Raw genomic sequence first — 209,337 nt, forward strand, 5'->3', positions numbered from 1 at the left:
AGTACCTGATCGAAGAAGGCTACCGGATGCTGAAGGCGTTCGGCAATCATCCTTCCTTTGTCATGATGTCGCTTGGCAATGAGCTGTGGGGCAGTAAGCAACGGATTGACGAGATTTTGAAAAATTACAAGGCATTTGATAATCGGCCGTTGTATACGCAAGGCTCGAATAATTTTCAGTTTGTTCCCGTCATCCTGGAGCATGAAGATTTCTATTGCGGCGTTCGTTTCTCGCGCGATCGTCTGTTCCGGGGATCGTATGCGATGTGCGATGCTCCGCAAGGACATGTGCAGCTTGGACCGCAAGGCACGTTAACCGATTATGATGATGCGATTCTGCCGCAAGCAGTCAAGGAAGTAACAGGGAAAGCCACCGGGCAAGGCGGGACTATCCAGATTCAATACGGAACGGAAGCGAAAACCGTTGAAGCGGATGCTGCCGAAGGCGAACTCGTATCGCATATTCCGGTCGTCTCCCATGAAATCGGACAATACCAAACCTATCCTGACTTTAACGAGATAGCCAAGTATACAGGTCCACTCAAAGCACGTAATTTTGAGGTATTCAAGGAGCGACTGGAAGAGAAAGGATTGGACCATCTCGCGGAAATATATCATATTGCCTCCGGCAAGCTTGCGGTCGACAGCTACAAGGAAGAGCTGGAAGCCGCATTCCGTACAAAGCAGCTGGCTGGCTTCCAGCTGTTGGACCTTCAGGATTTCAGCGGGCAAGGAACGGCTCTTGTTGGCGTGCTGGATGCTTTCATGGAATCCAAAGGGCTCGTATCGCCTGAGGACTGGCGGACCTTCTGTTCGGATGCCGTGCTTCTGGCACGGTTCGCGAAGTACAATTACAAAGCGAAGGAATCCTTCGAAGCTTCCATTCAGCTCCGTTACCTGAGACCGGAACCGCTTGTTGGCTTCAAGCTGGAATGGGCGCTGGCAGCAGGGGAAGCTCAACTGGCCAGCGGGGAAGCAATCGCATCGGCAAACGCTTCAGGAGACTATGTGGACATTGGCTCGATCTCGTTCAGCCTGCCGGATGTACGGACGATGACGAAGGTATCTCTCCAACTGCGCATTGCCGGTACCGATATCCGGAAATCGTATGACCTATGGATTTATCCGGACGGGATTGAAGCCGACAAGAGCGGATTAAACCTGTTCGACGGGCTGACCCCAGAAGCTGCCGCGCTGCTTGAGATGGGAGAACGCGTTGTCATCATGCCACAACCCAAGCAGCTGGAAAATGCCATTGAAGGAACGTATTGCGTGGATTTCTGGTGTTACCCGATGTTCCGGTCGATCTCGGAGAGCATGAACAAGCCGGTACCGGTGGGTACGATGGGACTGCTTATCGATCAAGAGCATCCGCTGTTTAACCTGTTCCCATCCGAGATGCACTCCACGGAGCCGTGGCGTCAGCTTGTGGAAAACTCCCGCTCCATTATTTTGGATGGTACGGATCGGGCTCTGCAGCCAATGGTACAAACGATCGATAACTTCGAACGCAATCATAAGCTTGGAATGGTGTTCGAATGCAAGGTTGCAGCGGGAAGCCTGCTAGTGTGCGCCGTGGATGCCGAGCAAGCGGGACAAACGCTGGAGGGACGCCAGTTCCTGTACAGCTTATACGAGTATGCGAAATCCGAAGACTTTAAACCGCAAGCAAGCCTCGAGTTGTCCAGACTGCGCGAGCTGCTTCGTTAAAAATAGCAAACGTAAAATACGCCTGCTCCCGGTTATGCCGAGGCAGGCGTATTGTGCTTGGGCAGAGGTTCTATAAAAGTTAGAACTTATCTCGAAAGGGCAGAAGGGGTATCATTTTGTTCAGATTCTGGAGAAAGGGATGAGCAGGCGATGAGGAAAAATATAATCACAGCCCTGTTTGGGCTTGTTGCCATGTTATGGACGATAGGTTTTATTGTGATCCACCCCTATTCAACTTCTTCAACGAACGATATCTACCTGATCCCCGAAGGTCATGAAGGCGATATTCGAGTGAATTATGTAAACGCAGCCGGAGAGCGTACCCCGATTGATAAGCTATGCGTGTGCGTCAAAGGCAATGGGTCATCCGAAATCGATTCAACAATTACTAGACATACGGATCTATCCTTAACCCGGACGAAATGCGGAGAGGATTACATGGTGTGGGGCTGTTAATCCCGGTCGTATCGCTTTACGATTGGGAACAAAGTCCAGTTTTAGTTAATTTCTTCTTATTTATGATTCACGGACCAAATAATCGAGTAAAATTTGGGAAGGGAATTAGCCGGCTTTCATGTGGAAGGCAGGGTAAGGAGGGATGGATACGGATACGATATGGCGGATCCGTAGCGCGCTAAGAGATTACGCGGAAGCGGTGTACCAATTCATCCGAGAAATACTTAAACGATATACCTGGCTGACTACGGTATATGCGGTCTGGTGCTGGATATCGCTGCTGCTGTTTATCGCGGGTTTATTCCTGTATCGCGATTCGCGTACGATGCTTGTTCAGTATTTATGGTCATTTTACGTAATGCTGCAGTTCTGCATGTTATGCCGCAGCAAGACCTTTACTTGGAAGAAGACGGCCTTGTTTATGCTGCTTGGAATCTTCCTCGTTATCCCGGTTACGGCCTGGACGCTGATGGGCGTACATGGGGTGGTCGGAGGCCGAACATCGGACACCTGGTCTCAAGCGATTATTACTCCCATTGTGGAGGAGATATGGAAGCTGCTTCCCCTTGGGTTGTATTTATTGTTCTCGCGGCGGGCGTCTGCTATGAGTTTAAGCGATTACACGCTAGCCGGAGCGGCATCCGGGGTAGGCTTTCAACTGATGGAAGAGCTAAGCCGAAGATGGCTCAATTCCGGGATCATCGGGCGGACCTACGGATACAGCACGACGATGCTGGGTGGCGAGACCATTCACTGGGATTTCTGGACGTTGTTCCCCGGCCGATTCGAAGAAAGCATATTCCCGACGATCATGACCGTCAGTCATCCTGTACATTCGGCAATGGTTGCATTAGGGTTGGGGCTTGCGGTACGATACCGCAAACGGCTGACTCTTTGGATATTCACATTGCCCGCGTTGTTGCTTGCATGGTCCATTCTGGATCACGCCGCCTACAACGGGCAAAATTCTTTGCCGGATTGGTTCATGACGATAAGCGAATGGACCGGCAGCGGCTATCATACGAAAAATACTTTTCTGCTGATGCTGTTATTGGGTATTGTTTTGGATTACATAGCGCTTAACCGCGTAAGAAGCCAGCTTCCGATGATGGCACGGGAACGATTCCTTGACCCTCTTAACGAGTTGATTCAAATGTGGGGAGCTTTTTTTCGGAAGAGGGAAAGCTTTCACACGGTTTTGGCTTTGGTTCGGGAACGGCGTGAGATGGGTTTTTCGTTACTCTATGGGAATGCCGAAGCGGTATCCGTTCAAGAGGAATTGCGCATAAGGATGCTGCACCATTACCGTGTGGCGGCAGCACTTATCTTGTTATTGGTAGGCGTGGGCATTCTCGCAGGCTTTACTGCTTATTGGCAGGGACATATGCAGGTTGAACCTTCTGCCTGCTTCTCCTGCATGTTCGACTCGCTGCAGAATTGGTGGGACCGTCTCAGCTTTAGGGAAAAAGGAGCGATTCTGCTAGGAGCTTTTTCTCTTGCGCTGCTGTTTGTTGGCTTCTGGCCGGCGCTTGGCTTTGCCTTTACTGCGATTAGTATTCCTGCCAGCGGTCATGAAATAGCGAAGGACATTCGGGATCCGAAGCGGCTGCTTACTCCCGAGAATGCCGCTGCCGCGCTGCTTGCGCTGGCTCTCAGCCGAGTGCCTTTTGGACGGTTGGCCAAGAAAAGCGGCGAGCGTATTGAGAAATGGCTGGAGAAGCTGCTGAAGCGTAAGGGTAAGCCTAAACCGGACATCCCGCATAAACGACCGGACGTTGACGGGCCGCAAGAGAAAGGCGATAGCGGCAAGCCGGAGGACAAAGAGGCTTCCAAGAGCCCGGATGAGGAAGATTACGTACACTGGAGCAAGGCCAAATACAAAGGCGTAGAGCTATATGACAGCCGCAACGGGGCTTTGGGCGAGTTCGACGGCATCGACGTTGAGAACGGTATTTTCTATGAGGCCAAATCAGCCGAAGGCTTGAACCGCATTCATCCCAAAACCGGCAAACCGCAGCAGACGCCGCAACAGTTCACGGATAAACAGCTCTACCAGAAGACCAAAACCCGAATTAATAATTTAATGCAAAAAGCGGTTGGCACGCGTACGACGCCTGACGGGACATCCGAGATTCCGAGCTTGGAAGATATAAAGAGCATTCGCCGCTTTCAGTTTCAGCTTGACGGAGACTCGCCGGAGCTGCGCGCCGCTGCGGAAAACAGCTTGAACCGGCTGCGCCAGGAGTTTCCCGATTACACATTCTCAATCAGATTTGGAGTGAAATAGACATGTCGATCAGCGCATTTATACTCGATCCTGAAGATGAATTCGAACGTGCATTTATGCTGCCGGTTGCTACGGAAGCATTTTATAAGCAATACTGGGAACCGGCAACCGAGGAACTGGGGCTCCAATGGACGGCATTATTCCAAGGCGGAACGGATGTCGAGCATGAAGATGTTCCCGCCATCCTGGAGGAGATCGGTAAGCTGAAGGAATGGGTAACCGTCAAGATGGACGGAGAAGCACAGGAGCATATGCTGCGCAGGCTAAAGCTGCTGGAAACGGGACTCCCGAGTGCCTTTCGGCGCGGGGACACGGTCGTGCATATCGGTTAATACGAGAGGGAGAAATCATGGACCCGAAGATCAAAGCTTTGTTTTTGGACGAATACGAGGTAGAGGGTGCCGCAAGGTTTGGGGTTGACCCTGAAGAGCTGACGTTTATTGGAGGCTTTCAAAATTTTATTTATTCTTATCAGCGTGAGAACAGGAAATACATCCTCCGCTTCACGCCAAGCACTCTTCGCACTAGGGAAGGAGTGTCTGCCGAACTGGAATGGGTTCGTTATCTGGCACAGCATGAACTCTCAGTATCCGTTCCCGTGAACTCGAAGGAAGGGAAACCATTCGAACTAATCGATGGGAACGGAATTTCGTTTTACGCGAGTTCGTTTACTTATGCGCCGGGTCGCAAGATCGGATACCCTGAATGTTTGGGCAATCCCTTTCTGTATGAGCAATGCGGGCGTATTACCGGCCGTCTTCATGAACTGTCCAGATCGTTTAAGCCAACTGAGGCAAGCAAAAGACATACATGGGAAAAGAATGAATATCTGCTGCGTGCTGCGGACTATTTGCCGCAAGATCATCTGCCGATTCTTCAGGCGCTGTACGGAATCAAAACAGAGCTTGCCGCGATGCCCGTATCAACGGAGCAATTCGGACTTATCCATGGCGATATCAATGTAGGTAATTTTACAGTAGACGAGTCAGGTGAGTTGACGCTATTTGACTTCGACGAATGCCAATATAGCTGGTATACCGAGGATATTGCTATCCAGCTTTACTACCTGCTGTATGTGTTTGGTGAAGATTCGAAGCCGGAACGAAAGGAACAATACGAGCTGTTTATTGAGCATTTTGAACGAGGCTATACGGAAGACGGCCGCCAAATGCCCCGCAATTGGAAGGAGCAGCTCGTGTTATTCTTGAGGCTTCGGGACATTATCGTCCTGGTTGGCATGCATAGGAGCTGGGATTTAAGTCAACCCGACGACTGGACGCGGGATTTTCTGAAGGATAGTTGGACGCGGATTACGAACGGGAATTCATTGATTGACGGGTTTTGATGTGAGGGTGGGTTCGGGGGCTTAATTAGAAGAACAAGAAAGACAGTCGGCAGATGCTGACTGTCTCTTTTTTTGTTTTATGAAGTCACCTAAAAATGCCATGGATACATAATACAATACATAATTTTTTAACATAAGTCTATTACTTTTTTGGCATTAATTGTATCGTATTAAAGCGGCCGCAATAAATGAAAGGGAGGAGAGCCAGCATGATTACGCTTCGAAAAATTACGTTGGATAACCGTCGTGACATCTTTAATCTGGAGGTATCCGAAGATCAGAAACGATATGTTGCTTCGAATCTCTCAAGCGTAGCTTCTTGTTATGTACTTGCTACCAATGGGGGAGCTCCGTTCCCGTTTGCTATTTATGCGGATGAGCAACCTGTCGGATTCGTCATGATTACGCATAAAATAACAAGCTATGATCTTCCGTCCTTTGCGGAAGACAGCTATTGCATCTTGCGTCTGATGATCGACGCGAAGCATCAGAACAAAGGATACGGGCGTGAAGCCATGGCGAAAATACTGGCGTTTATCCGCACCTTCCCGGCAGGCCCCGCTCGTTATTGCTGGATTCCGTATAAGAAGGAAAATACGCCAGCCAGGAAGCTTTATGAAAGCTTTGGCTTTCGCGACAGCGAAGAGGTCCTCCATGACGAAGAGATAACCGTTTTGCAGCTTTAAAGGAGGAGGAATCTCTCATGCATTATAAGAGTTGTCTGGAAGAGGCTTTACGAGCTTACTCATTTGACGAACCGGAGTTTGAATTCATCCGGCATAACGAGAATATGACTTACAAGATAACGGATAAGAATGCAAGTTATTTGCTGAGGCTGCACAAGCCGATTGCCCGCAACATGAACGGGATCCAGACCACACCGGAAGGAATTTGCTCCGAACTAGCTTTTTTGCTCGCTTGGTCGGCTCACGCCGATCTGCCTGTACAGACTCCGGTTGCCAATAGTGATGGGGAACTGGTCACTATGATTCGAATCGGTCAAGAAGAGATCCCCTCTACCGTCTTGCATTGGATTGATGGCGATGTCTTGTCAAAGCAAGAGATGAACAGCGAGGAAGAAGCCCGTACCTTGGGTATTCGAATCGCGAAGCTCCATCAATTCTCTCAAAGCTATGAGATGGGATCGGCTTGTACCCGGCCGGAATATGGAACGGAATGGATTCATTCCATGATCTTTAAATTGCGGCGCGGAGAAGAGCAAGGTATTCTCTCCGGCAAACATTTTCAAATCCTCGAGCGGACGATGCTAATGATGATCGAATGGATGACTTTATGGGAATCAACTCCTGGAACCTGGGGGTTCATTCATGCTGATATCAATTACAGCAACTTGATACGTTCTCCCAAAGGAATTTCAATGATTGATTTTGGTTTGTCGGGATATGGGTATTATGCGATGGATCTCGCAATGGGCGCTTTACTCCTTGAGAGCAAGCATCGGGATGCCTTATTAGCCGGCTACGGCAGCTGCATGACAGGAAGCATTGATCTCGCTCAGCTAGAGTCCTTTATGTTTCTTGCGATCGTTGGCTACTACACCTTTGTATTAAGCCAGCCCGATAAGTTAAGTTGGATCGAAGATCATATTTCCGGTCTGGTTGACCATATCTGTCTGCCACTGCTCAGCAGCAAAAGAGTGTTCTATACGATCTAAATAAATGAAAATATTAGTATTCAAAGCTGTCGAAGCCAAATTCGGCAGCTTTGAATTATAGGTATAGCATAGCTATAGATGATTTTTACCAACCAGTATTTGGTTATTAATGGTAGACTATTGAGGAGAATGTGAACCTAGGAGCGAATCTATTATGAAAAGAATAACTGACGAAAAAATATTCGAGGCTGATATATCGTCGTTGCAAGCGGCGATGGAAGCGGGCGAACTAACGTCCGAGGCTTGCGTTCGCTGGTATTTGGAACGAATTGAACGGATAAATCCGACATTAAGAGCCGTGCTTGAGGTGAATCCCGACGCCATCTCCATTGCGCGGGAGCTGGATAAGGAGCGGGTGGAGCTTGGTGCAAGAGGACCGCTTCACGGCATTCCGATACTGCTTAAAGATAATATCGATACGGGAGACCGGATGCATACCAGTGCGGGCTCTGTAGCTCTCGCGGAGCATTTTGCCCCTGCGGATTCAGCTGTAGCCGGGCAATTAAGAGCAGCGGGAGCCGTCATTCTCGGGAAGGCAAATATGACGGAGTGGGCGAACTTTATGTCTGGCTCGATGTGGGCGGGATACAGCTCCAGAGGCGGACTTACTTTGAATCCATATGGACCGGGCGAGCTGTTCGTAGGGGGCTCAAGCTCCGGGTCGGGCTCTGCTGTAGCTGCTAATCTGTGTACCGCTGCCATTGGAACGGAAACATCAGGCTCCATTATCAGTCCGTCCTCGCAAAATGGCATTGTTGGCATGAAGCCAACCATAGGTCTTGTCAGTCGGAGAGGGATTATCCCGATTACTCAAAGCCAAGATTCTGCCGGTCCAATGACCCGGACGGTCAGGGACGCCGCGATTTTGTTAGGAGCTATGACAGCCCTGGATCCAACAGATGAAGCTATGCACGATGCTGGCCGAACAGCGCATACGGATTATACAAGCTTCCTGGATGCGCAAGGCTTGCAAGGCGCAAGAATCGGTATCCCGCGGCATTACTATCAAGGACTTGATGAGGCAAGAGCCGAAATTATAGAGCGGGCAATCGCTTTGTGCGCTGAACTTGGGGCCGTTATCGTGGATCCCGTGACTATGCCTTGCGAGAATGCGAGGTGGGATTGGGATGTTATGCGTTACGAGTTTAAAAAAGGTCTGAATGATTATTTAGCCGCAGCCGGTAACGGTGCATACATCCGGACCTTAGATGAACTGATCGAATATAACGAAGCCCATCGCGATACGGCACTCAAATACGGGCAAAACGTATTGATCTGGTCGAATGAAACGAGCGGAACGTTAACCGAGCCGGAATACCTCGAAAGCCTTAGGCTTAATCATGAAACCGCGCGGAATCAAGGAATTGACCATGCTATCAAAGCACATAAGCTGGACGCCTTGCTGTTCCTCGGTAACGAGGAAGGGCTAGATATTTCCGCGCGTGCGGGTTATCCCGCCATTACCGTCCCGGGCGGTTACGCAGAGACGGGCATTATCGCTGAAGGGGGCTATACGACCAAAGGTCCGCAGGGTATTACGTTTGTCGGTACCGCCTACAGCGAGCCTACGCTCTTCAAGTTAGCCTATGCCTATGAGCAGGCAAGCAAATGCCGTCGCGCACCGGTCGACCCGGTTTAACTTTAGGCTTTCGATTCCTTTAATTGCGCGGAACGAGCACGCCGCCAGCTCATAAGGACCAAAGTTAACGCAATAACCGTTAGAATAATCCCGAGGATACGAAACCCGGTAAAGCTGAATTCTCCTCCCATTACTATGCCCGTCAATAAGGACGAAATGATGGTGCCGAGATATCGGGAGGTATTAAATAAGCCGGAAGCGACTCCTATGATTTCTTTTGGCGAGCTGTCGAACAATGCCGTTTGCATACCGACGCTGTTGAGTCCGTTGCTTATTCCAAAGGCAGCTAAGGCTATGCAGACGCTTATAACGGGCGAGCTCTCATTCAAAGTCACGATCCATACGGAACCAAATACCATTAGAATGGCTGACACGAACAAAGCGGGCCGAGGGCCGGACTTGTCGATCCATTTGCCTGCAAGCGGGGACGCCACAAGTGAACACAGGCCTAAACTTAGCATCAGCATGCCGGTATGGAATTCGCTGACATGCCGAACGATTTGCAAATAAGACGGTAATCCGAAAAATAAAGAGTAGAACAAAATGTTCACCAGTATGAATTGAACATTAACCCACGTCATCGCCGGGTATTGGGCTATAGTCCGTAACGGGATAAAAGGGGATTTTGCTTTTAGCTCATGTCTGACGAAAGCCCCCAGCGATATAAGCCCAATCAATCCGATAACGATGTAGCTGAGCGAGACTTGGCCGGTAGACTTTGCGGACAATAATCCAACAAGCAGGGCAACCAGTCCCGCGGTAAACAGCAGGATCCCTGAAGCATCGATCAGATCAAGCCATTTGCGGATGGTAAGGCCGCGAACGGGGGATGTCTCCGGTTTATCCTTGGGAATGGTTCTCCACGCCAGCAAGTAGCTGGCTATGGCAAACGGGATGTTGACGAAGAAGATCGCCGGCCAATCCCACCAGTGGATGAGCATGCCGCCAACAAAGGGACCAATAGCTGCCGCGCCGGATAAAAAGATGGACAGAACAGACAGCGCGGCAGCCTGTTTATCCGTTATATAGATACGGACAATAGCCATGCCTACGGCAACCATCATGCTTGTGCCTATCGATTGAATAATGCGGAACACGATCAGCCAGCCGAAGCTTGGTGACAATGGCGCTAATAGCGACGCTAGAAAGGCAACAACAAGACCGTACAGGAATATATTTCTTCGGCCGAATAAGTCGCTGGCTCTGCCCATCACGGGCTGGGCAACAGCGCTCGCAATATAGAAAGAAAATATAATCCAGGACACACCGGTGTAATCAAGCTTGTAATCGTCTTGAAGCCTTGCGATTGCCACAGATATCATTGACGAATTTAAAGGGTTGAGCAGGATCCCTAATCCGACGGCAATCATTAACCATCTGTCGCGAGTATTCAAATAAAGTCACTCCTCGATTTATCTTGAATTCATCGTACGTTAAGTGCATCATTTATTCCAACGCATTTCATGTTATAATTTCATGGACTTAAAGGAATATACGGATGGTGAATATCATGGAGCTTCTGCAATTGCAATATTTCTTGACGGTAGCCCGGCTGGAGCATGTCACCGAAGCCGCGCGGCATCTGCATGTCACGCAGTCATCGCTTAGCAAGACGATTCAACGTTTGGAAGAGGATTTAGGCGTGCCTTTATTCGACCGGGTAGGCAGGAAGCTGCGCCTGAACGAATCGGGAAGCCGATTCCTGCTGCGTGCTGAGCGGGCTTTGTTCGAGCTGGATCAGGGCAAGCAGGAGCTGAATGATTTATCGAGCTCGGAACAAGGAACGATAGAGCTCGCGGTGAATACGGCAAGCATGCTGCCAAATATTCTGCGAGAATTCCGCAAGAAGAAGCCCAATATTCAGTTCCACGTGCAGATGCTGACGACCCAAGAGATGGTGGCGCATCTTCATAGGGGAGATATTGATTTCTGCCTGTCCTCGCCTCCGCTTGAGGGCGAAGATATCGAATGCCGGATCATGTACAGAGATCCTATCCTATTAGCGGTTCCCAAATCGCATCGTCTGGCAGGGCGGAGCAGCGTATCCTTACCCGAGTTGAAAGACGAATGGTTCGTTGGGGTGAAGAAGGGTTACGGTACCCGTGACCTGGTAGACTCCATATGCAAAAAGGCCGGTTTTGAGCCCAAGTTTGTGTATGAAGGGGATGAGCCTGCGAGGATTAATGCGCTTGTTGAAGCCGAAATCGGAATTGCGTTTATACCGGGCACGGCTAGAAATTCAAACGGACAGATTGCTTATCTAGAGATAGAAAAAAACGAGCTCGTGCGGGAAATCGCATTGTTATGGCATAAGAGCCGTTATGTATCGCGGGCTGCTCAATCTTTTCGCGAGGTTGTCGTTAATTACTTCGAGACGTTATCAAAGGAAAATAATTAATGCAGCTAATTATCATTTTTTTAGGAGGACGATTTAATGCTCAAATTATTCGAGTATAACTGGCAGGTACGAAAAGATTGGTTCGAATGGTGCCAGGACGTCACGCAGGAAGAGCTGCTGAAGAAGCGGACTGGAGGAATAGGGGGGATTCTACATACCTTGTTTCATGTTGCGGACGTGGAATACAGCTGGCTCCGCGCTTTGCAAGGAAAACCCGATTTCACGGAACCGTTCGAGTCTTATGCTAGTCTTGAGCAGGTAATGGAGTTATCGGATAGATTCCACGAAGAAGTCCGGTCGTTCGTAACCGCATGGACCGATGACATGGAAATGAAGGTATTGTCCGATGTATACCCGAATGGAGAGCCCATCAACTTCAAATACGGGGAAATTATGCGGCATGTCATTGCTCATGAAATACACCATATGGGGCAATTGTCCGTATGGTCGAGAGAATTAGGGAAAGCCCCTGTGACCGCTAATTTTATTCGCCGGGGATTGTTCGGCTAATTAGGGAGACTAATAGGAGGCGTGATGAAACGAAAACCAAGCGGTTTTAAAATCTTCTTGCTCGTTATTTGTCTTTTCGTTATTTATTTTGGTGTAAAAGGTGGGTATACCTTTAGCAAAGCGAATGCCTTGAAAAACTCCAATCTGCTGCATGGCGGGGAATCCGTCTATGACATCACATCCGGTACAAACACCATAGTCATATGGAAAACAGCCCGTTATGATCAAGTAGTTCTTGTAAAGAAAAAATGGGGTTTTCTGTATCGTGTTGAAGATGTGTCCCAAATGTATCCAAGCGTAAGTGAACCAAACACCTTGTTCCGGACGTGGTCCGCACAAATGAACAGCAAGAAAAGATATGAGGCCATTATCGCTGCTCAAACCCTTGATCCGAAAGTGAAAAGTATCGTAGTCAGTAACGATAGCCTGGATGAAGGCATCGCTGATCATATGGAAGAGATCAAGAATTCCTCCACTTTCTTTATTGAAGTGCCTGTAACGAATGGCTTTGTGCAGCCTATCAAGAATTAGAACCTGGGGTATCAACCGGATTTGTGTTTAGAACCCTGGATCATAATGGAGCAATTATCTCGACCTCGCGATGATAAATGTCATTAGCGGAAAGGAAGACAGCTCATGGATTGAAAGGGGCTGTCTTTCATTTTACTTTGAACTTATAGTTCACTTTAATCTGGCCATCGTTACATTCTTAGCTTTAGAGAGGGGCAGGAGTTTAGTGATCGAAGTGTATTTGGACGGTGCCAGCGCCGGAAATCCGGGGCCAAGCGGCGCCGGCATTTTCATTAAGAATAACGGGGAAGTGGAGCGTTATTCCATTCCGCTCGGGGTAATGGACAATCATGAAGCGGAATTCCGAACCTTTATTCTCGCACTGGAGTTATGTATCCGCAAGGAGTACAAGACCGTGTCATTCCGGACGGATTCCCAATTCGTGAATCGGGCTGTTGAGATCGAGTTTGTGAAAAACAAGAAGTTTGCGCCGCTGCTTCAAGAAGCGCTTAAGCTGACAAAGCAATTCGAACTGTTTTTTATGATGTGGATACCCAGCTCAGAGAACAAATCGGCCGACCAGCTGTCGCGGACCGCTATTCGCGGCAACTAATCGGCTGCTTTGGCGTTTTGTCGGTATAACGTAGGAGCTACGCCTGTCTTTTGCTTGAAGAGATTCGAGAAATATTGCGGGTCGTCATAACCAAGATGCATCGCAATTTCACCAACGGGCAGCTCCGTGTCTTGAAGCATCATTCTCGCAATGTCCAGCTTGCGCGTCAGCACGTATTGATAAATGGTGCTGCCGGTATGCTGTTTGAAGATACGGTTCAGCTGCTTGAAGGACAATCCCATTTGATGGGCAAAATGCTCCGATTGGAAGGTTTCACCGACTAGCTGATCCAGATAAAGCTTCATACGTCCCATCATTGGGGAGGTATATTCGGCGGCCTGCTTCACGGATTTCTGCAGAGAAATTAATATCTCAGTACTGCTTAGGATTAAGGCAGTCTGCGTGTCAGTGCCATCTTCGGCCTTATGTTTTGCGGCAGCAAAGCCTTTCAAGAACAAAGCCTCAATGTCAGCGTTTGGGATATACGGGGTATGAAGCAAATGGAAGGTTTCGAGGAGCGGCAGACTATTGCCGTGGAGATTGTACCAATAATATGTCCATGGATCGCTTGACTCCGACAAGGCCGTTACTTCATGCTTGCTGTCTTTCCTCAAAATAAAGGCGTCGCCTTTTCCCAAGCGATGCTTCTCCGAATTCACCTGAATTTCTCCATGTCCGTTTATCACATATCCAAGCACGGTGATATCTGCTTTTTTTCGAATATTCATATAGGTTGGCGCACAAATATTCATTCCAATCATCGGGATGTATACCGATAAATCCGAAGAATACGGCAGTGCATGGATATCGCCATGCTTATGCTGCGCACGGTTATCATTCGCATGTGACATGTCCATTTTCCTCACTTCGCCTTCCTTTTCCTCTATGTTCATCTGCCTACGAAAACACTATCATGGATATGAAATCTAGTCCATATCCGCAAGGAAAGAATAGGCGGAAGTTTGATAGATGAGGGAGAGAATCGAATGAATCAGAGCGCATTAATTACCTTAAATACCGAAGCACCTTCCAAGCACCGCTTGAATCCTTATATTTTCGGCCATTTCGTGGAGGACATCCGCGATCATATGGATGCCATGTTAGCCTTTACGTTGAAGGATATGGACTTTGAGGACGAAGCCGATACGCGTGGCGTATCCTCCGGCTGGTATGCCGTAACCAATGGCAAGAATACGGAATATACATTGGAGCCTGCCGCACCGCGGCATTCCGGCCATAGCCAGCGTATCCGGATTTTCAGCGCGGACCGCTGCTACGGCGGAATCGGACAACAAGTCAGTGTCGAGGGCGGACTTCCTTATCGCGTAAGCATCGTAGCTCGTGCCGCTATGGATCTTCGGGCTGCCGTCTGCGAGATTGTCGACCGTGAGTCCGGTGAGGTGCTGAGCCGCACTGAAGTTGGGCTGCGGGGACATAAGTGGAACGAATATGAGTTGGAGCTGACTCCTGACCGTTCGTGCGAGAGGGCGGAGTTCCGTATACTGCTCTCCTCGGAGGAAGAAACCTGGCGTGACGGCATGGGATCGGGCATGCTGTGGCTGGACCATGTGTCGATGCTTCCTTCGGACAGCATAGGATACGTAAAACGGGAAATCGTAGAGCTGACCAAGCAATTAAAGCCGGGAATGATGCGTCTAGCGGGTAATTACATCAGCGCGTATCATTTTGAGGACGCCATTGGTCCCGTACTGGAACGGCCCAACATGATTAACGAAGCTTGGGGCGGCTGGACGAACAAATATTTCGGAACGGATGAATTCCTTGCGTTCTGCCGGGATACGGAGACGGAGCCTTTAATCTGCGTTAATGCGGGAACAGGTTCACCTGAAGAGGCAGCGGCTTGGCTGGAATATTGCAACGGCAGCGTAGACTCGGAATATGGCGCGCTGCGGGCTCGAAATGGCCATCCGGAGCCTTATGGCGTCAAGTATTGGGAGATCGGGAACGAAATTTACGGACCATGGCAGCATGGGCATTGCACGGCGGAGCAATTCGCGCACCGGTATAACCGTTTTGCGGATGCGATGAAAGCGGTGGATCCGAATATCGTGCTTCTGGCATGCGGCGACTGCGATCCCGAATGGAACCGTACGGTGCTTAGCATATCGGCGGACAAAATGGACATGCTGACGCTGCATATTTATCACGGCTTTGGCACGGTGGGAATTACGCCTGACACGCCAAAAGAAGAACGGTATCCGGCAGTGATGTCGTTCCCTGAGGTAAGCCGTGCCGCAATCAGCAAGACTGAAGAGATCCTTTCAAGCAAACCGGCATACTCGCATGTGAAGCTTGCGATCACGGAGTACAACACGATGTACTATCCGAACACGATTCGCGAAGGGCGCCCGATGGAGCATACGCTGGAGGCTGCGGTTGCAAATGCCGCTAATTTGAACGAATTTATCCGGCAATCCCATCTGATTGAAATTGGAAGCTATTCGGACCTGGTCAACGGCTGGCTTGGCGGATGTATTCGGGTAGGGGATAGTTATGCGGATCAGTACCGGGGGAAAGAAACGGGCTGGAGCGGCCGCAGCAGAATGGTATACGGCACGCCAACCTTCCACGTGATGAAGGCCTATGCGAATCGCGACATCTCCCGTGTATTGAAGGTGCATACGGACTGTCCAACCTTTAATTGGCCTTCCGGCTCGAAGCGGTTTGATTTGGAGCCAGGTGCTTTGCCGGCGCTTGATGTGGCAGCAGGGGTTGATGAATCCGGAAATGTATTGACCTTGTTTGCCGTTAATCGCGGACTTGCGGCGATTGACGCTGAGCTTGCTATCGGCTCGTTTGCGGACGCTGGAGTGGCGGCAATATGGGAGTTGTCCGGCAATGATTATGAGTTAATCAACGATGTCTTTAAGCCGGAAGCCGTAACAGCGGAGGAGAGCATTCTGAAATTCCAAGATAGCAAGCCGCTGCTGACTATAAAGCCTCATTCGGTGTACGTCATTGAGGTGCGCAAGTAAATAACGGGTGTTGGGAAGAACCTCCGGTTAATCCGGGGGTTCTTTCTTCTTTATTTAGCTGCATTAAAGATCATTGCCATGCTACAATATTTGGTAATGACAAGCCATTTTCGAGGAGGCCGTATACCGATATGAATGTTCAATTGGCAGAACGAAAAATCGCGGAATGGGCGGCGGCAAATTGCATGGCGATTGGAATCGGCCCGGATCGCATACAGGCAAGTTATATTTATAATCCGGGAGGCTTTGGCAACTTATCCATCCGACTAACGGATGGACGTACGCGTCTTCACGCCAAGCTCGCTCCACCTCGCAAACGCGCCAGGCTGCGGCAATGGGCGAATGTAAGCGAATATTTAGCTAAGCATTATTCAGCACCTAAGCTTATTCATGATATCAATGAAGAAATAGTGCCGGGTTATCCGTATGGACTTGTTTTCGAATACATAGAAGACTCGGTTCCGCTTGCGGAGGTTCTTGACGCTGATGAGATCCGATCCGCCGTGCTGAAGATCATTGCCAAGCTGCACCTTGATGAGGAACTTCGAGAGCTGCTTCCTGTGGCGGCGAACCGGACCTACGCCGAAGCATTCGAAGAGGAATATCTATCCCGCTTTACGGAAGATCTGGTCGGGATTCTTGAATCTCGGGAGCTTCTGAAGGATTTTGTGACGGATGAGACCCTGACATGGTTTGGGGAAGAGATAGAGAGACTGAGGGAAATCATCCGGCAGACTCCCGCTTTTCAACAGGCGGCTGTCGACGTTGTCCATAACGATCTGAATGGCAATAACGTATTGGTACGGGGAGATGGATCGTTCCGGATCATCGATTGGGATGATCTGTCCGGGCAAGGAGATGCGGCGATGGATTATTCCGTACTCCTCTGGCCGCTTGCCGATGATCCTTCATGGCCGATCTGGAGAGAGAAGGTGATTGCTACAGCCGGAGATGCCGTTGTCGAACGGCTTGAGCTTTATTTTCGCGCTAAACTTCTCGACGATGTTATTGATGTTCTCGCCGATTATGTTGAAGCTGAGCAGGTGCCTGAATATAGGGAAGAAGCCCAGCGCAAGTCGAAAGCCATTCATCTGGCCTCTTACCCCAAGTATCTTGCTAAGTATGAAGCTAACTCGTAGAAGCCGCGAATTCGCGGCTTTTTCTTTGTGTATAGGTTTCTCCAAGAAACCATTTCGAATACACACGTTGGACACACGAACCCCCTATACTTCAACTTGTAGAACAAACGGAGGTGCAAATGGATGATAAGAATGCCGAATTTCGGGTAAACCTGTGATAGCATAGGATATATGATTGCGGTTCCGCACGCGAAATGAACCATTGCCGGAAAGAGGCGGGATTCAAATGAAACGAAGTATTTTATTAGTGGAAGACGATACGCTTATGCGGGAATTTATAACGGATTATTTCAAAAAAGAACTATGGGATGTCCACGAAGCGGAGAACGGAAGGGTTGCGCTTGAGTTGTTCGAGCGAGTCTCTGTCGACCTGGTTGTGTTAGACATTATGTTGCCGGAGATGGACGGCTGGTCCGTATGCAGACGGATCCGCGATAAATCTGATGTTCCTATCATTATGATCACGGCAAGGGCCGAGGACGAGGATCAATTGATGGGCTTCGAGCTGGGAGCCGACGAATACGTCACGAAGCCGCTAAGTCCCAGGGTTCTGGTCGCCCGGGCTAACGCCTTGATGAAGAGAACGGAAAGAACGGTGGGGCGGGAAGCGGAGCTGCTTCAATACGGTGAATTGTCGGTGAATCGCGCAGCTCATACGGTTACGGTGGCAGGGCAGCTCATTAATCTGTCGCCTAAAGAATACGATCTGCTGCTATTTCTCATCAAGCATGACGGCAAGGTATTGTCACGGGATTATATTCTGAATGCGGTATGGGGCTACGAGTACTTTGGAGATTTGCGGACCGTGGACACTCATATCAAGAAATTAAGAGCCAAGCTCGGGGAAGCCGGCAAGCTGATCGCGACCGTCATCCGATCCGGCTACAGGTTTGAGTCGGAAGCATGAGAAAACATGGCGTCGTACTCAAGCTGTTCGTCATTACGTCTGCTTTGATATTGTTTATTTTTACGCTGGTGATGTTGGCTGAAGGGTTGTTCTTTGAACGGTTTTATCGGATGTCCCGGATTCATCAGCTGGAATCGGCCATTAACGGGTTTAGCAATCAGTATAACGAGGTAAAGGGGAATGAACGGGAGCTTTCCAGTCTGCTCGGGACGTTTATGAACCGAAATGATACCAGCTCGGCCGTGCTGAATAAAAGCTTTAATAAGGCTAACCTCAATCCTTATTATGTAAAGCTTCAGTCGGGCGGTAAGAGCATTACCGTTCCGATCCCAACCGCAGGAGCTACGATCAATAGCATTCCGCGGGGAGTATCTATAGGAAGCAATATGATTGTGGATGGGATTTTTATGGACGAGAAGGATACGGTGCTTCACCCGATTACCTTTTGGTCCGATAATGCCGCAACTCTTGATGAAGGATTAGTTCGGATTGAAGGAAAGGTAACAGACTTTTTGCTGCCGGAGCAGCGGTCGTTCAACCCTCTATACCAGGATGCTCTTGTTGACGAAGCTTTACAGGAATGGACAACATCGGCCGAGTCGCAACTGTCCCGCTTGCATGCGGGAGAGACGGTACGGAGTGAATGGAAAGATCCATGGAGCGGAGTCGAGTACGCCGTACTCGTACAATCTCTTGTCGGTACGAATGAAGATGCTCATTATATGTTTGTCATGGCTTCCCTCCAGCCGGTGGGAGAAGCGGTTGATATTTTGAAAAAGTACGTGATTTACTTGGCGCCGGTCATCCTTGCTCTCGTTCTTGCGTTGTCGCTAATCTATTCGAGAATTGTATCGCGTCCGCTGCTGACCCTTAATCGCTCGGCCGCACGGCTCGCCAAGCTTGATTTCAACGATCATCCGGAGATTCGCTCCAAGGACGAATTCGGGGAATTATCAAGGAATATGAACGCCTTATCCCGAAACCTGGACTCGGCACTTAGCGAGCTCAAGCTGGCTAACGAGCAGCTGCAGGAGGACATGAGAGAGAAGCAGAGGTCCGAGCAGCTGCGCAAAGAACTGGTGGCGAATATATCCCACGAGCTCAAAACTCCGCTTGGCATCGTAAAAGGCTTTGCGGAGGGGCTTCAGGACGGGGTGGCAGACGACAAAAGAGAACGCTACCTCGCCTTGATCGTGAACGAGACGGACCGGATGAACGCTCTTATTATGGATATGCTGGAGCTGTCCAAATTCGAGGTGAAAGCCGTCAAGCTAAATATCGAACGGTTCTCCCTGACCAGTCTCGTCAGAGAGGTTGCAAGCTCCTTCACGCAGCAGCTGGAGAGCAAACAGCTACGGCTAAGAGTTCGGCAGGAAGGAGAACAGGAGCTGTTTGTTTATGCGGACCGTAGACGGATCGAGCAGGTCCTGCTTAACCTGCTCAGTAATGCGATTCGCCACGCCATTGAGGATAGTGCGATTGTTATTGAAATGGAAAGGGCAGAAGGAGATTCGATAAAAACCATCGTGGAGAATACCGGACCTTCTATAGCAGAGGAAGACCTGAGCCGTATTTGGGATCAGTTCTACAGGGTAGAACGTTCCCGTGATCGCAAATCCGGCGGAACCGGCTTAGGGCTGGCTATAGTTAAACATATTTTAGAGTTGCACGGCAGTGATTACGGAGCAGCCAATATAGAGAACGGTGTCGCATTTTCATTCACTTTAAAAGAAAACAAAGGAGAGATACATGATGAATAAAAAAACGATTAGCTTATTGGCAGCTTCGTTAGCCGTTCTGGTTGTAATGAGCGCATGCGGTAATAAATCGGAAACAGGAAATACGAATTCGGCAAACGAAGGGACCGTAACGGAAGCGCCGGCATCCAATTCGCCTGGCAATAATGCGGGAAATGCGGAGGAGTCCACATCGCCTGATAATACATCGTCGTCTGCTCCTGAGACTACGACACCTGAGGGTGCAACTCCGGATGCCACAAAGTCGTCTAACACTGCAGGAGACAATGCAAGTGAAGAGATCCTGATTATCATCGATCAGACCGAAAAACCAATCGAAGGCAACAGCTTTGATTTTGTCGTCAACAAGCGTCCGGAAGGCTACATGTTGTCCAAGATGGAATGGAAATCCGGTAAAACCAGCATCGTGAACACCACACAAGAAGCGATTGAGCACGGAGGCAACGGAGAAGACGGGTTCTACATCAGCGGGGACGGACAGTTTATGGGCTTCTTCTACCCGGACGACTTGAAGGGTCAAAAGGGCGATGTAACATTCACCTTCGTTAATGATGCGGGCAAAGAGCTTACTTGGAAGAAGACGATCACTTTGAAATAAACGATCTATATAAGGAAAGCCGCGAGAATTGCTCGCGGCCTTTTGCGTTTCGTCTTATTTGGAATGAGAATGGGATTGTCCAAAAGATTATGCTTGTAATGTTGTTGACACGACACCGTTTGGTGTCTTATAATTCATTTAGACACCAAACGGTGTCTCATGAATCGAATTTAAGTAAAAAGTTACCTTAACACTATTGTAACGAAATGAATGGAGCAGTCGCAACCCATGGATTCAAACACCAAATATCTTTTTATGAAGTTGAACTCTAGGAGGGGGTGTTGTGAACGATAATCATCCGTCACGGGATGTCTTTGACGCGATTGCGGATCCAACCCGGCGCCGGTTAATTCAGCTATTGTCCGAGACAGCGGAAATCCCGCTTCATGAGTTAACCTCACAATTCGATATGGGGCGCACCGCCGTATCCAAGCATTTGACCATCCTGAAAGAAGCAGGGCTGGTTACGGACCGGAAGGTTGGAAGAGAAACGCGCTTTCGGCTGAATGCCGCTCCGTTGAAAGAAATTCAGGATTGGGTCTCTTACTATAGGAAATTCTGGACTGTTAATATGCTGCGTCTGCAGCAACTATTAGAGGAGGAAGAAGAATGAGTTTGAAATTAGAACTGGATTTTCAATACAATACTTCGGTTGAAAAGGCATGGGCTGCGTTAACTACTTCCGAAATGCTTGCCAAATGGGTGCTCCCAAACGATTTTAAACCGGAGGTTGGACACCGGTTTCCGGGCAGAGCCTAATCAATATTGGGACGGCGTTATTGACGGCGAAGTGCTTGCCGTAGACGAAGCAAACCGTTTGCTGTCCTACTCTTGGGCGGTTGGTCCGGAGAAGCATACGGTTACCTGGACGATTCAGGAGCTGGGAGAAGGCAAGGTTAACCTTCACCTCGAACAAACCGGCTTCTCGAGCGTACCAGCGCTTGAAGGAGCAAGATACGGCTGGACGAATTGGCACAACGAGCTTGCCAAGCTGCTTGCGCAATAATCGAATATTTGAGCCTACTCGGACGCACAACCACATAAACCGGTTGCACACTGTTTGCAACCGGTTTATGTCTGGTTCGTACCATTGGAAGGATATAAATCTACGACCCGAAAGGATGTAAGGAATGAGCGAAACGGGCCAGGAATACATCGTCATTACGAATGCCAGGGAAAACAACCTAAAAAACGTTTCTTTGCGTATCCCGAAGCGGAAAATCACGATTTTTACGGGAGTATCGGGATCAGGAAAGTCATCCATCGTCTTCGATACGATTGCTGCTGAATCCACAAGATTGCTAAACGAGAATTTCAGCACGTTCGTTCGGACTTTCTTGCCGAGCTTTCCACAGCCGGATACGGACGGAATCGAAAACCTCAGCATGGCCGTCGTTGTCGACCAGAAAAGACTAGGCGGCGGCTCCCATTCCACGATGGGCACCATCACCGATATTTCTCCGATTCTCCGCGTGCTGTTCTCGCGTGTGGGGCAGCCGTTTGTCGGATCGGCCAATATGTTTTCCTTTAATGATCCGCAAGGGATGTGTCCGGAATGCAACGGCATCGGCCGAAGACTCGGGGTGGATATGGGCAAGGCCATAGATAGGTCCAAGTCGCTTAATGAAGGTGCAATCATGCTTCCGGATTATACGGTAAACGGTTGGGAGATGAATATGCTCTTGCAGTCGGGTGACTTTGATCCGGACAAAAAGCTGCAGGATTATTCGCCGGAAGAGCTGGACCAGCTGCTGTATGCCAAGGCCCGGAAGGTACAGATGGACTTCGCCGGCAAAGCCACCAACATTACCGTCGAAGGCGTTATCGAGAAGTTCACGAACAAATATATTAAGCAGGACGTAAAGCTGAAGTCCGAACGCACGCAAAAAGCGGTTATGCCGTTTATTACCGAAGGTAAGTGTACCAGCTGTCACGGTTCGCGACTCAGTCAAGCTGCTCTGAACTGCAAGATTAACGGGATGAACATTGCAGAGCTGTCTTCCATGGAGGTGGGACATCTCATCCGGGTCATTCAAGAAATCAGCGATGCCAAGGCAGCGCCAATCGTCAAATCGTTGACGGAGCGTCTTCAGCATCTGGTGGACATCGGACTGGACTATTTAACGCTGGACCGGGAGACCGATACGTTATCGGGCGGCGAATCGCAGCGCGTGAAGATGGTTAAGCATCTGAGCGGCAGCCTGGTTGACGTCACTTATATATTCGACGAGCCTAGCGTTGGCCTGCATCCCCGGGATGTACACCGGTTGAACGACTTGCTTGTTAAGCTGCGGGATAAGGGCAATACGGTTATCGTCGTTGAGCATGACCCCGACGTTATTAAAGTCGCCGATCATATCGTTGACGTTGGTCCTCATGCAGGCAGCCGCGGCGGGAACATTGTGTTCGAGGGCAGCTTCGAGGGCTTGTTGGAGTCGGGTACCTTAACCGGAACGCACATGAAAAGACCGCTTGAGTTAAAGCAGGATTGCCGGAAGGCTAGCGGGAAGCTGATCATCCGTCATGCGAATCTGCACAACTTGCGGAACGTAAGTGTTGATATCCCAACCGGCGTATTAAACGTCGTAACGGGAGTAGCCGGTTCGGGGAAAAGCTCGCTTATAAACGATGTATTTCTCAGCCAGCATCCGGACGCCGTAGTTATCGACCAATCGGCGGTTGGCGTATCGACCCGTTCGAATCCCGCAACCTATACGGGCATCATGGACGATGTGCGCAAGGCATTCGCATCTGCCAATAAGGTTAATCAGGGATTGTTCAGCTTCAACTCCAAGGGGGCTTGCGAGAACTGCCAAGGTCTTGGCGTTGTGTATACGGACCTGTCCTTCTTCGAAAGCGTGAAGATGCCATGCGAGGTCTGCGAAGGCAAACGCTTCAAGGAAGAGGTTCTCGAATACAAGCTGAGCGGCAAAAACATTGCGGAAGTGCTGGAGATGACCGTCGAGCAGGCTTTGGAGTTTTTCGAGCTGAAGGAAGTGAAGAAAAAGCTGCAAGCGATGAGCGATGTCGGCTTGAACTATATTACGCTTGGGCAGCCGCTCAGCACGTTATCCGGCGGGGAATGCCAGCGCATCAAGCTGGCAAGCGAGCTTCATAAGAAGGGCAGCATCTATGTCATGGACGAGCCAACAACCGGCCTCCATATGTCGGATATCAGCCATCTTCTGGAGATTATGAACCGGCTTGTGGATACCGGCAACACGGTTATCGTCATTGAACACAATCTCGAGGTAATCAGCCAAGCGGATTGGATTATTGACATGGGACCGGATGGAGGCAGCAGAGGCGGACAGGTTGTGTTCGAAGGAATCCCGTCTCAAATCATCCTGGAGGAACAATCGATAACAGGGAAGTTCTTGAAGTAACCCTTATCCTTATCACGAAAAAGCAAAAGCTGCCGAACCCTTAGTTCGGCAGCTTTTTTTGCACTATGGCGTTTTGATCCCGTCAAAGCGGGAAGTAAGCTGCTTCATAAAAGCACCGGTTGCTTTTCCGATATACCGGTCCTTGAGATAGGCAATTCCGACTTCCCTTCGAAGCGAGGGGTTGCTTATCGGGATCATGATCATATTCTGACCGGGATATAGTTCAAGCAGCGTTTTGGATAGGATGGAAGCTCCGGCACCGGATTGCACGAGGGAGAGAATCGATTTAATTGCCGATGTCTCAATGACAGGCTCCCATGCAACGCCATGCATGCTGCACACCGTGTCAATCAACTGCCGGCAACGGTGGGTCTTGGGGAACATAATAATGGGCGCTCTCATCGCTTCCTCTATGGTAACGCTAGACTTGTCGGCTAACGGAGAACTGGAATGAGCGACGAAATAAAATTCTTCCTCGTACAAAGAAACTTTACAGAATCTGTCGTCGTCTACCGGAAAGATGGTTACGGCAAAATCAAGCTCATCCTGCAAGAGGGGATCCACCACGTCCTCCAGCGCCAATAGCTTAATGCTGATCCCCGGATATTTATTGTGAAAATCAACAAGTAAACCAGAAACAAGATCATTAATTTCCCCGATTAATGTCCCGATCGTCAGGGTTCCGCGCTCCATATGATGAAGCTCGGCAATTTCCTCGCGTGCCCCGTCAATTGAACGGAAGACGTTGCGGCTATGATTAAGAAGGATGGAACCGGCTTCCGTAAGCGCGATTTTTTTCCCGATCCGATGAAATAACGGTACGCCCAGCTCCTCCTCCAGCTGCTTGATCTGATAACTTAACGTCGGCTGAGTAATACCAAGGTTATCGGCGGCACGCGTAAAATGAAGCTCATCGCAAATCGCTTGAAAATACTCCAGCTGTCTAATTTCCATATGAAACACCTCATCAAAATCATGAATCATTCTTTAATAAGTATAAAAGCATCATAATGATAAATCAATTCAGGAGAATCTATGATTTCCATAGAACGAATCTATTGTTGTTTCGAGCAAAGCATAAGGAGTCGAGAGGATATCGGATCATCGTTCGCGAATACCACAACCATAAGGGAAGAATAATAGAATGATTTGATAGTTTAGGGGGATAACGAATGGAATTGTTTGCGGATTTTTTGGCGGGGATTGATAATTTGTCGCACCGGGAACGGACGGAGGAAGTGTTGACTTGGGTTGCCGATACGTTCCCGGCTTTAGTTCCGAAGATTGGCTGGAACCAGCCTATGTTCACCGATCACGATACCTATATCATCGGATTTAGCGTAGCCAAACAGCATCTGGCCGTTGCGCCCGAACGGGCTGGAATGATTCGGTTCAAGGATGATATAGGAAAGGCCGGTTATGATCAGACTAACCTCTTGCTGCGGATGCGGTGGGATAAACCGGTGGATTACAGCCTTCTAAAGACGATGATCGAATTTAATATCGCCGACAAAGCGGACTGCGCAACGTTCTGGAGGAAATAGTTCGGTCAAACCGGCAGGAGTTCATATATCCGAGTAGAATAATAGGAATATACCTGCTGTGCGGGGGGCTGCGCATGATCAAATTATTCGAATATAACTTGAAGGTTCGCAAGGATTGGTTCGGTTGATGCGGAGTCATATTGCCGCCGTCGAATATGGATGGATCTGTGGAGGGATACATGGGAAAGAAATATTGATGAAGTAGCCAGCCTGCAGCAAGTGATTGATTTCTCAAACCGCTGTCATGAGGCATGTCATCGTCCATGAGATCCACCACATCGGTCAGATGTCCGTGTGGGCACGCGAGGTCGGCAAGGCACCTGTTAGCGCAACTCTAATCGGCAGAGGGTTATTCGGTTAATACATTATCAATTATAGCGACAAAGGAGTGTGGATAGCATGGAATTGGGACTGGAAGGAAAACGGGCCATCATTACCGGCGGAAGTAAAGGTATTGGACTTGAAACAGCGATATTGCTTGCAGCAGAAGGAGCGCAGGTGGCCATTGTAGCTAGAAGCGAAGAGCCATTGAAGGCTGCGGCAGCAAAAATCGTTGAAAAGACCGGCGTGGAGCCGCTTATTATCTCAGCTGACGTATCTGTCGAAGCAGAGGTGCAGCGCGCGGTTGCAACGGCAGCCGAACGATTTGGCGGCATTGACATATTGGTCAACAATGCTGGCACTTCGGCAGCAAAGCCGTTTGAAGCGGTGGATACGGCAGCTTGGTCTGCCGATCTGGATCTAAAGCTTTTTGGAGCGATCCATTTCACGCGGGCAGCATTGCCATACCTGCGCCAGAGCGGAAGAAGCGCGGTCGTTAATGTTACGGCAATCGGCGGCAAGACGCCTTCCGGCTCTTCGCTGCCAACCTCGGTAAGCCGGGCAGCCGGTCTTGCGCTAACGAAAGCGATGAGCAAGGATCTGGCGGCCGACGGGATTCGCGTAAATGCCGTCTGCATCGGCTTGATCAGAAGCGATCAAATCGAGCGGATGTGGCAGGCAACGGCTCCGCATTTAACTTGGGACGAATTCGCCGCGGAGCCGCGTCATGATATTCCTCTGAAGCGTATTGGCCGCACGGAGGAAGCGGCGAACGTGATCGCGTTCCTCGTATCGGATGCCACATCTTACGTGACGGGGACATCCGTTAATATTGACGGCGGCAAAGCAGCTGTTCTCTAGACTCGTCTATGTTTATAAGATCAGAAAAGTCGCGTATCCCGCGGCTTTTTTTGATTTTTAACCACATTAAATAAAAAAATCGAGGGATTAATCACTAATAACGGAATCATACTAACAGCAAATGGCTTGCAAAAATTGTTTACTGTTCGTTCTTAAACCGCTATGATGGGACATAAGGGAGGTATGATCAATGGCAAGACCAAGAGAATTCGACCAAGACGCTGTCCTGCAAAAGGCGATGGAATTATTTTGGGAAAAAGGGTACGAACGGACTTCGATTCAAGATTTGGTTGAGCGTACGGGAGTGCACAGAGGCAGCTTATACGATACCTTTGGCGATAAGAATCAGTTATTTCTGACTTGTCTGGACCGATTCCGTGAAGGGAACCGAGGCCATGCCTACACCATTCTTGAAGAGAAGGGACCTGCGAAGGACGTATTATGGCGTTACTTTCAGCGGTTAATCGATGTGGCAATGAGCGACGAGAATGGCCGTCGCGGCTGTCTGATTGCCAATACCGCTATGGAAATGGGCAAGGTTGATCCCGTTGTTGCTTTCCGCATTGAGGCGTATACGCTGGATATGGAAACGAACTTCAAGAAATTTCTGATGCGCGCGCAGCAGCAAGGCGAGTTGAAAACGAAGCATACCGTGCAGGAAACAGCCAGATTCCTGTTAAATACGCGAAATGGCTTGTATGTGCTTGCCAAAATCGCTACGGACCGTCAAGTACTCGAAGATGCTGCGAAAGTAGCGATGTCAATCCTTGTCTGACGAGGTTAATAATATTGTTGACTAATCGTTCTTAAATAAATATACTGAGACATGTGGAAATCATGTCTGCACGATTATTAAAGAACGATCATTCCTAAACGTGAAACTCAAGCGGGTGGAAAGGTTTCGAGCTTTCTATTTCATGAAAGGAAATTTAGCATTTTTTTTGATAATTAAAGAACGTTCATTCTTTAATCTCGTTTTTATTTCTGGTCATCCTATAAACAACGAAGGAAGGTCATATCATGCGTACAATTTCTTCAAAAGCATCCTTTTGGATTGTGGCTTGGGTACTAACGGTCAGCTTGTGGTCAAGTACCGCACCATCCATCGAATTTCCGGTTTATGCCTTGCAGTGGCATCTTTCCAAGTCGGTAACAACGGGTGTTTTCTCGGTGTATCCAATCGTCCTTATTCTTGTTCTGTTCCTGCTGGGTAATCTATCCGACTACATCGGCCGCAGAAATACGTTAATTACGGGACTTCTTTTTCTTCTTGTCGGAGCATTGGTATTCGCGACAGCGCAGAACGTTATCTGGCTGTTTGTCGGCCGGGTATTCCAAGGTCTTGGGGTAGGATTAACGGCCGGGTCCGGTGCGGCTGCGCTTGTGGAGTTCAATCCGACCTCGAATAAAAAACTGCCGGGGTCAATTAACACGATAACGCAGGCGGTTGGGCTATTCCTAGCCACAATAGTGGGAGCAGCATTGATCAAATACGCGCCGGCACCGCTTCATTTCAGTTATTGGGTATTGGCCGTCCTTGTATTGGCCAGCATTATTCTTTGCCTCTTCTTGCCTAAGCAGACCAAAATTCAATCTGAGGCAAGACCAGTCTACAAGCTTCAGCTTCAAGGGGTAAAAGTTCCAAAAGGACAATGGGGGGTCTATTTTCTGGCAGCTCTCGCGATTGGCACGGGTTTCGCAAACGGGGCAGTATTGCTGTCTCTTGGAGCGCAAATTGCCCGTGACGTCATTGGGACGCAGGATATTCTTGTCATTGGTACCGTATTGTCCATTTCTTATCTGCTGGCTTCGGTCAGCGCAACAATTGCCGGTCGCTTAAAACCGGTCGTATCCATTCGTATCGGCATGGCTTCAATCGTTGTGGCAGCCGTATTGCTCTTTGCTGCGGCGGAGGTTCATTCGTTCCTGCTGTTCATGAGCTCATCCGTACTGGGAGGACTTGCATACGGATTCTCCGCATCCGGAGGCATTGGTTTAGCGGCAATCAACTCTCAAGCCCATAACCGCGTTCAATTTTTATCCGCCGTGCTGGTAGCCGCTTATTTGTTCCAAGGGACCAGCGCTTATGGCGGAGGAGTTGCCTCGAGCGCCTTAGGCTTCAGCACCGCTATCGGCGTGATGTCGGTCATTATTGCCGTCCTTGCGATAACGACTTTGACGCTTGCCATAAAGAAGCGTAGAAATGCGGAAGCTATAGCAGCTGAGCCTGCCACGCCATAACGGAAGACAGGAAGAACTTTCGCCCAATCTGAAGCGAAGGTTCTTTTTTGTGTCTAGAAATGGAATTCCGTTTTTGCAGCGGATATTTTATGAAACGTAAACGAGCATTTTACAGTATGTAAGGCTAAAGTGAATATTAGATGCGAAGGGGGCAAGGACTTAGATGACAAATACGGAAGATCTTCAATACCTAAATTCAGAGTTAAGGATAATCGAACAGTGGGAGAAGGAGCAGAAGGATCTGTTCCTCTGGGAAAAGCTAGGCCGTTTGCCTTTTGTCATTCTGGACCGGCTAACGCCAAAGTTCATCCAGGACAAAATTGGAATCGTTCTCGATGAGCTTGGAAGCTATGTGCAGAGCGGCGGCCGTTATTTAATCAGCAAGGAGCAAATGTACCGGAGAATGCTGCCGCACGAAGAACCGGATGCCGATACGGCATTGGAGAGGATTGCGCAGCTTCCGCTAGGCAAAATGGATGAAATCGCCGAAAGCATAAGCAAATCAAGCAGCAACACGGCAACCGTTCAAGGCGCAACGACCGGTATCGGCGGAATCTTTACTCTAGCCATCGATATTCCCCTCCTGCTTGGGATCTCCATTAAAGCGCTGCAGGAAATTGCAATCAGCTACGGCTATGACCCGTCAGAGAAATCCGAGCGTATTTTTATCGTAAAATGCTTGCAGTTTTCCTCCTCCGACATCGTAGGGAAAAAGGCCATTCTCGAGGATCTTGCCTCATTCCGTTCAGGCGAGCAGAGCAAGCAGGTATTATCTCAGCTGCAAGGCTGGCGGGAGGTCATGTTGTCGTACAGGGATAATTTCGGATGGAAAAAGCTCTTTCAAATGATACCGATCGCGGGTATTTTGTTTGGCGCTTATCTGAACCGCTCTACCTTGCAGGATGTGACCGAGACCGGCAGGATCATGTACCGGAAGCGCAGAATTATCGAGAAGCTGGAAGCTATATCCTGAATAGAGGAGCATCAACAAGGCAATTGTAAATGAAGCAGAAGACTCGAGTATGGACAAAAGGAGCAAATCTAAGTGGAAAATATGGAATGGTATGAGAAGCTGCATGACTATTTTCCGGAGCACGAGATGAAGGACCCTCATCAGCTCGTTGACTTGCTTGAAGAGACGGACGTCTATCACATTAAAGAAACCGACAGCTACATCGTTTTGTATGCCGAATTCACAACCTTTATTTTTATCGATTATCTGTTGGTTACGCCGCATTCGAGAAGCAGAGGGATTGGGTCCAGAGTACTTAACTCGTTAAAAACGAAGGGGAAAATGATCTTGCTTGAAGCCGAGCCGAATGATCCCGATAATGAGGATACCCGCCGGCGTCTGGCTTTTTATAAAAAGAACGGCTTCAAGAAAGCCAATCGGATCATGTATGCTCCCGAGGATTTCGATGGCCATCCCTATCCCATGCATGTTTTATACTGGTCGCCAGTCGAACTGGAGGAAGAGATCATCATGGGCCGCATGGAAAAGGCGTGCAAAGAAATTCACAACTTTAAATCAAAGCAATACTATGGACGTATTTTGGTCGATCCCGATAAGGCTTTAAAATTATTGCACTAAAGGGTGGCGGACTACTTGCAGCGGCAGCCAGGCAATGGCTGCTTTTTTTGATATCATCTTTTTAGATATTCATTATCTTGATTTCGTATTAGGCACGTTGGCAGAGATATAGTACTATGAAGCAGCGGACAACAAAAAGAAAAAAAGCAACACCTACCTACTAATAGATAATGTAATAAATGCGAAAATTGAAGGAGGTGAGACGATGTTGTACGAGCTGCGAATTTACGATATGCATCCTGGCAAGCTGCAGGCGATTAAAGACAGATTCAGAGATCATGTCATCGAATTATTCGCAAAGCATGATATGAAGATCACGCTTTTCTGGGAAGACCAAGATGAGACAAATGAACGCTTATATTATGTTGTCGAGCATGCCGATATGGAGCAACGCAACCTCAACTACGATCGTTTCCGCAACGATCCGGAGTGGATAGAAGTGAAAAGGGTCTCGGAGCTTGACGGACCATTGGTGAAGAAACAAGAAAGCATCTTTATGAAGGACGTACCGTTTTTCCAAAACAACAAATAAACCATTTAAGGAGCAAATCATCATGAAAACATTGGTAGTCGTAGCACACCCGAATATGGAAGCATCCCGCGTAAACAAAGCTTGGCTTGAGGAATTGAAGAAACAAGGCGAATATACCATTCACGAAATTTATAAAGCTTATCCGGACGAAAACATCGATGTCGCGAAAGAGCAAGCGTTGGTGGAAGCCCATGACCGCATTATTTTCCAATTTCCGATCTTCTGGTACAGCGCGCCTGCGCTTTTGAAAAAATGGTTCGATACCGTGCTGCAATACGGCTGGGCTTTTGGTCCGGAAGGCGACAAAACAACCGGCAAACAATTTGGCGTAGCCGTCTCCACTTACGGAACGGAGGAATCGTACCAGCCAACAGGCTTTAACCGGTTCACCATAGAAGAAATCTTGCGTCCGTTTGAAGCAACGGCCCATTTCATTAGCGCAACCTATCTGCCGCACTTTACGTTAAACGACGTATCCAATCTTACGGATGAGCGTCTGGCGCAAAGCAGTGCCGACTACGTTCAGCATTTGAAATCGGTAAAGCCATTGGCAAATGTCTAATAAATAAGCATCTAAATAAACTATCTATTGATAGGTAAACAAAAGGAGATCAAATATCATGACTTTTCAAAATAAAGTAGCCATTATTACAGGCGGAAGCAGCGGTATCGGTAAAGCTGTTGCCATTGAACTTGTTAAGAAAGGGGCGAAAGTCGTTATTAACGGCCGACGCGAGCAAACCCTTGCGGAGGCTGCAAAAGAAATCGATCCAACCGGATTGAATATCGCATATGTCGCAGGCGACATTTCCATAAGGCAGGTAGCGGAACGTCTGATTAGCGAAGCAATCGCACGCTTTGGCCGAGTGGATACCCTGGTCAACAATGCCGGCATTTTTCTCGCGAAGCCGTTTACGGAATATACCGAAGAGGATTTTGACGCGGTATTGTCCACAAACGTAGCAGGCTTCTTCCATATTACGCAGCGGGTTTTGACTGAAATGCTGAAAGCAGGAGCCGGACACATCGTGAATATCACGGCCAGCGGCGTCTCCGAACAGCCGATTAAAGACGTACCGTCGGCACTTGCCGCATTGACCAAAGGAGGCTTGACGACGGTATCCAAGTCCCTCGCGATCGAATATGCGGACAAAGGCATTCGCGTCAATGCGGTTGCGCCAGGAGTTATCAAAACGCCTATGCATGCTCCCGAAACCCATGATTTCTTGTCTAAGCTTCACCCGATGAAACGAATGGGGGAGGTTCATGAGGTTGTAGAAGCTATTTTGTACCTCGAAGCCGCGCAATTCGTGACGGGCGAAGTCCTGCATGTGGATGGCGGTCAAAGCGCCGGCAAGTGGTAAGCGGATGGTTCTCACCGTTTAATTGGGAACAATATATCTCGGGAGGAGATGATGTTCATGCTTTACGAGCTGCGAATCTACGATGTGGTTCCCGGTCGATTGCATGCCCTGCTGGATCGGTTCGAGCATCATACAATCGGATTTTTTAATAAGCATGGGATGCGGGTACCGGATTTTTGGGTAGATGCGGACGCATCAAAGAACCGTCTGTATTACATTTTGGAGCATCCGAATATGGCATCGCGCGAGAGGAACTTTCAAGCCTTTATGGCGGATCTCGAATGGCAGGCCATTGTAGAGAAAACCGAAACAAACGGTCCTCTGCACGAGAAAATAGAAGTGATCTATATGAATAACGCGCCTTTTTCCCATTCCGATAAAGGATGAATGAAAAAAATGTGCTATCTGCTATCTCATTCTAGGATAGCAGATAGCATTTTTCTGTATTATTCGCGAAAGCCAGTTCGTTGTATACTTGAAGCAAGAAAAGGCTGGACGAGAAAAAAGGAGTGAATCCCGTTGAAAATAACTCTGCAAACGGCTTTGTGCGAACTATTCGGTATCCGGTATCCGCTCTTACTGGCCGGTATGGCAGGCGGGCCTTCCACGCCGGAATTAACGGCAGCCGTCTCCGAGGCGGGCGGTCTTGGCACCTTAGGTGCAGCTTATATGGCGCCGTCGGATATCCGAATAGCTATCACTCGAATCAGAGAACTAACTTCCGCACCGTTTGGAGTGAATCTGTTCGTGAATCAGCCTGCGGATAATAATACGCGTATTCACGAGGTTCAGGACAAGCTTAACGATTTCCGGAAGCAGCTGGGAATTCCCGATTCGGAAGGGACCGAGATTCATTCGCCTAATTGGTTCGGGGAACAGGTCGAGGTGCTGATCGAAGAGAAGGTTCCCGTCATTAGCACGGCATTTGGCGTGTTGCCCGAACTGCATATGCTAAAGGCGAAAGCGTCCGGGATTAAGGTAGTGGCCATGGTAACCACGGTAAGAGAAGCGCTTCTAGCCGAGGAGAAGGGCTGTGACGCCATTGTTGCGCAAGGAAGCGAAGCCGGTGGCCACCGCGGAACCTTTAGCCCAGACGTTTCTCCAATGGGAGCGAATATCGGCACGATGGCTCTTGTTCCGCAGATTGCGGATCGCGTATCTATTCCCGTTATTGCTGCAGGCGGGATTATGGATGGCCGCGGGTTTGCTGCCGCTCTGATGCTTGGCGCGCAAGGCGTGCAGCTGGGAACCCGCTTCCTGACGTCCATTGAAGCCGGAACGAGCGCGGCATACCGAGAGGCACTACTTGCAAGTAACGAAGAGAGCACGGTCATTACCCATGCATTTTCCGGAAGGCCGGCCCGCGGCATTAAGAATAGCTTTATCCGGCAATGGGAAGCAAGTGGTTCAGCGCCACTGCCTTTCCCGACGCAAAATACCGCAACGCGCGATATCCGCAACGCGGCAAACAAGCAGCAAAATGCGGAATACCTGTCTTTGTGGGCAGGGCAGGGTACACGAATGCTGACTGCAGGTCAATCAGCCCGGCAAATTGTAGAAGAGATTATTAGTCAAGCTGCCGCATTAACGAAATGAAAAAAGCCCATTCATCTGAAATGGGCTCTCATTTCTGCGAGGAACGTGGATAACGCTGGCGTCATTAAAGCATCCTTGCGCCGTATGAACACCGTTGTGACAAGAGCATGCTTGCTTGGAATCGCATGCGTGCGAATTTGTCCTTGCTGCTCCTGTTCGATGACAATGGAGCGCGGCAATAATGAAATGCCGAGACCTGCGCCGACGCAGCCGATAATCGTCTCGAGCGAACCGAATTCCATCAGCTTGATGGGTACAATGCCTTCGTCTTGAAGCAATTGATTAAATTTTGCCCGGTAAGAGCATCCGGTTTGAAAAACAAGCAGCGTCCGCGATTGAACCTCGTGAATGCTGTTAATAGGCGGGTGGGAGGCTGCGGTGACAAGGACCAGCTCTTCGTCAGTCACATCTTCCTGCTCCAATTCGGGATGATCAACCGGCCCGGCCACGAAGGCGCCGTTCAGCTCGTAATGAAGAACGCCATGTATGTTACGCTCCGTCGGACCCGTAACCAGATTGAAATCGACTGCCGGATAATCGGCATGATATTTGGCAAGAAGAACGGGCAGCCTTACGGCAGCGGTCGTTTCCATCGACCCGATAGACAATGGGCCCGTCGGAACCTTGGAGTCTACAACAGCCGATCGGGCTTCCTGAATGACATACAGAATTTTCTCCGCATACGAGACGAGAATTTGGCCCGAAGGGGTCAAGGTAATACCCCGGTTGTGGCGGTAGAAGAGCTGAGTTTGCAAATCGGCTTCCAGCTGCTGAATTTTGTGAGTGACGTTTGATTGGGCAAAATTCAATTTTTGAGCCGCTTTAGAGATGCTTCCTTCTTTAGCGGTAGCGGAAAAGACTTTGAGTAATTGAATGTCCATAGCGGCCTCCATCGTATGATTATGTCTTTGATATCTGGAATTTAGATATTGAATTTATATATAACCCAATATTCATGATAACAAAATTATGCCATCATGAACAGGCTGTCCTAAGAAAGAAGGAACATTTATGAGAAGGCGCACTTGGATCGTACTTGCCGGGGGTGTAGCCGCCATGATGGTTGCAATGGGGATCGGGAGGTTTGCTTTTACCCCGATTCTGCCCATCATGATGGATCATCATCTGTTTTCCGCAACAGGCGCCGGCTATCTGGCTTCGAGCAATTATTTGGGGTATTTAATCGGTGCATTTATCTTAACGATCATACAGGTTAAGAACCGCTCCCTGTTATTGTTTGCGGGGATAATCATAAGTATAGGGACGACATGGGGCATGGGGGAATTCCACAGCCTGGAGGCGTGGCTGCTTCTTCGGTTTCTATCCGGATTGGCAAGCGCAACGGTCTTTGTTATCGTCACAAGCATCGTAATGGAGCGTTTGTCCGCCTTGCAGGCAGGAATCTTCTATGGTGGGGTAGGAGCCGGAATCCTTCTGACCGGGATTGCCGTTCCGCTGCTGGCCCACAGCAGCGAGTGGATGAGGATCTGGAAGGGATTAGGCTTGATTAGCCTTGTCCTGGGCATGGCAGCTTGGTATTCCTTAGGCGGGAGTAAAGCAGGAGCTGCGAAGGCCAGCTCTTCAAGCAACCAAGTTTCGTCCTCCGTGCGCCGGATTGTGGTCTGTTTAACGATTGCCTATGGCTTGGAAGGCATGGGTTATATCGTGACGGGAACTTATCTCGTAGCGTACGCCAAGACGGTATCGAGCATACCGAACATGACCTCGCTCAGCTGGATGCTTGTTGGCGCTGCAGCCATTCCTTCATGCGTTGTTTGGTCGATGGTTGCAACGCGGTGGGGGAAAAAGTGGACGTTGTCCCTTGCGATGGCCATACAAGCCATTGGCATTGCCGTTCCTGTTCTCATTCCGAATACGGCGGCCATCTTTGCCGGCGCTATCTTGTTTGGAGCCACTTTCATGGGGATTACCATGATGTTTGTTGCATATGCCAAGGATCTGTTTCCGCAGAATAATCGAAAAGTCATTGGCCTGCTGACTACGTTTTTCGGCTTGGGGCAGATCATCGGTCCGCTTATTGCGGGTCATTTGATCTCTGGCAACGGAAGCTATCTTGCGGCTTTAATCGGAGCTGCGCTTATCGTCCTCGTTGGTGCGAAAAGCTTGCCGCTCGGGATCGGCCGTGCCGAACGGATTGCGTCAATCAATTAGACCCCGGATTTACTTAGAACGGAATTCCCGAAGCCTGGAGCTTAACTCCAGGCCTTATTTATGCAATCCGGATAATATAACACTAGGAGAGCTGTTCCATACGCAAATCGTCATGATCAGGGAACTGGATCCGGCTGCTTCGATTTCCGATGGACAGAAGGATTTACATTAGAAAAACCGTATTAATAAATTGGATATGCTCAGCCACGCATCCTGCTTGGCCAGACTTGACATGAGGCATGGAATGCCAAGAATTATGGTTGGGGCGATAAAAGAAAACATTTATAGGCAAGTATTCCCATGAACGCATTGATAATACGGAGGATAGAAAGGAACAAACGAATGATAAAAACGACTAAACGGGCGCTCAGGCGCTTTTTATTGGAAAAGCAGCTTCTTCTTACACCGCGAAGCAATGTTGCAGCCGATCATGTTCGGGTACTCGATATCATCCGCCGTTTGGAATGCTTGCAGATCGATCCGGTAGCTGCCGTCCGGGCGAATCAGCATTTGGTGATGTCAGCCCGGCTGACGGGCTATGAACCAAGTATTTTAAATGACTTATTAAGCGATCATAAGGTATTCGAATATTTTGCTAATGCGGCTTGCATTATTCCGATGGAGGATTACCCCCTATTCGAACCTACCCGGGCAAGAATCCGCGAGCGTTTGTCTTCCGCGATTAAAGCCTTGCAGCCTGTTCCGGAGCAGGTTATGGACAAGCTTCGCCAGGAGGGAGCTTTGCCGGCCAGGGCGTTCGAATCGGATATCCGGGTACACGGTTATTGGGAAAACACTAACGCTGCTGCCAAAACAAAAGCAACCTCGCATGCGATCAACCTGTTAACCGATTCGGCCCATATCCGGATTGTCGGCAGGGAAGGCAACCAGAGATTGTTTGATTTGACGAGCCACAGCGTGCCGGCCGAGTTCCTAAATGCTGCCGGAGAAATAGAGAGAGAAGAAGCCGAGCGTCTCATGCTGCTAAAGTATTTTCGCGCATACCGCGTCTTTGAACCTTCCGACTCCCGATTTGGCTGGTTGAGATACAGTGCTGCTCAGCGCCGTGACGCGATCAAGCAATTTATCCAATCCGGTATCCTTACAGCGGTAGAGGTGGAGGGTCTGAAGCATCCGTATTTTGTGTTGTCTTCCGATGCGGAACAGGTGTTGGCACACCATGATAGGACTTCCGATGAACAAGATCAGGCGCTGGAAGCGGAAGTATCGGAGATTACGTTCTTGCCGCCGCTTGATAATTTGCTGTGGAGCCGGAAACGGCTTGAGGATTTATTTCATTTCGAATACCGCTGGGAGATTTACACGCCCGCGGTTAAACGGAAGTATGGTTATTACGCGATGCCTATTCTTGCTGGGGACCGATTAATCGGCAGAATGGATCCCAGGCTCGACCGGAAAGAAAATGTGCTGAAGGTGGAGCTGCTGCATTTTGAACCGGACGTTAAAGGATCTGCCCAGCTGCGCAAAAACGTGAAGCAAGCGGTCAAGGAGTTTGCAAAGGCTAACGGCGTAGTTAAGGTCATTTATAATTAATAGAATTAATTAAATATACGCAGAAGCATTTGGACACAATTTGTTGACATCTTCGAGACATCTTGTCCGCAGCTTCTAGACAATCCCGTAACATAGGGAAGTTACTCTTAAGGGTACAAACGAATTCAGATTGGAGCCTCATAATGGACAAAACGAGAATACTCATCATCGAGGACGAGGAGGCCATTGCGGATCTGCTTGCCTACGGTCTAGGGCGTGAAGGCTTTGAGACGCGTATTGCCGGCACTGGCGCGGACGGGCTTCGGGAGCTTGACATGTTCGTGCCCGACTTGCTTGTGCTGGATTGGATGCTGCCGGACAAAAGCGGTCTTGATATCTGCAAGCAGGTTACCGCTCAATATAACATTCCGATTCTCATGCTTACGGCCAGATCGGACATTACGGATAAAATCCTCGGACTAGAGGTAGGGGCTGACGATTATATTACGAAGCCGTTTGATCTCCGGGAAGTAGTTGTCCGGATCCGAACCATACTCCGCAGACTTGCGCAGGCGCAAATGCCGGTCAAGGAGGCAGCGCCGCCCGTGATTAGCTTCCGGGACATCGTCATTTCGAGAGCGGAGAGGCTTGTAACGAAAAACGGGGAGGCCGTTGACTTAACGCCAAAAGAGTTTGATCTGCTTCTTGCTCTGCTTGGCTTCCGGGGCAAAATCTTTACGCGCGCCGAGCTGCTCGAGTCTGTATGGGGCTATGACTTTCCCGGGGACATGCGGACCGTAGACACGCATATTCAGCGGCTGCGCAAGAAGCTGGATGCGGCTGATCTGATAACAACCGTGTTTGGTATCGGTTATAAATTCGAGAAAAGGGCGGATTGACCGTATGCTCCATACTTTGCGGTCTAAGTTCGTCATCGGATTTTTCCTAATATTTTGCCTATCGTTCCTCTTGCTGAACGTCACTTTAAAGGAATATATCCGAAACAGCAACAAGAGTATAGTCACATCGGATCTCATAGATCTCAAGAACAACGGCAATATTTACGTCACTCAAGCATTCCTCATTAATCATTACACCAACAACGACCTTTATTTCGGTCAGATGGCCGAGGAGATGGTTGGCGATCTTCATCGCGCCACTTCCAGCGATGTGAGCGCCTATACGGTGGATGGAACGCTGCTGTATTCCACGGACGCCGTTAAATTCGCGGGTCGTTCCACTGATGACCTGAAGCTTGCGCTGCAAGGCAAGACGGCGTATACCATCTCGTATAAAGGAAGCGCCGGCTCCGTGCTTTATTCCTATCCTGTCGTTATTGACGGGGTAAAGGTGGGGATCCTGCGGTTTGCCAAAGACTTCTCTTCGCTGTATGAGCAGACCGGACGAATTCTTAACATCATTTTTTATCTCGCTCTTGTTATCTTCCTGGCTGCGTTCGGTTTTTCTTACTTATTGTCCCGGCATATCACGATTCCGCTCATCAAGCTGACTAACGCATCCACAGAGGTCATACGGGGGAATCGGAATGTCCGCCTCAGCTTTAGGCGCAAGGACGAAATAGGGCGGCTCGCGGACAACTTCAACGATATGATTGAACGGATTGACAGCCAGATTGCAACGATTGGCCGGGATCGCGACAGGCTGCAGTCGCTTATCGAGCAGGAGAAGCGCTTCTTCGACAACGTCACGCATGAGCTGAAGACGCCGCTTACGTCGATTCTTGGCTACGCGGAGATCATCCGGGAGAATGGAGAGAGCGACCCTGCATTTTTCCAAAAAGGCATGACCCATATCGTAGAAGAAAGCCGGAGGCTGCACGGCATGGTGCTGAACCTGCTTGAAGTGTCCCGGCGAAACGCCGTCAGGGAAGAAGCGGAACCTGTCGATACTGGCGTGTTGCTCCGTGATCTATGCGATGCCATGACGATTCGCGCCAAACGTTATAAGAAGAGCATCGTTTTGAAGGTGGATGACGGGCTTGTTGTATTTGGAGAAGCGGACAGGCTGCGGCAATTGTTTATCAATTTGCTTGATAACGCGATCAAATACAGCGCACCGCTGGCGGAGATTATGGTTGCCGGAGAGCATGGGCCGAAGGGGGAGACTCTTCGCTTTGCGATAAGCAATCCGGGCGAAACGTTGTCGGCCGATCAGATAACCAGCGTATTTAACCCCTTCTATTCCGGCGACCGGACATTTAAGGAAGAAGGAAGCGTGGGCTTAGGACTCAGCATTGTAAAATCCATCGTGGAGGATCATCGCGGAACCATTCGTATGGAGAGCGATGAAGGACGGACTACCGTATACGTTGAGCTTCCGGCCGCCGGCAGTATTGGAGGCGGGGAATAATGCGCAGCAAGATTAAGCGGTACACGCATTTTCGTCTTTACCTGGTTTTGGCAGCGCTGCTCCTGACAGCTTCCGGCTGCACGGGAAATCCCCGCTCCGAGACGATCGTGATCCCGGAGTCGGAGGCCGGACAGCCAACGCTAGGAGCAAGCTTCGGAAAGGCGTTTCAGGTGAAGACGATTTATCCTCTGGAGGAGTGGTTTGACAAGTTTACGGTACTTGGTTGGACGAACGGGGAAGAGCTCGTTGGTTATAATTCGGGCAGCGTTCCTTCCGGTACTCCGTACGACGGCCTGCGGCTGCTCGCGCCTCCCTATGATCGGCTTAACCAGATTACAACAAGCTTAAATGCAGGAAAGGATATACTTAGCCTATCGCCGGACGGTAAGCTGCTCGCACGTCTGTCGGATTCCGAGAACGGCTATTCTTTGATACTGTTACCCGTGGACGGAAGTGCCGGCAAGTCCATTGAGGAGCCTGTGCAGCCGCAGCGATTGTTTTCCCGTAACCTGCGGTGGTCTAGCGATAGCCGATATCTGTCGTATCTAGTGCTGGGAGACCGCCGCGATCAGCTAAGCCTTGTTGTCTATAACGTGCGGCAGGGATCGTCTAAGCAGCTGGTGCTGCAGGGCATGCCGGATATGAAAAACAACGCTTCTGCCGTATTGTCCGAAGACGGCAATCGTCTTTTAATCGATAACGGCACGCTGGTATCGATGGCTGCATTAAACGATGAAGGACGCTTTGAAGTCATATACGACCACCCGTCTACGATGAACGGTTGTTTTTGGGTAGATGCGAACCGGTTTATATTCCTGGGTGCCGACGGCACCTTGTTCCAATACGACAGTCGTAACGGAGAGCTTACCGTATTGTTGGAGAAGATCGTCAGCTTTAGTCTGTCGGCGGATCGAAAAATGATCGCTTACACGCAAAACGACGGGGAAATTATCTATGTAGGCAAGCTTCAAGGCAACAACCTGTTGTCCCAAACGGCCGTCTATCAAGGTTTTGTGCCTTCCCTTATGAAATGGAGTATCGGCAATGGCGAGCTCCTGGTTACAGGCAGCAAGCCGTTTACCAGAGCCGCGCAAGAGATTGCGCCGGCACCTGTGTCCGAACAGGAGAGCTCGCATACTCTGCATGGTTTTATTATCGAGTTCCAGGACAAGTAAAACCGAATATTTATTTGCCCGCCAATGCGGCAGGTTGGACGAAAGCTCGTCTGGCCTGCCGTATTTTTTTTGGAAGTCGGAGACATCTTGTACGCAATTTGATGAAGCCTTGGAGATATCTCTTATTTATACTTGGGTCAAGCATCCGGCAAGATGTGGCTAATGAAATACCAGAGTAACAATACAAGAAAAGGAATGATTGGGATGAAAAATAGGGGACTAATCATACTTACCGTCTCGTTAATCGTGTTAGTTTTGGCGGCTTGCAGTAATAACAGAAGCATGGTAGACAATGAAGCAAGTCAAGAGCCAGGCAAGACAACTGTTCCATCAGGAACAACAACAAATACAAACCCGGATGGAAATGCAACCGGCGGTGATCAGAAAACAATCGTATTCTCGGTTTTCTGGCCAAGCGAGCAATACGAACAAGCGGTTAAATCCTACGAAGCGGCTCATCCGAATATCAAGATCAAGCTGCAATACGGGTTAAGCGAGCCTTATAGCGACGAAGGGGGAGGTGAGCAAACGGATGCCGACATTGAGAAGTTTACGACAACCACAAACGCGGCGATGCTAGCCGGAAAGGGACCGGACCTGGTTGATCTCCGGTATTTGGCGGCAGACGATTACGAGAGGCATCATTTGCTCGAGGATTTATCCGCAAGAATGGACGAAGACCATACGTTTCGCAAGACGGACTACTTCACGAATGTATTGGGCAGCGAACAAGGTGGAAAGAGCCTATACAGCCTTCCGTTATCCTTCAGCTTAAGCGGCATGGTTGGTGATCGCAGCGCGATTGCCGCCACCGGGGTAAAGATCGACGATCGTTCGTGGACATGGGATGATTTCATGACAGCGGGCAAAGAACTAGTTGACGCAAACGGAAAATATAAGGCGGCTATTGTCAGCGGAGAAGGTCTTCAAGTTGGCGGTACCGATTATTTCGTACGGAGCATTGTCGCGGATAACTATAGCAGGTTTGTAGATGAGGCTAACCGCAAGGCAAACTTTGATTCGCCGGATTTCACCGGCTTGCTGAAGCAAATAAAAAGCATGTTTGACGATGGAATCATTAGTACGTCGGAACGGGGATATTTTACGAATGTCAGCATTTTGTCGCCGGAAGATTATTTAACGACATTAAATTTATTTGGCAAGGATACGGAATTTTACATCAAACCTCATGCGGATCAAGAGGTTGCGGGCACTTCCTACGAAACGAGGTCCGATATCGGCATAAATGCCCACTCCAAAGTGAAGGACGCCGCCTGGGATTTCCTGAAATACATGATGGATCATACGACGATTGGCCTTCCCATCAACAAGGAGCGTTTCGCTGACGCCGTAAAGGCTCTCAAGAAGCGGGGAACGATAACGCCGCCAACCATTGGTTCGCAGCACAGCGAGTCCTTCAAAGTGGATGAAGCGCAGCTTAACCGGCTTGAAGGCTTTGCGGATGCCGCTTCCCGCAAGAAGAATGCATCCGGCAAAGTGCTGGATATCGTATCCGCCAATACGGCAGCCTACTTCGCCGGCCAGAAATCCGCGGAGGACGTAGCCAAGCTGATACAGAATAAAGCGATGACGGTACTCAATGAGTAGAAGAGGACTGCGAGGATGGAAAGGGGACGGCATGGCAGCGCTGCTGTTCCTTGCTCCCAGCTTAATCGGATTTTCCTTGTTTTATCTCATTCCGTTTCTGCTAGGCATCTATGAGTCCTTTACTGACGGGGCGCTTGGCGGGCAATTCGTGGGCCTTAGCAACTATTCGGAACTTCTCCATAGCGCCTCGTTCCGTAAAGCAGCCGGCAATACGATGCTTTTTACATCGGTAAGTGTTCCGCTATTAATCACGCTGTCCTTGACGCTTGCGATCCTCCTTAATAAGCGGATCTTCCTGCGAAGTACGTTACGGACATCGTTTATGCTTCCGCTAGTCGTGCCTGTGGCATCCGTCGTTACGGTCTGGCAAATCTTTTTCGATTGGAACGGGACCTTGAATGCATGGCTGCACGCTTTTGGAATGGACCGGATCGATTGGATGCAGTCGAATTGGTCCATGAGTATCGTTATCTTGATGTATGTATGGAAGAACATCGGCTACGACATGATCCTTCTGCTGGCAGGACTGCAATCGATTCCGAAGGATTATTACGAGACCGCATCGCTTGAGGGCGCCGGCCGTTTCCATCAATTTCGCCATATTACGCTTGTTTATTTGACGCCAACCTTATTTTTTGTGCTGCTTATCTCAATCATTAACTCATTCAAGGTATTTCGGGAAACGTATCTGCTGGCCGGAGATTATCCGTATGACCGGTTGTATATGCTGCAGCATTACATGAATAACATGTTTTTCGAGCTGGATGTCCAGAAGCTGACGGCTGCCGCGACTATGATGGTCGCCTGTATCGTGCTCCTGACCTCGGGACTGCTCCGCACTGAACGCCGGTTCAGGGAACAAACGGAGTAGGGGAAGGAGGATTCATGAGAGGTAAAGAATGTTTGACCGGACTTGCATGGGCGGTGATTCTTGCCGGATTTGCAGCTGCCATGCTGTTTCCGATTGGCCTTACGCTAGTAAGTTCTTTGATGACGGAAGCGGAGCTTAGCCAAAATTACGATTTAATCGGACAAATGGTGGATACGGCCAGCGGCGGGAAGGATGCTTTCGTTAATCTGAAGCTGCTGCCGGACTGGCTGTCATTCGAACAATACGCGAAGGTGTTGTTCCTGAGCCCGAAGTTTCTTCATATGTTCTGGAATTCAGCCGGACTTGCAGGGCCTATCGTAATCGGTCAGATTTTGGTCGGTTCGTTGGCGGCTTACGCTTTCGCTATGCTGCGGTTTCCGGGAAGGGATAAGCTGTTTCTCGTCTATTTGATGACGATGCTTATGCCTTTCCAGGTTACGCTCGTCCCCAATTATCTGGTTATCGACAAGCTTGGGCTCATGAACCATCCTTCAGCAATCGTGCTGCCGGGCATATTCGGCGCGTTTGGCGTGTTTATGCTGCGGCAATTTATGGCCCATATTCCCTATGCGCTTTCGGAAGCTGCCAAAGTCGACGGAGCAGGTCCGTTTATTATCTTTTGGCAGGTTGTTCTTCCGCTGGCCAAGCCGGGTCTCGCCGCGCTGGCAGTGTTGCTGTTCGTTGATTATTGGAACATGATCGAGCAGCCGCTTATTTTCTTGCAGGACGTTGCCAAGCAGCCGTTGTCACTCTATTTGGCGCAAATCAATCAGTCGGAACGGGGGGCCGGGTTTGCCGCTTCCGCGTTGTATATGGCCCCGATGGTGCTTTTGTTCCTGTATGCGGAGTCTTATTTCGTGGCAGGAATTCAACATTCGGGCATAAAAGGATAATCTCAGGAGTGAATGCAATGGAGGAAAGAAAGTCCGTTTCCGGCAAACGGAAGCTGCGGCTGCTTGCCGGTCTGTTTCTGATCCTGCTCGCGATATGCACCCTTGCGGGAAATACGATACGGAACCTGTCTTTGCAGAAGGTCTATACGCAAACCGCATTCAAAGGTTCGGTCATGCATGAATTCGAAGGCAAAGCGACTGTTCAACCGGAGCAGACGCAAGCCCTTATGAATCCGGCAGGCTGGAAGGTGAAGCAGGTGCTTGTTAAACAAGGGGATAAAGTAACGAAAGGCCAGAAACTAATCGAATATGACGGCAGCGAAGCGATGCTTCAGCTGGATGATATGAAGACAAGTCTCAAGAAGCAGCAATTGTCCATGAATCAGCTCCAAACGGATTATATTACGGCGGTAACCGGAGGCGACGAGAGTGCCCTCTCTGCCGCTAAGGTTGCGCTGGATTCCGCCAAGCTTGACATGGCCTCGCAGGAAAATCACATACAAAGCCTTCAAAAGAGCATAATCGATAGCCAATCGGTTTCCGCGCCTTTTGCGGGCATTGTAACCGAGGTTAATGCGCTGGCTGGTTCGGGTCCCGGCGGTGGGCCGGATATTGTACTCGCAAATGCATCCAAAGGCTTTAATATCCAACTGCAGGTACCGGGCGATATAGCCCGACTGCTGGAAATCGGAGAAACGCTCGAGCAATTGAAGATCACGGGCAAGGACACGGAACAGCTTACAGGAACGATAACAACTATCGATAATGACGTGAATGGCGCAGCCCTGGATACGCCAGACAGCGGCACATTGCATGCAAACGATTCCAGTTCCATTCCAGGTACCGTAACGGTTCGGCTCCATGACAATCAGCTGATTGGCGGCGAACGTGTACAGGTGAAAATTGTGAAGAGCAACAGCGAAGCCATCCTTACGCTGCCGAACGAAGCCGTGCATCAGGATGATCAAGGAGCTTATGTATTTACGTTGGAAAGCAAGGAAGGACCACTCGGAAATGCCTATTATGCCGTAAAAAACCCAATTAAGGTAACTGACTCCAATGCGTATATGACGGCTGTTACGGAAGGGCTGTTCGAGGAGCAGGAGGTGATCGTAAGCAGTACCGGCTACCTGATAGACGGGGCGAGAGTAAGAAAGTAATAAGAAAAAGCCGCGATATTGCGGCTTTTCTTGTGGCTTCATTCCATTATAAATCAAGACCAATCATGGATTGCGCAAGAGCAGGGGTATCGGTGATCAGGCCGTCCACCTGAAATTTAAGCATTTCCTTCAAGTTGTGACGACCGTTCACCGTCCACACCCACACCTCTCGTCCGGAGGCATGCGCTCGATCGACGAGTTGTTTGGTTACCATAACCTGTTCAACCGTATAGAAGTCAACATCTAACGAAGAGAGATTGCCAACGGCGAAATACATGATCTGCCCAATGCGGATATCCGGAGACAGCTCGCGGATTTGCCGCAGCATCGTGCTGTCGAACGATTGGATATAGACTTCATTCTCCATCTCGTTGGCATGGATCAGGCGGATCACTTCCCGCACGAGGGGTTCGCTTGCTCCATGGGGCTTCAAATCCAGCAGCAGCTTAATCCGTCCCTTTGCTTCCGTTAATACTTGCTCAAGCGTAACGACGGGAATAGGAACGCCATCCGCATCCTGGCCGATGGACAGCTTGCTTATTTCCTCGTAAGTTAATTCATTAACGGATTTGTTCACGCCGGCCATCCGGTTAAGAGTAGCATCGTGATTCAAGACGGCAACGTTGTCTTTGGTTAATTGAATGTCGATTTCAACCGATTGAATACCTTTATTGATGGCGCTCTGAATGCCCGGCAGCGAGTTTTCCGGAGCGTTCTCCGTATCGCCGCGATGCGCGGAGATAAGGACGCTCCACTTGGCGTAGACCAGATGGCTGCTTGCTTTTAGACCAACAAATAAAGCAAGGCTCACATAAACAACGGCTAATAAAGCGAATAAGGCTCGTTTGTGAGTGAACCGCTTCATCATACCGGAAAGCGCATCTTCGAATCGTCCGATCGTACTGCGATACAACTTCAGATTATCCTGCAAATGCTGTCCGTTTTCCCGTTTGAGCACGTAGAATAACCGGGTCAGCACGATAATGTTGAGGGGCATGATCGCCAGCGTCAGCATGTACGTGAGAATGGTAGACAACGTTAACGAATAATGATCGGAGAATGCCTTCAGTACATTATGATTAAGCCAATGGGGCAAGAAGGAGACCGACGAAAGCGTTGCAAAGCCCGTACCGATAACAATCGCATTTATTAAAAATAATGAAGTGAGCACCTTGAAATGCTTGCCTCTCGTGAGATCGAGACTGCTCCGGATTGCGCGGCCGATAGAATGTCCCTCGAGTACGATATAATGCAGCACAAAAATCCATCGGAGCACCAAATAGATGGCTGCAACCAAGATGAGCATGTAAACAATGGACATCACAACGGACAGGTTCATGACGCTTCGCTCGAGTACTATAGGGAGATTAAACAGCGCATAGAACGATTCCGACATCGGCGAATCGACGAACGGAATCAACACGAGAAGCAAGACAAGCAGCTGGACGGTACCAAAGCCGAGTAGACTCGGCGTCTGCCGAAGCGCGGTAAGGAGGGCGTCCATGATAGCGATTCGTTTGCCGAAATAACTTTGTTGAACAAGAATTATAAGAACGCACAGCTCGATAAATATCGCGTAGGAAGCGACTAGAGCAATTACGGTAAGTCCAACCATGCTCTGCCAGCTTAAACCGAGCTGAACGATATCATCGTTCATAAGCGAACCGGATCCAAGAACCGTTAGGATACGGCTGAAGATTAACGTAATAATGGGGATAATGATAATGCTGGTTACCAGCATAAATAAATATTCAAACAATAAGAGCTGCGGATACGCTGCGCGGAAGTCGCGAAAGCTTCTACTGAGCAGCTTGAACATGAGATTCATCCTTTCTTGACAATCAGCATAGTTGAGGGTAGCTGCATTAACTTACCATACCGCATAAACAGTGACAATACCAGACTAGCTTAAGGGAAAGGATTGACAGAGGTAAATTTATCCAATATAATTCGAATAACTTCAATATTCAGATAAATGGCGACGAAGAGAAGAGTACCATCGTGATGTCTTGGACAGAGAACCCCGGCTAGCTGAGAAGGGGTAAAGATTACGGATGGGAACATGGCCTCTGAGCTGCGCACCGAACCCCAAGCGGTTGTAGATTGCGCCGGAACCCGCACCCGTTATCGTGCTAGAGTATAAACGCGGCCGCGTCGTACTTGAAGAGGTTAATGCCGCAAGGCATTAATAAAATTGGGTGGTAACACGTGAGGATAACTCTCGTCCCTTCGGGATGGGAGTTTTTTTGTTTTCATTTTTCAGAATTTAACGCAGGAGGAGATATCATGAACCCTATTTTTATTGGCGGCGCTTGGCCTTACGCGAATGGATCGCTGCATCTGGGTCGGCTCGCCAGCTTGCTGCCGGGAGATGTGCTGGCCCGTTATTACCGGGCGAAAGGCAATCCGGTTCTGTATGTTTCGGGCAGTGACTGCCATGGCACTCCGGTTGCCGTGCAAGCGCTGAAGGAAGGCGTATCGCCGGGGGATATAGCGGATCGTTATCACCGGGAATTTACGGAATGCTTTCAGAAGCTCGGGTTTATGTATGACCTGTATACGCGAACGGACCAGGAGTTTCACCATAAGGTTGTAAAAGAGTTGTTTCTTAGCTTATTGGAGAACGGATATTTGTACAAGAAAACGATTCAGCAGACCTATTGCGAGACGGACCGGAGATTTTTGCCCGACCGTTATGTAGAAGGGACTTGTCCGGTTTGCGGAAACCGGGCGCGCGGAGATCAATGCGATTATTGCTCCACTTTATTGGATCCTTCCGACCTGACGGATAAGACTTGCAAGATATGCGGCAATCCCCCGGTTGAACGCCCTACCGAGCATTATTATCTGGAGCTTTCCCGCTTTCAGGATATCCTGTCGGAGTATGTAGAGCATGCTCGCGGCTGGAAAGACAATGCGGTCCAAATAACGAAAAGATATCTGAGGGAAGGACTGCAAGACCGTGCGGTTACGAGAGATTTAACCTGGGGAGTAGATGTTCCCTTCAAAGGCTTCGAGGATAAAAAAATCTACGTTTGGATTGAAGCCGTATGCGGTTATTTGTCGGCAAGCAAGCAGTGGGCTGCTGAAACGGGAGGCAGCTGGGAGTTATTTTGGGAGGAAGGCAAGAATCCAATCACGGCATTTTACGTACACGGCAAAGACAATGTACCTTTTCATACGGTCATTTGGCCGGCGTTGTTGATGGGCGTCCGCGGTTTGCATCTGCCGGACCGTATTATTTCCTGCGAATATATGACCTTGGAAGGGAAGAAGTTCTCCACGAGCAATAACTGGGCCGTCTGGGTACCGGACATTCTAAGTCGTTATCAGCCGGATTCCATCCGTTACTTTCTGATTGCCAACGGTCCCGAGAACCGGGATACGGACTTCTCTTGGCGGGAATTCATTCATAGCCATAACGGCGAATTGCTTGGCGCATTCGGGAATTTAGTTAATCGTACGTTGTCTTTTATCGATAAATCGTTTGAAGGACTTATCCCCGAGGGTAATCTAAACGATGAATGGAAGCAGACGATAGACGACTGTTATACTAGAAGCGGAGCATTGATAGAAGAAGGGCATCTGAAAGAAGCTATTGAGCTCATATTCGCTTCCGTACGCCGGGCCAATAAGTACTTTGACGAACAGAAGCCATGGCTTCAGATCAAAGAAGATAAAGCGGCATGCGGAAATACGCTTCATGCATCCGTTCAGATCATTGCCAATTTGGCTCAATTGTTAAACCCTTTTATTCCTTTTGCCTGCGAAAAAACAAGAAATTTCCTGACGCTTGATCAAGCGGGATGGACGCAAACTTCCGTTCCCGCAAACCGCAAAATCAAGGATCTGAACATTTTGTTTGAACGGATTGACGTTAGCCGCATTGAGGAAGAAACAAACTTGTTAACAAAACAGCAGGAAATGAAAAAGGATCAATAAACCAATACTATGGTGCAAATGAAGATCAGGGAGGATGTCGATGGATCGAGGTAACCGAACGGTGCCATTTGGCCACGTTGAAGAGCCGGACACCCGAAAGGGGACGCTGGCGTATTATGACACGTTCCAGGACGTGTCGGAGCGGCAGCTGGAACAAGCGGCAGCGCTCGCTAAAGCAAGGTCATTTGTCAAGCTTGTACTCTATCCGCTCCATGAAGAAACGGCAAAACGCATGTGGAAACGTCCTATCGAGCCTTATTACAAGCGGGAGGACTTCCTGTTCGACTGGAGAAGGGAACACGGGGACGAAGGAATGATTGCGATTGAGAATTGGGAAGGGAAGCGCAAGAAATATACGCCTATCGAAGCGGCTATCCGTCATCTGATGGAGGCTTATCCGCCGCCGCTCTTCCTGTATGTCTCGCCGGAGACGGCAAACGCGTTTGCTTCGTATCATTCCTTCGAAGAATGGATCGGCAAGATCCGCTTGATCATCACGGAACCGCCGCCGGATGCGCATCCGAATCTGACCAAGTTTAGACATCGTTGGGATGTAGGTTAGAGCATTATTAATCTCGCGGAAGCAGCTGCCAAGCATTGGCGGCTGCTTTTATTATGCATACCGTTCCAAAGTTAGGACACGCATAAATTCCCTCGCATTGGTAAAACCTGAGAAAGCAAAAAGTCAGATTATGGTGATTAGCAGGTGATGGAATGCCAACAAGAAAAGTCAGAAGATTAGATGCCAAGCTGCTTATGCCAAGCCCAAGCAAAACGCTGGATAAATACAAGGGACAAAAAGTATCCGGCATCTTAGGGGACACCATTGCTTTTTTAGACGGAATCTTGGGCATAAACGAAGATTTTACGGTCCGTAAATTCAACGTATTTGGCCAATTTCCCGCTGCCATTATGTTTTTCTCCTGTATGGTCAATCAAGACAGCGTCAATGCGGACATTATGAAAGCACTGATGTACACGCCGCCGCATCTTATTGGGAGATCCATCGAGACCAGCCAGTTATCCGACGTGATTATGAACGACTCTCTCTATCACAGTAAAAGCAGCTTACAAGGTGAATTAACGGCGCTTGTAGATTGCATTTTGCGTGGGGATACGGTTATTGCCGTTGATGGGATGGAGGAATCCATCATCATTACGACACGATCCGTTGAAAAACGTTCCATCGAACAGCCCGCAACCGAGCAGGTTATAAGAGGGCCTCGCGAAGGCTTCATCGAGCCGCTTGGCACTAATATCTCTTTAATCCGATACAGGCTCCAGTCTCCGGATCTCCGCATTCAGACTATGGAGATTGGCCGTAGAACCAAATCAAAGGTAGCCGTCTGTTATATGGAGGGTATTACCAATCCGGCATTAGTGGAAGAGGTTCATAAACGTTTATCCAAGATCGATATCGATACGGTGCTGGATTCCGGCTATCTGGAGCAGTTTATCGAGGACAATCATTATTCACCATTCCCTCAGGTTCAATATACCGAACGCCCCGACAAAGTGGTTGCCAATCTGGCGGAAGGAAGGGTCTCTATTCTGGTAGACGGTTCGCCTTTGGCGTTGGTTGTGCCTACTGTGTTTAACCAGTTCTATCAGACGGTAGAGGATTATACGGAACGATTCCTTCTCATGAGCTCGATCCGTTTAGCCAGATTGATCGCTCTTGTCTTCTCGTTGGTTTTTCCGGCTTTATACGTCTCGATTATCTCCTACAATCCGGAGCTCATTCCAACCGATTTTGCGGTAGCCGTAGCCGGAGGAAGAGCGGGTGTTCCATTCCCGGCTGTTATCGAGGTCATCATCATCGAGATCTCCATGGAAGTACTTAGGGAAGCCACGATCCGATTGCCGCAGCAAGTCGGCGGAGCGCTTTCGATTGTAGGCGTGTTAGTTGTTGGTCAAGCAGCGGTAGCTGCCGGATTCGCGAGCCCTATTACGGTTGTAATTATCGCGTTAACGACGATCGGATCATTTGCCACACCGGCATATAACGCAGCCCTTGCGCTGCGGCTGCTTCGTTTTCCGCTCATCATTTTAGCAGGGACCTTTGGCCTTTACGGGGTAATGATCGGATTAATCCTGATTGCGAATCATCTCCTGTCCCTGAAGTCTTTCGGCGTTCCATACCTCAGCCCGCTTATTCCGGTTGACTTTCAAGGCTTGAAGGATCTACTGGTCAGAGGGCCGCTATGGCTGATGAACAAACGACCTGCGTTTCTGGATCCTGTTGAAGAAACGAGAATATCGGAATCGAAGTTTGAAGAGCTCAAAAAAACGTCAAAAAACGTGCTGGATCCTTTAAATGATAAGAGTGAGTAGGAGGAATCGTTAGATGGAGACCCGCCAGATTACAGTCATTCAGGCAGCCGCTGTTCTTGTCAGCACCATTATCGGCGTAGGCGTCCTCGCATTGCCGCTATTTGCGGTACGAGCTGCCGATTCTGGAGGACCACTTGTAACTTTTCTGGCTATGCTGCTTGCGTTTGTTGGGTTATTTCTGATTACCCGGCTCGGCATACGGTTTCCGAACGAGATGATTATCCAGTACAGCGAGAAGGTTATAGGCAAATGGCTCGCATGGATTGGCAGCTTGTCTATCATCCTGTTTTTTGCGGTACTCACTTCGTTAACAGCCCGGGAATTCGGCGAAGTCGTTGTTACTTCGGTCTTAAAGTCAACTCCGGTTGAAGTTACGGTAATCGCAATGCTGCTTCTCGCCGCTATCTCTACGCGTCACGGAATTACAACCTTCGCCCATATTCATACTTTTTATTTTCCGTTTTTGTTATTCCCTGCTCTTGTCATAGTTGCGTTGTCTTTAAAAAATGCGGAAGCGATTAACCTGCTGCCCATTTGGGGGAATGAACCGGGCGGGATGCTGAAAGGTACGCTGACCATTGCCGCACTTTTCCAAGGAGCATTCGTATTGACCGCCGTAATTCCGAATATGAAGCATCCGGAGAAGGCAATGAAGGCTAGCTTCTGGGGCATGATGATAGCCGGAGGGCTCTATGTTATTATCGTTGCGGCTACAGTTAGCGTGTTTGGTTCAGAGGAGATTAAACAGCTGCTCTGGCCAACCTTGGAATTGGCGAAGGCGACCTCATTGCCAGCTAACATTTTGGAGCGGCTCGATGCCTCTTTTCTCGCGGTATGGGTTACTGCGGTGTTTACAACGCTATTCTCCAGTTATTTCTTTACGATTTATTCGATGAGTCATCTATTTCGATTGCAAGAGCATAAGCTGTTTTCCTATTTTATTTTGCCTTTTGTTTTTGTAATGGCCATGCTGCCTAAAAACATTATTCAAATGTATGAAATCATTGAAAACGTCGGCCGCATCGGACTAATCATTACGATTGTCTACCCCGCTATATTGCTTATCGTTTCGATTCTTCGCAAGAAGAGAGGGAACCCTGTTGCAAACAATAAGAAAGTGGATCAAACTCATTAAAATACTTTGCGTGCTTATAATGGTCACGCCATTTCTCACCGGCTGCTGGGACAGGCTGGAAATTGAGGAACGGGCAGTTGTGCTCGGGGTATCTATTGATAAGGTAAATATGGAAAAAGCGGAAAAGGAAGAAGATGAAATCTCCCATTTGCGTGGAACTATTCCTAGTCCTGAGAAAAGTATGATTCGCGTTGCCGTGCAGATTGCTCTCCCTGGAAGAATTCCGTTAGGTCCAGGTGAAAGCGGAGGAGGAGGAGGGGGCTCCGTTGGAAAAACGGTTTGGGTGATTGACGTTGTTGGCCATAGCTTGAATGACGCTTTTATGAATTTGCAGCAGCAGGTATCCAGCAAGCTTTTTTTTGGACATCTGCGCGTCATTGTCATTTCTGAAGCCGTGGCAAGAAACGGCCTCGATAACATTAATGATTACTTCCGTCGCAACTCTGAAGTCCGGCGAATGGCATGGATGATGGTTGCGAAAGGACAAGCACGGAAACTTATGCTGGCTGCTCCGCCTCTGGAACGAGTTCCTACGCTTTATTTGATGTCAACGCTGGATCAAGGCATACGGATGGGGAAATTCCCGAAAGACTACATCGGCATTTTCTGGAGCAATGTATCTAAAAAAGGGCAGGAAGGCTTTTTACCGTATGTTGATATAAAGAAAGAACAAAATGTGGAAATCAAAGGTCTGGCTTACTTTGTCGGGGACCAAATGGTTGGAGTGACCAAGCCGTTAGAAATTGCGGGTTATTTGGGGATTAAAGGGATTAACCCCGCAGGCTACAGAGTATTCGTACAATTGGGCGATAAAGGACAGACCGTTATGACAACCGCAACGCATCGCCGGGCAAAAATACGAGTGCAAATCAAGGACGATATTCCTCATTTCACCATTGATATCGGAATTGAGCTTAACGTGGAAGGAAAGTTTAGCGACGAAGTTCAGATCAATAATCCGGATGTGCTGAGAATGATTGAGGAGAAGCAAAGAGAAGGTGCCGTCAAATCTTATTCCAAGGTTATTAAGGATTCACAAGCAAAAGGTTCGGATTATTTCGGATTTGGCGAAATCGTACGGGCTAAAAAACCCCATTATTGGAATAAACGAATCAAGACGGCGGAGGAATGGAGCAAAATGTATCCGAACTGTACCTTTGAAGTCAAAGTAGCATTGAAGGTACGGAGGGTCGGAATGAAGGCCGTATAATATCCTGATTTATTAAGGATGGGATTGCGAATGTTTGGCGGTTATACGATGGGATACCTGTATTACGCGATTACATTGTTTATTGTAAGCGGGTTGCTTGTCATTTACATCGATGTCAGGGATCTAGGCAATGAAAAAAAACAAAAGAAAGAATGGAAGGTTTCACGGTTTTTAGGATGGTTCAATATCGCTGCAGGCGTATTCCTGTGGGTTGGCGATATCATCATCGATTAGCTTGAACGCTTTATGAAACCCTCCTTCTTCAATTTCGTAAAAAAGTAAAAATAAACAAACATGCAGGAAGGAAGAGGCAGCTGAATGAGAACGCTGACGACACTCTTACTCGTCGTTTCGTCCATCATGTTAAGCGCTTGTTCTTTTTTGAAAGTGCTACTCAAACCGTGCAATACGGGGATCAAGCACAAGAGCATATCTATAGACTAACGGATTTCGCTGAGCAAGCACCGCAGATGGTGCAAGACGCTGCGACCAATCCCCAAACGAAGCAGCAGCTGGAGGACCGGCTTGTTGCGTTAAAAATTAACCGTATCGAAAATTTAGGTTCTTAGCAGCAAAGACCATCGGATTTCGGAGGAATAATCTTCGGATTCCGATGGGCTTTTTGTTTTAACGATATATCGAGTAGATTTGGTTATTTTCGAATAAATGTTTAACTTGTTCGGCCATAAACGGAGTGGAATGAGGCATGCCTCGGCGGATCCACCACTCGACGATGCCGATAAAGGCTGAAGCCATAAATTGGGTTTTTATCTCCTGGTCAATATCGGGCTGCCCATTCGTTTGTTCCATCTTGACCATCATGTTCACGGAGAAGAAATGCAGCAATTGGTCCCGGAACAGAAAAGTGCGTTCATTGGAAAACATAGCGGAGAAAAACGGGAAGTGGTCTTGGAAGTAATCAAATACCCGCTGGGGATCTCCTTCGCCCGATTCGCGATTTTTGCATATATCGATTATTTCGTTGATATGCTCTTCCGTACACTTGTCCAAAAGGTCGTATTTATCGCTGTAGTGCAAATAAACCGTACCGCGGTTTACGTTTGCTCGATCCGCAATCTCGTTAATGGTGATCTGTTCAAATTCTTTCTCCGTAAAAAGCTCAAGAAATGACCTCTTGATCGCCTGCTTCGTCCTTAAAATTCGGCGATCGGTCTTAGCCGCATTTTCCATGTTGTTCGTTTCCTCCAGAAGATAATCAACAATTGCGATGTGAGTGTCGGATATAAAACAAAAGCGCATCAATCAACCATTGAGAGGTTGAGGCATCTGTCTATAATGTAAATCAACGGCCGTTAAATATTCAACACGCGTTATCCAGGAGACACAACTTCATCATACAAAAGGAGAGTACTCATCATGGAAAATATGAAAGATAAAGTGGTCATCATAACGGGGGCTTCAAGCGGAATAGGAGAAGAAACGGCAAAGCTGCTTGCGCTAAACGGAGCGAAGGTTGTTTTAGCGGCAAGGAGAGAGGATCGACTCCGGGCGGTTGTTAATGACATTAAACAATCAGGTGGAGAAGCTGCTTCCGTTCGAGCGGATGTCGTATCCGCTGAAGATATGAATAGCCTGGCTCAATTTGCCCTAGACAAATACGGCCGCATCGATGTCTTGGTGAATAACGCCGGCATTATGCCGAACTCCAGATTAGACGAGCTTCGTGTAGAAGAGTGGGAGCAAATGATTGACGTCAACATTAAAGGCGTGTTGTACGGAATCGCGGCGGTACTGCCAATCATGCGCGGGCAAAAGTCCGGACATATCATTAACCTGACTTCCACCGCAGGCTATCAGGTGTCCCCGACGTCTGCCGTATATTCGGCAACTAAGTTCGCCGTTCGTGCGATCTCGGAAGGATTGCGCCTCGAAGAGTCCGCTACGTCGGGTATCCGATCTACCTTAGTGGCACCTGGCTTGACGCAAACGGAGCTATTCAGCAGCATTGCTAGTCCGGAGGTGCAAGCAATGGTCAGCAATTTGGGGATTGCTCCAGCCAGCATTGCGAAAGCGATCGCCTATGCAATCGGTGAACCAGATGATACTCTGGTAAGCGAAATTATGGTACGACCAACCGCATTAGCTTAAAGCATACCGGTTTAGGAGACTGCCGATAATAAGGTATCGGCAGTCTTTGCTTAGAGCAACGACTTGACACACAATGAAATTCGCAGTATTGTTAACTCGCAAATAATTAAATAATTAATTATAAAGGAGGCTAACCGTATAGAAAAATGGGATCCGTTTGAGAAGCCTCTTCTCGAAATCGATGTATTTCTCACGATTTATAAAACCAGTCATCATCTGGTCCAAAAGCTGGAAGAGCATTTAGGGAAGTTTGATTTAACGCTTGGCCGATGGTGCTTGCTGGTCGCCTTGAAAAGAGGCGGAAAGCCAATGCTTCCGTCCGAATTAAGCGATGACCTCGCCGTGACCAGGGCGAATATCAGTAACTTGCTGAATACGTTGGAGAAGGCTGGGAGGATCCAGAGAGATTTTGACCCCTCTAACCGAAGACGGATACTTGTCCGATTAACTTCTCAAGGCGAGGATCTGATTGAAAAGGTGTGGCCTGTTTACGAGGATACAATCAAAGAACATATCGGAAAGCTATCGCGGAAAAATCAGTCTAATCTGAAACAATTGTTGAACACTTTATTCTAAATCACGATTACCGTCCTGGAATAGGACGGCTTACACCAAATAGTTAATCAATTAATTATTAATTAGTTAATATAATAAATAATTGCTCAAAGGAGACTGAACTTATGTTAAACGATAAAGTTGTCATTATTACCGGCGGTGGAGCCGGTATCGGATTTGCCGCCGCGCAAATGTTCGCTGCGAAGGGAGCTAAGGTGCTCATTACAGGACGGAGGGCGGAAGTTCTGGAAGAGATTACGGCAAAGCATCCGAATATCAAAGGGGTTGTCGCTGATGCAAGCGATCCCGATTCGGCGGCCGATACGGTTTCGGCAGCAATCGATCTGTGGGGACGAATAGACATTATTATCAATAACGCGGGAGCAGGCGGCATTATGCCGCTTGAGCATGTGAGCGCGCAAGCGATTACGGATATTTTCGCGGTGAATGTCCTGGGACCTACTCTTCTTGCCGCAGCCGCTATTCCTCATCTTGAGAAGACTAAGGGATTAATCATCAATATGTCGAGCACATTTGGCAGTAAAGCTGGAGCTAATCTGTCGCTATACGGTTCGAGCAAAGCTGCAATGGAATATATGACGCGAAGCTGGGCGCTTGAGCTTGCTCCGAAAGGCATTCGCGTAAATGCCATCGCTTCCGGGCCGGTGGAAACTTCTTTTCTCGAGGAGAGAATGGGACTAACGCTAGAGCAGGCCGAAGCAGTGAAAGAGTATGAACGTCGGAGCATACCGCTTGGCCGCCGCGGAGAGCCTGCCGACGTTGCGGCATGGATCGTGTCTCTTGCCAAGCCGGGTATGGGCTGGATAACGGGCCAGGTTATCGCCGTAGACGGCGGTCTGAACATCACTTAAAACTTTTTCGATGCGGATGTCACAAATCAAAGTCGTCGATTGTCTTAATAACGTCACAACAAATTCGAGGAGGAATACAAAATGACACAACGTGTAAATTATATGCAGCAATCGCCGGAGTTTACTAAAAAGATGATGGACCTCAGCTATGCGGAGAAAACCAGTTCCATTGAAACGAGCATTATTCATCTCGTCCATATCCGGGCTTCCCAAATGAACGGCTGCGGATTCTGTCTGGATATGCATGTGAAAGAAGCTAAAATTCACGGCGAGAGAGAATTGCGTCTTTACCATCTTGCTATCTGGAGAGAATCCACGTTGTTCGACGCTCGTGAAAGAGCTGCGCTTGCTTGGACCGAGGTTTTGACTAAACTGCCGGAGCATGGCGTATCCGACGAAATCTACAACCGTGTTCGCGAACAATTCACGGAGAAAGAGATTTCCGACCTGACTTACTCGATCATGGCGATCAATGCTTGGAACCGAGCAAACGTAGCTTTTAGAACAGAACCTGGCTCCGCCGACGCTGCATTTGGTTTAACCAAAGCCAGCTTGAACTAATCATAACAATTATAAAAACAGAGATAGGGAGAGAAACCGTATGAAAATCGTCGTTATTGGCGGCAGCGGACTAATTGGGAAAAAGCTGGTCGGCAATCTAAAACAATTGGGTCATGAAGTCATAGCCGCATCACCGTCGCTAGGCATCAATAGCGTTACGGGCGAAGGTCTGACCGATGCCTTAAACGGAGCAGAGGTAGTTGTTGATGTAACGAATTCTCCTTCTTTCGAAGACAAGGCTGTTCTGGAGTTTTTCGAGACCTCAACCCGCAATCTTCTTGCCGCCGAAGAAGCTGCTGGCGTTAAACATCATGTTGCTTTGTCGGTTGTTGGTACAGACGGTCTGCTCCAAAGCGGCTATTTCCGGGCCAAAATCGCGCAAGAGAACTTGATTAAGGCTTCCAAAATTCCGTATACCATTGTACGGGCTACTCAGTTCTTCGAGTTTGTGGGCGGCATTGCTTATACGTCTACAGAAGGGGATAAGGTGCGTTTATCGTCGGCTGATGTACAGCCTATTGCGGCGGAAGACGTATCCGAAGTACTTGTCGACTTTACGCTTGATAAACCGTCGAACGGAATCCGTGAAATTGCCGGCCCCAAGAAGTTTGGTCTCGACGAATTTGTCCGTCAATATTTGATCGCAACCCAAGATACCCGTCAGGTTGTAACCGATGATAATGCTCCGTACTTCGGCACAGAGCTGAAGAAGTCCTCGCTTGTACCGGATGACAGCTCTGCACGGCTTACCTCTGCGCGTTATGCGGATTGGCTGAAAAGTATTGCCGTTCACGTCTAAAATACAGATCATAGTGAGCACAAAAAGAAAGGAGATCCGTCAAAGGTCTCCTTTCTTTAATGCTTAGGTTTATAAATGGATGATTACATTACCTCTGTTTATTGCCATCTCGGATAGATCCGTCTATATTAGGTAATGTTCTATTTATATTGATTTCGTTATAATCAGATATAAAAGAAAGTGGAGGAGAAAGTTGATTAGCGCTCATGATTTTTGGCTTCCTATCCGGCTATCCTTACTAGTAGCCTTGTTCTCAAGCCTTTTTGTGCTGGTTCTCGGAGTAGCTGCAGCATGGTGGATATCCCGCGCTAAGCTAAAAGGCAAGATATTCATTGAAACCGTATTTATGCTGCCGCTGGTCCTTCCGCCAACGGTAGTCGGTTTTTTATTGCTCGTGTTGTTGGGAAGGAGAAGCTGGTTTGGTCAGGCGATCGAATGGCTGTTCTCGGCTCCGGTTATATTTACGTGGTGGGCTGCGGTTATCGCTGCGGTTGTCGTCTCTTTTCCGCTGGTGTATCAAACGATGAAAGTTGGCTTTCAATCCGTCGACAAAAAATTAGAAGAGGCCGGGCGGTCGATTGGGGCGAATGAATGGCAGGTTTTCCGGCACATAACAATGCCGCTAGCGTTCCGATCGCTTATTTCGGCCTATATTCTTGGCTTTGCACGCGGGTTAGGCGAGTTTGGCGCTACCCTGATGATAGCGGGGAACATTCCGGGCAAGACTCAAACGATACCTACCGCGATTTATGTAGCCGTTGATTCCGGCAATACCACGCTGGCTTGGGCATGGACAGGCTCCATCATTGTAATCTCATTTGTCCTGCTCTTAATAAGCAGACGATAACGGAAAGCAGCTGCCGAACTTTTTCGGAAGCTGTTTTTTTGTAATGAAATATTCACTATTCCTTCAATGAACAGCCACATGGCTGGCAATATTAAGGCATGTGAAAGGGTATAATCGACCTAAGGAAGGAGTGCATTCTATGAAAACCAGCCTATTAAAATCCCCAACCATGTGGCTTGTTTTAGCGATAATTATGATATGTGCTTTATTTTTCGTCTTCTTTTCCTCATCAAACACGAAGACAAATGCGGAAGCACCTGCCGTTTCCATGCAGGATGGTTATCAGGTGGTTACGATCCAAGCCAAGAAGGACGGCTTTTACCCATCAAAAATTGAAGTGAAGGCCGGAGTTCCCGTAAAGCTGAACTTTGTTAAAAATACCTCTTTCACCTGCATAACAAGCGTAGATTCGGATGATCTTGGGTTTGATCTTTATTTGAAAAAAGGGGAGAATTACACGACGTTGGATCTTTTAAAGCCCGGCTCGTATCAATTTGATTGCGGAATGTATATGTACCACGGAACGATAACGGTCGTTGCCTGATTGCCATAGAATGAACCTTAATTAAAAGCTGCAGATTAACGATCTGCAGCTTTTTTTGCAAGATTAATAGATTCCTTTGTTTAGAAGCCTATGTCCGAGGTACATAATGACTGCATTTCGGGTAACGCTATAAGATAGCATCCTTTTGCGATATCTAGAGTTAGGAGAATACATGAACATGACGAACAGCGAAAGTGTAGTGGAAAAAATAAAAGAATATTCAATCCCGCTAAAAAGCGCGGGGGATCTTGACCCATTAATCCAAGCCATTGGAGATGCGGATTTTGTATTGTTGGGCGAAGCCTCTCACGGGACGTCCGAGTTTTATACTTGGAGAACGGAGTTGTCCAAGAGACTTATTGCCGAGAAAGGTTTCTCTTTTATTGCGGTGGAAGGGGATTGGCCCTCCTGTTATACACTTAATCGTTATGTAAAACAGTATAACGGCGCTGCTCCAAATCCGAGAGAGGCGCTCCGCGACTATAACCGTTGGCCGACCTGGATGTGGGCGAATGAAGAAATTTTGCAATTAACGGAATGGCTTCATGATTACAATCGTTCCCAACCTTTGGAGACGAAGATTGGATTTTACGGCATTGACGTATACAGCTTGTGGGAATCCATGGATGAAATTTTGAAGCATTTGGAGAAAACGGGCTCGCCGGAGTTGGATACGGCACGCAAGGCGTTTGCCTGCTTTGATCCTTATAACCGCGAACCGCAAAACTACGGGGTTTCCGCTGCCTTTTTATCCGAAAGCTGTGAAGAAGAAGTTGTACAGTTGTTGAAAGACCTTCAAAGCAAGAGACAGCAGAGCGATATTCGCGATGAAGCGCTTCTGAGCGATGAGCTGAACGCACTGGTAGCCGTAAACGCCGAACGTTACTATCAGTCGATGGTGCGGGGAGGACCCGAATCCTGGAACGTACGGGATCAGCACATGGTAGAAGCGCTGGACAGTATCAAAGCCTTTCACGGCCAAGGAGCCAAGGCTATCGTATGGGAGCATAATACTCATATTGGCGATGCCCGCGCAACGGATATGCTCGAAGACGGAATGGTGAATGTCGGCCAGCTGGTTCGGGAGAAATACGGGGAGGACCGGGTATATGCCATCGGTTTCGGTACGCATAGGGGAACCGTTATTGCTTCCGATCAATGGGGCGGAGAAATAAAAACGATGGCCGTGCCGGAAGCCCGGAAGGACAGCTGGGAGGATCTGATGCATCGCGCAGGCGCTTTTGATAAATTCCTGCTGTTCAATAAACAAGATTTTTTCATTTCAGAGCCGATTGGGCACCGAGCGATAGGAGTTGTCTATAACCCTCGGCGAGAGCGTGGGAATTACGTTCCTTCTGTTCTGCCGCACAGATACAATGCGTTTATTCACATCGAGGAGTCGCATGCGCTATCACCGTTGAATCAAGAAGTAATGCATATTTGAACAGGAAAAAGGGATATTCCTCAAACAGGAACATCCCTTTCTTCTCCTTTATACAAGGGCGCCAGCCTTCTCCGCGATTGCTACCGCTTGTTCATAATCTTCTTCATCGATAACAACAGTCAGAAGAATGTCGCGTCCGGCTGTTTCATAAGCTTGTTCTCCTGCACTCATACCGCTTGCGCTAACATTTGCTGCCGCAAGAATGGCGGCATCCCGATCAGGGAAATCCCCTCCCAAAGTCAGGTAGCCAAGCCCGGGAAAATCGCCTGTTATCGGGTTGCGAATCCGATCCGATCCGTCGCCCGGATAACCGTCAAACCGGTTTATGGAGCTGTCTATAAGCTTTAACGATTTTATTTGCTCGAGTGCTTTTTCGGCTTGCTCGGGACTTTTGAAATAAGCGAGAATGTTTTTTTCCGCCATGGCAATCCCCCGGTTCTACGTAATCATTAGTCAGGTTCCATGGTGTATATTGCACGTAGAGCCTGAGATCTATGCACTACGGATACCGGTTAAGTGCTTATTCGTATGAAATTGACGATTTCGTCCACCCTAAAGTTGATTGCGAAATGAATCGTACAGTGGGGTGAGCTGATTTGTCCAATTCAACCGGGTTATTGACTCCGCCGGCACGCGATACGAAGGTATTCGTTCCGGAGCTTGTTTATTTCGAGCCTGATGCGCTGAACTATCCGAAAGGCCAACGAATACATGAATGGGCCAAAGAGCAAGGGCTTCCGATTCATATGACGACCTCGCATAACCGGATTACGAACTTGCCGGGGGAAAGCGATTTGGAGAAATACAGGATTGCGAAACGAACTCTCGTCGTGGGCATTCGAAAAACATTAAAATTCGACCAATCCAAGCCATCGGCCGAGTATGCCATTCCGATTGCTACGGGATGCATGGGGCATTGCCATTATTGCTACCTGCAGACAACGCTTGGAGCCAAGCCGTATATCCGCGTCTACGTAAACACCGACGATATTCTTAACCAGGCTAAACAATATATCGAGGAACGCGCTCCGGAGATTACCCGCTTCGAGGCAGCCTGCACCTCCGATCCCGTTGGCCTTGAGCATATTTCCGGTTCACTCAAGGAATACATCGAATTTATGGGGCAGCAGCCTCTTGGACGGCTTCGTTTTGTCACGAAATATCATCATGTCGAGCCGCTCCTGGATGCGAAGCATAACAAGCATACCCGATTTCGTTTCAGCGTAAATGCCGATTACGTCATCAAGCATTTTGAACCGGGCACGTCGAAGTTTTACGAGCGAATTACGGCTGCCGGTAAAGTTGCTCATGCGGGTTATCCGCTTGGATTTATTATTGCACCGATCATTTGGCATGAAGGATGGGAAGAGGGGTACGCCGAACTAATAAGTCAATTAAAACAAGCGCTTCCGCCGGAAGCATGCACGGATCTGACATTCGAGTTAATCCAGCATCGCTTTACCAAAACAGCGAAAAACATCATTCAGCAACGCTACCCCAAATCCAAGCTGGAAATGGACGAAGAAAACCGGAAATACAAATGGGGCCGCTGGGGCCAGGGGAAATACGTTTACCCCGATGAGCAAGCTAACGCACTTAAGGAATTTATTTACAAACAGATCAACGATCATTTTCCCGAAGCCAAGATTGAGTATTTTACTTAAAAGCTTGGTCGCTGGCAAGGATGAATGATGAAGCCAGAGAACAGATTCGTGCTCGGCAATCGGCCATGTTATAATCAGGAAAAGCTAAGTTGCAGGTAACGCGTCAACTTAGCTTTTCTTGACGGGTCTGAATCGTCTACATAATTGGAGTTCTTCAAGATGTCCGCTTTTGAAGCCAAAAGGAGAATGCTATGAGATATCTTCGAATGTTAACGCTTTACGCGACTATTCTTACGTTCCTTGTTCTATCCGGATGCGGGACGGCAGAGCAACAGCAGCCGGACAGCAGTGAGACGCCAAAGCCTGTCGATCCGATAGCCGAGCTTGTTTCATCCATGAGCTTGTCCGAAAAAATCGGACAACTGATATTGGTCGGGATGGACGGCACGCAAATTCAGCCTGAAATAGGCAAGCTTATCAAGGATAGTCATGTTGGGGGAATTATTTTATATAGCAATAATATTACCTCCGCGTCGCAGACAATTAAGCTGGTTAATGATCTCAAACAGATTAATCAAGATAATGGCGCAAAGCTTCCGCTTCTCTTGAGCACGGATCAGGAAGGAGGCCGAGTCTCCAGATTGCCGAAGCAAATCAAGGCATTCCCGGCCAGCAGAACTGTCGGCAAGACCAATGATCCCGAGTATGCCTATCAGGTGGGCACGGCCTTAGGCGAAGCGGTGAATGCGATTGGCTTGAATACCGACTTCGCACCCGTTCTTGATATCAATACAAATCCCAAAAATCCGGTTATCGGTAACCGCGCTTTTGGAACTACGGCAGAATTGGTCAGCAGCATGGGCGTGCAGGAGATGCTTGGCATCCAATCGCAAGGGGTAATCCCGGTGGTCAAGCATTTTCCCGGACATGGCGACACCTCCGTTGATTCCCATCTTGGGCTGCCTGTTGTCGATCATGATCTGAAACGGCTCCGCTCTATTGAGTTTGTACCGTTCAGCTCGGCAATTAAGGAAGGAGCGCCAATGGTAATGGTCGCGCATATCTTAATGACCAAGCTTGATCCGAACACACCGGCCTCTATGTCCAGAAAAGTTATCCAGGATTATTTGAGAGGGGAGCTTAAATTCGGCGGAGTTGTTATTACGGACGATATGACAATGGGGGCCGTAGGCAAGGTTAAAGCTATCGGGCCAGCATCCGTACAAGCCGTGCAAGCCGGTGCGGATATCATTCTTGTCGGGCATGACCCTGTGCAGCAACAAACCGTTATTGATGCCCTTACCGCGGCTGCGCAAAAAGGAGAAATCTCTCCGTCCGTTCTGGATGCCAGCGTATATCGTATCGTCAAGCTCAAGCAAAGCTTCAAATTAACGGATCAGCCAACGTCGTCAATCGATCTAGCATCGCTGAACCAACATATTCAAGACGCTCTGAAAAAATAAGAAGCTATGCGAAAAAACCATCGATAGGATATAAACCCCATCCGATGGTTTTTTCTTTATATTGAAATGACACCTCAGGACAGATCTCGCTGACAGCCGGGCAGCTCTTCTTATTCCGCCGGATTATTCGTCAACTCAAAGGACGCATATGCAAATACGAATAGAACCTTCAATGATACGATAAACGAAAGGGTCATGTCGGGAAAATGAAGTGCGGGGAAACGATTTTTATAGGATAATAGTGAAAGAGCGTGTAAGCGCTGCCAGAAAATATGGGAGGGGGTGGCGGATGAAGAAGTTTAACAGCGTTTTTAGGAGATTCCTCGTATCGTACATCGTTATTCTGATTATTCCAAGCATCGCAGGCTTCCTATCCTATCATACTTCCATTTCGGTCACGGAGAAGCTGTCCATCGAGAACAGCGTAATGCAGCTGCAGAAGAGTAAAGAGCTGCTGGAGCGAAGAATGGCGGAGGTTGAAGGGTTTACGAGACAGCTTGCGATCAACCCGGATATAAATGTACTGATGAACGAGAAGAGCTCCGGAGAGCAGACGAATGTATACGGCATTTGGCGGATTTTGCGCAGCGTGCTGACGTTTGGACAGACCAATGATTTTCTGCAGCAATTTTATATTTATCTGGGGAATTACAACGTCATTCTGACGCCAGGCTCCGCATACGTAAGACCGGAACATTTCTACGAAAGCTTCCGCTATGAAGACCAGTCATTGGCAGAATGGCGACAGTCTGTTCTCGGCCAGACGCACCGAAGCGAAATTATGCCGCTGCGCCAATACAATAATAGGGGGACAATTACATCGGTTGTCACCTATATGCAGTCTTTGCCGCTGGACAGCTTCAGCGGTTCGTCTCCTGCCGTAGTGGTTGTTACGATCGACGAGAAGACGATTACCAATCTACTAACGGGCATCACGGACAAATACGGCGGCTGGACGCAAATCAGCGATGCCAGCGGCAGAACCATCGCTTCGCTCGGTAACGGCGTACCCGACATGCAGGCCTTAGCCAAGGATGCGAGCTTTGATGCAGACAAAACCAGCCAGTTCTACAAGGACGATCTAGTCATCACGATTCATTCCAATACGAACGGCTGGGTATACCGCTCGGGTATTCCGAGACACGCTTTGCTTGAGTATGCGAATCAGATCAAATTCATCACTTGGACGATTACCGGCATTGCCATCGCCGTTGGACTGTTCGTTGGTTTGATGCTGGCTTACCGCAACAGCATGCCAATCCATAAGCTGGTGTCTGTCGTTAAGGAACAGTTCGGAAAAGACGACACAACGGAGAGGAACGAATACGACTTCCTGCACGGGAACATAGCGGAGATGATTCGCAGCAGCAATCAGCTGGAATCCGAACTGCGAAGACAGCTTCCGCTCATTCGAGATGCGTTCCTGAAAAGGCTCCTTTCCGGAGAACTGCAGACGCGCGAAGAAATATTTGCGGCTGCCTCGCAAGCGAATACGGGAATTTACGGGCATTCCGGATTCGTGTGCATTTTGCAGGTGCAAGGCTATACGGGCATGGACAGCGTGGAGGTGCTGAATGAGCTTCATGCCGCAAGGCTACTGCTGAAGCAGGCGCTCCTCGACATCGCCGGTTTTACGTTGACCACCGATTGGGGCTCCGACAGGATTGTTATCGTATTCGCGTCGAAGGAAGCGGAAACCGGCAATACGATAGGAAGGGATGAGATTGCCAGTCTGCTCGATCAGCTGTCCAAGCATGCGTTCGCCGAATACCGGATTACGTTTATTGCCGCGCTTGGCGAAGCGTTCGCTTCGGAGACGGAAGTCAGTGTCTCCTATGAGCAAGCGAAGCAGACAATGGATCAAGCGCTTCATGCCGACCGTAAAGGAATCGTCTGGTTTGAGGAAACTAGGCTCGAGAGCGCTACTTATTACTATCCGCTTGAGATGGAGCTGCGTCTGATCGGTACGATCCGGGCAGGAGAGACGGAGGAAACAAGTCGCATCGTCCGTACGGTCATGTCGCTTAACACCGAGCAGCGCGAGCTGTCCGTGGAGATGTGGCAGCAGCTTGCAGGCGAATTGAAGGGGACTTTACTGAAGCTGCTCGATCAGAAGTCCTTTATGGAATCCGGTATGTTCGAACAGCTTAAAGACCGGATCATTGCGCTGCATGCCACTGACAAAAGATCCTTCCAGGCTGAAATCGAGGAGATTACGGGCGTAATGTGCTCAATCGTCGTCAGCCGCAAGAATGACGGACATACAAGGATTATTGAAGCGATTAAAACTTATGTATCCGGTCATTTCTCGGATTCCGACCTGACCTTGTACCGAGTGGCCGAAGCCGTCGAGAGGCCCGAAAAATATATATCCCAGCTATTCAAGGAAGTGACGGGTTCCAATCTGTCCGATTATTTGGAACAGGTACGGATGGAGAACGCAATTGCGCTGCTGCGCGAAAACCGGTACACGGTTGACGAAATATCTTCCCGTGTCGGCTACAACAGTTCCCATTCTTTCCGTCGCGCATTCAAACGGGTAACCGGCGTTTCGCCAAGCTCTTACAGGCAAACGGTGGAAGGGTGAAGGGAGGAAATGCTTTGAACAAGCTTATTCGTGTGGCCTGCACCGTTCTCTGCGTTTGCTCGGTCTTTCTGGCGCTCTCGTCTTGCAATACGGCGGAGCAACAAGGTGCCGAAGCGAATAAACCGCTTCGGATCAGCGTTTTTGCTCAGCAAGATGCCGGCCAGAACCTGAAGACCAATGATTTCTCGAGATTATTGGAACAGAAGTTTAACGTAACCTTTGATTGGCAGACGATTCCGTACGAAGGAGCCAAGGAGAAACGGCAAATCTCGCTGGCTAACGGTCATTATCCGGACGCTTATATTCTGACGAGCTACATTGACCAGTTCTCGCAAGCAGACGTCATCCGCTATGGCAAGCAGGGGATCTTTTATCCGCTGAACGATCTCATTGAGCAGTATGCGCCTCATATTAAGGCGGCTTTTGAACAAGAGCCCGGGCTGCGCGCGCTTAATACGGCGCCGGATGGCAACATTTACGGTCTTGGAGCTTATAGTGATTGCTTCCACTGCTCGTATCCGTACAAGCTTTGGATAAACGACAAGTGGCTCAAGAAGCTTGGACTGGATATGCCAACAACAACGGAGCAATTACGCGAGGTGCTTCAGTCATTCAAGGATGGCGATCCGAATGGCAACGGCTTGCCGGATGAAATACCGCTAAGCGGTTCAACCGAGGAGTTCGGCGTACGCGTGCTTCCGTATTTAATGAACGGATTCGTGTACGACGACGACCGGACTTATTTGAATGTAGCGAACGGAAAAGTCAGTCTGGCAGCAGTCAAGCCCGAATGGCAGGAAGGACTGAGATACGTTAAGTCCTTGTATGATCAAGGACTTATCGATTTAGGCGCTTTTACGCAAAATTCCGACGCATTCTATAAGCTTGGCGAGAATGCCGAAGCTCAGATTTTAGGGGCGGGCACGGCCATGCATCCGGCGATATTCGTAAATACCGGGCCGGGCAACCGGAGAGGAAGAGATTACGTGCCGGTTCCGCCTATAAAGGGACCTTATGCCTCTTATGCGGTTTATTATCCGTCGGGCATTATGCCCGGCGCTAAATTCGTGATTACGGACAAAGCGAGCCCCGAAGCACGAATCGCGCTTATCCGAATTGCCGATTATCTCTTCACTCCCGAAGGTCAGGCAAATGCGGAGATAGGCAAGGAAGGCATCGATTGGCGGAGACCCGTGCAAGGGGAGCAGGCTCTCGATCCGGATATCCCGGCTGCGTTCGCCAGCATTGCGCCCAAAGAAGGGGATCCTCCGCATAATACGAGATGGAGCGGGATGGGCCATTTCTATATGCCGAAGTCCTACCGGAACAGCTGGGTGCAGGACATGGACATTTACGCTCCCGGCGGATATGAGAGAAGACTGTTTCAAGCTACGAAATTATACGAAGGGCATGAGCCGGAAGAATACTTCCCGATGTGGTCCGTCTGGATTGACCCGGGCAACGCGGATGAAGCAAGTCTCTTGCAATCCAATCTTAAAAACGAGATCGATGAGAGCGCCATGGAGTTTATCACCGGCCAGATTGATCTGGACAAAGACTGGACATCCTATGTAACCCGATTGGAATCTCTCGGATCGGACCGTTATATCGAGATTATGCAGCAAGCGTACAATACGTGGATGCAGGAAAAAAACACAAAATAAAGCTTTAGGCCGGCCGCGGCGTACGCGGCCGGCCTTTTTGCTGGAGATGTACGGTGCCGCAAGGCCTAAATGGCCGTACCATGCGGAATTGTCCCTATCATTTCGGGAGATTTGTACGTTGAATGACGCAATTGTACCTATTCCGGCACCCTTGAAATCCCCTATGATCAAACCTGTAGAAAGCGCTGTCATCCATCAAGACGCGGTTTACTCAATTAATTAGGGGGGATTCGTTTGGAAGCCGCTGGCAAACGTCTCAGCGCAAGAAAGAGCTTCGCTAGACACTGGCAATTGTATCTTATCGTAGCACCGCCGCTGCTGTTCTTTATCATTTTTAAATATTATCCGATGCTGAACGCGGTGCTGGCCTTCAAAGACTATTACGTCACGAAAGGCATATGGGGAAGCCCCTGGGTCGGATTCCACAACTTCAGATTGTTCTTTGAAAATCCGATTTTCGGCTCGCTTGTGAAAAACACCTTAATGCTCAGCTTCTATCTGCTGCTTGCCGGATTCCCGATTCCGATTCTGCTCGCTTTGATGCTGAACGAAGTACGGGCTCAGAAATTCAAGCGGTTCGTGCAGCTCGTGACCTTCGCGCCGTACTTTATCTCTACGGTAGTCATGGTGTCGATTATCATGCTATTCCTGGCGCCAAGGCTTGGATTCGTAAACGTACTTATGAATCACCTCGGAATGGATTCGGTTAATTTTCTTGGCAATCCCGGCATGTTCTCATCGATTTATGTTTGGTCTGACATCTGGCAGACGGCAGGCTATTCTGCCGTGATTTATTTGGCCGCATTGTCGGGTATCGACCCAACCCTGTACGAAGCCGCAAGAGTGGATGGCGCTTCGCGTTATCAGAAGATTTGGAATGTGGATCTGCCGGGTATTCTGCCTACGATCTCCATCATTCTTATTCTAAACGTTGGGAACGTCATGGCGATTGGCTTCGAGAAGGTGTATTTGCTCCAGAACAAGCTAAATATCGCGAACTCCGAGATTATTGCAACTTACGTATACAAGATCGGCTTGCTGAATGCTAACTACAGCTTCGCAACGGCTGTCGGCTTGTTCAACTCGGTTATCAATCTTGTTCTCCTATTTACGGTTAACGCACTGGCACGTCGGTTTTTGAAATCCAGCATCTGGTAACGAAGAGGTGTTTGCATGGCTAATGTGGCGAAAGTAAGGAATAAAATCAGAGAATCATCTGGCGATAAAGTATTTCTCATCACCATTTATATCATTCTTGCGCTAGTGCTTGTCGCTGTACTCTATCCGCTGATCTATATCTTAAGCAGCTCGTTCAGCAGCCCGTCCGCCGTTTCGGCAGGCAAGGTCTGGTTGTGGCCGGTCGACGTCTCGCTGAAGGGTTACGAAGCGTTATTCAAAAACTCGCAAGTGTTGACGGGTTACGGCAACTCGCTGCTGTATACGGTATCGGGCACGCTCGTCAGCGTCACGTTGACCATTATGCTGGCGTACCCGCTGTCCCGGTCAACCTTCTTTGGCCGAAACGTCATTATGATGATCATCACGTTTACGATGCTGTTCAGCGGCGGTTTGATTCCAACCTACATGGTTGTGAAGAGCCTAGGCCTCATCGATACAAGATGGGCGCTTATTATCCCGAATGCGGTCTGGGTCTGGCAGGTTATTATCGCAAGGTCGTTCTTCCAGCAATCGATTCCGTCCGAGCTTGTTGAGGCAAGCGAAATCGACGGCTGCAGCGATCTGCGCTTCATGCGCAGCGTCGTCTTGTCGCTGTCCAAGCCGATTATCGCCGTACTTATCATCATGTATGCGGTAGGGCAGTGGAACGCTTACTTCGACGCCTTGATTTATTTGAAATCGGACACTAAGTACCCGTTACAGCTTATTTTGCGCAGCATCATTATCCAGAACAACAGCGGCAGCGCCAATATGGACGCCCTGAAGCAGGTAGAGCGCCAGCAGCTGGCGGAGCTTCTCAAATACTCGCTGATTGTGGTAGCAACGCTTCCCGTTCTCATTATTTACCCGTTTGTGCAGCGGTATTTCGTGCAAGGGATGCTTGTTGGTTCCGTCAAGGGCTAATTCCGTGGACACGGAAAGGGGGAATGCCGTTCAAAGCGCAGCAAGAAGACGACATCAACAGCTAGCAATATCTAACGGAATTCATTAAAAGGGAGCGATTGCACGTGTTAAAACAGAGAATGGTCATTCTGCTCGTGACAGTCTTAATGGTCAGCTTGGTCGTATCGGCTTGCTCGAAAAACAATGCAGGCAACAATGCGCCAGCCAGCAACAAACCCGCTAATAGTGCTTCAACAAATACCGAAACCGAAAAACCAGCCGCACCGGTAGATATTAAGCTGTTCGCGGTACAAGAGCCTAACATCGATCTGGCCACCAACAAATTTACGAAGTTCGTAGAAGAGAAATTCAACATCAAGTTCAATTTTGAAGCCATCCCATCGGACGGTGCCAAGGAAAAACGCCAAATTTCCCTGGCGAGCGGCGATTTCCCGGATGCCTATATGCTGACAGCCTATATCGATCAGTTCTCGCAAGCGGACCTGATCAAATACGGCAAGCAAGGCGTACTTATCCCACTGAATGACCTTATCGATAAATATGCGCCAAACATCAAGCAAGCCCTTGAAACCAACGCGGACTTCAAAGCGTTCAGCGTAGCGCCGGACGGCAATATTTACGGTCTTCCAGCTTACTCGCAATGCTTCCACTGTTCGTATCCGAATAAGTTGTGGCTGAATACAGGCTGGCTGGAAAAGCTGAACCTGGAAATGCCAAAAACAACCGAAGATTTCAAAAAAGTGCTCGAAGCGTTTAAAAATCAGGATCCAAACGGCAACGGCAAAAAAGACGAAGTTCCTCTGAGTGGTTCGACTGAAGAGTTCGGCGTGCATGTCGTTCCTTACCTAATGAATGCTTTCGTCTATGATGACGACCGCAACCATCTGATGATGCAAGACGGCAAAGTTAGCTCCGCCGCGGTTACGGACGAATGGAAGCAAGGCCTGGCCTACATTAAATCGTTGTATGACGAAGGCTTGATTGATCCAGGCGCGTTTACCCAAAATGCAGAAGCGTTCAAAAAAATCGGCGAGAACGGCGATGCGCAAATTCTTGGCGCCGGCGCCGGCATGCACCCTGCGATCTTCTTGAACATTGACCATGGCAACAAAAACTCGAAGGACTACAACCCGGTTCCTCCTCTTACCGGTCCTAACGGTGTATCGCTGGCAACGCATGACGGCGGCGGCGTATCTCCTGGAGCCAAGTTCGCGATCACCAGCAAAGCAAGCGAAGAAAAACAAATCGCACTCATCAAACTGGTTGACTACATGTTTACGCCTGAAGGTCAAACGAACGGCGCATCCGGCATGAAAGGCATTGACTGGACAGATCCGAAGGAAGGCGATCTTGCGCTTGGAGAGAACGTCAAGCCAATGGTAGCGCCAATTCCTACGACGGAAGGCGAAGCGCCGCGCAACGCAGGCTGGAGCGGCATGGCTCACTTCTATATGCCAAAAGAATACCGCGACAGCTGGGTACAAGGCTCGGACATCTATGATTCCGCGAACTACGAACGCCGTCTGTATCAAGCAACGCTGCTCTACCAAGGCCATGAGCCAAAAGATTTGTTCCCGCTGTGGGCGATCTGGCTTGATCCTGCTGAAGTAGACGAAGCAACCATGCTTCAAACCAACATCAAAACTTACATTGACGAGAACGAGCTGCAATTCATCACCGGTCATAAGAGCCTCGACAAGGACTGGGACAGCTACTTGAAAGGCCTTAAAGACCTGAAGCTCGACCGATACCTTGAAATTTTGCAGAAAGCATACGACGCCTCGACATTCAAGAAATAAGAAGTATAGGTTAAGAAAGAGCGGTTCTCCGTGGTTTGACGGGGAGACCGCTCTTTTTAAGTTTACTCTGCTTTGACCCATTTCCTTTTAGCGGATGTCGCCAGCCATAGACCTATCGGAATACCAATCGCGCAAACGGGAATAACGATCGTTTCCCACAATTTCTGGAGCGTCATTATGGCCGCTTCATTAGGGATGATCAGCGCAATGATATAGATTAGAGGAGCGGTGAACCAGAACAGGCGTTTCCAGGACTTGATCCGGAAGCACTGGGCTATTTCATAGCTGGTAATGAACAGGTACAGCGACATTTTCGCAAACACTCCAAATATCCAAATAAAGATGACAAGAATATCGACATTCTGAATGAAATTTAAAATGTTGATCGTCCGCACCAGCATAAAATAAGGGAATCGAAGCTCTTGGGCAACCGTTGGACCAAATACCATCAGAACCATAAGCGTAGACAGGATAAGCATGCACCCCGTTATCCAAACGCTTGCCAAGGACTTCTTCACAATATGCTTGGGATTGGAAACAAACGATAACAGGACAAGCACCATAAAAGATTCAGCCAGGAATGAGGTTGGTGCGAAGGAGGCGCTTACGATTTCCGTCAGACTAGCATCGCCGAACACTGGCAGCAAATTAACCCAATTCGCGTTTGTTGCGTTCAGTAGAAAACTCACCAGCAGCGTAAGAATGGTTAGTGGTCCCGCAATTTCGCAAAAACGACCGATTCCCTTTATGCCGCTTGTACCCGTCAAGTAAATGGCAGCTGTCAGAATCATAGCCATCAGTACCCATACCGGCGTTTTGTCCAGCAGGACCAGATGAAGGAAATCCGCGAAGGAACGAAGCACATCTCCGGATAAAATAAACCAGGCTGCCAAATAGGGGAGGGTGACGATTTTGCCAATCCACGATCCAAAGAGCTCTCGGCTGAATTGGGCTAAACTTTGGCCTGGATGCAGCATGCCAACCTTTACTACCAGTAAGGTGATCGCCCCGCCCAGCAAACAAGCAATGAGCATGGACAGCCATGCATCTTGTTCGGCAATCTCGACGGCAGGCGAGATGCGAAGCCATACAGCCATCACCACTTCCGCGGTTGCCACGATCCAGAACAATTGCCACCCCGTTATTCTCATTTCCTTCCTCCTTTCCTGTACGGCTGATGGAAGTCATATCGAAGAATTTGTTTGTCCCGGATCCTCGTACCGCAGCTGTACCTCTACCGTAATCGGAATTCTGCTGAACGTCTCGTTCCAGTTATTCTGCAACGACTTCCATTCACCGGGGAACTTGTAATGAACATGCCTGCCGATTCCGAAAATATCCGCCTTGTATTGCTTCTGGGCTTTAAGGATCAGCTTGTTCACGGCTTGTTCAGCTTCACGGCTTAAGCTTTTCTCGATTTCCCGGAGTTCCTTGGCTTGGGAAGGATCCCGCATGGAATTGTTCTCCACTAAGTTGCCTTTTCCGCTTAATTGAATATGCACTCGCATGCCGTTCGAATCTTTGACCACGCGGATACGACTCTTGAGCGCTTGCGCCCTTAAGCTGATACTGCCGTTGTTCTGGCTTCCCGAGGTCGATACGGTAAGAGCTCTTTGTCGTCCCTTAATCCAATTTGCGTAATAGGATTCATCGGGCTTCAAAAATCCGGTCAGCCTATGCGAATTTTCCTTATTCATAATCGCTGCTCCCGAATAAATGAACCTTTTTGTAGTCGGATCGTAACTAATGGCAGGCAACAATACGGATCCGCCTTTCGGCCGCGAATCGCACAGAAATTCCCTATAGTAATAAGGTTTCATCCCAAGAGCCAACTGAACGCTGCCGAGGGCCGTGCTGATCAACGGATCAAAGACGGGTTCGGTGGCAAGGATCTCCTTCGCCGTACCGTCTTTCACGACAAAAATAACGGATCTCATCTCCGATTTGGGATTGCGCACGACCATATCCAAATATTTGTCCATTCCTTGCTCGGTCATACGCTGGCCAATCAGAATCGTCTGGCGATGCGCGTAAAACAAGGTGCGGGATAGCTGCGTCTGCAGATTTTGTCCCGCATCCATAAAGTCCTTGCCCGTAGCACTGACCACAACATAGCTTTTTTTCTTGCTGGCTCCGGTATCCGGACCGCCTAGACCAGCCGGAACGGCAATCTGGGAGCTGACTTCCAGCCTTCCGTCTGCATTCATATCCAGCCCTCCGCCGATAACAATCGCCAGCTGATTGGGCTCCTTCAGATTCCAACACCCGGCAGTTACCGCCGACAAAATAAATAAGCAAATGGTTATTATGGTTTTTTTCAACAATGGATCCCGCCTTAACTCATACGCTTTCTGGGCCTTCTTAAAAAAACATTTTGAAGCTTGCTTTTATTGGTCGGTGCGATCGGTTCAAGATACGGCGTTCCAAGCGGGCTTAAATGAATGAGGTGGGACAGAATCATGATCAACCCAAGAGCCACGCCAAACAGACCAAATAATCCTGAAAGAACCAGCAATGGGAATCTCAGCATTCGAAGGGGATAACCAAACCGGTAGCGCGGAATAACAAAAGACGAGATACCGGCTGCCGATACAACGATGACGATAGGAGCCGAAATAATTCCCGCTTGTACAGCGGCCTGGCCGATAACCAAAGCTCCCACGATGCTGACGAGAGGACCGATCTGCTGCGGCAGGCGAATCCCGGCTTCCCTTAATCCTTCGAACATAAATTCCATGAGAAACACCTCGATCACCGTTGGAAAAGGAGATTGTTCTCTGAGCCCCGTAATGCTCAGCATTAGTTTTGGAGGCATCATCTCGGGATGATAAGTAGTCAGCGCTATATAAATCGACGGGAAGAGGATCGAAAAGAGAGCAAACAGATAGCGGATCCAACGATTCATGGTTACATACAAGAAACGTTCGTAATAGTCGTCCGGAGCCTGAAGGCCATCCCAGAATGTCATCGGAACGACCAGTACGATCGGAGAACCGTTAACGAAAACGGCTATTCTTCCTTCAAGCAGTCCAGCGGACACAACATCCGCCCGCTCTGTGCTTTGCATTTGCGGAAACGGAGAATAGCTTGTGTCTTCGATATATTCTTCGATATAGCCGGATTCCAACACGCTCTGAATATCGATCGCGTCGATTCTAGTCTTTACTTCATTAACCAAAGCAGGGGAGGAAAGACCTTCGATATAGGCAAGAACGACCTCGGTTTTCGTTAATTTGCCGATTTGAAAAGATTCCATCTTTAGATCCGGCGTCACGATAATCCGCCTGAGCAGCGTTGTATTCGTACGCAGCAGCTCGGTGAAGCTTTCGCGGGTCCCGCGCAGAGCCGCTTCGGTGGAAGGCTCTTCAATGGCCCGTGTTTCGAATTGGGAGACATCCGCCAGAAGTACAAACGGATCGCCATCAGCAAGGAAAGCAACGTTTCCTTTTAAAATAAGGTCTGCTGCCTCTTCGAATTTGGTAATCCTCTGGGTATGCAAAGCCGCAACAAGCTCCATATCGAGCATTTGGGCCAAGCTGCCGAGTGTCCCTAGTCCTTGGGGAGTTCCTTCATACAGCAAAGGTTTAAGAATCGTGTTCTGAACAAGATCTTTATCGATCATGCCGTCGACGTATACCAGCAGAAGGAAGACGTTGCCTTGCAAAGTCAAGCGACGGAAGATCACATCCGAACAGCTCGCGAATACGGATCGGAGCGTCTGTTCGTTTTCATTTAGGGAATGACTGACCGCTTTTGCGGCATTTATTTGTGAAACGGTGCGTTCATTATGGGATGACATTGGAGTTGCAGCACCTGCCACTGGAAAAGTTTTGTGTTTCTTGATACTATGCCCAAACCGTTAACTCCCTACACTCTGTCACAGATTGGGCATAATGAAACAGCCTCCGCCAAATGTTGTGCGGAGGCTGTTTCACTGTTGGAGGATTAGAAGGATGCCCTTTCGGTTACGATCCTGTCGAGCGGTAGTGCCGGACGCCAATATGCCAAAGCAGCAGGCAAGGGAGAATAAAGACAACACCCGCGAGCGGAGACAGCATATATAGGAGCTGGTGTCCGTCGGTTCGGCCAAGCACGTAGAGCAGCGGCAAATAATTGACGCAGCCTAACGGGATGACGAAGGTGAAGAAATTCGTTACCCATTTCTCGTAGATCGATAGCGGGTATTTCGCCATCTCCCGGCCACCGTCGGTAAAGACGTTGGCTACCTCTAGACCTTGAACCGTCCAGAAGCTGAGCGAAGCGGTGGCAACGAATAACCCCGAGAAGATCAGCACCCCGCAAACAATCATCAGCATAAGCGTAAAAAGCTTCGGCAGCGTAAGTTCTACCGGTAGTTTGCTCAGTGACCAGAACAATACGATCAAGCTCTGCAGCATGCGGCCAAGCCTGGCGAACTCGAATTTGGATCCAAGCACCTGCAGAATGGTGCTTCTAGGCCGGACAAGAAGACGGTCGAAGTCGCCGCTGCCGACCAGGCTTGAGAACGTATCGAAACCGCGGGCGAACGTCTCGCTAAGAGCATAGCTAAGTCCGATAATCGCGTAACATAAGGCCGCTTCGTAGAAAGTCCAGCCCTTTACCTGTCCAAACTGCGCGAACATAAAGTATAATCCGGCGAGCACCGTTAACGGAGTAAGCGCTTGCCCCACAGTCAGCAGCCAAAAAGAGAGGCGATACTGCGCCTGCGATTTGAACAAGATGGATATGTATTTCAGATACAGATACATGCAGATTAACCTCCTTGTACAACGACCTGACGAAGAGCCCGCTTCAAGCACCATCGGCCAAGCAGGATCAATGCGGCCAGCCATACGAATTGAATGAGAATGCCCCAAATCGCCTCGGATTGCGGAATTTGCCCAGAATAGACGCGAAACGGAAAATCGGCAGTCCAGCGAAAGGGGAGTGCATAAGTAACGGCCTGCATCCAAGATGGCATCAAGGGAACCGGAATAATCATCCCGGCCAGAAATTCTCCGATCACGGCGATCACCAGGGTAGATCCGACGGGGGACATCGTCCAAAAGACGGAAATGTAGATAAACATGGAGATGGCGATATTGACGGCGAGACCCAGCAGCAGCGTTACTACAAACAGCCCAAAAGTTGTTCCCGATGGCGGCACGGTTAAGTTATAAGGTTTCGGCAGCAGGAACGCGACCAGCAGAATGGGAATACACCGCAGGATTGCGCTCGATAATCGCTGGGCAAGCAGCTTGGCATACCAGAAGGAGTAAATTCCGCATGGCCTGCATAATTCATAAGCGATATTGCCTGTTGTAATCAGGTTAAAGATCTCATTGTCTCTGAACCAGAGCATGACAAAAGCGAGGAAAATTTGTTGCAGCCATACATAAGTAGCCAATTGCTCGAGTGACATGGAGGGCTGAGCCGTGCTGTGTTCATAGAAAGCGACATACACCATGATAAAAACAAAGCCGAAAAATAGCTGAGTAGCCATGCCGGCTATTGCGGCAGTTCGATATTGCAGCCCGCTTATAAAACGCAGCTTCCAGACGGACAGGTACGCAATCATATCCGGTGCTCCTTATAGAGCTCGAGAATAAGCTCCTCTACAGGCGTTGTGCCCACCTCGAGGTCAACGACCTCAACTTGCTCGGACAGCCTGGCAATAACGCTGGCAACCGGCGTGGCGTCGATATCCATGCTGTATACGGCGCGCTCCGGCGACCATGATAGACAAGTAACCCCGTCGATAAATACCGGTTCGTTATGCTCGCGGTAATCGACCGTAACAATCCGCTTCGAACCGAATCGGCTGCGCAGATCGTTTAAGGTTCCATCGTAGAGCAGGGTGCCTTTGCCAATCATCAGGATCCGGTCTGCGAGCGCTTCAATATCGTTCATGTCATGCGTGGTCAAGATGACCGTGACGCCGCGTTCCTTATTGATTCGTTTGATGAACTGGCGGACTGCGATTTTGCTGGCAGCATCGAGCCCGATTGTTGGTTCGTCGAGGAATAGAATCTTAGGGTCGTGAAGAAGAGATGCGGCGATCTCGCAGCGCATGCGCTGGCCCAGGCTAAGCTGCCTGACAGGCGTCTGGAGAATGTCCGTTAGAGCAAGCGATTCCGTCAGCATCGCAAGATTGGTATGGTATACATCGCCGGGAATTTTGTAAATATCGCGCAGGAGTCCAAAGGAATCGATGACGGGGACATCCCACCACAGCTGAGTTCGCTGACCGAAGACAACGCCGATATTCCGGACATACGCCGCGCGATCTTGCCAAGGCGTGTAGCCTAGAATTTTGCATGTTCCATTGTCCGGCACGAGAATACCGCTCATGACTTTAATGGTGGTTGATTTGCCGGCACCGTTTGGGCCGATATAACCTACGATTTCGCCGGGGGAGATATCAAACGAGATATTGTGGAGCGCCTCGACAATCGTATGCTCCCGGGTGAATAGGGCTTTAACCGCTTGCCGGACCCCGGCTGTCCGCCGAGCAACCTTAAATGACTTATTAATACTTTGCAGCGCGATCATGGAATGACGCCTCCTCAAATGGTTTTTTAGTCCAGAAAAGAAATATACCGATATTTTCTAATAAAGTATAGACTTATAATAAAATCCAGGTTATAATACTATTATAGAGATCGAGGATATCTCTGAATTGGAAAACATTGATTTTTTATTTTTTTAGGGACGAAAGTTGTTTCGTTTCTTAATTTAATTGCATAGATCGAACATTAAGCCTTGCATTTTGCCTCGCGCAGATGCGGGCTTTTTTATTGTGTTAGCCACATGTTGATTGAAAAGGACATCTTCCAAGTCGGAGAAGATGTCCTTTTTGTCATTCTATGAAAAAATTTTCAATAGGACTGGTGATATGACTCAATCCTTCCTCCCGCTAACTGTATACGCTAGTAAGTATGGAGATTGATGGTTTCCGAAAGAGGGAAAAGGAGGATGAGGCGATGAAAATTATCGTAAACGAGAAAGAACTGAAGGAATATTTCGACGGACTTGCCCGTCTGCTGCCGCATCTGAACGCGCCACAGCCGCAAGTTTCGAATTCGTTTGACGTGTCTGCACTTTTAGCAGAGCTGCGTCAAACGATACGGGAAGAATTGGCTTCGCTCGGAATGGAGGGGCACCGCGATGCCGGCTCTTACAACTTGAATAAGCTCAAGCAAGTATTCGAGCCATATACAAGCAAGCCAGCCGAATTATTAACGTCAGCAGGTACAGTCGAAGGGACAATTACCAAGGTAGGCGGCGATTTTTTGGTCGTTCGCGAGCCTGGAGGAACGATGGTTATGGTTCCGCTGGAACAGCTGGTCTCTTTTCAATTGACAGCAAAGAAGGTGGAACAATGATCGAAGAGTTACTGTCCTTCGTGAACAAAGAGGTGCAGATAGCAAGCGCCTTGGAAACGATTCGCGGAACGCTGGTGTCGGTTGACGGATCGGCTGTAACGGTCCGCACATCAGAGGTATTCGGGTATGAGAACGGCAGCTATGCCATCATTCAATTGCGCTTCATTTCTTATATCCGGCTGTTGTAACGATTACGATTTTGAAGAAAAAGGGAGGTGAGGCACTTGTCGTATCAACGCGTGCCAGGACTAGTCAGCATTGTTGTCACCGTCTACAACAAGCTTCCCTATCTGTCGGATTGCTTGACAAGCCTGCTCAATCAGACCTACACGAATTGGGAGCTTATTATTATCGATGATTTGTCTACGGACGGGTCATACGAATATGCCGTGAATTGGCTTAACAGCAACGAGTCTTTGCTGCAGGAAAGAAAAGGAATTTATACGCTTCGGCTGCCGCGCAATATCGGTTACGCCGGCGCTATAACGGCCGGAATGTATTTGGCGAAAGGAGAATATATCGCCATTCAGGATGCGGATGATCTGTCTCATCCTGAAAGACTGGCCAAGCAGGTTCGTTATTTGAACGATAACCAGCATATTGATCTGCTAGGTACGAATTACGAGGTGTTCGAGGACGGTCAGCCGGACAGACGACAGCCGGTAAATTGGCTGAAATACGGGGATCAGATCGGGAAAGTATACGCAAAAGGCGGTCATTGCATCTGCCATGGGACGGCCATGTTCCGGGGGAAGGTGTTCGACCGCATCGGCGGACATACAAGACGTATAGAAGGAGCTGAGGATTACGAATTTATAGCCAAGGTTATCAAGCCGGGAGCAAGCAACGTGGACAATTTGCGGGAGGCGCTGTATTACTACCGCAAGCATCAGAAGCAGCGGTCACGAGAGTTTTTCGGCAAATCGAAGAAGGAGCAGGGTCATGACACGTAATCGGATTCGGCTGCTGATGGTGATGGACAGCTTGGCTGTCGGCGGTACGGAAACGTATGTGCTAAGCCTTGTGAAGGCTTTACCTGCGCTTGGTGTCATGCCAACGTATGCAGGCGGGACCGGCGTGATGTACGAAGCTTTTGCCCGCGCGGGATGTCCGATTCACCGCGTGGATCTGACGGCTGAGCAGCTGATGGACCCGGAACGACAGAAGCAGGCGGAAACCGCGCTTACGCAAATTATGCGCAGCCGTCGGATTGATCTCGTGCATATTCACCAGACGCCATCCGGCTTGTATGCGGCAAGAGCGGCACGAAAGCTGGGGATCCCGGTTGTATTTACCGTACATGGCGCTTACTATCCGACAGAACAGCTTCAATTGTTAAAGGATGCCGGATGTACCTTCATAAGCGTTAGTCCTCCCATTCAGGGGTATTTGGATTATTTGGATTTTCCGTCCTATCTGATTGCCAACGGTATAGATTTTGAACAATACCGACCCGCATCATCCGCAGCCTTGCGCGCCAGTCTTCAAATCCCGGACGGAGACAAGGTCGTTGTCTACGCTTCCCGTCTGGCTTGGGACAAGGCGGCGGTTTGCGCGATGCTCGTGCGGGCGGCACGAACCATTCGCCTTCATGAAAAGACGCCTCTTCATTTGGTTATCGCAGGCTCCGGCAATCAGGCAGCTGCTATTGCCGAGCTGGCGGAGACCGTGAATCACGAATGCAACGAGAAGTTCGTCCATATGGTTGGCAATCAGATGCAAATGGGCGACTATTATAATCTCGGTGATCTGGTTGTCGGTACGGGGCGAGTCGCGCTGGAGGCAATGGCTTGCGGCAAACCCGTCCTGGCTATTGGGAATCACGGTTATTTCGGTCTTGTGGACCAGCCTGTTTATGACGAGGCATGGCTGTATTATTTTGGCGACCATAATTCCAAGGAGCGTCCAAGCGAGCAGTTAATCGGAGAAGCAATCAACGGCGCGCTATCATCGGCGATCAATCTGGAGGAAGTAGGTCGTCAAGGACAGAAGTGGGCTCGGGACCATTTTGACATTCGGGGCAAAGCGCTTCAACTGAAGCAGCTGTACGGCTCCTTACTGGCAAAAACCTGATAGGAACGGAGTGATTGTAAAGAATGCGAAAGGTACTTTATCTAGGTTGGATCGGCTTCAATAACCTTGGAGACGAGTGGATGTGGGAGATGTTTAAGGCTCTGGCAGACACCTATCTGAAGGCGGAAGATTATCAAATCATCCCCTCGCTTCCGTCAGTCGAATGGAAGAAGGTAAGCCAATACGATACAATCGTTCTTGGCGGAGGATCACTAATTGTACCCGGTTACGTCGAACTCGTGCATGAAGCGTTAGAGCTCGGGAAGACCATTGTCATCTGGGGCAGCGGCCATGACCGTCTGCATAAATGGGTCCCGACAATAGACGGGCGGCCGAAGCCGGAGGCAGCATTGGAAAGCGTGGCGTATCGTCAAAAGCTGAAGGATATCCTGGAGCATAGCGTGTACTGCGGCGTACGAGGACCTTGGACACGGGATTATGTTGAATCGCTTGGGGCTTTGCCGAAGCATATGGAAATCAGCGGCGATTCAGCCATGCTGATGAATGCGCTGAAGCCCATGACGACTGAGCAGCTATCCACAGGTCTGCAAGGGGACAATCGCACGATTGGAATCAACTGGGGAACCTCTTATAACCGGATTTACGGAGGAAACGAGGAAAAGGTCGAGGATCAGCTGGCGGAGACGGGACGCGCGCTTCTTGCTCTCGGGTACAAGCTCCATCTGTACTCCGTCTGGGGACCGGATGAAAAGGCGCTTGCAAGCCTGTACCGCAAGTTAAGCCATGACGAGCGCGTAACTTACGATCCTAACGTGTATTCGGCTGCGGATTATGTCCAGCAATTGTCGGGGTTCGAAGCGACGATCAACCTCAAGCTGCATGCCAATCTGTTATCTGCGGCGGCGAACGTTCCCTTTGTATGCATCGGCTACCGATTCAAAGGCTTCGATCTGATGAAAGGTCTGGACTTGGACGATTGGATCGTTGCTTCGGATGACCGGCAATTGGCCGTAAAGCTGACGCAGAAAGTCCAAGCCGCCGCGGCTTGGCGGGAAGGGTATATCAGCAAGCTGGCAGAGGGGCGCCAAGCTGCATATCAATCGCTCATTAAGCCATTTCTTGAGAAGTTATTCTAATGTTACGTCAAAAGAGATTGTCCGCGTATGAGGGGGCCATCTCTTTTTTGTTGATGCAACAAATAGACAATACCCACGTCTATATAGTGTTTTTAAGATAGGAAATCGATTGTTGCCAAACCAAATAAAACTTTTAGAAGAAGTTAACAAGGATTTTCGACCATTCGTATAGTATTCATTTACGGGAGTGGGATTTATTTGGCAAAAAGAATGACGTTTAGCAAGACTACGGGGCGCAGGTGATCATTGTTGCTACTTATTGATTATATTGTGAATCTATCGATCTTTTCGCTGCTGGTTAGCGTACCGTTCATATTCCGTTCATTTATAAATCTCAAGCCGCTGAAGCATCCGCTTTGGGGAGGTCTCTATGGGGGAGTTGTTTCCGTCATCCTCGTTTTATTAGCCGTTAAGCAGCAAGGCTATGTTTACGACATTCGATATTCTCCCGTAATTTTGATGTTTGCCTATCTAGGCCCCATACCGGGCATTATTACCGGGTTTTTCGCGTTGTCCGTCCGTTTGCTCTCGGGCGGCAATTGGATGCCCGCCATCGAAGGCTGGGCTTTCATTATGCTGGCTTTTTCCCTTCTGCATATTTACTTTTCCCGCCGGCAGCTGCCGCCTTTTAAGAGAAGCATCGCATTTTCCGGCGCCTATGTTCTGCTATACGCATGCGTGGTATTTACCTTCCGGATTATGGTAAACGAACCGCTCTTTCATCTGCAGTATGTCTGTTTTGTCATATTAGGCGTTTTGTTAGGGGGGCTGTTGATTGAATCCCATGAACGTCTGCGCCGCACCATTGCCGAACGCAACGAAATGGAGCTGTCGCTTCACGAAAGCGAATATCAGTACCGGCTAATTGCCGAAAATACGTCCGATCTCATTGTGGTGATGGATCCCGATCACTCGATACGGTATTTCTCTCCGTCCCATGCGTTTGTGCTTGGATATTCTAGTCTGGCATTGAACCGCGCGGAGCTGGATCGAATCATAAGCCCGGATGATACGAAGATGTTTAACCAGACGATTATCAAAATAATGAATCAGAAAAAATCGCTGTCGATGGAAATTCGGTTCCGGCATTTGGACGGCCGATTGATACCTTTTGATTCCTTATGCAAGCCGGTTGAGGGAAAGGATGGACGGATCGAGCATATCGTCATCATCAGCAGAGATATCTCCGAACGCAAAAAAGCAGAAGAGTTTCTGTTGCAATCCGAGAAGCTTTCGATTGTCGGGGAATTGGCTGCGGGAGTTGCCCATGAGATTCGCAATCCGCTGACTACGCTCAAAGGATTTCTCCAATTATATAAAATAGAAAACCCTACTATGAAATACGGCGATTTGCTTCGGGACGAACTGGAGCGCATCGAAATCATTACAAGCGAGCTTCTCTCGATGGCCAAGCCGCAGGCGGCGATGTATACCGTCGCGAACGTCAAAGACGTCATTGAGCAAACGCTTGAATTTTTGACGCCGCAGGCGCTGTTAAGCAATATTGAATTCATTCGCGAGTACGAAGGAGATTATTTCCCGGTTACTTGCGCCAAATATCAATTAAAGCAGGTGTTTCTCAATATTTTAAAAAATGCGATCGAATCCATGTCTAAGGGAGGGGAAATTCATATCGGCATCCAATTGGACGAAGCAGGGGAATGTCTGATTTCCATCCAAGATCAGGGCTGCGGCATTCCGGACGAGCATCTTCACCGTCTGGGGCAGCCCTTCTATAGCTTGAAAGAGAAGGGAACTGGACTAGGACTCATGATCAGTCACAAAATCATTAAGCAATATCACGGCCGTATCGTTTATGACAGCAAAGTAGATATAGGTACCCGAATCGAAATCAGGCTGCCGGTTCATGATCATTCAAAGAAACGGGTAGACGAATAAGCTAGCAGAGAGTGGAGGTTTAGTTATGTTATTGGAAGTCATTGCAACGTGCATGGACGATGCCTTGACGGCTGAAGCGAATGGAGCGGACCGTCTGGAGCTGATAACGGCCATTACGGAAGGAGGCTTAACGCCAGGAATCGGTCTTGTGGAGCGTGTGGTACAAGCGGTCCGGATTCCGGTATTTGTGATGGTGCGTCCGCACAGCCGCTCCTTTGTATACGCGGAGCATGATATCGATACGATGGCTTCGGAAATCAAAGCGATTATAAATGCGGGGGCGGCTGGTCTTGTGCTAGGCGCTTTAACGCCGGAGGGGAAAATCGACGAGCAGGCGCTTGACCGGCTTCTGCCGATGACCGGCGGTTTGCAAGTGACGTTTCACCGGGCGTTTGACGAGCTGGCAGATCAGCATGAAGGGCTTCAAACGCTGATGAAGTTTCCGCAAATTACGCGCGTTTTAACTTCTGCCGGGCCAAGACCGGCGATGGAATCGGTGAAGGAAATGGCCGAACTTGTTGCAGCTGCCACAGGAAGCCATCTTGCGATATTGGCGGGAAGCGGTCTTACGACGGAAGGCGTTGCAGATTTTATTGCGCAGACCGGAGTAGGGGAAGTTCACTTTGGATCGGCTGTCCGTTATAACAAATCCAGCCTGTCACCGATTAATCCTTCCGTGCTTCGGCAGCTGGCGGATAACGTACGCTTGATTAGATAAATGTAAATGAATATAAAAAACAAAAAAGAACCTGGGCAAATCGCTCAGGTTCTTTATATTGCGCACAAATAAACACGATGTTATAATCGGTTTACGACTGATCAACAACAAAAAGTCATAATTATCTTATCTTACAATTTAATTGTAGCATGCCGATTCGAATCTTGTCAAACGTTTTTCTCAAATTAACGATCAGGAGAGATGGGGAATGAATTCATTGGTTATTGATTTGAAGGAAGTCGGCCATACGCAGCTTTCGCTTGTTGGCGGAAAAGGATCAAATCTTGGCGAATTATTAAAAATGAATGGCGTACACGTACCTGAGGGATTTTGCGTGACCACCGAAGGCTATCGAAAAGCTATTGAATCAAACCCAAATTTTCATGTTCTAGTGAACCGGTTAACGGCACTGAAGCCGGAAGATCGAGATGAGATCGGCAAGGTCAGCAGCGAAATACGCCAGACCGTTAGGCAGCTCGAAATTCCGGCGGATGTTGTGGCTGCCGTAACTCATTACCTTTCGCAGTTTGGCGAGGAGTCCGCCTTTGCCGTACGATCCAGCGCAACGGCGGAAGACTTGCCGCATGCCTCTTTTGCCGGTCAACAGGATACGTATCTCAATATCGTTGGCAAGGAAGCCATCTTGTCGCATATCAGCAAATGCTGGGCTTCCTTATTCACTGACCGCGCGGTCATCTACCGGATGCAGAACGGCTTCGACCACGGTCAAGTTTATCTATCCGTCGTTATCCAAAAGATGGTTTTTCCTTACGCATCGGGAATTTTATTTACAGCGGATCCCGTTACGGCTAACCGCAAGGTGTTGTCCATTGATGCCGGATTTGGACTCGGAGAAGCGTTGGTCTCCGGCGTGGTATCCGCCGATTGCTATAAAGTGCGGGATGGAATCGTTGTCGACAAGAGGATCGCACCCAAAAAGATCGGGATCTACGGTCAGGGTAAAGGCGGAACCGTCGTGCAGCCAATCGAGCCTGACCGGCAAAAGAATCAAGTGCTGACGGAAGAACAGATTTTGCAGTTGGCACGGATCGGAAGACGGATTGAAGCCTATTTTGGCTGCCCGCAAGATATCGAATGGTGTATGGCGGAGAATACTTTCTATATCGTTCAGAGCCGGCCTATCACAACCTTGTACCCGATTCCCGAAGCGAATGATCAAGGAAATCATGTTTACGTATCCGTCGCCCACCAACAAATGATGACCGACCCTATAAAACCGCTGGGCCTATCCTTCTACCTCATGACGACTCCCGCACCCATGAGAAGGGCAGGCGGAAGGTTGTTTGTTGATGTTACCCAAATGCTGGCTTCACCGGATAGCAGAGAAAGGCTTTTGAATACAATCGGACAATCCGAACCGCTGATCAAGGACGCTTTAACAACCGTAATCAAGCGTGGTGATTATATTCAGCCTTTATCCATCGAAACCTGTGAACCTCATCCCGGCCAAAAAAGCCAAAAAGCGTCTCCGCCTGCAAATGCTCAAGCAGAACCCAAGCTTGAACCCGGAATGGTTGTTGATTTGATAAAGAATAGCGAGGCGTCAATCGAAGAATTAAAACAAACGATCCAATCGAAATCGGGTACGGAGCTATTTGATTTTATCGTGGAGGATATCCAGCAGTTGAAGAAGGTATTGTTTAACCCGCAAAGTATTCAAGTGATTATGGCTTCCATGAACGCTTTAACCTGGATCAACGAGAAGCTCTATGAATGGTTAGGCGAGAAAAACGCAGCGGATACGTTATCCCAATCGGTTCCGAACAACATTACTTCGGAAATGGGGCTAGCGCTTATGGATGTCGCGGATGTCATTCGTCCTTATCCGCAAGTCATTGAATACTTGCAGCGCGGTAAAAATGATTTGGAGGGACTAATCAAGGTGGAGGGCGGACAGCAAGCCCTAGCTGCGATTAATCATTATCTCGACAAATACGGCATGCGTTGTCCCGGTGAAATCGATCTGACCAGAACCCGCTGGAGCGAAAATCCGGCTGCGCTTATTCCAGTCATTCTGACGAACGTTAAAAACTTCGAGCCCCATGCCAGCACCCTTAAATTCGAGCAAGGACGCCAGGAAGCTCTAGATAAGGAACAAGAGATATTAACAAGGCTAATGCAATTGCCGGATGGCGAACATAAAGCAAGCGAAACAAAGAAAAGGATTGATCTGATCCGTAATTACGCCGGTTACCGGGAGTATCCGAAATACGGAATGGTTAGCCGCTATTTTGTCTATAAGCAGGCAATTCTGAAGGAAGCCGTACAACTCGTGCACAAGAACGTCATACAGGAAAAAGAAGATGTGTTCTATCTCGCCTTTGAAGAGCTTAAAGAGGTTATACGCTCCAATCAGCTGGATGAGCAGCTTATCATTAAACGAAAGGACGATTATAAACGGTACGAAAAGCTAACTCCGCCACGCGTCATTACTTCTGACGGCGAAATCATTGCGGGCGAGTACAGACGCGAAAATCTGCCCGCCGAGGCTATTGCAGGTTTAGCGGTTTCCTCCGGCGTTATAGAGGGCCGGGCGCGCGTCATCCTGAACATGGAGGAAGCAAATTTGGAGGACGGGGATATATTAGTCACTTCTTTTACGGACCCTAGCTGGACCCCTTTATTTGTATCCATCAAAGGTCTGGTCACCGAAGTAGGAGGTCTAATGACGCACGGGGCGGTTATCGCGCGCGAATACGGGATACCCGCGGTAGTTGCCGTGGAGAATGCCACAACATTGATTAAAGACGGGCAGCGAATACGCGTGCATGGAACGGAAGGCTATATCGAAATCTTGTCATAACGATTGAGCTGCATAAATCTGATCGGAAATACACATTCTAGATTTAGCTTTTGCAGAAAGGATGAGCCCGGAAATGTCCAATAACAATAACTACAACCATAACCAGCATGATCATACCGACAATAATGATCAGCGGCAAAATAGCGTTCACGGCGGCGAGAACCGCAATGGACGTCTAAGCCAAATTAAAAATAGCAATCCGAATGGCGAAGAAGTGCAAAATGAGTTCTTAAGCCAAAAAGAGCTATAGGCTTCATAACGGAAAAATAACAGGAACAGCAGCCAAACCGGTTGCTGTTTTTCGTTGCGGGTAAGTTTGATTCTCCCCCTAAGAGGCGCTTAAATTATTCCATTTTGCGCTCGAGATCTTGCATCGGGAACGTATGTTTGGTATATAATAAATAAGAACAAATGTTCCTCGCGGGGTGAATTCGAATGGAGAGGTTTATCGGCAAAGTGGTACAGCTCATTTATATTGATCGAAAGCGCGAGGTAAGCATACGCGATGTTCGCGTTATATCGGTTAAAGCCGGTCGGCTGAAGGCATATTGTTTCCAGGCGCAAGCCATTCGCATTTTTAATCTCGACGGAATCGTGGATGTTGAAATCGCGCGAAAGAAAGAAGGGGCTTAACCTGTTGAACGATACGGAGCGGAAGCTGCTTAGGATTCTTTTTAATCGATATGGCCATCAGAACACGCGTATAGCTATTCCGGAATTAGCGCGATTCGCTCAAAGGGAAGTTGGTCAGATCCGAAAGGCGCTTGAGAAATTGCGCGAGGAGCGCTTCATTGAATGGGAAGATACGATGGATTACGTAAGGGTTATTCCCGGATGGCTGCAAGCGCGTTAAATTTAAACAGCCCGCTTCATTAGAAGCGGGCTGTTGTTGTTATGGGCAGACTTGTTATTTACCGTTAAACGCGCTAAGCATCCAAACATGTTTTTCGAGCTTGGTGTGGATGGCAAGGAGCATATCCGCCGTTGTTTCGTCGCCGGCTTCCTCGGCATCCTCCATTCCTTCCTTAAGCTCATCGATCACCAGCGAGAAATCTTTAATAAGCTGGTCAACCATTTGTTCGGCTGTCTCCTTGCCGCTGGCCTCCTTAAGGGTAGACTCTTTCAGGTGGTCGCTCATTGTAGCGATCGGTTGGCCTTTTACCGCGAGCAAGCGTTCCGCGATTTCGTCGACATGCAGCGCCGCTTCTTCATAAAGCTCCTGGAACTTAACATGCAGCGTAAAGAACTGTGAGCCTTTGACATACCAGTGATAGTTGTGAAGCTTCGTATAGAGAACGCTCCAGTTGGCGATTTGGCGGTTCAAATGTTGTTGGACGGTTTTGGTCGTTTTGGTAGTCATAATACATTCATTCCTCTCGAGATTAATATTGAACTCTGGTTAGTAAATAAACAGGAAAACGATCATTGAAACAGCATTGCTCTATTTACTCCCGAACATCCGTTTGGTATAGTCGATTCAATAAGGAATCGTGAACGGCGAAGAGCGAGGAGAACGTTATGACAAATACTGTGCAATTATCCGTGCGAGCGCTCGTGGAATACGCTTATAGGAGCGGGGATATCGATACGGCTTTCCGATCTGCCGTTGCGCTTACGGAAGGAACGAAGGCGCATCAGCAAATTCAACGGCAATATGGAGAGCAGGATGCCAAAGAGGTATACGTATCGGCAGAAATGGCTTTCCGGGATCTGATGTTTGTTATTGACGGCCGTTGCGACGGCCTGCTTCAGACGGATCGCGGGCTAACGATCGACGAGATCAAATCCACCTCCGGCAAGCTGCCCGCCATTATGGAGGAGACGTTCATCGTTCATTGGGCACAGGCGTATTGTTATGCCTATATGGTGGCCAAGGAGCGGGAGTTAGCTGCGATTAATGTCCAATTGACCTACATGCAAATAGACACCGGTGAATGCCGCCGCTTCGTGCGTACGATGACATTATCGGAACTCGAGCAGTTTTTGCTCGATACGGTTAGCAGTTATTATCCTTATGCCGCAATGAAAAATCTTCATGCCGCAAAACGGGATGCCAGCATCAAGAAACTGGCTTTCCCGTTCTCCTCGTATCGGGCTGGCCAGCGTAATTTGGCGGCATCCGTGTACCAGACGATCGTGGATGGGCGCAAGCTGTTTGCGAAGGCGCCAACCGGAATAGGCAAGACGATGTCGACCCTGTTTCCGGCAGTAAAAGCGATTGGAGAAGAACGGCTGGAGCGGCTCTTTTATTTGACAGCCCGTACGACAACGCGAACGGCTGCCGAAGAGGCGCTTACAATGCTTGGCGATGGCGGTCTGCATCTGCATGCCGTTACGTTGACGGCGAAAGAAAAGGCATGCTTGAAAGACGAGGTTCGCTGTTCTCCCGAATACTGCGAATTCGCAAAGGGTTATTACGACCGCGTAAATGGAGCCATTCTGGACATGCTGGGCAACGAGACGTCCATGACGCGCGAAGTCATTGAACGGTACGCCTACAAGCATCATGTCTGTCCGTTCGAATTTTCGCTTGATGCCGCTTATGCGGCTGATGCGGTCATTTGCGATTATAATTATATTTTTGATCCGCGCGTAAACCTGAAGAGACTGTTTGAGGAACAAAAACGGAAGACGGCACTATTGGTTGACGAAGCGCATAACCTTGTCGATCGGGCACGCGAAATGTATTCCGCGGAGCTACGAAAAGCCGATTTTCTTGAGCTTCAGCGAGCAAGTAAAACCATTCGTCCGCTCGTGTACCAATCGGCGAAAGCGGTAAACCAATATTTTATCGCTTTGCGCAAATCGATTGAGGAAGGCGGCAATGAAGCAACCGGCAAAAACATGGAGCGTTACCTGCCGGAGCAATTGATTGAACAACTGGAATCGCTTGTCGAAGCGGCAGAAGAGCAATTGGCTCAAGGGGACCAAGATCCGTTATTGCTGGACGTCTACTTCGGTTGCCAGCATTTCTTGCGCATAGCCAAGCTTTATGACGAGCGATACGTCACCTACGCCGAGAAAGAAAGGAATGACGTTCGCATGAAGCTGTTCTGTCTCGATCCATCGTATCTGCTTCGGCAATATGCCAAAGGCTACAAGGCGCAGATCCTGTTCTCCGCTACCCTGTCTCCGCTTCATTACTTCATGGACATGCTTGGCGGAGATGCTGAAACGGATTACGCCGTCGCCATTCCCTCGCCATTCTCGTCCGAGCAGCTTGATGTCCGGATCGAACGGCTGTCGACCCGTTATCAGGACCGCGAACGGACAATGGACCGGGTCGCGGGTTTGCTGCATTCGATGGCTATGCGGCATCAAGGCAATATTCTGGTGTTTTTCCCGTCCTATGCTTATTTGAATGGCGTGTATGAACGATTTATGGAACTTCCGTTGTCATCGGAGGAGGATGAAATGCTTACGACGATGGTTCAAAGACCTAATATGCCTGAGGAGGAGCGGGATGCCTTTCTGGCTTCCTTTGCACCGGACAATAAAAACACGCTTGTCGGCTTCGCCGTTATGGGCGGCATATTCTCGGAGGGGATCGATTTGGTGGGGAACCGTCTTACCGGTGTGGCCGTCGTTGGAGTAGGATTGCCCCAGGTCGGGCTGGAAAGGAACATTATTAAAGACTATTTCGACCGCCAAGGGAAAAACGGCTTCGAATATGCTTACGTCTTTCCCGGAATGAACAAAGTGCTGCAGGCTGGCGGCCGGCTCATCCGTTCGGAAAGCGACCGGGGAATGCTGATGCTGATCGACGACCGTTACACGCATCCTCAATATGCCAGGCTTTTGCCGCCGGAATGGAGTAGGAAAGAGACAAACCTATATGAATAGGAAGACGAACCCAACTGGGGGCGTCTTTTTTTATTCTGATAAATAAGGGGAATATGGCTTGCGTTAAATATATGTATGCGATATATTGCATATAAGATTAAATTTCCATAATAAAGAGTAAGGATGATTACAACCATGCCCGTACCTAAAAATTTCGTCTCTCCTGCGCGAATGTCCGCAAAAGAAAGAGCCTTTTCCCAAATTCAACGATGGATTATCGACGGTACTTTGCAGCCAGGAGAAAAACTGATCGACGCCGAATTGGCGGAGTCGCTTGGCGTCAGCCGTACGCCGATACGTGAAGCCTTTCAACTGCTAGAAGTACAAGGGCTTGTATCCACGCATCCGGGAAAAGAAACGAAAGTAACGGAAATCGAGAAGGACGACATTTTCAAAATGTATTCTACGATGGCCGTTCTTCAGGCTTTGGCAGCCGAAATTACGGCGAAAATTATTGTTCCCGATCAAATCGAGCAGCTAAGGGCAATTAATCTGGAATTTGCCAATTCCATTAAGAGCGGTCAAGCTTATCAAGCGATGGAGGCGGATGAACAGTTCCATAATTTAATCGTGGAGCTGTCGGACAACCCTTATATCGCATCCTTCAGCGCATCCCTTCAGATTCATATCCGGCGCTTCAAATATGTGTTCTTAAAACAGCCGATTACTGCTGCGCAAACGTCAGTCGATGAGCATTCACGGATTATTTCAGCCTTTGAGAAAAAGGACAGCGAGCTTGCTCATTCCGTGATGAAGCAAAACTTCATTCGACCGATGCAGGAATTATACGAATTACTTTAAGAGATAGGAGCGAAAAACATGACAAATGGAAAAGATCTTCGAATCCGCAGCAAGGTAATTAGCGAGGGGGTCAATCGGGTACCAAACAGGGCGATGCTGCGCGCTGTAGGTTTTACTGATGAGGATTTCAATAAGCCGATGATTGGCGTAGCCAGTACCTGGAGTGAAGTCACTCCGTGCAATATGCATATCAACGACTTGGCAGCTCAGGCTAAGCAAGGGGTACGCAACAATGGCGGCGCTCCCTTGATTTTCAACACCATCACAGTATCAGACGGTATATCCATGGGACATGGCGGCATGTTGTTTTCTCTGCCAAGCAGGGAAGCAATTGCGGATTCCATTGAAATTGTAACCGGCGCAGAGCGGTTTGACGGCATCGTAGCGATCGGCGGCTGCGACAAAAACACTCCGGCTTGTCTTATGGCAATCGGTCGAATGAATCTCCCGGCCGTTTACGTGTATGGAGGTACCATTCAACCCGGTAATTTGGACGGGAAGAAAGTCGATATCGTTACGGCTTTTGAAGCGGTTGGTCAATATCATGACGGAAGAATGACGGATGAGCAGCTTCACAAGGTCGAATGCAGCGTATGTCCGGGCCCAGGCTCTTGCGGCGGGATGTATACCGCTAATACGATGGCTGCCGCGGCGGAAGCAATGGGCATGTGTCTTCCTGGTTCTTCTTCCACGCCTGCTATATCGCCTGATAAAGCTGCGGAATGCGCTGCAGCCGGTAAACAAGTTATTTCGCTGCTGGAACAGGAGATTTACCCTAAGGACATTATGACAAGAAAAGCGTTCGAGAATGCGATTACGGTTGTTATGGCTTTGGGAGGTTCAACCAATGCCTTCCTGCATCTGCTCGCCATTGCGCACTCGGTAGGCGTTGATTTAACCTTGGATGATTTTGAGCAGATTCGACTTCGCGTACCTCATCTGGCAGACCTGAAGCCAAGCGGACGATACGCCATGCAGGATTTAAACGATATTGGCGGAGTTCCGGGCGTCATGAAGTTATTGCTTGCCGAAGGCCTTCTTCATGGGGATTGCTTAACCGTTACCGGTAAGACCTTGGCGGAAAATTTAAGCGACATAGCTCCGCTGCAACAGGACCAGGACGTTATTCGTCCATTGAACAATCCGCTGAAGCCAGATGGACCACTTGTCGTACTTAAAGGAAACCTAGCTCCGGAAGGCGCCGTTGCCAAGATGTCCGGCATGAAGAAACTGCGGTTTGTTGGACCGGCCAAGGTGTATGATAGCGAGGACGAAGCAACCGAAGCTATTTTGAGAAATGAAATCCATAAAGGCGACGTGCTGGTGATTCGTTATTGCGGACCTAAAGGCGGACCAGGCATGCCGGAAATGTTGTCGGTTACCGCATTGATTGTAGGCAAAGGTCTTGGCGGGGAGGTTGCTCTGCTAACGGATGGTCGATTCTCCGGCGGTTCACACGGATTCGTAGTTGGCCATGTCTCGCCGGAAGCGCAAGTAGGCGGGCCAATCGCGCTGCTTAAGAATGGGGATATCGTCACGATTGACAGCGAAACCCAGCAGATCATGTTCCAAGTGACAGAAGAGGAATTGTCCGCACGGGCGCAAGCATGGGCGCAGCCTCCGCTCAAAGTAAGCTCAAGCGTATTAGTGAAGTATGCCAGACTGGTGTCCTCTGCTTCTAAAGGAGCGGTTACTGATCTTTAAGGCATCCATACAAGTGCAGCAAAAGAGTAAATCAATCGCTCATATCCTGTTTTAAATACAACATGGATGTCTATAAGAGAGTAACAACGTTTTAAGGAGGAATGGACATGCCTTGGAACAAGGACGACTATCCGGATTCTCTCAAAAACTTTATGGCTCCGGTCCGTAACAAAGCGATTGATATAGCTAACGAGCTGCTGAAGGATGGCTATTCCGAAGGCCGCGCGATTTCCATCGCAACCGCGAAAGCCAAAGAATGGGGAGAGCATCACGATAAGCAAATCCGCAAGAAAGGCCACTGACCGCCTTCATTAATCCCATTAATTAATTTGAGTAGCAGCTATTATGCGTGGTGCCGAGGCTTTTGCAAAATAATTGAATTTACAACAGAAGGCCCTCACCATACGGTGGGGGTTATTCTGTATTCTTTTCCAGACGTTAAGAAATACTTTACTTGAGTAATTGACGACTAGGAGAGAAATAAGATGAACTTTCGTCGTATTGTTGTTATCCCTTTGGTTTGTCTCTTGATTCTTTATTCAAGGAATTACGCAAATGCTGATCCAAATCCACAATCAGATGTCCTTGAGAAAGCGATGCTGCAGGAATTAAACCCTGTGATCAAGAGCTCGCTGCAGATGATTTACAACGAAAAATATCCTCAATTTAATTGCGAGAGGATTATTTCGATCAATGAACATTTTACGCTTAAAAAGAATAGAAGCCGCACACTCCCGGTTGATGCCATTCACGGTGGGCAATATTTTGAAATAGGGGTAGAGCTGTGCAAGCCGGACGGTGAACGTGTTCAACTATTATTAAAAAATGATAGCCCCGATGGCAGTTACGCGATGAAAGATCATAAAATCATAGCCGCTCCTTGATTGCATATCTGATGCCGCATATACCGCGGCTTTTTTAATTTTCCGGAAACACGCTTCACTCTATCATGAACAGGGTATATATCCTAAAAATTCACGTTTAGTAGAATGCGAGTGTGATTTTCTATGGATTACGCAATGATATCGGTGAAGCTCGTCACGGGTTTCTTTGGTCTGTGGTTCATGACCAAGCTGCTCGGCAAGAAGGAAATATCCCAGCTTACGCCGTTCGACTTCGTCTCGTCTCTTATGTTAAGCGAGCTTGTGGGAAATACGGTCTATGACCGCGATGCGCATTTTTCGATGCTCCTCTATGCCCTTGCCTTATGGATGGCGTTATCGCTAGCCTTGGAGAAGGCCGTTCAACTTATTCCGTCACTATCAATACCTCTAAACGGCAGGCCGGATATCATCATTCGCGACGGCGAAATCGACGTGAAGGCGATGAAACGGAACCGGCTGGATATGCATCAGGTTGGCATGTTATTAAGAGAGCAGGGAGTCTTCTCCGTCCGCGAAGTAGCGTTTGCGGTATTTGAACCGAACGGAAGCCTCAGCGTGATGAAAAAGCCGGGCGAAGAGCCTCCGACTCGAGCAGAGCTCCAGATGCCAGAGCGAGCGGCAGGACTTCCGCGCATTCTTATCGAGCAGGGCAAGCTGCAGCGCGGCGAGCTTAAGGAAATTGGCCGAAGCGAGGAATGGCTGCTAACTCAACTGGAGGAACAAGGCATTATGCGAATTCAAAACGTCTATTACGCTGAATGGTCGGAGGAGGAAGGCCTGCATATCCAACTGAAGGATACCGCAGGGTGAGCGGAAGGAAACGGCCGAAGATCAGTTGAATCCTGCGAATACGTAATTTGAATGGTCTTTTATTAAAAGAAGAAGGCATTTGTTCGATAACAAAGAATTATAATATCGAAGGAACAAGTTAACGGACAAGGAGAGCGAGACATGAGGATTGATCTATCTGGAAAAGTAGCCTTGATAACCGGGGCGACAGGCGAGCTTGGCCGCGTCATTGCACGTTCACTCGCAGAGTGCGGGGCGGATATCGCCTTGCATTACCATAGCAACGAAGCCAAGGCAGCTGAACTAAAAAGCACGATTGAAGCACTCGGAAGGCGTACGGTTGCTATTAAAGCAGACGTGACGAAGCAGGACTCCATTGCGGCGCTTAAGCAATCCGTTGAATCGAGCTTGGGACATGTGGATATCGTTGTAGCGAATGCGGTCGTGCAGTACAAATGGACATCCGTACTGGAGCAGCCGGCCGAGGACTATGCGAGCCAATTCGAGTCCAGCGTCATGCAAAGCGTGTATCTGGCTAAAGCCTTTATTCCTTCCATGATGGAGAAGAATTCCGGGCGTTTCATCGGCATCAACACGGAGTGTTCGATGCAGAACTTCCCGACGCAATCGGCTTACGTAGCAGGCAAAAGGGGGATGGATGGCGTATACCGGGTGCTCGCGAAGGAAGTCGGCGAACATCAGATTACGGTCAATCAAGTCGCTCCAGGCTGGACAATCAGCGAGCGCGAGCGCACGAATGGCTTGGATGAAAGCGCCAATTACATCAAGAACGTTCCGCTCAAGAGACGCGGCACCGACCAGGAAATTGCGAATGCGGTCGCATTCCTTGCCTCTGATTTGGCCAGCTTCATTACGGGGGCTTATATCCCGGTTAGCGGCGGCAACGTCATGCCCACGATTTAAATTCAAATTCCCATGCAGTCGATCTAATAAGATCGGCTGCTTTTTTTGTGGTGTTTTGGATAGCGATGCTTGAGATAGATGTCAAAATAATTCTCTATAAAACAATAAATATTACACAACGACCCTGCTCAGGATTTCTACAATAAATGCAATCTATAAATAAGGAGGATAAAGATGATCAAAAAAGGAGTAAATATTTTGCTAGTTGCTTCTCTAGTGTCGATGGGAGGTCTCACTTCGCACAGCGAACAAGCCGAGGCTAAACAAGCGGTAAATTATGAAAGCGCTATCGAAACAACGTCCTTGCTTGAAACTTCAGAGCAAAGCACCGGTGAGGGACCGACAGTGTCCGCATCGGAAGCCACGCAAGATGAATACGACAAGCTAAGGGCGAGATGGTTCGCCTATTGGACGGGCGAGCAGGGGTATGATCAGAATGACCCTGATATCGCTAAGTCGATTACGCTAATAACAGAAAAAGTAAGCAATGCAGGGAAGACGGGATTTTGGGATACGTTAAACACGCAGCCGAACCGAACGTATCTCTGGAGCGATCAACCGGCCAGCTCAGCGAATGGTTACAGTATCGTTGCCTCTTACAATCGATTGCGGGATATGGCGGTCGCTTTCTCCACGTCGGGTTCGCCTTTGTTCGGAAATGTCCAGCTAAAGACCGACATCATCGATGCTATGGACTGGCTTTATGAGAATTGGTACAACGAGAGCAAGATGGAAGCAGGCAATTGGTTTGAATGGGAAATCGGAGCTCCATTAGCGCTGGGAGATACAATGACTCTGATGTACGAGTATTTATCGCAAGAGCAAATCTCCAAATATGCAAAAGCGATAGACCGGTTTTGTCCGGATCCCACCAAGAGAACCATTCAGCCGACGGTAACGGAAACGGGTGCCAATCGCATGGACAAGGCTTTGATCGTCATCCTTCGCGGGATTCACGAGAAGAATGACGCCAAAATCATGCAGGGCCGAAATGCGATTAGCCAGGTGCTTGCTTACGTGACAAGCGGGGATGGGTTCTATGTTGACGGTTCCTTCATACAGCATAACAATATCGCTTATACCGGCAGCTACGGAGCTGTACTGCTAGGCGACATGATGAAGGTGATGACGTTGTTGTCCGATTCACCTTGGCCCATTACGGATCCAAATCTAAAAAATGTGTTTAACTGGATAACCGATTCGTTCGAGCCGGTAACATTCAGAAAAGTGATGCTGGATATGGTTTTCGGCCGGTCGGTTGCAAGAGGCAATAGACAGCTCGTGCCATGGTCGCATATTCTGCGTCTCGCAGCCTTCGCTCCACCGGAGCAAGCCTCGTATTTCAGATCGATGGTCAAGTATTGGTTCGAAGCGGATACCACGGTTGCTAACTATTATGATGGATTGAGAGTTGCGGATACCGTACTTCTGAAATCGGTAATGGAAGACGAAAGCATTCAGCCAATTGGCGATCTTACTTTGCACAAGCAGTTCTCGGCGATGGATAGAGTCGTGCATTACCGTCCTGGTTACGTATACGGCATCAGCATGTCGTCCGCCCGGATTGCCAATTACGAGACGGGCACCGAGAATCTGAAGGGCTGGTATACGGGAGACGGCATGACCTATTTGTATAACAGCGACTTGAATCAGTATCATGATGGGTTCTGGGCTACCGTGAATCCTTACCGGCTCCCTGGCGTTACATCGGATGGAGCGACTCGCGTGTCGGCAAAAACGACCTCCAAAACATGGGTAGGCGGTTCATCATTAGATCATCTATACGGCGCCGCCGGTATGGATTTGAATCCCAATAACAGTACGCTTAAAGGGAAAAAATCTTGGTTTATGTTCGATGACGAGATCATTGCGCTAGGCGCGGGAATTTCGGCTGCCGATAATCGCGGAGTAGAGACCATTGTCGAGAACCGCAAGCTAAACGCAGACGGTAGTAACGCATTAGTGGTGGACGGCGAAGAGAAGCCAAGCGAACTTGGCTGGTCGGAAACGATGAATAGCGTTCATTGGGCGCATCTGGACGGCAATGTACCCGGCTCGGATATTGGTTATTATTTTCCGGACGGCTCAAACGTAAAAGCTTTGCGCGAAGCCAGAACGGGTTCGTGGAGAGATATTGATACGGCCGGATCGACGGAACAGCTGACGCGGAATTATGCCAGCCTTGCAATCGATCACGGCATGAATCCAGTGAACGAATCCTATTCCTATGTCCTGCTTCCGAATAAAGATACAGCTTCAACTGCCAACTATAGTCAAAATCCGGATATTGAAATCATAAGCAATAACGATAATATCCAAGCTGTTAAAGAGAAAAAGTTAGGCTTGACTGCCGTTAACTTCTGGAGCCCCGGGCTCATCGATTCCGTTCGTTCTTTAAACCCTGCATCTGTCATGGTAAAGAAAGATGGTGATGAGCTTGAGATATCGGTCTCCGATCCGACACAAACTCAATCCTCGGTTCGTATCGCTGTCGCCAACGCCGCGGTTGAAGAACTGCAGAAGGATCCTGCAATAACGATCTTGTCAATGTCGCCATACATTGAGCTTAACATTGATACAAGCGGCTCAAAAGGGAAAAGCCATGCCATTAAGCTTCGAATTGACCCAAATGCGGAGCCTTCCGATCTGACTGAGCCTAAACCGGACGAAGGCATTCAAACCAAGCTGACGGTTACGGAGAACGCCTATGTGAACGGCGGGTCCAAGGCAGCTACGAATTTTAGCGCGGTCAATTATTTGCAGATCAGAAACGGAAGCGGAGAAACGGATCGTAAAGCGTTCCTGAAATTCGACCTTAGCTCATTTGTCGGCGAAGTGGGCATGGCAAAGCTTCATCTGTACGGGAAGACGAATGACGGTTCCGGGACCGTATCGGATATCGGGGTGTTCCGTGTAGATAACGATGCATGGAAAGAAGCGGAAATCACTTACAATAATGCTCCGGCCATCGGCAGCCTGATTAATCAACAGACCTTCTCCGGACCGGATCAATGGCGTGAATTCGATATTACTTCCTTGGCTTCCTCGGAGCATGCCGGCGATAAAATAATGAGTCTTGCGCTGAAGCAAGTAGGAACTAATCTGGCGAGCGATATGCGGAGCAGAACAAACGAAAACGGCATCTATTCGGCTTATGTGGAAATATGGCCAAAGGACACGACACCGCCAACCACGCAGGCAAAGGTTGTTGGAGACCTGGCGGAAGACAATGCTTATATCGGTGAAGTGAACCTAAGCTTCGATGCGGTGGACAGCTCCGATGGCGATGCCGTTGGTTGGGGAATTAGGCATACAGAGTACCGGATCAACGGCGGTTCTTGGCTTAAAGTCACCGGTGACGTCACGCTGCAGAAGCCTGGAACTTACCAGATTGCTTACCGTTCGGTTGACAATGCAGGCAATGTTGAACCTTCTAAGCAGCTCAATTTCCTTATCCATAACGGACAGTCTCCTTCCGTTCCGCCGGTCGTAACGCCGCCGATTACGAATCAACCTTCAATCATTAAGGTAACACGAGAGCGTGCGGAGCAATTAGCCGCAAGAGGAACAGGAAGCGCGGGCGAGCTCAAGCTTGCCGGGGATGCACTAGAAATTCAAGCTGTCTCAGGGGGCAAGGACGGTATTTTGCCTAAAGCCATTGAAATGACACTCTCTTACAGCTCTACGATGACGGATTTGGACCTAATAGGTGTCTATTACTATAATGAAACCATCGGCAACTGGGAATACGTGCGGAGCGTTCTGGCTGCCGATAAGCAGCAATTATCCGTCACGACAGACAAGCCTGGTGTTTATAGCGTCATGGAATATAACAAATCCTTTATGGATATTCCCTCCGGGCATTGGGCGGAACGAGCCGTAAAAGTGCTTGCTGCCAAAGCCATTGTGAACGGCTCGGATGACCGGCATTATAATCCAACGGGTCAAACAACACGCGCAGAGTTTGCGGCGTTGCTGGTCCGGTTATTGGGATTGCAAGCTGGGGAGAGCTATCCGTTCAACGATGTGGCGGACAACGCGTGGTATGCTGCCGATGTGTCCGCGGCGTTCCAATCCGGCATCGTAAGCGGCACCACAGACCGCGAATTTAATCCGAATGCTCCTATTACCCGCGAGCAAATGGCCATCATGGTTGTACGAGCGTTTGTGCATGTGAATGGAAAGCAGACAATCGGTTCGAATCCATTGATTTTCTCCGATCGCAGCGACATCTCTTCATGGGCAGAAGAGGCGGTTCGCGCAGCCGTAAAGCTTGGTCTTATGCAAGGCAACGGCAATGGCAGGTTCTCTCCTCAGGACAACGCAACCCGGGCCGAAACCGCCATGGTAGTATGGAACCTGTTGAAGGCATTGAAGTAACAAATTCATACTTGATTGAAAAAATAACCTCCAATCCTAAAAGAAATGTACGATTGGAGGTTATTTTATTTAGTGACATAGTTCAAATGTGATAATGGACCCTAAAGGAAGTATATGTTAAGTCTAGTTATGCATGTTCATTCAACGGAAGCGTGATGTAATACGTGGTTCCGGCGCCTTCCTTGCTAATTACCTCGATCTTGCCGTTCATTCCCCGAATGACGCTGAAGATGACCATGGTCCCAAGACCGGTACCCTTATCTTTGGTCGTATAATAAGGCGCTCCCAGCCGGTTAAGTTGTTCCTCGTTCATACCGATGCCGGTATCGGAGATTGAGATAATGACGCTTTTATTTGGTTCGTCAACCGTAAAAGACAAGGTTAGCTTTCCCCCGGCAGGCATCGCCTCGATGGCGTTTTTGCCGATATTGATGATGGCTTGCCTGAACTTGGACTTGCTGCCGTATACCGTTGCCGGATGCTTTACGTCCGTAAGGATCTCGACGTTCTGCATATTGGCGTAGGAGCCCAGGATTTGGGCTGCCTTGGAGATTGCCTCCTCCAGGCAGATGGATTCGAACCTCTCGACCTGTGGCTTGGCAAGTGATAAATAATCCGAAATAATCGATTCCGCCCGGTCCAGCTCCTCGAGTGTAATAGCGGAGAACTCTTTACGTTTATGATCACTTAGTGCCGGGTTGGACAACAGTTGGATGAAACCGCGGACGGACGTTAACGGGTTGCGGACTTCATGCGCGACGGAAGCTGCGATTTCGCTGACAACCTTCATTTTCTCCGCTTGGATGATTTCCTCTTGCATCCGATTCTGCGTGCGGATCATTTCAATCATGAATACCAGCATTACCGCCATGACGCACTGAACAAGGATAATAGGCAGACTTGGAACGAAAGAAGCCATAAAAAAAGTCTCCTTGCCCTCAAGCAGAGCATAAACATTGACGACCGTCACGCGCAAAAAGAAGCACATTGCGGAAACAAGCAGCATTCTTTTCTTGGCGCCGGCTTTCTCGTATGTCTTGAAGAGAAGCAGCAGCAGAACGATTGTCGGCAGCAGCGAGAGGAAGTAATGAAAAGGATCGATGCCGCCCAAGATCTGCCTATACGTTAGCATGCTGCCAAATAAGAGCAACGTCGTATAAATACCTCCGTAGAGTGAACCGATGACGAGAGGAATAGCTCTGAAGTCAAGCACCGAATCGTAGATTTTAACCGGAAAGGTCATTGTAATAATCAAGGGAATCAAAAATAAAACGTACACGAAAAAGGGGTGTTTACGTTTATAGAAAGGTCCGTAAAATATCAAAGGCAGGAAAATAATAAAAGCGTTGAGGATGAAGTCGGAATGAGAGATCATGAGATGTTCCTTTCGTGAGTGCTAGCCTTTGTTTTCGAGAAAAGAACTGTCATTTCCTTCAAACCCGTGGAGTTAATTTTATATGAATATTGAACACCGTTAGAGCCGAGAGCAGCACAACTTCCAAAAGTAGGAAACGTATGAAGTTATACTCATCCTTAAGGAGACACTCATGAACTAAGGGGGCTAATGTTTGAAGAAAATTCTATTGGTTCTATTGGCTTTAAAAATCGGCGAGAAAATCGGAAATATCCCCATAGCTTGCAATGTACCGGAATGCGCTGCACCTCCTGGGAGTACCTTTTATAGCATCAAGGGAAAGGAAAGCAAGAAATATGTAGCCATGCTAAGCATCGATGGAGAAAAATACTACCGATGGACAAAAATAAAGGAAGGATAAGAGAACAGACAAGGCTGCCGACAATTTCGGCAGCCTTATTAGGTTTTTGCAATCTATTACGGGGTAACTCGAATGGAATCGAGCAGCATATACGTGCCGGATTTCTTAACGGCCTTCAGCGTATGACTTCCGCTCGTCAAGCCCGTCGCCTGATAGACAACTTGGTTCACCTGCCGGGTGGTACTCGACGTGTTGACTGTCGCTTGCAAGACGTTGTCGATGTAGATATCAACATTGCCTTGAGACGCGTCCTTCTCCGTAATGAGCTCAACGCCCGTACCCGTGAACGCGAATTGTAAGGAATCGTTATTCGTCTGAGTGAAATGCACGTCGTTGTTGTAATCGCCGAAACCACGATTGCCGTTCAGTGACCATGAACCGGTGTACACGATGCCGGGATCGGTATCGTTATACTGGATGCGCGGGCTTTTGATTTTGAATTGATCGATCAGCATGTACGTGCCGGATTTTTTCACAGCTTTGATCGTATGCATACCGCTTGTCAGCCCCCCAATGCTATATACGGTTTGCTGGACGAGGCGCGAAGGGCTATAGGTGTTTACGGTTTGTTTGAACACGTTATCGATGTAAATATCGACGGCGCCTTGGGCTGAATCCTTCTCAGTGACAAGGTCGACACCTGTCCCGTTAAACGTGTACTGCACGAAATCGTTGTTTGTCTGCGTGAAGTGGACGTCGTCCTGATAATCGCCGAAGCCCCTTGCGCTGCTCAGTGACCATGCGCCTGAATAGGAGATACCCGGGTCCGTATCGTTTACCGCGAGAGGTGCCGCCACAAAGAAGCGCAGCTTGTCGAGCAGCATATAGGAACCCGATTTCTTGACAACCTTCAGTGTATGCGAACCGTTCGTCAGCCCGCTAACGCTGTACGCGGTTTGCTGCAGCTGCCTTACGCTGTTATACGTATTGACGGTTCCTTTTAATACGTTATCGAGATAGACGTCAACGTTACCTTGGTCGGGAGATTTCTCCGTAATCAGATCAATACCGGTGCCCTGGAAGGTATATTCAAAAGAATCGTTGTTCGTCTGGGTGTAATGCACGTCGTCTTGATAGTCTCCTAATCCGCGGTTGTAGCTGCGCTGCCAGGTTCCCATGTATTTAACCCCCGTATCGTCGTCGTTTGCGGTTACGGAACCGCCGGCAGCTGTCACCTTGAGAAGCCGCGAAGCGTGAGGTGGCAAATTAACGGAGCTGTAACCCGTGTTGAACGATCCGAGGTCGTTGTGGCTCCACAGATCGCGCACCGCAGCGGCGCCGTTCAGACCTATATCGTTCCAATTCACCGTCACCGTAGCGGCGGAGGACCCAAGGTTAAACAATCCGACGGTATAAGTGCCGTCGCCGTTATTGGCGTACCAGACTTGTTGATTGGACGCGGTCGATACGGGATGGGCTGGCCGGCCTGCTTGGTTGACGGCAATGACTTCATCGTTTGTTAGAAGAGACAAGCCAAAAGCGTCCAGGTTGGTCAGATCATTACCCGTATACAGCTGTGCGGAGGACATCGCCCACAGCGACATTGCCGTCTGACGCTCATCCTGCGTTAAGCCGTCCATCGCGCCGTTGCCGACGTTCAGCGAGTCGAAGTCGTTCCAGCCGCCCGGCCCGGCATCCCGCCACCAGACAGCAGCGTCCGGGAAGAGACGCGCGATGTTTGGCCAGCTCGTCAGCGCCGTATTGACGCAGTAGCATTCAACGTCCCAATCAACGCGCCAGCCGTTGGCGTATTGCTTCCAAGTATCCACGTAGTTGTGGTCGAGTGCCCACGAGATCTCGAACCAGATACCGCGCGAGCTGAGCGCCTGCGACCAGGCAGCCACGTCGCCGCGGGCGTCAATCGACGTATCGTTATGTCCGGAACCAGGGGTAACGCTGTCGAATTTCACGAAATCGACGCCCCACGAACCGATCAGGTCCGCAATGGAATCAATGTACTTTTGGGCGCATGCGTTACCGAAATCGATTTTGTAGTCCAAGCCCCAATAATCCGCGGTCGTAAGCGGTTGGACGGCGATGTCCCGCATCGTACAGCCCGGCGCGCCGTAGATCGGCAGATCCGCGTCATAGGCTTGAGGGGAGAGACCGGGAATGAAATAAAGGCCGAACTTTTGTCCGTTGGCATGCACGTAGTTAATGACGTCAGTCAATCCGTTCGGGTAAAGCGTCGTGCTTGGCACGGGCCGTCCATAGCCGTCAAGGCCGCCATTCCAGCCCGCGTCCACGTTAATGTACTCATACCCATGCGACTGCAGCTTCTGATGCATCGCGTCCGACTGGGCTTTGATCTGCGCTGCCGTGATCCAAGCGCCGTTGCCGGAATACACCTGCATGCTGTAGCTGCTCCAGCCCATAAGCGGCTTAAGCGCCAATCCGTTGTTCGCGGCCTCCGCGACCCGGGGCGGCAGGAAGCCGTAACCGCCGAAGACGGCGGCAAGCAGCAGGGCTAGTCCCAGGACAATCGCACCAGCCGGTTTGAACGCTGCGTGCATCCTTGCGGCGCTCCTTGCTTTGTACTGTACCTTCATGAATTCCTCTCCTTCGCATTGATAAAATGTCGTCAAGAAACGCAGACCTCCGGTAGGAGAAACCCTGCAAGACAGCGCTTTCTTTGCTCCGATCATAGTGGGTGCGACGACTGCCGGACAAGGTACAGTTAAGCGCTTACAGGTACAATTTCCCTGTTTTCAGCCGAGAGCCGAGTTCATCTTGCCGGCTGCTATCCGTTCAGGGAAAAGCAAGAGATATGGAAGCAAATGAGATTGGCTGGTATAATGCCTTATTGAGGATCAACTGCTTTTCAACGGAGGATTAGATGTATCCAAATTTCAACGACCATAATCTTTTTTTACATGCATTCGAGAAATCTCCAATTGGAATGGCTTTTTTAACGCTTGATGGACGTTATCTAAAAGCTAATCCTTCTTTATGCAGAATGTTAGGATATAACGAAAGTGAATTAATCAATCAAAGCGTTTTTTCTGATACCCATCCTGACGATTTGGAAGCAGATCTGGAATTATGGCGCAAATTGGTACAGGGTGAGATCGACGGCGATCAAATCGAAAAAAGGTATATTCATAAATCCGGGACCATTATTTGGGGACTTCTAAATGTTACTGTCGAGAGAAATTTACAAGGGATTGACGGCAATCATATTTTCATTTCCCAAATCGTAGATATATCGGAACAAAAAAAGAAAGAAGAAGAGTACAAGAGGATTGAAGAATTACACAAGCTTATTTCCGATCATTCGCAGGACGTTATTTTACGCTTAACCCCTGACGGAATTATCTCGTATGTATCGCCAGCTGCCCGTTACCAGATCGGATACGAACCAGAAGAACTTATCGGGAAGCATGCCTATGAATACTGGCATCCGGATGATTTGAACGGCGGCTGGTTAAGGCGGGGTAATCCGGACCAATCGGATAGCAGAATATTCGTGTACCGTCTTCGGCATAAAAGCGGTCATTATATCTGGCAAGAAGCTCACTCTAAGAAAATAAGAAATGCCGCAGGAGAAATTCAACATGTGATCAGCATGGGCCGCGACGTAACCGATCGGGTTCATTCGGAAGAATTAATCCGGAGATCAGAGAAGCTCTCCTTAATTGGCGAGCTTGCAGCCGGGATTGCTCATGAGATTAGAAATCCGTTGACGAGCTTACGAGGATTTATGCAAATGTATTTGAAAGAGGATCGGGATGGTTCAAAGAAATTGCGCAATGACGTCATGATATCGGAAATCGATCGAATCAATGAAATTGTAAGCGAACTTCTCGTGTTGGCCAAACCGTCAAATGAAGTCTATGAGTTAAGGGACGTGGTATATCTATTAACTCACGTGACAAGATTATTCGAGGGACAAGCTAACTTATACAATGTTCAAATAAAAGAAGAATTCGATGCCAATCTACCGCTGATTCAATGTCAAAGCAGTATCAATCAAGTCTTTATCAATGTTTTTAAGAATGCCATCGAATCCATGCCTAAAGGCGGAGAAATAACTCTGCAAGCTAAGCAAATGAAGGATAAAATAAACATTCGAATTAAAGACACAGGTTATGGAATCCCGCATGATGACATAGCCAAGATTGGCAATCCATTTTTCACTACGAAAGAAACAGGAACAGGGTTAGGATTAATGGTTTCGATGAGGATCATCCAAAATCATAAAGGAACGATGCGAATCGAGAGTGAAGTCGGGAAAGGAACGATCGTTGAAATTATTTTGCCGATCAACAAATAGTATTTAGGCCTACGTATGCTTAAAGTTTAAGTATGCTTTAGGCTTTTTTATTTTTTATAGGAAAGGATGATATTACAATGATTCCAACTCGAAATAACCGGCGAATATTCATCTTTTTCGTCTTTCTTTTATCAGGTATGGGGTAAAACGCTGAATAAGGCATTTCAAACGTTTCCCGAATCCTCTTTTATTATTCATAATGGGGACCTGACAGAGAATCCCGACGATGAATCAGGTTGGGAAAATCTGTTTGGCGAAGCTAGACAATGGGTCACGGCAGTTCCGTTTATGCCCGTAACCGGAAACCATGACGAAGTGGATGATCATGCTGAACGTTTTGTCTCCCATTTCAACGTACCCGTCAACGGCTCGGAAAGCTCCATCGTTGGAACAACGTATTCCTTCGATTTTGGCGAAGCTCATTTCGTTATGTTAAACACGGAATCCAAACTTAAAGACCAGGCAAAGTGGCTGGAGCAAGATCTTGCGGCTACGAACAAAAAGTGGCTTATCGTTTCCCTTCATCGCGGACCATACGGGGGAAATCAGAAGGAATCGGTGCTGAAGCAGTTCGTTCCCCTATTCGATAAATACAAAGTTGATCTTGTCCTGCAAGGCCATAATCATGAATATGCCCGTTCTTACCCGCTAAGGAATAACAAGATCGTAAGCGATGCCGAAGGTACGGTATATGTGGTGACAAATACTTCTGGACAAAAATTCAACTAGAAGAAGGAAGAGCAGTTCTACCAGAAGGTTCATTTTCAAAATAATAAACAGATGTTTGCAGGCAACCATAATAAGTGGGGACAGTTTGAGCTACAAGGCTTATGACGTGGACGGCGGGCTATTAGACCAGTTTGAGTTGACGAAGTAAAGAATATATACCAAATCAGCAATAACCAAGAAGACAGGACTTTACGTCCTCGTATAGAATCTTTCGTCTAAGATGAAATCCAAACTAAATTCGAAAAGGGGCTATTAGCTATGATTACGGTAACAACTGAAAATATTCAAGGTTACAGAGTTGTCGAAGTAAAAGGACCTGTATTTGGTCTTATTGTGAGAAGCAGAGGGATTGGCGGCGACATTATGGCTGGCTTGAAATCCCTCGTTGGCGGTGAAATTAAACAATACACAGCAATGCTTGAAGATTCGCGGAAAGAAGCAATGGACCGCATGATCAAAAATGCCACTCAAATGGGCGCGAACGCCATTGTTATGATGAGATATGATTCAGGCGAGATTGGTAAGAACATGAGTGAGATCGTTGCTTACGGAACGGCTGTCGTCGTGGAGAAAATTTAATGAAATGGGTAATCGGCTATTATGTACTGGAAGGTATATTGATCCTATTGTGCATTCTGCTAGGTTATTTCATTTACGACAAACGTTTCAACCGCAACCACGGTACAAAGGTTCCCGATGGTTACCATGCGACGAATGAAATTAATATCGATCCTGTAACTAACGAAAAAACCAGGGTTTATTATAATCCTGAAACAGGAGATAGATTTTACCGCAAGTTATAACGAAAGGAGGCCTGCGCCATGCGCTTGCTTTATGAAGCAGCCGCTTATGAAAAGCGCGACGGATTTGTCGTGGGCGACGTAAACGAGCTCTTCGGGAAGAAGGGGAACTTCCGGGTGCTGCAATTTTCGGATGCGGCCGTGCAGGGAGCGCTCGACCTAGACGATCCACAGCGGATCGTGTTCGAATATCCGCAGGCGATCCTCCATCTGCTGGAACATAACCAACCGGGGCTGGAGAACGTTTTTCAGATTGGACACGGGATAGGGACGATCGCCCAGCATAGCCGGGGCGCACGATTCAAGACCGCTGAGCTTGACGAACGGATTGTCCTAGCTAGCGAACAATTTTTTGTTTCCGCGGGGGAATTGATCGCGATCGGCGACGGGCGCCGTATATTGGAAGGGGAGGAAGCGGAGTTGTACGACAGCATCATCGTGGACGCCTTTACGGACAAAGGCGTACCGCGGCATTTAACAACGGACCGTTTCTTTGCGACAGCCGCGGACAAGCTGGGTTCCGGAGGAATGATTGTGCTGAACGTGACCGGCAAAGGACCTAGCGACCGGCTGATCGGCGCCCTTCATGCAACGCTGCGCGAATCTTTCACTCACGTATCGGCCTTCATGCTGCCCGCGGACCGGGCGTCAGAAACACGGAACGTGCTGCTTGCTGGGCGGAATGGCCGTATCGAATACCGGGCTCGGGATATGGCCGGTTTCGTTCCGTTCGAGCCCGCTCCGGGACATGTCATCAAGGAGTCGGGCTGATTTTCATTCTGATCAATCCATTTATTCATAGATTGGTTTATGATGCGCAGAACGCCATTTGCTGGGAGTCATGCCGGTAACTTTTTTAAACACTGTGCTGAAATGCTGACTCGTCTTGAAGTCCAGACTTAATGCAAGGCTCGTAATGGGAGTATCTGAATGCGCCAATAGCTGAGCAGCATACTCTACGCGTGAACGTTCAACGAATGAAGAAGGCGACTGGCCGAAACTTTGCCGGAACAATCGGTAAAAATGGGATTCGCTCACCCCAATGGAGGCAGCAATGTCCCGGTTGTTCCAATGCTTCTCAGGGTTTCGTTGTATGTTTTCTACAATAGAATGCAAACCAGCTTGCAGATCCTCTGCGATATGCAAATCAGGAGGAGGCTCGGTCATATTAAGAATCAGGTCCAGCACCATATGGCGGACTTTCAGCTTGAGCCAGGGCTGCGCTTCCGTTTGAAGAACTTGCTTCAGCCTTCGGAAGCTTATTTTCAATTGGGCATCCGTCCGCAAAACCCTAGTCAGATTCTGCAGTTTTTCTATAACGGCATCGGCTTCAATTTGGCTTAGACCAAGCCATGAGTAATCCGCCGAAGGCATTTTTACAATCATCCACCAGATCGAGCAGGGCTCCATATAGTCCATACGCGCCCGGTGAGGCTCATTCGGTCGGGTATGAAACATCTCGCCAGCCCTTGTTTCATAATTTTGTCCATTGACCTCCCATGTTACTTTGCCGCTCTCTATGAACACAAATTCAAAGGCTCCATCATGCTCATGATGAGACAATCTTAGCGCTTCGGTGAAGTGATCATAGCCAAGCATGAGAAGTTCAGGAACCTGTACGGCATCGGAATTGCCGTTTTCCTCCACATCATATACCCAACGTCCTGAACGATCTTTCCCGATTGTCATTGGCAAGTCTCCTTGTGTCAAATCATATCCATGTATAAAATCCTATTCGATAGTTTCCGGGAAGTCAAAGTCTAGAAAAGTTGATATCTTAAATGGGAATCAACAATTATAGACGAAGAGGTGGATGAATGAGTTTTATTCCTCATGAAGTGACTGCGCAAGATAAACAGGATTTCGAACGTGACGGATATTGGATCAGCCCTAAGCTTATTGACGACGAGACGATTGAAAAGCTTCGATTGGCCCATGAACGGATATGGGCATCCGACTTCGACGGCGATGGTTACCCCATGCATGATATTCGTATTCCGGAGAATAAAATAGCGCTGCGAAAACACGATAACGGCTGGTGGATTAATGACGAGGTTAAACACGTTGTAACTCATCCGGATTTAGGACGTATGTCCGCTGATTTAATCGGTGAATCCTCGATTAGACTCTGGCATGATCAAGTCATCTACAAGCCTAGCGCCGCAGGACAGGAAACAATGCTGGGCAATGTAGGATGGCATCAGGACTATGGCTTTTGGAAATGCAGCAGTACAACGAATATGGTAACCGTCTGGATTGCCTTGCAGGATACCGATCTAAGCAATGGGGGAATGAGAACGATATTGGGTTCTCACAAGTGGGGAGTGGTCGAAGGAAGCGCTGCTTTTTTCGACCAGGATCTGGATGGTCTTAAGCGGAAGTTTTCCGAATTGGGGGAATGGAAGGATGAGCCGTGCCTATTGAAAGCCGGCCAGGCTAGCTTCCACCATGGATTAACGTTCCACGGTTCCGGACCAAATCTGTCAGAGCAACCGCGCCTTTCCATCGTTGCGCATCTGATGCCTGGGGATACGGTTTATAAAAAAGGCAGGGGTAGACATGATAATGTTCGACTAATTGGTCCTCGACCATATGACGGACAGCCTTTCAACAATGAATATTTCCCGTTGCTTTACAGCAAATAAGAAAGAATCGTTCGAATCGATAAAATGGCAGCTGATCCCTAATCGGCTGCCATTTTTAATAAATTGAAGTTAAAAATAGGAGTTTTACTTTACAATATAAGGAATTGACATTAATATCTCAATCATAAGAACACGATATTTGAAGTAAATGAGGAGGTACTACCGATGATCGAAGAAACGCTGCTCTGTGCAAAGTCTACACTATAAACAACGGCGGTTGTTTGTATAGAGCATGATACATGATTTTTGATAAACCGCCTATGCGTTAGGTAGCTTGAACGTTTATAGTGATAGGCTTTGCCCCTAGTGTAATGAAATCTATTACGTAGGAGTGGGGCAACTATCATGAAATATGTTAAAGCGGATATGGTCTTGCCGGAGCAGCTGCTGCGGGAAGTTCAGAAATATATGAATGGCGTCATGATGTACGTGCCGAAGCCGGAGGGAGACCGTGCAGGCTGGGGCGTCAAATCTGGCGGAAGACAGAGGCTTGAACAGCGTAATGGCCAAATACGGGAATTATTCTCGCGAGGTGCGACGATCGACCAGCTTACGGAACGCTTCTATTTATCATGCGACACGATTAAAAAAATAGTATATGCAAAAAAGAAATAGAAGATTTTAACCTTAAGCCGCATTGGATCTACTCCATTGCGGCTTTTGTTATAAGTCAAGAATCGGTTGAACGGTTTGTTGCCTATTCTTGGATGGGTAACAGTTGATAAAATAGAAACCGTTCCCAATTAATACGCAAGTTATTGTATAGAAAGGAGAGAGTATGATCAAACAACATGAAATTAAGCTTGCCAATCAACACCGTGTAGGGGTTGTATGGTTTACCGGTTTGTCCGGCTCTGGCAAAACGACAATCAGTCTGCGGGTGGAGCGGTTATTAATCGATCGCGGTTATCGTTGTGTCGTGCTTGATGGCGATATGCTGCGGGCTGGGTTAAATTCTGATCTTGGTTATACAGAAGCGGATCGAACGGAAAACTTGCGGCGTACAGCTGAGGTAACTGCGATGTTCTTGGATGTTGGCTTTATCGTCCTCGTACCAATGATTACGCCTACAGAGGCAATGCGAGCGCTGATTCGCATGCGTTTCGATGAACAGTCGTACGCTGAGGTGTATGTGCGATGTTCACTTGACACATGTGAACAACGAGATCCTAAAGGGCTGTACCGTAAAGCTCGAAAAGGAATAATACGTGATTTTACAGGAATCGATGGACGTTATGAACCGCCGCCGCAGCCGGAGCTAACCCTAGATACAGAGCATCGGTCAGTAGGGCAATGCGCACAGCAGCTCGTTGAATTTATTGATCGAAAATATTCAATCCATCAAAAGGAGCAGGAAATTCAATGAAAAAACCAACACAAAGCTATACGATATGGTTCTCGCAGCGTACGGGCAGCACGCTTCTCAATAAAGCGCTCACTTCGACAGGCGTAGCAGGTGATCCCGCGGAATGGCTGCATTACGAGTGGAATGATCCAGCAGCGTTTAATTTAAATAATCTTGAGAATATATGGCAGCATGGTACGACGCCGAATGGTATCTTCGGTATCAAAATAGGATATGAGCAGCAATGGATCGATGCGTTCCGCAAAATGTTCGATCTGTCATCCGAAGTATCGAGCGCAGAGGTGTGGAGTACTGCCTTCCCAAATTGCAACAAACATATCTTCATGACCCGCCGCAACAAAGTAAGGCTAGCCGTATCGTGGTGGAGAGCCATCGTATCCGATGAATGGCATAGAAGCACAGGCACACAGCCGAAGGAATGTAACCTTGCAGACCAGTACAATTATGACGCGTTACATCATCTCATTCAGGAAAGTGTCATGTTTGAGGCAGCGCTTGAAGAATTCTTCACGAAAAACGGTATCTCCCCAATGACAGTTGTCTATGAGGATTTCATTGAGGATTATGAAGGTACGGTCCTGAGAGTGCTTCAGTATCTCGGCATTCGGACAGAAGGTGTGAAAATAGCGCCACCAGCATTCGATAAGCTCGCTGATGAGTATGCGGAGCAGTGGGTTCAACGTTATCGCACCGAAAGCCAGAAGGGATGGACGAATGTGAGATGGTAGCGTGACTCGGAATCTTGTTGCAGCTGGGGACATAGAAAAGGGGGAGAAATACAGTGTTGCAATAAAAGGAAAGATTAGCTAGAATAAATCGTGTATGATATATGAAACGGCAAGGCGATGATGTGATGAAAAAAAACTTAAATCGTTATGTACTAACGGAAGAAATCTACACGCTGCTTAAAGGCCATATTCTAAACCACGAGATTGCGCCAGGCGAGAAAATCAACATCGATCAATTGGCCCGCGATCTCGAGGTCAGCAACATCCCGATCCGCGAAGCGCTGTCCCGATTAGCAGCCGAGGGCTTGGTAGACACGGTACCTTTCAAAGGCATGTTCGTAGCCAAGATGTCGCTGCAAGAGCTGGACGAAATGTTCGAAATCCGAATGGAGCTGGAGTGTCTCTCTATCCGCAAAGCTGTTCATTCGATTCCGGCTTCGCAATTGGAACAATTGAAAAGAGAGATGGAAGAGTACCCGAGTTCCGATCTCTCGTCGGGCGAGCAGCGCATTCAGGTTATTGCCCAGATGAATGAGAGCTTGCATGGCTTGATTCTGAATTACTGCGGCAACCAATCGTTGAAAAGCTTAATCGAATCTTATATTGAGAAAATTCAAAGATATTTGGCCCTGTACCAAAAGGATTTGAATGCTCAGTTGATTCAAGATGAGTGGGAAGAGCATATGCGAATCGTTCAATTTCTGATGGTAAGGGATCAGCAGTCATCGGAACAAGCACTTAAAAAGCATCTGGAAAACTCGTACAAACGGACGCGTGCGTTCTTTGTATAAGTTTTTTATCTAAAATCGTGTACGATACATGATAAAGGGGGAATAAAGATGAAGTTATCGGGTAAAACGGCCATTGTCACCGGAGGTTCATCCGGCATCGGGGAAGCAATCGTCCGGTTATTCGCAGCGGAAGGAGCAAACGTGGTTATCGCTAACCGGATTGTGAACGATGCAGCACGCGTTATTGAACAAATGCAGACCAATGGCGGAAACATCGTCGCTGTTCAGACCGATGTGTCCAAGGACGAAGAAGTACGGCGGCTCATCCAAGAGACGGTGCGTCAATTCGGACGCATCGATATTGTGGTAAACAACGCAGCAGCCATCATGCCTAAATATCTGGAAGAGGTTGAAGAGGAAGAGTGGGATCGAATCTTCAACGTGAATCTCAAGAGCGTCTTTCTGATGATCAAGCATTCCATCGCGGAACTAAAAAATACGCGGGGATCGATTGTCAATATGTCTTCGCTGAATGGTCTGATCGGACAAAAAATGAATCCGGTCTATGCGGCAACCAAAGGCGGGATGAACGCCCTGACCAAAGCATTGGCACTGGATTACGCTCCATACGGCGTTCGCGTGAACAGCATCTGTCCCGCTGGCGTTACGACGCCATTGCTGGAGCAATGGATCAGCCAACAGGATGATCCGGTTCAAACCGTCCAAGATTTGAACGCCATGCATCCTTTGGGCAGACCTGCGACATCGGAAGAAGTCGCGCAGACCGCTCTTTTTCTGGCCAGCGATGCATCCGGTTTCGTGACAGGGGTTGCGCTTCCCGTCGACGGCGGCGCTTCGCTTGGGTATTAATAGATGACCATAATATACATACGAAGGAGCCTGTGAAGATGAAGATCACAAAGGTCGAAAGCTTTGTTCTGCATGTCCCGATTACACCCCCGATTACCGATGCCATTAACGTAGCCACGCACTGGGGATTATCGGGCGTTCGCATCTATACGGATGAAGGATTTATCGGTTACGGTTACACGGGTACTTGCGCGCATGGCGACGATATGATCGTCGATACGATCGACAAATACTACGCTCCGCTTCTCGTCGGTAAAGATCCCTTTATGGTGAAAGAGTTGTGGAATGAGATGCGTTACGGGAAAATGCATTGGATCGGACGGTCGGGCGTGACTCATATGGCTTTGGCAGCGGTGGATATCGCGCTCTGGGACATTATGTCGAAGGCTTCTAACAAGCCATTATGGCAGTACCTCGGCGGAGCGAAATCCAAGCCTATTAAAGCCTATAACACAAACGGCGGCTGGCTTAATTGGTCACAGGAACGTTTGCTTAAAGACGTAACGGAGATCGTAGAATCGGGCTTTACGGGCGTTAAAATCAAAGTCGGCAAGCCGGATCCGCGCGAAGATTATGATCGCTGCAAAGCAGTACGCAAAGCGATCGGCGACGATGTTATCTTCATGATCGACGTCAACCAGCAATGGAACATCAACACGGCAATGACATGGGGCAAAAAGCTGGAGGAATTCGATCTGTTCTGGCTGGAGGAACCGCTCAATCCGGACGATATTTTGGGACATAAAAAGCTTGCGGACGAACTAAACGTACCGATTGCTTTAGGCGAGCACGTGTACAACAAGTATGCCTTCCGGGATTATATTCACAATGGTGCGTTGGAGTATTGCCAAGTGGACGTAACCCGTGTTGCGGGGATTACCGAATGGCTTCAAGTAGCCGGTTTGGCTGCAGCCTATGACGTGCCGATTTGTCCTCACGTAGGCGATATGGGCCAAATTCATCAGCACCTCGTCGCTTCGACGCCAAGCGCCATCATGCTCGAGTATATTCCGTGGATCCGGCATATTTTCGAAGAGCCGGCAACGGTGAAGGACGGTCATTACGTACTGCCGCAAATGCCGGGTGCTTCCACGACTATCTTGCCTCGATACTTCGACGAATATCGGATTCGATAATTAGTGAAGGGAAGATCCGATGATGCTAAGAATTGATGCGCATCAACTTTCTTCGGCTATAAGCTTAAGAATAAGATTGGAGGCACCCCATGAGGTTACTCGATAAAGTCACTTTAATCACCGGCTCGGGCTCGGGGATTGGCAGAAGCACGGCGCTGCGTTTCGGCGATGAAGGCGCCTTCGTCATTGTGAACGACCTTGATCCCGTTAAAGGAGAAGAAACCGCACAGCAGATCCGAGACAAAGGCGGCAAAGCGACATTCATACAAGCGAACGTCGCCGATCCGCAGTCCGTGCAAGAGCTTGTTAAACAATCGCATGAGAAGTACGGCCGCATCGACGTGCTCTTCAATAATGCGGGAATCAGCGGTGTCGGCGCCATTCACGAGACCGAGCCGGAGCAATGGGACAAGGTAATCGAAGTCAATGTACGCGGCGTTTTTCTAATGAGCAAATACGTCCTTCCCGGCATGATGGAGCGTAAATCCGGTAACATCATCAATATGTCGTCATGCATCGCGGAGATCGGACTTGCTCGCCGCGCCTCTTATTCGGCGTCCAAGGGCGCCGTGCTGGCCCTTACTAAATCGATGCAAGTTGATTACGCCCCATACAACATTCGCGTAAACGCCTTGCTGCCAGGAACGATACTAACGCCGTTTGTTGAAGATTTTCTTGCCAGATCGTATGACGATCCCCATATAGCCTACGAATCACTGCGCAAACGCCAGCTGAGCGGAGACTTGGGCAGGCCGGAAGACGTTGCGCAAGCGGCTGTCTTTCTCGCGTCGGATGAATCTAAATTCATGATGGGATCCCCGTTATATATCGACGGAGGAGTCGTATTCGGAAAAAACGCTTAGGAGGAAATTATGAAACTATTAACCTTTATAGAGAACGGCGAATATAAACTTGGAGTCAAAACGGACTTAGGCGTACTCGACGTCTCTTCCTCTGCACGGGAGCTAGGTATGGCCGGCAAAGTGCCAACGGATGTTCATTCCGTCATTGCCGAAGGAAAGCCGGCTGTCGAAGCGCTTGGCAATCTTGCGGAGAAAACCTCTTCCGCCGCTCACCTGAGCCCCTATTGGCTCGAAGCAGATTCGCTTAACTACGGTCCTTGCGTGACGAATCCGCAAAAAATCATCTGTATCGGACTCAATTACCGCCGGCATGCGGAGGAGACAAACGCGACGATTCCGGACTATCCGATTTTGTTTAACAAGTTCAACAACACGCTCACGGGGCACGGACACGATGTACCGCTCCCGCGCGTGTCGAGCAAAGTGGATTACGAGGCTGAGCTTGCTATCGTCATAGGTAAGCAAGCAAAATATCTTTCCGAAAATAATGCGCTGGACCACGTATTCGGTTATTGCTGCGTCAACGATATTTCCGCGCGGGACCTGCAGATGAGGAGCCAACAATGGCTGCTTGGCAAATCATGCGATGGCTTCTCGCCGCTTGGTCCTTACTTGGTCACGGCGGATGAAGTAGGCGACCCAAACAACCTAGCAATCCAAACAACCGTAAACGGAGAAATTCGCCAAAACTCCAACACGTCCGATATGATCTTTCCTTGCAAAGAGATCGTCAGCTACGTTTCTCAGCATATGACACTCTCGCCGGGAGACATTATTCTTTCAGGAACGCCGGAAGGCGTCGTGCTTGGTTACCCGCCGGAAAAGCAAGTCTATTTGAAGGACGGGGACATGGTCACAATCTCAATCGAGAAACTCGGCAGCATTACGAACCGTATGGTGAAGGAATAAGGACTAACATTTTCCCAGAAAGAAAAACCTTGAACGTTCGTTGCAGCCGGTCAATTTGACCGGCTGTTTAATTTTATGCATTATTGGCATCTCCGACCGATTAATCTCCTGCAAGATTTAGGCGCCTCCATATTTAAATAATAATTTCGATAAAAATAGTAGGAATATGATTGTGCCCCTGAAAATTCCATGTTATTATCTCATTGTGATAACAACTTACCTATATATGATATTTTAAAGGAGGATTAAGCATGAGCACGAACACAAAAAAGGTTGTTAAAATCGACGCCAATCCGAGAAGGATTCGCGTAAAGTTTGCCGGAGAAACGATTGCCGACAGCAAACGGGTACTGACGCTGCATGAACGCGGTCATTTGCCAGTCTATTATTTCCCGATCGAGGACATCCGGACTGACTTGCTCGTCGCAACGGATCACACTACCTATTGCCCATTTAAAGGCGATGCGTCGTATTGGACTATCGAAGCCAACGGCCGCGTTTCCGAAAATGCTGTCTGGGGGTATCAAGAGGCAATTGCTCCATCCGAAGCGATAAAAGGTTATGTATCGTTCTATTGGAACAAGGTTGACGCCTGGTTTGAGGAAGAAGAAGAAATCTTCGTGCATCCTCGCGACCCGTATAAGCGCGTCGATGCGCTGCAAAGCTCCCGCCATATTCGCGTCGTAATCGACGGCATTACAGTAGCGGAGAGCCAGCGTCCTGTTATTGTATTTGAGACTGGCCTTCCGGTGCGTTATTATTTGCCAGCGGAAGATGTCAGGCAGGAATTGCTTACGGCGACGGAACATCGGACACGTTGCCCTTACAAAGGGGAAGCTTCTTATTGGACCGCGAATATTGGCAGTAAAACGCATGAGAATATCGTATGGAGTTATGAGAACCCGATTCCCGAAATCCCGAAAATCAAAGGGCTCCTTTCTTTCTATAATGAACGCGTTGAGACGTATATTGACGGCGAACGGGACGGCGAATTAACTTGGCATCTCTCGGCGCTCGATTTTTTTAACGCGAACGAAATTAAACCGGTGCTCGCCTAAAGCTAAATTCAAATGCTGCATGATTAATAGAATAGTGGAATGAAGGCTAACGGGACTGACCTGATTGCAGGAAGTCTTTTTTTTTTCGTTTTGAGGCGATGTAATATATTTATACACGTACTTGTACAAGGGGGGCATCATGAACGGAACACAAACATTGAATAGGGCGCTTGATATTTTGTTTGCTTTATCGGAAGCCAACGATACGCTGACGGTAAGCGAGATTGCCGAGAAAGTATCCATTCCGGAGAGCACAACTTATCGTTTTTTACAGACGCTTGAACAGAACGGCATCGTAGAGCGGCGTGGAAAGAGCCAAGTTGGCCTTGGCTTAAGGATCTTAGACTTGGCAAGGAGTCTCAGCCAGCAGATGCACCGCGAGTTATTGCCGCTCGCTCTGCCAATCATGGAGGAATTGACTGCGCAAACCCAAGAAACATCCGTATTGTTCGTACGGACAGGACTGAACTGCGTATGTATACAAAACGTGAGGAGCCAAGGTCTTCTGCAATTCGCCGTGGAAAATGGCCGCGTGCTGCCGCTCGCTTCCGGCGCGTCGGGAAAATGTATACTCGCTTATGAAAACGAACGGACGATCGAACGTGTATTTGACACGCTTGGTTCCGAGTCGGAACGGTCAAAGCTTGCTGAGGATCTTGAGATTATCAAAAACAACGGTTACTGCATCACGCACGGTGAAGTCGATCCCGATATTTTCGCTATGGCAGCCCCGATTTTCGATGCGCATGGGCTCATCGTTGCGAGTATTTCCATAGCGGGTCCGAATTTTCGCAGCAATGCCGAATACGACAAGGAGATGGCAGGATATTTGCTTGATGCATCCGAGCGGTTGTCGCGCAGGCTAGGGAATGGATAGCTTATAATTCCGACAAGTTTACTAGAAAATATTTCATTGACAGGACCATGATTCCATAATAATATTAAATTATAAGATGTGTTTATCACATTGTAATAATTAAGAGGCTCACCTGGCGATAGGAGGTCTCATTTTCCCGGAAGGGAAAATGAGACCTTTTTTGTTTACCGGGAGCGGAAGAATTCCGATAGTCTGTATCGGACACTTCAAAAAGGAGGGAAAAGGACTCATTTTTCATCTATAAATCTGACTAAAAAGATAAGTTTAATATTTTTTTTACGGAAGGGAGAACGCCATGAACAACTGTACCGCGGTGGAATTCAGGAAAGTGACGAAAAACTACGGTTCGGGCAATGTGCTGGACGGATTCAATCTCATTATACCGGCTGGAAAAATTGTTACGATCATCGGTCCGTCAGGCTGCGGGAAGACGACGCTACTTAAGATGATCAACCGGTTGATCGAGCCGGAATCAGGCAGCGTATTCGTCGAAGGGGAAGAAATCTCGCAGCTAGACCCGGTCACGCTGCGGCGAAAAATAGGGTATGTCATTCAACAAATCGGATTGTTTCCGCACATGACGATCGCTGAGAATATTTCAATCGTGCCACGGCTAAAGGGGGAAAAGAAACAGCGTTACAATGCTCGTGCGGATGAACTGCTTGAACTGATCGGACTTGATCCTATGCGATTTCGAGGCCGATATCCGCATGAACTAAGCGGCGGGCAGCAGCAGCGCGTAGGAGTCGCACGCGCCCTCGCCGCCGACCCCTCCATTATTCTTATGGATGAGCCTTTCAGTGCACTCGATCCAATCAGTCGCGTACAACTGCAAAAAGAATTGATCAAGCTGAACGAACGAGTTCAGAAAACAATCATATTCGTGACACACGATATTGACGAGGCACTGAAAATTGCTGATTTGGTCGTACTTCTCCGTGAAGGAAACATCATCCAATTGGGGACGCCTGCCCAACTCCTAGATCAGCCAGCTGGACATTTCGTCCGCGAATTTTTGGGTACTGAACGGTATGGCGAATACAGCATTTAATTACTTGAAAGGAGTAATCCGCTTATGGATCAAGTGTGGAACACCTTGCAAGCCGATTGGCCGCTCATCGTGCAGAAAACCGGCGAACATTTTCGGCTATCGTTCCTATCGGTACTTATTGCGTGCCTTATCGCCATTCCAGCCGGTATTACATTGACCGCCTATCGCAGATTGGCAAACGGCGTCATTACGGTTGTCTCGGTTATTCAGACAATCCCAAGTCTGGCACTGTTCGGTTTCATGATCCCGTTTGTTGGCATCGGAACGAAACCGGCGATTATCGCGTTGACGTTATATTCGCTTCTGCCCATTTTGCAAAATACATACGTTGGCATCGGCGGAGTTAATCCCGCGCTTATAGAGGCGGGAACGGGAATGGGGATGACGAGATGGCAAATTTTATGGATGGTTCAACTTCCTATAGCGCGCAGCGTTATCATGGCGGGGGTCCGGCTCGTGGCCGTGCAAACGATTAGTTTGGCGACCATCGCCACGTACATCGCCGCCGGCGGACTCGGCGATATCATTACGCGGGGTATTTTCATGATTAATACGACTACCATCATGGAGGGAGCTATACCGGTATCGCTGCTCGTCATCGTGGTTAATGTCCTGCTGTTGGGGTTGAACCGGGTTTTAACGCCGAAGGGCTTGCGTCACTATACCAAACAATAAGGAAAACTCGAGAGGAGATATGAAATGGGGAACATGAGAGTGAGCGTGCATGGCAGATATTGGCGGAAGGTGGCATTCACTGGAGGGCTGGCATTCCTTGTGCTTTTAGGAACAGCGGGTTGCGGGAAATCGGAGTCCGCCTCGTCTTCGGCGGAGGATACGATCACCATCGCAACCAAAGGCTTCGCGGAATCCGATATTATGGCCAACGCCATTAAGCTGCTGATCGAGGATAATACGAAGCTGAAAACAAACGTGACGACGCTAGACAATAACCTGCTGTGGAAAGCGATCGATGCGGGTGACGTCGATACCTATGTTGAATATACCGGAACGGCGCTGCTGAATATCCTGAAGGCCAAGCCCGAATATGATCCGCAGAAAGCCTACGACGTCGTCAAGCAGCAGCTTAAAGAAAAGAACCACATTGACGTGCTGGACCAAATTGGCTTTAACGATACGTACGCACTCGTACTGCGCAAAGAGGTCGCAAGTAAGCTGAACATCAAATCCACTTCGGAACTGGCGGCGCACGCGGGTGAAATCGTCTTCGGCACGAGTCAGGAATTTTTGAAGCGCGAAGATACTTGGCCGCTATTAGAGAAGGTATACGATCTAAAATTCAAAGAGATCAAAACGATTCAAAACAATGCCCTTGGTTATAAGGCGATTGAGCAAGGTATTATCGACGTTACGGACGTATATACGACAGACAGCAAGATTCCTACCGCAGACTTTATCGTACTCGATGACGATAAGCACGTCTTCGTGCCGTATTACGCCATTCCGGTCATTCGCGAAGCGACCTTGGAGAAACATCCCGAGTTGAAGGACATTATTAATAAACTTGCCGGCACCATCGACGATGCCGAGATGCAGAAACTGAACGGTGAAGTGGAGCTGAAGAAGCGTCCGGCAAATGATGTAGCGAAGGAATGGCTGCAGAGCGAAGGTTTGCTCAAAAAATAAAAGGGGGGCAGAAAGCATGAGCAAGAAACAACGACAAATGGCGCTTGGTGCCATGATGTATTTTCCGGCAGGCGAGCATATCTCCAGCTGGCGGCATCCGGAATCGGACGCCGCCGGCCTGATGGATTTCAATTATTATAAGCACATCGCTCAAACGGCGGAACGCGGCAAGTTCGACATGTTCTTTTACGCGGATGAGTTATACGTGTGGGATCGCTTCGAATCCGGTGTTGCGCAATCGAACAGCATTCGCCCGGAACCGTTTACGCTACTCTCGGCGCTGGCGGCCGTCACAAGTCGGATCGGGCTAGCTGCAACGGTGTCGACGACCTACAACGAGCCTTATCATATTGCACGAAAACTGGCTACGCTGGACCACTTGAGCGGAGGCCGTGCGGGATGGAATATCGTCACATCCCAAACTGACGAAGAAGCACGTAATTTCGGGTTAGGACAGCATCCGCAGCATAAAGACCGTTACGGTCGTGCCAGGGAGTTTGTGGACGTCACTCAAGGGCTTTGGGACAGCTGGGACGACGATGCGCTTCTGTTCGACAAGGCAGGAGGCAATTTTGCTGATCCGTCCAAACTGCACACGCTTCATCATAAATCTGCGAATTTTGCAGTACGAGGTCCCTTGAATGTTTCGCGGCCGCCGCAAGGTTATCCGGTTCTCATTCAAGCCGGCGCGTCGGAGGCAGGTAAAGAATTGGCAGCCGCTTCGGCTGAGGTCGTCTTTGCGCCGGGCTCCGCCTTTGGGCCGTTCGGCACGGTCGAAGACGGAAAAGCACTGTATGACGACATCAAGGACCGCATGGCTAAATACGGACGTTCACGGGATGATCTAAAAATTTTACCGGGCGTGCTGCCGATTATCGGTAGAACGGAAGAAGAAGCAAAAGAAAGACTGGATGCCGTAAATGAGTTGACGCCGGAGCGTCTTGGCTTGGATCTTCTCTCGCATTATTTAGGCCGCGATATCTCCAATTATCCACTGGACGAACCGCTCCCGTACGTGCCCCAATTGGAAGGCTTTAATCAAAGCAAGAGTAATTTGACACGTATCCTGCAGCTGCTGGAACGCGAAGCTCTGACAATCCGCCAGTTGTATAAACGGGTTAATTCCCGCGGCATAGCAGGCACGCCAACACAGATCGCGGATCAACTTGAAGCCTGGTTCCTTGCCGGAGCAGCTGACGGCTTTAACGTCATGTTCCCGCACCTGCCAGGCGGCTTGGATGATTTCGTCGATCTGGTCGTGCCTGAGCTTCAGCGGCGAGGTCTGTACCGACTGGACTATACCGGCGCGACACTTCGTGATCATCTCGGGCTGAAACGACCCGAAAGTCGATACGCCAACGTCCAATCTCAAACAAAGAGGTGAATCCCCAATGACGGTACATGCAAACGAGAATCGAATCGAAGCTGCGCGGGGGAGTAAACTGCGCTGCAAAGGGTGGCGGCAAGAGGCACTGCTGCGCATGCTTGAAAACGTGCTGGAGAACGGGGAGAACCAGAAGGAACTGATCGTTTATGCTTCGCTTGGCAAAGCGGCCCGCGACTGGCCTGCTTATCACGCGATCGTGGACACGTTGAAACAATTGGAGGAGGGGGAAACGCTCGTCATACAATCAGGCAAACCAATCGGCATATTTCGCACCCACAAACGGGCACCACTCGTCATCATGGCCAACTGCAACCTTGTCGGCCGCTGGGCGACAAGCGAGCATTTTTATGATTTACAGGAGAAAGGCTTAATCGTCTGGGGTGGCCTTACCGCGGCTGCCTGGCAGTACATCGGCTCGCAAGGAGTCATTCAGGGCACCTACGAAATTTTCCAAAGTATTGCCAGACTGCATTTCGGAGGCAGCTTGCGCGGCAAGTTTATCTTGACGGCGGGACTTGGAGGCATGGGCGGTGCTCAGCCGCTAGCCGGAACGATGGCCGAAGCCGCCATTTTATGCGTGGAAGCGGATGTAGCGCGTATCGACAAACGCCTAGCGAGCGGCTATCTGCAACGCAAAACGTCAGATCTGAACGAGGCGCTTCGCTGGATTGGCGAAGCGGTAACGACCCGCGAAAGTCTGTCGGTCGGCTTGCTTGGCAATGCCGCTGACGTTTATCCGGAACTGCTTCGCAGAGGCATTGTGCCGGATATTGTGACGGATCAGACCTCAGCGCATGATTTGCTTTACGGATATATTCCGAGCGGTTATACACCAGAGCGGGTGGTGGCGGTTCGGGCTGAGAATCCGGACAGGCTGAAGGACGACGCGGGCCATTCCATTGCCGCCGAAGTCCGCGCTTTGCTCGGTTTTAAGGAACGGGGGGCCATTGTTTTCGATAACGGCAACAACATTCGTACCCAAGCAAAGCTATACGGCGTCGAAAATGCCTTTGACATCGATATTTTCACGGAAGCGTTCCTGCGCCCGTTGTTCGCGCGAGCGATCGGGCCTTTCCGTTGGATTGCATTAAGCGGTGATCAGGGCGATATCGCAAAAATCGATGATTATATTCTTCAAGCCTTTGGCGACAACGAAATCGTCGCAAACTGGATCCGGCTGGCGAAAGTCCATGTTCCGGTTGAAGGATTACCCGCCCGCATCGGTTGGTTTGGCCACGGGGACCGGACGAAGCTTGCCCTCGCGGTAAATACGATGGTTCGGGAAGGCAAGCTATCGGGACCCGTCGCTTTCTCGCGTGACCATTTGGACGCAGGAGCGATGGCGCATCCAAATATTATGACGGAACGAATGAAAGACGGCAGTGACGCAATCGCGGATTGGCCGCTGCTAAATGCCATGATGAGCTGCTCATCCATGGCAGATCTGGTCGCGATTCATTCCGGCGGCGGAGGATACGCTGGTTATATGACGAGTGCGGGCATTACGGTCGTCGCCGACGGTTCCGAAATCGCGGACGAGCGTCTTCGCACCTCGTTGACCAACGATACAACTCTTGGCGTCCTTCGATACGCGGACGCCGGCTACACGGAATCCCATGACGAAATTCAAAACAAAGGCATCCGTCGCATCGCGACGGAGCAATATGGAGGTAATCCTAATGCGTGAATTAACACATGAAGATGTCGTCGCCGCGGTAAGAGGCGGATCCGTCTTCGCCTCCGGCGGCGGAGGTTGGGTGGATCATGGTCTTGAAATTGGCGGAGCTGCTGTCACGGTTGGCAGGCCTAAACTAGTATCGGTCGACGAACTGCCGGAGGATGCCATTGTTCTGACCTGTACGGCAATCGGCGCGCCGGCAGGCACGGATTGGCAGATGCTCGGAAAGGATTATATTAAAGCCGTTCAACTGGTTCAGGAGCGTTACGAAGGCAAAATCGTCGGCGTCATGACGCCGCAAAACGGCATGTCCAGCAGCATTAACGGGTGGCTCCCCGCGGCGGCGCTCGGACTCGTCGTTGTTGACGCGACCGGTGACATCCGTGCCCACCCTACGGGCAAAATGGGTTCCCTCGGACTTGCGTCCCGCATCGACTTCGAGACGATTCAAGCCGTAGCTGGCGGTAAGCCGGATAGCGGGACATATATCGAGCTAGTGACGACCGGAACCCCGGCTAAAACCTCCAATATTCTGCGCACGGCAGCTGATATGGCAGGCGGGTTCATCGCCGCGGCCCGCCATCCGTTGCCGGCTAGCTATATTAAGGAACACGCGGCCGTAGGAGGTATTTCCATTGCAATCGAATTGGGCCGCACAATTCTGCAAGCTGAGGCGAGCGGCGCGGATGCCGAAGGCATCCTGAAGGCGATTGAAACGCATACGGGAGGTTTGTTCATTGGCCGAGGTAAGGTATCGCGGAAGAACGTTCGCTATTCAGGCGCGTTCGATATCGGCACGATCGAGATCGACGTGCAGGGCGAAGGCGGATTGACGCTGCATGTCATGAACGAATATATGGCAGTCGTCGACAACCAAGGGATTCGTAAGAGCACGTTCCCCGATGTCATCACAACCTTCTCACTGGAGACCGGCAGACCTGTCAGCGTTGGCCATATCGAAGCAGGTCAGGATATCGGCGTCTTCGTTATCGACAAGTCTCTTATTCCGCTAAGCTCCAGTGTCAAAGACCCTAGCGTCTATCCAGAGGTAGAACTTGCGCTTGGTATCGAGCTGTACCGCCATGCATTCCCGGAAACGGTGAAGGCGCATGTCTGACATACTGCACCTGGATGGCAGCAGCCTTTCGATAGCAGACGTATATGAGGTTGCATACGGCGGGAGGAAGATCGAAATCGCCGCGCCGGCTTGGGAACGAGTGAACGCGGCGCGCCGGCTAATCTTTGAATTAGCCGATCGGGACGTCCCGGTGTACGGGTTGAACCGGGGCGTGGGCTGGAACAAAGATAAAACCATTGAAGCGGTTTTCTTCGAACAATTTAACCGCAATCTGATTCGCTCCCATTCCGCGGGAATCGGGCCCTATGCATCTGAGCCCGAGGTCCGGGCTGTTCTGCTCGCTAGATTGAATACGTTATTGGTTGGTTGCTCCGGCGCGGATCCATCCATCGTTCTGAGGTATGCCGAATGCCTGAATCGACGCGTCCATCCGGTACTCCCGTTGCGTGGATCCGTTGGTGCAGCTGATATTACAACACTTTCCCATATAGGGCTTGCATTCATAGGGGAAGGGGAGGCCGAATACGAAGGCCGCCGACTTCCCGCGTTGGAGGCGTTGTCTGCTGCAGGATTGACGCCGCTTACACTCGGGCCGAGAGACGGGCTCGCTATCGTCAGCTCCAATGCGCACGCGGCTGGAACGGGGGCTCTCGTTTTACACGAAATTGGTGAATTGTTGGAGCTGGCGGATATCGTATATGCCTTGTCGCTAGAGGGGTTGAGCGGTAACGTCAGTCCTCTTGAGGAGGGAGTTCATCGCGTCAGACCGTATCCAGGTCAGCTGCGAAGTGTCGCCGGCGTGCGATCGGCACTACAAGACAGCGATATATGGCAGCATTATAATCCAGAATCGCTGCAGGATCCGCTGAGCTTCCGCGATGCTTGCCACATTCATGGCGCAGCATACGATGCGCTTGGCTACACAGCCGAGCAACTGGAAATCCAGTTAAACGGCTCGGATGATAATCCATGCGTGCTTGCGGACGAGGGCCGCATCGTCTCCTGCGCGAATTTCGAAGCGGTCTCATGGACGCTTGGCTTCGAGATGCTTGGCAGTGCCCTGCATCATGTGTCACGGGCCGCGTGTTATCGGATCATCAAGCTCGGTACGCCTTCCTTTACCGGCTTGAGCCGTTTTCTGACACCAAACGAAGCTTCCTCAATCGGCTATTGCACCGCGCAAAAAACCGCGACATCCCTCGACGCGGAAATCCGACATCTATCCAATCCGGCATCTGCCGATTATTTTGCGCTTGCAGGCGAAATCGAAGATCACGCGGCCAATTCGCCTTTCGTCGTGGCAAAGACGAGGGAGATCCTCGACCGGCTGCGCTGGATCATCGGCATCGAGGTGCTGCATGCCGCGCAGGCGGTTGATCTGCGCAATGCCGCCACCGGTAAGTCTGTGCTTGGCAGGGGGACACGCTCAATTCATGCGGCTCTTCGAAAACAGGTATCGTTTCTCGCGGAAGACCGCAACATCAGTAAAGATATAGAAACCGCCTACGCTATGATTAAAAACGGAGAAATGCTTGAAGCGGCAAGAGAGGCATTCGCTACTAGTATATAAAGGAGATGTGAAACAATGGTACATTTTGATCCGCAATGGTCGCTTCGGGATATCGGAGGCGAAGATTGGCAAATTCGGGCGGAGCGGAGCCCCCGCTGGATCCGCGTGAAGTTCGGCAATGTTTTCGTCGCCGATAGCAAGCGTGCACTGGTCGTAACGGAAACCGGCAAGCTGCCGGTCTACTATTTTCCGAAAGCAGACGTGCGAACGGATCTTCTGCTAGAATCTCCGCATCGCGAATTGAACCCTAATAAAGGAGAAGCGACGTATTTGCATGTCGATACGGGTAATGGCTTAATTGAACGGGCTGCCTGGACGTATTCGACACCAACAACGAAAAGCGCGCTGCTCGCCGATTATATCGCATTTGTTTGGAAGAAGGCCGATGCCTGGTTTGAGGAAGAAGAAGAGATATTCGTCCACGCTCGGGATCCATATACGCGCATTGATGCCTTACCGAGTTCTCGCCATGTGCAAGTACTTCTGGGCGGCCAGGTGATTGCGGATAGCCGTAATCCGGTCATTCTCTTAGAGACAGGATTGACACCTCGCTATTATTTGCCTAAGGAGGACATCGACTTCAACTATCTTATCCCGTCAGAGACGATCACAAGATGTCCATATAAAGGTCTCGCCACCTACCACACAGTAAGCGTCGGCGACAAAGTATACAAGGACGTTGTCTGGCAATACGAGAATCCACTCCCCGAGGTGCATGAAATTGCCGGCAGGTACAGCTTCTATAATGAGGTAGTCGACGCGATTATCATCGATGGCGAGAAATGGGTTCTACGGGGAGAAGATCGTCTTGCTTACGGAAACATTGGCAAGACCAATGCGTAACCGTTTATTGCGAGGGATGGCGTAATGATGAGGAGTGGGCGTCAATCGGCAGTAATGGCATTGCTTGGCACGTCCATTTCGTGGGGGTTCAGCTACGTAATTAGTGCCCATCTGCTTCAATCCTTCTCACCGATGGGGCTGTCTTTCCTTCGAATGGCGCTAACTTGGACTTGGATCGTGATTTTGCTCTACCGAAAAAAAGAAACAACGAGACTATCTCATCAGACATGGTTGCTCCTGCTGATGTCTTCCGCATTCGGAACATTGATTCAACAGCCGTTCTATTTTGAGGGACTTCGTTTGTCCACGGCTGCAAATGCTTCTTTGATCTATGCTGCGGCTCCGCTAGCTGCTATTTTCCTCGAGAGACTAACGCTGAAGACGCACCTGACTACCATGAAGCTGATCGGAGGAATCATCGGCTTTGCCGGGGTTGCGATCATTGTTGGTATCGGGGATAACCGTTTACGGCTTACAGCCGGAGACGGGCTATTATTTTTTGCAATGTTAGGCATGACCGCCAGCATGATGTTTACGCCTGTTCTGGCGAAAAAGATGTCGTTGCGCACCATGAACCTAAATTCCGTTGGTATCGGCATGCTTATGATGGCTCCTATTGCGGGGAGCGAGGCGTATGCGGGAAGATGGATAGCTTCAAACCAATCGATGCCTTGGATTCTATTGATTCTGCTTGCCTTTATTACAGCCGTATCCGGCATTTGGTGGACAAAGGGAGTGGCGGAGGCTGGACCGGGAACAGCGGCAATATTTATGAATCTACCTCCATTTATCTCGCTCATGGCAGGTCATTGGATTATCAGTGATCCGATCCGACACGTCCAGCTGTGGGGAGGGGCTTTGGTCTTGCTGGGAGTATTCGCTTCTACCGGCCTGCCGCTGCTTAAGCCGGATTTAAGTAAAACCACGGACCTGTAAGTAGAAACCCCAATCGCAATCATTGATTGTAATCTGCCGGTTAAATACACATCGGCAGATTCTTTGCGTTTAAATGACCGACTGGATTGTAGAGCTATCGTGTGCTATGTTAATTTTTAGGAAATGCACTTACTTAAAAGTAAGGGGATGATTCGTCAATGATTCATCAGCGTGAATGTCCGGTCGAGACGCTCCTTCATGTTTTAAGCGGCAAATGGAAGCCTCTGATTTTATGGCATCTGATGGAATCCAAGAAGAGATTCAACGACCTGGAAAAGCTAATACCCGATGTATCCCAAAAAATGCTCTCGCAGCATCTCCGTGATTTGGAACGAGAAGGCATCGTCGACAGAACGGTCTATCCCGACGTCCCTCCAAGGGTAGAATATTCGCTAAGCGAGTATGGCAAAACCTTGATTCCCGTAGCGGAAGCGATGTGTGCTTGGGGAGAAAATCATAATAAGCGGAAATATGAAGAGTCAGCGTCATAGAGCTGGTTCAAACAACAGGCTGCCACATCCCGGGCAGCTTTTTTTTGTCTTCCCGCGGCTTTAATCCTGATACTTACTTTTAAGTTAGTACCCTACTTTAAAGTGGGTTCTTAACAACATTTTGAAGCGGTGCTAAGTTTGAATTAACCAATATTAGGGTTTATTCAAGAGGAGGAATCAACAATGAAAATGATTGTTTTTGGAGCGACGGGCAATACGGGAAAAAGAGTGTTGGTTCAGGGGATAAAAAGGGGGCATGAGATGACCGCATTCGTGCGAAATGCCGAAAAGCTTTATAAACAACTAGGCGAGCATTACGCAAAGCATGTGAAGGTGATCGCAGACGATATTTTGGACCCGGCGAGTGTCGGTGAGGCGCTCGCGCATCAAGACGCCGCTATTCTTGCAGCCGGCCATGCGGGCCAGGGAGAAGAGTTTATTCGTATGGTCGATAACATTATCAGCCAATGCGAATTGCAATCCAGCTTCTCCGGACGGGTATGGATGATGGGAGGAGCCGGCCTGCTGGATATTCCGAATACGGACCTTATCGGCAACCATTTACCCGGCTTTCCGCCCGAGTATAGGAATCACAACCGGAATCTCGAAAGGCTGCAGCAGACGAAGCTTGACTGGTCCATCATGTGTCCGGGTACAATGATCAATTCAAACGAGCTGCCGGCACAGGCTCATCTGCATGTTACAACGGATGCTTTGCCCATTCCGATGCCGGAGACGATCAAGGAATATTCCGAGGCGGATATAGCCGGTCACTTGTTCAGCCGGCTTCAAGAGCTCGATGTAACCTATGATGATGTCGTAACCTGCATGTTGGACTATCTTGAACTCGGAGGAGCGTTTCATAGAAAAAGGGTTGGTTTAGCTTATCAAAGCCATATCACGGTGCGCTAAGGGGAAAGGAGATAAAAATTTGTTTGGATTACTGCTGGTCGTTCATATATTCGCTATGATCGCCGTCATTGGGCCCGCATTCGTAATGCCTATCATTAGAAGATCCGCTAGAACCGTCGGTCAATTGAACTTTGCTTTAGGTGTGACGGCTAAACTTACCATTATTCTCAAGATCGGCGGAACCGTACTCATTTTAACCGGTATTGGTCTTATGATCATAACCAAGCTGGGATTATCTCAATTATGGCTGAATACGGCCATTCTGTTATCGCTCGTCATGGTCGTCATGATTGATGGATGGATTGAGCCGCGTATGAAGAAGATCTTTAAGCTTACTGCCGAAAGCCAGGACCACAGTAAGGAAATACCGGCCGAGTTCAGATTGTGGATAAAAAAGATCGTACCCCTTGAGATTGCGGCACAGCTGCTGATGGTTGTTATATTGGTACTTATGGTCGTTAAGCCATTCTAATCATGCTGATTCGGAAAAAGCCCTTGCATAAGGGCTTTTCGTATTTTTGACAGGGGAAGAGAAAAATCTTATAACTACAGTTAAACTACAGATGAGCATGCTATTTTTTTCAGGAGGAATATTTATGGACATACGAATTCTGCTTGTCGAGGATGACGAACATATAGGCAATACCGTCAAAACCTTTTTAATCGAAGCCGGATATAAAGTAGATGTCTGCATAGACGGTAACGAAGCATACAAAAACTTTTATAATCATATTTACCAGCTTGTCATTCTCGACATCATGCTGCCCGGGATGAGTGGTCATGAGCTATTACGGGAGTTTCGCAAGCTGAATAATACGCCCATACTGATGATGACCGCTCTTTCAGACGATGAAAACCAAATCAAGGCGTTTGACGCGGAAGCGGACGATTATGTGACAAAGCCATTCAAGATTCAGCTTCTGCTAAAACGCGTGGGAGCCCTGCTCAGGCGAAGCGGCGCGTTGGCAAAAGAAATACGCTGCAGCAACCTGACGATTCTGCCGGATGATTTCAGAGCGCTTTACTGTGGCGTAGAGCTGCCCCTGACGCTCAAAGAATTTGAGATCCTTATGCTATTGGTTCAGAACAGGGGCCGGACGGTATCCCATGAAATCATCTTATCGCGCGTGTGGGGATACGATTTTGACGGCGACGGCAGCACCGTTCATACGCATATCAAAAATCTGCGGGCAAAGCTGCCTGAAAATATCATCAAGACGGCTCGCGGCGTAGGTTACCGATTGGAGGAAGACTCGCTTTGAAAAGAAGCGGAATATTCATCAAAGTATTCATTTACACCATCATTTTCTCGGGGTTGTTGGTCGGCGCGACGGCAGCCTTATTTTCAACGCAAATCATGTCTTATTATTCCGGCCTCCAACTCCAAAAAATCAGCGGGACATACAAGCAGTTAATTGAACGGTCACAAGGGAATGTCGATATTACGGAGATCGCGGATCAATTCCATGATCGAAACCAATCGTTTCGTTTCTATATTACGGACGAAGGCGGCAGCATTGTTTATGTAACGCCCGCCGCTAATCCAGCCAGCAGTTTGACCGACATAAAGGCCGAGAGGGAAAGATCTTCGTTCCTCGTGTATCTTGGAAACGGCTATGCGCTCCACGTATTCAACGACGATGTGTTTTCGCTAAAATACGGCAACTTGATTTCGCGGGTGATGGTTATATTGTCCGGCATGCTAGTCGTCTGCGTCATAGCATCGTTTATCTTTGCCCGACAGATGACGAAGCCAATCAAAGCTTTGGCGGATAATACAACCAAGATGGCGAATCTCGAAGAGGTCCCGCCTCTCCCGGAACGCAAAGATGAGCTTGGGGTATTGGCTCGCGACGTTCATTCCATGTACGACAGGCTGAAAAGAACCATCTCCAAGTTAGAGGAAGAAATCTTGAGAGAACGCGAGCTTGAGGAAACGCAGCGCTATTTCTTTTCCGCGGCTTCCCACGAGTTAAAAACGCCTGTCGCGGCTACAAGCGTTTTGCTGGAGGGAATGCTTGAAAATATAGGCGATTACAAAGATCATCCCAAATACCTGCGCGAATGCTTAAAGATGATGGACGCGCAGGGCAAAATGATTTCCGATATATTGGAGATCGTCAGTCTGAACGACGGAAAAATCGTACCCGCTCCCGAGAAACTCGACATCAGTCGTATCGTTGCGGACATGCTGCCTAGCTTTCATCCATTATGCGAGGCAAAAGGACAACGTATCGTTACGGTTATTCCTGAAGGTCAGACCTGCTTTGCCGATCCTAAAATGATAAAAAAGGTGCTGTCGAACATCGTATTAAACGCGGTGCAGAATACGCCTGACGGCGGGGAGATCCGGGTATGGAGCACTCCTGTCGCCGGTCAATGCCGCCTTTGCGTGTTGAACAAGGGGGTGAGAATCGACGATGCGGTAATGCCGAAGCTGTTCGACCCGTTCTACCGCGTGGATCAAGCGCGAAGTCGGAACAATAAACGAAGCGGCTTGGGTCTGGCCATTGTCCGCAAAACGTTAGAATCCTTGCACGCCGATTATGATTTGGAAAACACGTCTGACGGCGTTCTGTTTTGGATGCACTTGCCCGTAAGTACGAAGGATGTGAAGAAGGAGAATTTATGAATACGCGACAACGAATAGAAACCGTCTTTTTATATGGTGTTTTCATCTGTTACATCCTTGTGTTGATTAAAATATTGTTCTTATCGAGAGTTTCGATAACGGAGATCTTTAATAGTCAAAGGCCGGTAACAAGGTCCATGAATCTCGTGCCTTTTCATAGCATAACGGAATACATTGCTGGCAGCACGGCTAATTTAAAGCGATTTGCTTTTGCAAATGTGATGGGCAATATCCTTATTTTTATCCCCCTTGGCGTCTATCTGCCCTTATTTAAGAACAATTACATAACCAATGTTTTGTCTATTATCATGTTGAGTTTGTTCGTTGAAATCATTCAGGGACTTTTAGGCATTGGAACGGCGGATATTGACGATATCATTCTAAATTCAATAGGCGGATGCGTTGGCCTTATCGTTTACAGGTTTTTACTCTTTATATTGCGAAATAAGAACAGAGTCATGACTGCAATCTCGGTCATCTCGACTATCGTAGGATTGCCGGTTACTTACTATTTATTGTTCATGATAAAAATGAGATATTGAAAAACTGCTAAAGCTTGCCTAACTTAAGCCATCTCGATAATAAGCTGAACCTTGGGGTACTCTAAACAACGGAGTAAATACAAAGCTTAAGCTTTTTTATTGAATGGAGGATAAACAATGAAAACGCTGGTCATCATCACTCATCCTAATATGGCAGCCTCAAGAGTCAATAAAGCATGGCGAGACGAATTGCAAAACCATAAAGACATCACCATTCACGAATTATATGCAACCTATCCGGACGAAAAAATCAATGTTTCACAGGAGCAAAAACTTATCGAATCCCACGACCGGATCATTTTCCAATATCCGTTATATTGGTACAGCACGCCGCCTTTGTTAAAGAAATGGTTTGATGAGGTTCTGCAATACGGATGGGCGTATGGATCCGATGGCAGTAAAATAGCCGGCAAAGAAATTGGCGTTGCCGTTTCAACCTACGGTACAAACGAGTCGTATCAACATTCAGGGTTTAATCGATTTACGCTTGAAGAAATTCTGCGCCCAGTCGAAGCATTGGCTCATTTCATCAGCTGCGAGTACTTGCCACATTTCGCATTAAACGATGCTTCAAACCTGACCGACGAGCGTCTTGCGCAGAGCAAAGCCGATTACATCAAGCATATTCGCAGCGTTAAGCCAACCTTGGTTCACAGCTAAGCTTGTCTTGCATGCGAGGAAACCGCCCCTAAGGGGCGGTTTTTTAATGCGCCAAGGAGAAGAGGATGAAGGGGGATAACCAAAGGGAGAGGCTGGAATACTATCCTCAAATAAAAGGAGGACTCGCATATGAAGACTTGGCAGCAAAACATCTGCTTCATGCTGTTATTCGCGGTAATTCTGCTTGGCGGATCGGCATGCGGCAATAAAAACAACGATAACGGCGCAAATACCGGCACTAATAACGGGAACAACGGGACAGCCGGTACGGGAAACACGACGAATAGCGGTAACGCGGCGTCCGATAATTCACTGAAGGCGATTAAGTCGAACGGCGAGATCACGATCGGCACGGAAGGTACATACGCACCGTTTACTTTCCATGACAAAAGCGGCAAGCTGACGGGGTTTGATGTTGAAATCGCCGAGGAGATCGCTAAGCGCATTGGAGTTAAAGCGAAGTTCGTTGAAACGAAGTGGGACGGTATGCTTGCCGGATTGGACGCGAAGCGCTTTGATATGGTGGCAAACGAAGTTACCATCCGAGACGACCGGAAGGCGAAATACGATTTCTCCGACCCGTACATCCTGTCTAAGGCGGTTCTGATTGTGAAGGAAAGCAATACTAGCATCAAAAGTCTAACGGACCTCAAAGGGAAGAAGTCCGGCCAGTCGCTTACCAGCGACCTTGGCGACATCGCCAAAGCGAACGGAGCGCAGCTCGTTTCGGTAGATGGGTTCAATCAGGCTATCGATTTACTCACGTCCGGACGAATTGATGCGACGATCAACGATAAATTATCCTATCTGGATTTGAAGAAAGCGCGTCCTGACGTACCGATAAAGGTAGTTGCGGAGACCGACCAAGTGTCGCAGAGCGGCATGCTTTTCCGCAAGGGAAGCAAGGAGCTCGTTGATGCCGTTAATAAGGCGATTACAGATATGAAGGCGGACGGCCGCTACTTGGAAATTTCCAAAACCTATTTCGGCGAGGACGTTTCGAAATAAAAGGGTGGGTAGGGCATCATGAATGAACGAACAAACCTGGATATTTTCACCGACTCCTTCCTGCCCCTGCTGCATGCAGGAATCGCATTCACGGTTCCTCTTACATTGATTTCATTCGCGCTGGGACTTGTACTGGCGCTTTTAACGGCACTCGCGCGGCTGTCGGAGTTTTATCCGATTGTTCTAATAGCGAGGTTCTACGTCTGGATTATACGCGGGACGCCGCTCTTGGTTCAATTGTTCATTATTTTCTATGGGCTTCCCAGCGTTGGCATTCTAATTGACGCGTTCCCCGCAGCGGTCATCGGGTTTACGCTTAGTGTCGGTGCCTACGGATCGGAGATCATCCGAGCGGCAATCGTATCCATTCCAAAAGGACAGTGGGAAGCCGCATTCTCGCTAGGGGAAACGAGATTGCAGGCGCTGCGCCGTATAATTCTGCCTCAGGCGGCAAGGGTCTCGGTGCCGCCACTGTCCAATTCGTTCATTTCGTTGGTAAAGGATACATCGCTGGCCGCAACGGTGACGGTTACGGAGCTATTTCAAAAAGGGCAGCAAATCACCGCGGCTGTCTACGAGCCGCTGTTGATCTACTGCGAGGTCGCCTTAATTTATTTGATTTTCTGCTCCATACTGGCATTGCTGCAACGGCAGCTTGAAATATTTTTCAATCGATATTTTACGGCTTAACCCGGAGTGGTTCATTTTTAGGAGGTTTAACCCCAATGATCGAAGTACGCGAATTAACCAAATCATTCGGCGACACTTCTGTGCTTCGCGGTATCAATTTGACGCTGGAACAAGGGCAGGTGCTTGTGTTGATCGGACCTTCCGGTTCCGGAAAGTCAACCTTGCTGCGCTGTTTAAATGTGCTCGAGATACCTACATCGGGAACAGTCGCAATCGGGAAGGTTCGGCTCGAGTTCCGGCCGAATTCGAAGCCGCGAAAGGCGGATGTGCTGGCATTGCGCCGCCAGTCAGGCATGGTGTTTCAAGCCTATCATTTATTTCCTCATTTCACTGCGCTCCAAAACGTGATGGAAGGGCAAATCACGGTTCGGCGCAGACCAAAGAACGAAGCACGAACAAAGGCGTTACAATTGCTTGCGAAGGTTGGGTTGGCAGACAAGGCCGGTTCTTACCCGCATCAGCTGTCTGGAGGGCAGCAGCAGCGGGTAGGAATTGCCCGGGCGATGTCTATAGATCCGGAGCTGCTGCTGTTCGACGAGCCGACTTCCGCGCTGGACCCAGAGCTCGTGCGCGAGGTGTTGAAGGTCATTCGGGAATTGGCGGAAGAGGGGAGAACGATGATCATCGTTACCCACGAGATGAGGTTCGCCCGCGAAGTGGCGGACCGTATTGTGCTGCTTGATGAAGGTGTCATTGTGGAGGAGGGGCTGCCAGAGCAGATGTTCAGTCAGCCCCGCGAAGCTCGTACCCGGCAGTTTCTCTCGTTGTTGATGGATGAAAGCGCCTTATAAGGCAGCAGCGCATGCTGGCACTCCCATTAAAAACCGCGTATATACGCGGTTTTTAATGATTTATTTCATCTATCGTTTCTATAAAAATAACGATATTGATAAATCATGATGAAATTCGTAGAATGAACTTGTTAGTTCGATAATCTTCAAACTATTAAAATAAAAGAGTAGAGGTGAAATTGAAGATGTCAAATTTTATTGCGGATATAAAGATTCCGGATAGTAAGTTGGCCGTTGAAGCAGCGGAGCTATTGCGCGAGCATGGGAATGAGCTTTTGTGGAATCACTCGAACCGGGTATTTTTGTTTGCGGCTATGAAAGGTAATCAGAATCAAATTAAATATGACCCTGAATTGCTGTACATCAGTTCGCTATTTCATGATATTGGTCTTACTTCTGCATTCCGAAGCGCTGACAAGCGATTTGAGGTCGACGGGGCAAATGCAGCCCGTGATTTTTTGCGCAGTCGCGGAGTGCCGGAAGAAAACATTCGACTTGTCTGGGATGCGGTAGCCCTTCATACTAGCATCGGAATCGTGGAATATAAGGAAGCGGAAGCTGCGCTGATGAATTTTGGAGTGGGATATGATGTCGTGGGGAAGAACTTCGATCTCATTTCAGCCGAATTACGGGAACAAGTGGTCAAGGCGTTTCCCCGGAACGATTTCAAGCATGAGATCCTGCATGCTTTCTTGGAGGGCTTCAAACATAAGCCAGAAACGACGTACGGCACGATTAACGCGGACGTATGCGAAATGTTTCTTCCTGGATTCAAACGTCCTAATTTTTGTCATAGCGTGCTTCATTCGAAATGGGATGAGTAGAAAAAGCCATCAGAGGAATTCAAACGTCATTATTCACAACAAAACCGCGTAAATCGCGGTTTTGTTGTTTCGTTAATGCTCCGATTCGCGGAACATTTGAGGCGATTTGCCGGTGTACTTGCGGAACGTTCTGGAAAAGTAATGCAGGGAGCTAAAATGGTATTTGTCCGCGATTTGCATAATGCTGAGATTGGAAGAGCGTAAATCCTCTTTTGCTCGGCTAATGAGGAACTGATTGATGTACTGGATCGGCGATAAACCGGTTGTTCGTTTGAATAACTCGAAGAAGTAGCCTCTGCTTACGCCAATCTCGTCATAATAGCGCTCCAGATTGATATCGGCCCCGCTCAGCAGCTCGGCTTCTATTCGCTCCAGCAGCTTGCTGATACGAGGATCAGGGATATAGGAATCTTGCAGCGAGAACGCCAGGAATTGATGGATGAATTCGGCAAAATGGCTCTGAGCCGACATACTGCGCAAAAAAGTCCGTTCATTCGTATGCTCGTTAGAGATAAAGCTCCTCTGCAGCAAATCGGTCCAGCTTAACAGCGATGCCCCTACGTTTGAGATATCAGGCAGCGGATAAGGAAATGTTTCGCCAAGCAGATCCGTTTGCAGCAAATCCCGGTCATAGCAGATAGGGGCTGCCTCATCCTTAAAAGCTTCCGTACGGTCGATATAATACCAATCGAAATAGCAGCATACATGCGTCATAGGCTCGTCCGCATCCGCTATCCAGTCGTGGGCTTGACCCGGTTCCATATAGACCATCATGCCAGGGGAAGCAACATGTTCGGAGTCCCCCAGACGAAAGATGCCTTTTCCCTCCGTAACGAAATAAATGGAGCTCGTGTAAACGTATCGATTAAGGCTGGTCTGTCCCCGGTAGAACGGGTACTTCGTGGCGTAATAGACGTACGGATGGAATTTGGAGAAATCCATCGTGGCGATGCCCCTCTCTGTATCAATCAATAATTTTTCAAATTCACCTGACTATTGTGCAACAAGCAGACTGTAAGCTAAATACAAATCAGGCGGCCCCAGTTACATTAAATATATCACAAATACTTGTTCATGAAGGGGCTGCCAAAAATGTCGAATGCGTTAACTTTGTTGAATGACGAGCAGATGATTCAGTTTATTACGAACGGATACCTTGTTCTTCAGAACGATTTACCGGAAGAGCTGCATCGAAGCGTGATGAATCAAATCGATTTCGTCCTACAAAATGAGGGAAATCCCGGCAATAATATTTTGCCTCGCGTACCGGACATCCAGAAGTTCTTTGAGACACCGGTAACGAAAGGCGCGTTGACTAGCGTCCTAGGACCTGACTATTATATGCACCCGCATCGCCATATGCATTTCAATCAGCCGGGTAACGGAAAGCCGGGAGGCGGAGAGTGGCATAAAGACGGCTTTTGGTCCTCCATGCGCAGTCATCGTCCATGGTGGGTCATGATGTTCTACTACACGCAGGATATTACGGAAGAGATGGGTCCGACGGCAATTATGCCAGGCTCCCAATACAATGAAAAATTCCCGAACCAGTCAACGCTGCTGCCAACTGGAAAGGCGGGCACGATTGCGCTCGTTCACTTCGATCTATGGCATAAGGCATCCCTGAACACGTCCAATTTAGACCGTTACATGCTTAAGTTCCAATTTGTCCGTTTATCCGAGCCCAAATCTCCAAGCTGGAATCATTCAAACGCGGAACCTGTTTTCCCTTCCAACGCGGCGGATGCGCATTTGAATTTATGGAACGATGTTTGGTACTGGCTCAAGGGAGAAGGGGACCAGGCGACGACCGCTGTAGGAGATAATACAGATGTACCGATTTTGATCGAGGCTTTGTCTAGCGAGAATGAATTTGTTCGCAGCAAGGCAGCCGACAAGCTTGGCCTCGCCGGTAAAGCCGCAGCGGCTGCCGTTCCGAAGTTGACGGAGCTTATACGCGATTCCTCAGAGAATGTGGCACTAAATGCCGTCTATGCGCTTGGTCATATAGGGGATTCAGGCACAACGGCATTGTTGAGGGAAATAGGAGAAGGATCCAAGTTAACAGCACAGCGAGCAGCCTATGGACTACAAGCTTCCGGCAAGGAGGCCATTCCCGGTCTGGTTCAACTGCTTACTCATCAAGACGAGAATAAAAGGGCACTGGCCGCATTCGTGCTGGGGATGCTTGGGTCCACAGCTTCTTCCTCGGTTCCCACTTTAATTATCTCGTTGAATGACGCAAGCGAGTGGGTGAGACGCAATGTCGTTGAAGCGCTCGGTATGATCGCCGAGCCGGCGGATGAGACTGTACCGGCATTGGTCCGGATGCTAGAAGAAGCGGTTGCGCGGGAGTCTGCCGGCAAAGGGGACTTCCATGCAGGCACTTCTGTATACAACCAAGAATATATAACGAACAAAATTGCCTATACTGCGGCATTATCCTTACTGCGAATCGGAAAACACGGGGACGCGGATCTCGTCATCAATGGGCTTGAGTCCGGCTTGCAAAGCCAAGACCGGTATACGAGAGCCTACTCTTTCGAAGCGCTGACGGCTATACGCACGGATAGGGCGGTAGACGTGCTGATTAAGCAATATCGCGCCGCTCGCTGGTGCCCGGACACCCACAAAGAAAGCACGTTTTAGTTCAGGTATCCGTCAAACTTTCGACATGGCTTTGACTTCTATTGCCCTTTATTGAGGAATGTCTCCGTGTTAGACTAGTGTCAACACGAGAAGTAAGGGGTTAACTTAAATGATCCATGCAGACCTTATTAACCAATGGTTTAATCACAATGAAGAATAAACGAAAGCTTTGGATAACAACGGCAAGCATCGCTATGTTGATCGTCCTGCTGGCAGGTTGCAGTCTCGGTTCAAAGCCATCGTCAAGCCCATTCCTGGATGATCTGACGATTTCGATGGAGGACACCCCAAACAAGGGTGACACTACTGCCCATGCATATAAATTGACGATTAAAAATTCTACCGGTAGCCTGGTAGATGTCGACCTTGTTCGAATTAATCTGTTCATGTCGATGCAAGGGATGAATCATAAAATGAAAGCGCAAATGGAGAGAAGCGCTTTGGGAGAATACCGTACCAAGGTTTATCTTCCCATGAACGGCGACTGGAAAGCGGTTATTTCATTGAAGAAAGACAAGCATGAGAGAAAGATTAGCTTACGTCTTTAGGTAAAAGTGAACAAGTAATTAGACAGGTAAGAAGCCGCATTCCGACAGGGGATGCGGCTTCTTTTATCGCAACAAACAGGACAGTTTGACATCTTGCAAAGCGTCAGGCGTACCTTATGATGGGGACGTATGGGATCACATAACCAGCAAGTCGCAAGCACCTTCTAATTCTGTACCGATTGGCACGGTTCTGACTATAGCAGCGGTATTAACTAAGATAGGGCTGTCTCCAACAGAGGCAGCCCTGTTTGCGTCCTGTCGAGAAATGAGTTAAAGACATTTGCTTTAGCTGTTTTACAAAATGGCTTTTAGTTAAATAATACAAAAGAGATATTTTTTATAGTGGACAAACTGCGTACACTATGCCCAATAAACTATGGACGATGTAAATGGAGGCTGTGAAAAATGGGTAAGATTGCGATTTTCGGATTTGGACGCATCGGAAGACAACTGCTTCGCGTCGCGCTTGAGGACAAGCTCTTCGTTCCTGTCTCGATATCTGATATTAAGGACGAGGGCACGCTAGCCGCTCTGTTCGAAGTGGATTCCAACTATAAGCGTTGGCACGAGGACGTATCCGCCCAAGAAGGCGAGATGGTTATTGGCGGGCGAGAAATTCTTTATATCAATTCGTCAAAGGAAGTGCCGGACTGGAAGTCGCTCGGCGTGGACCTCGTCGTCGATTGCACGGGCCGCGCTGTCGTTCGTTCCGTAGCGCAAGTGCATCTGGACCGCGGTGCGAAGCGCGTCCTGATTAGCGGTCCGAGCAAATCACTCGACGATTGCGACGCGGTGCTGCTCAAGGGCATTAACCTCGACAGCTTCGATCCCGACAAGCACCGGATTATAAGCATGGCTAGCTGCACGACTAACGCTTTGGCTGCTGTCGTAAAGCTGGTCAAAGAAAACTACGGGATCAAATTCGGTCTGTTCTCTACGGTTCATTCCTATACCAACACGCAATCGTTGACCGATCAACCGATGCGAGACCGCCGTGACTCCTGGGCGGCGGCCGAGAACATCATCCCGTCTTCGTCCGGTGCGGCAAAGGCGCTCAAATTCATCTGGCCTGACTTGCAGATTACGGGTAAAGCATACCGCGTACCAACCCGCACGGGAAGCATCGCCGAGCTTAATTTGATCACGGAGAAGCCTTGTTCGGTGCAGGAAGTGAACGATATGTTCCGCCGGGCTTCGCGGGAAGGTGACTTGAAAGGTGTCATGGACGTGCTCGAAGGAGAATGGGCATCGTCACGCATAGTCGGAGACCCGCACACGTCGATCATCGATCTGCCGCTTACGCATGTGGAAGGAGAGCTATTGTCCGTCGCAACGTGGTACGACAACGAATGGGGCTTCGCTACGCGTCTGGCCGAGGTTGCGGAGTTCTTGTCTAATAAATAGCTGACGTAATTTTATGCGCAAACAATTGAGGAGAGACTACTTAGATGAGACCGTTATCCTCCGGAAACTTATGGAAAATCATCGGCATTTCCGCCGTTTTGTCGACCCTGCTGCTGGTCGCGGGGTTTGGATTCGCCGTCAAGGACATGCTTTATCCGAAAGGTGAGTCGTTCGCGGGAAGAGCAAACGAACCGGCTCTGCCGGCGGGAGGAAAGCTGAGCGAAGGAATGGACATTACGATCACGGCTATCGGCGACTCGCTGACGAAAGGAACCGGCGACGCGTCTGGCGAAGGTTACGTCAAGCAGGTCGTTGCGCTGCTGAAGCAGAAATACCCGGACTCGTCCGTCCGTCTTAACAACAATTTGGCTGTCAAAGGGCTGAAGACCAATCGGTTGGCACAACTGCTGGAAAGCGATAAGGGCTATAACTTCGCGCTCAAGCAAGCGAACATAATCGTCTTCACTATCGGCGGGAACGATCTGTTCCAGATCGCCTCGGGCACGAGTCGGGGCAAGACGGTAGGCGAATTGAACCTGGATAAGCTGAAGACCGAACTGCCACAGGGCTTGAACCGGCTGGCGCAGGTCGTGAAGCGGCTGCATGAGATCAATCCCAATGCGCAGGTCATCTACGTGGGCTTGTATAATCCGTTCTACGATATCCAGGAATATCGGGGCGGCTCGCTCCAGATCCAGCGGTGGAACGACCGGGCGTACGCGCTGCTTCACCAATACCCCAACATGACGATGGTTCCAACGTTCGATCTGTTCGAGAATGCAATCGGCCGGTACCTGTCGTCGGATCATTTTCATCCCAATCACGACGGGTACGCGCAAATCGCAACCCGTATCGTGCAATCCATGGAATAGGAGGTAACGCGCATGCAACACGCAAGACAGGATGCCGGGAAGTCTGCCCAGGACGTCGTACTGTTCGTCCGCAACGTCAAGAAACAAATCGGCGGCAAGCCGATCATCAAGGACGTCACGTTCGAAGTCCGCGCTGGCGAAATCTTCGGATTTCTAGGGCCGAACGGCGCCGGAAAAACGACGATGATCCGCATGCTCGTTGATCTGATCAAGCCGTCATCAGGCGAGATACTGATCTGCGGCGAAGACATCAGCCGCCATCCCGAAGCCGCGATGCGCCACGTCGGCTGCATTGTCGAAAATCCAGAAGCCTATTCCTACCTGACGGGCTGGGAAAATCTCGAGCATTTCGCGCGCATGCAGCGCGGCATCGATAACGAACGCATTCGCGAGGTCGCTGCCATCGTCGGCCTCGATGCGCGTATTCATGATAAAGTAAAAACTTACTCGCTCGGCATGCGTCAACGGCTCGGCATCGCGCAGGCGCTGCTCGGCCGTCCGAAGCTTCTCATCCTGGATGAACCGACTAACGGACTTGATCCGAAAGGCATCAAGGAGCTGCGGGAATTCGTCCGCATGCTGGCCAATCAAGGCATGAGCCTGTTTATATCGAGCCACCTGCTGAGCGAGATTCAACTGATGTGCGACCGCGTTGCAATCATCAGCCACGGCAAGGTGTTGGCCGTTGGCACGGTGGACGAGCTAATCCATGGTGCTGACAATTACGTCGTCTGGCAATTCGAGCAGCCGGAGGAAGGGCGGCGCCTGCTCGCGGGCGAGAGCGACGTCGAGCTTGTGCTCAAGCATGAGCACCGAATCGACGAAAGCCTGCTCACGGGGATGAAAGAAGCACTCATCACGGCGATGAACCCGGACCGGATCTCGTCCCTGATCGAAAAGGCGGTACGAGCCGGCATCGGCATCGTGTCGGTACATAGCATCGCGCCAACGCTGGAGCAGTTATTTTTACGGATGACGGAAGGTGAAAGCATTGGATAGACTGCTCCCGCTAATTCAAAACGAGACGCTCAAGATCTGGAAAAAGAAGCGGTTTTTCGTCATTGTGCTCGTTCTGTTGATCCTCATTCCGATCTTCACGTACGCCCAGTTTCGCATCACCGAAACGAATAAGAAGAATTTCAAGGATTGGCGCAATCAGCTCGTTCAGCAAATCAGCGAATACCAAAATATACTTTCGAGCGACAGAATCCCGGAAGAATGGAAACGATCGCGGCGGATCGCCGTGCAACAGCTCCAATATTACCTGGATCATGACGTTAATCCGAACTCGCCGGACGGCGTCACGTTCACTCGAAGCTTCCTGTCGAACGCGGTAACGCTTTTCTTCCCGCTGCTCGTACTTGCCCTCGCTTCCGATCTCGTATCGGGCGAACGTACGACGGGCACGATCAAGATGCTGCTGACACGGCCCGTGCGCCGATGGAAGATCCTGTTCAGCAAACTCGTGGCGCTCAGCCTCTACGTATCGTTAATCATTGTGGTCAGCGCCATCCTTTGTTATCTTATTTCAGGCGCGGTTTTCGGCTACAAAGGGTGGGATATGCCTGTATTTACGGGCTTTGTCATCAAAGGCTCTTCGGTCGAAAGCAGCTTCGTGCACGCGATTCCGCAATGGCTTTATCTGCTGATGGAAGCCGGGCTGATCTGGGTGTCGGCCATGACGGTGGCCCTGCTCTCTATGATGGTGTCCGTGCTCGTGCGCAGCACGGCCGCGAGCATCGTGACGATGATGGCGGCCGTTATTTCCGGAACTCTCTTAGGGAACATGACTTCTTCCTGGCACAGCGCGAAATTTATCTTCTCCGTCAACCTGCAGCTGACAAATTATTTGGAGGGCTCGCCGCCGCCGATCACGGGCATGACGCTTGGGTTCTCGCTTGTCATTTTAGCCTGCTGGGGAATTGCTTCCTTGGCCGTTTCGTTCTTCGTCTTTACGAAACAGGATATCTTGAATTAGAATAGCTGGAAGTTCGTCATTAACCGTTATACAGAATAGATTAAGATAGGAGGTGTTCTTCATGGATTTGCTGAAAGGCATCGGAAAGCTGGCGGGCGATTTCACGGGCAGAGTACTGGGAGGCTCCGTACGTGTTGCCGGGGAACTTGTTCATAGCGATTACATTAAAGAAATCGGTAATGACGTGGAAAGAGTGACGGCAAAGACAGGCGAGCTAGCCGGCCAAGCGGCGAGCGGCGTATGGGATGTTGGCGCAGGCCTAATAACGTCGGATAAGCAGCAGGCCAAGAGTGGACTCGATGATCTTGGAGATGCGGTTGCGACTACTGTCAGAGGTGCTGGCCAAGGCATCGAATACGTTGTCGAAAGCGGAAAAGACATTGTGACAGGCATTAAGGAAAATGATAAGCAGCTGATTAAAGATGGCGCCAAGAAACTGGGTAAAGCGGCTGCGGTATCCATAATCGCTGTCGGTGTAATCGATATCGTTGATGGTCCGGATGGCGGCATGGACACGTAAGAGATAGCCTAATAACCAATAAAAGCATCAAACGACAGCTGATGGCTGCCGTTTTTTTTATTGTTAGCGTTATTCCAAAATTTTGTCGAATTGAAGGGTTTTGATCCTACCGTCTCGAATAGTTGTCGGGAATGATAGAAGTGTCTGAGGAGGTGTTTCTCATGTTGAAAAACTATCGGCTGACAAAAGCAGACAAGCGTGGTCTGAGCCGCTTCGATCCGAACGATACGGGCGGCTTTGCAAGTAAAGAAGACATTCAAGATGAGTTTGAACACATGGAACGAAAGCTTCGTCATCTGCAGGACAAGTTGTTTGCCTCAAAAGCCAATGGGGTACTCGTTTTATTCCAAGGGATGGATTGCAGCGGGAAGGACGGCGTCATCAAGAAGGTGCTTTCCAATTTGAATCCTCAAGGTTTTCGAGCGGAGAGCTTTAAGAAACCGACTTTTGAAGAGTCTGCCCATGACTTCTTATGGAGAACGCACAAGGTTGTCCCTGCCAAAGGCTATATTACCGCATTTAACCGTTCTTATTACGAGGATGTGCTCATTACCAGGGTGCACGGCTTGATACAGGATGAGGAAGCAGCAACCCGGATGAAGCATATTCGGCATTTCGAGAAGCTTCTAACGAACAATGGTGTGCTGCTGATCAAAATCTTCTTGCATATTTCGCCTGAATTTCAACTGGAGAAAATCCGCCAACGGCTGAGCAATCCGGAGAAGCTATGGAAATTCGATGCAAGCGATCTTGAGGAGCGCCAATATTGGGATTCCTACGTTGACGCATACGAAGATGCCTTCCGGCATACGGCAACCAATCACGCTCCGTGGCATATCGTTCCGGCCAATGAACGATGGTTCCGCGACTACTTGGTGCTCCGGATTATTTTAAGCTGCCTGGAGAAGTTGGACCTTTCTTATCCGGAACCGGACATCGATACCCAGAAGCTTCTGGAGCAACTTCAGTCCAACGCCCCAAAAGAATAATATAGAAAAAAAGATGAGCCTCCGAAAATCTCGAGGGGCTCATCTTTTTTTCGTGATTCAAACTTCGTTATAAAGGGTACATCTTAAAAAAGAAGCAGCCTTCAACGTATCTCGAATTATTCATTTTGCATTTTGTGAAGAATAGAACCAATCTGAAATGACAGAATCGTTTCATTCTTTTGATGCCAGTCTGAATCTAGGTCATGTTGAACACTTGCTCCTTTTGGAAGTCCATGGAGCAAGTGTTTATTTTGTTTGGGATAATCAAATTAAACAAATGGGGGAATTTTCGATGAACAAACAATCGTTGGATTTCATTAAACAAACACTTGAAGGGTTAAAGCAACGGACGGCTTCCGTACTGGAGGAGGGACTGATTGAGCATGTAATTCTAATGCTGGATAGGGAATACCCCGCGTATTTGTTAGAAGAAGCCAAGCTTGATATCGATGCCTCTATGAATGAACACTCTGCTCGAACTCTAACCAGTCATGGCGGTAATCGATAAATTCTCGATATTAGAAAAATACGAAAATATAAACTCAAAAGACCTCCGAAAAGGAGGTCTTTTGGGTTTATATTTTGGAGAAATTTCTTTAATAAGCAATCATGGGGACAAAAGGCTTGCTACGATTAGTAGTACCCTTTACCTGTGCCTACGCCGCCAACTTGTGGGCCGTAACCGCCGCCCCAGCCGCCAAAAAAGCCACATCCGCAGACGATAATCACCAGCAAGATGAACAGTACAAGAATTGCACCAGCTTGATTGCCATGGCCAAATCCTGACATGATTCACAACACCTCCTTACGTCTGGAGTATACAATACAATATGTGCGGGGAGAAATGATGCTTGGGTATTTGCCTCTGAGGCATTCATCCAATTCCATTTGCCTATACAGGTTAGAGGTCGTAGACATTTGAAGTAATGTCGGAGTTATTGGAGTCCCGCGGGCGGAATAGCTGATATAATAGAGAGCGAAGTTTTAAAAATACATGACGACGTAACCGGGAGCCAACGGATTATGGATATGGACTACATGCTGGATGACGTCGCGTGGAGGCAGCTGCTGGATGGCGTCGCCGCGCGCTTCGACGAATTAACGATCATACGGGGATTTCAATATTATAAACAGGGACGAGTCGAGGAACTGGCGCTCCGCGATGACGGCGTGCATGTGGATGCGCGCGTCAAGGATAACCGGATGTACGACGTCGCCGTCGATCTGGATGACCTCTCGGCTAGCGAATGCGCCTGCTCCGCGAACAGTGCTTGCACGCACATGGCCGCAACGCTGATGCGCTACGCGGAGCTGTGCGGCCGGCCGATCCAGGCACTCGCCAACGCGCGGAGCGCCTTGAAGAGCATGGCAGCTAGCGGCAAAACGGACAGCGGAAGCGGCGGATCTCGAGCGGGTTCTGAAAAGGCTGCCCCTCAGCCTGTCAGGCCGACCTTGACGGAGAAGGAGCTGACCGAGCTCCCCGTTTATAAATGGCACGAACGGTTCCAGGAACGCCGCGGATCGGTGCACTTGCAAATACGTACAGCACAGGAGGCCAGCGAGCTGCTCGCCGACCTGCAGGCGATGCGGCCGATGCTGCCCTTGGCTCTGGAGCAGTTGTTCACGCTTCATGCTCTGCTGTTCGTGCTGGAAAGGATGGTCAAGCCGGCTCAGGCAGACTCGCGCCAATCTGGCCTATTCATTGGCTACCATACGCGGCTCGCGCTGGATGGGCTGTGCAGCCAGGCGCGAAACCTGCTAGAGGACAAGCTCGCGCTGGCTGACGACAGCTCCGCCTACTGGGACCGGTTGATGGAAACGGCGTATTTTCTCCGCGAGCGCATGCTGACCGAGGATAAGACGCTCGGCTGCTTCGCGTCACTCTATTATTCGCTATGGCTGCGCTGGCTCGGCCCAGACTCAGCCGGAAGGGCAGCGCTCTATGTGAAGGAGCTGCGGCAGCTGCGGGCGGCGGAAGCGGAGCTTGGTTCGACCTTATCGCGCCTGCCGTGGACCATTGCGCAGTGTCTGGTTCTGGTTTACCTGGCGCGCGACGCGGAAGCACGAACGATGCTCGCTAGGGATGGAATCAAGCTGATGGTGAAGCCTGAGCATCTCGCGCTGCTGCTCGGCGTCCTCGAGCGCGCGGAGCAATGGGCCCGGCTGCGCGACTGGCTAGCGGAAACCGGATCACTGCTTGTCGGTTCCCGTAGCGAGGAATTGTCGTCCTATGGCGACTATTGGGCTATTGTCGTAGCGCAGTTACCGGAAGCGGAGCCTGTGATGTGGCGAACGCTACAGGAGATGTTGCCGTTCTCGCGAACCATCTACGAGGACGCACTGGCGGCGCATGGGAGGTGGGAACGGTGGATCGACCTTCAGATGTGCATGGGCCAGGAGCCGCTGTCGTTCCGCGTGACCGCACTGAAACCGGTCGAGAAGGAGGCGCCGGAGCTGCTGCTGCCCTTCTACCATCAGGCGGTGGAACGATACGTGCTGCAAAAGAACCGCGACGGGTACAAAGCGGCGGCGAAGCTGCTGAAGCGGCTTGCCAAGCTGTACTCGCGGCTGAAGAAGGACGAGAGGTGGGGACAGTTCATCACTGAGTTCGCGAGCCGGAATAGCCGGCTTCGGGCACTGCAGGAAGAACTACGCAAAGGAGGACTGCTGTCATGAACGCGTACGCCGACACGTTAACGATTCAAGCGAGCCTGACCGAACAGGGCGATGCGCTGATCTACGGCGCGGATGCGACCGGCTTCGCGCCAGGGCTACTCGTCAAGCAGAGGCTGTTTGCGTGGCACGAGCCGTCTTTCTACGGCACGGAGCTCGAGATCGAGAAGCTACGGGACGAGCTGGAGCTCGTCGTACTGCCGGCGGAGATGGTCTTACCGTTCTTCGCCAACCCCGAATTACTGCCGAAGCATGTGACCTGGCGGCTCGAAGGCGATGCCGCGCTGCTCGCCTCGCTCGCGCCGGCGCTGGAGCGCGGCGTCGCCGAGCGAAAATTCATCCCGAGCTTCGAGGCATACAAGGCCGGCAAGCTGCGGTGGACATGGGACACGGCGGAGCTCGACGCAAATTCGCGCCGGGCGCTGCGCGCCCTCGAGGCCGGCGGCCAATACGGAGGACCGGACGACGAGGGAGATAGGGACGAGCCCGGTAGCCTGGGCGATGAATCCCAGGGCGCGGAAGGTGCAGACTCCGCCTTCCTCGCCGGCCTTGGCGCGGCCTTCTCTGCGTTGGTATTTCATCGTCATTACGGCACGGAGGAAGCCGCCGGCGACCTGCGACGCGACTTCCCGCTGCTGTTCTCCCGCGACCGCACCGCAGCCGCAGGCCTCGACGAGCACGGCTGGCTTGTCGCTGCCGGCTGGAAAGCAGACACGATGCCGTTCCGGCCGCTCCTGCAGCTGCTGGAGCCGGAGGAAGCTGAAGCCGGCAGCTGGCGCCTCGCGCTCTTGCTGCAGGACAAGCTCGAACCGGCGAAGCTCGTGCCGGTTCGGCTGACTACGGACGGGAAAGCCTCCGGGATGTGGCCTTTAGGGTGGACGCCTCATGTGCATGAGCGCTCCGCGACCTGGCTCTCGCATCTGCGTGCGAGCCTTCCGGCGGACCGACTGGCCGGTAGCCCCGCGGATGTACTGAGCGCACCGTTGTCGGACGCCGACGCGTGGCGGTTCCTGACAGCGGATAGCCAGCAACTCCTGGCCGCAGGCTGGCAGGTGCTGCTGCCCGCCTGGTGGGAGGAGGCGAGCCGCAAAAAGCCACGACTGCGCGCGAAGGTGCGCCCCGGCGAAGATCAAGCCGAGCGCGCTGGCGGCAGTCGGTCCTTCTTCGGTCTTGACGCGTTGATCGAATTCGATTGGCGCGTGTCCATTGGCGATACGGACCTCAGCGAAGCGGAGTTTCGGGAGCTGGTCGCCCGCGGCGAGCGGCTCGTGCAGTTTCGCGGCCAATGGGTGCCGCTCGATCCAGCCCTGCTCGCGCAGATCCGTAAAGCGATGGCGGGCGTCGATCCGCGGCGGGGGCTGTCCTTCCAGGACGTTCTGCAGCTGCATCTACGCCGCAATCGCGGCTTGTTCATGCAGGCGACAACAGGCAAGGACGGCGAAAGCGGCGGTGAGGAAGACGACAAGAACGAAGGCGAACTGGAGATGGACCTTGAGCTGAACGAGCACCTGACGAATGTCATCGGTCAGCTGACGCAACAGACGGATTGGCCGTCGGTCCCGGTGCCGACGACGCTGCATGCGGAGCTGCGCAGCTACCAGCAGGGCGGCTTCTCCTGGCTCGCTTTTCTGCGGAAGTACGGGATTGGCGCCGTTCTTGCCGATGACATGGGACTCGGCAAGACCATTCAGTTCATCACATACTTGCTCCACGTCGCCGAGGAAGAATCTGCGAACGGAGGACGCCGTCCCGCCCTGCTGATCTGCCCAACCTCGGTGCTCGGCAACTGGCAGAAGGAAGTGCGTCGCTTCGCGCCGTCGTTGCGAATCCTGCTCCATTATGGAAGCAAGCGGCTTTGCGGCGAAGCATTCTACGAGGAAGCGGCGGAGGCGGATCTTGTGCTGACCTCATACGCGACGTCGACACTGGACCAGGAGCTGCTCGGCGGCTATGCGTGGTCGGCGATCTGCCTCGATGAAGCGCAGAACATCAAGAACGCCAACACGAAGCAGGCCATGGCGGTAAAGAGCTTTCCCGCGCGGCACCGCATCGCGCTGACGGGCACGCCGATCGAGAATCGGCTCGCGGAGCTGTGGTCGATCTACGATTTTACTAATCCGGGCTATCTTGGCACCGCCCGCGTCTTCGCTGAGCGGTTCGGCCAAGCGATCGAGCGCGAACGCGATGAGAAGCGTACCCAGGAGCTGCAGCGGCTTGTCAAGCCGTTTATGCTCAGGCGCAAGAAAAAGGATCCGAACATTATGCTCGACCTGCCGGAGAAGAACGAGATGAAGACGTATATCCATCTCACCGGCGAGCAAAGCGCGCTTTACGAACAGACCGTCAAGGAGCTGATGGACGAGGTTAAGAAGCTGGAAGGTATTCAGCGTAAAGGGGCGATCCTCTCTGCGCTGACGCGGCTGAAGCAGCTGTGCAACCACCCCGTACTGTTTACGAAGGAAGTCGTTCCGGTGCCGGAGGACGAACGAGAGGAAGCAGCCGAATCGGCTATGCTCATCAGCCGCTCCGCAAAGCTCGAACGGCTGCTCGACCTCGTGAAGGAGCTACGCGAAGAGGGCGAGCGATGCCTGATCTTCACGCAGTACATCGGCATGGGCGAAATGCTGCAGCGAGTGCTCGCCCGGGAGCTTGGCGAGCCCGTCCTGTACTTGCACGGCGGCTCGTCCAAGACGATGCGAGACAGGATGATCGAGCAATTCCAGTCCCGGGAGCTGCCAGCCGCGGAGCAGCCGAACGTGTTCATCTTGTCGATCAAAGCCGGCGGCGTAGGGCTCAACCTGACCGCGGCGAACCACGTATTCCATTTCGACCGCTGGTGGAACCCCGCCGTGGAGAATCAGGCGACGGACCGCGCCTACCGGATGGGCCAGACGCGCGACGTGCAGGTGCACAAGTTTATATCGCTCGGCACGCTGGAGGAGCGGATTGACGAGATGCTCGAGAGCAAGCAGCAGCTGAGCGACGATGTCATCACAAGCTCGGAAAGCTGGATCACGGAGCTGTCGACGGACGCGCTGCGCGACCTGTTCACGTTGCGGCGCGACTGGTCGGAATAGCGCGACCGGTGGTCAAGTAATAAATTCGTACACATAAGGAGATAAAACGATGGCAAAAAACAAATTGCTTAGAATGGACAATGTTGGCATTGTTGTAGAATCCCTTGATGACGCCATCTCATTATTCGAGGAGATTGGTTTGAAGCTCGAAGGGCGAGCTACTGTCGAAGGTGAGTGGGCCGGCCGGGTAACCGGGCTCGGTACGCAGCGTGTAGAGATTGCTATGATGGTTACCCCTGATGGCCATAGCCGACTTGAACTTTCGCGATTTCTCACCCCAGCTACCATATCAGATCACCGGACTGCTCCTGTAAACGCCTTCGGTTATCTACGCGTCATGTTCACCGTGGAGGACATTGACGAGTTGGTGTCTAGACTCGCTAAGCATGGTGCTCAGCTCGTTGGCGAAGTGGTTCAGTACGAAAACTCGTATCGGCTCTGCTACATTCGGGGAAAAGAAGGACATCTAATCGGATTGGCTGAACAACTCGGTAATAAATAAGCGACGTTTAATAGACAACTAAAATAAACCGCCAAGGCATTGTGAAGTGGTGGTTTTCTTTTGCTCGTTTCCAATAGAAACGTATTCTCCCCAAGGAAGGACAGTTCCAATATGTGGTAGAATAAAAACTAGCAAGAGATAATTGAAATCAAACAATAGATTTAGAAGATAAAAATGGAATGGAGGTTATTGAAATCGAAAAAAGATTGGTGAAGGGAGCATTATACGGGTTTTTAATTGGTTTAGCCCTGGCTATTGTCTTTATTCCAGATACGATTACCCATGTAGAAGCTAATGTGACTACTAGCTATTCAATCCCGATGCGGGAGTATTTGCTTAAATTACTTAGATTCGCTGTGAAAGTGAGTTTAGCAACGACGGTTGTTCTATGGATCCGAGATTTTTATCTTGGTCCGCGCAATAACAATGAGCCTTCGTTTTTATATGGTTTTATTAAAAGTTTTGCAATTGTTTTTATACTGATTATTATGGTTCTATTGGCCTTTTCACTTGTTTCTTATTTTATTTAGTGTTGGGACAGTTAAACAAAATGGAAGCTAAACCGGAAAACCAATTGCCATTTTTGTAGAAGTAAAGGTCAGGATAAGAGGGCACAAAAGAACTGTCGATTGCAAAAGATGATCTTCAACAAATAGATCAATTAAAAAAACGATTTAAAACTAACAATTAAATTTCTCTATGAGGGGTGTACATATGGATTTCTCAAAACTAAATGGTCCCGAGAAATATGAAGGTGCAGGAGAATTAGAGCTTCTTAAAGCTGAAAAAGAGTTAGGAGGCAGGCTCCCGATTCTTTACAAAATGCTTTTAAAAAGATTGAACGGTTGTTTACTTGAAAATGGTGTGTGTCTTTATGGTACTGAAGATTTGAGTGAACGTAACTCCACCTGGGAAGTAGCAGTTTATGCAAAAGGCTTCGTTGCAATCGGGGACGATAGCGGAGGTACTGTATTACTGATGCCATTTGAAGAAGACTCGACAGAAATAATTGCTGTTGATGCTGGAGATATGAACCCTTCGAACGGCGTCCTTGTAACTGCCGATATCGCTAACTGGATCGAAGACGGTTGTCAAATGGCCTATTAAGCATTTGGTTTTCAACTCCAACGAAAAACGTTACTTTAACTCGATAACCAATTAATAATATAAATGGAGGTAAAAAGTTATGTACGAACATCTCGTCGTTTTCAAATTCAATACTAATATCACACCTGCCAAGCAAAAGGAACTGTTGAGTCAATTGCTGGGGTTTAAGGAACGTATTCCAGGAATTCTCGATATAAGTGCAGGCCTCAATGTAACGGAAGAAAAGGAAAATATACACGGCTACACGCTTGGATTACGGGTTACATTTGATAGCCTTGTATCCCTTCGGTCATATGGACCTCATCCTGTCCATCAGGAATTTGTAAAATCACTAGATGGTGTCCTGGAAAATGTTGTAGTAGTTGATTATCCAAAGATCTAGTTCATGTTCTTATTCAAAAACGCTACCCGTTCGGTGATATCCTCGCAGGTGATAATGATCGGCTTGCTATACACTCATTAATTAATTTCGGGATTATGGGGAGGTATTACTTTGGACAGTTCTAATATTGTTATTGATTTGCTATTAAATAAATACAAAGCGGATCAGAAATGGACTCGAATTGTGATTGAGCAATTATCCGAAGAGGATCTTTCTTGGTCGCCGACGTCAGAAAGCAATAGCATAGCTAATTTGATAGCGCATATATCTGGGGCAGCACGTTATTGGTTTGATGTCGCTTACTACGGCGCTCCAATGAATGAGTACAGGAGCATCGAATTCGAACGAGGCTTGCAGATGTCGAAAGATCAAGCACTGGAAATTTCGAAGAACTCCTATGATTCTATTATTGGGGTTCTCGAACTAATGAAAACAAACCCTGAGAGATTGTTGGAACAACCGTATTTACATTACCCGCCATTCGACTCTGGTGCATTGAACAATCAATGTACCGTTCTAGAAATGCTTTTGCATCAATTCAGACATTTACCTACCCATACAGGACAAATCATATATATAGCAAAAATGAGAAAAGGGAATTTAGTGTGGGATTGAAACAAACAAGCTGCCGGTTTATAATCGGCAGCTTGTTTGCGCTATGAGGAAGTTCTTGTCGTCTGTATAAAAACCTATAATTCGTCCTCTGCTTTCTATCGTTTTTTGACTATTTTACAGAACGGGCTTGAAGTAAAATATTCCTGCACGTCAGTAAGATCTAAAAAAACAAAACAGATGACGGGAGGGTTGCGATGCGTTTGTAAACCGGCAATTGAACAGAGCGCAAGCAAGCAGCTTTATTCGATTAAATGGAAGTGTTTTATTAGTCGAGGATAGAAGGGAAGGATGAGATTGTATTTCATACGAAGAATGTTCGCTTTGGCAGCCGTGTTTATAGCCTCGTGCATGATTTGGCACGCGTCCGCGCATGCGGAGCAGCCGTATTCCTCTTACTGGTTTCCGAAGGACCTGCTGAAATGGTCTCCCGAGACGGATAAGGACGCCGCGTTCAACAAGTCGGGAATACCGCTTGCCAGCCTCTATACCGGCTATCAGGTAAATCCGAACGTTGCTTTAACCCCTAAACTGGTAGCGCTTTCATCAATGGCCGATCATACGAGCGGAACACCATCGCAAGGCTCGGATCAATTTAATACTTACGCTTTTCAATATTGGCAGTATACCGATATGCTTGTCGATTGGGCCGGATCTTCAGGAGAGGGCATTATCGTGCCTCCGAGCGCGGACGCGACCGATGCCGCGCATAAGAACGGCGTTCCCATTCTGGGCACGATCTTCTATCCTCCTACCGCATACGGCGGAACAATCGGTTGGGTGAACGATTCCTTGGTGCAAAATCCGGACGGCTCGTTCCCTTTTGCGGACAAATTGATCGAGGTTGCGAATTATTACGGGTTCGACGGCTGGTTCATCAATCAGGAGACGGCCGGCGGGAATACGGCGACCGCGACCAAAATGCAGCAAATGCTCAAATACTTGCAGGCCAAAAAGCCCGAAAACATGAAAATCATGTGGTACGACGCCATGATCGGCAGCGGATCCGTTTCGTGGCAAGGCGCGCTCAACGCAAACAACAAAGTGTTTTTCCAGGATAACGAAAAAGTTTCCGACAGCATGTTTCTCGATTTCAGATGGAGTACGAACAGTTTGAGTTCTTCGAACTTGGCGGCAACGAGCCTCGGCAGAAGTCCGTACGACTTGTATGCCGGCATCGATGTGGAAGCAAGCGGATACAATTCCTCCCCAAGATGGAGCTCCATCTTCCCATCCGGAGGTCCGGCGGTTACTTCACTCGGCTTGTACCGTCCCGATTGGGCTTATAAATCGTCAACCGGTCAGGCGGACTACTATGCAAGAGAGAACAAGTTCTGGGTCGGTCCGAATGGCGATCCGCGGCGTACGGCTCCCGGTACATCATGGCCGGGAATCGCGAATTACATTTCAGACAAAACACCGGTTACGAGTCTGCCGTTCGTAACGAATTTTAATACGGGGCAGGGGCATATATTTGCGGTTAACGGCGAAGTGCTGCGAAGCACGGACTGGAACAACCGCAGCCTGCAGGACGTAATGCCGACTTGGCGCTGGATCGCGGACAGCACAGGCACCGCTCTGAAGCCGGAGATCGATTTCGCAACCGCCTATTACGGCGGAAGCTCCCTTAAGGTATCGGGCGACCTTAGCCCGGCGAATGCCACGCAGATCAAGCTTTACAAGACCGATCTGCCGGTAGGTTCGAACACGAAGGTGGGCATTGCGTTCAAATTGGCGGACCCGAGCCTTACCGCCTCGCATATGCAAGTTGGAATATCTTTCTCGGATGATCCGAATCAGTTCGTATACCTGGATGCGGGAGACGCGCCGGGAGGTTCGTGGACCACGAAGTCGATACCGCTCGGACAATATGCCGGTAAGCGGATTGCCGCCATCGGGTTCGGCTTCGCGAGCGACACGGTTATTAGCGGCTACACCGTCAATATCGGGCAGCTGTCCGTATCGGGCGGAGCCGGGCAGCCTTCACAGACTCTCGAGCCGAGTGCACCTGCGATGGTGAACGAATTTACCGGAGGAATTATCGCGGATGCCCGATTGACATGGACAAAGACGGACCCGGCTGCCGCGTTGTACGAAATCTATCGTCTGAAGCCGGACGGGACGCGCGAATTTCTCGGCGCAACGCCTAACGACGCTTATTACGTATCCAAAATTAATCGGATCGGCAAAGAAATGCAAACGACGTTGCAAATCGTAGGGATCGATCGCGACTTCAGGCACGGCGCCCCGGCGACCGTCACACTGAACTGGCCGGAATATCCGAAGCCGGTCGCGGATTTCACCGTAAGCCAGCGGTATACGGCTCCGGGTCAGCCGATCGACCTGATCAATCTGTCGTCAGAAACGGCTGATTCGGTCAACTGGGATGTACCAGGAGGCCATGTAGATAACAGCTCGGGGCATCCTGTCGTCACCTATGACCAAGAGGGGACATATACGATAATACTAACCGCCTCGAACAGCTCGGGCGAGGACGTGCATACGGAGCAAATTAACGTGACTTGGGCGGTATCGGGCGGCTTGTTCAATCTCGCGCTGAACAAGACTGCAACAGCGAGCTCGACGTGTGCGTCATCCGAAGCTGCGAAGTTCGCTTTTGACGGCAATTTGAAAACCAAATGGTGCGCCAACGTCGGCAGCGGGCCGCACTGGCTAGTGAGCGATTTGGGTGGTAATTTTGCCATAACCGATATTGCGATCTCGCATGCCGAGCTTGGCGGTGAAGCGGTCAGTATGAATACGTACGATTATAGAATCCAGCTCAGCGACGATAAAGTGAACTGGAGGGACGTCGTCGACGTCCATGGAAATACGAAGGGGCTGACCCAGCATATGATCGACCTGTCGGAAGCAAGGTATATCCGGTTGTGGGTGACAAAGCCGACCAGCACAAGCGACATAGCGGCCCGGATCTATGAATTTGAGATCAAAGGGTATTCGATCAATCCCGCGTTCTTAAGTCTCAATAATGCGTCTACTGCCGGGGATGTGCTCAATTTGCTTGGCACGCCTGCATCGCCTGGTCTTCATTTGGATTTGACAAAAATGAATTTGCTTAGCAGCGACGACAAACTCGCCGTTGCCCAGGCGATCGTCAGCGGCAAGCCGGTAAACGGTTATTTCAGCAGCGCCGCGATTCAGCGGGTAATCGATCAAGCGGTGGCCGGACTGGATAAGACAGCTCCTGTAACGAAGGTTACAACGGTTCCTTCCGAACCGGACGGGCAAAACGGCTGGTATGTACACCCGGTCGAGCTACAACTGACGGCTTCGGACAATTTGTCGGGCGTAGTAAAAATGGAATACAGCGTAGACGGCGGGGTGTCCTGGCTGACTTATACCAGACCTGTCACGATTAATGAAGACACGGCTACTACGATCATCTACCGATCAACGGACGCCGCGGGAAACATCGAAACAGCCAAAGAAAGCCTCATTAAATTGGATATGACAGCGCCAGCCGTAACCGTTTCGATAAATGACGGAGAAGCGTTTACGGATGACCAAGTGATCATACCGCAAATTGTCGTCGCGGATGCGGGTTCCGGCGTGGATGCGGACAAAACAATCATTACGCTGGACGGCGTGCAGCTTCAGCCGGGAGAAGCGTTGGAGTTGAGTAGGCTGAAGCTCGGAACCCACGTCTTGGTTGTGGAGGCAAGCGACAATGCGGGGAATACTGGTACTTTTACGGTTCATTTTCAAACGACGGCAAGCATCGATTCCTTGCGTGCTCTGGTTGACAGATTCAGAGCGAAAGGATCGATTGACAACGAGGGTATCGCAAACAGCTTGCTGAAGAAGCTTGAAAATGGGAATTTAAACAGCTTCGTGAACGAAGTAAGCGCACAAAGCGGAAAACATATTTCAAGTGAAGCAGCGGCATGTCTGCTTCGGGATGCTGCTTTCCTTATCAAGCAGCATCAGTAACTGAAGCATATCAATAGAGACAATAGTCCAAAACAATAAACCGGCAACAGACCATTGATCTGTTGCCGGTTTATTGTTGAATTAAGAGGTAGAATAACGGCAATATATGGTAATATGTCCTTATATAAACGATGATATTTTTATATGTAAAGGAGAGGAATAGAATTATGGTTCGTGATGAAAAAAGGGACATCATAGAAAAATATATTGAAGCATACAATTCGTTTGAAATTGCAAGAATGGTTGAACTCTTGCATAAGGACATCCTATTTAGGAATATTTCGAATGGAGAAGCCACATCGGAGACCAGAGGGGTTCACGCATTTAGGGAGCTGGCCGAACAGTCGTCAACGATGTTCTCCAGCCGTCGCCAGACAATTACCGATTACAATGTTATAAATGGCAAAGTCGTTGTCGGAATCGATTATGAAGGTATTCTTGCCGTGGATTTTCCTAATGGATTAAAGAGCGGAGATAAGCTGCAATTAAAAGGAAAGTCATCGTTCGAATTTAAGAAAGGAAAAATCTCATTGATTGAGGATTACAGTTGAGAGACTAGTGGGATGATTAAGATATCGCGGAACGTTACTTTAATAAACATGTCGATTGGGCGAATGAGCTGGTTCCCATCGCTGCTCCGGTCACAGTCGTACATAGGCGCGAACGCTTCGGCGGACATGAGAAAAATATTGTTCGAATGAAGGAATCTTCTGTCGATGTGCTTACGCCATATGAAGTCACGCAATTATACAGCGGCAACGGAAAGATGATTGAACGGGTGACGATTACCCATATCTGCAGGCCCGGATAATCAGTTGAGTAATGTCGGACGACAAGACCATCTATTCAACGGAAGTCGCATAAACTGCGGCTTTTTTTATTCTTTGTATAAAAGTTCTTGTCGTGCGCTCCCTTCAGTATTTAGTCCTATTAGATTTCGCAGGATCCAATTCTTCGTCGCGATCTCATTGTTTTTCTGTCCTTATGTAATATTGTTACATATTTAATATATATGATATATTCTACTTGCACGTGATGTGTTGGAGTTGATTCTGCTGCACAAAGAGAGGTGTTGCCTTTCAAGTCCGCGCTGACTCAGATTCATTTATTCCCGAGACCCGAACATACCGGTCGGCGTGGATGCCTATTATCCATCTTCCGTTTCATGAAGTCGGAGGGTTGTTGCCGTACACTTCTTCAACCTCGGCCGTCCGTCCGTCAATTCAATGCCGGAGATCTAGCCTATGTCCTCAAATACCATTAACTGCCCCTGCCGCTGATTGACAGCTCACTGTCTGATTGCCCTCACTGACCTGACTGCTCCCATTCATTGACCGCTTCCACTGTGACTGCTTGCCATGACTAACCTTTGCAAGACGCATGCACCTAAAGTCGAATAAGCAGCGAGCCGCCTTTTTATTACATGAACTTGGAGGGATTCTCGAATGCTAAATGTCGCCATGCTCAGCAAGTGGCATGTTCATGCCGACGGGTACGCCAAGCACCTGCAATCGCTTGAGAACGTTAACATTACGGCCGTATGGGATGAGAACAAGGAACGGGGTAGCGCCTGGGCGAAAGAACTCGGAGCCGGGTTCGAATCCGACCTTGATGCGCTGCTCCGCAGAGAAAACGTGGACGCCGTAGTCATCGATGCTCCCACGAGCATGCACGCCGATGTGATGATTGCCGCAGCGAACGCGGGCAAGCATATTTTCACCGAAAAAGCGATGGCGCTTACCGTCGCGGAATGCGACCTTATCTCGGTGGCTGTCCGTCAGGCGGGCGTCAAATTCTGCATTTCCTTCCCCGCCCGGACCAGGCCGCATCATCTGTTCGCCAAGCAGCTGCTGGACGAGGGCCAACTCGGCGAAATCACACTATTGCGCATTCGAAACGGCCATGACGGCGCTCTTCGCAATTGGCTACCCGACTATTGGTACGACGAGAAACTAACGGGCGGGGGCGCCATGATGGATCTTGGCTGCCACCCGATGTACCTAGCCAGCTGGATGCTTGGCCAGCCGAAGCGCATCACGTCGATGTTCAACTATTTCACGGGCCGGGCAGTCGAAGACAACGCGCAATGCTCGATTGAGTTCGCGAACAATGCGGTCGCATTGCTGGAAACCAGTCTGGTCACTTACCGGACGCCGCCGGCTTTCGAGCTGTACGGAACGGAAGGAACGCTCATCATCTCCGGAGACAGCGTGCAAGTCGCATCCAAAAATTCCGATTCTCCGCTACAGGGCTGGATTTCTCCTTACCGGCTGCCCGAAGCGCAGCCGCTGCCGTTGACTCAATGGGTGAACGGCGTCCTGAACGACGTGCCGATGCCCTTCGGACTGGAGGATGGCACAAAGTTAACGGAGCTGTTAGAAACGGCTTATATTGCGCATCGCGAACGAAGAACGGTCGAATTCTTGCAGCCGGGAGGATCTGAGTAATGCGTACAGTCAAGTTAGGAATCATTGGATGCGGCATGATCGCGAACGGCAAGCATATGCCAAGCCTGGCCATAGTAGAACAGGCAGAAATGGTTGCATTCTGCGATCTGATCGAGGAACGCGCGCGCGAAGCCGCTGAAAAGTACGGCGTGCCAGGCGCCCAGGTATTCACGGATTACAAACAACTGCTCACCATGGAAGAAATCGAAGTCATTCATGTTCTGACGCCAAATATCTCGCATGCTGAGATTTCGATCGCGGCTCTGGAGGCCGGGAAGCATGTGATGTGTGAGAAGCCGATGGCAAAGACCGGAGCCGAAGCGAAAGCCATGTATGACGCTCATGTCCGGACCGGGAAGAAGCTGACGGTTGGCTACCAAAACCGGAGCAAGGCGCAGTCCCAACTGCTGAAGAAAATGATCGAGAACGACGAGCTTGGCGATATCTATTATGCCAAAGCGGTCGCGACTAGACGGAGGGGCGTCCCCACATGGGGCGTGTTTCTGGATAAGGAAAAGCAGGGCGGAGGTCCGATGATCGATATCGGCACACACTCTCTGGATCTAATCCTCTGGCTGATGAATAATTACGAGCCGGAAAGCGTCGTGGGCAGCGTCTTCCACAAATTAAAGTATACGGAGAACGCAGCGAACGAGTGGGGTTCCTGGAATCCGAAGGAATTTGAAGTGGAGGATTCGGCCTTCGGCTATGTGAAATTCAAAAACGGTGCCGTCGTTTCGATCGAAACCAGCTGGGCACTCAATGTTGCTAAGACGGAAGGGTCGTATTTGTGCGGCACGAAAGGTGGAGCGGACTTCAACGGCGGCCTGCGAATCAACGGCGAGCGGGATGGAAGCCTGTTCCTGAACGTCATCGACGTGGATCCGAAGGCAAGGGAACGATTCAGAGGCGAGAATCTAACGGATTTCGAGTATGAAGCTAAGCAGTGGATCGACTGCATCGTGAACGATACGGAGCCGCTCGTAAAGCCTGAAGAGGCGATGGTTGTTTCGGCGATTCTGGAGGCGGTCTATATCTCTGCCGGAACCGGGAAACCGGTCTTCTTCGACTGACCGGACGGATCGGGAAGGGGAGGACGGGAGACCGCTTCCCTTTCTTTCGCTCGGACGGATGTAGGACTGACAAAAACATCTTTACAATGAAGTTGCTATAACCACCTGTCGGTCTACAACTTCATCTATGCAACCGAAGTCGCATAAACTGCGGCTTTTTTTGTTATACAACATATGGATTTTGGTTTGAATAACAGACTTATTCTTTAAAGTTGGGCGTAATCCCTCTTGAATATAGGCTCTCCACTAACTTGAGGAATTCTTCTGACGATAAATCCTTTTGACGTTGGAGCCAAAGACGAAATAGAGACAGGGAAGTTGTCAGGTAAAACTCAATTAAGTATGGCGTTAAGGAATGGGCTTGCGGAACGTTTAATTACGACAGACCGAAATCAATTAATTAAGTCCTAAGATTTCTTTGTAAAATAGAAGGAGACCCTTCCGGTTGGATATTGTCCAGTCGGAAGGGTCTGCATTTTTCTGTTTACGCTTTTACTTAGCCAGATATTCGACGAACCTGACAAAGATAGTGGCTACTTCCGCGCGGGTGGCGGTGGCTTTGGGGTCAAAGAGGTTATTCGGCTTGCCTGATACTATGCCGATGTCCTGCAGCGCCTGAACGGCCTTGAGCGCCCATGAACTGATCTCACTCTCGTCCGCGAAGGACTTAGATTGGCTTTCAAGTATCTTATAGCCCTTGTATTTCATGTAGTTATACAGTATCACCAGCATCTGCTCGCGCGTCATCGTTGAATTGGGGTCAAATAGGTCTGCGTTTATACCGTTGACTATGCCGCTTTCGGCTGCCCACTCGACTGCCGCCGTATACCACTGCCCGTCTGTCACGTCGCTAAAGCGGGAACTCGTGTAGCTGGAGCGGTTTACGTTCTCAAGATTGGCCAGTACCTGCACGAACATCGCGCGCGTCATTGAGGTGCCCGGTGAGAACGTCGTGGACGTCGTGCCGTTGAAAAGACCGTATGTGTAGGCCAAGTTTACGTAGCTGTAGTACCAGTCGTCCATGTTGACATCCTTGTAAGGATTGCCCGACATCACGAGGAAGCCCAGCCGGGTGTCGTCATCGAACACGAGCTCCGTACCCTCATGGATGTTCAGCGACATGCCGCCGGGTAATGTCACTTTGGCGCTCTTGCCCGCCGGAATGGTCGCCTTATCGTTTGAGTCTATGGTAGTGCCTTCGGGTACCTTAATCTTCGTCCCACCCTTGGTCGCAATCTCGCCGCCGCCGGGAAGGGTTGTGTTGCCGTTTTTGTCTGTGACCGCGGGCTTATCCTTAGGTGTATTCACAGTGTAGTTCGACTTCGATCCCGCGACTGTCCCGGTGCCCGTATTTCCGCTGTTGCCACCAGAAGGATTGGGCACAGAGGGAGTTGTCGGCTTCGTCGGCGTAGCCGTTGCACTGATCTCCGCGCCTTCGCCCTTCGCATTTACCGCAACGATCTTGAAGGTGTAGCCTTGGTCGTTTGTCAGGCCAGTGAAGGTATATTGGGTCTCCGCCGCACCCAGTGTGACTAGCGTCTCGCTGCCGTACCAGACCTTGTAACTCGATATCGCGCTGCCACCGTCGTCAGCCGGAGCAGTCCAACTCAATGTGACTTGACCGTCACCCGCCGTTGCCTTGAAGCCGCCCGGAGCACCGGGCCCGTCCGTTTTTCTCTGCGCGAACATCCAATCAAAGACGTCGGTGTAGTCATTTTTCCAAGCCGGCAAGTTAGAGGACTGCGCCGTGGGAGCTATGCTCCAAGTCCCCATCGTTATCTGGTTGTAAAGAACCGCAGCTTCAACCTCGTGCGCTATATAATCAGGCAGGGCAGGTGTGTTGTCCGGATTCGGCCTCTGACTCGGCTGATCAAATTGATTGTAGGGCCATGTAAGAGCCTCATTGCTCTCAAAGCGGGAAGCTCTCGCGTTGGTCATTTTCGGCATATTGGTGTTTATGAAGGTAGCGAGGTTAGTCTGGTATATTCCAACGTTATTCGCATTGATAAACATCCAATAGGCCAGTTTGGCGTGAGCGTCGTTGGTGCTCGCGTTCGGTGATCCGTTTACCGGAGACATAGGCGCAGCGGCCGCGAAGAAGCCCGGGTAGTCGTTAACTAAGCTGTTCGTATACAGGCCGCCCCACGAGAAGCCCGCCACGTAAATACGGTTAGGGTCTACTGCGCCGCTGGAAACCAGGTCGTCTATAACCTTCTTAACATTGGCTGTAGAGGGAGTAGATGTGCCATTATAGGAAATATTCAGTATATGGCTGGCGTATTTCTCGGGATATTCCTCCATTTTTTTCATTAGAGCGACCGAGCCATTGGCGGATTTCATGGCGGCTTTTTGGTCTGTTTCTGCGTTTGTGCCGCCGCGTGACCTGCCGTGAGTATAGACATACAGCGGCAATCGTTGCACCACTTTACCGTTTTTATCCTTGTGCAGGTAGAGCGCGCGATTGACCGAATCGCCCGTAGGTGTTGTAAACTTGTCAAGGATCGGATTCACAACTTTGTCCTGTTCAAAAACCACGTTGCGAAGCGAACTCCCATCTGTCAGTGCGATCTTGTCGTTCTGGACGATGTTGTAAACCTGCTTGGTCGAGTTACTGTTGCCATCCAGCGTTATATTGCCGCCGCTCTCTGAATAAAACTCAAACTCAACTACGATGTAACGGCCGCTTGCCAGTCCTTCCTGATAATCCGGTGAATGGCTTACCGTCCCCAAATAACCGCGTACCTTTGGTTCATTGTTGGCGTATACCCTTGTGATCTTGCGCGTCCCTTCAAAGGTCACCGAGTCGCCGCTGAGGGTCGTGTTCCTAGCCGAGACGGTAAACAAGCTCGGATTAAGCTCGGAGCTTAACGCCGCCTTCCCATCGCCTAAGTCAATGATGACAGCCGTCGTGTACTCACCACGGGCAAAGTTGTCATTCCATACGATAAAGGGAAGCTGCTTCGCCTCCGGATCGTTTTTGAATGTCACGTGAATGGTATGGTCAGCCGCAACATTTAGAAAGGTATAAGTGCCAGCAGCAGATAGAGTCACGGCCTCGCCGTCTACCGTTACGGTATCCACAATTTTGCCGTGATTGGGGGTAAACGTAAATTCTTTGCTTGAGCCCTTAGCTAGTCTCAGAACATCGCCGGGTGGGTTCGGCGTTATTGTACCGCCCGATCCCGCCGTGGCGGTGATTGAGAATCTGGTGTCCACTTCATTGGCTGAAGAGAGCTGCAGGCTGTCTCTAAATGAAGCATCGCTGGAATAACCCGCGTCCGGAACTCCGAAAGAGGAAACGACTTCATAGCGATCACCGCCCTTGTCCGTCGAGTTATTGATATAGACCTCAAAGGTAAGCTTGCCTTCCTGTAAGGTCAAGGTTCCTTTGGGTATTCTCATCTCCACGATATATCCTGTATCCGTGATCTGGGTCCACGCAGCTCTGCCAGGAGCGGACTGCCCTGAAAACACGCCCGTCGCGCTGACACGCCATTGGTTTGAGCCTCCGGATCCGTTGCCGACATAAAACTCCAGGCTATCGTACTGGTAATCTCCGCCGGCTCCCTTATATAGATTGCTGTCCTTCACAACTACGCGGGCATACAGGTAGTCGTGGTCCCACAGGATTCTGGCTGTGCCCGTGGCATGGGGTCTGGGGTCGTCGGGTACAGTGCTTTTGTTGATGAGATGCTCCATTGTCTTGGCCCACAGTGGGTCGTCTGACCCGAGCTCGGGAGTTCCGAAAATGGCGGTCGGCGTTTCATTCGACTGCAAGCTTGTAAGAGTTGTAGAATTGAGGTCGCCATCAAGTGCTTCTGCGTACTTGATGTTGCCAGAGGCGGCGGCAAAGCTGACAGTCATTAGCGACGCCATCATTACCAAGCAACAGAGGAACGCGAGCATTCTGCCAAATCGTTTTGACATAAATGAAAATCCTCCTTATTTTTCGATCCGGTGCGCCCAAGGCTTACCCGCATCGTATTCGGACACATTGTCAATTTGACAAACGCCCAACTATATGATGTGGTATATGTACCAGGTTTACAACCTGTCAGAATATAGAATCTATGGAAATGGAAATGCTTTCTCATAGAAATCTTTAACAATAATCAATCATGATTCAATTCAAATAAATGCTGATGTTTTAAGTCATTTATTAAAGAATGGGAAGGTATTGTCATTGGGTCAGAAACATGGAAAGAAAACCTTATAGGATGATTCTCACATAGCAACGATAGATACAAATTATCTAATGAACGAGTCGTCTTTCTTGGAAAAAATGAAGCTGTTGTCCAAGGGACACTTAGTTGGAGCGATATGACAGAAGGTGTTGCAGAAGGCGATGATGTATTCCAAGATCTTATTTATATGGAAAACGCTAATAGACGATGGACGTATAATTACGAGCTTAATCTTGATTAGAAATTGTAAGATAGATTTGGTGGAATTGGGATGATTTATTCAATTAACGAGGAACTTTAGCTCAACAACACGACAGCAGCCGGCATATAAAGTTCGGCTGCTTATAGCTGAACAAAGGACAGATTAGTGGAAAAGTATCGAACTCATCTTTCTGGAGAGGAATGCTTATATAGAATCAGATGTAAAGCGATCAATAAGGAGAATATAAGATTTTCACGAATACTCTAAAATGCTTATATTTTTGGTGTATATTCACTGTTTTCAAATGGGGGATTCAAATGTCTGCTACTTTATATATTATGAGACATGGTGAAACGGATTGGAATAAGGAAAAGAGGCTCATGGATCACTTTGATGTACCCATTAATGAGGTCGGATTACAACAAGCACAAATATTGGTTAAAAAACTTGATGAAATAAAATTAGATTCAATTTATAGCTCAGATCTTCGGAGAGCTTTGCAGACATCGGAAATTCTCGCTGAGAAGTTAGGGATAAGCGAAATAAAAAGCGATTTTCGTTTGCGAGAAGCGCAAGGTGGAGTTTGCGAGAAGCGCAAGGTGGAGTTTGCGAAGGATTAACCTGGACTGAAATGCAACAAGCACATCCTGAGTGGTGGGAGAGTGACCAGCAAGACTGGTATTCCACTCCTTATCCAGGTGGAGAAAGTATGCTCGATGTAGCTAACCGTGTTGAAAGTATGTTGAACGAACTCGCAAAAAACCACGCCGGAAGGCATATTGGCGTGGTGACACACTGGGGAGTTATATGCGCTGTATTAATTTCTGTGCTTAAAATAGATCAAGAATATATGAAAAGAGTACATATTGATAATTGTGGGTTAACAGTAGTACATTGGGGAGAAGAAAAGTCTCTACTACGACTAAATGCTTGAGGATATATTACGTTAAACGGGAGACTATAGCTCAACAACACGACAGCAGCCGGCATATAAAGTTCGGCTGCTGTTTTTTCACAAACCGCTGGTCCTTATCCTGGGTTAAAAGTGGATGGCGAACTTAGGACAACGGTTGAAAAATCAACGGATAGAGAGACCCCATTCAATATTCCGGAGCTATTTGATCACCATTTTGTGATATATGGCATTTAAGGAAACATCCGCTCAAAATCAGCCATTGACTGACTCCCGGTTATTCGAATGCGACTCAGTGTCAGAAATCCCTGTTTCTGTTCCGCTAGGCCAGATTGTGTTGTTACGGCAAATTCAAATCCGGCCTCTTTAACTGCCTTCACTACTTTGCGATTGTTTCTACCGAACGGATAGGCAAAAGCGATCGTCTCATGCCCCAATTTCTCCTCAACTCTTTTCTTAGCTCCCAAAATCTCGTCCTTAAGCTGCATCGGATTCTGTTTTATCAAATTTACGTGTCGTCGGGTATGCACACCAATCTCAATACAGCTTGATTCTTCCATCTTTCTCAACTGATCCCAACTCAAATGATTAGTGGTGCTGACAAAATCGCTCGTAATGAAGATCGTTGCTTTCATGTCTAGCTTTCTCAATATCGGATAACCGATTGTAAAATTGTCAGAGTAACCATCGTCAAACGTAATTATTATCGGTTTATCTAGCATTGCTACTCCCTTTTTCCAGCTTTTTAGATCTTTAAATGAAATTGTATGATATCCAGACATTTTTAAATACTCCATTTGCTTTTGGAATACCTTTGGGGGTACATAAAGCGTACTTTGCGATTTGGAGCCAATCGAATGATACATCAAGATGGGAATGGAAGGTGAGAGGACTCGGGAGACCATTTTGATCGGCTTGGTATTATGGGGGAGTACTTTGTTTAATTTTTCCTCAGCTTGTATTTGGGGGAGTGGACTCGCTTTTGCTTCGCAACCAGTAATCAAAAGGATGAGTATCCAAAGAACAATATGTGTAGTGTATGCTTTCAAAAAAATACTTCCTCTCTATGTTCTTGTGCGAAAAGGGGATTTATTTATTAATTAACTAAAAAAAACTGATCGTTTAGTATCGTTTTCTAGGTGTCGGATTATACATTCAGTCCAATCGCGCGTTGTTTAATTAATGGGCAAATGTTCTTCATCTTTCATCACACTCACGTCCAATACTGGATAAATTAGGGTAGATTTGCGGATGATAGCAAAAGCAGTTGGATACCTATCGTGTAACGGATAAATGCGAGGCTCTGACGTTCCGTATGATGGAAGGGTTCGGCGTGGGTCTCTTCCATTGAAACAAGGGCTTTGGATTTGGGTTGGCGCTGCATTATCTGCATGGCTTTCCGTGGCGACTGGTCCTGAAGAGGACGCTAGAGGCAATACTGCTTTCTTGGAAACTCACAGTACGTTAGCGGACATTACGGCGTGGGTCGTTAGCATCATGGTGGTGGTTAGACTGTTATTGCTGCTTCGCGGCAAACAATCCTTCGCTAAGCTAAATCTCGTTATTTATCTTATAGTTGCTATTGTCTCATGCGGTTTAGTCTTGGGTACTGGCTATTATGGCGGAAAAATGGTGTATGAAGACGGTATAAGTGTGAAAGTAAATGACGTAATGGTAAACCCTCCGAAAGGAAATCATGATTAGTATCTAATAACTGCAAATGCACAAGGAGGCTTTCAATTTGAACCATCCGGAAAAAAACAAGCATATCGAGAAACACTTTACAGCGACCGCTCTAATCAGAGACATAGTGATAGGTATGTCGGATGGACTGACGGTTCCTTTTGCTCTTGCAGCTGGTCTTTCGGGTTCTGTATCTGGGACGCAGATTGTTGTTGTTGCTGGCTTGGCAGAGATCGCAGCCGGTTCGATAGCGATGGGTTTAGGGGGGTATCTAGCGGCTCGAACCGAACAAGAGCATTATGAGAATGAACGAGAGAGAGAGCGGCAGGAGATCATCGAACTTCCTGATTATGAAAGAGAAGAAGTAGCCGAGGTGTTCCGGGAATGGGGGCTTCAAGAAGATCTCGTTGAATCGGCCGTCAACCAAATTAGCAGCGATCCGGATCGTTGGATTTCCTTCATGATGAAGCATGAACTTGGACTTGAAGAGCCTGAACCAAAGAGGGCGCGTAATAGTTCGATAACAATCGGATTATCCTATATCGTAGGCGGGTTCATTCCGTTATTTCCATATATGATTATTCATCACGATGTTACGGCTCTAATGGTTTCTGTTGTAGCGACATTAATAGCGTTATTTGTCTTCGGATACGTAAAGGGTAAATTTACAGGCTCCAAACCGTTAAAGAGTGCTGCTCAAACCACACTAGTCGGTGGATTGGCTGCTGCCACAGCTTTTTTGGTAGCTAGGCTCATTGCCTGAAAAACAAAATATTATGGGGGCGATTACTTAATGTTCCATTATACGGTTCAAACAACCAAGACACCTGAACAAGCAGTCGAGACACTGACGGAAAATCTAAAGGCTGAGAAATTCGGTGTGCTGTGGCAGCTCGAAATGCAGGAAAAGCTGCGAGAGAAGGGTGTCGAATTTGATATGTCTTATCAAATTTTAGAAGTTTGTAATCCGGTTGAAGCCAAGCGTGTGCTTTCTGAGAATGCACTGATCGGTTACTTTCTCCCTTGCAAATTGGCCGTATATGTAGAGAATGGAACGACTAGGATCGGCATGCCGAAACCGACGGCCTTGATTGGGTTGGTCGAGAATGAAGACTTGATGAGTATTGCTTCCGATATCGAAAAGCGGTTGACCGCTTGTGTTGATAAGAGTGTTTAATTAAATACAATAATCAGAACGCAGGCTCACTATTGGTGAACTTGCGTTTTTTATTAGAGTGTTACGACAAGGAGATCGCACTTCTATACAAAGCCGTATTTGGACAAGAACTTCTATACAGCCCCGAAATCCCGAAAATGCAAGATTTAATAAGCTCCCTCGGGCAGTTTAGTACCAACAACTCATTCTATTTTACTCATGATTTAATGTGTAAATATGGTAATATTAAGGCATAAAACTAAATTGGAGTTGGACCCACTCGCCGATTAACATAATACTGCAGTGATCATGACTACTTCGGTTATACATTCCTCAATCTTTTCTCGAAATTGGAAAACAGATCGAATGTTCTATAGGAGGAATAAAGTGTGACCAAACAATTATTTGACCCAATGAAGCATCCCGATTGGACCCCGCCACAAACGGCTGAAAAGTATCGTTTTGTTGCCGAAAATACCCAGGACTTAGTCGGTGTCGTGGATATGGAAGGTATAGTTCTATATGCCTCGCCGTCCCATGAATTGGTCTTGGGGTTTCCATCCAGTGATTTTGAAGGAAATTCTGCTTTTTATTTCGTTCATCCTGACGATCTTGCGTACGTTAAGAAACAATTCGATGACATGGTTACATTAGAATCAAGGTTTGATTTTGAGTGGAGGTGTAAAAAAGCAGATGGCAGTTGGGTATATATTGAGACCAGGGGCACTCCTATATTTGATGAAAATCGCAAAGTAGTGCAATGCGTGTACGGGTCTCGTGATATTTCGGAACGAAAGAAGGCAGAAGAACTCCTTCTACGAACTGAAAAGCTTTCGATAGTAGGTCAATTGGCGGCAGGAGTTGCACATGAGTTTAGAAATCCTCTAACCTCGATCAAGGGATTCGCCCAGCTGTTACACCAAGGTAAAGAAAAACCCGAGTATATTGAAATGATTCTATCTGAGGTTCGGAGATTGGAAACTATATTATGGGGATTTTTAACACTTGCCAAACCCCAAGCTCCGAAAATGAAAGAAGTTGAAGCTAAAGTTGTTTTACAACAGGTGGTGTTGATATTCAGTACACAATCCATTTTAAACAACATTAATATTATTGAAGAACACGACTCGGAAGTACCACGTATCTACTGCGATGAGAATCAAATCAAGCAAGTGTTTATTAACATTCTACAGAATGCGGTTGACGCTATGCCAAACGGTGGAATCATCAAAACACAGATTCTATCCCACAATTCAGAGTTTATCAAATTTCGATTTATAGACCAGGGAAGTGGCATTTCGGCGGAACGAATTAAATCCATTGGAGAACCCTTTTATAGTTCCAAAGAAAAGGGGACTGGATTAGGTCTAATGGTCAGCAACAAGATTGTTCACGAACACGGAGGGAGTATCCACATCGAAAGCACGGTCAATGAAGGTACCATTGTTGATGTGATTTTACCCACCTACTCTTCATTCCTCAAAAGGGATTAGAATTTGAAACTATTGTGATCTCCCTCTGAATTCAATAAGACAGCAACAGTCCCTGATCAAGATTCCAACTTCCTATTTCACCTTCGTCAGAGGCTCTAAATGTAGCCGCACTCTTACATTAATCTTCATAGTAGACCAATGCCGATCCCATGTATCTCTGGTTATTGGTTCGGAGAACGGTTTAGCAGTCAACCCTCCGATTTGAAGGGGGTCAATCTGTAATTTTTGCATTTGGGATAGCAAGCGGATGACATTCTCCTCCAAGTACCGTTCGATTTTTTGTGTAAGAGCGGCATATTGGAAGTCATCCTCGATTTTTGCGAGTGAATCCAATTCATCAATTCTTCCCTTCACGTCGATTTCGATGGACAGGGATGATAAATCCGGGGTTAGTTTCTTACGGGTATGCGCGCGAATATGTCCTAGCGTAACCGAGAGGTCAGGAAGGACTAAATATCGTACGAATCTGTCCCTATACAACAATTGGTTGATTTGATCGTCCTTTCCACGTATCTCCGCAACCATACTGTCATGGTCGAAAAATGCTGTGCCTTCATACAGAAACTGTTCGCCTTCCGCACGAAATACTGGTAGCTGTGGATCGGAAACCTGAGAGTACAACATTTTCATAAACTGGTGCAAATTGACGACAGTAATTTCGCCTTGTTTTTTCTTCTCGTAATGTTTGAACATACGATAAAGGTAATAATCAATATTGTCTGTTTCATCCAAGTGTTTGGCGAGGAATTCATTAAAGTTGCCTTTCGTGATGACTAAATACAACCGTTGCGAAATGTTCGGATCGGTCAGAACGGTATTGATAAGACGGGTCAGCCCCCGTTTCGCATAAGCTTCGTCCACGAACAGCAAGCGGATTTGGCCGGCTTTCAGTTCGTTATAATAGGTCAAATTAAACCCTTTATTGCCTTCGTTTAATAGAGAGACCTTAAGATTAAGCACTCGTTTCTTCTCCTTGATTAGAGGAGGGACGATCGTGCTGATTGAAATCTTTCCATCTTCTCCTCCTCCCTGCACGGACCAGAAAATGATCGGCGTGATTTCTTCAATCATATTGTTTTCCGGTAAGAGGACGCAACCGCACGCGAGTATCAACAAAGAAGACGATAGCAGCACAAGCATTGCTCGCAGGAACCCTTTCATGACGTTGTCCTGGCTTTGCGCTTGATCGCGATCCAGACAAGAAGAGGCACTAACAAGTATGAGGCGGATCCTGCCCACATTTGCAGGTCAAGCCAAAAGGCCTGTTCGAGCCCGGGCTCCCAAAACCATTTACTGATCGGGAGAGTGACGGCCATCGCCGCACAGCTGCTTACGATGAGCCCAATACGCGTAGTGCTTGTCTTCGTCTTGCCTAGAAAACGAGATGCGCCATATATCATTAACAGGAACAAGGCGATTGAGTAAAGGAAGCTGAACATATATGCCGAGATCAGGATAATATCGACCCTTTCAAATATAGGAGATTGCAGGTAGCGCCCCATCTCCACGTTCGGGTATTTGATGGTTGGCAAGTATTTGGAACCGTAGAAGAGCAAGGCCGCAATGGAAATTAAGAGATACTCGACGACCGAGATGGTGTTAGCGATCGTCAAATATTTCAGCATTTTCTGTTGCGGATTCAGCCAGTATGAAATAGCAATTAAAAATTCAGGTCCAGAAAACGACGAAAAAACGAGCAGTAGGGATTTCCATGCAAACGGCTCTGGGCCAATCGGAATGAGAGGGTATAGATCGTGAATCGAATTTGATTGCACCAAAAAAAAACGGAATATACAAAAAAAAGATCCCAATCGTTCCAATGAACACAACCGTTACGAACCGTATCATGTTTTCCATTCCAAACAGCGCCAAATAGCAGCATAAGATAAAAGGAAACACAATGTGCCATTCTCGGTCCATAGAGGGAAAAACAAATTGCTGCATGATAGCGGCATAACTGATTGAAATGAAAGAGATCTTGAACAAAAGGAACGGCAAGCTTGCCAACGCTAACATTTTGATGCCTGTTTTTCCGAATATTTTTTCAAAACCCTGGTACCCTTGGGCAGAGTAGGGAGTTGCGAACCACTTGGACAGCATATATAGGCAAAATTGGGAGGCTATTCCCATTGCTACAATCGCCAATAACATATAAGGTTGCACGAGGGCTGAGGGCATGACAATCATATAATAAAGCATTTGAATCCTATTGGTGAGGAAGAGCGCGTAAAACCCGCTTTCTTGATGTGAAGTTTTTCCAAACAGCGATATATCTTTCATGGGTTCATTTACTCCTTCTTCTAATACGATACTTGTTCAAAGGACGCAATGCTTCAGGACGATTGCGCATAGCGTGTAACGGCCCTCGGACGAAAAGATCGACCCAATCTCTCCAATAAAACGGTGATACCGGCGCCAAATAGGGCTGGTTCAAGGACGTAAGTCCGTTCAGATGAGCAAGCAGGCCGACGAGTCCAAGCAAGATACCGGGAACGCCTAAATAGGTCGCGAGAATCAAGAATATGAATTGAAGCAGTAAACTGGATTTGGTGACCAGATAGTTTGGAACGAGAAAAGTGGATATCGCCGAAATGCCTGCCAATACGATTAGCACTTTGCTTGCGAATCCGGCCGCTACTGCAGCTTGTCCTATAACAATTCCTCCGATTACCCCCAAGTTTTGGCTCGTTTTGGTCGGCATTCTTAGGCTGGCTTCCTTCATAATTTCTAGCGTAATAAGAATAATAAACGCTTCCCAGAAAGGGGATAGCGGCAGTTTGCTACGAGACTCGATGATTACATATAAAATTTGCAGAGGAAGCATTTGATAATGATGAGTCGTTAATGCCACGTAAAGTGGAATTAGAGTAATAGAAAGAAGGAAACTGAGATAGCGTAACGGCCTCAAAAAGCTAGCTACCAACCAGCGGTTTATATAATCCTCCGGCGACTGAAACAAGTGAAACAGCGTAATCGGAGCGATTAAAGCGAAAGGAGTGTTATTGACTAAAATGACCAATTTTCCGATGCCTAGTGCATACGAGCAGGAATCCGGTCGATCGGTCTGAAGATATTGAGGAAAGATGCTATGATAATGATCTTCCATAAACGCTGCAACATGTGAAGAGTCCAAAAACATATCGAAGTCGATGCTGGAAAGCTTTTTTTTCGCGACCGTAACAAATTCTGGATTGATTAGCCCGTCGATGTACATAAGGACTACGGTTGTTTGGGTTAAGGAGCCGACGGAGTATCTCTCTGTTTTGAGCGCTGTTAAAGGAAGCCTTCTTCTAATCAGCAGGATGTTTTGCTCCAGCAGCTCGCTGAAACTGTCTTTTGGGCCAAACATTATTGTTTCCGTCTCTGAGGTTTCGATGGTCCGGCTGAGCGAGTTGGGGAGCATAATAGTGTGCCATCGCCCGCTGGACGAGTCGTGAACCAGAACTGAACCCTTCATGAGATACTGGAAGGATTGCTCTAAATTGGATAAACGCGTAATCTGGGCGGTGGTCAGGCTTTTTTCTACCGAACTTTGGAATGATCGAACGAGAGGCACAGGAATCGATTCGTTAAGACGCTCCTGATCGATTAAAGTTTCAAGATAAATAAATGTCAAACGAAGTCCATCGGCAGTCTCTCGATCAATTATCACCGCGTCCTCCATTAGGGCGAGGCGCTGCTTTAAAGCTTCTAAAGAAATTGTTGTCATCGTATCGTTCACCTCCCGAATCAGCCCGCGCTGAGATTACCTTTATTATGCTTTTCTGGATCGAGTTTTAAACAAACGATTGGAAATCTTCGAATCGAAAGAATGTAATTCACTCAAACTATATAACCCGCATTGCTAGGTTTTTAAAAGTTGAGTGCATTAAAGAATAAGGGGAGGGCAGTTTAAAATTGCCTTTCTTTTTTTGATTTACAGGGGGTTAAATATGAATGACCAGATGCTAGGGGAGTGGAAACGACTTTACGAGGAAGCAGAGTTGTCATCTAACGAAATCGCAAGGCGATATAATGTAACTTCCCGTAAAGTCGACAAAGCCATTCATAAACTTGTACAGGTAATTTACAATCGAGCGTCATGGTATTGCGTCTTTTTATGCGGGTATGGAAAGTCTCGAGAATGTTTGGGGAATAGTAATTCATTATGAACAGTAATGGAGCGTAGAGGAATGAAAGTATTATCCATGATTCAACCTTGGGCGACTCTGCTTGTCCTAGGCGAGACTCTCTATGAAACAAGATCCTGGAAGACCCGGTATCGCGGACCGTTGGCCATTCACGCAAGCCAGAAAGTCGATAAGCAGGCCTGCAAATATGAACCCATACGTTCTTTACTCGCCAAGAATGGCTATACGGAACAAAACCTCCCTACGGGGGTTATCCTTGCAACTTGCGAGCTTACAAATTGTTATCAAGTCATCGACGCTAATCATACGTCAGCCATTCTGGATTGCGGGAAGGTTGTGACGGGTGAGGACTTCCAGTTAGGCGATTACAGTCTAGGTTATTTTGTGTGGGAAATAGCGCGTTTCCGTCTGCTGAAGCCCTATATTCCCGTGAAAGGAAAACTGGGACTATGGGAATATCCGATAGACGAAGAGTTGATGATATGACCTATGTAAGCAATTAATTAGATGGAGGTTCTGACTTCGCGATCGGCTGTTTTTATTTAAAGGGCATTTAGCATAGGAAATAACGCATGGTTTTTATGGGTAGGGGAAAATTATCACAAAAGGAAGCAGATTTCGAAAAGACAAAGGAGAATCCTAATGAATGTGACACATGAAGTTGGACTATCGTCAACTGAAATTGCATGGTTATGGTCAACTTATATCAATGAAAGTGCTTCGATATGCTTTACAAAACATTTTCTGCATCACATCGAACGCAATAGGGAAGACGTGAAAATACTTTTAGAAAAAACACAGACATTATCGGAGAAACATGTAGAGGAAATAAAAAATATCTTCAGCAAAGAGAGTTTCCCCATACCAATGGGTTTTTCGGATAATGATGTAGAATTATCAGCGCCCCCATTATTTTTTGATTTGTTCTCCGTTAGCTATGTATACGGAATGAGTCGAATAGGGTTAGTAAACTACGGTAAAATTATGTCGAATGTGGCGCGTAAAGACATTCGAATATTTTTCTCAAAATGCCTTGAATCTACAACAGAGCTGTATAATACTGCGATTGAGCTCATGTTAGAGAAAGGAATTTACGATCGCCCGCCTATGATTCCATATCCAAACCATATAGAATTTGTCCATAAAAAAGAAACTTTCATCTCGAAGTGGTTGGAGAAAGAACGTCCCCTAAATGTAATTGAGATATCAGAAATGTTTTTCAATATTGAACGAAATTACTTTGGATTGATTTTGCTAACAGGATTTATCCAGGTCGTCAAAGATGAAAAGATTAAGCAGCACTTGATCAAAGGAAAACAGTTAGCCCAAAAACAAATTGAGTTTTTGAATAAGACTTTTATGAATGATGATCTCCTTGGTAATATAATGGTTAATTCCGAAGTTTCTGCTTCAACAACTTCGCCTTTTTCCGATAAGCTGATAATGTTCCTAATTTCAACGCTAAATACACAAGGTATAGCGTACATTGGTCATGCTTTAGCAACGTCTATGAGGCTCGATCTTGTACAAGAGTATTCCAAAATTATTCCTGAGATACTGGTATATGGTAAAGAAGGGCTTGACCTCATGATTGAGAATGCATGGCTTGAAGAAGCTCCTCATACGCCTGATCGCAAGGGACTAGCAAGCGTAGGAACTTCATTGAACTAATGAGGAACTTTACTTCAATATGAACAGTGCAACAGCCAGTCTTAACGACCGGCTGTTTTTATGAAGTAGAGGGCAACTATTCCTATTGGGAATTAAAAATTTCGATCTAACAATAATCCTGTTTGTTCTGCCATGACACGGGGCGGTATAGACATGCCATTACGGAACCACCATTCCACTGCACCCACGACCGCCGCACCAAAAAATTGAAGAATAATTTCTTCGCTTAAGCCTTGATTTTTACCTTCCGTAACTTCTACTTCAACCTTATATTCTTGGACGACTAAATCAAGGAATTGACTTCGGAAAAAAGCTGCGCTTTTTGTGTTAAGCATGGTTGTGAAAAACAAGTGATTTTCGGCAAAGTATTCGAACCAGACATAATTTCCTTCTTGAAAACTCATGTCGGATGCAGAATGGCAAAGTTCTCGAAGGTTAAATATGTGTTCTTCGATAATCTTATCAAGTAAGTCATATTTATCTATGTAGTGGAGGTAAATGGTACCTCGATTAACATTTGCTTTTTCGGAAATATCTTTGATTGTAACTTCTTCGAAGGTTTTTTCAGTCATCAATTCAAGAAGAGCCTTCTTGATTGCATCTTGCGATTTGAGTATTCGTCGATCCACTTTGGTCATTACACCTGTCACCTTTCCAAGATAATCGGCAATATGGAATGGAATGTTCAATAATCCACATAGTCCATGGAATTGATCATTGCATGCAGTTGTTTTCTGTTTAGAATTATAAACGTACGTTGATTAAACAATCAATGTTCATTTTATATCGAATAATCGAAAGCTTCATGTCTGCAGCTGTTTATTATTGCCAAGGGAGGATGCTTTACATGGGCATTTGGTCAAAAAAGGAACTACTTAAAATTGCTGAGGTTGATGATCTTCACATATCTCCATTCCGTGAAGATGGAGTAACCTATGGCACTCCGACATGGATTTGGTCGGTAGTTACAGGCGACTCCCTTTATGTACGCGCCTATTATGGACAGGACTCCAGCTGGTATCAGGCAGCTGTACGGCAGAAGGCGGGCCGGGTCATAGTCGCTGGCATGACGAAGGAAGTTGCGTTTGAGTCGATCGAAGGGGAAATCAATGACCTCATTGACGATAGCTACCGCACTAAATATAAGGATAGCCCTTATCTAAACTCGATGATCAGCACAAGAGCCCGTTTTGCGACTGTTAAGGTTATGCCGCGTGACTCAAATGATTAATGATTAAAAGGAAGTGCCTGGACTGGATCATTAGTAGGCAGAGTCAATTACGGTTGCTAGCATGACGTAGGAGTTTTACTTGACGGACCGTAAGTTAAGAAAAGAGGAGGAATAATGAAAATGGATTATACGAAGCTTGGAAGTACCGGCTTGGATGTCTCCCGGATTTGTCTTGGTTGTATGGGATTCGGCGACGCAGAAAAGGGCTTTCATCAATGGGTGCTTAATGAGGAGAATGCTAGGCCAATTATAAAAAAAGCGCTTGATATTGGAATCAACTTTTTTGATACGGCAAATGTGTATGCCGCGGGAACAAGTGAGAAAATACTTGGAAATGCCTTGAGAGATTATGCCAATCGGGATGAAATTGTTATCGCGACCAAGATAAATGGACGAATGCATCAAGGTCCCAACGGTGAGGGGCTTTCACGTAAAGCGATCATGAGCGAAATCGATAAGAGCCTTAAGAGATTGCAAACCGATTACGTCGATCTGTATCAAATTCATCGCTGGGATTACAACACGCCTATCGAAGAGACAATGGAAGCCCTTCACGACGTAGTCAAGAGCGGCAAGGCGCGTTACATTGGCGCTTCAGCCATGTGGGCATGGCAATTCCAAAAAGCATTACATGTAGCTGAGAAAAATGGGTGGACACGATTTGTTTCCATGCAAAATCATTTGAATCTCATTTACCGTGAAGAGGAGCGTGAGATGCTGCCTCTTTGCAAAGAAGAAAAAATTGGGGTCATTCCTTATAGCCCGCTGGCAGGGGGGAGATTGGCGCGAGAGACGTCCACACATCGTGCCGAAACCGATGAGATTGCAAAGCAAAAATATGATGCGGCAACAGACTTGGATCAAGTAGTCATAGACCGTGTTGCGAATCTTGCGGAAAAGCACGGCGTCCGACGTGGTCACATCGCACTTGCTTGGCTTCTGCACAAGGAACCGGTAACCGCCCCCATCGTTGGCGCGACAAAGATTTCTCATCTCGAGGACGCGGAAGCCGCGCTCGCCGTTAAACTAAAGCCTGAAGAAATTGCATTTTTGGAAGAACTGTATGTACCTCACCGAGTCATTGGGCATTTTTAATTAAAAAAGGATTGCAGCGATCGCAATGAAGCAATGCTTTCAGCATTCTTATTTAGCTGCAAATCAAACAGGAGGTTAGTTATGGATCTGATTGAGAATAGCCTAGAAACATATAGAGTGTTATTCGGTGATTGAGTACCATCATCTTATGTTACGGATCCGGAATTTCAGGACATCCTCAACCGCTTTATTTTTGGGGAAGTTTATGGGCAGGGTAATCTTGATAACAAGCAGCGAGAACTTATAACCTTGGTTGTGCTTACAACCAATCAAACCTTGCCCCAACTCAAGGCTCATACTCATGCCGCGTTGAACGTTGGGCTGACACCGGTCGAAATCAAGGAGGCCATTTATCAGTGTGCGCCATATCTTGGGTTTCCCAAAACGCTAAATGCGATTACAGAGGTGAACGAGGTTTTCAATTCCAAAAACATTGCATTGCCGCTTGAGAGCCAGAAGCAAGTAAATGAAAATAACCGATTTGATAAGGGGCTTGCTGTACAGGCTACATTAGAATCATATTAAGCCTCTGGAAGGAGTTAACACATCATGACATTACATTTGGAAATTTAACCCAAAATCTTGTATTTCGGCTCATCAGTCGTGCTGATTAGTACGATGAATGAAGTGGAAAAGGATGGAGATAGCGGGGATCCGATTTCATCGTCTGCGGTGTAGCCTTGCTTTTAATGGATGGCTAACGGGAAGAGAAACTTTCCCGCGTACAAAAAGGTATAGGCGCCCTCCAAATGCCCAACCGCAAAACCCCGTTCCGGCATATGTTAGTAACGTCCGACCAGCCTATACAGGAGATGATCTCCATGCCTCTTAAGCCCGAGTCCGGACGCGTCGTATCCAACTTCCGGATCGACGTACTCATTCCGGCCATCGAAAAAGATTTAAAAACGCTTCCCCATGTCGTAGAAGGTGTAAAGCGCCATGTTCGCCATCCGATCGGGGACGTGCTGATCGTTGCGCCCAAAAAAAAGGCGATCGTCGACCTCTGCCGGAAAAAAGGGTACCGTTTTATCGACGAGAACACGGTGCTTCCGTTTAAAAAACAAGATATCCACTACCGCTCCAAGTATTGGGAACGCTCCGGCTGGCTGCTTCAGCAGCTGCTGAAGCTAAGCGGCGACAGACTTACCCGCACGAAGCATTTTCTCGTCATTGACGCCGATACCGTCCTTATTCGCCCGCATACGTTCCTTTCGGGAGGGCAAACGAGCTACTATACAAGAAACTGGAGCCAGCCCCAATACTTCGTCACCTACAAAAAGCTGATGGGCAAGCAGGCAACCGCTCCCCGTTCTTTCGTGACACATTACATGCTGTTCGAGAAGCAAAAGCTGCGAGAGCTGAAAAAAGACATCGAGCGGCGTCACGGAAAACGATGGTACAAAGCGATTCTGGAAAGCATGAACAAAAAAAAGCAGTTCGCCTTCAGCGAATATGAAACGTATGGCAACTTCATGTTCGGTCGCTATCCCAGCTCCGTCCGGCTGAAGCAAGCGCTGAACCGCTCGCTGCATTCTAAAGCCTCTTCCCTGACGGAGAATAAACGCCGATCGCTGGCCGCGAAATACCGTTCCGTCAGCTTTCACGAACGGAAAATATATTCACGGGCTTTTGATATGGGATAAAGCCATATAATTATTTTATTTAACTAAAGAGGAACGTTAGTTCCAAAACAGGGAAGCAGTCGGTCACTATGACCGGCTGCTTTTCTCAACTAACAGGCCGCTTTTTTTAGGGCCATTGTTGAATAACAGTACACTTTGAATAAAATGCTGTTACTCATACCGTACAATAACTAACAGCAGTTTCATCCTTTGGTCTGAGCTGTTTTCCGTCTTCGGCGTGATCACGACCGATTTATACTACCCTATGATATATGTATATATTCATAGGGGGAATTACGTAATGGCTAAAAACAAGAGTGGTCAGACCGCGACAGGAGCTGCTATTGCACGATATATTGAGCAGTTTCAGCCACATGAAACTCGTCTTTTCAATGATCCTGTTATTGGACATCTTCTTGCTCAGCCGTTCAAATGGATTTTGCACTATAAACCAATGAGAAACTGGATGTTAAACCTGTTTAATAAGCAAACCACAGGGATCTATGGAGGACTCGTTTGCAGATCGAAGTATATCGACGAAGCATTGAAATCTGGGATTCATAAGGGGTTTCGGCAGGTTGTTATATTGGGTGCAGGTTTGGACACTCGTGCTTATCGACTGCCCGATTTTGATGACGTCACTGTGTTCGAGGTCGACTTACCTGCCGTGCAGAAAGCAAAAGTGAAAAGACTAACCAAACATTTCGGCTCGCTTCCTGAAAATGTAATTTATACTTCAATCGATTTCAACAAGCAGAAGCTTGAAAACGTATTAGATAGAAGTAAATTAGACCTTTCCAAGCCGGTTTATTATATTTGGGAAGGTGTCACTCAATATATCCCGGCAGAAGCCGTGAGTAATACGTTGCACTATATCTCAAAATCATCACCAGGAAGCGAAATTGTGTTTACCTATTTTTTAAAAGTGTCATAGATGGGAAATCCGACATCCCAGGAGCAAATGAATTGATGCGTGGTTTCGAGAAAAAGAAAGCGAAATGGTATTTTGGGATTGATCCGTTGGAAATGGAAAGATTCTTGAAGCCATTTAATCTCAGAGTTATTGAAGATGTAGGCATGAGAGAATATCAAGTAGAATATGTGAAACCAATAAACCGAAATTTGGATATAACGATAATGGAGAGAGCAGTTCGAGCAACAATTATTTAATTCTATTGCTGATGTGGGTGATATCAAATTCAGGATTAGATACATTCTTCTTAAAGAGTCTGAAATCGCTGATGTAACGATTGGGATAATCGAAGATAATGGAATAAGGAATTGGAATCCTGAGCCGGTTAATACTTAATACCAATGAGCGCCTTTTTATGGGCGCTTTTTTATTGCCCAATTTTATTAATGAAGTGAAAGGAAAACCATTTCTCTGTTCCGCATCCAGTTTTTAATTTTCATACGCGCCTAGAAACTAATTTGAAACCGTGAATAACCTGTTCAAACTCTATCCTAAGATTGATCAGATCTAAGGGTTGAAATCCTGCGAATGAGTGAGTATATGTGAGATAAACCCTTAAAACTGAGGGACGATGAACGTTAGTTAAGAACAACAAAAATGGCAATTGATCCAGATGATCAGTTCGACTTCAAAATCGAATTTCATTTGTATGCATGATGTACTATTGCTGGAATTATTTGTGCAGGAATCGGAGAGTCTAACGTTAAGAAAATTCGGAGGTTGAACAAAAAGATGATCCGATTCGAGAATGTCAAAAAAACATACGATGATGGCTTTGAAGCATTAAAAACGATTAATTTGGAAATTAAAGAAGGCGAATTAACGGTGTTAATTGGTCCCAGCGGCTGCGGCAAGTCGACCCTTATGAAGCATATTAACCGGTTGAACAACCCTTCGAGCGGTAAAATATATATTCGTGACAAGGACATTTCGAAAATTGATCCTGTTGAGCTTCGCAGAAGCATCGGCTATGTCATTCAGAATGTCGGGTTATTCCCGCATATGAATATTGCGAAGAACGTAGCGGTCGTGCCAAAACTGCTGAAGTGGGATAAAGAGGTTACTGCGGGTAAGGTCGATGAGCTTCTCAGCATGGTTAATCTAGATCCTGACGTCTACCGGCATCGCTATCCTTCGGAGCTGAGCGGTGGACAGCAGCAGCGGATTGGTGTTATTCGAGCTCTTGCGGCTGAACCGGATGTGATTCTGCTGGATGAGCCTTTTAGTGCGCTTGATCCTATTAGTCGGGAACAACTGCAGGATGAGCTGGTTCGCCTTCAGCAGGAACTGAAGAAGACCATTGTATTCGTAACGCATGACATGGACGAAGCGATAAAAATCGCGGATACGATCGTTCTCATGAGAGCCGGGGAGGTTGTACAGACCGGATCGCCCGAGCATATTTTACGGCATCCAGCCAATGAATTTGTGACAAGCTTTATCGGCAAGAAGCATCTGACAAACGATACGCTTGATCCCGGTCTAACCGTCGATGATGTCATGTCGGTCAATCCGGTAACGGCTTCCCCTGAACGAGGGATGGCGGCCGCTATTCAATTCATGGAAAGGCATCGGGTCGATTCCTTGATCATAGTAGGCAAAAAAAGAGAGCTGCTCGGTTATGTCTCTATATTCAACGTTCTAAAAGGGTATAGGCATGAAGATAGTCGTCTGGCCGACATCATGAAGCCATTTGTTCATGTTGTGGAATCCGGTTCCTCGGTTGCGCTTGCTTTAACGCTGATGAATGAGCACGGCTTGCCTTATGTACCGGTTGTTCGGGATGGGCATCTTGTCGGGCTGGTTACGAGGGGCAGTGTCGTACGGCATATGGCCGAGATCTATAATCCTGATGATATGAGCTTAGAGGAGCTTACTGCGGAAGCAGAGAAGCTGAAGGAGGAGGCTCCGCTTGAGCCGGCAGAAGCTGATGAAGAAAGGGGAGAGCGTTCATGATGGAGTGGCTGTCTGACTACGGATCTTTCTTGACGAGTAGACGGGAAGATATTCTTATTGCTCTTCGAGATCATATTTATATTTCTGCCGTATCCATTATTCTTGGAGCGATTGTCGCCATTCCAGTGGGTATATGGCTTGCAGGAAGCAGGATGGGCTGGCTGAATAGCATCATATTCACCATTGCTAATGTGCTGCAGACAATTCCAAGCCTGGCGCTGCTTGCTATCTTAATTCCGCTGCTTGGAATCGGGCGTACGCCAGCTATCTTTGCGCTGTTTCTCTATTCAATAATGCCGATCATGCGCAATACCTATTCCGGCTTTAAGGCCGTTGATCCAAATGTGATGGAAGCGGCTCGCGGGATGGGCTATAGCCGCCTGCAGCGATTGCTTCGCATCCAGCTGCCCTTGTCTTTCCCATTCATTATGTCGGGGCTGCGCGTAACGACGGTTTACATTATTAGCTGGGCAACACTCGCGACATTAATTGGAGCAGGCGGATTAGGCCAACTTATCTTCTCCGGCCTAGGCGTTAATCGGAAAGAATTGATTGTGACCGGTGCCATTCTGGCCGTTCTTCTGGCGCTAGCAGCAGATTATGTGCTGGGACTCGCAGAGAAATGGGTAACTGCGAAGACAAGAAGCGCTCCGGCATCGAGTACGGTATAACAGCGGGGGATGGGAATGAGACATATAAGTGTTAGATTCGCACTGTTCGTCGTTGTGATCATCGTTTTCGGTACCTTGCTATCAGGCTGCGGAAAAGGCAATACGATAATCATTGGAACCCAGACCTTCTCTGAACCAAAGATTATTGCTAATATGTACAAGCTTCTCATTGAAGACCGGACAGATATGAAGGTGAAGGTAATGCCGGATCTGGCGACCAGCACGGTTGTACTGGATGCGTTAACTAAGGATGACATTCAGATGGCGTCGCTCTATTCGGGAATTATTCTGGATAATTACTTCCCCATTGAGCGGACGAATGATCGCGCCAGTATTCTGAAGCAGGCACAAGAGGGCTTCGATAAGCACTATGGGCTCAAATGGTTCGATTCTTACGGCTTTGAGAATACGTATGCGTTTACGGTTCGCAAGGAATTGGCGGAGCAGGAGCAGCTTCATAAAATATCGGATGTGAAAGGCAAGGCGCAGTCAATGAGACTTGGTGTCGACACATCATGGCTCGAGCGTGCTGGGGACGGTTATGCGGATTTCCAGAAGGTGTACGGCATAACCTTCGGTAAGGTGTATCCCATGGAGGTTGCGCTTGTCTACAGTGCAATTGCAACGAATAAAATGGACATCGTAGTCGCCTATTCCACAGATGCACGCTTGAAGGAATATGGATTGGTAACGCTTGAGGACGATAAGCATTTCTTCCCGCCTTACGATGCTTCCCCTGTTATTCGCAAAGAAGTATTAGAAGCGCATCCGGAGCTCCAAGAGATTATTGACCTGCTCATTGGCAAGCTTGATGCCAAAACGATTATTGATTTAAATTACGAGGTTGATGTGAATAAACGGAATGAGAAAAAGGTAGCGGAGGAATATTTGAAACAGATTGGATTGCTGAAATAATGGAGTGAGTCAAGATGAACATGTTTTTACGTTATGTGAGAGAAAATTGGGCCGATCTGCTTGTTTTCACAGGACAACATATTATGATGGTATTGATCGGCTTGCTGCTTGCGCTTGCGGTTGGTATTCCCTTAGGCATATTGGCATCGCGAAATCGGGCTAGCGCAAGGATTATTCTAACGGCAGCGAATATCGTTCAAGTATTCCCGAGCTTGGCACTCTTGGTGCTCTTGATGGTTGTCTTCGGCCTAGGGACGACAACAGTCGTTGTCGGATTGTTCTTATATTCGCTGCTGCCAGTCATTCGAAATACGTTTGTCGGGCTCACTCAAGTGGATAAATCTATCATGGAAGCTGGCAAAGGCGTCGGTATGAGCCGCATGCAGATCATGGTTCAAGTACAGCTGCCGCTCGCCCTGCCATTTATGCTGACGGGGATACGGATCGCAGCCGTTATTGCAATTGGTGTGGCCACCATTGCACCGCTTGTAGGAGGGGACGGTTTGGGGCGAGAAATATATTCGGGTATCAATATGAATAACTCCGCTCGTCTTTACGCGGGAGCTATTCCTGCCGCGATTCTGGCGCTGCTTGCTGACTTCGCTTTAGAACGTCTGCAAAATAGGGCGAAGGTTGCTGGAAGGTAGAATTTGATCTATGACGAAACAAAGGCCACCGATGATGACAATCGGTGGCCTTTGTTTATGTGGTCTTCGGTTGATGGTGATCCCCCCAATTGTCCGACTGTGGAACGAAAAAGTATTTAAGGTTTAACGTAACTTAAAATGCTGAACTACACTAAAGTAGCCGGTTATTTGCCGGCTACTTTTTGTTACGCTAAAGGGCAGATTGCTCAAAATAAACTAAGCAAGCCTGGATAACAGCCGCGTTCGCGCCGGCGCTACGTTGATATGCCCGGTTAAGGTACCCGGCGGCAGCGTCTACTTAGGCGACGTGAATGCCATGCAGGGTTGACTGTGAAATTGCTGGCCATACGGCGGAAGTTGAAAACTCACTCCTACTGTCAATCGTGGGGTCCGGTCCGAATTTGAATGCGGCAACTGATAACGGGTCTCCCGCGCTGCCAAGCTGTTCAACGTGACGGTACCCGAAATTATGAACCGTGCCATGATTAACGGCTCAATTGAAATCGCCCGCCATCCGGGCGTTTATTGTCGTTGGCGAATAAGTTGAGAGGAGTATTTTATAAAAGCCCTTTAAAATGGAAATGATTAGATGGTCCAATATTTCTTCACGAACCGGACGAAAAAGTACGTTTGCTGAATTCTAACCTATTTCTTCCGGAGGAACCATTCATGTCTACCACAACTGAACAACTCAGAGAGCGCGCGCACGAGCTGGCGCTTCAGCAACAGCTCAAGTCCACGGCCGGCCGGTCAGGTTATATAAAAAGACAAGTCGAAACCGACATCGCTAGTATCCGAGCTTTCGTCGCTTTGCTGCAGGATGCGCCAGTGGGCTGCGGTCAGCAAGCCGAAGAATGGCTGCTAGACAATGCGGAGTTCATCGAGGAACAAGTGCTGAACCTGAAGATGCATTTGTCCGAGTCAGTGCTTATCCATCTGCCCCGACTGCGTGGAGAAGAACGATTGCGTATCCACGCGCTTTGTTTGGCATATCTGGAACAAGTGGAAGGCATCCTGGACGAGAGGACGCTGCTAGCTTTCCTTGGCGCTTATCAGGAAATATCCGTACTGACGCTGGCCGAGACCCGGTTGATTCCGATCATGCTCAAAGTTTCTCTTATCGGGAAGATCGCTGAAACCATGGCATTGGTCCGGGACAGGCGGGAAGTATGCAGTCAGGTTGAGCAGCTGTTAAAGCAGATAGAACCGGCCAGACTAAGCACCGAAACGATCGGTACGCTACTTGAGCAAGCAGGTCAGATCCCGCCGTTGTCCGGTCCATGGGCAGCGCATCTCATAAGCCATCTGCGGGAATGGTCGGGTGATTCGGCTGCCGTACGCGAATGGCTCGTTTGTACGTACGAGAACGGCTTGGACGACCTTGACCGAATCGTCACGTACGAAGCCAAGCTCCAAGTCGCCTATCAGGTAAAAGCAGGCAACCTCATTACGAGCCTGCGCAGCAACGAACGCAGGAACTGGGATGAACTGTTCGAGGCGATCAGTCTGCTCGATCGCACCATGCGCGAGGATGTGACGGGCCTTTACCCTCGCCTGGATACATCCAGCAGGAATGGAATCTTAAATCGGATCGAGGAAATGGCCAGACGCCTGCGAGTACCGGAAAGTCTCGTCGCTTCGCAATCGCTCGCGCTTGCAAAGCATGCCTATGAACACGGCTCCGCGAATCCGATACGAATAGAGAACAAAGCTACGGAACAAGAGCATCCGCAAGAAGCGCTAATGCGCCAAGCTTTTGCTGCCTATTACATATTTGAGCCGGCAGGCGTAAAAAGCCTGGTTCAAGCGTTGAATAAGTGCAGTAAGCCGCGGACAATGCCGCTCAAAGGCTTAGTTAGAAGCGCGCCCATGAACTATTTCTCTTCTCTGCTGGCACTGTTCATGCTGCTGCTGGTCGTCGTGGCGGCTTGGGTCGTCGATTGGAATACCATAACGACAACAGGCATTGCGGCGGTATTCCTAGCTCTTCTGTTCCCGGTAAGCGAGTGGGCTATGACTGGCCTAAACTTTGGGATTGAGCGAATCTGCCGGGCCAAACCGCTGTTGCGGTTCGATTATTCGAGCGGGATTGCGGCGGAAGCTGCGACTATGGTCGTCATACCGGCTATATGGTCTACGGTCCAAGAAGTGGACGAGCTTGCCGATCGGCTCGAGATCCATTATTTAGGCAATCGGGACCCGAATATTCATTACGCGTTGCTCGGCGATTTCGCTGACGCGAAAGAAGAAAGCCTTCCATCGGACGAGATTCTTGTCGCCGCGGTCAAAGCCCGTATCGACCGCTTGAACCGCATGTACGGGGACAGCGGCACAACCTTTCATTACTACCAACGAGCCAGACAGTGGAATCCCGGCGAAGGCACGTTTATGGGCTGGGAGCGAAAACGGGGAAAGCTGGTCGAGTTCGTGAAGTTGTTACGGGGCAGCGGAGATACCAGCTATGCGGTAACGCACGGCGACCGTAAGGTCCTGCCCAATATTTGCTACATCATTACTTTGGATGCCGACACCCAGCTTCCGATCGGAAGCGCGCAGCGGCTGATCGGTACGCTGCATTTCCCTTACAACCGGCCACGTTTAAACAAGGCGGGCACAAGGGTAGTAGAAGGGTACGGCGTCCTGCAGCCCCGTATCGGCACCAGCCACGATTCGGCCATGCGTTCTCGGCTGGCTCATTACTGGTCCGATCCTGGCATCGATCCTTATGCTTTTACAGTCTCCGATCCGTACCAAGACACGTTCGGTACCGGCATCTTTACGGGTAAAGGAATTTTCGACGTCAACGTATTCGCTCAATTGCTTGGCGAACGCATTCCGGACAATACCGTGCTTAGCCATGATTTGCTCGAAGGCGGATTTCTGCGGGCTGCGCTCGTGTCCGACATTGAGTTAATCGAAGAGCACCCGTCCACCTTTCTATCTTTCCAGAAACGGATGCATCGATGGGTTCGAGGAGACTGGCAGCTGCTGTGCTGGCTCCGAACCAAGCTTTGTGACCGGCGCGGAGAGCTGCAACCGATCGATCTGTCTCTGCTCACGCGGTGGCAGATTATCGACAACCTGCGTCGCAGCTTGCTGCCTATCGCGATGTTCGTGCTGCTCGGGCTGGCTGTGACCGTTTTGCCTGGCTATCCGGCACGCTGGCTTGCGTTCTTGTTCCTCACTCTGCTGCTGCCCTTAATCAGGCAGCTAGCCATCATGAGTTCGGCAGGTACGCATTCAAAGCACGTGTTGTCGACACTAGTAATGGCTGGCATCGGATTCTGGACGCTACCGTTTCAGACTGCCGTATTGCTGGATGCCATCGTCAAGACGCTATTTCGCATGGCCATCAGCAAGCGCGGGATGTTGGAATGGACCAGCTTCTCGCAAACGGAACGCAGCCAAGCTCATGCGCAGCGCCGCATGATTCTTGGCGGCAGGGGGGGCTTCTTGTTGATCTTGCTATTCGCGGCCGTGGTTGTCCTGCAGCCGAGCAGCTCTCTTCTGTGGTTCGGACTGGCCCTTTGCCTCTTCTGGGCGCTTGCTCCTGTTGCGGTACGCTGGCTTGATCAACCCGTTCTCAAGCCGGAGCTGCCGCTTGAAGCTGCTGACGCGGAGCAGCTGCGCACCTTGGCGAAGGAAATTTGGCAGTTCTACGAGGACTTTGCGGGGAAAGAGGATCACTTTCTTCCGCCGGACAACGTGCAGATCGAGCCTCCGAACGGCGTTGCGCACCGAACGTCGCCAACCAATATCGGGTTTCTGCTGACGGCAGCCCTAGCCGCAAGAGAGTTGGAATTCATCACAACGCCGATGCTCGTGGAACGGCTCGAGCGTACGGTCGGCGTGATCGAACGGATGGAGAAGTGGAAGGGGCATTTGTACAATTGGTACGACACCTCAACTTTGGAGTTGCTTCGTCCGGCTTATGTCTCGACGGTAGATTCCGGCAACTTCGTGGCCAGCCTGATGACGGTCAAGCAGGGGCTGATTCGCTGGCTTCAGACGGATGGATGGGGCAAAGGTTTCCGGCGGCGCGGGCAAACTCCATTAGCGTCAGTCGGCATGGAGTTTGCCATCGAATTGGATCGCATTCATCCGGAGGAAATCTACAACGACGCGCGACAAAAAGCCCAGCATTTCAAGCAAGATGAGCCGACGCTTGCAACGACCGGTTGGATCGGTCAGGGTTATGAGCTCGTAGAGCGCTTGGAACGGCTGATCGTCTCGACAGATTTCCGACAGCTCTACGATGACAAGGCGAAGCTGTTTGTGCTCGGCTACCATGCCGATTCGGGTCAAAGGGAAACGATTCTCTACGATTTGCTCGCATCGGAAGCAAGGCAAACAAGCTTCGTTGCCATTGCACTCGGTCAAATTTCGGTATCCCACTGGCTGGCGCTTGGCCGCACGGCCAAGCAGCAGGGCGGACACGCGACGTTGATCTCTTGGTCCGGCACGATGTTTGAATACATGATGCCTTGGTTGATCATGCGAACATATCCAGGCACTGTCTGGGACAGTACCTACCGTGGCGTCGTGCAGCGTCAAATCGCATACGCCAAAGGACGCAACGTGCCCTTTGGCATCTCGGAATCAGGCTACTATGCGTACGACTATCAGCTGAATTACCAATATCGCGCCTTTGGCGTGCCGGGGCTAGGATTCAAGCGAGGGCTTGAAGAAGATACGGTCATCGCGCCTTATGCCACGATCATGGCGCTTCCGTTCGCGCTGCGCGAAGGCCTTCAAAATTTGGAGCGTTTGGATCAGCTCGGAGGGCGAGGACAATACGGCTATTACGAGGCGGTCGATTTCACCGCTCAGCGAATGCCGCAGGGGGAAACCTACAAGATTATCCGCAGTTTCATGGCGCATCACCAAGGCATGAGCCTGCTTACGCTTGCCAACATGCTGGTGCCGTCGTGCATGATCAACTATTTTCATGCGGATAAACGCGTTCAGGCCGCCGAGCTGCTGCTGATCGAGCGGATTCCGCAGAAGGCGGCGCTTCTCAATCGGGAGCTGCCTGGCAGGTCGCGAAGCGGTGGCGAAACCAAGTTGCCGCTGAACGAACCGCTGCGAGAATTCGCGGAAGTGCCTGCGCTTTTGCCTGAGGCGAACGTACATGGTAACGGTTCATTAACGACAGTCCTGACGGAAACCGGCAGCGGCTTCATCCGGTATAACGGGCTGGATTTGACGCGATGGCGGGAAGATCCGGTGATGGATCCTTGGGGCAGCTTCATTTATGTTCGGGACGTGGAGAAGAATGTCTGCTGGTCCCCAACTTATTTGCCATGCCGCAAGCAGGCGTATCGCGCGAGCGTTCAGTTTCGCAAGGAGCGGACGACGTTCCTCCGTGAGGATGACGGGCTACAGACGAAGCTGGACGTGACAGTATCGACCGAGCATAATGCGGAACTGCGCCGGTTGACGTTGACCAACATGACGCAGGAGGCCCGAATTATCGAAATAACGACGTACATGGAATTAGCCATGGCCGCGCACAATGCGGACAAGGCTCATCCCTCCTTTACCAAGCTTTTCGTTCAAACGGAGTTTGCTTCAGAGGCGCAGTGCCTGCTAGCCCGCAAACGCCCGCGTAATGATGAAGAGTCGGCTTTATGGGCTTTTCACACGCTTCGAGTTGACGAGGATCAAGGAGCAGCTGAATTCGAGACTGACCGTGCAGCCTTTATCGGCAGAGGGCATACGCTTGCCAATCCGCGCGGACTGGCAGCCCGGCTAGGCGGCACCGTCGGTGCCGTTGCCGATCCGGCGTTTATCATGCGTAAGCGAGTGCATATTGAACCTGGCAAGCAGATCAGCCTGACAGCCGTAACCGGTGCGGCCGAGAGCAAAAAACAGGCGCTTGAAATGGTTTCGCAGCTGTCGTCCGCCTCGCAGGCAGAACGTACCTTCCAAATGGCATGGACGCGAAGCCAAATCGATCTGCAACATTTACGCATCGGCGAACAGGAGGCATCCTCTTACCAGTTGCTGGCCGGACGGGTCCTATTCGCATCGCCGCTTCGGCCAGAGCAGGAGGCAAGCATCTCCGCGAATAAGAAAGGGCAGCCGGGGCTATGGGCACATGGCGTCTCCGGCGACAGGCCGATCGTATTGGTGAGCGTGGCCGAAACGTCGAGCCTGCCGTTCATGAATAAACTCCTGGTCGGCTGCGAATATTTGCACCGGAAAGGGTTGAGCTTTGATCTCGTGATTTGGAACGAGTCCTCTGGCGGTTATCAGCAGGAGCTTCGCGATTTGCTGCAGCGGATGATCGAGCAGCACGTCCATAACCTTAACAATGGCGCCGGCGTTCATATCGTCGCGGCAACCGAGCAATCCCAAGAGGACAAGAATCTGTTGTTCTCCGCGGCGCGGCTGCTGCTTCATGCGGAAGGACCAAGTCTAAGAGCCCAGCTCCTGCCTCGCGAGTCAGGAAGCACCGAACAAATACCTGAACTGGTGCCCATTGCACCGCAGAACCTTTATTCCGACAAGCCTTCGCGGGACGAGGGCGCGGGTCTGTTCTTCAACGGATACGGAGGCTTCTCGCCTGATGGCGGCGAGTACCGGATCGTACTTCGCAACGGGCAGCATCTGCCTGCTCCTTGGATCAACGTAATTGCGAACGAGAATTTCGGCTTCCTGGCATCGGAGCTATACACCGGGCAAACCTGGTGGAGCAACAGCCGAGAATGCAAGCTAACGCCATGGTCCAACGATCCCGCCTTGGATCCGCCTGGCGAAGCTGTCTATATACGGGATGAATGGAGCGGTGAATATTGGGGGATGACGCCATCCCGAAAGGCGGAATCCAAGGCGGTGCATACCGTATCGCATGGACAAGGCTACTCGCGCTACGAGCACGAGAGTCATGGTCTATCGCATGAGATGACTGTGTTTGTAACTTTGAACGATCCCGTCAAGATCATCCGGCTGCGCTTGACTAATGAAACGAGCGACGTACGGAAGCTGTCCGTGACGTACTACGCCGAGTGGGTTATTGGCGTGAATCGCGAAGAGAACGCCTCCAATATCGTTACGGAATGGGATCCAGAACATCATATACTGCTTGCACGAAACACCTATCAGGACACGTTCCGTAAGGCAACGCCATTCCTTGCCATGCATCCGCGGACATTAGAGCCTAGCCAGTCCTGGACGGGAAGCCGGCTGTCATTCATCGGGCGGGAAGGCGACTTGGAGGATCCGGCCGCAATGCGCAAAATGCGTCTTTCGGGAGAGACGGGACCGCTCCATGATGCCTGTGGAGCAATTCAAGGCATCGTATCGCTCGAACCCGGCGAGGCTGGCGTCGTCTATATCCTGCTCGGCTGCGGCGATTCCCGTGATGCCGCGACCCAGCTGGCCCGAAAGTACAGTGAAGCGGACGCATGCGAAAAGGCTTATCAGGATGCGTGCGCCTTCTGGAAAGACATAAACGGCACGATCCAGGTTGCTACGCCTTCGGCCGAAATGGATATTATGCTGAACAACTGGCTGCTCTATCAGTCGTTGTCCTGTCGGATGTGGGCACGCACGGCATTCTATCAGGCGGGAGGTGCCTTCGGTTTCCGGGATCAGCTTCAAGATTCGTTGTCCATGCTGCATGCCCGGCCGGAAATGACGAGGGCGCAGATCATTCGCCATGCCTCGCACCAGTACCGCGAAGGGGACGTACAGCATTGGTGGCACGAAGAGACGCACCGCGGTATACGCACGAGATTTTCGGATGATCTGCTTTGGCTGCCATATGCTGTTGTCCGTTATTTGGAGCAAACGGAGGATGAGAGCCTATTAACGGAAATGGCTCCTTTCCTGCAGAGTGAGCTTCTAAAGGAAGACGAGCACGAGCGCTACGAAGAGACGATTCTGTCGGAGGAGAACGGGACGATACTCGAACACTGCTTCCGCGCGCTTGATCGGGCGCTTCGCTTCGGCGAACACGGATTGCCGCTCATGGGAATCGGTGATTGGAACGACGGAATGAGCAATATCGGACCGCAAGGGCGCGGCGAGAGCGTATGGCTTGGCTGGTTCCTGGGCGAAGTCCTGAGCGGCATTGCCGGAATCTGCGAGCGGTATGGAAAGCAGAGTCACGCGGAACGTTACCTGAGCGCGCGAAGCAAGCTGGAGAAAGACATGCAGGAAGCAGCCTGGGACGGAAATTGGTACCGCCGTGCGTTCACCGACGCCGGCGAGTGGCTCGGATCCGTCCGCAATGCGGAATGCCGCATTGACGCTATTGCCCAATCCTGGTCGGTCATATCCGGGATGGCGCCGAAGGAACGCGCGCAGCAGGCGATGCACTCCTTCGACAGGGAGCTGGTCGATAGACATCTTGCCGTCGCGCATATTTTGACGCCTCCATTTGACAAGACAAAGCCTAGCCCGGGCTATATCCAAGCCTATCCGCCAGGCATTCGAGAGAATGGAGGACAATATACGCATGGTGTCATCTGGAGCATTGTAGCGTGGAGCATACTCGGGGATGGGGACAAGGCTTTCGAGTTATTCCATATGTTCAACCCGATCACGCACACAAAGTCCTCGTTTGACGCCCGCACTTATGTCGGGGAGCCTTATGCCATGGCGGCTGACGTCTATACGGAACATCCGCATCGCGGACATGCGGGTTGGACGTGGTACACCGGCGCTGCTGGCTGGATGTACCAAGCGGGAGTCGAGTGGATATTAGGGCTAAAGAAAAGGGGACAAAAGCTTCTGATCCAACCTTGCATCCCCGCGGAATGGCCGGAATTTACCGTTACGTATACGTACAAGCGCACGGCCTATCGAATCATCGTCCGCAATCCGTCGCGCAAATCCGGCGGCTGCACGGCATTAAGGATCGATGGTAAAGGGACCGAGCTCAGCATGAATCTTATGGGCGAAAGTCCGTTTATCACGCTGGAGGACGACCAATTGGAGCATGTGGTCGAACTTACTTTATAGCTCGTTTGCAGGGATCGTGTATATACCTGCATTCACAACATGTACCGAAAAGGCCGCATACTTGCGGCCTTTTCGACCTTGATCGTGCCGTTCAAGGTTTTTTTAGAGAAAATTTTATGGGGAATAACAACCTTAAGCCTTAGTAGAGAGAATGTTATCAAGTTCTTGTCATCCGACGTTTGAATACTGTGGGGCTGTCGGACGACAACTTCTGTAATTGCCTGTACAATCACGGTATCCCCGACATAGCTCCCTCGAAATGATGAGCATGTATAGAAGTTCTTGTCGTCCGACAGATCAAGAAGGCTGTCGGGTGGCAAGAACATGGTATCATTGAGAGTCGCATAAACTGCGGCTTTTTTGTTTTATGTTATCAAGTTCTTGTCAATATGAACGGTTGGACCGCAAATTCGACTTTCAACTTCTGGTTGCCTACTTAGAAACAACTGGCAGCTCTGAACGAGCTTTTTGAGCATACGGAGCACGCTGTAGAAGAGTCTTAATGTCCTTCGTCTCAAATAGCCTGATCCGATAAATAATTATTAGGAAAACATTCAAGACAATATTCCTGCTGCGGCCATCGATCGATAGACATGAATTCGAACACCTGCTCGTACACTGTAATAAAGAGCTTGTTCGATGACAACTTACCACGGAGGTGTAAATGATGAAAATTAAGTCCGGCGGATATGAAGCAGTGTATCACGGCCGCGTACTGGCCTATGGAATGAATCCGATCGAAATTGTATTGTCGGAAGAGAGTGATCCGCTGACATTCGTGTTTTGTATTGAACACGAATCGGAACGAGACGACTTCATGACGAATATTCAGCTGGTTCGTTACAATGAAGTCCGCATCGCTTGCGTTAATTTTCCGAGAGGCAAGCCAATCGGTAATCAAGATATGATTCAGCTCGGCGTGTTGAACAACCGCAAACTATCGTTGCGTTATGAAGTGACTATAAATTACGATGCGACGTCCTGGGCGTTGGCCTTTACTTTCTTTGCGGGAGAGGGGGTCGTGCCGGTATGAACAAAATCGAAATTCAGGATCCGAAGGTAGCAAGTAAGATCATCGCTGCGAACGCGGAGAACGATAAGCGCAAAGCGGAGCTCGGCTTTCTTGGTAAATTCTTTGGTTCAGGTGAGAACGTGCGCCTGTATATCGTCGGTACGATCACGCTCGGTGTGCTTATCATCGCGCTGGTCTATACGCTGATCCCCGACCAATATCGTTCGCCCGACTTCGGTTTAAAGGAAATGTGGACGCTCGTGGTACTTCCTGTTGAATCGACAATTATCGGTTACTTGATCGGATCGAGGTCAAAAGAAGAAGGAGGCTAGTCGAGCATATTTGCGAGGGACTCTTAATGATAAAGCTGTTCAATCACGATGGGTTTACTCAAGAATTTAGTAATTCAGATGAACAGAACATAGTAACATTGTAAGCCGCAAAAATTGCGGTTTTTTTGTAGTTATATATTGGAACAATACTGGATATTCTTTTTGGAAGTCGCTTGGATTTAAAGAGAGAAGTGTTTATATGAGGCATCAAGAGCAAACAAATCCGTAGCGGAAATTATTCGTTATCGGAAACTATATTTCAATGAAAAGAGTTGCAGGATCGAAGGATTCACTGCGCTGGCGTATAACTTCCCTTATATCGCGGCCGGAACGATTATATCGATTCTGCCGATTGTAATAATCTTCTTGCTTCTCCAAAAGCAATCATTAACGGCATGGTCGGCGCGGTGAAGGGTTAGCGCACACAAAGAAACTGCCTGTTGTCATTAGAATAGTGACGATAGGCAGTTCTTGTATTTAAACGACTAGTCCAGCTTGATCCCAAAGTGCTGGTGTAACGCTTCCTTGTATGCTTCGTCCGATTGGGGCGTGAACACGTTGACCCCATCTTGGGCAAACTGGCGGAATTCCTTTCCGGCCACCGTGTTCCGGCCCTCCCGGGTGCGGATGGCAACCATCTCTGCCTTCGTAAAGATCGAGTCCGGCGCATGCTCGCACCAATAACTGGCCATGATGTAATCCTTCGGCAGCTGCGGCTCCTCCGTGAAAGAATAGAGCCGGCACCATTCTCCATGCTTCAGTTCGCACAGCATCCAGCCGTAGTAAGGGTCCTTGTCCAATCGGTAAGTTTCATCGCCCTGCCGGTGCGGAAGCCCCTCGACCATGGCAACTGGCCGACGGGGAACGATGCCGCCGACGCCAACGTCACATAAATAGGTTTGGTCCCCAGCTTCAACCTTGAGCACTTGATGGCGGCGTTTTGGAGGAGGGGACGGCTCGTCGCGCCAAAAGCGGGCGAACAGATCGGTTACAGGGTATCCCAGCTCGCGCAGCAGCCATCCGAACAGAGCGTTCAACTCGAAGCAATAACCTCCGCGCCGCCTGACGACAATTTTATCGAATAGGTGATCGATCTCAAGCGAGATCGGCATGCCGCGAACAATGTCCAAATTCTCATAAGGCACAGCGTGAAGATGACAGTCCTGCAGATCTGCGAGCGCTTGAGCGCTTCTGTCCAGCGGTCCGTCATAGCCGATTCGATCTAAATAGAGCTGAACCTTGCTTTGCACGTCCATATTTCCGTTCTCCTCACTTAAGACTAGTTTTTAGATCTAGTTTAACTCAAGCTTGTGAGGGGTGACAGTGAAATGAATGAAAGTTCTCTTGAATTTTTTAAATATCATGCGGAGAGACTGCAGATTAATATTTAAAAAAATCGTATAGTCAGCTTTGCGCTAACTGGGAACATTTACTTAAAGTTGACCCGATGGTAACCGGCCACAAAGATACTAACCAAAAGATTCATGGAAATAAGGTGATGTTGGTGGACTTTGCGAGACAGGAAAGAGGCATTGATTTTTCTGATTTTATCCGACAAAAGATACCATGGTTGAATAAGTAGGGAGGATGAACTGAATAGCTCTCGGGATCCAAGTCCCACGGGTTGTCGGGTGACAAGAACATTATCTCATTAAAGGCCGCGTAAATCGCGGCTTTTTGTATTTATGGGATCAAGTTCTTGTCAAAATCAAATGACAAGAACTTGATCCCATTACCGAAATTGACAAGAACTTGATCTCATTCCCGCGAAAAGCTTGGAGATCTCATAAATGAAGCACCAAGCCAGAAATGACCGATCGCTGAACGGGCAGTTTAATGGGAAAAATGAATGTTTTTCTATAACCCGGTAATATTAACCCAAAGAACATGGATAGATAGAACGGAATGTTCAAGGGAGAACTACTTAATGAAGAGATTTTCAACGTTAATATTATTACTGCTGATTCTTACTTCTACGTTCATTCAATCAAGCCTCGTATCCGCAAAACCCGAGCAGACTAAGGAAGAAACTAATCTGAAGAAGCGGATAATGAGCTTGGAACCCGAGACGCCAGTTGATATATATAATGCATCAATAAACCCGCGTCCGTATCCTTCTAAACTGATACTACCCCAAAAGGTTATTCGTACCGGTCAAAAGTTACCGTATATGGTTTTATTAAAAAAATCAGACTGGATGCGTCCAGTGTATAAGTCGTATTGGCATAGCACCGTCAGTGGAGGGCGTTGGTCTTATGTCCCACGCGTTTGAAATTTGCTCTTCATCGGCTATTTACTACTCCTACAGCAGCTCTGTCTAACCTTTATGATTTTCTACATGACACCGGTTTGGCTGATGAGCCTTTCGAGATATCTGAAGCAGAGGGACTCAGTCAAAAGGAGCGCATAAACCAAGTTTTGATTGTCGTAATGCAGGCAAGAGTTGAATCAATGAAGACGACCGGTAATCAAGTGGTTATTGTAGCAAGACCTCAAAGGAATGGACTACAGATATTCACGGTAAGCTTGTTAGACCTGAAGCTTCTGGCTCCGAAGGAATCCGTTCTGTTTCAACTTGTTACACCTGATGGTGATGAGATTGATAACTCCATTTATTAACCGGGGTTTTGTCTGTGATATGAGATAGCTATTCGTTCGGCGGTGAGCATAAAGTCAGGTGGTCAGAGATGAACTGCACCTGCAAGTGCGGAACTCGTAACTAATGGAGCCAATAAACGTCTAAAAGGTATACAAAAGAGGGGGTGTGTTATTTGAAAATGCAATATCGAAAGATGATCTTGGTATCAATGGTGACTTGCTTGACTGTTTTGATAGGGTGTACCAATAAAGACAACCAGTTAGATGATGCTGTTGTTAACGACCAAACTTCAAAAAAAACAGTCGAAGTGGTGTTATAAAGAAGACAAAAAAGAAAGTCACAATCAAAACATTACATTGATTAATTCAGTACATAGAGAAAAGAACCCACCCAAGAAAATGATTTTGGGTGAAGAGGTAACACATGTTATGTCTAAATTTCAAAAAGAGCAAGCCGTTACCTTCAGCGTAACTAAGATTGATAATATTGGTGACAAAAGCTTCAATACACAGATGAAAGAGGTCTTCCTTAAATCTCACCAGTAGCTGTTTGTGGACAAGAACATATATCGTATGCGGATTGGTGGTTTCCGAGGAAGATATTCGAAGCTTACAGAAAGAGAATGACGCATCGATACAATCATTAATTGGTTTAGAGTAGATTAAGGAAAAATCGACTATTAAACATAGTGGGACATCTGTCGTTCATACGCTTTCTTAAGGTATTAATCGTGAGGAGGTCTCCACTCATATGCCCGTAAAAGTAAAGCTTCAAAAATTTGTCGATATGCTGCCGATTCCCAAAACCATTTCCCCGATAAAACGAGATAAGAAAGGCTCGTATTATGAAGTGACCATGAGGGAATTTACCCAAAAACTACATCGTGATCTTGGGCCAACACGTTTATGGGGTTACAACGGAATGTACCCGGGCCCTACTTTCGACGTAATGAAGGATGAAACGACATACGTGAAATGGTTGAATGATCTGCCCAAAAAGCATTTTCTCCCCATCGATACAACCATTAATGGTGCAGAAAAAACACTTCCACAGGTTCGGACAGTGGTTCATTTACACGGCGGAAAACAGCATGACCATAGTGATGGGTACCCTGATGCTTGGTTTACGAGAAATTTTGAGCAAACAGGACCTAAATTTCAAAGAAAAGTATGTGAGTATCCCAACCTTGAAGCTACTACATTATTTTATCATGACCACACAATGGGTATTACGAGATTGAACAATTATGCGGGACTTGGAGGTTTTTTTATCATTCGTGATGAGCATGAACAATCCTTGAATCTACCGGCGGGAAAATATGAAATCCCTCTTATGATTCAGGATCGCTCGTTTAACCCGGATGGTTCGCTCTATTACCCCGCTACTCCCGATAAAAACAATCATCGTCTTCCTTATCCTTCAATTGTCACACCTTTCGACGCAGATTACATTTTGGTAAACGGCAAAGTATCCCCCTATCTTGAAGTGGAACCGCGAAAATACCGATTTCGGATGTTAAATTACTGTAATAGTCGAGCTATTACATTCAAATTGGACTCTGGACAGCCATTTTATCAAATTGGAACAGATCGCGGCTTACTGGAGAAACCAGTGAAAATGAATGAGATCCTCCTTCTAACGACCGAACGTGCGGATGTGATCGTTGATTTTTCTCGATCCTTTGGTAAAACGATCATTCTTAAAAATGTCTTCAAGGGTGCCTCCCCAGAAACAACCGATGTCATGCAGTTTAAAGTAACCACTCCGTTAAAAGGCAAAGATGCCAGCTCCCTTCCCGATCAATTAACGAAAATTGAATTCCTTTCTAGAGAGATGGCCAAAAGGACAAGAGATCTCACTCTCGTTAGGGTAGAGGATCAATATGGAAGATCGCTGAATTTACTTGACAGTAAAATGTGGAATGATCCTATATCCGAGAAAATGGAATTAGGAACTGTTGAGATCTGGCGGTTAATCAATCTGTCAGCTGATAATCACCCCATTCATCTACATGTCGTTGACATGCAAATTCTTGAGCGCCAACCTTTTGACGTGGCTCACTTCCAAGCCACAGGAAAACTTAAATTTACAGGACATGCGGTGCCTCCTGAACCTAACGAAAGGGGATTTAAAGATACGATTCGTGCTCCAGCTGGTACCGTTACTTCTTTTATTGCGAGTTTCGATCCTTTCACCGGACTTTTTGTATGGCATTGTCACATGCTCGAACATGAAGATTACGAGATGATGCGACCTTTTGAAATCCTGAAGAAAAAAAAGAGACTTAAAAATATAATAATGAAAATGATTAACGGGAAACGATAGCACCATGACACATGAATGAACATATCGATGCGCATGAAACCAAACGATATGTGGAGCAATTCGGAGCACGCTTTAATACAACCTCAAGAGTCGCCTACGAAGGAGACAAGGATGTCATAGATTACTCCGCAACGAAAGGAGCAATCGTAAGCTTTACTCGCAGTATGGCGCTGTCTTCGGCTGATAAATGGATTCGGGTCAATGCGGTCGCTCCGGGACCTTCATGGACACCGCTTAATGTGAGCACATACTCTAAGGAGCATGTAGCTACGCTAGGCACCAACAGCCCGATTGGACGTGCGGCGCAGCCATTCGAGATTGCGTCAGCCTTTGTATACCTTGCAGCGGATGAATCCATGTACGTCACAGGTCAAGTAGTTCATGCTAATGGAGGTTTGATCCGCTACTCTTGAAGTCAGTACCATCGGGTGTTTTTTGCTAGACGTAGGAAGAACATGCATATGAAACACCACCTCTTGCAAGCAGACAAGAGTTATTGGTCGTATTGGAAATTGGTCTCTGATTTACTGTTATGAAAGGTCAGGAGCTCTGGCTAATCGAATTTGTCGGTTTACAGAAGTATGGGGACAAATTTCCAAATCTATACGATATTCATAACGTAAAATAGGCACTTAACCAGTGACGAATATGAAACGTATAGAACATGAGGTGCACAACGTTGAAAGACAATATACCGAAAAAAGGTATACCACAACCGATTAGAAATGACGGCGCCGGTTGGTGGGATTTAGGACCGCGTGACATTATGCGAGACATGGAGAACCCTGACATGCTCGTTTCGCCTGTCACCGATGCAGGAATGCTGCCTAATCTGAAGTTCTCTTTCTCCGATTCGCATATGCAGTTAAATCAAGGCGGTTGGTCTCGGGAAGTGACGGTTAGAGAACTCCCGATCGCGACCACGCTTGCCGGAGTGAATATGGCACTGACTCCAGGTGGTGTGCGAGAGCTGCATTGGCACCAGCAAGCGGAGTGGGCGATCATGCTTGTGGGGCGAGCGAGAGTTACTTCAGTTGATCAGAATGGAAGGAACTTCATTGCTGATATCGGTGTAGGTGATCTTTGGTACTTCCCGCCCGGAATTCCGCATTCCCTTCAAGGACTGGAGGAGGGCTGTGAATTTTTGCTCGTCTTCCCTGACGGCAACTTCTCTGATCTCAATACTTTAGCCATCTCCGATTGGTTTGCACATACGCCAAAGGAAGTTTTATCGGCGAATTTTGGAGTTCCAACAAGCGCATTTTCCCAGATCCCTAAGCATCAAGTGTACATCTTTCAGTCAGAAGTTCCCGGTCCGATTGAAAGTCAACAGGTACCGGATCCGCAAGGAACGGTTCCCTTAGCTTTTTCGCATCGACTGCTTGCACAAAAGCCTATTGTAACTCCTGGCGGAAGTACGGTGCGTATTGTTGATTCCACAAATTTTCCAATTTCAACACAAATTTCCGCATCGTTACTGGAAATCAAACCTGGCGCCATGAGAGAGATGCACTGGCATCCAAACAATGACGAATGGCAGTACTATATCTCAGGTACGGCAAGAATGACGGTTCTGGCACCTAATGGAACGGCTCGTACGTTCGATTACCGCGCAGGGGATGTCGGGTATGTGCCGCGTGCCTACGGGCACTATATTCAAAACACAGGCACAGAAACCGTATGGGCCTTGGAAATGTTTAAGAGTGACCGTTTTGAGGATGTTTCACTGAATCAGTGGATGGCGCTCACACCTCACCAAATCGTTGAACAGAACTTACATGTAGGACCTGAATTAATGAACGCATTGAAAAAAGAGAAACAATTCATTGTAAAACATCCGGGAGTTACTTTTAACCCACAAACGAGAGAAACTCCCTCACGTCCTTAAGTTATACGATCCCTTTATCAGAAAAACGCGCAGATGGCAAGATGGTAGCTGGTCAGCACGACCAGCTGCCTTTCCTAGAACTATGTGGGCGGCTCGTCTTTTTCCAGCGATCACTGGATATACTTGTATTAACTTTTTATACATAGGAGGCAAGCTCATGGAAGACGAAAACAAAGTGACGATTAAAGTGAACGACAATGGATCTCTTCGGGTAACAGGCAAAGTCGAGCTAGTGGATGCAGAAGGCAACCCATTCGAGCACAAAGACTCGTTCTCGCTATGCCGGTGCGGAGGGTCGGGCAACAAACCGTTCTGCGACGGCACGCACAAGCCAATCATCTTCGAAAGCGCACCGAGAGCGAAGAAGGACTAACGGAAATGATCGCACGTTGACCTGTGGCTTCCGGCATGTATTGTTCTGTCGGGTGATAAGAACATTATCTCATTATTGGCCGCGAAAATCGCGGCTTTTTGTTTTAATGGGATCAAGTTCTTGTCAAAACCAAATGACAAGAACTTGATCTCATTCCCACGAAAATCTTGGAGATCGCATAAATGAAGCACCAAGCAAGAAATGACAGACTGCACTTCGTTGAACTCCCTCGGTACGATTTAATTTTTTCACGAATGACGTAAGCAGGATAGCCTCAGTAGATCCGTACTCTACTAATCTCAAAAATTGTATTAATCCATTAGTAGCTTAGCCTTGTCGTTTGCTAACAAACTCCCATATTTTAAATGAGATTCGAAAGCATTGTTGGGAGGGAAAGATATATGGGTTTTGGTGGTTTTGGTGGAGGTTTTGGTGGAGGTTTTGGTGGAGGTTTTGGTGGAGGTTTTGGTGGAGGTTTTGGTGGATTCGATGGGGTTCCAAGCATTCTGTTCCGTCTCTCTCCTGGGGTACGTGTAGACGTTGTATTTGACCACACTGGTCCACGAGGAATCCAAGCAACATTCCTTGGATTCGAAAGGAACTCTGCACTGTTCTTGGTCGATAATGAAGTCTTGTACATTAATCCTCGTAGTATTCTAGCAATCTCGATTCATTCACAACAAAGAAGCAACGACTGTGGCTGCTCAAACCCAATGATGGGGCAAAACCCCCGTGTAATGGGCCGCCAACGTACAGCAAGAAAAGGCTGAATGCTCGTTCCTCCGAGACCTAATTCAAGCTCTATAAAGCACTCAAACAATGGATGCGAAGGATGAAGAAAGAGACCAAATCGGGTCTCTTTTTTTGTCAGGGAGTCATTTCTTCCTTCTTAAATAGCCCATGGCACCAGGAAGTGCAACAGCGAGAGCAATTAAAACGCCAGTATTCATAAGCATTCTCACTCCTATAAGTTAATGTCATCGATCTCGACGACCGAAACGTACATGATCCGGGAATTGGAATTGGGGCATCGTTAAGAAAGAAAGATTGGGGATAGAGGTGAACGGTCAAAAATACGCGAAAAAAAACGAAGAATGTCGGACGACAAGAACATCTATACATTTGAAGTCGCATGTACTGCGGTTTTTCTATTTTATGTATAGAAGTTCTTGTCGTTTGCTCAAGACAAGAACTTCTATACAAAGCCGTATTAGGACAAGAACCTCTATACAATCCCGTAGGACCATAAGCGCAGGAGTTATTAAGCTAACGGGCAGGTTAGTTCCAATGACTACTGTTGGACAATGAAATCCCAGTATAGTATAAATATACTATATAATGAATAAATATTCGATTGGGTGATTGAATGAACCTACTAGACATTAATGGATTGTCGTACGGTGACATCTTTAACATCTTCCGCTTAACAGATGAAATAAAAACGGGCATGCATAAGAATTTCTTGATAGGAAAAACATTTATCTTATTCTTCCCTGAATCAAGCCTAAGGACAAGAATCTCTTTTGAGAGAGGAATAAAGGATCTGGGAGGGGAATGCATAATATTCCCGCCAGAGGCCTTAGACAAAAAGGAACAATTGAAAGATGTGATTAAATACATCGAAAATTGGGCTCACGGGGTGATTGTAAGGCATTCTGATTTTTTAAAAATAACTGAATTAGCTCGCTACTCCAATATTCCTGTAATTAATGCAATGACGACTGTTAATCATCCATGTGAGATCTTATCTGACTTATACGCTATACATAAAAGAAGGGAACAATTTCAGAATCTCACTTATACTTTTGTCGGACCTGGTGGAAACATTTGCAGGTCATGGTTGACCGCAGCAGAAGTGATGGACTTAAAGTTTAATCACGTTTGTTTGAAGGGCCACGAGATGAGATGCGATTCAAAAAATTATAAGTTTTATACTGATCTTAACGAAGTCATTATGTTTAGCGATGTCGTTTTAACGGATTCATTACCTGATGAACTTCGAAATGAACAGTATATAGCAAAGTACCAGATCACTCTCGAGAGAATGAAACTGGCTCCAGATGGAGCGATGTTGAATCCGTGTCCGCCTTTTTTTCGGGCGGAGGAAGTAAGTGAGGAAGCCATATCCTCAGAATACTTCGTTGGTTATACATTCAAAGAGGATTTACTTTTCGTACAACAAGCGGTTATTATGCAATGCTTAGTAACCTAACGGGGAACGTTAGTTCAGAACCTATTCAGAGCAGCTCGCCACCACGGCAGCCTGCTCTTTTTGTCATTAAGCTGTTGCAGGATGGCTCAATGATGTGACGAATTAATTGAATAACAAGACTAGGGGGGCTAGAAATGGATAAGGAGACAGTCTGGCAAAGTATCTGGCAGAAAGTCGAAAATGATGGACAATCCAGTTTAAACAAATATGAAAGAATATGGTTAAACGTTGATG

At 48.7% G+C, this 209,337-nt stretch carries 188 protein-coding genes, 7 pseudogenes and 1 other annotated feature (1 of these 196 cut by a window edge); of the genes and pseudogenes, 168 read left to right on the top strand and 27 right to left on the bottom strand.

All coding sequences use genetic code 11. The annotated features are described in order from the left end of the window. The 8 genes from WFJ73_RS12660 to WFJ73_RS12695 form a co-directional block, all read left to right on the top strand. Positions 1 to 1,709 carry the 3' portion of a glycoside hydrolase family 2 TIM barrel-domain containing protein gene (locus WFJ73_RS12660; RefSeq protein WP_336773403.1) on the top strand. The gene continues 1,096 nt to the left of window position 1, outside the view, so 1,709 of the gene's 2,805 nt are visible here — the last part of the coding sequence; its start codon lies beyond the left edge, outside the window; its stop codon occupies positions 1,707 to 1,709. A gap of 150 nt (positions 1,710 to 1,859) precedes the next feature. Further along, positions 1,860 to 2,165 carry a hypothetical protein gene (locus tag WFJ73_RS12665; protein WP_336773404.1) on the top strand — a complete coding sequence of 102 codons (306 nt, stop codon included), beginning with the start codon at positions 1,860 to 1,862 and terminating at the stop codon, positions 2,163 to 2,165. Between the two features lie 142 nt (positions 2,166 to 2,307). Then, positions 2,308 to 4,452, top strand: a complete 2,145-nt coding sequence (locus WFJ73_RS12670) for a PrsW family glutamic-type intramembrane protease (protein ID WP_336773405.1) — start codon at positions 2,308 to 2,310, stop codon at positions 4,450 to 4,452. Positions 4,453 to 4,454: 2 nt separating this feature from the next. Next, positions 4,455 to 4,784, top strand: a complete 330-nt coding sequence (locus WFJ73_RS12675) for a hypothetical protein (protein ID WP_317979505.1) — start codon at positions 4,455 to 4,457, stop codon at positions 4,782 to 4,784. 17 nt (positions 4,785 to 4,801) lie between these two features. Next, entirely contained in the window at positions 4,802 to 5,797 is a 996-nt protein-coding gene (locus WFJ73_RS12680) for a phosphotransferase enzyme family protein (protein WP_336773406.1), read from the top strand. Between the two features lie 209 nt (positions 5,798 to 6,006). Next, positions 6,007 to 6,483: a GNAT family N-acetyltransferase gene (locus tag WFJ73_RS12685; RefSeq protein WP_336773407.1), complete on the top strand. Its 477-nt coding sequence runs from the start codon at positions 6,007 to 6,009 to the stop codon at positions 6,481 to 6,483. 17 nt (positions 6,484 to 6,500) lie between these two features. Further along, positions 6,501 to 7,472: a phosphotransferase enzyme family protein gene (locus WFJ73_RS12690; protein WP_336773408.1), complete on the top strand. Its 972-nt coding sequence runs from the start codon at positions 6,501 to 6,503 to the stop codon at positions 7,470 to 7,472. 154 nt (positions 7,473 to 7,626) lie between these two features. Further along, positions 7,627 to 9,111: an amidase family protein gene (locus WFJ73_RS12695; RefSeq protein WP_336773409.1), complete on the top strand. Its 1,485-nt coding sequence runs from the start codon at positions 7,627 to 7,629 to the stop codon at positions 9,109 to 9,111. 2 nt (positions 9,112 to 9,113) lie between these two features. Here WFJ73_RS12695 and WFJ73_RS12700 read toward each other — a convergent pair whose 3' ends face one another. Next, positions 9,114 to 10,505, bottom strand: coding sequence for an MFS transporter (locus tag WFJ73_RS12700; RefSeq protein ID WP_336773410.1), 1,392 nt, complete (start codon positions 10,503 to 10,505; stop codon positions 9,114 to 9,116). A gap of 116 nt (positions 10,506 to 10,621) precedes the next feature. Here WFJ73_RS12700 and WFJ73_RS12705 point away from each other — a divergent pair, with 116 nt between their 5' ends. The 4 genes from WFJ73_RS12705 (at position 10,622) to WFJ73_RS12720 (ending at position 13,142) form a co-directional block, all read left to right on the top strand. Continuing rightward, complete coding sequence (locus WFJ73_RS12705) at positions 10,622 to 11,509, top strand: LysR family transcriptional regulator (protein WP_336773584.1); 888 nt, start codon at positions 10,622 to 10,624, stop codon at positions 11,507 to 11,509. A gap of 36 nt (positions 11,510 to 11,545) precedes the next feature. Next, positions 11,546 to 12,019, top strand: coding sequence for a DinB family protein (locus WFJ73_RS12710; protein ID WP_336773411.1), 474 nt, complete (start codon positions 11,546 to 11,548; stop codon positions 12,017 to 12,019). Between the two features lie 24 nt (positions 12,020 to 12,043). Beyond that, the gene (locus WFJ73_RS12715) at positions 12,044 to 12,550 is read left to right on the top strand and encodes a hypothetical protein (protein ID WP_336773412.1); all 507 of its coding nucleotides are present in this window, start codon (positions 12,044 to 12,046) and stop codon (positions 12,548 to 12,550) included. 205 nt (positions 12,551 to 12,755) lie between these two features. Continuing rightward, positions 12,756 to 13,142, top strand: coding sequence for a reverse transcriptase-like protein (locus WFJ73_RS12720; RefSeq protein ID WP_336773413.1), 387 nt, complete (start codon positions 12,756 to 12,758; stop codon positions 13,140 to 13,142). Here WFJ73_RS12720 and WFJ73_RS12725 read toward each other — a convergent pair. Beyond that, entirely contained in the window at positions 13,139 to 13,993 is an 855-nt protein-coding gene (locus WFJ73_RS12725; protein ID WP_336773414.1) for an AraC family transcriptional regulator, read from the bottom strand. The genes WFJ73_RS12720 and WFJ73_RS12725 overlap by 4 nt on opposite strands. Before the next feature lie 135 nt (positions 13,994 to 14,128). Here WFJ73_RS12725 and WFJ73_RS12730 point away from each other — a divergent pair, with 135 nt between their 5' ends. The 8 genes and pseudogenes from WFJ73_RS12730 to WFJ73_RS12765 all read left to right on the top strand — a co-directional run bounded on the left by WFJ73_RS12730 (position 14,129) and on the right by WFJ73_RS12765 (position 23,925). Beyond that, positions 14,129 to 16,138: an alpha-L-arabinofuranosidase C-terminal domain-containing protein gene (locus WFJ73_RS12730; RefSeq protein WP_336773415.1), complete on the top strand. Its 2,010-nt coding sequence runs from the start codon at positions 14,129 to 14,131 to the stop codon at positions 16,136 to 16,138. Positions 16,139 to 16,269: 131 nt separating this feature from the next. Beyond that, positions 16,270 to 17,277, top strand: a complete 1,008-nt coding sequence (locus WFJ73_RS12735; protein ID WP_336773416.1) for an aminoglycoside phosphotransferase family protein — start codon at positions 16,270 to 16,272, stop codon at positions 17,275 to 17,277. 226 nt (positions 17,278 to 17,503) lie between these two features. Beyond that, positions 17,504 to 18,184 carry a response regulator transcription factor gene (locus WFJ73_RS12740; protein ID WP_336773417.1) on the top strand — a complete coding sequence of 227 codons (681 nt, stop codon included), beginning with the start codon at positions 17,504 to 17,506 and terminating at the stop codon, positions 18,182 to 18,184. Continuing rightward, positions 18,181 to 19,944 (top strand): sensor histidine kinase, encoded by a 1,764-nt coding sequence (locus WFJ73_RS12745; RefSeq protein WP_336773418.1) that lies wholly within the window; start codon positions 18,181 to 18,183, stop codon positions 19,942 to 19,944. The genes WFJ73_RS12740 and WFJ73_RS12745 overlap by 4 nt, the downstream gene beginning before the upstream one ends. After that, the gene (locus WFJ73_RS12750) at positions 19,934 to 20,539 is read left to right on the top strand and encodes a hypothetical protein (protein WP_336773419.1); all 606 of its coding nucleotides are present in this window, start codon (positions 19,934 to 19,936) and stop codon (positions 20,537 to 20,539) included. Before WFJ73_RS12745 ends, WFJ73_RS12750 begins: the two co-directional genes overlap by 11 nt. Positions 20,540 to 20,822: 283 nt before the next feature. Continuing rightward, positions 20,823 to 21,152, top strand: a complete 330-nt coding sequence (locus WFJ73_RS12755) for an ArsR/SmtB family transcription factor (protein ID WP_127498986.1) — start codon at positions 20,823 to 20,825, stop codon at positions 21,150 to 21,152. After that, positions 21,149 to 21,545 (top strand): annotated as a pseudogene (locus WFJ73_RS12760) (SRPBCC family protein). Before WFJ73_RS12755 ends, WFJ73_RS12760 begins: the two are co-directional and overlap by 4 nt. Before the next feature lie 124 nt (positions 21,546 to 21,669). Next, positions 21,670 to 23,925: an excinuclease ABC subunit UvrA gene (locus WFJ73_RS12765; RefSeq protein WP_336773420.1), complete on the top strand. Its 2,256-nt coding sequence runs from the start codon at positions 21,670 to 21,672 to the stop codon at positions 23,923 to 23,925. A 63-nt stretch (positions 23,926 to 23,988) separates the two neighbouring features. On the opposite strand, the gene WFJ73_RS12770 is transcribed toward WFJ73_RS12765, so the two are convergent. After that, positions 23,989 to 24,879, bottom strand: coding sequence for a LysR family transcriptional regulator (locus tag WFJ73_RS12770; protein ID WP_336773421.1), 891 nt, complete (start codon positions 24,877 to 24,879; stop codon positions 23,989 to 23,991). Between the two features lie 218 nt (positions 24,880 to 25,097). On the opposite strand from WFJ73_RS12770, the gene WFJ73_RS12775 reads away from it, so the two are divergent. From WFJ73_RS12775 to WFJ73_RS12830, 12 genes and pseudogenes are all read left to right on the top strand, one after another. Next, positions 25,098 to 25,469 (top strand): iron chaperone, encoded by a 372-nt coding sequence (locus WFJ73_RS12775; RefSeq protein WP_336773422.1) that lies wholly within the window; start codon positions 25,098 to 25,100, stop codon positions 25,467 to 25,469. 241 nt (positions 25,470 to 25,710) lie between these two features. Beyond that, positions 25,711 to 25,830 (top strand): annotated as a pseudogene (locus tag WFJ73_RS12780) (DinB family protein); the annotation flags it as partial. Positions 25,831 to 25,868: 38 nt separating this feature from the next. Then, on the top strand, positions 25,869 to 26,651 hold the full coding sequence (locus tag WFJ73_RS12785; RefSeq protein ID WP_336773423.1) for an SDR family NAD(P)-dependent oxidoreductase: 783 nt from the start codon (positions 25,869 to 25,871) through the stop codon (positions 26,649 to 26,651). A 190-nt stretch (positions 26,652 to 26,841) separates the two neighbouring features. Beyond that, positions 26,842 to 27,426: a TetR/AcrR family transcriptional regulator gene (locus tag WFJ73_RS12790; RefSeq protein ID WP_336773424.1), complete on the top strand. Its 585-nt coding sequence runs from the start codon at positions 26,842 to 26,844 to the stop codon at positions 27,424 to 27,426. Positions 27,427 to 27,671: 245 nt separating this feature from the next. Continuing rightward, positions 27,672 to 28,892 (top strand): MFS transporter, encoded by a 1,221-nt coding sequence (locus WFJ73_RS12795; RefSeq protein ID WP_336773425.1) that lies wholly within the window; start codon positions 27,672 to 27,674, stop codon positions 28,890 to 28,892. 163 nt (positions 28,893 to 29,055) lie between these two features. Next, complete coding sequence (locus WFJ73_RS12800; RefSeq protein ID WP_336773426.1) at positions 29,056 to 29,865, top strand: EcsC family protein; 810 nt, start codon at positions 29,056 to 29,058, stop codon at positions 29,863 to 29,865. Between the two features lie 81 nt (positions 29,866 to 29,946). Further along, positions 29,947 to 30,483, top strand: a complete 537-nt coding sequence (locus WFJ73_RS12805; RefSeq protein WP_336773585.1) for a GNAT family N-acetyltransferase — start codon at positions 29,947 to 29,949, stop codon at positions 30,481 to 30,483. A 205-nt stretch (positions 30,484 to 30,688) separates the two neighbouring features. Beyond that, on the top strand, positions 30,689 to 31,015 hold the full coding sequence (locus WFJ73_RS12810) for an NIPSNAP family protein (RefSeq protein ID WP_336773427.1): 327 nt from the start codon (positions 30,689 to 30,691) through the stop codon (positions 31,013 to 31,015). 22 nt (positions 31,016 to 31,037) lie between these two features. Beyond that, a complete protein-coding gene (locus tag WFJ73_RS12815; protein WP_336773428.1) occupies positions 31,038 to 31,577 on the top strand; it encodes an NAD(P)H-dependent oxidoreductase in 540 nt (179 codons plus the stop codon). 58 nt (positions 31,578 to 31,635) lie between these two features. Beyond that, entirely contained in the window at positions 31,636 to 32,379 is a 744-nt protein-coding gene (locus WFJ73_RS12820; protein ID WP_336773429.1) for an SDR family NAD(P)-dependent oxidoreductase, read from the top strand. A 57-nt stretch (positions 32,380 to 32,436) separates the two neighbouring features. After that, positions 32,437 to 32,766: an NIPSNAP family protein gene (locus tag WFJ73_RS12825; RefSeq protein ID WP_336773430.1), complete on the top strand. Its 330-nt coding sequence runs from the start codon at positions 32,437 to 32,439 to the stop codon at positions 32,764 to 32,766. Positions 32,767 to 32,898: 132 nt separating this feature from the next. Beyond that, complete coding sequence (locus tag WFJ73_RS12830; RefSeq protein ID WP_336773431.1) at positions 32,899 to 33,975, top strand: NAD(P)H-dependent flavin oxidoreductase; 1,077 nt, start codon at positions 32,899 to 32,901, stop codon at positions 33,973 to 33,975. 11 nt (positions 33,976 to 33,986) lie between these two features. Here the strand turns inward: WFJ73_RS12830 and WFJ73_RS12835 are convergent, their stop codons facing one another. Beyond that, entirely contained in the window at positions 33,987 to 34,856 is an 870-nt protein-coding gene (locus WFJ73_RS12835) for a LysR family transcriptional regulator (RefSeq protein ID WP_336773432.1), read from the bottom strand. Between the two features lie 130 nt (positions 34,857 to 34,986). Between WFJ73_RS12835 and WFJ73_RS12840 the strand changes: the two genes are divergently transcribed. The 9 genes from WFJ73_RS12840 to WFJ73_RS12880 all read left to right on the top strand — a co-directional run bounded on the left by WFJ73_RS12840 (position 34,987) and on the right by WFJ73_RS12880 (position 45,718). Next, complete coding sequence (locus tag WFJ73_RS12840) at positions 34,987 to 36,147, top strand: YbfB/YjiJ family MFS transporter (protein ID WP_336773433.1); 1,161 nt, start codon at positions 34,987 to 34,989, stop codon at positions 36,145 to 36,147. A gap of 381 nt (positions 36,148 to 36,528) precedes the next feature. Next, positions 36,529 to 37,701: a winged helix-turn-helix domain-containing protein gene (locus WFJ73_RS12845; protein ID WP_336773434.1), complete on the top strand. Its 1,173-nt coding sequence runs from the start codon at positions 36,529 to 36,531 to the stop codon at positions 37,699 to 37,701. A 143-nt stretch (positions 37,702 to 37,844) separates the two neighbouring features. Continuing rightward, positions 37,845 to 38,540 (top strand): response regulator transcription factor, encoded by a 696-nt coding sequence (locus WFJ73_RS12850; protein ID WP_336773435.1) that lies wholly within the window; start codon positions 37,845 to 37,847, stop codon positions 38,538 to 38,540. A 4-nt stretch (positions 38,541 to 38,544) separates the two neighbouring features. Continuing rightward, positions 38,545 to 40,011 carry a sensor histidine kinase gene (locus tag WFJ73_RS12855; RefSeq protein ID WP_336773436.1) on the top strand — a complete coding sequence of 489 codons (1,467 nt, stop codon included), beginning with the start codon at positions 38,545 to 38,547 and terminating at the stop codon, positions 40,009 to 40,011. After that, a complete protein-coding gene (locus WFJ73_RS12860; protein WP_336773437.1) occupies positions 40,011 to 41,186 on the top strand; it encodes a hypothetical protein in 1,176 nt (391 codons plus the stop codon). Before WFJ73_RS12855 ends, WFJ73_RS12860 begins: the two co-directional genes overlap by 1 nt. A gap of 162 nt (positions 41,187 to 41,348) precedes the next feature. Continuing rightward, positions 41,349 to 42,794 (top strand): ABC transporter substrate-binding protein, encoded by a 1,446-nt coding sequence (locus WFJ73_RS12865; RefSeq protein ID WP_336773438.1) that lies wholly within the window; start codon positions 41,349 to 41,351, stop codon positions 42,792 to 42,794. Then, the gene (locus WFJ73_RS12870; RefSeq protein ID WP_336773439.1) at positions 42,787 to 43,665 is read left to right on the top strand and encodes a carbohydrate ABC transporter permease; all 879 of its coding nucleotides are present in this window, start codon (positions 42,787 to 42,789) and stop codon (positions 43,663 to 43,665) included. Before WFJ73_RS12865 ends, WFJ73_RS12870 begins: the two co-directional genes overlap by 8 nt. Positions 43,666 to 43,679: 14 nt before the next feature. Continuing rightward, the gene (locus tag WFJ73_RS12875) at positions 43,680 to 44,558 is read left to right on the top strand and encodes a carbohydrate ABC transporter permease (RefSeq protein ID WP_336773440.1); all 879 of its coding nucleotides are present in this window, start codon (positions 43,680 to 43,682) and stop codon (positions 44,556 to 44,558) included. Between the two features lie 17 nt (positions 44,559 to 44,575). Next, positions 44,576 to 45,718, top strand: a complete 1,143-nt coding sequence (locus WFJ73_RS12880) for an efflux RND transporter periplasmic adaptor subunit (protein WP_336773441.1) — start codon at positions 44,576 to 44,578, stop codon at positions 45,716 to 45,718. A 46-nt stretch (positions 45,719 to 45,764) separates the two neighbouring features. Here the strand turns inward: WFJ73_RS12880 and WFJ73_RS12885 are convergent, their stop codons facing one another. Continuing rightward, the gene (locus tag WFJ73_RS12885; RefSeq protein WP_336773442.1) at positions 45,765 to 47,537 is read right to left on the bottom strand and encodes a glycerophosphodiester phosphodiesterase; all 1,773 of its coding nucleotides are present in this window, start codon (positions 47,535 to 47,537) and stop codon (positions 45,765 to 45,767) included. Positions 47,538 to 47,690: 153 nt separating this feature from the next. After that, positions 47,691 to 47,950, top strand: a binding site (T-box leader). Positions 47,951 to 48,004: 54 nt separating this feature from the next. On the opposite strand from WFJ73_RS12885, the gene metG reads away from it, so the two are divergent. The 7 genes from metG (at position 48,005) to WFJ73_RS12920 (ending at position 54,908) form a co-directional block, all read left to right on the top strand. Then, positions 48,005 to 49,660: a methionine--tRNA ligase gene (gene metG, locus WFJ73_RS12890; RefSeq protein WP_336773443.1), complete on the top strand. Its 1,656-nt coding sequence runs from the start codon at positions 48,005 to 48,007 to the stop codon at positions 49,658 to 49,660. A 40-nt stretch (positions 49,661 to 49,700) separates the two neighbouring features. Beyond that, entirely contained in the window at positions 49,701 to 50,222 is a 522-nt protein-coding gene (locus WFJ73_RS12895; RefSeq protein ID WP_336773444.1) for a hypothetical protein, read from the top strand. Positions 50,223 to 50,374: 152 nt separating this feature from the next. Then, positions 50,375 to 51,994 (top strand): spore germination protein, encoded by a 1,620-nt coding sequence (locus WFJ73_RS12900; protein WP_336773445.1) that lies wholly within the window; start codon positions 50,375 to 50,377, stop codon positions 51,992 to 51,994. 13 nt (positions 51,995 to 52,007) lie between these two features. Then, positions 52,008 to 53,129: a GerAB/ArcD/ProY family transporter gene (locus WFJ73_RS12905; protein ID WP_336773446.1), complete on the top strand. Its 1,122-nt coding sequence runs from the start codon at positions 52,008 to 52,010 to the stop codon at positions 53,127 to 53,129. Then, positions 53,095 to 54,339 carry a Ger(x)C family spore germination protein gene (locus WFJ73_RS12910; protein ID WP_336773447.1) on the top strand — a complete coding sequence of 415 codons (1,245 nt, stop codon included), beginning with the start codon at positions 53,095 to 53,097 and terminating at the stop codon, positions 54,337 to 54,339. The genes WFJ73_RS12905 and WFJ73_RS12910 overlap by 35 nt, the downstream gene beginning before the upstream one ends. A 30-nt stretch (positions 54,340 to 54,369) precedes the next feature. Then, a complete protein-coding gene (locus tag WFJ73_RS12915; protein ID WP_336773448.1) occupies positions 54,370 to 54,573 on the top strand; it encodes a CLC_0170 family protein in 204 nt (67 codons plus the stop codon). Positions 54,574 to 54,740: 167 nt separating this feature from the next. After that, on the top strand, positions 54,741 to 54,908 hold the full coding sequence (locus WFJ73_RS12920; RefSeq protein ID WP_336773449.1) for a DUF6376 family protein: 168 nt from the start codon (positions 54,741 to 54,743) through the stop codon (positions 54,906 to 54,908). 58 nt (positions 54,909 to 54,966) lie between these two features. On the opposite strand, the gene WFJ73_RS12925 is transcribed toward WFJ73_RS12920, so the two are convergent. Next, the gene (locus WFJ73_RS12925; RefSeq protein ID WP_336773450.1) at positions 54,967 to 55,530 is read right to left on the bottom strand and encodes a TetR/AcrR family transcriptional regulator; all 564 of its coding nucleotides are present in this window, start codon (positions 55,528 to 55,530) and stop codon (positions 54,967 to 54,969) included. 186 nt (positions 55,531 to 55,716) lie between these two features. Here WFJ73_RS12925 and WFJ73_RS12930 point away from each other — a divergent pair, with 186 nt between their 5' ends. From WFJ73_RS12930 to WFJ73_RS12960, 8 genes are all read left to right on the top strand, one after another. Beyond that, a complete protein-coding gene (locus tag WFJ73_RS12930; protein WP_336773451.1) occupies positions 55,717 to 56,448 on the top strand; it encodes an SDR family oxidoreductase in 732 nt (243 codons plus the stop codon). Between the two features lie 228 nt (positions 56,449 to 56,676). After that, the gene (locus WFJ73_RS33380) at positions 56,677 to 57,024 is read left to right on the top strand and encodes a MarR family winged helix-turn-helix transcriptional regulator (protein WP_442955949.1); all 348 of its coding nucleotides are present in this window, start codon (positions 56,677 to 56,679) and stop codon (positions 57,022 to 57,024) included. A gap of 104 nt (positions 57,025 to 57,128) precedes the next feature. Continuing rightward, positions 57,129 to 57,875: an SDR family NAD(P)-dependent oxidoreductase gene (locus WFJ73_RS12935; protein WP_336773452.1), complete on the top strand. Its 747-nt coding sequence runs from the start codon at positions 57,129 to 57,131 to the stop codon at positions 57,873 to 57,875. 81 nt (positions 57,876 to 57,956) lie between these two features. Continuing rightward, positions 57,957 to 58,436, top strand: a complete 480-nt coding sequence (locus WFJ73_RS12940; RefSeq protein ID WP_336773453.1) for a carboxymuconolactone decarboxylase family protein — start codon at positions 57,957 to 57,959, stop codon at positions 58,434 to 58,436. Between the two features lie 40 nt (positions 58,437 to 58,476). Then, the gene (locus WFJ73_RS12945) at positions 58,477 to 59,235 is read left to right on the top strand and encodes an SDR family oxidoreductase (protein WP_336773454.1); all 759 of its coding nucleotides are present in this window, start codon (positions 58,477 to 58,479) and stop codon (positions 59,233 to 59,235) included. A gap of 193 nt (positions 59,236 to 59,428) precedes the next feature. Then, a complete protein-coding gene (modB, locus tag WFJ73_RS12950; RefSeq protein WP_336773455.1) occupies positions 59,429 to 60,082 on the top strand; it encodes a molybdate ABC transporter permease subunit in 654 nt (217 codons plus the stop codon). 193 nt (positions 60,083 to 60,275) lie between these two features. Further along, complete coding sequence (locus WFJ73_RS12955; protein ID WP_336773586.1) at positions 60,276 to 60,626, top strand: cupredoxin domain-containing protein; 351 nt, start codon at positions 60,276 to 60,278, stop codon at positions 60,624 to 60,626. Between the two features lie 178 nt (positions 60,627 to 60,804). Further along, positions 60,805 to 62,070: an erythromycin esterase family protein gene (locus WFJ73_RS12960; RefSeq protein ID WP_336773456.1), complete on the top strand. Its 1,266-nt coding sequence runs from the start codon at positions 60,805 to 60,807 to the stop codon at positions 62,068 to 62,070. Between the two features lie 48 nt (positions 62,071 to 62,118). Here WFJ73_RS12960 and WFJ73_RS12965 read toward each other — a convergent pair whose 3' ends face one another. Continuing rightward, a complete protein-coding gene (locus tag WFJ73_RS12965) occupies positions 62,119 to 62,493 on the bottom strand; it encodes a hypothetical protein (protein WP_336773457.1) in 375 nt (124 codons plus the stop codon). Between the two features lie 173 nt (positions 62,494 to 62,666). Here WFJ73_RS12965 and splB point away from each other — a divergent pair, with 173 nt between their 5' ends. The 7 genes from splB to WFJ73_RS13000 all read left to right on the top strand — a co-directional run bounded on the left by splB (position 62,667) and on the right by WFJ73_RS13000 (position 73,269). Continuing rightward, positions 62,667 to 63,734 (top strand): spore photoproduct lyase, encoded by a 1,068-nt coding sequence (splB, locus tag WFJ73_RS12970; protein ID WP_336773458.1) that lies wholly within the window; start codon positions 62,667 to 62,669, stop codon positions 63,732 to 63,734. 191 nt (positions 63,735 to 63,925) lie between these two features. Beyond that, positions 63,926 to 65,137, top strand: coding sequence for a beta-N-acetylhexosaminidase (nagZ, locus tag WFJ73_RS12975; protein ID WP_336773459.1), 1,212 nt, complete (start codon positions 63,926 to 63,928; stop codon positions 65,135 to 65,137). A 289-nt stretch (positions 65,138 to 65,426) separates the two neighbouring features. Next, positions 65,427 to 67,724, top strand: a complete 2,298-nt coding sequence (locus WFJ73_RS12980) for a helix-turn-helix domain-containing protein (RefSeq protein WP_336773460.1) — start codon at positions 65,427 to 65,429, stop codon at positions 67,722 to 67,724. A 14-nt stretch (positions 67,725 to 67,738) separates the two neighbouring features. After that, positions 67,739 to 69,388, top strand: a complete 1,650-nt coding sequence (locus tag WFJ73_RS12985; protein WP_336773461.1) for an extracellular solute-binding protein — start codon at positions 67,739 to 67,741, stop codon at positions 69,386 to 69,388. A gap of 234 nt (positions 69,389 to 69,622) precedes the next feature. Further along, complete coding sequence (locus WFJ73_RS12990; RefSeq protein ID WP_336773462.1) at positions 69,623 to 70,546, top strand: ABC transporter permease; 924 nt, start codon at positions 69,623 to 69,625, stop codon at positions 70,544 to 70,546. A 15-nt stretch (positions 70,547 to 70,561) separates the two neighbouring features. Then, the gene (locus tag WFJ73_RS12995; RefSeq protein ID WP_336773463.1) at positions 70,562 to 71,470 is read left to right on the top strand and encodes a carbohydrate ABC transporter permease; all 909 of its coding nucleotides are present in this window, start codon (positions 70,562 to 70,564) and stop codon (positions 71,468 to 71,470) included. Between the two features lie 119 nt (positions 71,471 to 71,589). Further along, on the top strand, positions 71,590 to 73,269 hold the full coding sequence (locus WFJ73_RS13000; RefSeq protein WP_336773587.1) for an extracellular solute-binding protein: 1,680 nt from the start codon (positions 71,590 to 71,592) through the stop codon (positions 73,267 to 73,269). Positions 73,270 to 73,331: 62 nt separating this feature from the next. Here WFJ73_RS13000 and WFJ73_RS13005 read toward each other — a convergent pair whose 3' ends face one another. The 6 genes from WFJ73_RS13005 to WFJ73_RS13030 form a co-directional block, all read right to left on the bottom strand. Beyond that, the gene (locus WFJ73_RS13005; RefSeq protein ID WP_336773464.1) at positions 73,332 to 74,420 is read right to left on the bottom strand and encodes a GerAB/ArcD/ProY family transporter; all 1,089 of its coding nucleotides are present in this window, start codon (positions 74,418 to 74,420) and stop codon (positions 73,332 to 73,334) included. Positions 74,421 to 74,453: 33 nt separating this feature from the next. Then, complete coding sequence (locus WFJ73_RS13010; RefSeq protein WP_336773465.1) at positions 74,454 to 75,590, bottom strand: Ger(x)C family spore germination protein; 1,137 nt, start codon at positions 75,588 to 75,590, stop codon at positions 74,454 to 74,456. A gap of 14 nt (positions 75,591 to 75,604) precedes the next feature. After that, the gene (locus tag WFJ73_RS13015; protein ID WP_336773466.1) at positions 75,605 to 77,068 is read right to left on the bottom strand and encodes a spore germination protein; all 1,464 of its coding nucleotides are present in this window, start codon (positions 77,066 to 77,068) and stop codon (positions 75,605 to 75,607) included. 166 nt (positions 77,069 to 77,234) lie between these two features. Further along, positions 77,235 to 78,017 carry an ABC transporter permease gene (locus WFJ73_RS13020; protein ID WP_336773467.1) on the bottom strand — a complete coding sequence of 261 codons (783 nt, stop codon included), beginning with the start codon at positions 78,015 to 78,017 and terminating at the stop codon, positions 77,235 to 77,237. Positions 78,018 to 78,022: 5 nt separating this feature from the next. Next, the gene (locus WFJ73_RS13025; RefSeq protein WP_336773468.1) at positions 78,023 to 78,826 is read right to left on the bottom strand and encodes an ABC transporter permease; all 804 of its coding nucleotides are present in this window, start codon (positions 78,824 to 78,826) and stop codon (positions 78,023 to 78,025) included. Next, positions 78,823 to 79,800 carry an ABC transporter ATP-binding protein gene (locus WFJ73_RS13030; RefSeq protein ID WP_336773469.1) on the bottom strand — a complete coding sequence of 326 codons (978 nt, stop codon included), beginning with the start codon at positions 79,798 to 79,800 and terminating at the stop codon, positions 78,823 to 78,825. The genes WFJ73_RS13025 and WFJ73_RS13030 overlap by 4 nt, the downstream gene beginning before the upstream one ends. 431 nt (positions 79,801 to 80,231) lie before the next feature. Here WFJ73_RS13030 and WFJ73_RS13035 point away from each other — a divergent pair, with 431 nt between their 5' ends. The 11 genes from WFJ73_RS13035 to WFJ73_RS13085 all read left to right on the top strand — a co-directional run bounded on the left by WFJ73_RS13035 (position 80,232) and on the right by WFJ73_RS13085 (position 90,097). Continuing rightward, a complete protein-coding gene (locus tag WFJ73_RS13035) occupies positions 80,232 to 80,633 on the top strand; it encodes a hypothetical protein (RefSeq protein WP_336773470.1) in 402 nt (133 codons plus the stop codon). After that, entirely contained in the window at positions 80,630 to 80,821 is a 192-nt protein-coding gene (locus tag WFJ73_RS13040) for a hypothetical protein (RefSeq protein WP_336773471.1), read from the top strand. The genes WFJ73_RS13035 and WFJ73_RS13040 overlap by 4 nt, the downstream gene beginning before the upstream one ends. A 36-nt stretch (positions 80,822 to 80,857) precedes the next feature. After that, positions 80,858 to 81,586 (top strand): glycosyltransferase family 2 protein, encoded by a 729-nt coding sequence (locus WFJ73_RS13045; RefSeq protein ID WP_336773472.1) that lies wholly within the window; start codon positions 80,858 to 80,860, stop codon positions 81,584 to 81,586. Then, entirely contained in the window at positions 81,576 to 82,706 is a 1,131-nt protein-coding gene (locus WFJ73_RS13050; RefSeq protein ID WP_336773473.1) for a glycosyltransferase, read from the top strand. The genes WFJ73_RS13045 and WFJ73_RS13050 overlap by 11 nt, the downstream gene beginning before the upstream one ends. Positions 82,707 to 82,729: 23 nt before the next feature. Next, entirely contained in the window at positions 82,730 to 83,803 is a 1,074-nt protein-coding gene (locus tag WFJ73_RS13055) for a polysaccharide pyruvyl transferase family protein (protein WP_336773474.1), read from the top strand. Between the two features lie 246 nt (positions 83,804 to 84,049). Next, positions 84,050 to 85,702, top strand: a complete 1,653-nt coding sequence (locus tag WFJ73_RS13060; protein ID WP_336773475.1) for an ATP-binding protein — start codon at positions 84,050 to 84,052, stop codon at positions 85,700 to 85,702. Positions 85,703 to 85,727: 25 nt separating this feature from the next. Continuing rightward, a complete protein-coding gene (locus WFJ73_RS13065) occupies positions 85,728 to 86,420 on the top strand; it encodes a copper homeostasis protein CutC (protein ID WP_336773476.1) in 693 nt (230 codons plus the stop codon). Between the two features lie 208 nt (positions 86,421 to 86,628). Continuing rightward, positions 86,629 to 89,244, top strand: a complete 2,616-nt coding sequence (gene ppsA / locus WFJ73_RS13070; RefSeq protein ID WP_336773477.1) for a phosphoenolpyruvate synthase — start codon at positions 86,629 to 86,631, stop codon at positions 89,242 to 89,244. A gap of 73 nt (positions 89,245 to 89,317) precedes the next feature. After that, positions 89,318 to 89,494, top strand: a complete 177-nt coding sequence (locus WFJ73_RS13075; protein ID WP_336773478.1) for a hypothetical protein — start codon at positions 89,318 to 89,320, stop codon at positions 89,492 to 89,494. A 185-nt stretch (positions 89,495 to 89,679) separates the two neighbouring features. Further along, positions 89,680 to 89,877: a hypothetical protein gene (locus WFJ73_RS13080; protein WP_336773479.1), complete on the top strand. Its 198-nt coding sequence runs from the start codon at positions 89,680 to 89,682 to the stop codon at positions 89,875 to 89,877. 4 nt (positions 89,878 to 89,881) lie between these two features. Next, complete coding sequence (locus WFJ73_RS13085) at positions 89,882 to 90,097, top strand: hypothetical protein (RefSeq protein ID WP_317979576.1); 216 nt, start codon at positions 89,882 to 89,884, stop codon at positions 90,095 to 90,097. 54 nt (positions 90,098 to 90,151) lie between these two features. Here WFJ73_RS13085 and WFJ73_RS13090 read toward each other — a convergent pair whose 3' ends face one another. Further along, positions 90,152 to 90,604, bottom strand: coding sequence for a Dps family protein (locus tag WFJ73_RS13090; protein WP_317979577.1), 453 nt, complete (start codon positions 90,602 to 90,604; stop codon positions 90,152 to 90,154). A 158-nt stretch (positions 90,605 to 90,762) separates the two neighbouring features. On the opposite strand from WFJ73_RS13090, the gene WFJ73_RS13095 reads away from it, so the two are divergent. The 8 genes from WFJ73_RS13095 (at position 90,763) to WFJ73_RS13130 (ending at position 102,569) form a co-directional block, all read left to right on the top strand. After that, a complete protein-coding gene (locus WFJ73_RS13095) occupies positions 90,763 to 93,087 on the top strand; it encodes an ATP-dependent DNA helicase (RefSeq protein ID WP_336773480.1) in 2,325 nt (774 codons plus the stop codon). Between the two features lie 135 nt (positions 93,088 to 93,222). Then, entirely contained in the window at positions 93,223 to 93,888 is a 666-nt protein-coding gene (locus WFJ73_RS13100; RefSeq protein ID WP_336773481.1) for a GntR family transcriptional regulator, read from the top strand. A gap of 18 nt (positions 93,889 to 93,906) precedes the next feature. Continuing rightward, positions 93,907 to 95,592, top strand: coding sequence for a dihydroxy-acid dehydratase (gene ilvD / locus WFJ73_RS13105; RefSeq protein WP_336773482.1), 1,686 nt, complete (start codon positions 93,907 to 93,909; stop codon positions 95,590 to 95,592). Positions 95,593 to 95,699: 107 nt separating this feature from the next. After that, complete coding sequence (locus tag WFJ73_RS13110; protein ID WP_015844772.1) at positions 95,700 to 95,894, top strand: hypothetical protein; 195 nt, start codon at positions 95,700 to 95,702, stop codon at positions 95,892 to 95,894. Between the two features lie 183 nt (positions 95,895 to 96,077). Further along, positions 96,078 to 96,476, top strand: a complete 399-nt coding sequence (locus WFJ73_RS13115; protein ID WP_336773483.1) for a hypothetical protein — start codon at positions 96,078 to 96,080, stop codon at positions 96,474 to 96,476. A 123-nt stretch (positions 96,477 to 96,599) separates the two neighbouring features. Continuing rightward, positions 96,600 to 97,286, top strand: a complete 687-nt coding sequence (locus tag WFJ73_RS13120; protein ID WP_336773484.1) for a DUF421 domain-containing protein — start codon at positions 96,600 to 96,602, stop codon at positions 97,284 to 97,286. Between the two features lie 141 nt (positions 97,287 to 97,427). Then, positions 97,428 to 98,189 (top strand): SDR family NAD(P)-dependent oxidoreductase, encoded by a 762-nt coding sequence (locus tag WFJ73_RS13125; protein WP_336773485.1) that lies wholly within the window; start codon positions 97,428 to 97,430, stop codon positions 98,187 to 98,189. A gap of 174 nt (positions 98,190 to 98,363) precedes the next feature. Next, entirely contained in the window at positions 98,364 to 102,569 is a 4,206-nt protein-coding gene (locus WFJ73_RS13130) for a polysaccharide lyase family 8 super-sandwich domain-containing protein (protein WP_336773486.1), read from the top strand. 127 nt (positions 102,570 to 102,696) lie between these two features. Here WFJ73_RS13130 and WFJ73_RS13135 read toward each other — a convergent pair whose 3' ends face one another. Further along, on the bottom strand, positions 102,697 to 103,944 hold the full coding sequence (locus tag WFJ73_RS13135; protein ID WP_336773487.1) for an ATP-binding protein: 1,248 nt from the start codon (positions 103,942 to 103,944) through the stop codon (positions 102,697 to 102,699). Between the two features lie 193 nt (positions 103,945 to 104,137). Here WFJ73_RS13135 and WFJ73_RS13140 point away from each other — a divergent pair, with 193 nt between their 5' ends. Continuing rightward, the gene (locus WFJ73_RS13140) at positions 104,138 to 104,344 is read left to right on the top strand and encodes a hypothetical protein (RefSeq protein ID WP_336773488.1); all 207 of its coding nucleotides are present in this window, start codon (positions 104,138 to 104,140) and stop codon (positions 104,342 to 104,344) included. Positions 104,345 to 104,400: 56 nt separating this feature from the next. Here the strand turns inward: WFJ73_RS13140 and WFJ73_RS13145 are convergent, their stop codons facing one another. Further along, the gene (locus WFJ73_RS13145; RefSeq protein ID WP_336773489.1) at positions 104,401 to 106,893 is read right to left on the bottom strand and encodes a glycoside hydrolase family 27 protein; all 2,493 of its coding nucleotides are present in this window, start codon (positions 106,891 to 106,893) and stop codon (positions 104,401 to 104,403) included. A 287-nt stretch (positions 106,894 to 107,180) separates the two neighbouring features. On the opposite strand from WFJ73_RS13145, the gene WFJ73_RS13150 reads away from it, so the two are divergent. The 5 genes from WFJ73_RS13150 (at position 107,181) to WFJ73_RS13170 (ending at position 110,917) form a co-directional block, all read left to right on the top strand. Continuing rightward, the gene (locus tag WFJ73_RS13150) at positions 107,181 to 108,617 is read left to right on the top strand and encodes a PAS domain S-box protein (RefSeq protein WP_336773490.1); all 1,437 of its coding nucleotides are present in this window, start codon (positions 107,181 to 107,183) and stop codon (positions 108,615 to 108,617) included. Positions 108,618 to 108,824: 207 nt separating this feature from the next. Next, a complete protein-coding gene (locus tag WFJ73_RS13155; RefSeq protein WP_336773588.1) occupies positions 108,825 to 109,346 on the top strand; it encodes a metallophosphoesterase in 522 nt (173 codons plus the stop codon). Between the two features lie 258 nt (positions 109,347 to 109,604). Then, positions 109,605 to 109,925, top strand: a complete 321-nt coding sequence (locus WFJ73_RS13160; protein WP_336773491.1) for a YbjQ family protein — start codon at positions 109,605 to 109,607, stop codon at positions 109,923 to 109,925. Then, positions 109,925 to 110,149, top strand: a complete 225-nt coding sequence (locus WFJ73_RS13165; protein WP_336773492.1) for a hypothetical protein — start codon at positions 109,925 to 109,927, stop codon at positions 110,147 to 110,149. The genes WFJ73_RS13160 and WFJ73_RS13165 overlap by 1 nt, the downstream gene beginning before the upstream one ends. A gap of 18 nt (positions 110,150 to 110,167) precedes the next feature. Continuing rightward, positions 110,168 to 110,917: a spermidine synthase gene (locus tag WFJ73_RS13170; RefSeq protein ID WP_336773493.1), complete on the top strand. Its 750-nt coding sequence runs from the start codon at positions 110,168 to 110,170 to the stop codon at positions 110,915 to 110,917. 21 nt (positions 110,918 to 110,938) lie between these two features. On the opposite strand, the gene WFJ73_RS13175 is transcribed toward WFJ73_RS13170, so the two are convergent. Then, on the bottom strand, positions 110,939 to 111,835 hold the full coding sequence (locus tag WFJ73_RS13175) for an AraC family transcriptional regulator (RefSeq protein ID WP_336773494.1): 897 nt from the start codon (positions 111,833 to 111,835) through the stop codon (positions 110,939 to 110,941). Between the two features lie 128 nt (positions 111,836 to 111,963). Between WFJ73_RS13175 and WFJ73_RS13180 the strand changes: the two genes are divergently transcribed. The 31 genes and pseudogenes from WFJ73_RS13180 (at position 111,964) to WFJ73_RS13330 (ending at position 140,066) form a co-directional block, all read left to right on the top strand. Further along, positions 111,964 to 112,791 (top strand): phytanoyl-CoA dioxygenase family protein, encoded by an 828-nt coding sequence (locus WFJ73_RS13180; protein ID WP_336773495.1) that lies wholly within the window; start codon positions 111,964 to 111,966, stop codon positions 112,789 to 112,791. A 345-nt stretch (positions 112,792 to 113,136) separates the two neighbouring features. After that, on the top strand, positions 113,137 to 113,406 hold the full coding sequence (locus tag WFJ73_RS13185; RefSeq protein ID WP_336773496.1) for a CD3324 family protein: 270 nt from the start codon (positions 113,137 to 113,139) through the stop codon (positions 113,404 to 113,406). Between the two features lie 163 nt (positions 113,407 to 113,569). Beyond that, a complete protein-coding gene (gene cysC, locus WFJ73_RS13190) occupies positions 113,570 to 114,157 on the top strand; it encodes an adenylyl-sulfate kinase (protein ID WP_336773497.1) in 588 nt (195 codons plus the stop codon). Next, on the top strand, positions 114,154 to 114,885 hold the full coding sequence (locus WFJ73_RS13195; RefSeq protein ID WP_336773498.1) for a Stf0 family sulfotransferase: 732 nt from the start codon (positions 114,154 to 114,156) through the stop codon (positions 114,883 to 114,885). The genes cysC and WFJ73_RS13195 overlap by 4 nt, the downstream gene beginning before the upstream one ends. A gap of 125 nt (positions 114,886 to 115,010) precedes the next feature. Then, positions 115,011 to 115,676 carry a GntR family transcriptional regulator gene (locus tag WFJ73_RS13200; protein ID WP_336773499.1) on the top strand — a complete coding sequence of 222 codons (666 nt, stop codon included), beginning with the start codon at positions 115,011 to 115,013 and terminating at the stop codon, positions 115,674 to 115,676. A gap of 48 nt (positions 115,677 to 115,724) precedes the next feature. Beyond that, positions 115,725 to 116,486, top strand: coding sequence for an SDR family NAD(P)-dependent oxidoreductase (locus tag WFJ73_RS13205; protein ID WP_336773500.1), 762 nt, complete (start codon positions 115,725 to 115,727; stop codon positions 116,484 to 116,486). A 38-nt stretch (positions 116,487 to 116,524) separates the two neighbouring features. Further along, complete coding sequence (locus WFJ73_RS13210; protein WP_336773501.1) at positions 116,525 to 117,622, top strand: mandelate racemase/muconate lactonizing enzyme family protein; 1,098 nt, start codon at positions 116,525 to 116,527, stop codon at positions 117,620 to 117,622. A gap of 89 nt (positions 117,623 to 117,711) precedes the next feature. Next, positions 117,712 to 118,485, top strand: coding sequence for an SDR family NAD(P)-dependent oxidoreductase (locus WFJ73_RS13215; RefSeq protein WP_336773502.1), 774 nt, complete (start codon positions 117,712 to 117,714; stop codon positions 118,483 to 118,485). Between the two features lie 9 nt (positions 118,486 to 118,494). Further along, on the top strand, positions 118,495 to 119,394 hold the full coding sequence (locus WFJ73_RS13220) for a fumarylacetoacetate hydrolase family protein (protein WP_336773503.1): 900 nt from the start codon (positions 118,495 to 118,497) through the stop codon (positions 119,392 to 119,394). 251 nt (positions 119,395 to 119,645) lie between these two features. After that, on the top strand, positions 119,646 to 120,452 hold the full coding sequence (locus WFJ73_RS13225; protein ID WP_336773504.1) for a DUF427 domain-containing protein: 807 nt from the start codon (positions 119,646 to 119,648) through the stop codon (positions 120,450 to 120,452). Between the two features lie 139 nt (positions 120,453 to 120,591). Beyond that, positions 120,592 to 121,329 (top strand): IclR family transcriptional regulator, encoded by a 738-nt coding sequence (locus WFJ73_RS13230; RefSeq protein WP_336773505.1) that lies wholly within the window; start codon positions 120,592 to 120,594, stop codon positions 121,327 to 121,329. Positions 121,330 to 121,624: 295 nt separating this feature from the next. Continuing rightward, a pseudogene (locus WFJ73_RS13235) lies at positions 121,625 to 122,359 on the top strand (ABC transporter ATP-binding protein); the annotation flags it as partial. A gap of 45 nt (positions 122,360 to 122,404) precedes the next feature. Further along, entirely contained in the window at positions 122,405 to 123,055 is a 651-nt protein-coding gene (locus WFJ73_RS13240; RefSeq protein WP_336773506.1) for an ABC transporter permease, read from the top strand. A gap of 24 nt (positions 123,056 to 123,079) precedes the next feature. Then, on the top strand, positions 123,080 to 124,024 hold the full coding sequence (locus tag WFJ73_RS13245) for an ABC transporter substrate-binding protein (protein ID WP_336773507.1): 945 nt from the start codon (positions 123,080 to 123,082) through the stop codon (positions 124,022 to 124,024). 16 nt (positions 124,025 to 124,040) lie between these two features. Continuing rightward, on the top strand, positions 124,041 to 125,408 hold the full coding sequence (locus WFJ73_RS13250; RefSeq protein WP_336773508.1) for an LLM class flavin-dependent oxidoreductase: 1,368 nt from the start codon (positions 124,041 to 124,043) through the stop codon (positions 125,406 to 125,408). A gap of 7 nt (positions 125,409 to 125,415) precedes the next feature. Next, positions 125,416 to 127,098, top strand: a complete 1,683-nt coding sequence (locus WFJ73_RS13255; protein WP_336773509.1) for a urocanate hydratase — start codon at positions 125,416 to 125,418, stop codon at positions 127,096 to 127,098. Continuing rightward, positions 127,091 to 128,206, top strand: coding sequence for a DUF917 domain-containing protein (locus WFJ73_RS13260; RefSeq protein WP_336773510.1), 1,116 nt, complete (start codon positions 127,091 to 127,093; stop codon positions 128,204 to 128,206). The genes WFJ73_RS13255 and WFJ73_RS13260 overlap by 8 nt, the downstream gene beginning before the upstream one ends. After that, entirely contained in the window at positions 128,199 to 129,737 is a 1,539-nt protein-coding gene (locus WFJ73_RS13265; RefSeq protein WP_336773511.1) for an HAL/PAL/TAL family ammonia-lyase, read from the top strand. The genes WFJ73_RS13260 and WFJ73_RS13265 overlap by 8 nt, the downstream gene beginning before the upstream one ends. Before the next feature lie 15 nt (positions 129,738 to 129,752). Next, complete coding sequence (locus WFJ73_RS13270; RefSeq protein ID WP_336773512.1) at positions 129,753 to 130,580, top strand: DUF427 domain-containing protein; 828 nt, start codon at positions 129,753 to 129,755, stop codon at positions 130,578 to 130,580. 24 nt (positions 130,581 to 130,604) lie between these two features. Next, positions 130,605 to 131,516 carry a DMT family transporter gene (locus WFJ73_RS13275; protein WP_336773513.1) on the top strand — a complete coding sequence of 304 codons (912 nt, stop codon included), beginning with the start codon at positions 130,605 to 130,607 and terminating at the stop codon, positions 131,514 to 131,516. 158 nt (positions 131,517 to 131,674) lie between these two features. Then, a complete protein-coding gene (locus tag WFJ73_RS13280; protein ID WP_127496324.1) occupies positions 131,675 to 132,007 on the top strand; it encodes a winged helix-turn-helix transcriptional regulator in 333 nt (110 codons plus the stop codon). Between the two features lie 183 nt (positions 132,008 to 132,190). Continuing rightward, positions 132,191 to 132,919, top strand: a complete 729-nt coding sequence (locus WFJ73_RS13285; RefSeq protein ID WP_336773514.1) for an NAD(P)-dependent oxidoreductase — start codon at positions 132,191 to 132,193, stop codon at positions 132,917 to 132,919. A 19-nt stretch (positions 132,920 to 132,938) separates the two neighbouring features. Further along, the gene (locus WFJ73_RS13290) at positions 132,939 to 133,391 is read left to right on the top strand and encodes a DUF2269 family protein (protein ID WP_336773515.1); all 453 of its coding nucleotides are present in this window, start codon (positions 132,939 to 132,941) and stop codon (positions 133,389 to 133,391) included. A gap of 124 nt (positions 133,392 to 133,515) precedes the next feature. Further along, positions 133,516 to 134,181, top strand: a complete 666-nt coding sequence (locus WFJ73_RS13295) for a response regulator transcription factor (RefSeq protein ID WP_336773516.1) — start codon at positions 133,516 to 133,518, stop codon at positions 134,179 to 134,181. After that, positions 134,178 to 135,551, top strand: a complete 1,374-nt coding sequence (locus tag WFJ73_RS13300; RefSeq protein ID WP_336773517.1) for a HAMP domain-containing sensor histidine kinase — start codon at positions 134,178 to 134,180, stop codon at positions 135,549 to 135,551. Before WFJ73_RS13295 ends, WFJ73_RS13300 begins: the two co-directional genes overlap by 4 nt. Then, positions 135,548 to 136,093, top strand: a complete 546-nt coding sequence (locus WFJ73_RS13305) for a VanZ family protein (RefSeq protein ID WP_336773518.1) — start codon at positions 135,548 to 135,550, stop codon at positions 136,091 to 136,093. The genes WFJ73_RS13300 and WFJ73_RS13305 overlap by 4 nt, the downstream gene beginning before the upstream one ends. A 117-nt stretch (positions 136,094 to 136,210) precedes the next feature. Then, positions 136,211 to 136,753, top strand: coding sequence for an NAD(P)H-dependent oxidoreductase (locus WFJ73_RS13310; RefSeq protein ID WP_336773519.1), 543 nt, complete (start codon positions 136,211 to 136,213; stop codon positions 136,751 to 136,753). Positions 136,754 to 136,882: 129 nt separating this feature from the next. Further along, a complete protein-coding gene (locus WFJ73_RS13315; RefSeq protein WP_336773520.1) occupies positions 136,883 to 137,761 on the top strand; it encodes an amino acid ABC transporter substrate-binding protein in 879 nt (292 codons plus the stop codon). An 18-nt stretch (positions 137,762 to 137,779) separates the two neighbouring features. Further along, on the top strand, positions 137,780 to 138,451 hold the full coding sequence (locus WFJ73_RS13320) for an ABC transporter permease subunit (RefSeq protein WP_336773521.1): 672 nt from the start codon (positions 137,780 to 137,782) through the stop codon (positions 138,449 to 138,451). A gap of 35 nt (positions 138,452 to 138,486) precedes the next feature. Beyond that, positions 138,487 to 139,242, top strand: coding sequence for an amino acid ABC transporter ATP-binding protein (locus tag WFJ73_RS13325; protein WP_336773522.1), 756 nt, complete (start codon positions 138,487 to 138,489; stop codon positions 139,240 to 139,242). A 185-nt stretch (positions 139,243 to 139,427) separates the two neighbouring features. Continuing rightward, positions 139,428 to 140,066: an HD domain-containing protein gene (locus WFJ73_RS13330; RefSeq protein ID WP_336773523.1), complete on the top strand. Its 639-nt coding sequence runs from the start codon at positions 139,428 to 139,430 to the stop codon at positions 140,064 to 140,066. Positions 140,067 to 140,138: 72 nt separating this feature from the next. Here WFJ73_RS13330 and WFJ73_RS13335 read toward each other — a convergent pair whose 3' ends face one another. After that, the gene (locus WFJ73_RS13335; RefSeq protein ID WP_336773524.1) at positions 140,139 to 141,008 is read right to left on the bottom strand and encodes a helix-turn-helix domain-containing protein; all 870 of its coding nucleotides are present in this window, start codon (positions 141,006 to 141,008) and stop codon (positions 140,139 to 140,141) included. Positions 141,009 to 141,158: 150 nt separating this feature from the next. On the opposite strand from WFJ73_RS13335, the gene WFJ73_RS13340 reads away from it, so the two are divergent. From WFJ73_RS13340 to WFJ73_RS13380, 9 genes are all read left to right on the top strand, one after another. Then, positions 141,159 to 142,715 (top strand): HEAT repeat domain-containing protein, encoded by a 1,557-nt coding sequence (locus WFJ73_RS13340; RefSeq protein WP_336773525.1) that lies wholly within the window; start codon positions 141,159 to 141,161, stop codon positions 142,713 to 142,715. A 149-nt stretch (positions 142,716 to 142,864) separates the two neighbouring features. Beyond that, positions 142,865 to 143,263, top strand: coding sequence for a FixH family protein (locus WFJ73_RS13345; protein WP_336773526.1), 399 nt, complete (start codon positions 142,865 to 142,867; stop codon positions 143,261 to 143,263). Between the two features lie 405 nt (positions 143,264 to 143,668). Continuing rightward, on the top strand, positions 143,669 to 144,667 hold the full coding sequence (locus WFJ73_RS13350; protein ID WP_336773527.1) for a type I glyceraldehyde-3-phosphate dehydrogenase: 999 nt from the start codon (positions 143,669 to 143,671) through the stop codon (positions 144,665 to 144,667). Positions 144,668 to 144,711: 44 nt separating this feature from the next. Continuing rightward, positions 144,712 to 145,539 (top strand): GDSL-type esterase/lipase family protein, encoded by an 828-nt coding sequence (locus tag WFJ73_RS13355; protein ID WP_336773528.1) that lies wholly within the window; start codon positions 144,712 to 144,714, stop codon positions 145,537 to 145,539. A gap of 12 nt (positions 145,540 to 145,551) precedes the next feature. Then, a complete protein-coding gene (locus WFJ73_RS13360) occupies positions 145,552 to 146,538 on the top strand; it encodes an ABC transporter ATP-binding protein (RefSeq protein WP_336773529.1) in 987 nt (328 codons plus the stop codon). Continuing rightward, on the top strand, positions 146,531 to 147,517 hold the full coding sequence (locus tag WFJ73_RS13365) for an ABC transporter permease (RefSeq protein WP_336773589.1): 987 nt from the start codon (positions 146,531 to 146,533) through the stop codon (positions 147,515 to 147,517). The genes WFJ73_RS13360 and WFJ73_RS13365 overlap by 8 nt, the downstream gene beginning before the upstream one ends. 61 nt (positions 147,518 to 147,578) lie before the next feature. Continuing rightward, positions 147,579 to 148,037, top strand: coding sequence for a hypothetical protein (locus WFJ73_RS13370; RefSeq protein WP_336773530.1), 459 nt, complete (start codon positions 147,579 to 147,581; stop codon positions 148,035 to 148,037). Positions 148,038 to 148,198: 161 nt separating this feature from the next. Continuing rightward, the gene (locus WFJ73_RS13375; protein ID WP_336773531.1) at positions 148,199 to 149,026 is read left to right on the top strand and encodes a PPK2 family polyphosphate kinase; all 828 of its coding nucleotides are present in this window, start codon (positions 148,199 to 148,201) and stop codon (positions 149,024 to 149,026) included. Between the two features lie 157 nt (positions 149,027 to 149,183). Further along, the gene (locus tag WFJ73_RS13380) at positions 149,184 to 149,534 is read left to right on the top strand and encodes a hypothetical protein (RefSeq protein WP_336773532.1); all 351 of its coding nucleotides are present in this window, start codon (positions 149,184 to 149,186) and stop codon (positions 149,532 to 149,534) included. A gap of 125 nt (positions 149,535 to 149,659) precedes the next feature. Here the strand turns inward: WFJ73_RS13380 and WFJ73_RS13385 are convergent, their stop codons facing one another. Next, positions 149,660 to 149,815, bottom strand: a complete 156-nt coding sequence (locus WFJ73_RS13385; RefSeq protein ID WP_336773533.1) for a hypothetical protein — start codon at positions 149,813 to 149,815, stop codon at positions 149,660 to 149,662. A gap of 234 nt (positions 149,816 to 150,049) precedes the next feature. On the opposite strand from WFJ73_RS13385, the gene WFJ73_RS13390 reads away from it, so the two are divergent. From WFJ73_RS13390 to WFJ73_RS13445, 12 genes and pseudogenes are all read left to right on the top strand, one after another. Further along, positions 150,050 to 151,702, top strand: a complete 1,653-nt coding sequence (locus WFJ73_RS13390) for an SWIM zinc finger family protein (protein ID WP_336773534.1) — start codon at positions 150,050 to 150,052, stop codon at positions 151,700 to 151,702. Beyond that, a complete protein-coding gene (locus WFJ73_RS13395; RefSeq protein WP_336773535.1) occupies positions 151,699 to 154,776 on the top strand; it encodes a DEAD/DEAH box helicase in 3,078 nt (1,025 codons plus the stop codon). The genes WFJ73_RS13390 and WFJ73_RS13395 overlap by 4 nt, the downstream gene beginning before the upstream one ends. Positions 154,777 to 154,825: 49 nt before the next feature. Further along, a complete protein-coding gene (locus WFJ73_RS13400) occupies positions 154,826 to 155,278 on the top strand; it encodes a VOC family protein (RefSeq protein WP_336773536.1) in 453 nt (150 codons plus the stop codon). A 179-nt stretch (positions 155,279 to 155,457) separates the two neighbouring features. Next, positions 155,458 to 155,808 (top strand): hypothetical protein, encoded by a 351-nt coding sequence (locus WFJ73_RS13405; protein ID WP_336773537.1) that lies wholly within the window; start codon positions 155,458 to 155,460, stop codon positions 155,806 to 155,808. A gap of 184 nt (positions 155,809 to 155,992) precedes the next feature. Beyond that, positions 155,993 to 156,385 (top strand): SMI1/KNR4 family protein, encoded by a 393-nt coding sequence (locus tag WFJ73_RS13410; RefSeq protein WP_336773538.1) that lies wholly within the window; start codon positions 155,993 to 155,995, stop codon positions 156,383 to 156,385. Positions 156,386 to 156,464: 79 nt separating this feature from the next. Continuing rightward, complete coding sequence (locus tag WFJ73_RS13415) at positions 156,465 to 156,767, top strand: Dabb family protein (RefSeq protein ID WP_336773539.1); 303 nt, start codon at positions 156,465 to 156,467, stop codon at positions 156,765 to 156,767. Positions 156,768 to 156,878: 111 nt separating this feature from the next. Then, entirely contained in the window at positions 156,879 to 157,382 is a 504-nt protein-coding gene (locus tag WFJ73_RS13420) for a DinB family protein (protein WP_336773540.1), read from the top strand. Positions 157,383 to 157,670: 288 nt separating this feature from the next. Then, positions 157,671 to 161,330 (top strand): endo-beta-N-acetylglucosaminidase, encoded by a 3,660-nt coding sequence (locus WFJ73_RS13425; protein WP_336773541.1) that lies wholly within the window; start codon positions 157,671 to 157,673, stop codon positions 161,328 to 161,330. Between the two features lie 167 nt (positions 161,331 to 161,497). Continuing rightward, entirely contained in the window at positions 161,498 to 161,881 is a 384-nt protein-coding gene (locus WFJ73_RS13430; RefSeq protein WP_336773542.1) for a nuclear transport factor 2 family protein, read from the top strand. Between the two features lie 41 nt (positions 161,882 to 161,922). Continuing rightward, positions 161,923 to 162,126: pseudogene (locus WFJ73_RS13435) on the top strand (thioredoxin reductase); the annotation flags it as partial. A 649-nt stretch (positions 162,127 to 162,775) separates the two neighbouring features. Next, complete coding sequence (locus tag WFJ73_RS13440) at positions 162,776 to 163,777, top strand: Gfo/Idh/MocA family protein (protein WP_336773543.1); 1,002 nt, start codon at positions 162,776 to 162,778, stop codon at positions 163,775 to 163,777. Further along, complete coding sequence (locus tag WFJ73_RS13445; protein WP_336773544.1) at positions 163,777 to 164,850, top strand: Gfo/Idh/MocA family protein; 1,074 nt, start codon at positions 163,777 to 163,779, stop codon at positions 164,848 to 164,850. Before WFJ73_RS13440 ends, WFJ73_RS13445 begins: the two co-directional genes overlap by 1 nt. Positions 164,851 to 165,342: 492 nt before the next feature. On the opposite strand, the gene WFJ73_RS13450 is transcribed toward WFJ73_RS13445, so the two are convergent. Continuing rightward, entirely contained in the window at positions 165,343 to 168,777 is a 3,435-nt protein-coding gene (locus WFJ73_RS13450) for an S-layer homology domain-containing protein (RefSeq protein ID WP_336773545.1), read from the bottom strand. A gap of 776 nt (positions 168,778 to 169,553) precedes the next feature. On the opposite strand from WFJ73_RS13450, the gene WFJ73_RS13455 reads away from it, so the two are divergent. Next, positions 169,554 to 169,856, top strand: a complete 303-nt coding sequence (locus WFJ73_RS13455; RefSeq protein WP_336773546.1) for a histidine phosphatase family protein — start codon at positions 169,554 to 169,556, stop codon at positions 169,854 to 169,856. A gap of 11 nt (positions 169,857 to 169,867) precedes the next feature. Continuing rightward, a complete protein-coding gene (locus tag WFJ73_RS13460) occupies positions 169,868 to 170,170 on the top strand; it encodes a histidine phosphatase family protein (protein ID WP_336773547.1) in 303 nt (100 codons plus the stop codon). Between the two features lie 212 nt (positions 170,171 to 170,382). Here the strand turns inward: WFJ73_RS13460 and WFJ73_RS13465 are convergent, their stop codons facing one another. Continuing rightward, on the bottom strand, positions 170,383 to 171,198 hold the full coding sequence (locus tag WFJ73_RS13465) for a polysaccharide deacetylase family protein (RefSeq protein ID WP_336773548.1): 816 nt from the start codon (positions 171,196 to 171,198) through the stop codon (positions 170,383 to 170,385). A 298-nt stretch (positions 171,199 to 171,496) separates the two neighbouring features. On the opposite strand from WFJ73_RS13465, the gene WFJ73_RS13470 reads away from it, so the two are divergent. The 4 genes from WFJ73_RS13470 to WFJ73_RS13485 all read left to right on the top strand — a co-directional run bounded on the left by WFJ73_RS13470 (position 171,497) and on the right by WFJ73_RS13485 (position 174,481). Then, positions 171,497 to 171,853, top strand: a complete 357-nt coding sequence (locus WFJ73_RS13470) for a DUF2231 domain-containing protein (protein WP_336773549.1) — start codon at positions 171,497 to 171,499, stop codon at positions 171,851 to 171,853. A gap of 37 nt (positions 171,854 to 171,890) precedes the next feature. Then, positions 171,891 to 172,595 carry a VIT1/CCC1 transporter family protein gene (locus tag WFJ73_RS13475; RefSeq protein ID WP_336773550.1) on the top strand — a complete coding sequence of 235 codons (705 nt, stop codon included), beginning with the start codon at positions 171,891 to 171,893 and terminating at the stop codon, positions 172,593 to 172,595. A 30-nt stretch (positions 172,596 to 172,625) separates the two neighbouring features. After that, positions 172,626 to 173,009, top strand: a complete 384-nt coding sequence (locus WFJ73_RS13480) for a DUF302 domain-containing protein (RefSeq protein WP_336773551.1) — start codon at positions 172,626 to 172,628, stop codon at positions 173,007 to 173,009. A 368-nt stretch (positions 173,010 to 173,377) separates the two neighbouring features. Next, positions 173,378 to 174,481 carry an ATP-binding protein gene (locus WFJ73_RS13485; RefSeq protein ID WP_336773552.1) on the top strand — a complete coding sequence of 368 codons (1,104 nt, stop codon included), beginning with the start codon at positions 173,378 to 173,380 and terminating at the stop codon, positions 174,479 to 174,481. A 72-nt stretch (positions 174,482 to 174,553) separates the two neighbouring features. Here WFJ73_RS13485 and WFJ73_RS13490 read toward each other — a convergent pair whose 3' ends face one another. From WFJ73_RS13490 to WFJ73_RS13505, 4 genes are all read right to left on the bottom strand, one after another. Next, entirely contained in the window at positions 174,554 to 175,552 is a 999-nt protein-coding gene (locus WFJ73_RS13490) for a Ger(x)C family spore germination protein (RefSeq protein ID WP_336773553.1), read from the bottom strand. 86 nt (positions 175,553 to 175,638) lie between these two features. Continuing rightward, positions 175,639 to 176,256: a GerAB/ArcD/ProY family transporter gene (locus tag WFJ73_RS13495; protein WP_336773590.1), complete on the bottom strand. Its 618-nt coding sequence runs from the start codon at positions 176,254 to 176,256 to the stop codon at positions 175,639 to 175,641. After that, entirely contained in the window at positions 176,150 to 176,761 is a 612-nt protein-coding gene (locus WFJ73_RS13500; RefSeq protein WP_336773592.1) for a hypothetical protein, read from the bottom strand. Before WFJ73_RS13500 ends, WFJ73_RS13495 begins: the two co-directional genes overlap by 107 nt. Positions 176,762 to 176,765: 4 nt before the next feature. Next, positions 176,766 to 178,190, bottom strand: coding sequence for a spore germination protein (locus WFJ73_RS13505; protein ID WP_336773554.1), 1,425 nt, complete (start codon positions 178,188 to 178,190; stop codon positions 176,766 to 176,768). Between the two features lie 463 nt (positions 178,191 to 178,653). Here WFJ73_RS13505 and WFJ73_RS13510 point away from each other — a divergent pair, with 463 nt between their 5' ends. Both WFJ73_RS13510 and WFJ73_RS13515 read left to right on the top strand, forming a co-directional pair. Then, positions 178,654 to 179,097 (top strand): 2-oxoglutarate dehydrogenase E1, encoded by a 444-nt coding sequence (locus WFJ73_RS13510; protein WP_336773555.1) that lies wholly within the window; start codon positions 178,654 to 178,656, stop codon positions 179,095 to 179,097. 156 nt (positions 179,098 to 179,253) lie between these two features. Beyond that, entirely contained in the window at positions 179,254 to 180,282 is a 1,029-nt protein-coding gene (locus WFJ73_RS13515; protein WP_336773556.1) for a DUF3231 family protein, read from the top strand. A gap of 92 nt (positions 180,283 to 180,374) precedes the next feature. On the opposite strand, the gene WFJ73_RS13520 is transcribed toward WFJ73_RS13515, so the two are convergent. Next, positions 180,375 to 180,920 carry a TetR/AcrR family transcriptional regulator gene (locus tag WFJ73_RS13520; RefSeq protein ID WP_336773557.1) on the bottom strand — a complete coding sequence of 182 codons (546 nt, stop codon included), beginning with the start codon at positions 180,918 to 180,920 and terminating at the stop codon, positions 180,375 to 180,377. A gap of 209 nt (positions 180,921 to 181,129) precedes the next feature. On the opposite strand from WFJ73_RS13520, the gene WFJ73_RS13525 reads away from it, so the two are divergent. From WFJ73_RS13525 to WFJ73_RS13590, 14 genes and pseudogenes are all read left to right on the top strand, one after another. Next, positions 181,130 to 181,513 carry a DUF2255 family protein gene (locus WFJ73_RS13525; protein ID WP_336773558.1) on the top strand — a complete coding sequence of 128 codons (384 nt, stop codon included), beginning with the start codon at positions 181,130 to 181,132 and terminating at the stop codon, positions 181,511 to 181,513. Between the two features lie 120 nt (positions 181,514 to 181,633). Beyond that, positions 181,634 to 182,608 carry an aldo/keto reductase gene (locus tag WFJ73_RS13530; RefSeq protein ID WP_336773559.1) on the top strand — a complete coding sequence of 325 codons (975 nt, stop codon included), beginning with the start codon at positions 181,634 to 181,636 and terminating at the stop codon, positions 182,606 to 182,608. A 171-nt stretch (positions 182,609 to 182,779) separates the two neighbouring features. Further along, positions 182,780 to 183,133, top strand: a pseudogene (locus tag WFJ73_RS13535) (carboxymuconolactone decarboxylase family protein); the annotation flags it as partial. Between the two features lie 296 nt (positions 183,134 to 183,429). Further along, a complete protein-coding gene (locus tag WFJ73_RS13540; protein ID WP_336773591.1) occupies positions 183,430 to 184,251 on the top strand; it encodes a DUF6492 family protein in 822 nt (273 codons plus the stop codon). Between the two features lie 280 nt (positions 184,252 to 184,531). Continuing rightward, positions 184,532 to 185,164: an SAM-dependent methyltransferase gene (locus WFJ73_RS13545; RefSeq protein WP_336773560.1), complete on the top strand. Its 633-nt coding sequence runs from the start codon at positions 184,532 to 184,534 to the stop codon at positions 185,162 to 185,164. Between the two features lie 32 nt (positions 185,165 to 185,196). Then, entirely contained in the window at positions 185,197 to 185,400 is a 204-nt protein-coding gene (locus WFJ73_RS13550; RefSeq protein ID WP_336773561.1) for a hypothetical protein, read from the top strand. 535 nt (positions 185,401 to 185,935) lie between these two features. Next, a complete protein-coding gene (locus WFJ73_RS13555; RefSeq protein WP_336773562.1) occupies positions 185,936 to 187,159 on the top strand; it encodes an ABC transporter ATP-binding protein in 1,224 nt (407 codons plus the stop codon). Continuing rightward, positions 187,156 to 187,830: an ABC transporter permease gene (locus tag WFJ73_RS13560; RefSeq protein ID WP_336773563.1), complete on the top strand. Its 675-nt coding sequence runs from the start codon at positions 187,156 to 187,158 to the stop codon at positions 187,828 to 187,830. The genes WFJ73_RS13555 and WFJ73_RS13560 overlap by 4 nt, the downstream gene beginning before the upstream one ends. 15 nt (positions 187,831 to 187,845) lie before the next feature. Next, positions 187,846 to 188,745: a glycine betaine ABC transporter substrate-binding protein gene (locus tag WFJ73_RS13565; protein WP_336773564.1), complete on the top strand. Its 900-nt coding sequence runs from the start codon at positions 187,846 to 187,848 to the stop codon at positions 188,743 to 188,745. A 14-nt stretch (positions 188,746 to 188,759) separates the two neighbouring features. After that, a complete protein-coding gene (locus WFJ73_RS13570; protein ID WP_336773565.1) occupies positions 188,760 to 189,392 on the top strand; it encodes an ABC transporter permease in 633 nt (210 codons plus the stop codon). A 226-nt stretch (positions 189,393 to 189,618) separates the two neighbouring features. Next, positions 189,619 to 189,915, top strand: a pseudogene (locus WFJ73_RS13575) (acetamidase/formamidase family protein); the annotation flags it as partial. A 146-nt stretch (positions 189,916 to 190,061) separates the two neighbouring features. Further along, positions 190,062 to 198,362: a GH36-type glycosyl hydrolase domain-containing protein gene (locus WFJ73_RS13580; protein WP_336773566.1), complete on the top strand. Its 8,301-nt coding sequence runs from the start codon at positions 190,062 to 190,064 to the stop codon at positions 198,360 to 198,362. 664 nt (positions 198,363 to 199,026) lie between these two features. Continuing rightward, positions 199,027 to 199,395 carry a DUF6864 domain-containing function gene (locus WFJ73_RS13585; RefSeq protein WP_127495108.1) on the top strand — a complete coding sequence of 123 codons (369 nt, stop codon included), beginning with the start codon at positions 199,027 to 199,029 and terminating at the stop codon, positions 199,393 to 199,395. Beyond that, positions 199,392 to 199,706: a hypothetical protein gene (locus WFJ73_RS13590; protein WP_201005905.1), complete on the top strand. Its 315-nt coding sequence runs from the start codon at positions 199,392 to 199,394 to the stop codon at positions 199,704 to 199,706. Before WFJ73_RS13585 ends, WFJ73_RS13590 begins: the two co-directional genes overlap by 4 nt. A gap of 485 nt (positions 199,707 to 200,191) precedes the next feature. Here the strand turns inward: WFJ73_RS13590 and WFJ73_RS13595 are convergent, their stop codons facing one another. Beyond that, the gene (locus WFJ73_RS13595; protein WP_336773567.1) at positions 200,192 to 200,962 is read right to left on the bottom strand and encodes an arylamine N-acetyltransferase family protein; all 771 of its coding nucleotides are present in this window, start codon (positions 200,960 to 200,962) and stop codon (positions 200,192 to 200,194) included. A gap of 2,093 nt (positions 200,963 to 203,055) precedes the next feature. Here WFJ73_RS13595 and WFJ73_RS13600 point away from each other — a divergent pair. The 6 genes and pseudogenes from WFJ73_RS13600 to WFJ73_RS13625 all read left to right on the top strand — a co-directional run bounded on the left by WFJ73_RS13600 (position 203,056) and on the right by WFJ73_RS13625 (position 209,103). After that, a complete protein-coding gene (locus WFJ73_RS13600) occupies positions 203,056 to 204,630 on the top strand; it encodes a multicopper oxidase family protein (RefSeq protein ID WP_336773568.1) in 1,575 nt (524 codons plus the stop codon). A gap of 32 nt (positions 204,631 to 204,662) precedes the next feature. After that, positions 204,663 to 205,043, top strand: a pseudogene (locus WFJ73_RS13605) (SDR family oxidoreductase); the annotation flags it as partial. Positions 205,044 to 205,309: 266 nt separating this feature from the next. Beyond that, a complete protein-coding gene (locus WFJ73_RS13610; RefSeq protein ID WP_336773570.1) occupies positions 205,310 to 206,518 on the top strand; it encodes an oxalate decarboxylase family bicupin in 1,209 nt (402 codons plus the stop codon). A gap of 157 nt (positions 206,519 to 206,675) precedes the next feature. Next, a complete protein-coding gene (locus WFJ73_RS13615; RefSeq protein WP_336773571.1) occupies positions 206,676 to 206,891 on the top strand; it encodes a CDGSH iron-sulfur domain-containing protein in 216 nt (71 codons plus the stop codon). A gap of 401 nt (positions 206,892 to 207,292) precedes the next feature. Continuing rightward, entirely contained in the window at positions 207,293 to 207,661 is a 369-nt protein-coding gene (locus tag WFJ73_RS13620) for a hypothetical protein (RefSeq protein WP_336773572.1), read from the top strand. Between the two features lie 596 nt (positions 207,662 to 208,257). Beyond that, entirely contained in the window at positions 208,258 to 209,103 is an 846-nt protein-coding gene (locus WFJ73_RS13625; RefSeq protein WP_336773573.1) for an ornithine carbamoyltransferase, read from the top strand. Positions 209,104 to 209,337: the final 234 nt, after the last annotated feature.

This window comes from Paenibacillus sp. MMO-58 (genome assembly GCF_037146255.1).
Taxonomy (GTDB): domain Bacteria; phylum Bacillota; class Bacilli; order Paenibacillales; family Paenibacillaceae; genus Pristimantibacillus.

Bases quoted from the DNA above. Each gene is read 5' to 3' on its own strand.
- WFJ73_RS13375 (WP_336773531.1), top strand. From the start codon at position 148,199: ATGTTGAAAAACTATCGGCTGACAAAAGCAGACAAGCGTGGTCTGAGC.
- WFJ73_RS13025 (WP_336773468.1), bottom strand. From the start codon at position 78,826: ATGATTGCGTACCTGTCCGTCTGGAAGCTGCGTTTTATAAGCGGGCTG.
- WFJ73_RS12725 (WP_336773414.1), bottom strand. From the start codon at position 13,993: ATGTCACATGCGAATGATAACCGTGCGCAGCATAAGCATGGCGATATC.
- WFJ73_RS13040 (WP_336773471.1), top strand. From the start codon at position 80,630: ATGATCGAAGAGTTACTGTCCTTCGTGAACAAAGAGGTGCAGATAGCA.
- WFJ73_RS13065 (WP_336773476.1), top strand. From the start codon at position 85,728: ATGTTATTGGAAGTCATTGCAACGTGCATGGACGATGCCTTGACGGCT.
- WFJ73_RS12935 (WP_336773452.1), top strand. From the start codon at position 57,129: ATGTTAAACGATAAAGTTGTCATTATTACCGGCGGTGGAGCCGGTATC.
- WFJ73_RS12860 (WP_336773437.1), top strand. From the start codon at position 40,011: ATGCGCAGCAAGATTAAGCGGTACACGCATTTTCGTCTTTACCTGGTT.
- WFJ73_RS13330 (WP_336773523.1), top strand. From the start codon at position 139,428: ATGTCAAATTTTATTGCGGATATAAAGATTCCGGATAGTAAGTTGGCC.
- WFJ73_RS12850 (WP_336773435.1), top strand. From the start codon at position 37,845: ATGGACAAAACGAGAATACTCATCATCGAGGACGAGGAGGCCATTGCG.
- WFJ73_RS13205 (WP_336773500.1), top strand. From the start codon at position 115,725: ATGAAGTTATCGGGTAAAACGGCCATTGTCACCGGAGGTTCATCCGGC.
- WFJ73_RS13570 (WP_336773565.1), top strand. From the start codon at position 188,760: ATGAACATGTTTTTACGTTATGTGAGAGAAAATTGGGCCGATCTGCTT.
- WFJ73_RS13350 (WP_336773527.1), top strand. From the start codon at position 143,669: ATGGGTAAGATTGCGATTTTCGGATTTGGACGCATCGGAAGACAACTG.
- WFJ73_RS13325 (WP_336773522.1), top strand. From the start codon at position 138,487: ATGATCGAAGTACGCGAATTAACCAAATCATTCGGCGACACTTCTGTG.
- WFJ73_RS13160 (WP_336773491.1), top strand. From the start codon at position 109,605: ATGATTACGGTAACAACTGAAAATATTCAAGGTTACAGAGTTGTCGAA.
- WFJ73_RS13230 (WP_336773505.1), top strand. From the start codon at position 120,592: ATGAACGGAACACAAACATTGAATAGGGCGCTTGATATTTTGTTTGCT.
- WFJ73_RS12670 (WP_336773405.1), top strand. From the start codon at position 2,308: ATGGATACGGATACGATATGGCGGATCCGTAGCGCGCTAAGAGATTAC.
- WFJ73_RS13510 (WP_336773555.1), top strand. From the start codon at position 178,654: ATGAAAGTATTATCCATGATTCAACCTTGGGCGACTCTGCTTGTCCTA.
- WFJ73_RS13585 (WP_127495108.1), top strand. From the start codon at position 199,027: ATGATGAAAATTAAGTCCGGCGGATATGAAGCAGTGTATCACGGCCGC.
- WFJ73_RS13515 (WP_336773556.1), top strand. From the start codon at position 179,254: ATGAATGTGACACATGAAGTTGGACTATCGTCAACTGAAATTGCATGG.
- WFJ73_RS13215 (WP_336773502.1), top strand. From the start codon at position 117,712: ATGAGGTTACTCGATAAAGTCACTTTAATCACCGGCTCGGGCTCGGGG.
- WFJ73_RS12750 (WP_336773419.1), top strand. From the start codon at position 19,934: ATGATGAATAAAAAAACGATTAGCTTATTGGCAGCTTCGTTAGCCGTT.
- WFJ73_RS13250 (WP_336773508.1), top strand. From the start codon at position 124,041: ATGAGCAAGAAACAACGACAAATGGCGCTTGGTGCCATGATGTATTTT.
- WFJ73_RS13265 (WP_336773511.1), top strand. From the start codon at position 128,199: ATGTCTGACATACTGCACCTGGATGGCAGCAGCCTTTCGATAGCAGAC.
- WFJ73_RS13430 (WP_336773542.1), top strand. From the start codon at position 161,498: ATGGTTCGTGATGAAAAAAGGGACATCATAGAAAAATATATTGAAGCA.
- WFJ73_RS13405 (WP_336773537.1), top strand. From the start codon at position 155,458: ATGGAGGTTATTGAAATCGAAAAAAGATTGGTGAAGGGAGCATTATAC.
- WFJ73_RS13120 (WP_336773484.1), top strand. From the start codon at position 96,600: ATGGATTACGCAATGATATCGGTGAAGCTCGTCACGGGTTTCTTTGGT.
- WFJ73_RS12740 (WP_336773417.1), top strand. From the start codon at position 17,504: ATGAAACGAAGTATTTTATTAGTGGAAGACGATACGCTTATGCGGGAA.
- WFJ73_RS12715 (WP_336773412.1), top strand. From the start codon at position 12,044: ATGAAACGAAAACCAAGCGGTTTTAAAATCTTCTTGCTCGTTATTTGT.
- WFJ73_RS13135 (WP_336773487.1), bottom strand. From the start codon at position 103,944: ATGATCTCTCATTCCGACTTCATCCTCAACGCTTTTATTATTTTCCTG.
- WFJ73_RS13455 (WP_336773546.1), top strand. From the start codon at position 169,554: ATGTCTGCTACTTTATATATTATGAGACATGGTGAAACGGATTGGAAT.
- WFJ73_RS13210 (WP_336773501.1), top strand. From the start codon at position 116,525: ATGAAGATCACAAAGGTCGAAAGCTTTGTTCTGCATGTCCCGATTACA.
- WFJ73_RS13540 (WP_336773591.1), top strand. From the start codon at position 183,430: ATGCCTCTTAAGCCCGAGTCCGGACGCGTCGTATCCAACTTCCGGATC.
- WFJ73_RS13445 (WP_336773544.1), top strand. From the start codon at position 163,777: ATGCGTACAGTCAAGTTAGGAATCATTGGATGCGGCATGATCGCGAAC.
- WFJ73_RS13080 (WP_336773479.1), top strand. From the start codon at position 89,680: ATGGAGAGGTTTATCGGCAAAGTGGTACAGCTCATTTATATTGATCGA.
- WFJ73_RS12730 (WP_336773415.1), top strand. From the start codon at position 14,129: ATGAATCAGAGCGCATTAATTACCTTAAATACCGAAGCACCTTCCAAG.
- WFJ73_RS12865 (WP_336773438.1), top strand. From the start codon at position 41,349: ATGAAATACCAGAGTAACAATACAAGAAAAGGAATGATTGGGATGAAA.
- WFJ73_RS13050 (WP_336773473.1), top strand. From the start codon at position 81,576: ATGACACGTAATCGGATTCGGCTGCTGATGGTGATGGACAGCTTGGCT.
- WFJ73_RS13195 (WP_336773498.1), top strand. From the start codon at position 114,154: ATGAAAAAACCAACACAAAGCTATACGATATGGTTCTCGCAGCGTACG.
- WFJ73_RS13355 (WP_336773528.1), top strand. From the start codon at position 144,712: ATGAGACCGTTATCCTCCGGAAACTTATGGAAAATCATCGGCATTTCC.
- WFJ73_RS13415 (WP_336773539.1), top strand. From the start codon at position 156,465: ATGTACGAACATCTCGTCGTTTTCAAATTCAATACTAATATCACACCT.
- WFJ73_RS13390 (WP_336773534.1), top strand. From the start codon at position 150,050: ATGGATATGGACTACATGCTGGATGACGTCGCGTGGAGGCAGCTGCTG.
- WFJ73_RS12665 (WP_336773404.1), top strand. From the start codon at position 1,860: ATGAGGAAAAATATAATCACAGCCCTGTTTGGGCTTGTTGCCATGTTA.
- WFJ73_RS13130 (WP_336773486.1), top strand. From the start codon at position 98,364: ATGATCAAAAAAGGAGTAAATATTTTGCTAGTTGCTTCTCTAGTGTCG.
- WFJ73_RS12995 (WP_336773463.1), top strand. From the start codon at position 70,562: ATGGCTAATGTGGCGAAAGTAAGGAATAAAATCAGAGAATCATCTGGC.
- WFJ73_RS13395 (WP_336773535.1), top strand. From the start codon at position 151,699: ATGAACGCGTACGCCGACACGTTAACGATTCAAGCGAGCCTGACCGAA.
- WFJ73_RS12835 (WP_336773432.1), bottom strand. From the start codon at position 34,856: ATGGACATTCAATTACTCAAAGTCTTTTCCGCTACCGCTAAAGAAGGA.
- WFJ73_RS13260 (WP_336773510.1), top strand. From the start codon at position 127,091: ATGCGTGAATTAACACATGAAGATGTCGTCGCCGCGGTAAGAGGCGGA.
- WFJ73_RS12900 (WP_336773445.1), top strand. From the start codon at position 50,375: ATGCCAACAAGAAAAGTCAGAAGATTAGATGCCAAGCTGCTTATGCCA.
- WFJ73_RS13035 (WP_336773470.1), top strand. From the start codon at position 80,232: ATGAAAATTATCGTAAACGAGAAAGAACTGAAGGAATATTTCGACGGA.
- WFJ73_RS12880 (WP_336773441.1), top strand. From the start codon at position 44,576: ATGGAGGAAAGAAAGTCCGTTTCCGGCAAACGGAAGCTGCGGCTGCTT.
- WFJ73_RS12775 (WP_336773422.1), top strand. From the start codon at position 25,098: ATGGAATTGTTTGCGGATTTTTTGGCGGGGATTGATAATTTGTCGCAC.
- WFJ73_RS12805 (WP_336773585.1), top strand. From the start codon at position 29,947: ATGGAATGGTATGAGAAGCTGCATGACTATTTTCCGGAGCACGAGATG.
- WFJ73_RS12870 (WP_336773439.1), top strand. From the start codon at position 42,787: ATGAGTAGAAGAGGACTGCGAGGATGGAAAGGGGACGGCATGGCAGCG.
- WFJ73_RS13030 (WP_336773469.1), bottom strand. From the start codon at position 79,800: ATGATCGCGCTGCAAAGTATTAATAAGTCATTTAAGGTTGCTCGGCGG.
- WFJ73_RS13320 (WP_336773521.1), top strand. From the start codon at position 137,780: ATGAATGAACGAACAAACCTGGATATTTTCACCGACTCCTTCCTGCCC.
- ilvD (WP_336773482.1), top strand. From the start codon at position 93,907: ATGACAAATGGAAAAGATCTTCGAATCCGCAGCAAGGTAATTAGCGAG.
- WFJ73_RS13565 (WP_336773564.1), top strand. From the start codon at position 187,846: ATGAGACATATAAGTGTTAGATTCGCACTGTTCGTCGTTGTGATCATC.
- WFJ73_RS13425 (WP_336773541.1), top strand. From the start codon at position 157,671: ATGAGATTGTATTTCATACGAAGAATGTTCGCTTTGGCAGCCGTGTTT.
- WFJ73_RS12685 (WP_336773407.1), top strand. From the start codon at position 6,007: ATGATTACGCTTCGAAAAATTACGTTGGATAACCGTCGTGACATCTTT.
- WFJ73_RS12800 (WP_336773426.1), top strand. From the start codon at position 29,056: ATGACAAATACGGAAGATCTTCAATACCTAAATTCAGAGTTAAGGATA.
- WFJ73_RS13090 (WP_317979577.1), bottom strand. From the start codon at position 90,604: ATGACTACCAAAACGACCAAAACCGTCCAACAACATTTGAACCGCCAA.
- WFJ73_RS13115 (WP_336773483.1), top strand. From the start codon at position 96,078: ATGAACTTTCGTCGTATTGTTGTTATCCCTTTGGTTTGTCTCTTGATT.
- WFJ73_RS12795 (WP_336773425.1), top strand. From the start codon at position 27,672: ATGCGTACAATTTCTTCAAAAGCATCCTTTTGGATTGTGGCTTGGGTA.
- WFJ73_RS13360 (WP_336773529.1), top strand. From the start codon at position 145,552: ATGCAACACGCAAGACAGGATGCCGGGAAGTCTGCCCAGGACGTCGTA.
- WFJ73_RS12790 (WP_336773424.1), top strand. From the start codon at position 26,842: ATGGCAAGACCAAGAGAATTCGACCAAGACGCTGTCCTGCAAAAGGCG.
- WFJ73_RS13110 (WP_015844772.1), top strand. From the start codon at position 95,700: ATGCCTTGGAACAAGGACGACTATCCGGATTCTCTCAAAAACTTTATG.
- WFJ73_RS13490 (WP_336773553.1), bottom strand. From the start codon at position 175,552: ATGATTGAAGAAATCACGCCGATCATTTTCTGGTCCGTGCAGGGAGGA.
- WFJ73_RS13145 (WP_336773489.1), bottom strand. From the start codon at position 106,893: ATGAAGGTACAGTACAAAGCAAGGAGCGCCGCAAGGATGCACGCAGCG.
- WFJ73_RS13400 (WP_336773536.1), top strand. From the start codon at position 154,826: ATGGCAAAAAACAAATTGCTTAGAATGGACAATGTTGGCATTGTTGTA.
- WFJ73_RS13440 (WP_336773543.1), top strand. From the start codon at position 162,776: ATGCTAAATGTCGCCATGCTCAGCAAGTGGCATGTTCATGCCGACGGG.
- WFJ73_RS13280 (WP_127496324.1), top strand. From the start codon at position 131,675: ATGATTCATCAGCGTGAATGTCCGGTCGAGACGCTCCTTCATGTTTTA.
- WFJ73_RS12925 (WP_336773450.1), bottom strand. From the start codon at position 55,530: ATGGAAAATGCGGCTAAGACCGATCGCCGAATTTTAAGGACGAAGCAG.
- WFJ73_RS13270 (WP_336773512.1), top strand. From the start codon at position 129,753: ATGGTACATTTTGATCCGCAATGGTCGCTTCGGGATATCGGAGGCGAA.
- WFJ73_RS12945 (WP_336773454.1), top strand. From the start codon at position 58,477: ATGAAAATCGTCGTTATTGGCGGCAGCGGACTAATTGGGAAAAAGCTG.
- WFJ73_RS12815 (WP_336773428.1), top strand. From the start codon at position 31,038: ATGAAAACATTGGTAGTCGTAGCACACCCGAATATGGAAGCATCCCGC.
- WFJ73_RS12905 (WP_336773446.1), top strand. From the start codon at position 52,008: ATGGAGACCCGCCAGATTACAGTCATTCAGGCAGCCGCTGTTCTTGTC.
- WFJ73_RS13055 (WP_336773474.1), top strand. From the start codon at position 82,730: ATGCGAAAGGTACTTTATCTAGGTTGGATCGGCTTCAATAACCTTGGA.
- WFJ73_RS13340 (WP_336773525.1), top strand. From the start codon at position 141,159: ATGTCGAATGCGTTAACTTTGTTGAATGACGAGCAGATGATTCAGTTT.
- WFJ73_RS13615 (WP_336773571.1), top strand. From the start codon at position 206,676: ATGGAAGACGAAAACAAAGTGACGATTAAAGTGAACGACAATGGATCT.
- WFJ73_RS13015 (WP_336773466.1), bottom strand. From the start codon at position 77,068: ATGTCATCCCATAATGAACGCACCGTTTCACAAATAAATGCCGCAAAA.
- WFJ73_RS12695 (WP_336773409.1), top strand. From the start codon at position 7,627: ATGAAAAGAATAACTGACGAAAAAATATTCGAGGCTGATATATCGTCG.
- WFJ73_RS12765 (WP_336773420.1), top strand. From the start codon at position 21,670: ATGAGCGAAACGGGCCAGGAATACATCGTCATTACGAATGCCAGGGAA.
- WFJ73_RS12735 (WP_336773416.1), top strand. From the start codon at position 16,270: ATGAATGTTCAATTGGCAGAACGAAAAATCGCGGAATGGGCGGCGGCA.
- WFJ73_RS13520 (WP_336773557.1), bottom strand. From the start codon at position 180,920: ATGACCAAAGTGGATCGACGAATACTCAAATCGCAAGATGCAATCAAG.
- WFJ73_RS13075 (WP_336773478.1), top strand. From the start codon at position 89,318: ATGTCCAATAACAATAACTACAACCATAACCAGCATGATCATACCGAC.
- WFJ73_RS13505 (WP_336773554.1), bottom strand. From the start codon at position 178,190: ATGACAACAATTTCTTTAGAAGCTTTAAAGCAGCGCCTCGCCCTAATG.
- WFJ73_RS13625 (WP_336773573.1), top strand. From the start codon at position 208,258: ATGAACCTACTAGACATTAATGGATTGTCGTACGGTGACATCTTTAAC.
- WFJ73_RS12930 (WP_336773451.1), top strand. From the start codon at position 55,717: ATGGAAAATATGAAAGATAAAGTGGTCATCATAACGGGGGCTTCAAGC.
- WFJ73_RS13180 (WP_336773495.1), top strand. From the start codon at position 111,964: ATGAGTTTTATTCCTCATGAAGTGACTGCGCAAGATAAACAGGATTTC.
- WFJ73_RS12820 (WP_336773429.1), top strand. From the start codon at position 31,636: ATGACTTTTCAAAATAAAGTAGCCATTATTACAGGCGGAAGCAGCGGT.
- WFJ73_RS13370 (WP_336773530.1), top strand. From the start codon at position 147,579: ATGGATTTGCTGAAAGGCATCGGAAAGCTGGCGGGCGATTTCACGGGC.
- WFJ73_RS12855 (WP_336773436.1), top strand. From the start codon at position 38,545: ATGCTCCATACTTTGCGGTCTAAGTTCGTCATCGGATTTTTCCTAATA.
- WFJ73_RS12955 (WP_336773586.1), top strand. From the start codon at position 60,276: ATGATATGTGCTTTATTTTTCGTCTTCTTTTCCTCATCAAACACGAAG.
- WFJ73_RS12915 (WP_336773448.1), top strand. From the start codon at position 54,370: ATGTTTGGCGGTTATACGATGGGATACCTGTATTACGCGATTACATTG.
- cysC (WP_336773497.1), top strand. From the start codon at position 113,570: ATGATCAAACAACATGAAATTAAGCTTGCCAATCAACACCGTGTAGGG.
- WFJ73_RS13590 (WP_201005905.1), top strand. From the start codon at position 199,392: ATGAACAAAATCGAAATTCAGGATCCGAAGGTAGCAAGTAAGATCATC.
- WFJ73_RS12770 (WP_336773421.1), bottom strand. From the start codon at position 24,879: ATGGAAATTAGACAGCTGGAGTATTTTCAAGCGATTTGCGATGAGCTT.
- WFJ73_RS13345 (WP_336773526.1), top strand. From the start codon at position 142,865: ATGAAGAATAAACGAAAGCTTTGGATAACAACGGCAAGCATCGCTATG.
- WFJ73_RS12690 (WP_336773408.1), top strand. From the start codon at position 6,501: ATGCATTATAAGAGTTGTCTGGAAGAGGCTTTACGAGCTTACTCATTT.
- WFJ73_RS13285 (WP_336773514.1), top strand. From the start codon at position 132,191: ATGAAAATGATTGTTTTTGGAGCGACGGGCAATACGGGAAAAAGAGTG.
- WFJ73_RS12960 (WP_336773456.1), top strand. From the start codon at position 60,805: ATGACGAACAGCGAAAGTGTAGTGGAAAAAATAAAAGAATATTCAATC.
- WFJ73_RS13020 (WP_336773467.1), bottom strand. From the start codon at position 78,017: ATGTATCTGTATCTGAAATACATATCCATCTTGTTCAAATCGCAGGCG.
- WFJ73_RS13245 (WP_336773507.1), top strand. From the start codon at position 123,080: ATGGGGAACATGAGAGTGAGCGTGCATGGCAGATATTGGCGGAAGGTG.
- WFJ73_RS13450 (WP_336773545.1), bottom strand. From the start codon at position 168,777: ATGTCAAAACGATTTGGCAGAATGCTCGCGTTCCTCTGTTGCTTGGTA.
- WFJ73_RS13100 (WP_336773481.1), top strand. From the start codon at position 93,223: ATGCCCGTACCTAAAAATTTCGTCTCTCCTGCGCGAATGTCCGCAAAA.
- WFJ73_RS12840 (WP_336773433.1), top strand. From the start codon at position 34,987: ATGAGAAGGCGCACTTGGATCGTACTTGCCGGGGGTGTAGCCGCCATG.
- WFJ73_RS13255 (WP_336773509.1), top strand. From the start codon at position 125,416: ATGACGGTACATGCAAACGAGAATCGAATCGAAGCTGCGCGGGGGAGT.
- WFJ73_RS13200 (WP_336773499.1), top strand. From the start codon at position 115,011: ATGAAAAAAAACTTAAATCGTTATGTACTAACGGAAGAAATCTACACG.
- WFJ73_RS12810 (WP_336773427.1), top strand. From the start codon at position 30,689: ATGTTGTACGAGCTGCGAATTTACGATATGCATCCTGGCAAGCTGCAG.
- WFJ73_RS13600 (WP_336773568.1), top strand. From the start codon at position 203,056: ATGCCCGTAAAAGTAAAGCTTCAAAAATTTGTCGATATGCTGCCGATT.
- WFJ73_RS12680 (WP_336773406.1), top strand. From the start codon at position 4,802: ATGGACCCGAAGATCAAAGCTTTGTTTTTGGACGAATACGAGGTAGAG.
- WFJ73_RS13555 (WP_336773562.1), top strand. From the start codon at position 185,936: ATGATCCGATTCGAGAATGTCAAAAAAACATACGATGATGGCTTTGAA.
- WFJ73_RS13620 (WP_336773572.1), top strand. From the start codon at position 207,293: ATGGGTTTTGGTGGTTTTGGTGGAGGTTTTGGTGGAGGTTTTGGTGGA.
- WFJ73_RS12895 (WP_336773444.1), top strand. From the start codon at position 49,701: ATGGATCGAGGTAACCGAACGGTGCCATTTGGCCACGTTGAAGAGCCG.
- WFJ73_RS12980 (WP_336773460.1), top strand. From the start codon at position 65,427: ATGAAGAAGTTTAACAGCGTTTTTAGGAGATTCCTCGTATCGTACATC.
- WFJ73_RS13240 (WP_336773506.1), top strand. From the start codon at position 122,405: ATGGATCAAGTGTGGAACACCTTGCAAGCCGATTGGCCGCTCATCGTG.
- WFJ73_RS13460 (WP_336773547.1), top strand. From the start codon at position 169,868: ATGCAACAAGCACATCCTGAGTGGTGGGAGAGTGACCAGCAAGACTGG.
- WFJ73_RS13185 (WP_336773496.1), top strand. From the start codon at position 113,137: ATGAAATATGTTAAAGCGGATATGGTCTTGCCGGAGCAGCTGCTGCGG.
- metG (WP_336773443.1), top strand. From the start codon at position 48,005: ATGAACCCTATTTTTATTGGCGGCGCTTGGCCTTACGCGAATGGATCG.
- WFJ73_RS13310 (WP_336773519.1), top strand. From the start codon at position 136,211: ATGAAAACGCTGGTCATCATCACTCATCCTAATATGGCAGCCTCAAGA.
- WFJ73_RS13170 (WP_336773493.1), top strand. From the start codon at position 110,168: ATGCGCTTGCTTTATGAAGCAGCCGCTTATGAAAAGCGCGACGGATTT.
- WFJ73_RS13530 (WP_336773559.1), top strand. From the start codon at position 181,634: ATGGATTATACGAAGCTTGGAAGTACCGGCTTGGATGTCTCCCGGATT.
- WFJ73_RS12705 (WP_336773584.1), top strand. From the start codon at position 10,622: ATGGAGCTTCTGCAATTGCAATATTTCTTGACGGTAGCCCGGCTGGAG.
- WFJ73_RS12825 (WP_336773430.1), top strand. From the start codon at position 32,437: ATGCTTTACGAGCTGCGAATCTACGATGTGGTTCCCGGTCGATTGCAT.
- WFJ73_RS13175 (WP_336773494.1), bottom strand. From the start codon at position 111,835: ATGACAATCGGGAAAGATCGTTCAGGACGTTGGGTATATGATGTGGAG.
- WFJ73_RS12875 (WP_336773440.1), top strand. From the start codon at position 43,680: ATGAGAGGTAAAGAATGTTTGACCGGACTTGCATGGGCGGTGATTCTT.
- ppsA (WP_336773477.1), top strand. From the start codon at position 86,629: ATGAATTCATTGGTTATTGATTTGAAGGAAGTCGGCCATACGCAGCTT.
- WFJ73_RS13380 (WP_336773532.1), top strand. From the start codon at position 149,184: ATGACAGAATCGTTTCATTCTTTTGATGCCAGTCTGAATCTAGGTCAT.
- WFJ73_RS13225 (WP_336773504.1), top strand. From the start codon at position 119,646: ATGAGCACGAACACAAAAAAGGTTGTTAAAATCGACGCCAATCCGAGA.
- WFJ73_RS13095 (WP_336773480.1), top strand. From the start codon at position 90,763: ATGACAAATACTGTGCAATTATCCGTGCGAGCGCTCGTGGAATACGCT.
- WFJ73_RS12745 (WP_336773418.1), top strand. From the start codon at position 18,181: ATGAGAAAACATGGCGTCGTACTCAAGCTGTTCGTCATTACGTCTGCT.
- WFJ73_RS12710 (WP_336773411.1), top strand. From the start codon at position 11,546: ATGCTCAAATTATTCGAGTATAACTGGCAGGTACGAAAAGATTGGTTC.
- WFJ73_RS13335 (WP_336773524.1), bottom strand. From the start codon at position 141,008: ATGGATTTCTCCAAATTCCATCCGTACGTCTATTACGCCACGAAGTAC.
- WFJ73_RS13000 (WP_336773587.1), top strand. From the start codon at position 71,590: ATGGTCATTCTGCTCGTGACAGTCTTAATGGTCAGCTTGGTCGTATCG.
- WFJ73_RS13125 (WP_336773485.1), top strand. From the start codon at position 97,428: ATGAGGATTGATCTATCTGGAAAAGTAGCCTTGATAACCGGGGCGACA.
- WFJ73_RS13005 (WP_336773464.1), bottom strand. From the start codon at position 74,420: ATGAGAATAACGGGGTGGCAATTGTTCTGGATCGTGGCAACCGCGGAA.
- WFJ73_RS13410 (WP_336773538.1), top strand. From the start codon at position 155,993: ATGGATTTCTCAAAACTAAATGGTCCCGAGAAATATGAAGGTGCAGGA.
- WFJ73_RS13500 (WP_336773592.1), bottom strand. From the start codon at position 176,761: ATGAAAGATATATCGCTGTTTGGAAAAACTTCACATCAAGAAAGCGGG.
- WFJ73_RS13150 (WP_336773490.1), top strand. From the start codon at position 107,181: ATGTATCCAAATTTCAACGACCATAATCTTTTTTTACATGCATTCGAG.
- WFJ73_RS12785 (WP_336773423.1), top strand. From the start codon at position 25,869: ATGGAATTGGGACTGGAAGGAAAACGGGCCATCATTACCGGCGGAAGT.
- WFJ73_RS12675 (WP_317979505.1), top strand. From the start codon at position 4,455: ATGTCGATCAGCGCATTTATACTCGATCCTGAAGATGAATTCGAACGT.
- WFJ73_RS12940 (WP_336773453.1), top strand. From the start codon at position 57,957: ATGACACAACGTGTAAATTATATGCAGCAATCGCCGGAGTTTACTAAA.
- WFJ73_RS13480 (WP_336773551.1), top strand. From the start codon at position 172,626: ATGTTCCATTATACGGTTCAAACAACCAAGACACCTGAACAAGCAGTC.
- nagZ (WP_336773459.1), top strand. From the start codon at position 63,926: ATGAGATATCTTCGAATGTTAACGCTTTACGCGACTATTCTTACGTTC.
- WFJ73_RS13595 (WP_336773567.1), bottom strand. From the start codon at position 200,962: ATGGACGTGCAAAGCAAGGTTCAGCTCTATTTAGATCGAATCGGCTAT.
- WFJ73_RS13580 (WP_336773566.1), top strand. From the start codon at position 190,062: ATGTCTACCACAACTGAACAACTCAGAGAGCGCGCGCACGAGCTGGCG.
- WFJ73_RS12885 (WP_336773442.1), bottom strand. From the start codon at position 47,537: ATGTTCAAGCTGCTCAGTAGAAGCTTTCGCGACTTCCGCGCAGCGTAT.
- WFJ73_RS13165 (WP_336773492.1), top strand. From the start codon at position 109,925: ATGAAATGGGTAATCGGCTATTATGTACTGGAAGGTATATTGATCCTA.
- WFJ73_RS13305 (WP_336773518.1), top strand. From the start codon at position 135,548: ATGAATACGCGACAACGAATAGAAACCGTCTTTTTATATGGTGTTTTC.
- WFJ73_RS13525 (WP_336773558.1), top strand. From the start codon at position 181,130: ATGGGCATTTGGTCAAAAAAGGAACTACTTAAAATTGCTGAGGTTGAT.
- WFJ73_RS12965 (WP_336773457.1), bottom strand. From the start codon at position 62,493: ATGGCGGAAAAAAACATTCTCGCTTATTTCAAAAGTCCCGAGCAAGCC.
- WFJ73_RS13220 (WP_336773503.1), top strand. From the start codon at position 118,495: ATGAAACTATTAACCTTTATAGAGAACGGCGAATATAAACTTGGAGTC.
- WFJ73_RS13295 (WP_336773516.1), top strand. From the start codon at position 133,516: ATGGACATACGAATTCTGCTTGTCGAGGATGACGAACATATAGGCAAT.
- WFJ73_RS13315 (WP_336773520.1), top strand. From the start codon at position 136,883: ATGAAGACTTGGCAGCAAAACATCTGCTTCATGCTGTTATTCGCGGTA.
- WFJ73_RS13545 (WP_336773560.1), top strand. From the start codon at position 184,532: ATGGCTAAAAACAAGAGTGGTCAGACCGCGACAGGAGCTGCTATTGCA.
- WFJ73_RS13275 (WP_336773513.1), top strand. From the start codon at position 130,605: ATGATGAGGAGTGGGCGTCAATCGGCAGTAATGGCATTGCTTGGCACG.
- WFJ73_RS13385 (WP_336773533.1), bottom strand. From the start codon at position 149,815: ATGTCAGGATTTGGCCATGGCAATCAAGCTGGTGCAATTCTTGTACTG.
- WFJ73_RS13560 (WP_336773563.1), top strand. From the start codon at position 187,156: ATGATGGAGTGGCTGTCTGACTACGGATCTTTCTTGACGAGTAGACGG.